Genomic DNA, 230,686 nt, shown 5'->3' with positions numbered 1-230,686 from the left:
CAAATTTTATAGTTTCTCTGTCGGCACCCTGAATGGAGGACCCGGACAGTGGCAGAGAACGTGCAATATACAGGCCGGTTGGGGCTGGAATGCCGCGACGGCAATACTCTTTCGGCTGCGATTACCGCAGTTGTGGACACGCTGGATGATTTTGGCCACCCGGCGGAGATGATCACAGCACGCGCGGAAAACACCGCCCGTTTGCAGTGTGACCATTATCTTGTGACCGTGCGCCTGCGCCGGGTTCCCTTGCGCCGCACCAGCAAGCTGCCCGGCAGTGTGATGCAGCCTTCAGCCCTGATGGAGCTGTCGCTGGCCCCGGCCTATCCCGGCTATTGCGATCAGGAAATCTCGGAACTGATTCTGGCCGAAATGCTGCGCCGCCTGCTGGACAAGGTGGAGGCGACCTTTGTTGAATGGCTCGACACCGGGATTGCGCTTACCTGCGAACAGTTCCTGAGCGCGTTTGATCCCGAAGCCGGCACCAGAAACGAACCTGTTGCCGCCGCAGCTGCGGCAGTGGCCCGTCCGCCTGAGGCAGTCCGCAAGGTCCAGCCAAAGCCCCGCGGAAAGGACTGCTTTACACCTGTGGACCAAACCGCGCTGGTTCTGGACGCTCATTGCGACCGTGCCTTTCATGAGGCCGAGATCCGCAAGGCGGCGAGTTCGGCTGCGCCGGCCTCCGGCAGGTCCTGGAACGGGTTAGGCGTCTCTGCTTTCCTCCCGGATCTGCGGGCCAGATGGAGCAGGCAGGTGCAGTCGTCAACGCTGGCCGCAATGACGCTGACCCGTCCGCGGCGGCTTCGGCTTATCAGCCATCTGCTGTTTTTGACCGCGTTGCTCCTTTACCTCGAAAGCGCAGGTATGGTTCAGGCAGCCCGGCCGCTTCTGCCATAGTAGCGCTCCGGTTGCGGGGGGTCATGAACCCCCTAACCCTCCATTTCTGCTGCAAGTCAGAAACGACGGTTAATTCCGTCGTTTTCAGCAGCGATTCCGCCTGATTCCGGCTGCACATTGTACAGAACTGTGCAGCAAGGACTTCCTAGCATGAACGAGCATTACCGCGACATTCGCAAGATCGACCCCACCCGCGGCGCCAAACTCGGCGACAACACTCCGAATGACAATGACCGGGTCGAGATCGGCCCGACACAGCTGGCTTTTGGCGAATGGGCCGAGGCCGGGCTGCAGCTGCCCGACCTGCAGGCGCTGCGCAAGTTTCGGTGGGAACGGCTGGTCAAGCACATCAACGACCGCGGCTATGGCGGCCTCCTGGTGTTTGACCCGCTGAACATCCGCTATGCCACCGACAGCACAAACATGCAGCTGTGGAACACCCACAACCCGTTCCGGGCGCTTTTGATCTGCGCCGACGGTTACATGGTGCTGTGGGATTACAAGCAGTCCCCGTTTCTCAGCGAATTCAACCCGCTGGTGCGCGAACAGCGTGCGGGCGCCGACCTGTTCTATTTCGACCGCGGCGACAAGATCGACGTGGCCGCCGACAAGTTCTCTAATGAGGTCCGCATCCTGCTGGAGGAACACAGCGGCAGCAACAAGCGGCTGGCGGTGGACAAGGTAATGCTCCACGGGCTGCGCGCACTGGAGGCGCAGGGTCTGGAGATTTTCCCCGGCGAGGAGCTGACCGAAAAATGCCGCGCAGTGAAAGGCCCGGATGAGATTCTGGCGATGCGCTGCGCCCATCACGCCTGCGAAACCGCGGTGGCGGCAATGGAAAAATTCGCGCGCGAACAAGTGCCTGGCGGCAATATCTCTGAAGATGACGTCTGGGCGGTGCTGCACGCTGAAAACATCCGCCGCGGCGGTGAATGGATTGAGACCCGGCTGCTGGCTTCCGGCCCGCGCACCAACCCGTGGTTCCAGGAATGCGGCCCCCGGATCATCCAGAACAACGAGATGATCAGTTTTGACACCGATCTGGTCGGCTCTTACGGGATTTGCATCGACATCTCGCGCAGCTGGTGGATTGGCGACGAGAAACCGCGGCCTGACATGATCTATGCCATGCAGCACGGTCTGGAGCACATCCGCCACAACATGGAGATGCTGAAGCCGGGTGTGAACATCCAGGAGCTGTCGCGCAACTGCCACCCGCTGGACACACAGTTCCAGAAGCAGAAATACGGCTGCATGATGCACGGCGTCGGCCTGTGTGATGAATGGCCGCTGGTGGCCTATCCGGACCAGCTGGTCGAAGGCGCCTTTGACTATGAACTGGAACCGGGCATGGTGCTGTGCGTCGAGGCGCTGGTGTCGCCGGAGGGCGGCGATTTCTCCATCAAACTGGAAGACCAGGTTCTGATCACCGAAGACGGCTATGAGAACCTGACCAGATATCCCTTCGACGAGGCGCTGCTGGGCGAGGTTTGAACAAAACAGCCGGTCCCGCCTGTGTGGAGGGGCCGGGACAGTCGGCGGCGCCGTCAGGTGCCACCGCTTAGCAATGGGTCTTCAGGAACGGTTCCAGCTTGTCCCGCAGCACCAGAACGCCGGGCGAATCTGTGACTTCTTCCAGCTGGCTGAGCGGCACCCAAGCCAGGGCGTGGGATTCTCCGCTGGCTGCAATCTCCCCCGCCTCAGCCTGAAACAGGTAACGCACATCGTAGTGCAAATGCGCACATTCTTTTGCGTTCTGAGGGATTTCGTGAATATCGACGTCGAACACCCGGTCAGAAAGCGGCCTGATGCGCACCAGCCCGCTTTCTTCATAAGCTTCTTTCAGCGCTACAAACGGTACGTCGGCGATGCCGTCGCAATGGCCGCCCAGCTGGAACCATCGGTTGAGCTTCCTGTGATGGGTCAGCAGTACGCTGCTTCTGTCCGCTGACAGCACAAAGGCCGAACCGGTCACGTGCCCGGTTTCCGGATTGCGGCCAAAGGCTTGCGGCTCAGCCGCGCAGAAATCCGTCAGGCGCTGCCACATGCTGCGGTCGCGCGCGGTTTGCGGGCTGTAACATCCGATACCTGAGAGGACGCTGCTGCTCATCTGCCTTCACCTTCCCGTGACGTTCCGGCCTGTCGCCTTGTTAGTGGCCATCCAAGCGCTCAATCTATGCGGAACACCTAACAAAGGCCACGCCCATGCCCACGGAACGGATCACCTTCACCGGCCACGCCGGAAACACCCTTGCTGCCCGCCTCGACCTGCCGGAGGGCCCGGTACTGGCCACTGCGCTGTTTGCCCATTGCTTCACCTGCTCCAAAGATATTCCGGCAGCGCGGCGGATTGCCGGACGGCTGGCGGCGATGGGGATTGCGGTTTTGCGGTTCGATTTCACCGGGCTGGGCCATTCGGAAGGCGAGTTTGAAAACACCACCTTCAGCTCCAACGTTGCGGATCTGATCAAGGCAGCGCAGTACCTGGCCGCGCGCAGCATGGCACCTGCGCTGCTGATCGGCCATTCGCTGGGCGGTGCTGCGGTGCTGCGGGCGCGGGCGGGCATCCCTTCGGTCAAAGGCGTGGTGACGCTGGGGGCGCCGTTTGATCCGGGCCATGTCTCTCACCACTTCGATGCCGCACTGCCGGAGATTGAGGCACAAGGCCGCGCCGAGGTCTGCCTGGGCGGGCGGCCGTTTGTGATCGGCAAGGAATTTGTCGACGATATCCACGCTGAGGCGCTGGCGCCTGCGATTGCGGAGCTGAAGGCCGCGCTGCTGGTGCTGCACGCACCAAGGGACGAGACCGTGAGCATCGACAATGCCGCGTCGATCTTCACCGCCGCCAAGCACCCCAAGAGCTTTGTCACTTTGGATGACGCCGACCACCTGATCTCGCGCCCCGCGGATGCCGAATACGCGGCAGAAGTCATTGCCGCCTGGGCCGGGCGTTATGTCAAAATGGCGCCGCCCGCGCCGCCGCCCGGTGCGCCGGAAGGCGTTCTGCGGGTGACGGAAGCGGATCCGGAGGGGTTCCTTCAGGACGTGCAGTCCGGCCCCTATCACCACGCTTTTGCAGATGAGCCGCTGGCCTATGGCGGCACCAACCGCGGCATGTCGCCATATGGTTTCGTGGCGGCAGGCCTTGGCGCCTGCACCTCGATGACGCTCAGGATGTATGCCCGCCGCAAGGGCTGGCCGCTGGAGGGGATCAGCGTTGATGTGTGCCATGACAAGGTGCATGCGCAGGATGCCTTGCCGTCGGGGCCTGCCAAGATCGATCAGTTCACCCGGGTGGTGCGCCTTTGCGGCCCTCTAAGCGACGACCAGCGCGCGCGGCTGCTGGAAATCGCCGACAAATGCCCTGTGCACCGGACGCTGGAAAGCGGCGCCAAGGTGGTGACACGGCTAGAGGCCGCAGAGCAGCCCGCGATCTGACATACCGGACCGCCGGCGGGCCTCCCGCGCCCGAACGGTGCAGGAAACCTGCCCCATCAGCGGCCTTGGGCCCGGCACCGCTCCATGCGCGGTGCCGGGCCCAACGTCGGTAGGTCTTCGCACGAAGACCGCAGCGCGGGCGGGAGGATCTGACTGCTGCTGAATTTGCGCCACATCAAAGTTCCGCCCCGCGTTCCCCTTCATGCTGTGTCCACCCTGGCGGCTGCCGGGCATGGGAGGAGATACATGGGACTTTTTGCAAAACTCGGGCGCAGCAGCGATCTGGTGCAGGGCATGGCCAGCCGTCTCGGCATCGACTATGGCGAAATCGTCGCCGCTGATCCGCAAGCCCAAGGCCAGAAGTACATGCGCGCGGTCCTGCGCTGCAGCACCTGCCGCAATCAGGACGGCTGCAGTGACTTGCAGCGGGAGACAACAGAGCTGCCGGAGGCGCCGTCCTACTGCCGCAACGCGCAGCTGCTGGCGCATTTGCGGGGCAGCTGACCCCGCACAGAAGGCCGCCCGCTGCCGCTGCGCCCCCCCTGTTTGCAGGGCGCGGATCTGCGCGCCGGCTCACTCCGCTGTCTCAGCATACCGGCCAGTGGTGATGTCACCGCCTTCGCCGATAAACCGGATGGCTTCGCCGTCACTTTCCAGCGCATAACAGGCCCACAGGTCAGAGGGCGGCCAGGTGGAACAGTATTTGCCGTCCCGAACGCCCCAGTAGCCCCAACTGTCATGGCCTGCATTGTATAGCGTTCGGCCAGAGGCACGGAATTCCTGCCAGGCACCGCTGCCGTAAACCAGCCTGCGGCCTTCCAGCGCCGCCTGCACCTCATCGCCGTTCAGTTCCCGCCATCCGCCGCCCCAAACCGGCGAAACGGTGCATGATAACGCAATCATCAGGGCAAACTGCCTCATGGCCCTCTCCCAGCCTTGCTGTCCTGTCTCTGCTGATCTAAGAGGCCGGGCATCTGCTGCGCAATCACATAAAGGTGCCTTCGCCCATGATCCCCCGCTATTCCCGCCCCGAGATGGTCGCAATCTGGTCGCCCGAGACCAAATTCAAGATCTGGTACGAGATCGAGGCGCATGCCTGCGAAGCCATGGCCAACCTCGGCGTGATCCCGCGCGAAAACGCCGACGCGGTGTGGAAAGCCAAGGACGTGGACTTCGACGTCGCCCGCATCGACGAGATCGAAGCCGTCACCAAGCATGACGTCATCGCCTTCCTGACCCACCTGGCGGAGCATGTCGGCTCCGAGGAAGCCCGTTTCGTGCACCAGGGCATGACGTCTTCGGACGTGCTGGACACCTGCCTGAACGTACAGCTGGTGCGCGCCGCCGACATTCTGCTCGATGGCATGGACAAGGTGCTGGCGGCGCTGAAGAAACGCGCGCTGGAGCACAAGAACACCGTGCGCGTCGGCCGCAGCCACGGCATCCACGCCGAGCCGACCACCATGGGCCTGACCTTTGCCCGCTTCTATGCGGAGATGGACCGCAACAAGAACCGCCTGGAAAAGGCCCGCTGGGAAGTCGCCACCGGCGCAATCTCCGGCGCGGTCGGCACCTTTGCCAACATCGATCCGGCGGTTGAAGAGCACGTCTGCGAGCAGCTGGGCCTGCGCCCGGAACCGATCTCCACCCAGGTGATCCCGCGCGACCGCCACGCAATGTTCTTCGCTACTCTGGGCGTCATTGCCTCGTCGATCGAGAACGTTGCCGTGGAAATCCGCCACATGCAGCGCACCGAGGTGCTGGAAGGCGCGGAATTCTTCTCGATGGGCCAGAAGGGCTCCTCGGCGATGCCGCACAAGAAGAACCCGGTGCTGACCGAGAACCTGACCGGCCTTGCCCGTCTGGTGCGCATGGCGGTGATCCCCGCGATGGAGAACGTGGCGCTGTGGCATGAGCGCGACATCTCCCACTCCTCCGTTGAGCGCGGCATCGGTCCGGATACGACCATCACCCTCGATTTTGCCCTGCACCGCCTGGCTGGTGTTGTCGACAAGATGCTGGTGTTCCCGGAGAACATGCTGGACAACATGAACAAATTCCCCGGCCTGGTGATGTCGCAGCGGGTGCTGCTGGCGCTGACCCAGGCAGGCGTCAGCCGCGAGGACGCCTACTCCATGGTGCAGCGCAACGCCCTGAAGGTTTGGGAAGAACGCGTCGATTTCCGTGAGCTGCTGCTGGCGGATGCAGATGTGGTTGCGGCGTTGGGTGAAGAAGCGATCAACGAGAAATTCGACATGGGCTACCACACCAAGCATGTCGACACGATCTTCAAGCGCGTTTTCGGCGAGTAAGCCGGCCAAAGCCAAGGACTTACAGCACGCCCCGTCAGCTTGACGGGGCGTTTTTCGTTCTGGTTTCACCCTTTAGCTGTTATGAGTTTGGGCAAAACGTTCTCTTTTCAGGCCTGCACAGTTCCCGCAATGCTACTCTTTGCTGAATACGACGAAGCCCTTCTGCAAAGCCATGTGGAAGAATTTCAGGCCGCGGCCGGAGTTGCGGGAACTTTCAGCGTGAACTGCATTCACAAGGCGCGGGATCCGGGTCGGGATCAGATGGTTTTCGCCCTGATGCACGAAACCGGCAGAACGCTTGTGCTGAAAAAGGACTTCCAGGCCGGTAAAAGCTGGATCGAACGGGAATACCGCTTGTTCGAAAAACTTCAGCCGCACTTTGAGTCCTCGGGAAAGAACCGCATAGTCACTCCCGTCTACTTGGCTGCTGACAAAAGCTTTCACATCACGGAATTCGCGGAAGGCCGGACGGCAACCGACATTCTTCTCACGCCTAGCTCCCCGGCACAGGTCAACCAAGTGTTCCGAAGGGCTGGCGCCTGGCTTCACCACCTGCATAGCTTCTCTCCAGAAGAGCCCGAAAAAATCTGGATGCAATGGGTTTTTGATGAGCTGGAAAGGGCGGCGGCAGACCACGCTGTGATCTCTCAGGAGCACTACGCCCGTTACACTTCGCAGTTGCTGGATCAATCCCGAAGCTTGCAGGGCAGCCCCTGCCCGCGCGTTTTTTCGCACGGCGACTTTCACAGCGACAATCTGATCCTCGGCAGCGGTATTGCCCGCGGCCTGGACCTCGCCTATGCCAAGCACAAGCCCGCAATTTATGACGTTGCAGACTTTCTTGCCAGCGATATCACAACCCAGGCCGAACGTGCTGAGATTGGTCCCGGAGGCGTTCGACGGGCCAGTACCGAGTTTTTTTTCAAGACATACCGGCGCTCGTTCAGTGCTTCCATTCTGAACTTCCACCTACGGGCCAGGCTGCTATTGAAGCTGGCCCATATTCGGGTTTCAGAGGTTGAGGAAAACCCAAGGGCCCGCAAAAGATTTGCCATTCTGCTTGCACGGCTGGAAGAAGCGTTTTCCCAGCCTCTTGACGGGTGATCCTGCCACCGGGGCAAACGCCTTTGTGAACAAAAATACAGATCCAAACCGTGGTTCTGTGGCTAAACTGGCCCGGACATTGCATTTGGAGTGCTTAAGATGCGCATTTTCGCCCTGGCCGCCGCCTTGATCCTGCCTGTCGCTGCCCTTGCCGCCAGCGGCAACGACTGGAACCCGCCAAAACCCTCCGAGACTACCAAGACTTGCAAAGGCAAGCGGGTGTGGGACGAGGAAAAGAAACGCTGCGTGCGGCCGAGGAAGTCTTCGCTGAACCAGGAGGGGTTATTGGATGCGGCCCGGGAACTGGCCTATGCAGGACGCCAGGAAGACGCCCAGGCGGTACTGAGCGCAATGGCAGATCAGGAGGACAGCATGGTGCTGACCTACTGGGGTTTCACCCATCGCAAGCTCGGCAACCAGGAACTGGCGCAGGCCTTTTATGATCAGGCGCTGGCACAAGACCCCGACAACATCCTGGCGCGTTCCTACATGGGCCAAGGCTTTGTCGAACAGGGAAAATACGGCGCAGCGCTTGCCCAATGGAAGGAAATCCGCGCCCGTGGCGGCGACGGCAGCTGGGCGGAGGCCTCTTTGCGTAGTGCGCTGGAGACGGGCACCTCCTACAGCTACTAGGCTTCAGCCTTTCTTTACGGCTTGCGGCCTATCCTGCCCCTGAATGATTGAGAAGAATCTTTTCTAGGGTGCGAGAATGCCTCAAGACGATATGCTGGCGCTTCCGATGGATCTGGGCGGGGGCGACATGGGCGGAATGGGCGGAATGGACATGGGCGATTTCGCCGCTCCGGCGCCTTTGGGCGGCTTGGATGCAGGCGGCATGGGCGGAGGTGCGCTCGCAAGTCCTGCAGCGGCGTCTGGCCTCAGCGGCAAGGCCAAGGCCGCCATCATCGTCCGGTTGCTGCTGAACGAGGGCGCCGAAATCCCTCTGGAGGAACTGCCCGACGATCTGCAGCTGGAACTTACCCAGCAGATGGGCCGGATGCGGATTGTCGACCGGGAAACGCTGAATTCAGTTGCAGGTGAATTTGCCGATTTGCTGGACAACGTCGGCCTGCATTTTCCCAACGGCCTGGCTGGCGCCTTGAGTGCGATGGAAGGCAAGATCAGCCGTCATACCCACACCCGCCTGCGCCGCGAGGCCGGGGTGCGCCAGTTCGGCGACCCCTGGGAGCGGCTGAAGCAGCTGCCGCCTGAGGATCTGGCTGAACTGGCCCAAGCCGAAAGCACCGAGGTGGCCGCCGTGCTATTGTCCAAATTGGATACCGCGAAGGCAGCCCAGTTGCTGATCCATCTGCCAGGGCCGGTAGCCCGCCGCATTACCTATGCAGTCAGCCAGACCGCCAATGTGACGCCGGACACAGTGGACCGCATCGGCCTGTCTCTGGCCGCCCAGGTCGAAGCGCGTCCAGATCTTGCGTTTGACCAAACACCTGGCCAGCGCCTGGGCGCCGTCCTGACCGAGGCAGCCGCAGCCAAGCGAGATGAGGTGCTGACAGCACTGGACGAGGAAGACGAGGAGTTTGCAGTGTCGGTGCGCAAGGCAATCTTTACCTATGCACTGGTCTCCGAACGGATGAAACCGCTGGACGTGCCCAAGCTGATCCGGGTCCTGTCCCAGCCGGATCTGGTGACCGCCATTGCCTTTGCCACCGACGAGGAGGATGTCGCAACCTCCGAGTTTCTGCTCAAGAACATGTCGAGCCGGATGGCCGACAACATCCGCGAAGAAGTGGCAGAGCGCGGCAAGGTCAAGCGCAGCGATGGCGAGGCTGCCTACAGCCTGATTATCAGCGCCATGCGCGATCTGGTTGCCACCGGCGAGATTGAACTCAAGTCACTCGAGGAAGATGAAGAGCAAGAGGGCGGCTGACACCCATCAGGCGGACTTGCCGAAAAGCGCTAAATGAGGAGCCGGCTTCCCGCCGCAGCCGCCGTGCCGCATCACATTCGCGAGCTGCTTGTACCCGGTGCCGCTGCTGCGTATGATGCAAGCTTCCGGGCGCAGTTCCGCGCCGCAGATATCCAGACGCCATGCCCGCAGATCCTTCCGAGCTCTCCACCTGGAGCCATGTCAAATATTTTGGCAGCAACCTGTTCCTGCGCGGCCTTCTGCTGGGCGCCGGGCTGGTGCCCTATCGCTTGCGGGTTCCGATGATGGGGCGTCTGGTCACTGCCATGGGCCGGCTGGCGCGCTTTGACAAGCGTGTGCGCGACAACCTGAAACTTGTCAGTCCGGAGCTGTCGGACCTGGACCCGGCAGACCTGTACCGCGACGTCAGCGACAACGCAGGCCGGATGATTGCGGAAATCTACGCAGGCAAACCTTTTCACGAACGGGCCAGGTCCGCGCCTATCACCGGCCCTGGCCTGCAGGCCCTGGAAACGGCCCGGGCTGAAGGCCGGCCGGTGCTGCTGGCGACCGCCCATTTCGGCAACTATGACGCAGCCCGCGCTGCGCTTGTGGCCCGAGGCCACCAGATGGGCGCCCTGTACCGCCGGATGGCTAACCCGTATTTCAACGAGCACTATGTTGACGCCATCAAGCAGAACGGCGAGCCGATGTTCGAACAGGGCAAGCGCGGCATGGTGGAGCTGGTGCGCCACCTGAAAAAAGGCGGCATCGCAGCCATTGTCACTGATCTGCATGCACAGGGCGGCCAGCTGGTCGATTTCTTCGGCAAACCGGCTGTCACCTCCACCGTGCCCGCGGAACTGGCACTGAAATTCGGCGCTGCGCTGATCCCGGTCTATGCCGTACGGCAGGAGAACGGGCTGGATTTCGAGATCGTGATGAATGCCGAGGTGCCGCCGTCAGATCCGCTGACCATGACCAAGGCTCTGAGCGCGGATTTGGAATCGATTGTCCGGAAGCACACCGGGCAATGGTTCTGGATTCACCGCCGATGGAAACCATATGTGCCGGTCGGTAAGGCAGCCCGGCAGGCGGATAGCCCGGTGGACTGAAGCGAGTGCTCAATCCGTCCGTGCCGCTGCGATGATCTTGCCGAAGGGTGCTGCTTGGACCAGAACCGCGGCGGGATTGCTGCCCGGCGCGGGAACAGACATCTCCAGACTGCCGGCACCGTCCCAATTTGCCGCGACCTGCCAGTCCTCCACCACATTGGCGTAAGTGAAGGATTTGCCCGCCAGCTCACCCCGGGTAATGCTGACCTTGCGCTGCGGAGTGAACCTCACCAGCTGCACAAGAAAGGGTCCGGAGTCCATTTGCACCCGCGGTTCCAGCCGGATCACCAGGTCCCCGTCTTCCCGGCTGACGCTCAGCGATACCGGGCGCGGCGTTTTCTGGTGCCGGGCAATGGCATTTTCAACCGCCAGCGCATCAGCGCCGACCACGTCGTCCTGCCCCATAATTATCATCTGCGGGGTATAAATCATCCGCCGCCCGCCTGCATGGGCATACCCCTTTTGCCGCTTGGTGTGTGACGGATCGGCGAACTTGTCCTTCCAACCGATGTAGTCCCAGTAATCCACGTGCAGCGCCAGCGGCAGAACATCCTGCCGCGCCGCAAGCTCATGCAGCAGCGCGTCAGCGGGCGGGCAGGACGAACAGCCCTGCGAGGTATAGAGTTCAACCACAACAGGCTCATCTGCGGATTGGCCGTAAACCGGCATGGCAAAGCCCAGCATGGCAACGATCGGTAGCAGGAATTTCATGAATCGCCTTCTCTGTGTGTCAGGCATCAGGTCTAAAGACTTGCCTGCAAACAGGCCAATCAATCATTTTTGAGGGCGGCATGAGGCGTTGCCTCGCGAAAAATGTGTACAATCGCATACAAAAGTGCCGCCTGCGGCGTTTGGGCTATTGAATGCTTCATCTTCCTCATGCATTTAGCAGGCAGCGAATTCCCGGATTTCAAATTCTTGAGGGAGGCCAACCATGCCTATCACCGTCGGACAGGACAATGCCAAGGCGCGCAAAACACTCAGCGTCAACGGCAAGTCGATCTCCTATTACTCTATCCCCGCGGCCACTGAGGCCGGCTTTGGCGACTTTTCAAAGCTGCCCGCCGCGCTGAAAGTTGTGCTGGAAAACATGCTGCGGTTCGAGGATGGCGGCTTCTCCGTCTCCACCGATGACATCAAGGCTTTTGCCGAATGGGGCGCCAACGGCGGCAAGAACCCGCGTGAGATCGCCTACCGCCCTGCCCGCGTGCTAATGCAGGATTTCACCGGCGTTCCCGCCGTTGTCGATCTGGCCGCCATGCGCGACGGCATCGTCGGCCTGAAAGGCTCGGCTGCCAAGATCAACCCGCTGGTCCCCGTTGACCTGGTGATCGACCACTCGGTGATGATCGACGAGTTCGGCAACCCGCGCGCGTTCCAGATGAACGTGGACCGCGAGTACGAGCGCAACATGGAGCGTTACCAGTTCCTGAAATGGGGCCAGAACGCGTTCAACAACTTCCGCGTTGTGCCGCCGGGCACCGGCATCTGCCACCAGGTGAACCTGGAATACCTGGCGCAGACCGTCTGGACCGACACCGACCAGAACGGCGAGGAAGTCGCCTATCCGGACACCCTGGTCGGCACCGACTCGCACACCACCATGGTCAACGGCGCCGCGGTGCTGGGCTGGGGCGTTGGCGGCATCGAGGCCGAAGCGGCGATGCTGGGCCAGCCGATCTCCATGCTGATTCCCGAGGTCATCGGCTTTGAACTGACCGGCGAGATGGTCGAAGGCACCACCGGCACCGACCTGGTTCTGAAGGTTGTGGAAATGCTGCGCGCGAAAGGCGTCGTGGGCAAGTTCGTGGAATTCTACGGCGAAGGCCTGGACCGCCTGCCGCTGGCAGACCGTGCCACCATCGCTAACATGGCACCTGAATACGGCGCAACCTGCGGCTTCTTCCCGATCGACGACGAAACCCTGCGCTACCTGCGCAACACCGGCCGTGACGAGGACCGCATCGCACTGGTCGAAGCCTACGCCAAGGAGAACGGCTTCTGGCGCGGCGCCGACTATGCGCCGGTCTACACGGACACCCTGTCGCTGGACATGAGCAGCATCGTTCCGGCCATCTCCGGCCCGAAACGCCCGCAGGACTATGTGCCGCTGACCAACGCCAAGGCCGCCTTCCGCCAGGAGATGGAAGAGACTTTCAAGCGTCCGATGGGCAAGGAAGTCGCCGTCAAGGGCGAAGATTACACCATGGAGTCCGGTAAGGTCGTGATCGCCTCGATCACTTCCTGCACCAACACCTCCAACCCCTATGTGATGATCGGCGCGGGTCTGGTTGCGCGCAAGGCGGCCGCCCTGGGCCTCGACCGCAAGCCCTGGGTCAAGACCTCGCTGGCACCCGGTTCGCAGGTTGTTTCCGCCTATCTGGAGGCCGCAGGGCTGCAGGAGGATCTGGACAAGGTCGGCTTCAACCTGGTGGGCTATGGCTGCACCACCTGTATCGGCAACTCCGGCCCGATCCAGCAGGAGATTTCCGAGGCGATTGCCGAAGGCGATCTGGTGGCAACTTCGGTCCTGTCGGGCAACCGCAACTTCGAAGGCCGCATCAGCCCCGATGTGCGCGCCAACTACCTGGCCTCGCCGCCGCTGGTCGTGGCCTATGCGCTGGCCGGCACCATGGACATCAACCTGGCCTCCGACCCGATTGCGCAGGATAAGGACGGCAACGACGTCTACCTGAAGGACATCTGGCCCTCGACCCAGGAAGTTGCGGAGCTGGTCGAACAAACCGTCACCCGCGAAGCGTTCCAGTCGAAATACGCCGACGTCTTCAAGGGCGATGAGAAGTGGCAGGCGGTAGAAACCACCGATGCGGAAACCTATGACTGGCCCGCAACCTCGACCTACATCCAGAACCCGCCCTACTTCCAGGGCATGGGCACGGAGCCGGGCACCATCTCGAACATCGAGGGCGCCAAGGTTCTGGCGGTTCTGGGCGATATGGTCACCACTGACCACATCTCCCCCGCCGGTTCCTTTGCCACCACCACTCCGGCAGGCCAGTACCTGCTGGAGCGTCAGGTGCAGCCGCGTGAGTTCAACTCCTACGGCTCCCGCCGCGGCAACCACGAGATCATGATGCGCGGCACCTTTGCCAATATCCGCATCAAGAACGAGATGCTGGACGGCGTCGAAGGCGGCTACACCAAAGGCCCCGACGGCGAGCAGACCTCTATCTACGAAGCCTCGATGGCGCATCAGGCCAACGGCACCCCGCTGGTGGTGTTCGGCGGTGAACAGTACGGCGCGGGCTCCTCGCGCGACTGGGCGGCCAAGGGCACTGCACTGCTGGGCGTCAAGGCTGTGATCGCCGAGTCGTTCGAACGGATCCACCGTTCCAACCTGGTTGGCATGGGCGTGATCCCGTTCGAGTTCACCGCAGGCGACACCCGCAAGTCGCTGGGCCTGACTGGCGAGGAAACCGTCTCCATCAGCGGCCTGGACACCATCCAGCCGCTGCAGGAAGTGCCCTGCTCGATCACCTTTGCCGACGGTTCGGTGAAAGAGATCACCCTGAAATGCCGCATCGATACCGCGCCGGAGATCGAATACATCGAACACGGCGGCGTGCTGCACTACGTGCTGCGCAACCTGGCCAAGTCGTAAGGCCTGCCAGATCTGAGCTATTGGACATGCACCCTGCGGGGTGCATGTTTTTTTCTGCCCTGTTTAAAAAAGCCCGCAGCCTGCACCGGGCAAGCCAGCAAGTTAATCACAGGACAAAGTGTATCCTGTATACACTTATTGGATGAATCACCGGAGGCTTTTACCGGCTGTACCGTTCAGTTTACCTGTGCAAATATTTATTCAAAATACATGTTAAGAACCCGCGCGGTTCGCTGAAAGGCTGGACGCCCTTATGAAAGAGGCCGCTTTTGCAATCGTTTACCCAGACATTGATACATTTGACGATCATGCAGAAGCCGTTCTGAAAATGCTCCCGGACACCCTGGCCTTCCCGGGTTGCCTGGAAGCGCACATCGGTGTGAACCACGACCGATTCGAAATTGCAGTCTTTCATTTGTGGGAGACTCCGGACCATTTGGAGCACTACCTGAACTGGCGGGCCGAACGCGGAGACCTGGACGCTCGGAGCGCTACCATGCGCAAAGAGCAGGACTTTCGCACCTACTCCGTTCCCTAGCAAACGGCTGCACAGAAACTGTTCGGATCCGCTGCCTTGCCTGCGGCTTTCTACATTGGGAGACTGCAACCATGAAACACACGGACAGCATCACCGGTTATCACGCCCATATCTATTTCGACCCTGCGACGGCGGACCAGGCCCGCAATCTGTGCCAGCAGGCTGCCGAGCGTTTCGGCGTCGAGATGGGGCGCGTGCACGAAAAGAACGTCGGCCCGCACCCCATGTGGTCTTGCCAGCTTGCCGCAACGCCGGAACAATTCACCGCGCTTCTTCCGTGGCTCGCGCTGAATCGGAACGGTCTGAAAGTATTTGCCCATCCCGAAACTGGCGACGAATTGGCTGATCACCGCGATCACGGGATCTGGCTGGGCGCAGGGCTGGACCTGGACCTGAGCATTTTCGAATGAACGCCGTCGCAAATTTACCGGAAATTTCAGGGTTGCTGGAAAACTACCGGAACTCACAAGATCCGGAGGCTTCAATGGCGGAAGCTATAGTTATTGGAATGCAACCCCGGCCCGGAAAGTTCGAAGAGCTGGCAATGCTTATAAAGCAGATGGTGGAAGAAGTCCGGAAACACGCCGGATGTCTGCAGGCAGAAGCCATGCTGTCCCCGGACCGGAACGAAATCGCCGTGTTTCAGCGGTGGGAAACCACAGAGGCCTTCAGCGAGTATCTGATCTGGCGGTCCAAGCAGGCCCACCTGGAACGAGTTTATGACCTGTCGGCCGATGAACCAGAGTTCAGCAGCTTCACGCTGATCACCCCGCCGGCCACTTCGCCCACCGCTTACTGAGCTGCGGCCCTCTCCATTGCCGGGCGCAGGGTGCTGTCGATCACCCGCTGGGTGATTGGCCCGGCAAACCGCAGCACAATCTTGCCGTTGCCATCCACGACATAAGTTTCGGGCACACCGTAAAGACCCCAGTCAATTGCCATGCGGCCCTTCTCGTCCCGGCCAATCGCGGTATAGGGATCGCCCAGCTCATTCAGGAAGGCCTCAGCATTGGCCAGTTTATCCTTGTAGTTGATGCCGTAGACCGGGATGCCTTCCTCGGACAGCGCCTCAAGGTTCGGATGCTCAGCCCGGCAGGGCGCGCACCAGCTGGCCCAGTAGTTCACCAGCTTCACGGTGCCGTCGCGCAAGGTTTCATCGCTGAACATTTCCTTGCCGGGAAATTCATCCAGCACCACCGGCGGTGCGGGCTGGCCTTCACGGGCAGACGGCAGGCTGTTGGGGTCCTCGCGGAACATGCCGACCAGCGCGAGGCCGACAAAACCTGCAAACACCACGCCGGGCACCGCCATCAAAGGAGAAATCTTAGCCATTGCGCTTCATCCGGGTTTCCAGGGTTTCCATCTCCCGGCGCACCTTTCGGCCGCGCAGGATCGTCAGCACCACCAGTGCAACCAGCAGCACCAGCGAGGCACCATAGGCCGATAGCACCGTGTCGGCGTATTTTCCAAGATCGGGCATCATGCCTCCAGCCGTTCACGCGCCATCAGTGCCTTGATGCGGCGGGCGCGGATTTCAGTTCCGGTGCGGTAAAGCACCAAGGCGAGGAACAAGAGAACAAAACCTGCCATGCAGACGTAGAGCGGCGAGGAGAAGGCATCATGCACGTTCTCCTTTTCATCAAGAGACAGCGACGCCCCCTGATGCAGCCCCTGGTTCCAGAAGTTCACCGCATAACGGCTGAGCACGGCAAAGACCGATCCCACCAGGCAGAGAATCGACGTGAGGTCGGCCGCGGTGTCCGGGTTGTCGATCGCCTCCCACAGGGCAATGTAGCCAAGGTAGAACAGGAACAGAACCAGAAAGGACGTCAGCCGCGGGTCCCAAGCCCACCAAGTGCCCCACATCGGCTGGCCCCAGATGGCACCGGTGATCAGGGCAATCACGGTCATGATCACGCCGACAGGGGCGGCGGCGCGGGCAGCCAATGCGCTGACATGGTGGCGGCGGATCACCCAGACCAGCGAGGCGACCAGCATCATGAACCAGGCGTTGATCGCCATCAGCGCCGAGGGCACATGCAGGAAGATGATCTTGACAGTGGAGCCCTGCCGGTAGTCATCAGGCGTAAAGAAAAATCCCCAGACAAGGCCAACGGTGATCAGCACCGCAGAGCTGATCCAGAGGGCCGGCATCACCTTCTCAGAGGTGGCCAGAAACTTCTTCGGGTTGGCGTATTCCCAGATCGACATGGTGGCTATTTAGCTCTTGTTCACGGGTTTCTCAATTGTGTGGCCCCTAGCGCAAATTGACGCGCAGGACAGCGGCGCTGGCAAAGGGCAGCAAAGCGATGGAGGCGGCGGAGATGCCTGCCAGCAGCAGCAGCGGCGTCTGCACTGCCATGCCCTCCGCACCGCGGCGCGCGACCTCGGAGCCGAAGATCAGCGTCGGCACATAAAGCGGCATCACTAGCAAAGACATCAGCAGGCCGCCGCGCTTCAGCCCCACGGTCAGCGCGGCACCAAAAGTGCCGATGACAGACAGCGCAGGCGTGCCCAGCAGCAAGGAGACCACCAGCCACTGGAAGCCTTGAACCGGCAGGTTCAGCAGAACGCCCAGCACCGGCGCCGCCAGCACCAGCGGCAGGCCGGTGGTGATCCAGTGGGCCAGCGCCTTGATCGTAACAGTGCTTTCCAACGGCAGCGGCGCGGTGGCCAGGAGGTCGAGTGAGCCGTCCTCCCAATCCAGCGCCAGCAGCCGGTCAAGCGACAGCAGACAGGCCAGCAGCGCCCCCAGCCACAACACGCCCGGGGCGATGCGGGCCAGCAGTTCGGACTGCGGGCCGACAGAGAACGGCACCATCACGGTCACAATCAGAAAGAACGCAAGACCGAGGCCAAAACCGCCGCCCGCGCGGAAGGCGAGCTTCAGATCCCGCAGGAGAAGCGCAATCACAGGAAGCCTCCGTCAAAATCGTCGATCTCCGGCGGCCTGGCCTTGTAGGGGCCGACGTCCAGCACCTCCGCCTCCAGCCCCAGATCGATATGGGTGGCAATCAGCGCGGACCCGCCCTGCCCCAGATGCGCCCGCACGGCGTCTGCGAACATGGCAACGGAGTTCACATCAAGGCTCACTGTCGGCTCATCCATGATCCAGATGGGGCGGCCGGTGACCAGCATCCGGCTGAGGCCGAGACGGCGTTTTTGGCCGGCAGACAGCGCCCCGGCCTGTCGGTCGCGCAAGCCTTGCAGATCAAACCCGTCCAGCGCCTGTTCTATACCATTGCGGCCAAAGACGCTGGCCCAGAAGGTCAGGTTTTCTGCCACACTCAGCGTTGGTTTCAGCCCGTCGGAATGGGCGGCATAGGCAATCTGGTCCTCAGCCCCCTCAACCCGGCCCTTCAGCGGCGGCTGCAGGCCTGCGACGGTGCGCAGCAGCGTGGTCTTGCCGATGCCATTGGGTCCGCGCAGGATCAGCGCCTTGCCGGGCTCCAGCGCAAAGCTCAGGCCCTCCAGCACCGGGATGCCACCGCGGGCCACGCCCAGATCCGTCACAGTCAATGTCATGAGGTTCGCTTATCCCATTGCTCCGGCGCATGAAAAGACCATTCAGCAGATGCCCGCTTTGCGGCAGGTCAAATACATCAGAAATTCATCTTCAGACCGGCAAAGCGGCCAAAGCAATCCTGCGCCCCTCGGACAACAGCACATTGTAAGTGCGGCAAGCGGCGGGCGAATTCATCGCCTCGACGCCCAGCCCCGCGTCCTCCAGCTCTTTGCGCAGCTCCGCGGGGATATGGGCGATCTCAGGCCCGGTGCCGATGAACAGCACATCTATCTCTCCGGCCAGCGCCAGCAGCGGTGCGGCGTCGGCCATGCCGCCCCAAGACGAGGTGCCCGCAGCTGACGTTAGCACGCCGCCCTGATGCACCTGGCCGCCGATGCGGAAGAACCCCTCGCCATAGCCGTCGACGGGCTGCGCATCGGAATAGCTCACTTCGTTCAGGCGCATGGGCGGTCCTTTCAGTCAAATACCGGGAGGCTGGATAGCACGGCCAGCGCAATCACGGAATAGGAAGCAAAGCGGTAGACCTTCTCGAGCTTGGGATCAAACAGCGCCTTGCCGGTGAGCGTGGTGATTATGTAGGGGATGCCCAGAAGACAGGCGAGGATCACCGCCTTAAGGCTGGCCATGCCGCCGAAGATCAGGTTGGCGGCGATCACCACATCCAACGCCGCCAGGAATACGATGGTGTTGGCCCGCACCCGCGCCACGTCACGCACGTTGGCAAGGTAGAAAACGATGATCACCGGTCCCGTGAGGCCGGTCATACCGCCAACCACACCAGCCGCGCCACCAATGGCAAACCGCCCCGGCCAGCCAAGTTTGCCCTGCCAGCGCCAGCCGGAAACCACCGCGGCCAAGGTCACGCCGATCACCCCGGCAGCCACCCAGCGCAGGGTCAGCGGGTCCATCTGCGACATCAGCCACAAACCCGCCGGCACGGTGACTGCAGCGGCCATGGACAAGGCGCCAACCTCTGCCCTGTCGGCCTTGCTCCAGGCCTGCGGGAACAGGGTGATGGTGGAAAACACCCCCATCAGCACCATCAGGAACACCACATCCGCCGACGGCAGGAACTGGGCGCCTACCGGCACAAAGATCATCGCGGTGCCAAAACCAGTGAAGCCGCGGACAAGACCCGCGGCTCCAATGGTTATCAGCAGCCAGAACAGCCCCGGCGTCTGCAGGGCTGCCTGAAACGCCTCAGGCATCGATGTTTCCGAACTGGTTGCCGGTGGTGTTTGCCTGCTTCGACCAGTCGCGCTTCACCCCCAGCTTCAAGAGGATGGTGGAGGCGACGAAGACCGACGAGTAGGTCCCTACAATAACGCCCCAAATCATCGCAAAAACGAAGCCGCGGATCACGTCGCCGCCCAGCACATAAAGCGAGATCAGCGCCAGAAGCGTGGTGACGGAGGTCATCATGGTCCGGCTCAGCGTTTCGTTGATCGAGATGTTCAGAACCTCGGCCAGGTCTTTCTTCTTGTAGCGGCGCAGGTTTTCACGCACCCGGTCGAACACAACCACGGTATCGTTCAGCGAGTAGCCGACGATGGTCAGCAGCGCCGCAATGATCGCCAGGTCAAACTTGATCTGCAGCTCCGAGAACACGCCGATGGTCAGCACCACGTCATGCACCAGCGCTGCCACCGCGCCGAGGGCGAACTGCCACTCAAACCGCAGCCAGATGTAGACCAGCACCGCGGCAATCGCCAAGGCGACCGCAATAATCGCAGTGGTGATCAGTTCGCCTGAGACCTTGGGGCCAACGGATTCGACGGACACGAATTTGATGCCCGGCGTGACCGCGTCCAGCGAGGCCTTCAGCGTTTCAATCATCTCACCGGAGATCGCCTCGCCGTCTTCCTGTGCCTGAATGCGGATCATGGCGACGTGCTGGTCTTCCTCAAAAGCCGGATCGAACACCTCGGTGATCGACACATCACCCAGACCGTGCACGGCCAGCGCATCGCGGTAGGCACCCACATCTACAGTTTCGGACGCCTCTGTTCGGATGGTGGTGCCGCCGCGGAAGTCGATGCCGAAGTTCAGCCCCTGAAACAGGAAGGAGGCAAAGCCCACCACCATCATCAGCGCCGAAATGCCCAGCCAGAGCTTGGCGCGTTTGAAGAAATCGAATGAGGTTTCCTGGGGAACAAGTCTCAGCCGCATATCACACCTCAATCGTTTTCGGACGGCGCCGTTCAAACCACATGACGATCATCAGGCGGGTCACAAAGATCGCGGTGAACACCGAGGTCAGGATGCCCAAGCCAAGGGTGATCGCAAAGCCGCGCACCGGGCCGGAGCCCATGGCGAACAGGATCACCGCAGTGATGAAGGTGGTGATGTTGGCGTCGAGAATGGCGCTGAGCGCCTTGGAGTAGCCTTCGTCGATGGCCTTGGCCGGACCGCGCCCCGCCTTCAGCTCCTCGCGGATACGCTCGAAAATCAGCACGTTGGCGTCAACGGCCATACCAACCGTCAGCACGATACCTGCGATGCCCGGCAGCGTCAGGGTGCCACCGATCAGGCTGAGCATGCCGAAGATCAGCGCGATATTCAGGATCAGCGCCACATTGGCAAACAGGCCAAACAGGCCATAGCTGAGCCCCATGAACACCAGCACCGCGACAAAGGCCACGACGGTCGCGATCTTGCCCGCATCAATGCTGTCCTGGCCCAGTTCCGGACCGATGGTGCGCTCTTCCAGGAACTCCAGCCCGGCAGGCAGCGCACCTGCGCGCAGCAGCACAGCCAGATTGGTGCTTTCTTCAACGGTAAAGTTGCCGGTGATGATGCCGGAACCGCCCGGAATATGCGACTGGATCACCGGGGCGGAGACCACCTCGTCATCCAGCACGATAGCGAAAGGTTCGCCAATATTCTCAGCGGTATAGTCACCAAACCGGCGGGCACCGGAAGTATTGAAGCGGAAGGTCACCGCAGGGCGGCCGTTCTGGTCGAACGACGGCTGCGCATCCACCAGGTCTTCGCCGGTGACAACCGCGGCGGCCTCGATGGTGTAGTAGAAGCCCTCTTCATCCAATGACGGCACAATCTTTTGGCCGATACCCGGTGCTGCATCCGCGTCGCTGCCGCGGCCCGAAACCGGGTTGAAGGTCAGCTGCGCGGTGGTGCCGATGATCGCTTTCAGCTCCGATGCGGAACCGATGCCCGGCACCTGGATCAGGATGCGGTCAGCCCCCTGGCGCTGGATGGTCGGCTCGCGTGTGCCGACCTCGTCGATGCGGCGGCGCACGATTTCCAGCGATTGGCGCACCGTGCGGTCGTCGGAGGCAAGCTTTTCAGCTTCGCTCAGTTGCACCACCAGGATGTCGCCGTCGGCAGAAACCTCAATGTCGGTGGCGCCTGCACCGGTCAGGCTGGTCACCGGGCTGGCCAGGCCGCGCACCACTTCCAGCGCGCGGGACATGCCGTCCGGCTTGGAGAGCTTTAGGCGAATCTGGTCTGCAGGGCCCGGCTGACGGCGGAAGGTGCCGACAGTGGAGCGCTCGGGCCGCAGCGCGTCACGCACCTCCGGCCACAGCGCATCCATCCGCGCTTCATAGACGTCTTCGACCTGCACCTCAGCCAAGAGATGCGCGCCGCCCCGCAGGTCGAGGCCAAGGTTCACCAAGCCCGAAGGCAGGAATGACGGCCACTGGCCTGCGGTTTCCAGCCGTTCCGGCGTTTCACCCCTGGCGATGATATCCGCCGCCGCATCGTTGGCCTGTTCGACGCGGGTGTAAAATCCGTTTGGCAGGGCAAGCATGATACCAGCTGCGCATACCAGCCAGATCAGCACCCTCTTCCAGAGATCAATTTGCAGCATTGCCCTGCCTTTTCAGATGGTTGTTCAGGGCGCTTACGCTGCCGGCTCGGTCTTGTTCAGAACCTGGGCAATGGTCGCCTTGACCACGCGCACCTTGACGCCATCCGCGATCTCGACCTCGATCTCGCCGTCTTCCTTGACCTTGGCTACCTTGCCGATCACACCGCCCTGGGTCACCACCTGGTCACCGCGGCGCAGGCCGTCCACCATCGCCTGATGCTGTTTCATCTTCTTCTGCTGCGGGCGGATCAGCAGGAAGTACATGATCGCGAAGATCAGGATAAGCGGGAGAAATTGGCCGATTGCGCCAGCGTCCATGGGATATTCCTTCTGTCAAAGCGGCGCTGGGTTCAGCGCCGGAAATTTGCAGCGGAACCTATGCGCTGGACCGGGGGTTTGCAAGGGAACGCTGAGGCCATGGTGGAGCGGATTGCACACCGTGGCACCCTGCCTTGCTGCAGCCGGCAGAAGAAAGAACAACCGCGCCCTCGCGCTGTATAGATTTTGATTGCAAATCAGCGCGATTCGGCGCTTTGCTTTCCGTTGCGCAAGCCGCCAGGCGCGGGGCCTTTGCCCCCTCTTTCCGGTCCGGATGGCGGCCCGGCCATTCCTGAAAGAAGGAACAGGCGCATGATGATGGTGCGCTGCTATCTCGCCCCGTCCGCCATCGAAGGGCTGGGCGTCTTTTGCCACGACAACATCACCAAGGGCGACATTGTCTGGCGATATGACAGAATGCTCGACACCACCTTTCCGGAGAGCAAGCTGGACAATGTCGAACCCCACGTGAAGGAGTTTCTCGAGCGCTACAGTTTCCCGGATCCCTGCCGCCCGGGCTACCTGATCCTGCAATGCGACGAAGGACGGTTTCTGAACCACTCCATGTACCCGAACCTCGACTTTTCCGACGGGGTCTGGGGCCGGGCGCTAGCCACTATCCCGGCCGGCACGGAACTCACCTTTGACTATGCCGACTTCCTGACCGGCGAGATCCACATGCAGCCGCCACGGCATCAGGTGCACATGATGGCAATGGCCGCAGAATGATCCAAAAAAGGCCGGGCGCAACACCCGGCCTTTTTCTTTTCACGCTGTCAGCGCTTAGGTGCCCGCCCCCTTCCCCTTTGTTCACCCTTGCGTCATAGGATGGGCCTACTGATTCAAACACCATTCAACGCTAGGAGAGACTCTCATGCATGACATCCGCGCTATCCGCGAAAACCCTGCCGCATTCGACGCCGCTGTGGCGCGGCGCGGGGATGCGGGCGTGTCATCCGAGATCCTGGCACTGGATGAGGCACGCCGCGCCAAGATCCTGGCCGCAGAGACCGCACAGGCAGAGCAGAACAAGGCTTCCAAGGAAGTTGGCGCCGCCAAGGGCCGGGGCGATGAGGCCGAGTTTGAGCGCCTGCGCGCGCTGGTGGCCGAAAAGAAGGCCGAAGTGGCCGCGATGAACACCGAGGCCAAAGCACTGGATCAGCAGCTTAACGACATGCTGATGACTATCCCGAACCTGGCATTCGACGATGTGCCGGACGGAGCGGATGAAGACGACAACGTCGAAATCCGCCGCTGGGGCGAGCCGAAGGCGCTGGAGTTCGAGGCCAAGGAGCATTTCGAAATCGAAGGCGTGAAGCCGGGTATGGATTTTGAGGTTGCGGCTAAGCTGTCCGGCAGCCGTTTCGTGGTGCTGTCCGGCGCGGTGGCCCGCATCCACCGGGCGCTGGCGCAGTTCATGATCAACACCCATGTGGACGAGAACGGTCTGACGGAAACCTGGACCCCGGTTCTGGTGCGCGAAGAGATGATGTATGGCACCGGCCAGCTGCCCAAGTTCGGCGAGGACAGCTACAAGACCACCAACGGCTGGTGGCTGGTTCCGACCGCTGAGGTGACGCTGACCAACATCGTCAACGGCCTGACGGTCGAGGAAGGCTACCTGCCGCGCCGCTATGTGGCGCACACACAGTGCTTCCGGTCTGAGGCCGGCAGCGCCGGCAAGGACACTGCCGGCATGCTGCGCCAGCACCAATTCGAGAAGGTCGAGATGGTCTCGGTCACCCATCCGGACAAGAGCGTCGAGGAGCATGAGCGCATGACCCGCTGCGCCGAGGACATCCTGGAGCGTCTGGGCCTGCCCTACCGCACCATCGTTCTGTGCACCGGCGACATGGGTTTTGGCGCCCGCAAGACCCATGACATCGAGGTCTGGGTGCCTGGCCAGAAGACCTACCGCGAGATCTCCTCGGTCTCGGTCTGCGGCGATTTCCAGGCCCGCCGGATGAACGCGCGTTTCAAGCCAGCTGACGGCGGCAAGCCGCAGTTCGTCCACACGCTGAACGGCTCCGGCCTGGCCGTCGGACGCTGTCTGATTGCGGTGCTGGAAAACGGCCAGCAGGCGGATGGCTCGGTTAAGCTGCCCGAGGTGCTTGCCCCTTACCTGGGCGGCAAGCTGACTCTGACCGCCGAGAGTGAACTGGTCTGATCCAAGGCCCACAGCAGAAACAGAAACCGGCGCCCTTGGCGCCGGTTTTCTTTTGAAGCAATGGCTTGAAGCTATTTCTTCGACTTCTTCTTTTTCTTCTCAGCGCCGTTGCCTTCCAGAATGGCCTTGGCTTTTGCCTTTTCCTTCTCGATGGCTTTTTTCGCCTTGGCCTTCACTTTCTTGGCCTTCTTCTTGGCCTTTTCCTTGGCCTCGGCAAATTCCTCCATCAATTGCGCCGCTTGACGTTTGGCCTTCTTTGCCTTGGCCTGGGCTTTGGCGGCCTTCTCCTCAGCCGCTTGAAGCGCAGTTTCCGCAGCGGCCAGCCGCGCACTCAGATCTTCCCCATCCGCCTCTGCGGATCCGTTGTGCGCCCGGGCGGCATCCTGCAGCAGGCCAGCCCGGCTGGCACCGATCCCCGGGATGCTTCGCAGCTGCTGCTCCTCCATCCCGGCCAGCGCCTCAACCGATTGCACACCGTTCTCTTGGAGAACCCGGGCCAGTGCCGGCCCGACCCCTTTCAATTCCGAAATTGCCGTCATACTGCTGTCTGCCCCCATCCAATTCAGCCCTTTGTCAGTCAATCATTGCAAAATTTATTCACCCCGGAAAGGGCACCAGACATTTCTTCTCTTCATCCCAAAGCTTTAGCGTCAGCGCGCGCAGCGCTTCGGGAAGCTTGATCCGCCGCAGCCCAAGCTCCGGCGGCAGGCTGTAATGGCACTGGCGCAGCCGGTAGGACGGAATACGCGCGTTGTAGTGGTGGATATCGTGCAGGGTAATATTGGCCACTGCCATGTCGAAGAACCAGCCGAAATCGAGGCAAGATGACCCTTGCAGTGCAGCCACCTGCGGGTTCAGATCCGGGCGGCGGTCCCAATAGGTGTCCTCGAAATTGTGCTGAAGGTAAACCAGGAACACGCCGATCATGCCTCCAAGGAAGGAAAACACCAGCCAGATCCAGATTCCGGTCATGCCTGCCGCCCGGTAAAGCAGCCCCAGCATGGCAATGATCACCACATTGTGCAGGATTACCCCGGCAGCTCCAAACCGCACCGTGTTCTTGGGCCAGCGGTAACGGATGAAATAGGTGAAGGCAGATCCCAGCGGCACCAACACAAACGGATTGCGGTACAAACGATAGCCCAGCCGCTCCCAGAACCCGGCAGCCTTCCATTCCTGCACCGTCATGGTGTGGATCTCTCCAGTCTCGCGGTGCTCCAGATTGCCGATGTTCGAATGATGCAGGTTGTGGTTCTGCTTCATCACCTCGAAGGGCGCAAAGGTGAAAGGCGACAGCACATGGCCCGCGATTTCGTTCTGCAGACGGGTCTCGAACAGCGAGTGGTGGCCGGTGTCGTGCTGCAGCACGTAAAGGCGCACCGCGGCAAAGGCAAAGACCACCCCAGCGGGCAGCATCACATACCAGCGGTCTGCATAGGCGATGGCCAGATAGAGCGACAGGAAGTAAACCGCAAACGTCCCGAAGTAACTGAGCGAAGCCAGCCGGTTATCCTTTTCGGTGTATTTGCGCGTGTGTGCCCTCAGATCCATGAATTCTTCCATAAATGCGCGATGTGACAGGCATGCGAAATGGGCGCAGCCCGCCCAAGATAAACCTCAGATAATTCCAGCTTTGCCAAAGGCAAGCCGGCTGAGGCAAAGCGCCTCAACCCTAGGGATATCACCGCGCCACTCTGGATGGAACAGCCGGGTGCCGGCCAAGGCAGTACGGCGGATGCCTGCCGAAGGTACAACAGACCTCCGTTGCAGAACGCGAAAACGCCGCCCTAGGGGGCGGCGCCGGGCCCAACGGGCCAAGGTATTCTCTAAATGCCGCGAGGCCGGGCGGGAGCATCCGCCGCCGGAGGTCAGCTGCCGCGCTTCTTCAGGTGCTTTTCCAGCGCGCCTGCGTTCTTTGCCCGCTTGCCTTTATAGGGGTTCTTGTCGCCCTGCCCGCGCATATAGAGGCGGATCGGCGTGCCAGGCATGTCGAAATCCTCGCGCAGCCCGTTGACCAGATATCGCGTATAGCTTTCAGGCAGCTTGTCGGGGTGCGAGCACATCACCACGAATCCCGGCGGGCGGCTCTTGGCCTGGGTCATGTAGCGCAGTTTGATCCGCTTGCCCTGGGGCGCGGGCGGCGGGTGCTGTTCCAGCATGCCAACCAGCCATCGGTTCAGCGCCGCAGTCGGAACCCGGCGGTTCCAGGTGCCATAGGCGCGCATGATCGCCTCATGCAGCCGGTCCAGTCCCTTGCCGGTCTTGGCCGACACCGTCACCAGCGGCGCGCCGCGCAACTGCGGCAGCAGGCGGCCGAAGGCTTCCTTGAGATCGCGCAGCTTTTCCTGCTTGTGCTCCTCGGCATCCCATTTGTTGACCGCCACCACAACCGCACGCCCTTCGCGTTCGGCCAGATCGGCAATCCGCAGGTCCTGCTGCTCAAACGGGATGCTGGCGTCCAGCAGCACCACCACGACCTCTGCAAATTTCACCGCGCGCAGGCCGTCGGAGACAGAGAGCTTCTCCAGCTTCTCCTGCACCTTGGCCTTCTTGCGCATGCCGGCGGTGTCGAACACGCGCATCGGCGTGTCTTTCCAATTGATCCTGAGCGAGATCGCATCGCGGGTGATCCCGGCCTCGGGTCCGGTCAGCAGACGGTCCTCGCCCAGGATCTTGTTGATCAGGGTGGATTTACCGGCGTTCGGGCGGCCCACGACGGCCACCTGCAAGGGCTTGGCATCGGTCGGGACAGGGATGATTTCTTCCTCGTCCTCGCCGATCTCTTCATAGACCTCGACGTCGGTGACCGGCGCATGTTCTTCGGCCGCTGCCTCAAATTTCTCGGCCAGCGGCTGCAAGATCCCATAAAGGTCCGGCATCCCTTCGCCGTGCTCGCCAGACAGCCGCAGCGGCTCGCCCAGGCCAAGGCCGTAGGCTTCCAGCACGCCGGCCTCGGCAGCGTTGCCCTCGGCCTTGTTGGCGGCAAGGATCACATGCGCGGACTTGCGGCGCAGGATGTCGGCAAAGATCTCATCCGTCGGAGTGACGCCGGTGCGGGCGTCGATCATGAACAGGCAGATGTCGGCCATATCGACCGCCCGCTCTGTCAGGCGGCGCATGCGGCCTTCCAGCGAGTTGTCGGTGGCATCTTCAAGACCCGCAGTGTCAATCACCGTAAAGCGCAGATCACCCAGCCGTGCCGCGCCTTCGCGCAGGTCACGCGTCACGCCCGGCTGGTCGTCGACCAGGGCCAGCTTCTTGCCCACTAGGCGGTTGAACAGGGTGGACTTGCCCACATTGGGACGGCCCACGATGGCGAGGGTAAAGGACATCAGACCAGCTTTCTGCGATTCAGACGCGGCTCATAGCGCATCCGCGCGGCTTGTGCCACCCGGAAACACTGTCAGCGGTATGCCAGCAAATCGCCCTTGGTGGAAACCACATAGAGCGTGCGCCCGGCGACAACCGGTGCCGTGGTGGCGCCGCCAGGCACTTCCGCAGTGCGGGACAGGCTGCCGTCGACGGGGTTGAAGAAACGCAGCAACCCGTCGTTGGAGGCAAGAACCACCTGACCGCCCGCCACAACGGGGCCATGGTGCACATGGATCTGGCCGCGCTTCCGTGGCTTGTCCTTCAAGTAGCCCGGAAGGTCCACGGCCCAGATCACCTCGCCGCTGCCGGCGTCCAGCCGCAGCAGCTGATTGAGGTCGCTGACCTGGAACAGGCTGCCGCCCGCAGGCCATGCCGTCCCGGCGGCACCTTCGCGCGCGGTCCACAGACGGTCGCCGGTCTCGAGATCAATTGCCACCGTGCGGCCTGAGTTATTGCCGGCATACAGCCGGTTGCCCGACACCACCGGCGCACCGGTAACATCACTGATCCGGGAAAGGGTCTGGCCAGTGCGCTGACCTGCTACAGACGCGCTCCACCGGCGCAGGCCGCCGCGGCGGAAGGTAGCGATCAAATCGCCGGAGCCGAAGGCAAAGACCGCAAGGTCATTTGTCACCACCGGAGCCGGAGCGCCCAGAACGTTGGCCGGCGAGGGTGAGGCGTCGATCTGCCAGGCGATGCGGCCATCCTTGGCGTTCACGGCCCAGCCGGTGTCGTCGCCTGCCACCAGGTAGACCAGCCCGCCGCTGACCCGCGGCTGACCGGAGCCGGTCGCGTCCAGTTCTTGCCGCCAGATTAAGGTACCATCTGACGCATTGAGCGCTGTGAGCACGCCAAAACCGGACGAGACGTACAGCACATCATCCGCATAGGCCACTCCGCCGCCGGTCGCCTGGCCTTCATCATCCTCTGCAGGAATAAGTTCGCTTTGCCACAGGATCTGGCCCTGGGGTGAAACCGCCGAAACCCGTGCGGCACTGTCTAGCGTGTAAATACGACCGCCGCCCACAACAGGGGTTGCGGTGATGCGCTGGCGGCGGCTGTCGCCTGAGCCGATAGACGCGGACCAGATGCGCTGAGGCGCAGCAGCCAACGCCGGATGCGCGGTACGTCCGGCCTCGGCGCCGTGACCCTGTTCCCAGCTTGCATTTGCGGCTTGCTGCGGAAGGGAAATGGCGCGGGACTGGTTGACGGTTTGCTCCGCAGCCTCTGGTCGGATGTCCTCGCGCTCGCCGCGCAGGATGACCTCTTTCTCTGCGCAGGCTGCCAGAATGGCCGCAGCTGCGGTTGTGCAAAGAAGAACCCGTGCCCGGGAGAAAGTTTTGATTATTGTCATTGCCCTGCCCTGTGTGCCCTACTTTTTCCGCAAGTTCCCATCCGCGGAGCGCCCTACCCCTCAGGCGCGGCATCCCCGTTGACCGAGCCGCCAAGCGCCACAATCACCTGAGACGCGCGGTCTTTCAAGTCCGCAGTGACCGTTGCATCCGCAACGATATCGCGCAACCGGCTGATGGCAGCGCTTGTATTGCCTTCTTCCACATCCAGCAGCGCCAATTGTTCAGAGGCGAGCAGCGCCAAAGGTGCCCCAGGCTGGGCCAGCGCCTCATACTGAACACGGCGGTCCGCAACGCTCAGGCTGCCGGCCTGCAGAGCCAGCGCCTTGAAGCTAGCGACATGGCGGTAGATCAGCGGCAGCCCGCCATCAACGGCAACCGCCTCCAGCTTTGCCACCGCCTCAACGGTCTTGCCAGCCTCCGCCAGCGCTCCCGCTTCAAGCATGTTCAGAACGGCAGCGCCGCCAGCGCTCTCCGCCGGGACAGATTTCAAAGCCTCAGCCTGTTGCGCGCTGCCGTCGATCTTGAGTGCGGCGGTGATGCCGTCGCCAAGCTTTTCAGCTGCGGTCTGATCCTTGGCCTTGTTGTATTCCCGGAATGCGGCACCGCCAACAATCATCACCACCACAGCGCCGCCGATCCAGCCATAGCGTTTCAGCATCAGGAAAAGCCGGTCACGGCGGACCTCTTCGGTCACTTCGTCGATAAAGCTGTCGGTATCGCTCATGAAAAGCCCCTGATATGCGCGGCCCGGGCTGCCGCCCGCACCGGTATTGAATGCGTCGCGCCCCTCTTACCCCGGCTCAGAGGACAAGCCAAGTGGCCCGTTTGCACCAGAAACTTTGCCATTTACCCCAGAAAAGCAAGAAATGTGAACTAAACCACTTAGTTTAGAATGGACATCTCCTATATCAGGCCTATCACATACGCGCGACTCCGCTGTGAACTGGTCTGCCCGCCCGACGGACAACGGCCGTTCGCACGTGGAAGAAGACAGAAATCAGGAAAGGCCCGACATGCGCATTGTACCGATACTGACCGCGGTGGCGGTATCCGCCAGCCTTTACCTGGTGGTTTTCGAGCGCGACGATCTGATGGCCTTTGCCCGCGGGGAAGACGCAACGGAGGCGACCGGGGCCGAAACGGCAGCAGAAGGCGAGCAACTGGCAGAGGCAGAAGAATCGCGCGTCGGCGTTGTTGCCATTCAAAGCAAGGCGCGCACCATCGGTAATGCGGTGATCCTGCGCGGCCAGACCCAGGCCATCCGCCAGGTGGAAGTACGGGCCGAAACCACCTCTACCGTCATTTCCGAGCCGCTGCGCAAGGGCGCGCACGTCCAAAGGGGCGACCTGCTGTGCGAACTTGACCCCGGCACCCGCCCGGCATCGCTGCTTCAGGCACAAGCGCAACTGAAGGAAGCCAAGATCAATCTGACCGCGGCAGCCAAGCTGTCGGAGGGCGGATACGCGTCTGAAACCCGGCTGGCGTCGGCCGAAGCAGCGGAACGTTCCGCACAGGCCGCAGTGGCTGCGGCGGAGCGGGAGATTGCGAACCTGACCATCGCCGCACCTTTCGACGGTCTTCTGGAAAGCGACACCGCGGAACTTGGCAGCCTGCTGCAGCCCGGCAGCCTCTGCGGCACGGTCATTCAGCTCGATACCATCAAGCTGGTCGGCTATGTGCCGGAGGCTGAGGTCAACAAGGTGGAACTGGGCGCCATTGCAGGCGCTGAGCTGTCCACCGGCCAGCAGGTCCAGGGGGAGGTCACCTTCCTCAGCCGCTCTGCTGATCCGACCACCCGCACCTTTGAAGTTGAGATCACCGTCCCTAACCCGGATCTGAATATCCGTGACGGCCAGACCGCAGACATCGCGATTTCGTCGGCCGGCTCGCTGGCGCACAAAGTGCCGCAATCGGCGCTGACGCTGAACAACGAGGGCCAGTTGGGCGTGCGCGTTGTCGGATCCGACAGCACCGTGGTATTCTACCCTGTGCAGCTTCTGCGCGATGATGTGGACGGCGTCTGGCTGGGCGGACTTCCTGAGAACGCAGACGTGATCGTGGTGGGACAGGATTTTGTAACCGAAGGCGTCGCCGTGGCGGCCACCTACCGGGAGACTGAACAGTGATTGGCATCGTCGATTGGGCTGCCGGCCGCGCCCGGATGGTCCTGGCGTTCATCGCAATCTCGCTGCTTGTCGGCGGCTTCGCCTATTCGATGCTGCCCAAGGAAGGCGAGCCGGACATTGAAATCCCGGCCCTGTTCATCTCCGTGCCCTTCCCCGGCATCTCCGCCGAGGATGCAGAATCCCTGATGGTCAAGGTCATGGAGACCGAGCTTGCCGACCTCGACGGGCTCGACAAGATGACCTCCACCGCCGCCGAAGGATATGCCGGGGTGGCGCTGGAGTTCGAGTTCGGCTGGGACAAGACCGCCATCATGGCCGACGTGCGCGACGCCATGGACAAGGCCGAGGCCGAGTTCCCGGAAGGAGCTGAGAAATACTCGATCACCGAGATCAACTTCTCCGAATTTCCGATCGTCATCGTGAACCTGACCGGCGCAGTGCCGGAACGCACGATGGCGCGCATTGCCAAAGACTTGCAGGACGACCTTGAGGCGCTGGATGCAGTGCTGGAGGCCGGCATCGCCGGCAACCGCGACGAGATGGTCGAGGTGCTGATCGATCCCTTGCGGCTGGAAGCCTACAACGTCACCGCACTTGAGCTGATCAACGTTGTGCAGAACAACAACCAGCTGATTGCGGCTGGTGAGGTGGAGACCAGCCAGGGCGCGTTTTCGGTCAAGATCCCCTCCTCCTTTGATGATGTGAAGGACATCTACCAGCTGCCGGTCAAGACCAACGGCGACCGGGTGGTCAAGCTGGGCGAGCTGGCACAGATTAACTTTACCTTTGAAGACCGCGAAGGCACTGCCCGCTTCAACGGCGAAGACACGGTTGCCCTCCAGGTGGTCAAGCGCAAAGGCTACAACCTGATCGACACCGTGAACCTGGTGAAAGAAACCATTGAGGTCTCCAAGTCCAAATGGCCGCCGGAACTGCAGGCCGCAGTCAAAGTCGGCACCTCCAACGACCAGAGCCGCGTTGTGGGCTCGATGGTCAGCCAGCTGGAAGGTTCGGTTCTGACCGCCATTGCACTTGTGATGATCGTTGTGCTGTCGGCGCTTGGCAGCCGGGCCGCGCTGCTGGTGGGTTTTGCCATTCCTACGTCATTCCTGCTATGTTTCGCTTTGCTCGCCCTGATGGGGATCTCGATCTCCAACATTGTGATGTTCGGCCTGATCCTCGCCGTGGGGATGCTGGTCGACGGCGCCATCGTGGTGGTGGAATACGCCGACAAGCGGATCAAGGAAGGCACCGGCCCGATGCACGCCTATGTCGAGGCGGCGCAGAGGATGTTCTGGCCAATCGTGTCCTCCACCGCGACCACGCTCTGCGCCTTCCTGCCGATGCTGTTCTGGCCCGGTGTGCCGGGTGAGTTCATGGGCATGCTGCCCGTGACCCTGATCTTCGTTCTGTCCGCCTCGCTGGTAGTGGCGCTGATCTACTTGCCCGTCATGGGTGGTGTCACCGGCCGCATCAGCCGAACTTTCGAGGGCGCCTCGCGCGCACTGCGGATGATTGCGCCCTGGTGGCTTCGTTCCGTGCTGGTGCCGGTGGCGATGTGGGGCATGTTTGCGGGCGCGATGCAGATGCTGAACCCCTCCTACCTGCTGGGAGAGGGCACTGCCCCGATGGCGGGCGTCCTGTTCGGCGGGCTGGTGTTTACGCTGGCATCCTTTGCGGCCTCCATCACGCTCAGTTCCGTCAAGGTGGAGCGCGAGGAGCAGGAGGTTGCCCCCGGCTACCACCACACCCCGTTCGGCCATGTGATCAAGTTCATCGCGGGCAACCCGGTAATGCCGGTGGTGACCATCGCCGCCGTGGGCTTTGCCATCATGACCGTCTTCTCGACCTTCAGCGAGAACAACTACGGCGTTGAATTCTTCGTCGACTCGGAGCCGGAACAGGCCACCGCCTATGTCCGCGCCCGCGGCAACATCTCCCTGCATGAAAAGGACGAGATGGTGCGCGCGGCTGAGGAGGTCATCCTTCAGCACCACGCGGTGATCAACGTGTTTTCCTTTGCAGGCGACGGCGGCCTCAACACCGACAGCTCCGGCGCGCAGCTGCCGCCGGACACCATCGGCCAGGTCCAGTTCGAAATCATCCCGTGGGAAGAGCGCCCCACCGAGAGCGAGCCGCTCGACGGCTGGTTCGGCGGGCTTCTGAGCAAATACCTGGGCTTTGAGAAAAAGGTGATCGCCGAAGAATACGACGGCAACACAGTGATCGACGAGCTGAACGCGATGCTTGGCGAACTGCCCGGTTTCGAAATTGAGGTCCGCGCCCTGGCGCAAGGTCCCGCCTCCGGCAAGCCGGTGCATCTGCGCCTGCGCGGCGACGGCTGGGAGGACCTGACCGAAGCTACCCTGGCCGCGCGGGAAAAGTTTGAAAACACCCCGGGCCTGATCCTGATCGAAGACAGCCTGCCCCTGCCCGGCATCGACTGGCAGATCAACGTGGACGTCGAGAAGGCCGGCCGCTATGGCGCCGACGTGGCGACCGTGGGCGCGATGGTGCAGCTGGTCACCCGCGGCATCCTCTTGGACACCATGAGGGTCGACAGCTCCGACGAGGAGATCGAGATCCGCGTCCGCCTGCCGGAACAGGACCGGGTGCTGTCAACGCTCGACAACCTCAAGGTCCGCACCTCGGACGGGCTGGTGCCGCTGTCCAACTTTGTGACGCGCCAGCCGGTGCCGAAACTGGCGCAGATCAACCGCATCGGCCAGGAGCGTTTCTATGACGTCAAGGCGGATGTGGAACCGGGCCTGAACAAGGTTGTGATTGAGGATGCCGGCAGCGGTGAAATGACCCGCCTGGCGGTCCTCAAGGAGCTTGCGGAAGGCTCCACCGCTACCGGCCAATCCCTGACCGCGCCAAATGGTAAGGTAATGCAACTGGTGCAACTGACTGGCGCCGGCAGCTTTGATGCCGTGCTGGCAGCGCTGGACGACGGCGCCAAGATAAGCCCGATGAACGCAAACGAGCGGATCGCCGTCCTGACCGAATGGCTGGAGACCGACCCGCTGCCGCGCAGTATCGGCTGGGAATGGACCGGCGACCAGGAGGAGCAGGAGGAATCCGGTGCCTTCCTGTCCAAGGCCTTTGCCGGCGCGCTGGCGCTTATGTTCGTGATCCTGCTGGCCCAGTTCAACAGCTTCTACAACTCGGTGCTGGTGCTGCTGGCGGTGGTGCTGTCCACCACCGGCGTGCTGATCGGCATGATGGTGATGCAGCAGCCATTCTCGATCATCATGACCGGCACCGGCATCGTTGCACTGGCAGGCATTGTGGTGAACAACAACATCGTGCTGATCGACACCTATCAGGAGTTCAGCCAGCAGATGCCGCGGATCGAGGCGATCATCCGCACCGCCGAAGCGCGTATCCGTCCGGTTCTGCTGACCACCATCACCACGATGGCGGGCCTCACCCCGATGATGTTCGGCGTCAGCCTGGACTTCATCAACGGCGGCTACTCCATCGACAGCCCCACCGCGCTGTGGTGGAAGCAGCTGGCGACCGCCGTGGTCTTCGGCCTGGGCATCGCTACTGTGCTGACCCTGGTGGTCACGCCCTCGCTCTTGTCGATCCGGGTATGGTTCTCCACCTACATGCGGGCCCTCGGCCGGATGCTGTCGCGGATCACCCGCGGCCGCTCCAGCCGCATCGCGCAGGACTCCAAGCTGTTCAAGAAGGCGCGTCAGCTGCCGACCACCGAAATCCAGTGGGTGGAAGACGCCATACCTGAGACCGGCGAAAAGGAGTCGGGATCCGAGGAAGACGAACCGCAACCGCCAGCCCCCAGCGGCCGCTTGCGCGCAGCGGAGTAACCAGAAAAACAAAAAAGCCCCGCTCCGGCGGGGCTTTTCCTTTCTGCATGCCGCCATTTCCGGCGCACAGCAAAGATCAGTCGGTGAAAGTGTATTCACCCAGATCGCACAGATCGAGACCATAGTCCTCTGCTTCGGAGCCATCAGCGAAACTGCCGCGAATGTCATAGACGCAGGTGGTTGCGCCGTCGGCAATCAGAACATCAATCTCATAGCTCGGCGCAAGGTAGCCGCCTTCCATCAGGTTGCCTTCCCAGCTGTTCGAAGACGCGGGTGAAACGTTGAACTCAACCAGATCGGCACTGCTGTCATTCACCAGCAGGAACTCAAGATCTTCGGCATAGGCAGGCGCTTGAAAGGCAAGCAGGGCAGCCGCGGAGGCGGCAGTCAGAAGGGTCTTCATACACATGTCCTTTTTTTGGGCCGGCAGTCTCAATCGCCACCTCAGCCCGCAGTGCGAGCACACTAAACACCCAAGAATCTCGGTCAATGGGAAAGCAAAAGATGGTTTCCCCGCTCCGGCGCCTGGCAGCCCCGTCAGGCTGCATCCTGGTCCGCTTGCTGACGCTGCCACAGCCGGGCATAGCGGCCCTCCCGGGCCAGCAGTTCCTCATGGCTCCCGGTCTCGGCAATCTCGCCCTGTTCCAGCACTACAATCCTGTCTGCCTCGGCAATGGTGGACAGGCGGTGGGCGATGGTGATCACCGTGCGCCCCTGTCCAGCCCGTGCCAGCGCTTCCTTGATTTCCTGCTCGGTATCGGTATCGAGCGCCGAGGTCGCCTCGTCCAGCAGCAGCACCGGCGGGTTCTTCAAAAGCGTCCGGGCGATCCCCACCCGCTGCTTCTCGCCGCCCGACAGCTTCAGCCCGCGCTCACCCACCTGTGTCTCATAACCTTCTGGCAGCGCCATGATGAAGTCGTGGATCTGCGCGTCCCGCGCCGCCTGTTCCACATCCTCCTGCGTGGCCCCGTCGCGGCCATAAGCGATGTTGTAACGGATGGTGTCATTAAACAGCACCGTGTCCTGCGGCACCACTCCGATGGCCTGATGCAAGCTGTGCTGGGTCACATCCCGCACATCCTGGCCGTCGATCTTCAGTGCCCCGCCTGTGACGTCATAGAAGCGGAACAGCAGCCGCCCGATGGTCGACTTTCCCGACCCGGTGGAGCCGACAATTGCCACGGTCTGGCCCGGCTCTGCCTCCAGCGATATGCCCTTCAGGATCTCCCGTCCGGCATCGTAGGAGAACCGCACATTCTCAAGCGTGATCCGTCCGCCGTTCACTTGCAGCTCCCCGGCACCGGGCCTGTCACTAACATCCGCAGGCTGCTCCAGAAGGTCGAACATCTCTCCCATGTCTACCAGACTCTGACGGATTTCGCGGTAGACGGTGCCGAGGAAGTTCAGCGGCACGGTGATCTGGATCATGTAGGCGTTGACCATGACAAAATCACCGACGGTCAGGTTGCCCTGCTCCACACCGATGGCGGCCATCACCATCACTCCAACCAGACCCCCAGTGATGATCACGCTCTGGCCAAAATTCAGCGCCGCCAATGAATAAGCAGTCTTGAGCGCCGCCTGCGCATAGCCCCGCATGGCGCCGTCATAGCGTTCCGCCTCGCGCTCCTCGGCGACAAAATATTTCACCGTTTCAAAGTTCAGCAGGCTGTCGATGGCCTTCTGGTTGGCATCGGTATCCTGCTTGTTCATTTCCCTGCGAAGCTTCACACGCCATTCGGTGACCGCAAAGGTGAACCACACATAAAGTCCGATGGTGACAGCTACGACCACCAGGTACCAAGCGTCGAACAGCACCGTCAGGATCACCGCTACTAATGTCAGTTCCAGGATCAGTGGCCCGATGGAAAACAGCATGAAACGCAGCAGGAACTCGACGCCCTTCACCCCGCGCTCGATGATCCGGCTGAGGCCGCCGGTCTTGCGGGTGATATGGTAGCGCATCGACAGACGATGGATATGGGTAAAGGTCTCCAGCGCCAGCCGCCGCAGGGCACGCTGCCCCACCGGTGCAAAGACCGCATCGCGCAGCTGCTGGAACCCGGTGGTCAGGATCCGCGCCATGCCGTAGGCCACCGTCAGGCCGATGGCGCCAAGCGCCAGCGGCGGCACGCCCTCGCCCGCCAGGCTGTCGACCGCGCCTTTGTAAAGCATCGGCGTATAGACCGCGATCAGCTTTGCCAGCACCAGCACCGCCAGGGCCAGCACCACGCGGACCTTTACGGTCCGGTTTCCCTCGGGCCATAGATACGGCCCCACCTTTCGCAAAGTGCGCAGGCCAGAGCGGCGTTCGTCCTCGGCTATGTCCGCTTGGTTTGGCGCGGCGGCCTGATCTGTCTGGGTCATGGCTGTTCCTGGCTAGACACCTCCAGATATTCACCTGTTCACGGTTTTGCGAGGGGGGCACAGAAAAAACGCGCCGCAAGGGCGCGTTTTCCAGTGTCAATCGGGGATGGTGAAGACTTGCCCCGGATAGATCAGATCCGGGTTGCGGATTGCCCCCTTGTTGGCCTCGAACAGCCTCACATAGAGGAAACCGCTGCCGTACTTCTGTTGCGAGATAGCCCAAAGCGTATCGCCCTTCTGAACCGTCACCGCCCTGACCAGCGGTACGGGCTGCTCTGGATCCGCTTCACGCTCGGGCTGCGGCAGCGCCTCCGGCGCTTCGCGCTTGAACGGGGTTTCGAGGCGGCTCACGACCTTGCCGGTTGCTGCTTCGATCTCATCCAGCCGCAAGGTGTAGACGCCGGGAGCCACATCCTCCAGCCGCCCGTTCCACTGACCGGTTTCTGCAGCATCCAATTCGGCGACCGGCTGATTGTCCACATAGACACGCACGCGCGCTTTTGGACGCGCCCTGCCCGACAGCTCAACCTCGCCAGTGCCATTGTAGGTGATTGCGTCAAGCGCAACTTCCTTACTGAGCTCAGGATCGGCGGGGACAGCAGGCTGCACCACTTCAACCCCGTCCTGATCCGCGCGCAGAACTGCAACGGCTTGGCCCTCAGGCTGAGCTGGTTCTGCCTCAGCTGCAGTCTCGTGGCCGTCCTGCGCAGCATCGGCTGCTTCGGTTCCAGCCGTATCCTGCCCGTTCTCTGCGAGAGATTCAGCCTCTTCAGCAGCTTGTGCCTCAGTGGCAGCCCCGCTGCTGCCCGTTTCCCCCTCGGCGTCAGGCTCCTCGGCTGGCGCATCCTGCTCCAAAGCAGCAATTTGCTCTGTACCCTGTTCGCCCTGCTCCTCTGACGGAACGGCGTCAACCGGGCCGACCGGCGCCAGAATGAAACTCGCGCCCGAGGCCGCTTTCTCCCCCTCATGTTCGGCGCGCAAAGACACCACCCGTGCAGCTCCGCTGGGCGCAATGGTCGCAAGCGACACGAACTCACCGCCTGCAGGCACCTCCAGCTGATCCAGCACTTCACCGTCCAGCAGCACCGAAACCTGCACACCTTCCTGTGCCCGCCCGGCGATCACCGCAGCACCTTCACTGTCCACCCGCACCAGATCCAATTCCGGGGCCTGCAGGACGAACACATCGTCTTTGCTGGTTCCGGCGTCCGGTTCCTGCGCGCTGCTCGCGGTTGTATCCGAAGGCTCCGCCAGGGACGCAAGTCCGCTATCCTGATCTGAAGCTTCCGCCGCGGCGCCGGCCGCGCCTGCCTCTATCGGCGCACTGCCTGCATCGGAATTTTCTGTTTCTGTCAGGCCGGTTACAGCTTCGCCTTGATCTTGATTCTGCGGTTCATGACTTTCGGTATTCTCGATAGCGGCGTCCTGCGGCAACTGGCTGGAGTCCTCCGCTTCAACCGCTTCCACCTGATTGCTCGCGGCTTCCTGCACAGCCCGGTTCTGCAGCGGCTGACCGGATTGCCCGCCCGCTCCGGAAAACACCTCGTCACTGTTGGCCGCCTGGCTGGCTTCCGGTTCGCGGGCCGCCTCGCCATCAGGCGCGACCGTGCCAAACATGCCCAGCTGGTACAGCACGACGCCGCCCACAACCACGACCGCCCCGGCAATACCGCCAAGTGTGAGGGCCCCCAGACCCCCGCTTCCAGATGCATCCGCCATGTCTTTCCCTTCGGCAATTGCGGAATGTGACCTTCCGCTTAGTTGAGGGAATCTAGCAACCCCGCTATCACGGGTCAAAACACCAATTGGTTTTCACCTTGATATTCCACGGAAAGGCTGGCCGATGAGCATCAAATCCGTCTGCGTCTACTGCGGATCCCGCGCCGGGCAGTTGCCTGCCTACGCCGAAGCGGCCCGCGCATTCGGCACCACGCTGGCGGAAAACGGCATGCGGCTGGTCTATGGTGCAGGCGATGTCGGCCTGATGGGCGAGGTTGCCCGTGCCGCGCAGAAAGCCGGCGGAGAGACCTTCGGCGTGATCCCCGGCCATCTGGAACGGCGCGAAGTCGGCAAGTCCGACCTCACCACCTATGTGGTGACCGAGACCATGCACGAGCGCAAGAAAGTGATGCTGTGGAACGCCGATGCGGTTGTTGTGCTGCCGGGCGGTGCGGGCTCACTGGATGAGCTGTTTGAAGCCCTCACATGGCGCCAGCTTGGGCTGCACTCGAAACCGATTGTGATCCTGAATACCGAAGGCTACTGGGACAAGCTGCGAGATCTGCTGGACCAAGTGGTCAGTCAGGGATTTGCCGGTCAGGAAACCACGGACTACCTGATCTGGGCCGACACCCCGGTGGCCGCCATCGCCGCCCTGCGCGACGCGCGTTCCTGACGCAGCGCCGAGAAAGAAAACACCGCAACCGCGCTCCAGATCAGCGCAAAGGCTATGCCGTGCCAGCCGGTGAAAGGCTCCGTAAAGACCAACACCGCCACCAGAAACTGCAGTGTCGGGTTCAGGTATTGCAGCACCCCGACGGTGCCCAGCCTCACCCGGCGGGCGGCATAGGCGAACAGGATCAGCGGCAGTCCGGTCAAAATCCCAGAAAACATCAGCATCAGCGCATCCAGGAACCCTCCCAGAAAACCGGCGCCGCCAGTCATCCAGATGATCGTCAGCGCAACCGGCAACAGCAGCGCAACCTCGGCGGTCACAGATACCACCGGTCCCAGCGGCAATTGTTTCTTAACAACACCGTAAAGGGCGAAGCTGAAGCTCAGCGCCAGCGGAATCCAGGGCGCGGCCCCTAGCCCGAACGACAGCACAGCAACCGCAAGGCCCGCCAGAAAAACCGCCACACCCTGTGCTGGTGTCAGCCGCTCGCCGAAGGCAAGCCGTCCCAGCAGCACGCTCAGCAGCGGAAAAACGTAATAGCCAAGGCTTGCCTCAGTTGCATAGCCAAGCTGCACAGCCGAAATGAAGATAAACCAGTTGAGCGAAATCATCGCCGAGGCAAAGGCCAGCAGCAGCGCGCTGCGGCGGGTGGACAGCGCCGCCCCCAGCTCGGCGATGCGGCCCTGGCACAGCAGCACGATGGCAAAAAACACAAATGACCACAGCGCCCGGTGCGACAAAACCTGCTCCGGCGGCACATGCGACAGCGCCTTGTAATAAATGCCCGAAAGCCCCCAAACGGTGCAGGAGGCAATCATAGCCAGAATACCTTTGCCTGCCTCGGTCATTGCCCTTCACCTGCTTCAGCCGGGTGCGTATACCGCACGGGGCTTTTCCCAAAACGCGAAACGCCCGCTTTAAAGCCGGGCGCAGGCAATCCGTATCCTGCCTTCCCCCGCAACTACAAGCCCTTCAAGAGGATACTTCAATAACCGTAACTTCCGGCGCGGATCCAAAACGCACCGGCAGAATTGAACATCCGATCCCCCCGGAGACAACCAGATCGCGACCCTGTTCCCGAACGTGGCCGTAGGCGTAGCGGTTGCCGAATTTTGACGGCACCACCGGCGACCAGCCGAACAGCCGGACCTGGCCGCCATGGGTATGTCCGGACAGCGTCAGGGCCACGCGCGCGGGCACCTTTGGAAAAATGTCCGGCTCATGTGCCATCAGCACCACTGGCGCACCGTCCGTGACCTGCGCCAGCGTGCCCGGCAGGTCATCAAGACCGTTCCAGCGGCCGTTGCGGCGGATTGCGAGCTGATCTTCCAGCCCCGCGAGCCAAATGCCCGCCTCGTCGAGCCGCAGTGCCTGATTGGACAGCACGCTGATACCCGCAGTTTCAAGTGCCTTGGCATAGAGGTTCGGGCCTCCACCCCGTTTCTGCGCAGCAAGATCATCCCACCAGTCATGGTTGCCCAGAACAGCAAAAACCCCGTGCCTGGCCCGGCATTCCGCAAGTAATGGCGCCACTTCCGCGATCTTCACCGGTTTGGCAACGAACCTGTGCCCCGCCGCATAGTCCCCCAGCAGCAGCACCAGATCTGCATTGACCGCATTCACCCGCCGGACAACCTGCCGGACACGGCGCTCACCCACCCAGGGCTCGCCAGCATGAACATCCGCTATCACTGCAATGCGCAGCGGCGGTGCAGTCCAGTCCTCCCTCCGGACCTTCCACCTCCTGACACGCAGTCGCAGCGCAGGCTCGATGAAAAACCCGTAGAGAGCAGCAAAAAGGCCTGCCAGCGTCACCGCCAGCAGGCCCCGGAGAAAGCTCCTCCGCGTCATTCGATCACATGCGCGAGGCGACGTTTTCCCAGTTCACCAGGTTGTCGAGGAAGTTCGACAGGTAGGCCGGGCGCTTGTTGCGGAAGTCGATGTAGTAGGAATGCTCCCACACGTCGCAGCCCAGCAGCGCGGTCTGGTTGAAGCACAGCGGGTTAACGCCGTTTTCGGTCTTGGTCACTGCCAGCGAACCATCGGCGTTTTTAACCAGCCAAGCCCAGCCGGAGCCGAACTGGCCTGCGCCCGCAGCGGAAAACTGCGACTTGAACTCGTCGACAGAGCCGAAGGATTCAACCAGAGCTTTTTCCAGCTCACCCGGCATCTTGCTTTCGCCCGGGCCCATCATTTCCCAGAACTGGTTGTGGTTCCAAAGCTGGGAGATGTTGTTGAAGATGCCGTTCTGAGCAACCGCGTTTGCATCATAGGTGCCGACAATGATCTCTTCCATCGACTTGCCATCCCACTCGGTGCCGGCAATCAGCTTGTTGCCGTTGTCGACATAGGCCTTGTGGTGCAAGTCGTGGTGGTATTCCAGGGTTTCCGCCGACATGCCTTTGGCGGCCAGGGCATCGTGTGCGTAAGGAAGATCGGGAAGTTCAAAAGCCATTTGGGCCCCCTGTGAAAAATGTTTGCGTTCCTGCGCAGATACATGCGGTGCGGGCGCTATCAGGTCAAGTGCTTAGGCACGCAAACAGCGCAAGGTCTATGCGCATTTTCTGCACAGGCACAGCCTTTGCAGGTTCAAGCCAGATTAACCGCTGCACTGAAACTCAGAATTGCAACTGATCCGGTTCAGGTATGTCGCTTCTTTTGATCTGTTCGCAGGTCAGTTCTCCTCGGATCCTTGAATGGTATCCAAGCGAAACTTTTGCCCGCAAGACCCCAGTTTTGGATTGAGGGTCAAGTTCGGCCCGATAGCCCACTGGCGTCCAGATATCCAAAGATGTTGGCCGACTAACCCTCCATTTGAACTTAAAGCTCCCATCCCTCGCCTGTTTCACTTTGGCATAGACCGTCCCTTCGCGGGACGTAGTTACGCGTGTATCAATCACCTGAACCTTCTGCCAGTTGTCGGAAAATTCAAAAAATGTCTGAGGGGAAAGCCATCCGCCGCCGCCTTCAGAAACAGGTTTTCCTCCGCCGAACCGCTCAACCTCACAGCGAAACACGGCATCCACGCCTGACGCACCCACAGTCCCAGGAACACCTGCCCACAGAACGGCTACGGCACCGGCAACGGCGCAAAGTATCTTATTCATTTTTTTCCTACTCAAACTTCCGGTCTTCAAAAGGCTTGGATCACCCTTGCTTCACCTTGCATTTGCCCCGCCCGCGGGCGCCTGTTCTCACGTTTCGAACTGACAAAGTGTTCTTCTGAACATTGAGAACCGCAGCATACAGTCCATCCATTGACATCCGGGCGTTGCTCACTGGAATGTCGTCCACCCGCCAATCCAGATTGTATGACACCTCGTTTCGCTGCTCGACCTTAACCTGAAGCGGCTCTCCCACCAGCTTATGAACATAACGGTCATAGACGCGTGCGGACTTGTCTTCTTCGTTCCACATGACAATGACCCTTGGTGCGATCCAGCCATTGTTCGTGAACACCTTAATCTCGCAGTCATAGACCGTTTCGGCAAAGGCCGTCTGCCCCGCAAGGCTGACGGCAGCCGCAATCGCGGAAAGTGCAATACGTTTCATCAGTTACGTCTCCGAATTCATCCCGGAGCTGATTGCAACCACTGCGGGGGAACGCAAGCGCTTTCCTGCGTCAGTAAAAAAGATTTGGTTTTTAAGCGGTGCCAGTTCAGCGCACTCCTAGAAAGCCCAATCGCCGGAAGGCTTTCAGGTCAACCCTCGTTCTGCGCAAGCAGCGGCAAGCCTTGATCTACTTTGCAGTGGCCGCTTCCGCGAGGCGGCAAACCGTCCTGGCCTTTCCTGACGGCCTGAATGCTCATCTTCAGGTTTGAGGTATTCAAAACAGCCCGGAACCGCGGCCCGGGCATCCCCGCATTTCCGGCAACGGCCAGCCGCGGCAATGCCCAGTTCATTGCATAAGAGGTCGCGCTGTGACGCTCGACCTTGGCGACCACCGGCACGACAAATGCTAAATCTTCGATCTCGGCCACACTAAAATCATCGGAGAAATGAATGCTCACCTCGCGGGGAATCCACTCAGTTCCCGATATTGGGTTCAAACTGCATTGGACCCTTGGCCCCGCCATGGCACCCGCCCCTGCAAGCGTACAGACCAATATAAAGACACTGCATTTAAGCAGATCCATTGGGCGCCCCCGGAAACATCGTCACGCAGCCGCTCCCCCTCGGAAACGGCAAAAATTCAACTGCTTGCAAAAGCTGCAAAAGGAAACCGTCCTGGACCTGCCACCAAAAAAACGGTGCCCTAGGAGGTCTCCAGGGCACCGTAAATGACGCGCAAAGGCGTCACAAGCAGAAAGCGAGTGAGAATTTTAGTAAACACCCACTTTACTTTGCGGATGCGCCCCTGCGCTCAACAGTTTGAACACATATTCACCAACTGAGCGGAAGCAGACAATGTAGAAGCTGCCGTCTTCGTTCAACCAGAAGGCGCCAGCCACCTGTGCCAGGCGCGAGCGGCGGAACTGGCCGGGCTTGAAGGCCGCAGCATCAAAGTCCACCGGGCTCACCTTGCCCAGCACCTCGCGCGCGCCCTCGCCCGAAAGGCGGAAAAAGGCACGGGCGTCGGAGACGTTCACTGCCAGCGCGTGCTCGCCCTTCAGCGCCTCGGCCACATCCGCGGTCTTGGCAACTGCATCCTCAAAGGGAACCAGCAGCAGCAATTCGTCCGGGGACATCCAAGCCGCGGCGCCGTTTTCGGCAACCGAGATGGAGCCCTGTGCCGGAACCTCGGCGCCGGTGGCGGCTTTGACAGCCGCCTTCAGCGCTTTCGACCCCAGATCGCCGCGCAGGGTGATCATGCCCTGCAGGCCGGCATCCTCGACGGTGGCCAGACCCGAGAAACGGGTGCCGTTCAGTACGGAAACAGCCTTAGACATTCTGCTTCTCTCCATCCTTATCATAGAAGACCGGATCAACGATCTTGGCTTTATAGGTCTTGCCGTCAGTGCCCGGGAATTCGATCACTTCGCCCATGCGCTTGGGACCATGCTTGACCAGGCCCATGGCGATGCCGCGGCCCAGGGTCGCGGAGTGGTAGGTCGAGGTCACGCGGCCGATCATGTTGCGCTGGCCATTGGCGTTGACGCCTTCACCCAGTGCATAAGCACCATCGGGCAGCACGGAACCGTCGACGGTTTCCAGGCCAACCAGCTGCCAGCGCTCCGGATCAACCATATGCGACCGCTGCTGCGCACGTTTGCCCAGATAGTCTTCCTTCTTCTTGGACAGTGCCCAATGCAAACCCAGATCCTGCGGGATCACGGTGCCATCGGTCTCGTCGCCGATCATGATGAAGCCCTTCTCGGCCCGCAGGATGTGCAGGGTTTCGGTGCCGTAAGGCATGACGCCGAATTCCTTGCCTGCGTCCATCAGCGCATCCCAGAACGCCTGGCCTTCCGAGGCCGCAACCGCGATCTCATAGGACAGCTCGCCCGAGAAGGAGATCCTGTAAGCACGGGCGTCAAACTCGCCGATCTTGCCGTCGCGCCATTCCATGAAAGGCAGCGCCTCTTTCGAGACATCCATGCCGCCGCCTGCTGCCGCGTTCAGCTTCTCCAGCACCTTGCGGGCGTTGGGGCCGACCACGGCGATCTGGGCATACTGCTCCGTCACGTTGGCGACATAGACCTTCATGTCCCACCATTCGGTCTGCAACCACTCTTCCATCCAGCCGTGGATGCGCTCGGCGCCGCCGGTGGTGGTGTGGCACAGGAAGGTGTCCTCGTCGATGCGGGCAACCACACCGTCGTCCATCAAAAAGCCGTTCTCGGTGCACATCAGGCCATAACGGCATTTGCCCACCTTCAGCGTGGACATCATGTTGGTGTACATCATGTCCAGGAACTTGCCTGCGTCGGGGCCTTTTACCACCAGCTTACCCAGAGTCGAGGCGTCCAGCAGGCCCAGGTTCTCGCGGGTGTTCTTCACCTCGCGGTTCACCGCGGCATGACGGTCCTCACCCGATTTGGTGATGGCAAACGGGCGGCGCCACTGGCCAACCGGTTCCCAATCCGCGCCGTTCTTGTCCAGCCAGTCGGCAATCGGTGTCTTGCGCACCGGCTGGAAGATCTCGGCCCGAGCCTCGCCAGCGATCGCGCCCAGCGAGATCGGATGGTACGGCGGACGGAAGGTGGTGGTGCCCACCTGCGGGATTTCCGAGTTCAGGCTGTCGGCCAGAATGGCCAGGCCGTTGATGTTCGAAAGCTTGCCCTGGTCGGTCGCCATACCCAGCGTGGTGTAACGCTTGGTGTGCTCGACGCTCTCATAGCCTTCGCGTGCCGCCAGCTGCACGTCCGACACTTTCACGTCGTTCTGATAGTCCAGCCAGGACTTCATGCGCAGCTTGATGTCGGCTTTGGCAGGCATCAGCCAGACCGCCTCCATCTGCGCTTCCGCCTCAGACTCGCCCTTGGCAGCCGCCACGGATTTCGCCGGGAAGCCCGCCGCTTCAGCCGCCTTGGCACCAGCCGCCGCTGCATCTTCCAGCAGCGCGCCCAGGCCAAACTCGCCGTTTGCGGCACCTGCCGGAACCACAAAGCCTTGGCCATTGTCGCCCAGCGGCGGACGGGAGGCATCGGGGCGGAAGTTGGCGTTCACCTCGTCCCAGATCAGCTTGCCGCCGCAGTGGGACCACAGGTGAACCACCGGCGACCAGCCGCCGGACATGGCAACAGCGTCAGCCTGCACGGTCTCGCGCGCGCCGCCTTCACCGTTCTGGGCGCAGATGGCGACCTCGGTCACGCATTTGCCGTCCTTCACCTTGGCGATGGCCCGGCCCAGTTCAACACGGATACCCTTTTCGCGGACCGCTTCCATCAGCGCGCCGCCGCCGGTTTCGCGGGTGTCGACCACACGCACCACTTCGACGCCAGCGTCATGCAACACCAGCGCGGTGCGGTAGGCATCGTCGTTGTTGGTGGCGACCACGACCTTCTGGCCCGGGTTGATGCCCCAGTTCACCACATAGTCGCGCATCGAGGCTGCCAGCATCACGCCGGGAACATCGTTGCCGGCGAAGGACAGCGGACGTTCGATCGCACCGGTTGCGGTGACGATCTGGGAGGCGCGGATCCGCCACAGGCGGTGGCGCGGGCCGCCCTGGCCCGGCGCGTGGTCGGTCAGGCGCTCATAACCCAGGGCATACCCGTGGTCATAGACACCGGAGCCCATGCAGCGGTCGCGCAGGGTGACGTTGTCCATACCGCGCAGCTCGGCCAGGGTCTTTTCGATCCAGGCCTCGGGCGCTTCACCGTCGATGGTGCCGCCGTCGACCGGTGCGCGGCCGCCCCAGAAGTTGTTCTGCTCCAGCACCAGAACCTTGGCACCCGACGCAGCAGCCGCCTTGGCCGCCTGCAGGCCGGCAACACCGCCGCCGATAACCAGCACATCCGCAAAAAAGTAGAAGTGCTCGTAGGTGTCGGCGTCCTTCAGTTCCTTGTCAGGCGCTGCGCCCAGACCTGCGGACTTCCGGATGATCGGCTCATACACGTGTTTCCACAGCGGACGCGGGTGGATGAACATCTTGTAGTAGAAGCCGGCGGTCAGGAAACGCGACAGCTTGTTGTTCACCGCCAGAACGTCGAATTCCAGGCTCGGCCAGTGGTTCTGCGACTGTGCGGTCAGACCGGCGAACAGCTCGGTCGTGGTGGCGCGCTGGTTCGGCTCGTAACGGTCGCCCACACCCAGCTGCATCAGGGCATTGGGCTCTTCCGAACCCGATGCGACGACGCCGCGCGGGCGGTGGTATTTGAACGAGCGGCCCATCATCACCTGGCCGTTAGCCAGCAGAGCGGACGCCAGGGTATCGCCGGCAAAACCCTGCATGGATTTGCCGTTGAAGGTGAAGGCGATCTGTTTGGAGCGGTCGATCAGCCGGCCGTGTTTGGCAAGACGCGTGCTCATGGGCGCAGACCTTTCAAGAGAAAAGCGGGTGTTTCAATCAGGCGGAGGTTCATTTCTTCCCGTCCGCAAATTCGCGCCAGGTCCAGCCAGGGCGTTTGGCAGCGATCTTGTCCAGGATCTCCTGCGTCGGCACGCTGGTCTGTGCGGTGTAGGTGCCAAAGACCTCCAGCGTCATGGTGCAGCGGGCGGCGTGGAACCACTTGCCGCAGCCATTGGCATGGCGCCAGCGTTCAAAGTGAACGCCTTTGGGGTTTTCGCGCATGAACAGGTAGTCATGGAACTCATCATCCGAGGAGCCGGGGCCATAGCGCTTCAGATGCGCTTCGCCGCCCGCGGCCAGTTCGGTTTCTTCGGCTTTGACGCCGCAATAGGGGCATTCAAGGATCAGCATTGTGCTTGCTCCACAGTATTGAATTTTGCGGCGTTAGTGCGCCACACCGGCGGCGACGCTCTCGTCGATGAACTTGCCTTCTTTGAAGCGGTTGATCGAGAACTCCTCAGTCAGCGGCGAATGGCCAGTGGCCATCAGCTCTGCCATCGCCCAGCCCGAACCCGGGATGGATTTAAAGCCGCCGGTGCCCCAGCCGCAGTTGATGAAGCAGTTCTGAACCGGGGTCTTGGAGATAATCGGCGAGCGGTCGCCGGTCACATCCACGATACCGCCCCACTGGCGCAGCATCTTCAGGCGGCTGACCATCGGGAAGGTTTCGACCAGGGCGCGCACGGTTTCCTCGATATGGTGGAACGAACCGCGCTGGGTGTAGTTGTTGAACCCGTCGGTGCCGCCGCCGATGACCATCTCGCCCTTGTCGGACTGGGACATGTAGCCGTGCACGGTGTTGGCCATCACAACCACGTCCATGCAGGGTTTGATCGGCTCGGACACCATCGCCTGAAGGGCAACGGATTCCATCGGCAGACGGAAGCCCGCCATTTCCGACAGCACCGAAGCATTACCGGCAACGATCATACCGATCTTGTCGCAATCGATCGGGCCCTTGGTTGTGTCGACACCCACGGTGCGGCCGTTCTCGGTGCGCACACCGGTGACTTCGCATTTCTGGATGATGTCCATGCCCATGTCGGAGCACGCACGCGCATAGCCCCAGGCCACGGCATCGTGACGGGCGGTGCCACCGCGTTCCTGATAGAGGCCGCCCAGCACGGGGTAACGGGGACCGTGCAGGTTGATGATCGGCACGATTTCTTTCACCCGCTCCGGGCTGATCCATTCGGTCTGCACACCCTGCTGCTGGTTGGCATGCGCGGTGCGCTTGTAGCCGCGGATCTCATGCTCGGTCTGCGCCAGCATGATCACGCCGCGCGGGCTGAACATCACGTTGTAGTTCAGGTCCTGCGACATGGTTTCATACAGGCTGCGCGCTTTTTCATAGATCGCAGCCGAGGGATCCTGCAGGTAGTTCGAGCGGATGATGGTGGTGTTCCGGCCCGTATTGCCGCCGCCAAGCCAGCCCTTCTCGATAATTGCGACATTGGTAATGCCGAAGTTTTTACCCAGGTAGTAGGCAGTGGCGAGGCCATGCCCGCCCGCACCCACGATGACGACATCGTAGTGGCGTTTGGGTTCCGGCGAGCGCCAGGCGCGCTCCCATCCGGTGTGATAGCGCAGGGCTTCCCGCGCAACAGCAAAGACTGAATAGCGTTTCATGAGCGAATCCGATGGTTCGTGTCTGATAGCGGGTATGCCCGAAACGCATGGCTGACCAGTGCCGTTTATCGCCCTGTTTCTGCGTTATTGCGACATATCGAAATGACGCATTGCAGCATCCCGCGGCAGATTGGCCCTTTTGTTCGCCCCGCCCCGCATATAGATGAAAACCAAACTTCGGAGACGGCATGATTTTCTGGACAGTCACCGCCCTAATCGCCTTTGCAGCCGCGCTGCTGCTGGCAATGATCATCATTCGCGCCCGTGAGCAAGGCGAACCTGCCGCGGCTTACGATTTGCGTGTCTACCGACAGCAATTGCGCGAAGTCGACAAGGATCTGGCCCGCGGCGTCATCGCCGAAGCCGACGCAGACCGCATCCGAACCGAGATCTCGCGCCGCATTCTGGCCGCTGACGCGCAGCTGCAAAAGCGCAAGTCCGGCCCGTCCCAGCCCCGCGCCCTGTCGCTGGGCTTTGCCATTGCCACTGCGCTGCTGATCACCGGCGGCACTTTGGGCCTGTACTGGCAGCTGGGCGCGCCCGGCTACGCCGACCTCGGCCTGCAGGACCGTATCCGCCTGGCAGGCGAGCGCGCCGAAAACCGCCCCTCGCAGATTGAGGCTGAGGCCGATGTTCCGGCTATCCAGCGCCCCGAGGTGGAAGAGGGCTACCTCAAGCTGGTCGAACAACTGCGCAAGACCGCAGGCGAGCGTGAAGATGATGCCCGCGGCCAGGCTCTGCTGGCCCAGCACGAGGCCAACCTCGGCAACTTCAAGGCCGCCTATCAGGCCAAGACGAACTATATCCGTCTGGCCGAGGGCAAAGTGAACGCCCGCGACTTCACTGAACTGGCCGAACTCAAGATCATGGCGGCCGGCGGCTACGTGTCGCCAGAGGCGCAGACAGACTTGCAAAAAGCCCGCGCCATTGATCCCAGCCACGGGCCTGCCCGCTATTACTGGGGCCTGATGCTGGGCCAGATCGGCCGCCCGGACCTCGCCTACCGCGAATGGGCTGCAACCCTGCGCGACGGCCCAGCGGATGCCCTGTGGGTCAAGGGCATTCAGGGCCAGATCGAGGAAATGGCCTTCCGCGCCGGTGTCGAATACCGCCCGATCACCCCCGGCGGCACCGCCCCCGCCCTGCCCGGCCCCAGCGCCGAAGACATGGCTGGCGCCAGCGAACTCAGCCCCGAAGAGCAGCAGGAGATGATCCGCGGTATGGTCACCCGCCTGTCCGACCGGCTGGCAACCGAGGGCGGCAGCGCCGAGGAATGGGCCCGCCTGATCGGCGCCCTGTCCGTGCTTGGCGAGACTGAGCGCGCCCGCACTGTCTATGACGAGGCCCGCGGCGCTTTTGAGGCTGACGCCGAAGCCCTGGCACTTCTGGATACCATCGCCGCGCAGGCAGGACTGGCAGAATGATCTACGACGCATTTGAAGGCTTTGCCGCCGCCCTGCCGCCGATGAACGCGCTGATGGGGCTGGATCTGGGCACTAAAACCATCGGCGTCGCGGTCTCCGACCGTATCGGTGCCGTTGCAACGCCCCTGGAAACCGTAAAGCGCAAGAAGTTTTCTACAGACGCGGCACGTCTGCTGGAAATCATCAAGGAACGCGACATCAGCGGCATCCTTCTGGGCCTGCCCCGCAACATGGACGGCACCGAAGGCCCCCGCTGCCAGTCCACCCGCGCCTTTGCCCGAAACTTTGGCCAGCTCACCGATCTGCCGATCAGCTTCTGGGACGAGCGCCTCAGTACCGTGGCGGCAGAAAAAGCGCTTCTTGAAGCAGATACGACACGCAAACGCCGCGCAGAGGTTATCGATCACGTCGCGGCCTCCTATATTCTCCAGGGCGCATTGGACCGGATGCGGCATTTGAAGAACGGGTGAATGATGACTGACGACGTTTGGAAACGGGACGAAATCCAGTCCCCCTGCATCAAGATCTGCGTCGTCCACCCCGAGGCCCGCATCTGCACCGGCTGCTACCGCTCCATCGACGAAATCCGCGACTGGTCCAAGATGACCAACGAGGAGCGCGCCACCATCATGAACGACCTGCCCGCCCGCGCCAGCAAACTGGTCAAGCGCCGCGGCGGCCGCGGCGCGAGGTTAAAACGCAGCTAACGCGGCGCACGGTGAGGTAACCGCTTGTCAATCATGCGGAATAAGTGCTGACCCAATGTTTCGCGCGCGAAACATTTCGGCAGCAATGCTGACCTTTCTTAAAGAAGCGCTGTTCACCTTCCTTGGCAGAGGGTACTCCAAGCGCGACTGTGTCATCGGGGACACAATTGACTTCAGATGTCGTGGGAACAATCACCTTCTTCAAAGTCCCAGACCTTGCTTTGTTCGCCAGCTTCGAGCAACGCATAAACCTTATGCACGTCCACACCTGCGGGAACGTTCAGAGCATAAAGGTCGAATCCAAAATCACCGTGCTCATAAGCACAGCCGGCTGCGTTCAATGCGGTCAAGAGCTGGTTCAGAACGTTCTTGGAACCGCCTTTGGCCGGAAGGATACGGTAAGTCGAGCCCTTTGCGCTTCTAAGACGTTTATCAACGATAAGCAGGTCGTCTATCTCTCTCACGGAAACGATGTCACGGAAACTCAGCCCTTTCGCAAAAAAGGGGATATTCTCGACCCTGTATTTTCCCGTGGAAACCTCGGACACCCAAACGCTCTCCGTGGAATAGCCGTGCCAGTCGTCTTGATCGAGTTCAATGGTTGCTTTTTCCAACGATTACTCCATCCGCATCCAAGTTTGGACAAGCTTACACCTAGCCCTCCGCCAGCCATTTCTTGGTCCAATCCGCAAGCTCCGGGCGGAAGTACGCAATCATCCGACCCTCTTCCGGCGCGCTTGCCCCCTCGCCCCAGGGCGCAACCCCGTGCAGGCACAGACGGTGCATAAGATAGCTCTCGCCGGGCTTGGCGTGTACTGTAATCCGCGGGCAGGTCTCAAACACTTCGGCACGGGCGGCGGTATAGGCATCGGTCACATCCACATCCGCCCAGCCCGATTGCGGCACCCCCTCAAAGGCAGCGGCAAAGGCACGGCGCATGATCCGGTGGCTGCCCTCCCAGATCACCAAGGGCGAAGCATCAAGGCTGCTTTCATTCAGCGGGATGCCCAGCACCCAGGCGTGCGGCTCCTCCACTTTGCGCCGGCGGTGCTCGCCGTACATTTTCACGCCGTCCACATGCGCAGCGTCGCGTTTGATGCGGTAGCGGAAGGCCGCCTCGCCCTCGCCCGGCCGCGGACGCGGGTAGCCGGGAAACACGGAAGACACCTGTGCACGGTGCAGGTCCGGAATGGGCCCGAGTTGATGGGTGATGAAATCGATAGGCGCGCCCGCCAGCGGCGGTCCGTCAGGCAGTTTGCCTGAGGCATCATTCGGCAAGGCATCGACACCGATGAACCAGGTGCGCTCGCATTGGAACCACTCTGCACAGGCCGGGTCGTCCAGCGCCGTCACCCCATACTGCAGTGCATCCGCCGCCCATTCCGCCACTTGCGGGTCCTGGGCAAAGCGAACCCAGCCCTTGTCCTGAAACTGTTCGAACTGCTTTTTCATTCTCTTAGTACCCGAAAGCCTTGCGCAGCATATTAAGCGCCACCAGCACCAGAAACGCCCCGAACACCCGCTTCAGCGGCTTGGGGTCCATTGCATGGGCCAGCTTCACTCCCCAAGGCGCTGTAATCAGCGTCATCGCGATCACAATGAAGAACGCCACCAGATTGACCGCCCCGATGGTGAAGGGCGGCCGCGTGGCCGGATCCACCTCCAAGAGCAAGAAGCCGGCCACCGAGGGTACTGCGATAATAACGCCGAACCCGGCGGCGGTCGCCACCGCCCGGTGCACCGCAACCCCGTGCAGGGTCATCAGCGGCACTCCGAAACTGCCGCCGCCAATCCCCATCAGCACCGAAAGGAAGCCAACGGCCGGCGACAGCGCCATACGCTTGGCTCCCTTGGGCATCGCCTCTGCCAGCCGCCATTCGGAGCGGCCCAGCCCCAGGTAGAAGCCAATCACCAGCGCCAGACCGCCAAAGACCCCCTGCAGCACGGTGGAGCGCAGGGCAGAAGCCGCCAGCACGCCCACCACGGCGCCCAAGGCGATGCCGATCCCCCAGCTGCGCAGGATCTCCCAATCCACCGCACCTTTCTTGTTGTGGCTCATGACAGAGCGCAGTGACGTCACGATGATGGTTGCCAGCGAGGTCGCCAGGCAGATCTGCATCAGCTGATCTCCGCCATAACCCAGGGTCTGGAAGGCGTAGAAGAAGGCGGGCACCAGCACGATACCGCCGCCGACACCCAACAGCCCGGCCAGAACACCGGCAAAACCGCCGATCACAACCAGCAGAGCCGCCATCTGCATCAGCAGAGCGGGCTCTGGCAGCAAGGCTGCGGTCACAGCAGGATCAGTCATCAGAGGAACCTCGGGCTTTTGCGTCTGCGGCAAAGGGTTAGCGGCCGCAGCCCTCTTGCACAAGACACTCGCACGTGAGGCGCCGCGTCACGCCGCCGCGCGGCTCTCCACTTGCGCCAGGGCTTCCAGCACCAGATCCGGACCTGCACCCGCCCGGCAGGCGCCCTCGGACAGCATCCGCCGCCACTGGCGCGCGCCGGGCTTGCCCGCAAACAGCCCCAGCATGTGGCGGGTGATCTGGTTCAGCTTGGCGCCTCCGGTAAGGCAGGCCTCGATATAGGGCAGCATCTGCCGCACAGCATCGGCCGGGTTGCTGGCGGCACCGATGCCGTAAATCTCAGGGTCTGCCGCGCAGAGAACATCCGCAGGCTGGTGATAGGCCGCACGTCCCACCATCACCCCGTCAAGGCCCTGGTCCAGATGCGCCTTCGCCTCTGCCAGCGTGGCTATGCCGCCATTGATCGAGACATGCAGATCCGGAAAGGCCGCCTTCATCCGGTGCACCAGATTATAATCCAGCGGCGGGATGTCCCGGTTCTCCTTGGGCGACAGCCCCTGCAGCCAGGCCTTGCGGGCATGAATGGTCACGCGCCGGCAGCCTGCTTCACGGATCTTCTCCAGGAAATCCGGAAGCACTTGCTCCGGCTCCTGCTCGTCCACTCCAATGCGGCACTTAACGGTGACCTCGACCTCAACCGCCTCGCGCATGGCCGCCACGCAATCCGCCACCAGTTCCGGCGTCTGCATCAGCACCGCGCCAAAGGCACCGGATTGCACCCGGTCGCTGGGGCAACCGCAGTTGAGGTTGATCTCATCATAGCCCGCCTGCGCCCCCAGCCGCGCGGCCTCTGCCAGCTCGGCAGGATCGGAGCCGCCCAGCTGCAACGCCACCGGATGCTCCTCGGCGTTGAAGTCCAAGAGATGCAGCGCACCGCCCCGCACCAGCGCCGGCGCGGTGACCATCTCGGTATACAGCAGCGCCTGCTGGCTCAGCAGCCGGTGCAGATTGCGGCAGTGCCGGTCAGTCCAGTCCATCATGGGCGCCACGCTCAAACGCGCCGCTTTTTGTGCGTTACTTTTCAATGCGTTAGCCTCACTTCACCCTGACAGCCATGTAGCAAAATTCCCCCGGATTTCCGGGTATTTCTCCGGGTTTTTGGCGATTTTCGATTCTGGATTGCTACCGTGTAGCACACTCGAGCCGACAGGACACCGCCCCTTCCGGGCATTCCGCCACCCCCGGGAACCGCCCCCCCTGGTCTCCGACTGCACCGATGGAATCGGCAATCAAACCCCAGCAAACTTTTCTGGGATGAACCGACTTCCTCTTCGCACCACCGAAGAAGGAACCTTTTAAGATGACCAGTATCGACGACAGCACAAACAACATGCTTGCCACAATCGCTGCACAGCGTGGCGCCAACCAAGGCGCGCAACATGCCGCGCAGCCGTTTTCCTTTGCGGCTACACCCGTGCAAGACCGTACACCGACAGCAACACAGAAAAAGGCTGAGCCAAGCCCAGCAAAAGCCTCAAAGAAAAAAGGCACGAAAGAGCCAAAAGTGGAACCTTACATCGCCGAACGGGTCACATCCGGAGGCCGCAAAACCTATCGCGTTCAGATCCGCCGCCGGGTAGATGGGAAGCAGCACAGCCTGTGCAAGACCTTCCGCCATCTGAAGAACGCTAAAGAGTGGCGGGACAAAAAGCTGGCGGTGATCGAATTGCATGGGTTTCCAATCAAAGTCCTCACGGAGAAAACGATCGCAGACGTGATTGCCGATCGGCTCAAACGCGGAAGGGAGCTCGGGCGCTCTGCCAAACAAAACCTCGAGTTCATAAAAAAGCACGAATTTGGCAAGACAAGGGTTTCTACGCTGACCCAGCAACAGCTTTATGAATTCGCGGAGGAACTTCTAAACGAGGAACGAACTTCGCAAACAGTCGCCGGCTATATGACGCATTTGGCTTCCGCCCTGAAATGGGCTCAACGCCGCGGGACTCTCATCCCGATCGAGGTCGTTACACTGGCAATGGAAACTCTCTGGGAGGATGAGATCCTTGCACGTTCGGAAGAAAGGGAAAGGCGCCCAGAACTGGGTGAGCTTGACAAGATTCTCAGCTCGCTTGCCAGCAACCGTCGCCAAAAACTTCCTGTTGCGGTCCTTTTAGTGTTCGCAATTTTTTCCGCTCGAAGATTGAGTGAAATTTGCCGCTTGCGCTGGGACGACCTGCGCGAAGCGAGTTGCAAAATTCTGGTCCGCGATATGAAACACCCGCGGAGGAAAAAGGGGAATGACGTATGGTGCGCACTGTCCAAAGAAGCGCTGGCGATCATTCTTGCTATGCCCAGAACCTCGGAGTACATCTTTCCTTTCAATGCAAAATCGGTCGGCACCGCATATCGCCGTCACAGAGACAAGGTTGGCGTCGAAGGCCTGCGCTTCCACGACTTGAGGCACGAGGCCATCAGTCGGCTTTTTGAAATGGGTATGCCAGCAGCGTTTGTCTCAAAAATCTCTGGCCACAAGAACGGCGGATGTTTGTATCGCTACGAGCACGTCGAAGAGTCAGGTGACAAATTTGCCGACTGGCCTTGGTTTGAACGTGTCCTCGAAATGTGCGAATGCCTGCCTGAGGACAATGCGTCCGAGAAGTAATCCCCGGGCGACCGGTACCGTAACCGACCGGTTGATACCACGGATTACACCAGTGGCGTCCAATTCTATGGAAGAAGCTCGTCGATCCGATTGATCTTGTGATCGTGGATGCTGTCGAGCACGTCGGCCAACCAGGCTTGCGGATCGGCACCAATCATCTTCGCGGTCTCGACGAGCGTTATGGCGCGGGCCAGAGTTTCCCCGCCGCTGTCGGATCCTGCGAAGAGCCAGTTTTTCCTACCGATCCCGATCGGGCGTATGGACCGCTCGGCCGGATTTTTGTCGATGCCGATGCACCCGTCCTACAGGAAGAGTGCAAAGGAGGGCCAGCGGGACACCCCATACCGGAAGGCCTTGGCCAGATCGCCCTTTCCCGGAATGCGCGCAAGCTGGGGCTCAACCCACGCCTTGAAGGCCCCGATCAGGAGTCCGGAGTTCTGTTGACGCGCAGGCTTGCGCAGCTCGGCGGGCTGACCGGAGATCTCCTGTTCAGCGTCGCAGAGTTTGCCGTTCCGGTCGGGGGCCTCCCCTACGATCTCCGACCTGCTCGCCTCCCAGACATCATGGAAGTCACGCCTCAGATGCGCCCATCACGCCGCCTCCCGGAACACTGGCTGCTGCCGTCCGCGCTCGGTTCGTAGAGTCTGCCGAAGCCCCCTTACCCGGTACCAAACAAACCGCATTTTTAATTTCCGGCCGCGGACCGAATTCCTCTTCACATCTGAAGAGAAGACGGAGAACCCAATGAAGACAATCGACATGCTGCTGGCCCGCTTTGGCGCTGATCCGGTCATCCCGCTCGAAGCTGCGGCCGGTTACTGGAGATACAAGCCCGACACGCTGAAACAGAAAATCGACGGCGGCGAGATCCGGATTCCCTATTTCAGCCTCGATGAGAACAGCCAGAAGGCGCAGAGATTCATCCATCTGACGGATTTCGCCAACTTTATTGACGAAAGGCATGCCACCGAGACTACCCGTTTTCAGGACCAGTGGGCAGAGATGGATCAAATGTGATCTGTCAATTCCTCTACGAGCCGTCAAAAGAGCAGAAATGTCAGATCAAGTCTTGTGTTCTACAACTGAGGACATTGATAGACGATGACATTCTCCCCGATTTGGCGCAACTGATCGATCTCCAGTTCCCGCCGCGCAGGAGACGTTTTACTCGGCCGAGGAGGAGGCTTTGCTCAAATGAAATGACGCTTCGCACACACAGATGGCCCCACACATTTGCGGGGCCTTTTGCTTAGCCTCCTCTGCCGATCAATTTATCTCGGTTGCCAAGGCCTCGGCCTGGCGAAGAACAGTCTTCACAGCTTCAGATGCAAGATCAGGCGGGTATCCATGCCTTTGTAGGATTTTTTTTACGGCAATGCGCATCTTGGCCCGTACATTGTCCCGGCGCCACCAATCCGTACCCGAATTCTTCCGCACAGTCTTGACCAGCTCTGATGCGATGACCCGCAATTCATCGTTGCTCATGACTTCAACCGCGCTGTTGTTCTGCGCCAGCGCATCATAAAATGCCCTTTCTTCAGCGGTCAGCCCGTCATCGGGCTCATCACGCAAGTCCTTAGCAATTTCAATTAGTTCCTGAAGGATCTGAAGGGCGTCAACACTTCTATTGTGGTATTTGGCAATCGCCTGCTCCAAGCGTGAAGAAAACTCCTCTCTTTGAACGATATTCGTTCTTGTCTTCGCCGTGATTTCACCATTCAAGAGCTTCTTGAGCGCTTCCACCGCCAGGTTCTTATGCTTCATGTTTTGGATTTCGATCATGAAGGCATCAGACAGAACGCTGATGTCAGGGCGATCGAAGCCGCAGGCTTCCAGGACATCCACGACTTCCGTTGACGCAATCGCCCGATTCACAAGCTGCTGAATTGCAAAATCCGGATTCCTGGAAGACCGCGCTACCGGCCCGGCTCCAACCTTCTCGAGACCTGACCTGACTGCAGAGAAGAAGGCTACTTCTTCCGTGTGTTCGGTAGCCTGAGGACTGCCTGAAGCGAGTTTGAAGGCCTTTACCAGGGCCGCAGTGGTATCGTTGAAACGCTTTACAACACCGCCTTCGCCCAGTCTGTCCTTTTGCAAAATGTGATCGAGAGCGCCCGGTAGTACGCGAAGCCGCTCAGCAGGTGTCCCCCCCAGGGCCTGAGAATAGTCAAAGCCATGGAACTGGGTACGCGCCACGTCGAGCGCATCCAGAAAAGCGGCGACGGCTTCGGTTTCACTGATCCCTGTCTGTTGCTGATCAGACTGACTGTAGTGGGCGAGCGCGGACTTCAATTCCGCAGCGATACCAATATAGTCAACGACCAGCCCGGCGGGTTTGTCCTGAAATACCCGATTCACCCGGGCGATAGCCTGCATGAGGCCATGCCCACGCATGGGCTTGTCGACATAAAGGGTATGCATGCAGGGCGCATCAAATCCGGTCAACCACATGTCACGGACGATGACGAGTTTCAGCGGATCAGCCGGATCCTTTGTGCGGTTCCTGATCGCTTCCTGGCGGGACTTCGAGCGAATATGGGGCCGGAATTCCGCAGGATCAGTTGCGTTCCCAGTCATGATGACTTTGACCTGACCAGTTTCGTCAGTGTCTCCATGCCAATCAGGTCTTAGTTCCACGATCCTATTATACACTTCAACGCAGATGCGTCGGCTCATGCAGACAATCATTGCCTTGCCGTCCATTGCCGCAAGCCGCGCGTCGAAATGCTCCAGTACATCCTCGACCACCGTATCCAGGCGTTTGTCAGCCCCTACAAGTGCTTCGACACGCGACCATTTTCGAGCGATCGCCGCCGCCTCACTTTCTTCCATTGCTTCGGTGGCTTCGTCGAATTCCTCGTCGAGTTCCCCGGAAAGTTCCTCGTCCAACTCTACCTTGGCAACGCGTGCTTCATAATAGATTGGAACCGTCGCCCCATCCTCGACAGCTTGGGCGATGTCATAAACGTCAATGTAATCGCCAAAAACACCCCTTGTGTTAGCTCCCACCAACTCGACAGGTGTTCCTGTGAAGGCAATGTAAACGGCATTGGGTAGCGCCTGGCGAAGTTGGTAAGCGAGGCCATGACGGACTTCCCCTGTCTCCTTCTTCATCTTCGCCTCGAACCCGTATTGTGTTCGGTGCGCTTCATCGACCATGACGATGACGTTGGAACGGTTCGTCAGCTCTGGAAAGACCTCACCCTTTTCCGGCCGGAATTTCTGTATCGTGGAAAAAACAACGCCACCTACTTCACGGTTCAGCAGGTTTTTCAGATCACTGACACTGTCAGCCTGGACCGGGTCTTCGCCAAACAGATCCTTACATCGACCGAAGGTTGCAAAGAGCTGATTATCCAGGTCATTACGGTCAGTTAGAACGACGAGGGTCGGGTTTTCAAGACCAGGATGCCGCATCACGCGCCCCGCGAGGAAAGTCATCAGAAGGGATTTACCGGACCCTTGGGTGTGCCAGATGACACCGCCTTTGCCATCTCCTCCCTGAGCGGTCAAAATCGTATGGATGGCCTTCCGTACAGCATGGAATTGATGATAGCCGGCGATCTTCTTGATCGGTCCTTTACCGTCATCTTCGAACACTACAAACCAGCGCAGCAGATCCAGAAGCGTTTGCGGGTTCAGAAGCCCTTGTGTCAGAGTTTGGAGGGCAAGCGCCGTATTCTCTTCGACGATAGTCTCGCCGTCGATGGTACGCCATCGCATGAACCGATCAAGCCCAGCCGACAGCGAGCCATAGCGGGCACTCAGCCCATCCGAAATGACCGTCAAAAGAGTTGTGCGAAAGAGATCGGGGATATCTTCTTTGTAGGTGTCGATCTGGCGATAGGCAGCATCAATCTCCGCCCCTTCCGTCCCCTTAAGTTCGACAACGACCAACGGCAAGCCATTCAGGAACAGGACCACGTCCGGGATCCGAGGGTTCTTCCCAACCACGTCCACCTGATTGACGGCGCGCCAATCGTTCTTCTGGTTTTCCCAATCGACGACCTGAACGCGTGTATTGCGTTCTTCACCATCCGCGAAATACGTCAGAGCCACACCGTTGACGAGAAGGTCATGCAGACGCCGGTTCTCCTGCACAACATCGGTGGCAAAGACCACGTCGTGAACTCGTGTTGCAGCCTCTTGCACCGCGGCATCGGGCAATTCCGGGTTTAGACGTTTCAGGGCATCGAAAAAAACCGGCAAAAGAAACGTTTCCCGAAAGCTCGTCCGCATTGGGTTTCGCATTTCTGGCGAAATTTCGGAGCCATGATGCAAGGAATACCCCAGCGCCCCAAGGTCCTCCATGAAGACCGCTTCAAGGTCCGCTTCGGTCGCCCAGGCCATCAGGAAACACCACCGTTTGCTTTCAGGGCCTGATTAACCTCAGCCAGAGGACCTCTCAACGCCCTCTCCCATTTTTGGATGTGATCAACATGCCAGGCGATGTGATTGGGCCATTCCTCTCGATTGAACCCGTCACAAGGGACTTCATACTGAAGCCGGCAAGCCTTCTTGTCGTCCAACCTCAGCCACTCGATCTTGTGCCCGAAATCCGCTTCGATCTGATCCCTTTTCTGGATCAGGCGGTCGAACAGCCATTTGTTCTCCTCGGCAACGGCGCGAGCAAAGGAAAACTCCACCCGAAGCACCGATTTTCCAAAGATCATCGCATAGTGACAGGATCTTACACCGGACCCAGCGCTCAACCAGTGATCCTTGCCGGGACTGATGTTCTGATACAGCGTGTCCCCTGCTTCTTTCAAAGCCTCCAAGGTCATTTCCCAGTACTCGCGACGCAATTTGTGGCGGGTCTTCTGCTCGCCGTGCGCGCCCCGCGCCTCGGTTTCTTTCTCTGCCATTCCAATCATGAAATCCGCGGCCTCAGGCGTCGGGATCACCGGCTGGATATCAACAAAGAGTTCTTCTCCAAAGACATACGGCACGACCTTAAAGCATCGTGCGTCGATACGATGCTCGCGTAGCCAGAGCACGGTCGAGGTGACTTCCTTCCTGAAGTTGGCAGCAATGAAGATCAGCCGCTGGTCATTACCCGGGTTCAGGATGACCTCTCCAAGCTCTTCAACGTCAAGGAAATCGCAGATCTGCGCCGCAGCATTTCCGCCCCCGCAATACCGGTCCAGGTACTGCTGGTAGATGTCGATGATCTGCGTTTTGGTTAGCCCTGAGACATAGGCGGTGTATTTCAGCGCCTGCCAGGTCACGTCGCGGCCGGAGTCGTCCAGCTTGTTTTCAATCACCACCAACTGCCCATCCTTGTCGAGCGCCAGCAGGTCCAACCGTTCGCGCGTGTCGGCGAAACCGTCGAACTCCTTTTGGATGATCAGGAGCTCCTCTCCAAGCGCATCCGGCTGCCCGGCCAGCCATTCCTGGAGGTGTTCGCGCTCTCGCAGATTGAGGTCGGAAAATCTTCTTTCTTCAAGCTTTTGAATACGGTTCTTGGAAAGGTCTACCTGGAACATATGTTTGACTTAAGCCTTGGAATTTTGCTTGCCCCAAATTTTATCAAGGGCTTCAAATATCATTGAGAGTGATTGCTTTAGCGCTTGGAAATCAATCCAGATTTCAGGATCCGACAATGGATCATCCCTGAGGCTGACAACCGCACCATCCTGATACCTGAAAGCCATGGACTTTGGATCGAGCTTCGAAAACTGCGTCAAGAACTTTGACAGGGCTTGAACCTCCTGTTCATCGTAGTCTCGCTTCAACTGTTCCGACAGGATTTCTTTCAAGTAATCAATCGCGTGCCGGTTCTTGCCTTTGGGCTTTTGGGTTTCCCAATCTGGAACCAGCCCTTTGAGGTATAGCTCCACCGTATGCCGTGCCATGAACAATGCGGGATATCCGGCTTCTGGCGTGTCCAGATTTTCCAATCCGAAATCGATGGTGCGAAGCGTTGCTTCTGCATAGACCCAAGCAAGTACTTTGGGCTCAGCACGGGTGTGCTTTCCGTGATCTTCCAATAGGAAACCCGGAAAGCGCTCGGCTTGCCCATCTTGTTTGGCAAAGACTTTGTCGAACGGCAGATTATCCATCATACAAACTCCCCCACCTGCTCTTTCGCCTCTCCAACACGCAATTCTCCTGACATCAGACGCGGCAGGAGCGTGTCTCGGAGGGTAGCGAGGGTTTGGCTTTCGTTGGTTGCCGCCTGTATGCGATTAAACATAGGGGAGACCAAGTTGTCGAAAGATGAAATGACGTCGGAAGGTGGTGTGCCTACAGCCAGATTGTGGACGTTGTTTCGGTTCAAGGAAGGCACTGCCGAGCCTGAATTCAAAGCCTTCAAATCCAGAGTTTGCAGGAAGAAGTATGCAAAGAATGGCGAGCATTTCTTGAATTCTTTTACCCAAAGAGATGTGTTCAGCGGCCAGAAATCTTCCAGAACCAGGAACACTTCCCCGATCACGCCGCTTCGGCCGGTGGTGACCCCTGGCCCCTTCACCTTGAAATCTTTGTGTGTCCCATGGTGACCTCCGGCCGCGAGCACCGGGTAAGGCCCGTCCTCACGGTTCTTCTTTGGCAGATCAAAGCCCCTTTGAAGGGTGAACAGGTCCCCAACTGTTTCTGACACCCACCCCTCCGGCAGGCCATCCTCGCCGAAGTTGTCAGGGAAGAGAGCCGCGGTTTGGGCATCCATATGGGCTGGGGCGCGGCCTGCGGCTTTGGCGTGGACGGGGTCGAAATCGACGAACCACGACCGGTACAGCGCTCGCGCCATCTCCTCCAAGGTTGCCGCCGTCTTGCGGTTCAGCTCGATCTTGTCATCCAGCGCCCCGAGTATTGAAAGGATGTCATCCTGCACCCTAAGATCCGGCAATCGAATGGGCATTTTTTTGGCCGAGCCGACATTAAAATGCTGCTGCACAGCGCCGACCACATGAGAGGCGACATGATCCCGCGCAATCGTATTCACCCAGTATGCAAGAAACCTTGGACGCAACTCCGGGCCACAGCGAACAATCACCAGATCGGAGCAATTGGAAACGGGCAGGTCTCCAGGAATTACTGCACAGGTCCCAGGTTTCCCTGTCCGAACGATAACAACATCGCCAGGTTTCAAGGCTGACTTCTTGAGTTTCCCATGAAAGCCGGGAGAAATGTACTTGATTTCCGATGTCTCTATACGATGCGGCAGCACGTTCAATGAACGCAGGAAGGGAACGCCATCTTCAATGTATTCGTTCGCCATTGATCCGACATGGCCAACGGTTATTTCTGTTGCAACATCTTCGAGATGGACCATTCGGCTCATACCAGACGCTCCAAACCATCTTCAATCTGCTTCTCCAACCGCCGTCCCTCGGCGAACTGGCTACGCAGCTCTCCCATGAGGCGTGAAAACTTCTCCTCAAAGGGTTCACCATCTTCCTCGGAGGCCCCTGCCCCGACATACCGACCCGGGGTCAGAACATAGTTGTGTTTGGCGATCTCTTCCTTGCCCGCCGATTTGCAGAAACCCGGCACGTCTTCGTATTCGCCAGCATCCGGCTCCCCGCGCCAGGCGTGATAGGCGGTGGCGATGCGGATGATCTCTTCCTCGGACAATTCCTTCTGCTTGCGGCTGCCCGGCACCAGCGCGCCCATATTGCGGGCGTCGATAAACAGCACCTCACCCCGCCGATCGCGCAGCTTGGCGTCCTTGGCGATGCCGTTGGACTTGTCCCGCGCCAGGATCCACAGGCAGGCCGGGATCTGGGTGCCGTAGAACAGCTGCCCCGGCAGCGCCACCATGGCATCAACCGCGTCGCCCTCGACCAGCGCCCGGCGGATGTCGCCTTCCCCGCTCGACATTGAAGACATGGAGCCATTGGCCATAACCACCCCGCCAATGCCGGATGCAGAAAGATGGTGATGGATATGTTGGATCCAGGCAAAGTTGGCGTTGCCTACTGGCGGCGCACCATATTTCCAGCGCGCATCTTCGCGCAGCAGCTCGCCAGACCAGTCTGAAATGTTGAAGGGCGGATTTGCCAGGACATAGTCGAACCGTTCGTCGGCAAAAGCGTCCTTGACCAGGGTGCCTTCGGAATTCCAGCGGATGTCGCCAAAGATACCCCGGATGGCAAGGTTCATGCGCGCGAGGCCAAAGGTGGTGTGGTTGCGCTCCTGTCCGTAGATGGCGATGTCATTGCGCTGGCCGGAGTGGGCATCGATGAATTTTTCGGACTGAACGAAGAAGCCCCCGGTGCCACAGCATGGGTCATAGACACGGCCCTTGGTGGGCTCGATCATCTCAATCAGCGTGTCTACGACGGACTTGGGTGTGTAGAACTCACCGCCGCGCTTGCCTTCTGAACTGGCAAACTCGCCAATGCAGTATTCGTAGATGCGGCCAATGAGGTCGAAATCAGCCTTGCTGCCATCCAGCTTGAGGTTTGTGAACAGGTCGATCAGGCCGGTGAGCATAGTGCGGTCGATGCTCTCTTTGCCGAAGACCTTGGGCAGCGCGCCCTTGAGGCTTTCATTGTCCGCTTCAATCGCCCGCATTGCATCGTCGATCATGATCCCGATCTTGGGATCCTTGGATTGCTTGGCCAGCGTCGACCATCGCGCCTTTTCAGGCACCCAGAAGATGCTCTCGGCCAGGTATTCATCCGGATCCTCCGGGTCGGAGTATTCTTCCTTGGAGAGCTGATCGTGCAGGCGCTCAAAGGACATCGAGACATGGCGCAGAAACAGCAGGCCCAAGGCGATATGCTTGTATTCCCCGGCATCCATGGAGCCGCGCATCTTGTCGGCGGCGGCAAACAGCGTCTTTTCGATGCTCATTTCGAATTCCTGTAAGTGTTTTTCTTTTAAGTTCCGGACTGCGCCACAACCCCGCCGCGAAGATTGGCCGATCGACAACCTGGGTTCAATGGAATTTGCCTGAGACCCCAGTTTGTTTTCGAAATCCGGACCAATATGAAACTGACCCTGCCGGCAGCCGACCCTCAGGCTGTTTTCATCGAAACGCTACTGCTGTTCAAGTGGCGCGAAGGACTTAAGCGCCCCCCAGAGTCTTGTGGCTGCTTTTACCTCGTCACCGCCAGAAGCAAGCAACGCTACGATCTCCTTCCGGGCGTGTGGGGCAGAACGCCGAATATCTGCGAAACGGACCTGCCCGCAGTACAATGGATGATTCATCGCCCACGACTTGAAGCCCAAGGACATGTTGCGCTTCAGGTAAGTTCGCGCGGCCTCAATGCTTGGAAATATTTTCGGCGCACCCTCGGCGAGCCCGTTAGCCGACAACCTTATGCCACCTTTCGACAAAAGACCGTCGTTCATTGCCGCTTCGAGCCTGGTCGGCGAAATCTCCTGCCACGAAACCAGCTCATCCACAGGGATGCCGGGAATGGGAATGTTGCAGCCGATGAGAACCCGTTTCGGATATTGCGCCCGAGCCAGGCGCAACCGTTCGATCAACTGCCTCGTTGCAAGCTCGCGGCTTTGCAACTGCAGGCGGCGGACACGGCGATCAGGGTGGCAGGGCACAAATACTGCCTTTGCCGAACCGTCAGTCATTTCGTAAGGGATAGCCAACTCGGGCATCTTGGTGTTTCCCAGAACATCCGAAGCAAGCAGGTTGAGCGGTTCGCCAGGCGTATCCCCCCAGAGCGCCCGCGCCTGGTCTTCCAGTGCCGCAGCGGGTAGTTCCTCCCGCCCGATCACAATGACGCTTGAACAATCTCTGTAACGGTTTGAGCCAAGCGCGCGACCACCAAACCAGAGCCAATGCGCACCATAAAGCTTTGTATCCAGCATGTAGTCCGAAACCGCGTTCTCCGACATGCCATCAAAGCAATAGCCGGCATCTTCGAAGAACGCACGTACGACCTTGCGGGTGGCACCGACCAACACGCCGCCATTCCGCCCGAGTTGGTCAGTCAGTACTTCGCGTGTGATTATCTGCCGCCACGTCTCGCGCAGCCCCGGCTTTCTCAGCAAGCTGCCGTTCGTCATCCGGCGATCGTGAAGCTGCGCCACAACCGCGTTCGGTCGCAGCGTGACATCATGGATGCCACGAATATCGCAATCGAGCGCCGACAAGATTTCCTCATCTGCGTCTGCATCAAGTACAAGCATCGGCTGTTGATGACGTACCGGCTTCCGGCGCAGAACCCGAATGAAATGCTTGTCATCGTTTGAAGTCAAACGGAGTCTCTCGGTCGCGTCGAGACCAGCCTCCTTCGCGTCGGCCAGCACCTGCCAGATAGCGGCAAAGCGCGACACTTGGCGGTGGCTCACTTCCGCCTGCTTCAGCAGCTTTTCCTGCAGCACGCCGCTCTGGTCCGGGGCAAACCAGGGATCCGAGGCTTTTCCCCGCCATTCCAAGTCGACGAAAGCCAAATAATCCGCGGGAGAAAACGGCAAGGACAACGGCGATGTCCCCGCGATTAGTGCTGCCACGACCTGTCGAGCCGCATCGAGCAGATCGGCGTGATCGCCTGCCGCCGAGGCTGGCAAGAATGTGCGCGGCTCGGCAAAGGACGCAGCGGACACATCCCTAATCGACAAAAAATGCTGCCAGAACGTCTCGTCGACAATCCGCAAGTCGCAATCTTCCACCGGGTCTGGCAGCGAAAGATAGCTGGTGGCGAGAAAGTTGTGCGTAGCTCCAGCTTGGAACTGCGTCAGGTAAGCGCATTGGTCGAAGTGCGGGCAGCGCCTTTCCGTACCATCTTCCTCGACCCGCCGGCAAAAGCTGTTTCGCACGGCTACACCCAAACGACTCGCCCGCTCGACCAGATCGCTCTTGGCGCACATCGAACCGACCCCATCCGGACGCGGCGCCGAACGGCCGCGGATCGCCTGCGCCCTTAACCCGAGATCAACAGCCTCGGCCGCCGCCTCCTCGGCAAGGGCGAGGGTTGGAAGGTGGAAGGACACCCGGCATTCCTCGCCGCGTCTGTCCTTCTCAGCCAGCAACAACCGTGCCAGCCGACTCTTGCCGGCGCCTGGACTGGCCCGGCATGCGACGGTGGCAACGCCGAGGCAAACCTCTCCAGGCAGGGCAAGTATGGTTTCGGCCCCCTGCAAGGCCACGCGCAGGTCTATATCCGCATCCACGAGTGGCGTGAACCGCGTGCTTGGAACCAGGACTTCGCTGTCAAATGCTCCCTGCCCCGTGAATCTCCCGGTTCCGTCCCGCGGCACTCTGGTCGTGCTGCAAATTAAGCTCATCGTCAGCTTTCCGTTTCACCTCAACTGACGGGGAAGTGGGTCCGTTGTGGAAATCACGGAAACAGCGGTTTGATCCGGAAAATTTGGGGCAGACCGGAAATAGTTCTTCTATTACTGGCGTGACCCTTTTTTCGACGGGGAAAAAGTTCAAACAAACACGTCTCATCAACAACATCGCCAGCTCAAAGCTGCAACAGACTATATTTCCTAAAAAATTTCCTCCCAACGCCGTCGGGGCCCATTTCCTCCGAAGACAAAGGGAGGAAACCAATGAAAACGCCCAAGTATTACTCAACCAACGAAATCGCCGAGATCTTCAAGCGCGATCCGCACACGATCCGGGACTGGATCAACTACGGCTGCCCGACGCCGCACGGGCTGGTCAAGCTGCAGGCGGCGAAACTGGGGAAATCCTGGACGGTCAAGGACGAGTGGCTCGCGGTCTTCGAGCTTCGTGTCCGGCCTGAAGCTGGAAGGCCGGATCTCGACCTCGAGTGACCGGTCGCCCACTGAAACGGAGCCAGGAACATGACCCTTGCACAGGAACTGAAGGATTTTCTCGACACCAGCGGCGAATCCCGACGGGCGCTGTCACTGCGCGCGGGACTGAACCCGAAAGCCGTCGCCGACATTCTCAACATCCCCGGCCTCAAACCCCGCCATTCCACGCTCATGGCGCTATCAGAGGCGACTGGCCGCGACCTCCTGGAAACGGGCGGCGAGGCCCCCCGGACCTATGCGGACCTCATCGCCGAGGCGCAATCTGCCGGGAACAAAACCCTGTGCTCGCGCCTGAAATGGCTATGCCGCGAGGCCGGCTGGGTGCCGGAACTAAAGGTTGTCTGCAAGCAGGACGTGATTGACTTTTTCGACAGCCATAGCCCTGCAAGCTTCAACCTGACCAAGGGAAGCATGTCGACCTACCGGTCTACATTGGTGACTGCCGCAGGTAACGGCCAGTCGCGCCAACGGAAGCGCCGGATCGACGATATCGGCGGGGTTTACAAAAAGGTCCACGAAGCGATCCGGGACAGCGACCTGGCTGACACTGCTCGGCTGATTTCGGGTTCGTTTCTCCTCTTCCTGCACGACAAGGGCATTCAACCCGCCGAGATTTCGACAGCCACATTGGCGGATTACTATCGCCATCGGGTCGAGGTTTCCGCCAAGGGCGAAGTTCAGTGCGAAAAGCATGTGCGCGAAATCGCAACGCTGCTGCGATCTTTGACAGATCACCCGGATTTTGCAGAGTTCGAATTTGCCGCCGCCCCGCACCCGTTCGAGGACGGGCGCGACAAGTTCGGTGTCTGCAACTCTCAACTCAATCCTCTCCTCACAGAATTTGATAACCGGGTGGCCCCTTGGGCTACGGGTCAAATGTCGCAGGACGGGCGATCCCGGGCTGAATTCATCGCCGCGCTCGACGCGGCAGAAAATCCGGTTTCGGACAAGAAGGCACGCCTCCGGAATGCTAAAAAGGAACGGCGCCGTCTATCGGGAAAGCCGGGTAGAAAGGGATCGCCCAAACTCATGGCAGAGAAGGGTTTTCTTACCGGTAGGGACCGGTGGGCCGACACGACACTTGCCTGCCGTCGGGGCTATGTCATCTCCATGGCAAAGGCCATTATCGCCACGACCGACGTTGTCCCGGAAACGATCGAGGAACTGACAGATCCAGAGTATCTGGAAGTTGGTGCTGAAGCACTCTCTGATGGAAACAAAAGCGACTACCCCAGTGGCTATGTCACAAGTGTCTTGAAAGCAATGCGCAAGATCGCATCCGGCTTCGTAGGGCGTTCGGCTGAAGATCTGGAAGAAATTTCAGAACTCATTAGGCTTCACAACCCGGGTTTCAAAGGGATTTCCCCGAGAAATCGGGCAAAACTTCACCAGTTTACCCAAGAAAGGATTTTCCAGACCATCAACCTGACGGGTGCCGCGATCATGAACGTGAACGCTGAGATTGACAGGCGCCGGTGTCAACAAGGAAGGAAGACTGGTTCGCTTCCGGCCAAGGCTGATGTCATGGATGACGAACTTATCCGCGACGTGATGGCGGCATTGGCTCACGACATCCTGATGAGCCGGGCGCCGCGCAGCGACAACGTTTTACGCGCGCGGCTGGACTGGATTTCCTGGCAAGGCAAACTGGCGCGCCTCACCGTCCCCGCCGTCGAGGTCAAGATGCGTTGCCAAAGCGATGCCGACCTGCCGATCCCGCTCAGCGAACGCACCAGCCGTCTGCTCAGAAACTATCTCGAGGTGCTTCGGCCTCGAATACTGAAGCCCGATGACAAACAGAACCCGTACCTGTTCCCGACCCAAGGCAAGGGCGTGCCGGGCACCCACTACGGCACGCTGCTCAAGCGTGTAACCAGTCTGCTGGCGCGGCACGTCGGCGTCAACATCCACCCGCACCTCTACAGGCACCTGATTGGCTGGATCTGGCTCAAGGACAGCCCGGACAACCTGCCCAAGGTCCAGCGCCTGCTCGGCCACGTGAGCCTGCAGACGACGCTCGACTACTACGCCGAGCTCGACGAGGCGCTGGTGCTCGACGAGTGGCAGCAGAAACTGAACGGGAAGACCACAAACACCTCCTCAAAACGCGGCACAGTAAGGAATTTCCAATGAAAGCCAATGTCCATATCCGCCTGCTCGCGGACATCCGCTCTGCGGCACCAGGCGATCCCATTCCCGGACGAGCCGAGCTTTCGGCCCACCTGCAACAGCGTATGGGCGAGGTCGGCGATAAGGCCCTGGCAGATTTTGCCCATGTTCAAAGGGTGGCCGCAGAAATGTGGGGCGCCGAGCGCACCGCTCATTTCGGACAGGTTCTTCGCAGCCACCGAGTGACGCCCAAAGCTCCCCGCAAGACCGCTTGGACCCGGGCCGAGGAAGCACTCCGGCACCTCCCAGCCCCGTGGCGGCAACAGGTCGCCGAACATATTGCGCTGTCGCGTCAGGGCAAGCGCGTCAAGGGCCGCACGCTCTGGAGCGCAGCCTATACCCAAAGCGTGATCAGCGCTTTGAAAAAATGGGAGGACTACTGCGCTTCCAACGGGCTGAGCCTGACACCGACCGGTGCCGCACTGGATGCTTTCGGCCACCATGTAACTACCCAAACGGGTGCTGAGCGACCAGTGACGACAAGCTCCGCCGCCGACTACATGGAACGCATCCTGAGTGGGATGGCACGCGCCCAGCCTGGTTTTTCCTCCGCAGCCTGCGACTTCGTCGTGGCGGACTGGCGCGACCGGGCAAGCGCGGAGGGTCCGGGCACGAAGACCGGTGCGCAGCTGGTCGGCGCCTCGACAATCTACGACCTCGGATTTCAGCACATCTGCGAGGCCCGCGCCAGGCCGATGCGCGGGCTGCACGCGGCGCTCCAGTTTCGCAACGGGTTGATCCTCGCGATTGGCACGGCTCTGCCCCAGCGCGCCCGGGCGCTGTCCTGTCTTGCGTTTGACAGCACGCTCACACTGCCGGATCACGAGACGATCCGCGTTTGCATCCCGGCCTCAATGTTGAAACTGCCGGAAGACCGAAAACAAGGCGCGCCTTTTGAACGCACCTTTCGCAACGCACCTCTGGCAGCGGCCCTGTTGGAATACCGCCGATCCTTCCGCCCGATCTTCGATGACGGGCGCGCCTTGTTCCCATCCGTGAAATCGCAAAACGCGGCGATCAGCGAGGCGCAGATTGGCAGGTTGACCGGGAACATGACCGAAAAGGCCTTTGGAGTTCGGATCCCCATTCACCGCCTTCGTGACAATGCAGCAACCGAAGCAAGCGAAACCTTGGCCGGAGGTGGACGGGCTGCCACATCCCTGCTTGGCCACAATTCACCGGCCACGGTGGCGCGCCACTACGACCATTCCGAGGGGGTCGGGGCTGCCCAGGAATTTGGTAGTTACCTCAAATCCTGCCAAGGTGCCTGCGTAGAGCTGGATATCTGACGGCGGCCAGCGGAACCTGCTAACCGCCTCAACCCCCTGTAATTTCCGCATTTTCCGGGTCGTGTTGAAAACGGGGGCACATCATCCGCACGGGGTGGTCAGGGACCGTTTTCAACAAAATCCGCCCTTCCCCGGAATTTCCTTAACACGCCGCACCATAAGCAGACCTGACACAACATCTTTGAAACGGCGGGCAATCTTCCGATCCAACCTGGCCAAAGCGGTCAGTTCGGTCTCCAGCAGTCAAACCAAACAAGAAATTTTTTCCACGCTGTGGATATGAACCCATGTTCTTCCTGTCGCAGCGAGGCCCTCCGGCCAACTGCTAAACAGTGCGAACTGCATGTCTACAAACCTAACCTGCTGCCTCAAGTGACGAGGAAGCCTGCTTAAAGGAAACTACTATGACGAACGACACCTCCAACCTCGTGCTCTCGAACTTCAGCATTGCCGATGGTTTCTGCCTGAAAGCCAATTTCAAGGCAAACATCGATGGAGCCGATGACAGCCTCGCGGTGGAAGCCGAACTGGCTCCGGGTCCAATTTCGGTTTTTATCGACCGGGCGACTTGGCAAGAGACCGGCGGCTGCGCCATGGATTTCGTGGCAACGCATTATGCAATGATCCAGATGCTGCTGAACAAAGCGCTTGCCGAGACTCAAGCGCCTGATCTTGTCTGAGGGCGGGGAGGAAACGAATTGATGTGCCTTTCCAATTCCCAGGGCCAAGACACTGCGCGCCAGCCCCTTAAACCGCAACTGTCAGATCTCGGCGATATCCGGGATCTGATGCCCCTAAGGTTTCGCCCGGCCTGTCGGGCTGGGTCGGCACATTTGATGACCCCTATGGAACTGGCGGCGGCGATCGCAGAAATTGAAGCACGAATAAAGGCGAACCCAAAGACACCGAATATCCATAGGTGCCTTGCACGCTTCCATGAAGAGCAAGACCGTCGCGAAACCGACTCGAATAGGGTTCGCCTTCGGCGGATGCAATCTCGCTTGGCCTGGGAGCTCGCACAGGAAAAGCTTGAAGAGTTGCAGGGGCTGTTCAAGATTTCTCGCGCTCAACAACGCCCCCGACGATACTGATCCAGCGGTGGATGCTGACAGGGCGCTCACCCTTTTCTGGAAACTTAGAAGAATTGAAAATCGCTTTTCGGAAACAATGGAGCCTTTGAACTGCCCAGACCTGCTTGACACAGTCGAAAGACGGGCAATGAACCGTGTGCAACACTCCGGAGCGCGTGTTGCAATGAAGGATTGAGGAAGGGCCATGTTTCCGTGACGGGCCGGTGAAGGCGACTTGATGGCGGACCGGATGATCTCCGGGCCGTCTTTATGAGACCGGGGGATCATCCGGCGCAGCCATCGAAAATCAAAAATTTCAGCGCGAACAGAAGGGGAGATTGTAGCTGTCGGCATGAAGGGTGACGCACTTCCCGAAGAGTCCACGGTTTTTTCGCTCTGTTCAGGGTTTCGGGTCCTTACTGACCGTAGGTGCTACTCCCAACCGAGCGCAGCGCCATAAAGGCCATACGTGACGAAACGCGGGTTTGGTTCGTGCATGATGAACACAACTCCGTTGGCGCCCATAAAGACTCGATGACAACTGAACACGGCTTTGTGCTGCTTCAGCTGCGCATAGCGCTCGAAGACTTCGCGATCTGCGCCGCGAAAGTCGCGAAACTTCGCGCTGCAGTACGGTTGGCTGCGGAAATGCAAGACTGAGGACCAAAGGCTTGGGCCGTTGCTTCTGCTCAACGGCGCGGACCCTTCAAAAGGCGATGTTGCACAAAAACTTCAGATTGCTTTGAGCAGAGTCGCCTACGAGTGGTCTCAAGCAGCAAGCAGACCTTCTTGATTTCCGGCGGTGTGGCTCCCTCTTCCAGACGCGTTTCGCGGATGGACAGGTGGACCGGACGGCGGCCCCAGAACTTGCCCTGTCCTACGCGGCGCCAGATTTCACCTTCGGCACCCAGGGCCGCAAAGCACGCCCGCAAGGTTTCCTATCTGCACCCCAGCCGGTCACACCTGCTCGAGGACGGCAACCTCCTTGCGCAAGGGCTTCAACTCTGCCTGCAGATCAACCTGCACGTCGCGGGGCTCTACAGCATCCCGGTCCTCTCGGCTCCATCGTGTCAGTGTTCGAAGGCCTATACCAAGTTCATCGGCGATTTCACGCCGCGTACCTCCAACTGGTCAGCGCCAGGAACCTCGGCGGCAGAGCCCGGGTAGGAAGAGTGCCACGAGTAACAACTATAAAGAAAATCTCCAAACCAATACTCTACTGCCTTGAAGGGGGCTGAGAGGCAAAATAGGGTCGCAAAACAGGGCCTACAGGCATCAGAACAAGACATCAGGAGAACTCAGTGCTACGTGAATTGGGTGAAAACCTCGGCCTTTTTGTGAAGGACGGCATTATTACACTTGCCGAGGCTCTTACGTTATCTGACAGCCGCCCCGGTCAAATAGCCGGCATGCTTGTCTTGGCCACGATCATCTTGGGGCTGTGGTACTTTATACGGACCCACCGTCAATTAAATTCTGTTCGATTGATCGACCGCAAAATAAGGGCATTCCCAGATATTCCTTCCTTTGCGGAAGGTCATTCGGACCTCATTCACGAACTCAAAACCGAATATCGCAAGAAAGGGCCTCGAGAAACTGTATGGGAAGCGTTTGACGAGTTCAACGAAACCATTGTGCTTGATGATGTAGACGGACCCATGCGGCTTCGAAATTCAATCCGGCCGGCGTCTTTTCTCAACGTTGCGGATTTAGGCTTTGGTCCTGGTTTTTTTCGTATATTGCCAAACACACTGGTTTCTGCAGGCCTTTTGCTAACCTTTCTTGGATTGGTCGCAGCGCTGCACCAGTTTTCCCAATCCATTAACGCCGGATCTGGCGGTATGGACCAGGCGATGCAGGACTTCATGCAAATCGCCTCGGCCAAGTTTGTCATGTCACTGGTCGGACTGTTTTGCTCAATCCTGTTCACCTTCCTCCTCCGCACACGCCAGAACACAATTGACGCTGCGCTGCATCACCTCTGCATTGGCATCGAACGCCGCTTGGTTTTCGTCAGCCTGGAGGATATCGGGTTCCGCCAGCTGCGCGCCGCCACTGAGCAGCGCGAGCACCTACGTGAAATTGGTATGGGTATGGTTGCCGAGCTCCAGCGGCCGTTGGAAGCTCTACCTGAGCAGATCACCGGAGCTATTGCCGCCAAGATGGATCCGATCTTTGATCGGGTTACCTCGATGGGTACAAGCAGCATGGAAGGGCTCGTCGGCGACCTCTCCCAGCAGCTTTCTCATTCAGTCGGCAATGCTTTGACCCGAGCGAGCGAGTCACTCGGTGAAGCCACCGACCGTATCGGCCTGATGGTAGACCGAATGGGGGAAACCAATAGCCAAGCGGGCAACGGCATGCGCGACGCGCTTGATCAGATGTCGCGCGCGATGTCTGAAATGCGCGCTGAGGTTGCCGCCAGCGGTCGCACTGCCTCCGAGGCGATGAATGAAGGGGCCGAGCGCCTCTTGACCGTTATGAATGAGACACTGGCAGGAATTCGGGAGAATACCGGCCAAGGGGCAGATGCCATGCGCACTGCAGCAGAGGAAATGCGCACCGCCGCAGAAAATTTCCGCGATACTCTGACCAGCGCCAGTGAGGAAAGCAGTAAGGCAGCGCAGGACAGAATGGCTCAAAGCAGCGTGGAGGCTGGCCGGGCAATAGAAGGGGCCGGCAAGTCTCTGCTGGAAAGTTTCAACCAAACGAGCTTGGACATCGCCAAACTTGGCACCGAGATGGGCGGCGTCATCGGAGACGAGCTAATGTCGCGGCTTGAGACGATTAGCGCACGATTGGAGAGCATGGCAGACGCGGTCCAGCGTGGAGCCTCTGGTGCGCAAAGCGCGGCGCAAGGCATGAACACTGGTGCCGATGCGATCCACGGGGCGTCCGAAAGCTTCCGTGCCACAAGTCAGAGCCTGACAGCCGCAACTGACCCGATCCGAGCCTCGAACGAACGCATCGAAGTCACCCTGCGACGGGTTGGGGACCTGGTCGAAACGGTTTCTGAAACCTTGATGCAAAATTCGGCCACGGTGGCTGAAAGGGCCGCGCAAGTTCTTGACACGGCGCAGACTGCGCTCGGAAACGAACGCGAAGGCATCCACCGATCGCTCGAGGCCACGCGTGCCGCCATGGCCCAACTTTCCAATGAAGCCGAGAAGCTCGACCAGATCGACGAGATGCTGGGTCGAGCACTGGCGCAGTACAACGTAAAACTCGAAGAAGCGCTCGGAACGGCACAGGATCACGTCGGACAGATGCGTGACACTCTGGCACCAGGACTCGACACGCTTAAGAGCGTCGTAGAACAGGCCGAGGCCTTCCTGCCGTCGCAACCGCGGGGTCGTGCATGAGAGCGCAGGCTAAACAGGTCCGTCACGAAGAGGAGGAAGAAAGCGCGTTTGTCTCGATGACCGACATGACGGTCGGATTTCTATTCATCATGATGATTCTGCTCGCTTTCTTTGCCAGCCAGATGCGTGACCCGGATGCGGTCTCGAAATACGAATATGACCAAGTCATCCAGGAACGGGACAACTGGCAACAGATAGCCGAGAGCCGGGCAAAAATCATTGTTCGGCTTGAGGCCGAACTTGCGGAATTGCTCCTTCAAAGGGAGCGGCTACAGGCTAAGGTAACGCAACTAATCGCAGAAAATGAAGACCTTCGCCGGGAACTTGCTGAGCTAAAGCAGGTCGACCCGCTCGAGGCCTACCTGGCTCAGGTGGCCCAAGAGAGGCGTAAGGTGCTTACCCGTCTGCGTGATGCAATCCGGGCAGACTTTCCCAACCTGCAGGTCGAACTGAGTGAAGAATCCGACGCGCTGCGGTTTCAGGGCGAAGGTCTGTTTGCCTCAGGCAGGTCTGACCTCGCTCCGGACAGACGCAAAATCGTTGCACGGCTCGCCCAGCGTCTCAATGAAGTGCTGCCATGTTACACGCTGGGCGAGGCATCACGGTTCGACAGCCTCTGCAACCCGGGTTTTGTGATGATCGAAGCGGTTCAGATCGAAGGCCACACGGACGATGTCGGTACAGATCAGCTGAACCGGACACTCTCAGCAGCACGCGCCAACAGTACCTTTTTCGCTATGACCCAAGCGGCCGGGGGGATCATGCAGCACCAAAATCTCAAGCGTCAGCCGGTGTTATCAGTGGCTGCATACGGGCCAGATCGTCCTGTCGCGACGAATGACACAACAGAAGGCCGCGCAACCAATCGCCGGATCGACCTTCGGTTCATCATGGTAACACCGCAGCACACCGACGGAATCGAAGTCATCCGCTCTGCGCTGAAGGGTGCAGGAGCCCAACCATGAACATCTCAGGCTTAGATGGCACGAACGCCCGGCCACGCGTTTCCGCACGCGCGATGATAGAGCGCGCGCCGTCTTTCCGCAGACGCGCACTTCCTCCGCTCGACCAGATCAAGCGTTGCGTCGACAATATTCTGACTCGCTGGCCCGATGCGATTCACTCCCCAATGGACCGAGACCGCGAGAAGCTGGCGCAGGACATGCTGTACCGAGTTTCGAACTGGAATTGGGAGGATATCACCACACAACGCGTCATATCGGCAGCGGTGGCGGTTTTCGACGAAGTTCGGCGAATGAAGCCGGATCTGGCGTCTGTACGCGAATTCTACCTCTCCGAGATTGCCACACGCGAACCCGGTGCTTTTCTGGACGGGATGGTTGGTATTTACATCGACAGCTTCACCCCTGGGACCGATCACACTCTTTATCTCGCGACGGCTTTGGAGAAAAGGAGCGGCGATTTGGGAGCGCGCCATCGAAAGCTATTGGCCGCCCTGCCCGAGTTGTTCCAGCCCGACGCCGTGCCTTTGGCGCTGGCACAAATTATGCGCAATGCAGACAACGCATACTTGCTTCTCAAATCCATCGGGCTCACCAGTCCGCATACCTACGGCTTGGCCAAGGCGGCACAAAAGTTCTTCATTGAAAGCCTCGCACCTGACCTGGATCAAAAAGAGACACGCCAGAAACTCTTCAACTGGCTGACACCGGAAAACGGACCAGTGCTGCAAGCGGGAGCTGGTCCCGCGGTGGAAGCCCTTCTATCTGTCTGGCGTGACCGAACGCCGCCCGATGACTTGCGCGACGAGCTGAGCGAGGCAATCATCGCGGCTTGGAACGACCCACGCCTCCACACAGGCGGCATCTGGTCGGGCTTCGATCCCTCCCTCCGTGCTGTCCTGCTGCGTTGGCTAACGCACCAAGACATGAAGTTCTTTTGCGACATGGTCACCGCGACGCAGGACAGTCACATGTGGCCACCTCGCCGGGACTTCTGGCTAAAACTCTATCAAGACAAGATGATCGACGAAGCTTGGGTCGCCTTCGGATCGGAAGCGCGCCGCTACGCACAGCAGAATCTAATGCGCGGCGGCACAACCGACATGAACCGCCGCTTCGGTCGCCAGTCGGACCGCAACGGCAGTACCTCACTACTCATCATGCGGATCGGCAATAAAGTTGTTGTTGATGGCTGCCACAGCTACAAGACACACATCTTCCGAATGGATGACCCGAGAGCGCCAAAACTCTACGAGCGTCAGTATTATTGCGACGACATCATGCGCGCTTCACGCAACTCGAAACCCCACAACTCTATCTACAACTGGTCACAGTGGGTTCTGCAGCATGTCTGACTCCTCGCCCGTCCACAACATATCCGACGACTGCATTGAGATTTGTTTTCCGCAGCAGAAGCAGGGGCTGCTGTCCCGGCTTTTGGTAAAACCAAACACACGCAGTTTTACCGACCTCGCACCAGAGGACCGCAACCTGCTGTTTGCGATAGGCGACCTGCGCGCTTGGGGCGATACCCACCCAGATGAGGTCACTATTACCCCCGGTCGCTTGACAGTCTCCCACGATGCAGCCGCAAGCCTGTCTGCGCCTGCGGCAGAGGCGCTCGGCCTGCCCCGCGCTGTCGATTTGATGCTAAAAACTGACGTGACTGGCGTCTTGGGCCGACCCGATTTTCGCCTTCACTACGAGTGGTCCCGCGATGGCCGCCGCGAAACCCCGAAACGCACCGGTGCAATCCTGCGGACCACTGACGGCCTGCGCCGCCTGCCGCTTTGGATGAAGCGCGCGCTGGACCTTGCGGACACATTCGATGCCAGCCAGACGTTAGAGGAACACTGGCGTGCGCTTGCCGACTTCCGCCGCGCCATCGAACCCGAAGATCTGACCGGCACCGAGATGCTCGCCAACCGGGAAATGGCAAGGCTGTCGATGACAGCTTTCTTGCGAGGGCTCGAAGTTCGTATAGCCGATCGGTTCTCGATTTCACCCGACACACCGCTGGGCCAGTTCGAAGTCGTCCCATACTCCTCACAACGACTTGACGATGACGGCATCTCCGACGGCGCCATTTGCGAGGGGGACGCAGAACTGACCGGTGAGGCCCTCGCCGTTTTTCAACATCGCTTGCATGCTCGAGGAGCTCGGCCGGCCTACCAGCTCGGGAATAATTCCTACCTCGTTATAGATCGCGGAGCGGCCCCAGTTCTGGAAGAAATGGCCCGTATCCAGAAAGCTCCACGCGAGGAACGCCGCGCTTTCATAGAGAACCCGCGCGCTTTCATATCTGAAGCCGTGAACCGTCACCTGGAAGAGACCGGCACGCTTGACGGGCTCGACGCGGCCGGACAAGAGGAGATGGTAGAGGCCATCGCTGGCCCAGCCTTGATAGAAAGCCGTGAATACTCAGAGCGTGTGACCGGCATCACTGTCTACGATCGCCCAAAGGTCCCGATTGAAGGAAGCGGCACTACCTGGCTGCCGGAGGCCTTCGCTCAACATCTCGTCGAGGCTATTCAGGCCATGCCTGATGCGGACCTCCGCGACCTCCGCGACCTCATGGCCGACGTGCTCCAATCCGGCACGGACACTCCGGCTGAACTGGGAGGAGAAACCTTCAAGGTCACGTCTGGCCGCCTCGCGGCGATCGAAGGGGAAATCGAGCGGCGTGAAAATATGAACGCCACTCCGGAAGAGCGGGAAGAGGCACCAGAAGCAGGCGGGCCGATAATCCTCGACACGCTGGACAACTACGACGACGTATCCTGGGAAGCCCAGCTCGAACCCCGCATTCCAACCATTCCCCCTTCGTTGCCGGGAGCAATCCGTACCCCACTTCATCAACACCAGCTCGATAGTTTCGATTGGTCGCTGCAAGCGTGGCAAGCCGGGTTGCCCGGCATCCTCAACGCCGATGAACAGGGGTTGGGCAAGACTCTTCAGACCATCGCTTTCTTAACCTGGCTCAAAGAGCATATGAATCAGCCCGCTGCGCTGAATCGCGGACCGATCCTGATTGTTGCCCCAACGTCGCTTCTTCGCAATTGGGAACAGGAAGTTGAGACCCACGTCGAAGGCCGCGGCTTCGGAACACTGGTACGCCTCTACGGAAGTTCTCTGGGATCTCAGAAACGCCGAGGCGCCCGCGGCACCGAAACACAATCCGGCTTGCCCCAACTTGATCTCGACTGGATGGATGAGGCCTTTGAGGATGGACGCGCCCACCGTTACTGGTTGCTGACCACATACACGACACTTGCAAACTATCAGCACTCGCTGGGCCGCGTACCCTTTTCGGCGATGGTCATGGACGAGATCCAGAACATCAAGAACCGCACCACGCTTGCCTCAAAAGCCGTCGAAGCGATGAACGCCGACTTCCGCCTCGGGCTCACCGGTACACCGATCGAAAACGCGGCCATCGACCTCTGGACCATCATGGACCGAATAGCCCCTGGCTGCCTCGGCTCCGGCGTAGACTTCCGGGAGCGCTATGCGCAACCCAACGCCGATAATATGGCTGAACTGCATGCGCGCGTGTTCAAACCTCGCGGCACCATGCCCCCCCTTGGCCTGCGCCGCCTGAAAGACGAAGTTGCCCGCGACCTTCCGGTCAAACGCCGTTTCTTGCATCCCCGCCTGATGCCGAAGGTACAGGCCGACGCATACGACCGTGCGCAGCTGAATCTGGCCAACGGCGGCCCCAGTGCTGCCCTGAAGATGCTGCATCACATCCGCTCAGTCTCGGTACACCCCGGCGACACTGGCGCCCCCCCGCCGAACCAATTCATTGCAAAGAGTGCGCGTTTGGACGCGGTCATCGACATCCTGCACAGGATCCAGGCGGTGAACGAGCGTGTTCTGGTCTTCATAGAACACCGGGAAATGCAGTTTCGCTTTGCCGAAATCGTGCGTCACATTTTCGGCCTCGATCGTATCGACATCATAAATGGCGACACGCTGATCCCGAAGCGGCAAGAGATAGTAAACAGGTTTCAGTCACGGTTGAACGCCGACAGTTGTTTCGACATGCTTATCTTGGGGCCAAAGGCGGCAGGCACTGGACTAACGTTAACGGCAGCAACCCACGTCATCCACCTGTCTCGCTGGTGGAATCCGGCAGTTGAAGAGCAGTGCAATGACCGTGTCCATCGCATTGGCCAGACGCGTCCGGTTTCTGTGCATATCCCGATGGCCCTGCACCCCGAATTAGGAGCAGAAAGTTTCGACTGCCTTCTGCAAAGCCTTATGCAGCGAAAACGCAAGCTGGCGGAACAGGCCCTCTGGCCAATAGGGGACAGCGCCGCTGACGTCACCAGTTTGACGGAGGCCGTCGCCTCTCCCACACGCGGCCAGCACGCCGTTATTGCAGACAGCATGGCCGAACAATTCCGCCGCGATGGGCTGCCACCTGTGACGCCTGACGCCGACGGCGCCTACGAACTTAGCTAAACTACATCTCAACCAAGGCGGACAAAGGCTCGCTACAAACTGAAACCTGTTTCCAACCGCTGCGTCTCGGAGTTCGTTGCTGCGGGCTTGCACGGCCACGGGCTGCATACCGTGGAGCTCTGCTGTTTCAAGGAGAATGCAGGCGATATGCAAATGGCATTGCAGCTCGATGGCTGGGTAGATCACTTTGCTCGGAGCGTCAGGATGAGTCGCCAATAAGCTCAGTGTTCCTAACATCGTTTTCGAGTTTGGTTACTTCCCAAGCCCTGCAATCCACGAGTTACACAATACTGCCGCATCATCGCCGGCGCGGTGAATTGCCTTTTCTTTTGCCCGGAATTGATACACTCGTTGCAATCCACCTGCCTTTATGTTTCCACCATCAGAGAAAGCTTCCCAGACGGCGCGGTCAAAATCGTCGATTTCCGGTCCCGGACTACCAAGCAAGCGATCGAGCCACCGCTGGTCGAACTCCGGCGCATCGCTCACAAGGGGGCGCGCCGCTACTGTCTCCAGTAGCCAATCGACCACCTCATCCGCACTATTTGCACTATCAAGCTCCGAGCGCATAATGCCATGGATTGCCTGGCTCTCAGGACACCAATCGGCCTCCGGCCACTCCGGTCTCGGCCGGATCAACTTACTTTCAACAACAACGCATTTCCCGGCGTTCCACGCGAGCCCCACCTCTATAGGCCATGACACGGTGCTCAGGCTCGACGCTTCAAAATCAATAAAAACAGGACTTTGGTGGCCGTCCTTCATATTCAGGCAAACACCGGAACCGAAGCCACTGCGCACTCGAGTAGTTGCGTCTGAATAAGAACCCGACTTTTGCTTCTCGTCTGACATCCCAAATCTCCCTGAAGGAGATTATATCGGCGCGGACTTGTTTACGAAACATGGTTGTGCAGAGTAGCCCCCCACAAACACTCGGCTTGAACAAGCGAACCTTTCGTCTTCCACGTAAACACTCCGCGAAGGCGCCTATTTTTAAGGGCAAGACCATGGGCACTTGTGCAACATCAAACAGCCTGTCGACCCTTCTCGCCACAAAAGGCTGAGTTGCCGAAAATTCACTTCCTGAGTTTTCAACGTGTCGAATGACTTGTCGACAACTTTTTCAAGTCCCCCTTAAGACGCGTTATTCCTTTTGCGCCGCGTAAATTTCTTTCCTGCTTCTACACGCCACTCGAAACTTGCAAGCGGCCAAGTGAGTAGCTCTTGCGCGTGAACCAATGCCTCATAGCTACAATTCAATATAACGCGCAGACTTCGAAGATCCCTCATTCCTTCTGAAACGCCATTTCGAAAAGAAATCAGCCCCTCCTCTTCAAAAAATGAATTTTGATCACCAAGTTTCGCTATTATCGTCAGTGATTGAATATGCGTAAACTCGAACCATTCATCTGCCATCTCACAGAAGGCATCTGCTTCCAAGAAAGCCGATTTTATTTGATGTGACCATACCTCTTCGGCAATCTCGGAGACCGCTCCCAGAAGGTAGGCCTCCCCGAAACTCAGAAGGATTGGCTCACCTTTCAAATCGCTAAATTCTGCGAGCAAACGGATATCGGGCTTCTTAACAAAGCTGACCTCACCAATAGCTCCATCCATTTTTTCGAAAAAGTCGCAGACAACGAGCGCATCAGAATTAGGCATTGGTTTTCACTCCCACTCATCCCTAAGACTTTGAATGGTCGCATCAGACCTTTTCTTACGGCCGTCAGGCTTAACCAAAACGACGCTTCCAGTGGGCAGGCCGAAAACCTCTTCAATTTTGTCAGTTATGGTCCTAATCGGAGCATCCGAGCGAGCGATGCGGTAGCGCGTGGCGTCCTCTGTTCTTTGGTTTTTTTCTGTCATTTCAGCTCCCTCCGCGGATTCATTAGCCCATTCACAGCTTTGACATGTAACTTATTGATAGGGTTCTCATAAATTCAGATTTGGACGAAGGCGAAAGTCCACTGATCGCAACCTTTTGCTGTGCCATGCTGCACTTATGCAACTCAACTTAGGCGGCCGTTGAAGGGTTTGTACTGTCCATCATTACAACATCGACGCCTTCAGAAGCTGTCGGCATCAGGAGTGACTTCCTCAATCGGGCATCCGGCCCCTTCGCTCGTCCCCCTTCTGGATTGCCGGCGTGTCATCGGCTGGGTGGTCAGCAACTGGAAGAATCCTGACTTGGCGATCCGGGCTCTGAACTCTGCCCTCGCCCTGCAGCCACCGCTTGCGGACTACATTCATCTTACCAATCGGGGCAGCCGATACTGTTCCCTCGACTAAAAAATCTCCTGGGCCAGCTTGGCTTCCATACCTCAATGAACGGAACCTGAAGATGTCGCCGTAACGCTGCCGTCGGGACCAACTTCAAGTAGATCAAGGCCGAGTTGCTATGGCAGCGTTCCCTGTCGACTACGCGGGCCGCCGAGCTGGCGAACTTCAAATCCCTCAACGGCTTCTACAAATTTGACGAGGGCACTCAGCTTTTGGCTGAAAAAGCCCCTTGGCCTTCGAGACTCAAGCTGCGTAAATGAGAACTTGGAGCAATTCTCAAAACGTGACAGGTCCAATTCTAATAAAGGTGTCTTCCAATGTTGAGTTTCCTCAGGTGCGGCCAATCGGAAGGTCGCAAATTCCCTTCGGGCTCCTTTCGCTTCGTCGCGCTTGACGTTGAAACCGCCAACCATGACCGCGCGAGTATTTGCCAGATCGGTGTGGCCTGCGTGCTTCCCGACAACTCCATCGAGACCTGGATGACCTACGTCGACCCTGCAACGCCAACTTGGGCATTTACCGGTTTGCACGGGATCAGCCAATCAACCGTAAAAGGAGCACCGAGCTTCGCAGAGGCCCTTATTTTACTCGAAGCCCCACTAAGCGGCATCACTGTCTACCAGCATTCCGGTTTCGACAGGAGTGCATTCCGAGCCGCCTGTACCGCACTCAAACGCGATGAGCCAGTTTGGAATTGGCAGAACAGCGTGACAATTGCGCGGCGAGCGTGGCCGGAATTAAAGGGAAACGGTGGGCACGGGCTCGCGTCTTTGAAAAGGCATCTGGGGCTTTCCTTCGATCACCATGATGCCGAGGAAGATGCGCGGGCTGCGGCTGAAGTTGTCTTGCATGCTGAGAGGGCGAAAGGCCTCGAGGTCTGCTTCCATGACGCCTGAGTGCTCTGTCACGACATAGGCAGCTTACAGGTGAGCACTCCTTCCGGGCATCAAAACTATAGGCCCTGAGCGGAAAGGGCCTCCGGCTTTTCGCATGCCGGGGAAAGGTACCCGCTTGTCACTAAAAAGCACTCGGCGAAAATCTGGACGGATTGGCTTCATTACCTTGTGCGGAACCGACATGCCAAAGGAAGGGAGGAATACTCCGACCAATGAAACTCACTTCAATTCCTCTTTTGGCGGTCTTTTCCGATCCTCTACGACGGCATGCTCGCACCTTGGTCCTCCACGACAACCGACTGGAAGTAGAAGGCAAAAGACAGAACACTTTTAGGTTTGACGAAATAGCCTCGGCGCCACGCCTAAAAAAGGGATTGTTTGCGGCTTCCCTCACCTTGAGCCTGGACAATGGGAGGCAGATTTTACTGCCGGCAGTGTCCGCTTCCAGCGCGCAATCATTCGCAGAAGCGACCGAAAAGACTTGGACCAGTTTTAACCTCCAAAAGTTTGCCGATGAAAATGAGAGCATCTCCAGGCTTCTCGAGGCGCTTGCTGCACTAAAAACACTGGACAGGTATCCTTCAGCGCATTTGATCGATCCTCTGGCAAGGCGAGCAGAAGACCTAAACAACAGGGTCCTTTCCAAGCTGAATCCCGCAGCAGTAGGAGATCAGGTGATCGAACATGTGACGCCGATCACCAATTTCGCGCGAAATCCGCATCATACACGGGAAGCGGCAATAAACACCTTCGTCGATCGACAACTCGATGAGTGGAAGAAATTCTTCGACACAGTTGAGTCGATGCCACTGACACCGGAGCAACGGTTGTCGGTCGTGGTCGACGAAGACGCCACGTTGGTTCTCGCTGGCGCCGGATCTGGCAAGACCAGCGTTATCACCGCAAAAGCTGCTTACCTGTTGAAATCTGGCGTCAGAGCACCGGACGAACTTCTTTTATTGGCCTTCGCCAAGGATGCAGCAGCGGAAATGTCGGAGCGGATCGAAGCCCGGTGCGGAGTGCCAATTGCCGCCCGCACATTCCACGCGCTGGCCTACGAAATCATCGGTGTAGTCGAAGGAGAAAAGCCGCCACTTGCGCCAACGGCGACAGATGACAAGGCCTTTCTCTCGCTGATCAAGGAAATCTTGCGCGATATCGTCAGCCGTATGGCTGATGTAGCCGAAATCGTGATCGGTTGGTTCGCCGGCTTCTTTGACGACTTCCCCATGCCATGGGACTATCAGTCCGCTCACGACTGGTATTCCGAAGTCGAGAGCCGCAACCTCCGGACATTGAAAGGTGAAACGGTCAAAAGCTTCGAAGAACTTCAAATCGCGAACTGGTTCTACCGGAACGGCATCGCCTATGAGTACGAACCCAACTACGAACACAAGTTACAGGAGACAGGCCGCCGGACCTACACACCCGATTTCCGCCTGACAGAGAGTGGTGTCTACCTGGAACACTTCGGAGTCCGCAAAAAAAGCTTAAGCGACGGCACCGTAGAACTGATGACAGCACCCTTTGTCGATCGAGAAGAATACCTTGCGGGCATGGAATGGAAACGTCAGGTCCACGAAGAGCACGGCACCGTCCTTCTCGAGACTTACAGCTGGGAGCGCGAGGCGGGCCGCTTGCTCGTATCCCTCGCAGAAAAGGTCAAGCCCCATGTCACGCCCCGACCTATCCCCGACATCGAGATCTACGACCAGGTCACGCAGGTCGGCGTGGTCGACAGCTTCACATCCCTAATCGCCACCTTCTTGAGGCACTTCAAGAATGGCGGGTATCAGCTTGACGACTGCGAAGATAAGGCATCGACGTTGAAGATGGGCAAACGGGCTGAGGCATTCCTCAAGATATTCGCTGCTGTTTACCGCGAATATCAAATCAGGCTCGGCGAACGTATCGATTTCGAAGATATGGTGAACCGCGCCACTTTGCTCGTTGAGAGCGGGCGCTACGATAGTCCCTTCCGTCACATCCTTGTCGATGAGTTTCAGGATATCTCAACCGGTCGCGCAAAGCTCATCAAGGCGCTAAAAGAACAGCACGCAGATGCCAAAATTTTCGCTGTTGGAGATGACTGGCAGTCGATATACCGATTTGCCGGTTCCGATATCCACATCATGCGAAATTTTGGCACAGAATTTGGGGGGGAATTTGCCGGTCAAACCGGAATTCACCGGACAGTTGATCTCGGACGGACGTTCCGCTCTGTAGACAGGATCGCGCTGGCCGCGCGGCGTTTTATTCTCTGCAACCCCGCGCAGATCACAAAGACAGTCATTCCTGCGGGCAAAACCGATCAGCCGGCCATCTGGATTGCATGGACGCGACGAGAAACCGGCGAAAAAGTCTTAACGGAAACCTTGGCAGCGTTGGCATCGGAAGCACCAGCCGCGGATCGCCAGCCTTCTGTTCTACTGCTTGGCAGATATCGCTTCCTCGAACCGAATTTGCGACACCTTCGGAGGAGGCATCCTGGATTGTCGATCAAATTCAAGACCATCCACGCCTCGAAGGGGCTGGAGGCGGATCATGTGGTCATTCTCGGCGCCGATAACGCCCGCATGGGGTTCCCCTCAATGATCGTGGACGACCCTCTACTGAGTTTGGTTTCGCCCGAAACTGAGCCCTTCACGAATGCCGAGGAAAGACGCGTGATGTATGTTGCGATGACGCGCGCCCGGCACACCGTAACAATTTTAGCGTCCGAGGCCCGCCCTTCTTCTTTCGTCACGGAACTTCTGAAAGATCCGAATTATCAGGTTGCCAGCCCTCAGGAAGCTGCAGAACACACCCACACTTGCCAGCAATGCGGCGGGCGTTTGCTCTTTATGCCCGGCCAAGATGGCCCGGGCTGGTATCGATGTGAACACGTGCAGTTATGCGGAAACAGGATGTCCGCTTGCTCCGCCTGTGGCAGTGGGCTACCGCGTCGTGAAACAACTGACAATGAGGCGACCTGCACCGAATGTGGCACAGTCCAGCAATCCTGCCCAAGCTGCAACGATGGTTGGCTGGTCGAACGAAATGGGCGCTTCGGGCCGTTTCTCGGCTGCGTTCGCTTTCCAGACTGTAGCGGAAAAGCGAGAACCCAAAAGACAACATAAGAATTAGGTCGTGGTGAATGCTCCGAGCCGACGCCTTCGTAGGGCCGCGTGAAATACAATCTGCTCGGGGCGCGTCTCGTCGCCGCATCAAATTCATCGACGGACATCATCACTGAGACAGACTCAAAGTTCCGGGCCGTTTTACTTTAAGACCTCGCAGCCTGGAAAAGCTTTACAACCTGATGGCGGGTGAGCGCATAAGTTGGGATTTAGTGAGCGTTAAAGAACGGCCCAAAGTCTCACACGGAATTGGAGGAAACTTGGGACAAGTTGTAACCGCCACCTTAGGTCCATTGACAAATACATTCTGCCCCGGCAGCGTGTCAAAAACTGTCACCAATTTCGGCAGTAACGCGGGATTTCTTCCGAGGAAATTTTAATGTCTTATGCGAAGGCCGCAGATCTGTTGCGTCTTGCAGAAATGGCCATGTCCCGGTTCGACGGCGTCGCGCTTCAGGACGTCACCGAGGCCTTCGGCTGCGATCATCGAACCGCTCAGCGCATGATGCGCTCTTTCGAGGCGCTCTTCCCCCAAGTCGACATCAGCCAAGGCGAAGATCGACGGCGGCGCTGGCATATGCCACGCCACGATCCGCGATGGCTCCAGGCACAGGGAATCCGTGATAGCGAGCTGGCCGCGCTGGAGCTTGCAGTCAAACGGGCCGAACGCGACGGTTCCCCGGACGAGTCGTTGCGGTTGCAGATCCTGCGCGACAGGCTGCTTGCGGCCATGCCCTCGAGCCAGGCCCTCCGCGCCGAGGCCGATGCGGACGCCTTGTTGGAGGCGCAAGGATTTGCCTCACGCCCCGGTCCGCGCGTGGTGGCGGACCTGCGGCTCCTCAGAGTGCTTACCGAGGCCTTGCGCGCGCCTTGGGAATTGGAAATCACTTATCAATCTGCCGACGGGCGCTCTGCGGGGCGCCTGCTGCAGCCATACGGGCTTCTACTGGGCACGCGGCGCTACCTCGTGGCCTTGCCGGCACAGGGCGATGGCCGGATGCGCCGGTTCCGCATCGATCGGATCCAGGACGCCCGGATCACGTCGCGCAGCTTTTCCCGCGATCCGGAATTTGACCTTTCCTCCTTTGCCGCCCAAGCCTTTGGCTCGTTTCATTCGGAGGCCGAGTACGGCCCCGTGGAATGGCGGTTTTCCCCGGCCGCGGCACCGGTGGCACGGCAGTTCGTCTTTCACCCCAACCAGCAAATGGAGGAGGAGCCGGACGGCGCCTTGACCGTGCGGTTCCAAGCCTCTGGCCACACCGAGATGGCTTGGCACCTTTACCAATGGGGCGATCAGGTCGAGGTGCGCGCGCCACAGGCCCTGCGCGAGATGGTCGCCATGCATCGGCGAAGCGATTTCCAGGCTTTTCCCTGATGTGCCTGACAGTTTCTGACACCCCGTGACGGGATCATGGTGAAGATTGCATAACGATTCGAAAGGTTGCTGTATGCGCATCGATCCTCTGCTGACACGTTCTCCGGTCACCGGGGCCGTGCGCCATGTTACCGACGACCTTCTGGCCGAGGTCTATCTTGCCCCTCTTTTTCCCGAGTTTACGCTGGAAGACCATCTCGGCCTTAATGCGCCCTGGTCGGACAGCTTCGCCGCCGCCCCGCAAGAGACCGCGCGCGCCGTTGAGGCCGGGCTGGTCTCGCTGGCGACGGCCTCGCCAAATCTCGATCCGTCCGACCTTGCGCCGGAGCGGCTGGCAAGCGGCCGAGCGCGGGTACATCTGGCTGCGCTTCGCGACCTCTGGCGCGACCTTGATGCCTTGCCCACACCCTTGGCGACCTGGCGCCAAGTCCTGCGCAGCACGGCCGAGATGGCTCTGGAGCCTTTACCACTGACCGGTCCGGCCTGCGCCTTCACTGCGCCCGCCGAAGCCGCCGTCGCGGCCAGGCTTGCCGCGCACCACGGATGGGAAGAAACCGCCCACCTGGCACCGGCCGGTGCAGAAGGCACAGCGCTTCGCCACCTTCAGGAGAACCTCGGGCGCCGCTCCGGCAAGGTTGCGGTCGATTCATCGGTGGCCTGCCACGGGCTGCGCGATCCACGCGAAGAGGCCGAGTTCGCCGCCGCCCTTGCCCGTTCGCTGCTGGATCGTGGAAGCGTCGCGCAAGCCGGGGAGATCGGCCTGCTCGTGCCGGATGTTTCTGCCTATGGACAGGCCTTGGCCGATGCGTTCGATCGCGTAGGGATCCCGCTCTCCGGGCTGCCGGTGGAGGCGGTGCGGCGCGACACGACGGGCGAACTGCTGTCCCTGCTGCTCGTTCTGCTGGGCGGACCTGTGCCGCGGACCGCGCTGGCCTCGCTTTACGTCTTACCCGGGATGCCCTGGCCGCCGGACATCGGGCGGCGGATGGCACGGGAGCTAATGGACCACGGCTGGTCCCGCACCGCCGCGGAACAAACCGGGATTGCCCGCGATTTTCTGGATGCGCTGCGCCCTTGCGAGAGCCCCGCGCAGCTCTTTGCGCGTCTCGGCGTGGCCGCCCGGGCCGTGCCGCAGGCACGACTTCATCCCCGGATCGCCCGTTTGAAAGCCGTCATCGTTGAGACCCTCGACTGGCCTTTGCTGCACCGTCTCGCCAAGCCACAACCAAACGCGGCAAAGGGGTATGATCGCTTCGTTGAAGGCGTATCGCTTTTCACGGAGAATGCCTTGCCCTGGCGCCCGGTCCGACAGCTCATGGTGCTTGGCATGGCGGGCCGGCACTGGCCGCGCCTGCCGGGCTCCAACCCGTTCTTCACCGAAGGCGAGATTGCTGAGATCCGCGCCACTGGGCTTCTGCTCAGCGGGCGGCAACAGAAACTCGCGCGCGGGCTGGAGCTCTTCCGGCGTCAGCTTGGAGTGGCGAGCGACGGGCTTACGCTCTTGGTGCCGGCACTGGATCTCCGGGGGGATCGGCTGACGCCGTCCACCGGGCTGGCCCTGGTGGCTCATATGCTGGGCGCCGAGAACCCAGATGCGTTGGCGACCGAGCTACGCAAGGCCCCACCCCAGGACTGGCCCGTCGCATACACCCGCATCGACCCTGTCCCGCAGGGAGGCGCCCCGGAATTGCCCGCGGGCGGCATGGTCCATATCCAGCGCGGCCTCGCGACCGTCGACAAGCCGGGCGTCGATCTCACGGCATTGCGCAAAACGCCGGAAGGTGCGCCGCTGCCGCATTCTCCCTCGCGCCTGGAGACCCTGCTGACCAGCCCACTGGGCTGGCTGCTGGACGAGCTTGGCGCGAAAGAGCGCGCCTGGGCGCCGGAGACACTCGACGTGATGACACTTGGTACACTAATGCACCAGGTGCTCGAGGACATCTTTGTTGAAGGCGCGCTGGTGCCGGATGGCGACAGTCTTACGGCCAAGGTGCCCGGGGTTCTCGACGCCGCCATTAGCCGTCATGCCGCCTGGCTCGCTGAAGCTGTCTGGGCCACGGAACGCCGCTCCCTCCTGCAGGAGGCCATGCAGGTCTGCACCGCCTGGGCAGGGTTCCTCCGCGACACCAAGTCCGAGATTCTGCACAACGAGATCGCCCTCTCCGGAGAGCATGGCGGCCTACTTCTGCACGGCAAGGCGGATTGCCTGCTACGTCTGCCCGATGGGCGCATTCTCGTGGTGGATCACAAGCGCTCCAGCGCAGCTGGACGGCGTGATCGCATGAGCAAAGGCTGGGACCTGCAGGTCGCACTGTACCGTGCGATGCTGGAACGCCCCACCAAAGACACCGCGTTGACCCGGCTGGTGGCGGAGGGGGCACAGGTCGTCACTGCCTATCACATGCTGCGGGACGGCACCGTCCTGTCAGATGCGCAAGGCGGCGACATACCACGGGTGGAGGCCACCGGGGAGAATGCCTCGGCCAATGCCATGGATCACCTGGCGCATGTTCTGGCCGAAGTCGGTGCGGGAGCCATCCGCCTCAACCGCGCGGGTGATGCCGAGATGTCCAAGGAGCGGGGCATCCGAGCCTATGCGCTCGACAACCCGTTGGTGGCGGCCTTCAGCCTGCCCGACACCCCCCAGGAGGAGGACGTGTGATGCGCCAGTTGTCCATCGTGCCCGCCGGCGCCGGTGCGGGCAAAACCTACCACATCCAGAAGGAGCTGGGCGACTGGGTCGCGTCCGGAGAGGTTTCTCCAGGCCGCATCCTTGCAGTGACCTTCACCGAGGCCGCCGCCGCCGAAATGCGTGACCGGGTGCGGGCCGAACTCATGTCGCGCGGCCGGATCGAGGACGCAGTGGAGATCGACCGCGCTTACATGGGAACGATCCATTCACTGGGCCAGCGGCTGCTGACCGAACACGCCTTTGCCGCCGGCCGTTCGCCCAAGAGCCGCCTGCTCAGCGAGCCCGAGCGCGACCTTCTGATCCGTCTCGAAATGGACCGCTGCGCAGCGCTGGAACCTCTGATGGCCGACCTCGGACGCTTCGGCTATGCGTGGAACCACGCGAACCAGGCCAGCGCCGAGGACGGGTTCCGGGCCGATGTACTGAGGACGGTGGATCTCATTCGCGGGCTCGGCGTGCGGGGACAGTCACCCGAGATCCTGCGCCCTGCGCTTGACGCCCTGACCGTGGGCTACGGCCCTTGCGACAGCGATGGTGCGGCCCTGACTGAGGCGTTGCAAGCCGCCGTCCGTTGCCTGCTGGACGCGTTTCCAAATAATATCGCGCCGATGTTCGAGGGCAATTCCTCGGCCACGAAGGCTTTTTCCGAGAACCACCGTGACCTGCGACGCGCTGCCATGGGCGAGTCGTTGACCACGGACTGGAAGCTTTGGCAGAAATTGCGCAACATCAGGCTGTCGAAACGCGGCGCCCCTACACCCGAGGGCTATGACGCCCTTGCCCAAACCGTCATCGACGCCGCCGACACCTTGCCTCGCCATCCCGGCCCTATGGCCGATGCCAAGAAGCACCTAACCGCGCTTGTCACCGGCGCGCAGCAGGTTCTGGAGGCCTACAAGGCCGCGAAGCGGAGCGCCGGCCTGATCGACTATGCCGACATGATCGCCGAGACGGAAAGCCTGCTCCGTAACTGCCCCGAGATCCTGCAGGCCACGCTGGGTGAAATCGACTGCGTGGTGATCGACGAGTTCCAGGACACCAACCCGGTACAGTTCGCCTTGCTCTGGCGGCTGGCGCGCGGTGCGAAACGCGCGCTACTCGTGGGCGACACCAAGCAATCTATCATGGGCTTCCAGGGCGCCGACCCCCGGCTGTCCGAAGCCTTGCAAGCCGCACACCTGGACAGGGTCACGCCGCTTTACCGCAATTGGCGCTCCGAGGCGCGGATTATGGAGTTCGTCAACACCCTCGGGCCAACCCTTTTCGACACCTATGATCCCCTCGAGCCGCAACGCGCTGCCACAGGAGAAACCGCGCTCGAAGTTATGCACTTACCGAAAGGCCGAAAGGATACGACGCCACAGTGCATCGCCAACCGCGTGGCCGACATCCTGGCCGCAGGCACTCTGGTCTACGACAAGACGCGCGAGGACATGCGCCCGGCCCGGCCCAGCGACATCGCTGTGCTCACCTACACACACGACAAAGCCGGCGCCGCGGCTGCTGCGCTGGAGGCCCGCGGCCTGCCGGTGCGGATCCGGCAAGATGGCTGGCTGAGTTCTCCCGCTATGCGCGCCGCCCGGGCCGCAATGGCGCTGACGGCCGATCCCGAAGACACGCATGCCGCGCTGACCTGGCTGACGCTCGGCCCGCCCCGCATGGCGCTGGAAGATGCACTTCGCAGCGCAGTGGACGGGGTGCTGGCCACCCATGTCTCCCTGGCGCCGCTGCACGCGATAACTGACCTGGTCGAAACCCGGCCGGTAGCGGAAACCTTAGCCACAGTCCTGCGCGCGGGCGGTCTGCGCGACTGGGCTGCAGGCCTGGAGGCGCCCGCGCAGGCGCTTGCGGACCTTGCCCGTTTCGAGGCCGAGGCGCTGGAGTTCGACGTCATGGCGCAGGACTTGCGGGCCGCCGCGGGCTTCCACGGCGCCGGCGTGCAGGTCTTTCTCGGGTGGATCCTGCTGCAATCCGCCAAGGAGTGGGACCGTCACCCCGACCCCGACGGCTGGTCCGCCTCGGGAATTGAGGTCTGCACCTGGCATTCTGCGAAAGGCCGCGAGTGGCCGATAACGATCGTGGCCGGCCTCGACAAGACGATCGCGGAGCGCGCCGGAACCATGCGGGCGGAGTTTGACGGTTTCGATGAACTCGACAATGCGCTGGAACACGCGGGTCTCGGGTTCCTGCCCGACTTCGCCGCTCCGGAATCACAGGAGCCCTTCACAGAGGCGCGCCGCCCCGAGGATGAACGCGACGCGGCGCGCAAGCTCTACGTCGCGCTGACACGGGCACGGGATCGGCTCATTCTGCTGATGCCACGGCCACCGAGCAAACCTACGGATCATCCCAGGCGGATGGTCGATCTGCTGCGCGCCCGTGCCGGGTTTGAGACGAGTGCGGGCACTCTGGCGGTGGCTGGCCGGGCCTTTGCCGCCAATGTCCACGAAGGCATTCCGGACGAACCCGCGTTCACGGCCCAGCCGCTTGGCGACACACACCCACGCCTCGGGATGGCCCGCGCCCCGGACGCAGCGCCGCGCACACCTTGGCGGCGCAGCCCATCGAATTTGGTCGAAGATACTCCGCTGCCCACCGCGCCCCTGAACACCATAAAGCTTGCCGATGGCGTAGCCGAGACCCGCACGGGCAACGCGGCCGAGCGCGGCATCGCTTGGCACCTCGCCTTCCGCGTCCTGGCCGAACGTCCCGAACGGGCAGATCGTCTCGCCGCGGCCACCGGCCTGCCTGAGCGCGCCATCTCCCAAATCGCGACGCAAGCGCAGGCGCTAACGCGCTGGTTGGCGGACCAGGGATACGACCGGCTGCACTTCGAGCTTCCGCTTCAGGAAATCTTGGCCGACGGATCGGAAACCAACGCCATCGTGGATTGTCTGGCCGAAGGACCGGGCGGCCTGCTCATCGTCGATCATAAGTCCGGTCCGTGCCCCGACCCGGCCAGCGCTTTTTCCACCTACCGGCCGCAACTTGACGCCTATGTCGCGATAATCAAAGCACGTTGGCCCGACAAGACGGTCAATGGCATGGCCGTCCACTGGATGAGCGAAGGCACCCTGAGCGTCGCCCGTGCAAGGATAGAGGATCCCGTTTGATGTCATTTCTCGCATGGATCGATTTCGACCAGGCCGACCGGGACCGGACCCGTCGCATCATGGATCTTTTTGGCCAGGAGGATAGTCGCGACGAGCTTGGCCTTGGCTCGGTCAGGGATTCCCTCTCTGACCTGATGTTCCCGGGCACTTCGACCATCCAGACGCGCCTCCGCTACATGCTCTTCGTGCCCTGGATCTACCGTATGGCCGGATCGCACAAGGGCACGGCAGCCGCCCGGCGGGAGTTCGCCCGCTCACTCGAGATCCGACTCATCGAAGCACTGGTGCGGGGCGGCGAGTCTCAGAACGTCATCGGCAGTGCTGCGCGGGAGAAACTGAAGCGCCTGCCCAGCGACGTCTACTGGGCCGGGTTGCTGACCTTCGGCATCCGCAGGTTTCAAGGCAGCCGAAATGCCTGCCTCGAAGCGACCCCGGCAGAGATGGATGCGCTCTGGGCCGCCGGCCTGCCGACAGCACCCGAAGGTTTCCTCGTCGCACCAGACAGCGAAGCGGTCTTTGCCCTTTCCGAGGATGAAACCGGCTTTCTGAGGGACCGGCTTGTGCAATCTGCTCCGGGCAGCCTGTTAACCCTCTTGTCCCGCAAGGCAACTGCGCCCGAATGTGACATGATCTGGGAGCATCCGGAACGCGCTGATTGGCCGCCAGACATCGCCAAGGTAGTCGATCATGCGGAACGATTCTCACGCCTAATGCACGGTGCCTCGCTGCTTTACAACCTGATGCTATCTCGCCAGGCGGCGGAGATGCAGGGAACGACTAAGTCGATCTGGCATGATCGGGCAGACACTTATGCCACCAGTATCGAAGAATGGGCCGAAGAGACGCGTCTGGGGCATTTAGCTGATTGGGACCTGTCAGACCTCTGGCTCTTGACGAGAACCACGATCCACAACGTCAAACCTCACAGCCGGCGTTTTATAGAAGACTGGCGCGACATAACACTACGCACGGCGGGACAGGTGCTCGAGAACCCTGACGCTCACAGGTTGGTCCGTGACCGCGAAGTCAGATTAAAAGGGCCGAAATCGCGCTTTCGCAATGAAGGTGCCTTAATGCGCTGGAGCGGTGCCTCGGGCACGGCGCCCCTGAATTACCGCTGGACGCCCGTCGTCTCGAACCACATCAAGGACCTTGTTTATGCAGGATAACGCGGCACTCGATCCCGAAAACCGGGCTCTCTACGCCGAGATCCTGCGGGCGCCCGCGGGCTATGACCTCGATGCCGCACTGGCAACGACCTACACTCTGGATTTCGAAACCGCGTTGGTGGTTCCGGCAACCCTTGCCTTCCACGCGGCCGAGAACCGGCAAGAGACGCTGGACACCCCGCTGGCCCTGCTCGAAGGCCTGGAACGGCTGTCAGCCCGCATTGCCATCTTTTGCGAAGCGGGGCGGATAAAGGCCGTACCCAAGGGGGCAAATCGTCTGACAGCCTTGCTCGAAGAGACAGTGACCGAAGTCACCGCACCGCGTGACGGCGCATTTCACCCCAAGCTTTGGCTGCTGCGCTTCACACCTATAGGTGGACACGGGCGGCCACGCCTGCGCCTCGCGCTCCTGTCCCGTAATTTGACAACCGACGCCTCTTGGGACCTGTCGCTTTCGCTGGACGGCGCGGCAACCACTGCCTTGCGGGAAGAGAACGCTCCGCTGGTCAAGCTTGTCCGCGCCCTGCCCGGTCTCGCCTCCGGCCGTCCGACACCGGACCGCGTGAAAGACATGGTCACCTTTCTTGCGGATGAACTGGCTCGCGCTGAGTGGGATAAGCCCGAACACATTCGCAGCATCAGATTCGCGGTCAATGGGCTGACGGATGATGTCTGGCGCCCCCGCATTGGCAGAACACTCGGCATCATTTCTCCCTTCGTGACCGACAAGGCGCTTGTGACACTCACGCGCGGAATCGACCCCGCTAAAGCCTGCCTTCTGAGCCGGGCTGAGGAACTGGCCATCCTGCAACCCGAAACCCTCGCGCGGTTCGATCAGATCGCAGTGCTCGACGAGATGGCCGAGACAGAGGACGGCGATGAAGGCGAGGAGGACGGCTCCGGTCCGGTTCCCGCTCGTGGCCTCCATGCCAAAGCCTTCATCACCGAGCGCTATTCAAGCACTGAGATCACAATTGGATCGGGCAATGCGACGGCTCCTGCGCTGATCAGTGGCACCAATGTCGAGGTTTTTGCCACCCTCTCGGGTTACACCAAGGATATCGGCACCGTGCAGGACCAGATGTCGCCAGAGCGGCTGGGACGTTTTTTACGGGAGTTCGCGCCCTTTGATCACCCTGACACTCTTGTGGAGAAAGCAGCAGAACAGCGTCTGGACGCCGTCAGACGCGACCTGGCCACATCTGACCCGATGTTGCGCTGCGAAGAAGAGGATGAAGGAAGAATTCGACTCTTTCTCTCCTCCCGGACGGAGGTTGCCGTCCCCGAGGGCATTCGGTTGCGACTTTGGCCCATCGTCGCTGGTATAGAACATGGCATTTCGCTGCGGTCTCTCTATGACAGAGAGCACTTGCTGGCACGCCTTGCACTCAAGGATGTAACCCGTTGGATCGGGGTTAATCTGGTCGACGACGAGAGCGGTCTTGAACTGACATTCACGTTGGGGACAGAGCTTGTCGATTTGCCCTATGCCCGAACCGCGGAGATCCTGCGCGCCTTGATCGAAAACCGCACCGCCTTCTTGCGCTATATCCGCCTGCTTCTGGCCGACGTGTCCGATGCGGCAAAGGCCCTGTTCTCCGCCGGTCGAGACGGTAGCCTTTCGGGTACCTTCGGTACCGGCCAGGACGCGCCGATCCTCGAGGACATGGTCCGGGCCCTGTCGGGCGACGGTCGGCAGCTGCGCGACATCGAACGGCTGGTCACCCGTCTCAGCGACCCCGACACCGGGCGCAGCGACGTCATACCCGAAGATTTTTTGCATCTGTGGCAGACCTTTCAGGCCGTTATTTCGGAGAAGACGCAATGACCGATTGTTTCTCGGCCGAAGCAGCACTTCGCCCGCTCAAGGCCTTTCAACGCAAGACGGTTGACTACGTCGCAAGGCGACTACTCGTGGATCACGACGCGGTGCGACACTTCCTTGTTGCCGACGAAGTCGGCCTTGGCAAGACGATGGTGGCGCGCGGGGTGATCGCCCGGGCCATCGAGGCTCTGCAGGATACCGTTCCGCGTATCGACATCGTTTATATCTGCTCGAACGGCGCAATCGCGAAACAGAACGTCGCGCGACTAAACGTCATGGGCGGTGAGCACTCGCGCGTCCTGCCGACGCGGCTCACCATGCTCGCGCTTGAGCTGGCACGGGCCGGAGGCATCAAGAAAAAGGGTGTCAATTTCTTCAGTCTGACGCCGGGGACCTCGCTGGACCTCAAGCAAGGCGGCGGCTTGAAGCAGGAGCGCGCGCTGATCTTGAAACTTATCTGGCGGCTCTTAAAGGATCGGAGCGCCGTCGCGAAAATGCTGCAGGGGTATGCTGGGGCTCGAGGATGGTGCAAAACGCGTGAGTGGGTCGATCAGCAGCCCGTCGAGCCGCAGATCTCCGCCCGGTTCCAGGGCGCGGTCGCCGCGCGACCCGACCTGTTGCAAGAGCTTGAAGACTGCGCCCAATGTTATAAGAGCTGGCGTGGAAACGATATAAATCTGAACCGGCGGCGGGAGACCATCGTTGGCGAACTCCGGACAATCCTCGCACGAGAAAGCGCCGAGGCACTGGAACCCGACCTGATCGTGCTCGATGAATTCCAGAGGTTCACGGAACTTCTGAACGGCGACGGTGAAGCGGCCGACCTTGCACGCAAGCTATTCAACGCGGAAGACCCGAATGGCAACCGATCTAAGGTCTTGCTTCTGTCTGCCACTCCTTACCGTATGCTGTCCCTGCGAGACGACGATGCAGATGCCGGCGATCACTACCGCGAATTCCTGGATGTCCTGAACTTTCTGTTCGGCGACAACGGTCCGGCGGTCCGCGCCGAACTTGAAAACGAGTTGCGCCGCTACCGGCTGGCAATGCAGGGGCTCCCCGGCAGTTTCGAGGACGCCCGCGCGATCAAGACCGGTATAGAGAAGCGCTTGCGCCAGGTCATCGCCCGCACAGAACGCGTTGCCGAGACCGCCGAGCGGGACGCTATGATGCGTGACATCGAGGTGCCGGTCACGATCGAATCCGCCGACCTGGTGGAAGCGCGCGCCATAGCTCGGGTGGCAGAGGCGGCCGACGCTCCTGGAATAGTCGAATATTGGAAGTCCGCACCCTACCTGCTTAGCTTTATGCGTGACTATAAGCTGGGACAGCGCCTGGACCACCTCAAGGATACACCAAGCCGAGCCCTTCTGGATGCGATCCGCGACGCAAAAATTGCGCAGATAGACATCAAAGCTGTCGAAGCTTACCGCCCGCTGCCGCTCAACAATGGGCGCATGCGCGCACTCCAGAACATCGCCTTCAAGGATGACATGGCGCGGCGTCTCTGGATGCCGCCCAGCATGCCCTATTTCGGACCCCGGGTGACTGCGAGCAAAGTCCTGATCTTCTCCCAGTGGGCAATGGTCCCTGACGCGATTGCCGCGCTCCTTTCCTATGCAAGCGAGCGAGAGATGGGCATGGGCGATCGACAGAAACACGGCTTTTCGGAGGCCTTCGAGAAAAGCTCACAACCTTTGCGATTTCATCGGATCAAGGCGAACAACCGCCTGACCGGGCTTCGCGCCTTGCCCCTCGTGATCCCCTCTCCGACGCTGGCGGCGGCGGTTGATCCCTTGGAAATTTACCGTAGCGCAGGCCCCGTCGCCGGCGCTGCCGCCATGCAAGCCGAGGCGTCCCACCGCCTGCGCGCCCTGTCGGCGGGTCTGGGCGCGCGCCTACACCCTGTCCAGCGCGGTGTTGTCGCGGGAAACAGATCAAGAAAGTCCCGCGACGACCCCGCCGAACGTGCCATGACGTGGGACTGGGCTTGTGCGGCGGCCTTGGATGTAGGCCACACCTCCTTTGACGCGTGGCTGGCCGGGGGTGACATCCTCACGGACGTCGTGCGGACCGATGGCCAGGATGGCTGGTACGATCACCTGAAAGCTTTGAGCGACGCTGCCAGAAGCGACGCCCTGTACGGACATCCGGATGCAGAGACCTTGCTGCGCCATCTCACGGACATGGCGCTTGGCAGCCCTGCAACCTGTGCGCTGCGGGCCTTGAAACGAGTCGTCCCCCCCCTGGAGCTCGATGATCCGGCGATGCTGAATGCTGCCACCAGGATCGGGATGGCCTTCCGCAGTTTGTTCAATCAACCCGAAAGTCAGGCCCTGCTCCGTAGCGAGAGCGATGACACCTATTGGCATTCGGTCCTGAGGTACTGCCTCGAGCATGATCTGCAATCGGTTTTGGACGAGTACCTTCATGGTTTGCTGGAATCCGAGGGGTTGATGGACAAGGATCCAAGCCTCGCCGTCACCAGCCTTGCCGAGACAATCGACCACGCGCTCTCACTCAAGCCCGCTCAGATCGACATCAAGCGGTACAAGGTGAAGCGAAACAGCCTGAAAATATCTTCTAAACTCAAGATGCGGGGCCGTTTCGCAACGCGTCTGCTGCAGAAAGGTCAGGAAGAAGGGGCGCAGCGGACAGATACGGTTCGGACCGCATTCAACTCCCCCTTCAGACCTTTTGTCCTTGCCTCCACGTCCGTTGGCCAGGAAGGACTTGATTTCCATCCATACTGCCACCGGCTGGTGCATTGGAATCTTCCCGCCAATCCGGTGGACCTCGAACAACGTGAAGGCCGTGTTCATCGATACAAGAACCACGCGGTCAGGTTAAACCTTGCGGCAGGGTACGGTCAGCCTCTGAAGGACTGCGATCTGCATGCTGATCCCTGGCGCGCCATGTTCGAGTCTGCGCATGGGCAAGCGAGACGCCCCGGCGATCTGGAACCTTTCTGGCTTCTTGACGGTGAAACCTGCATCGAGCGGTACGTGCTATCCCTGCCCTACAGCCGCGAAGCTGCTCTGCTCGACTGGCTCAAACGCTCGGTGGCCCTTTATCGTCTCGCCTTTGGTCAACCACGGCAGGACGACTTGTTGTCGTTTCTTGACACCGTCGAAAATGCGGAATGCGACATTGACCTTTCGGCACTCCAGATCAGCCTGCGCCCGTGCTGAGTGCAGGACACTATTACATCTCGCTTGCTAATTTCACTCGAGCAAACGCGCGGTTCTTTGCATATCGCTATGATGGACCGTGTTAAAAATTCTGAATACAGCTCCGATTGAACGTATCGTCTGCAAATGACACTGTCGCCAAGGGGCTCTGGAACATTACAGTGGTTACGAGGAAACCGCCCCCCCTTGGGCACCATGGCGAGCAGGATCCTTTATTGGGCCATCGGATAGGCCCGGACGCAGCCTGTCCCGATATGGCGCTGAAGACACGAGCGGGCGTTCAAACCACATTACCGCGCGATGCCAAATTTCAGTCGGGCTGCCCCGGCACCGACTTCCTTGAAAAGCCCCGGCCCGTCGGCGCTCAACAGGTCTGGTATGCGCACCCTTTAACATCAGAAAACCGAAGCGAAATCGGCGCAGCATAGCGGGCCACCTAACTTGTATCCCGCTTCTCTGTCTCAAAGTGAGGCGCCCAACCCGCACTGCGCCGGACGCAGGCCCTTCTTGACGACATCACTGGCGAACGCATGCTCACAGAAAAACTGAAACGCGGGATCGTCACACTCCATGATCTTCTAACTCTGAGCAATGTGCACGAGTTCGAGCCCCTCGAAGCAGCATGTTTCACCGAAATCGACCCTGCCTCGCCCATCGTCGAGGAACTCTGTTTACTCGCCGATGCGCTGAAAGAAGCAATCCATCGGAACCAGGACACTGATCCGATCGAATTGATCGAGACTGATCCCGCCGCATGACGGAAAATCGTCATCTCCTGTCTCCTTGGGGTTGACGACTTGAGAGCCAGCGCAATGCCAGCACACACCGACAGATGCCGGGTTGTCGCAGTTTAATCAACATCGCTTTCGATCGAAGTCATTCTCTATCAGTGAACTTGGAATCGGTTTGGCCCCTGAGCAAGAAACGGGCAATTCTGCATCTGTAAAACATGTTAATTCGTGCGCGATCACTTCGGGTTCACAGTGGACCTTTGCTGCAACAACCGTGAACGTCGACAAAGAGCCGTTCGCACCCTTCATGCACCGAGGTTGGACTCCAGTCATTCGCTGCACCAACCACCAACGAACAAGATGCGCTGGGAGCGGGCATTGCGAAGTTTCCACCAAATCATCTGCGCGTCATTCTCAAAGCAAAGATGAACTCGCCTCGTGCCTACATAGATTTTGGCCGTCAAAAGCGATACCTTTTAGAGGCTTTACACATCTCTTGCAGGTTGGCATCGGCATGCATTCCGGCGCCATGGGCCTGCAGCGCTCGCTTTATATGGGCGTACTCCATGCGCAGGCTGGTGGCGAAAATGCCTGGGTCATCCGAGCCGACAACGACCGAAGTGGGGCAGAAGTTACTGCCATATCCCAGCCACCTGCTGATATGGTGATCGTCGTAGGTTTCATGGATGCTGATGCGCACGTTGCTGCTGGGCAAGGTTTCGATGCCGATGCTACGGCATTGCAGCAGTTCCAGAACCGCAGATTGAACGACCAGCAGGACATCCGCGGACAAGACATCCGAGGCCTGCTCGACAAAGATCGGCTGCCTTGCGCGAGCCAAAACGTCTGCTTCTACGTCGATACCATGGCGCCGAAGAAACTGAGAATGTGCGTCCGGGTCCTTTACCGCGCTGTCACGAAACATCTTGATCTCTGCGTTTCGGTCAGGATCCACGTCATAACGTCCATATGTTCGCACAATCGGATCAATGCGCCGCAGCTTCCAAGCACGGTGCAGAACGTCAGGTGTAAGAGCAGGAGTTTTCCAAATCCGCATGGCCAAACGACGGATTTCCATCTCGATCAGGACGATTTTCTCTGCCAGCAAAGACTTTTGTCGCAGCAGACCCCATACGAAGACGAGATCATCCAAGCGATCTTCGAGGGTTTGGACGACCGCATCGCCTTGGGCTTTCCACCATCTGTCCGGCGACAGGCCTGCCGCGGTTCCATGGCCAATGCGACACCCAGCGGAGAGATCCAGGAAATGAACGGCCTCCGAGATGGCGCGAAGACCTGAGGCCAAGTGAACGAAATCTTCTCCAACGTGATACGTAAAGCGTTGCACGCCCGCCCGCCGCATCCTGCGAAAGACCTGTGCGAAGACCTCGGGGCCAGCGTGCCTCTCGTTGCTGGCGGCATCTACTCCGCGGATAAGCTCTGACAGACCTGAGGTGCTTTTCATCAAGACGACCAGAGCCCGCGCGGCCTGATCGGCTTCACGTCTCACTCTGGCGTCTCGACAGACTGGTGTAGGCTGCGTCCGTTGATAGAACTTTTCCAGTTCGCCCCCGTCGGTTCGCTTGATAAAATGCGCAACCAAGCCCAGCCGCAATCGGCGTTCACTGGGCGGAAAGCTATCAGAACCGTTTTCAAAAACTCGGATCAATCGAATGAGTTCCGAAAGTGAGATCGGGGTCTTTTTGGGATCGGATAGATGGCGATTTCGATGCTTTCGCGGCGTTCCGTCTGGTTTCTCGTCCAAGAACTCCAGATACCCGCTCAACATTTGCATAAGGCGTTTTGCAGTGGCATCTGGTGTCGTCTTTGGAGCAAATCGCCCCTCAAGGAAATCGACCGGCGCCTGCACACCTCGTTCGATCTGCCGGAACCGATCGGCGAAGTCCTTTTCCGTCGTTTCCCGCAGTTCGTTCAAAGTAATATGTTGAAACTGATCAAAGCCCATCTGTGAAACCTGCTGGACCAACAGGCGGCAGAATTGTGCGCGCAGCAGAGCATACCAGTAGAACGCCACGCCATACATCTCGCGGGCCTCCGGTTGATCGAGCATTCCGATGATGTCGATCAGATGCAGCGCTTCAGCGGTTGTCCTCGATACTTGGGATTCGGCAATTCGGTTCTCGACAGCATTTTTGTAAGAAATGTTGGCCGCTTGAGCGTCCTTCGGGCGATCTTGAAGCACTTCTTCCAAAAGAAAGGCCTTAAGGGCAATTGCCTGTTCCACCCGAGCTCTGAGACGCCTTGGCGAGAGATTTTGGTCTTCTTGCTGAAGCAGCCGCTCAACGCCGTTCCCGATTGCAACATGCAAGCCGCCCTCCCGCGATACGACCTTGTGCGACAGCGCTCCGACAACGGCGTCGGGGCGCCGTAGCGCGTCGATCCAGATCTTGTCCGCTTCAGTGGTGCCATTCAGGTGCATGTGCGTCTCGTCAAGCCCTTCCGACCGGCAGAGCTGATCCAAGAAAGGGTCGTCATCCACGGGTAGAGTGCTGTCGCACAGCCATCCCTGTACCCGCTTCTGAAAGCTCTTCACTGCCGAGAGAGATTGGCGGTCTTCGCATGATGTTGGTCGGCGCGCCGCCATCCAAGCCGCCGTGATCAACATTGGAGGAACAACAAGGATCAAGTCCTGCCATTCGGCCAATAGCCGCGTATGCACACGCAAAGACCCGTCGCGCCCTTCGCAAAGGAACGTTTCGCCCAGACGGGTGAGGACCGGGACCAGGCATTTGGACGGGTCATCAAGAATATTGCGACGGCTTGTGCGCGTCTCACGATCCAATTCCGCCGCGGTCAAGGCAATGCGGTTCTCGATGGCTTCGTCCGTCAGCTTTGGCTTCAACTTACGGTAGTGAAGAAAGCGCCCGCTTGCATGAGCCGCCTTCAGCGCATCGCGCTTTTTATGCTGTCCCCATAGTGATTGAAGCTGGTCCGCGGTCCGGCGTTCCGGCGCCTCGTGCTCGAGAAATTGGGCAAGATGCACGTTCGAGAGCGTTGCCTTGGCAATATCAATCAACCCGCGAAGCCGGGCTTTTTGCTCGGGCTCGTCGTCGATCATTTTGAGGTGCCGGATTTCGGTGAATAGCAAGGCACTACGTTCAGAACATCGAAAAAGCCATTTTGCCTTAACGTTCGTTGAGACTTGCTTTTGTTGCTGCGCCCGATTGCGATTTCTATTTCCGGAGCTTTTAACCACTCCGGATCGAATGTCGCCTCTTTGGACCCGCGCGCCTCCTGCCAAGTCGTCAGGGCTTTCTCGACCTCAACGCGCAGAACCTGAAGGTTGGTCCCACTTTGCTTGTAGGTTTCTTCTGGATTGAGGAACGCCCAGACAAGCGGGCAGGAAATCACAATTGCGGCCAGCGAATGGAACCTGCGCGCATCATCTGCGGCGGCACGTTGTAGGCCCTCGACAAGGGGGCGATCAGAGGTTTTCGGCGAGTCGAAACGCCCGGACCAACCAGACGAGACTGCGAGCAAAGCATGCAAAATGTTTGTGATCTGGCGATGAAGAATGTGGCCCGTCTTCCAGTCCACCTTCACGGCTTCATCCAACGCGATCAGTTGGTCGTGAATTCGTTCGGAAACGCGCGCCAGCATCGCCGGCGACAAAGCTGCATGTTCCGAGTTCGCCCGCGCAAATTCATGCCAAGCCTGCAAGCTTTCCAGGAACGCGGCATATCCGGAGCTTTCGTCTTCTGTCTCGATCTCGTCGTTATTGTCGTCTTCCTCATTTGCAGAAGTGGATGAGACATCGATCGCCCCTTCGCGGGCCACTTTCGCGTCTGGCATAAAGGCAGGCATAGTCGAGGTCGGTGCCATTGCGCCAAGATCGCTGACGTCATCTCGCGCCAGAAGCTCGCCGATTGCCGCGAATAGTGAGAGCGCAGAAATCGAGCGGAACTGCTCTCCTCGACTGCTGAAACGGTCAAATGTGGCCAAGCCAAGCACGTTCTTGAATTGACCGCTGCGCGCTTCGAGGTCTTCGAGCGGGAACCAGAGGATTCCCTTTTCAGCACTTAACTCGGCTCTGTCTTCTTGACTTGCCAAACTCTGAACCCATTTCGAATTCGAGAAGTCGGAGGTCTGGTTTTTTACAACCTCTTCAACGTCCTTTATCTTTTTGGCTCCTCTTTGGATCTCCTCAGATGTGAAATCGAACAATCGGGAAAGGCGATTTCCACGCACGTCCCGCATCGTGCCAACAGACCCGAAAGAGCTTGCCCGCAAGTTGCCAATGTTCGCGCCCTCCTCATCCTTTCCAGACCGGCTGATGGAGCCGATGCGTCCAGCCACCTCCAAAAGATCTGGGCTCGCGTCTTCCCAAATGAAGTCGAAGATGGACTTGCGCACATCCGGCATCGCGTAGCGCTCGCGCTGCATCATGGAAATGGGCAGGTTGAGTGCAAACAGCGCGCGCAGACATCCCGAAGGCGATTTGTGCAATTTGGGGGCGATGGACAGGGCGAAACAGTGCAGTATGATCGCCTTTTCCGTATCGCTCGGAACGCCGAACCGGATTAGCGACGTGGGCTTGTCCTGAGCAACCAGCCACCGAAAGGCCCTTTGGAGAGAGTCGTCCAATGTGGCATGGGAAAACAGTTCGGATTGCAAACCTGCGGCGCGCAGCCGGGTTTCGAAGACCGTAAAGACGCCGCGGCGGCTGGCGCCTTGGTCGGGGTCTCCCAACGCGCGGAGATACCCGATGAGCAGGCGCAAGTGCTCGCGCGACATCACGTTGAAGAACGGATGAGGCGGCTGGGCTCTGCCGTCCATGGAATCGGCTTCAAGAAGTTGCTGGCGAATTTTCTTGCTGGCCCAAGGTACGAGTTCTTGCAGGTCTTCGTTCCCAATTGGGTCGACAAGCATTTCTGAGGTGTCGACTGCCTGCAAGATCCCGCTAAGTGGAAGCATCGCGATGCGGTTCTGCGGCGGCACGATCTTTAGCAGATATTGTTCTTCCAACTCGCGAACGGCGTCGGAGAGCCCGGTCTTGTCTTCGCCGATCACCTTGGGATCATGCTTCATCACCCCTTCGCCAAACGTCTCGTAGATGTTGCGTCGAACCAAGCGGCCATAAAGCTCGAGATCGCCCGAAATCATGAGAATGAGCTGCGGAGAGGCGAGGTACTTTCGAATTGTTTCCAGAATGGAGTGACCGTGTTGAAAGTTCGTGTCGACATCGTCGAATGCCAGAACGAAGGCCTTCTTATTCAAAATTTTCAGAGCTTCGTCGATATATTTTCGCAGCTTGATCTCGAATGTTCGCCCCTTGGCCGCCTTGCGCAACCCACGGCTCATGATCCATGCGGGGTCTTCCCATTCATCGCCATAGGGGGAAGATTTTCCGATCCCATCAAGCAGCCCCAGTCCCTCTGCCATTTCAGACCGTGCTTGGTCCACACTCTGCTGATCCGCATCCAGGGTCAACTTGTCCAACGCTGCGTCGATAAGCGAAATGATGACGATTATGATGTGTTCCTTGGTTTCGATCAGAGTTGGATCGATTACCGGCAACACATGGAGCCGTTTATGTAGGTCTGCAGCCCATCCATCCTTGGCGCTGTTGAGGTCATGCAAAGCGTTCAAGAGAAAAGTCGTTTTCCCGCTTCCGCGCCCGCCTTCGATCAAAATCCCTTCGTGGGGACGGGGGTAATTCAGCTCTGTTCCCGACTGGGTTGTGAAGCTGCTGTCCTCCAAACGATCGAGCTGCCCGGTTATTATTTTACGTAAATGGTCAAAGGCCTCGTTCTGAAGCACCTTGTTGGCATCCTCGAAACGCTCTGCCCCGCTGCGATTAAGATCAATAATACGCACATCATCCCCTTTGGTCATCCATGCCTTGATTAAATCAAGAGCTTTGCAATCCTTGAGATACCAATGGTTAAGGAAAATCAAGAGGCTACTACCCAACTACGCCTCACTGCATCTGGTCTGCTTATACACTTCGGGCAGTTACCGGCCATCCGCCGCGCAATCCAAGAGCGGCGCCCTTGGGCCGTTCAACACATTTGGTAAACAAGACGGAATCCAGAAGTTTGCTGCTCAGGGCACGAACGGTTGCAAGGCACATGAAGCTGCCTTTGGAAATTCGAGTTTGGGAGCCGTTCATCCCGAAAATTCTTCCGAAGCGCCCGAGTAACATATTGGCCCGTGAAAATGGCCGTATTCGTCAGTTCGGAACTAACTGCTCTAAAGCTATGTTCGATGTCCTGTGAACGTCACTGTTAACCTGAACGAAATATTTGATCATCACCATTTGAGTAGCATCGTCTGCGGATTTGAATTCTTCAGTTTTCAAGTGATTGGCAAACCTGTTCCATAAATCAATGGCTCCATACGCCTCTACTACCGCGTCGGCTACTCTAATAGGCAGGCTGCCAATCTTATCGCAGTTCTTTTCGAATATCTCTCTTCTCATCGACGGAAAAGTGTAAGCGTTTATCTTTGCAATCTCCATATTTATGATTTTTTTGAACTCCTCTGGGTCTTGCGCTTCTCCGTTCTGTTGAACGGCGGACCTGAGCTCAGCTGCCAAAGCTACCTGAAGACTGCGGACTTGACGCCTTGCGTCACTCCGTCGGACGAGAAAAAGAGAGATTTGCGTAAGTGCGAACGTCAAGAAGGCTGCGACTACAGTTGCATAGAACCTCCATTCTATCTCGGCAAGCCTTTCCAGAAGATCCATCGCCTAACCTGCTTATTCTACTTGAAAATAGTTTGAGGTAGAAGTCTACCTATCCTGATCCTTGTTTGCCCGCAAGAATGTTGCTGTAAGAGCAGATATGGAATTCGACCAACGTGGCAGATCGACAAAGTTGAAACCGCGCGGATTTCTTGCCTTGGTCGTCCGTCCTCTCATAGCTGCTTTCGAACCCTCGCAGCGCCTGGCTCGAAGGTGCACAAAAGGCCGAAAGAGAAGCACCTCCACGTATCAAATTTTCCCGCAACGCCGAGCATTCCTTTGAGTTGACAAGTTTTTCGCTTAGCTTCCTATACTATCTTCATTTATCTTGGGTTTGGAGTTTGCGATGACGCAGTCAGTGTCGGTGCTTGTTGATGGAGATAATATTAGCGGAAAGCACGCTGGAAAAATTCTTTCTATCGCCGCTGAGCACGGAGAGCCCGCCGTGGTCCGAGTATATTCTGATGCGCAGCAGCCTTCTAAGTGGCATGATGTGTTCGGCTACAGAATGCTGCATGCGGGAACCGGCAAGAACGCTGCGGACATCCTGCTTGCACTGGATGCGATGGAGTTGCTTCTCTCCAGGGATATGCGGTTTTTCGTAATCGCGAGTTCTGACCGTGATTTTACCCACCTCGCTACCAGGTTGCGCGAGCACGGGGCAATGGTCATCGGAATTGGTGAAGCAAAGGCGCCGGGTGCCTACCGAGCATGTTGCAGTAGGTTTGTGGAAATAGCCACGACCAAGTCCACAAGCAGTGCGCCAGAACCAGAGACGATTGCCACTTCGCTTGATCTGAAGATACGGGCAATGATTGCGGCCCACAGCAAGAAGGGCGGCGGTATGCGTATCGCGGAACTCGCCCCCAGAATGCACAGTAAACATCGCGTTCGGATCAGCACTTACCCTGAGCGAAGCTGGCGCGCCTACCTGGGCGCCCGACCGTTGCTCTATGAACTGGACCCGCGTGGCCCTGAAGCGATGGTGCGTTTCCGTCCCGAAGGCTTTTTTGAGTCAGCGTGAGTTCGCAAACGGTCTCAGGCACAAGCGCTAAGTCGCTCCGCGATAGGGGCTCTGCTTGGCAGGCGTTGGGCTAAAATAGGCTTCGGCAAAGGCAGTAAAAGCTTGGGTGATTGGCCGCTTCAGCGCCGCGCCGCGATGGGCAAGGGCGATCTGATGCTGCGGCGGGCGGCCGGCGAGGGGCACCCGTATAACCGGACTGCCATCATAGCACGTGCCGTCTGGCAGGTCGGTCGCCAGCAGGCCGACGCCAAACCCGTTGGCCACCATAGACCGCAGCATTTCGATCGAGCTGGTTTCGTGGGCCACTCGCACCGGGACACTTGCATTCTGCAACAGAGACAGGAAATAGCCGCGGCTGCGGGGCAGGTTCATCAGGATGATCGGCTCCTGCGCCAGGTCCTCGGCGCAAACGCTGGGCTGGCGTGCCAGCCTGTGCCCCTGCGGCAGCAGGGCGTAGGGCTTCGCCGTCATGAGAAGCGTGATGACAAAATCCGACGGAATTCCGAAATCGTACAGAAGCGCAAGGTCAATACGGCCATCGCTGAGCCAATCGAAAAGCGTTTCCAGATCGGCTTCGAGGATGCGCACTTCGGCATCCGGTCGGGTGTCCAGAAAACGGCGCACCAGCTGCGGTGCATAGCGTGGGCCGAGCGTCGAAAACACGCCGAGATTCAGGAACTCCGGCGTGCTCTCACCACCGCTCAGCACCCAGCGCGCCTGTTTCTCCAATTCGCGCAGCTGGGCAACCTTGTGCTGCCCAATTGGGGTCAGCTCCATCCCGCGTCCGGGGATGCGGATAAACAGCTTCTGCCCGAACACTTCCTCGCAGCGAGCGATCGCAAGTGAAATAGAGGGCTGAGAGGTGTTCAGCGCGCGGCTCGCCGCGGCGGTACTTCCGGTGTCTGCGACCGCCAGCAGGATCTCAACCTGGCGAAAGTTCAATGGTATATTCAAAAAACTATACCCTCCATATGCATCCCATATTTCTGAATATATCCATCCGACCACTATTCTCCAGCAAGCAATTGATGGTGGGTTCATGTACGAAGATGACAAAATGGTAGACCGCAGGCCGCTGGAGGGGGTCCGGGTTCTGGACTTTTCCCGGGTTCTGGCCGGGCCCTATTGCACGGCGCTGATGGCCGATCTGGGCGCGGAGGTGATCAAGGTTGAACCCCCCGCTGGCGATGACTACCGCCACATCGGCCCATTCAGGGACGGCGAAAGCCTGCTGTTCCAATCGGTGAACCGCGGCAAGAAATCCATCGTTCTGGATCTGAAATCCGAGGACGGCGCGGCGGCGGCGCGGGCGCTGGCGGCAGAGTGCGACGTGCTGGTCGAAAACTTCCGCCCCGGCGTGATGGAGCGGTTCGGGCTGGGTGCGGAGGAAATGTGCTCGGCTTGTCCCCGGCTGGTCTATGTGTCTGTGTCCGGGTTCGGCCAGACAGGCCCGAACCGGATGCTGCCGGCCTATGACATCATCATCCAGGCGATGAGCGGGCTGATGGACATGACCGGCGCCGAGGACGGCCCGCCGATGATGGCAGGAGATGCCTTTGCCGACGTTGCAGGCGGCATGTTCGCGGCATTCGGAGCGATGGTGGCGCTGTTTGACCGGGAACGCAGCGGCAGGGGGCGGCATGTTGATCTGGCGCTTTATGACTCGCTGGTGTCGATGATGCCGGTGGCGGCCTGCCGGGCGCTGATGGCGGGCGAGACGCCAAAGCGGACGGGCAGCAAACACGCGCTGTCGGCACCCTTCGGCACCTATCCGGCCGAGGATGGCAGTTTCACCGTCGCAGTGCTGAACGACCGGCTGTTTGCGCGCTTCGCAGCAGCCATCGGCGCGCCGGAGCTGGCGGAGGATCCGCGTTTTGCCAGCGATGCCTTGCGGCGGCAGAATGAACCTGCGCTGGCGCAGCATATCGAAAGCTGGGCCGCGGCCCGCAGCGCGCAGGACGCAGTGGCGGTTCTATCCCAAGCAAGCATTCCGGCCGCGGCCCTGTGTTCGGTGCCCGAGGCCTGGGGCTCGCCGCAGGCGCAGGCGCGCGGGCTGGCCTCGGCGGTGGAGCACCCCGCCCTTGGCACCGTCACGGTGCCGGAGCAGCCGGTGCATTTCAGCGGTGCGCCGCGGGGCGGGCGCCAGTCAGCGCCCGCCTTGGGCGCCCACACTCAGGACATTCTGCAACAACTTTGGCAAAACAGGGAGAGCCCCGATGAGCGTTGATCTGAACAGCGAAGAACAGGCCGTCATCGGCCAGATCGAGCGGTTTTCAAACGAGGTGCTGGCGCCTGCCGCTGCCGCGATCGATGCCGAGGGGGCATTTGCAACACTGCACCGTCCGGCTCTTGCTGAGATGGGCATCATGGGGATGAACCTGCCCGAAGCGTATGGCGGCATTGGCCTCAGCGGGCCGGCGCTCTATTGCGCGGTGGAGGCCATTGCGGGGGCCTGCGGCTCTACCGCCTCGATGCTAACGGCGCATTTCCTGGCCACGGATTCGCTGCTTCTGGGTGCGGATGAGGCGATGAAACAGCGCGTTCTGCCCGCCGCGGCGGCGGGCCAGGCGCTGGGGGCCTTCGCCCTGACAGAACCGATGGCTGGCTCCAACCCTGCGGACATGCGCAGCACCGCCACCCGGGACGGCGAAGGCTACCGGCTGAAGGGCTCCAAATGCTTCATCTCCAACGCGGGCGAGGCCGATTTCATCGTGGTCTATGCCAAGACCGACAGCGCAGTCGGCGCCCGCGGGGTCAGCGCCTTTGTGGTGGAACCGGGCAAGACTGATGGTGTGGAAATCGGCAAACACGAGGAAACCATGGGCCTGCGCGGCGGGCATGTGTTCCCGATCTCGTTTGACTGCCGCGTGCCCGCGGAAAACCGGCTGGGCGGCGAGGGCACCGGGTTCCGCACCGCGATGAAGGTGCTGGACAACGGCCGTATCGAAGTGGCCGCGCAAGCCACCGGCATTGCGCGCGCCGCGCTGGGTGCGGCTGTGTCCTATGCCAAGGAACGCGAGGTTGGCGGCCGGCCGATCGGCAGTTTCCAGGGGCTGCAGTGGATGCTGGCCGACAGCGCCACCGAACTGGCCGCGGCGCGGGCGTTGGGGCTTCAAGCCGCCCGCAAGCGCGGCACCGGTGGGCGGTATTCCTCAGACTCGGCCTTTGCCAAGCTATACGCCAGCGAGGCGGCCTGGCGCATCGCAGACCGGGCGTTGCAGATTCACGGCGGGTACGGCTACACCCGCGACTTTCCGCTGGAACGCTACCTGCGCGACTTGCGGATCTTCCGGATTTACGAAGGATCCTCGGAGATCCAGCGAACCATCATCGCCCGCGAACTTCTGAGTTAGCTTTCAGGTGGACCTCATGTCCGAGACATCCACGAACAGGAACGCCTCGGCACCACGACGCGTGGAGTAGAACCCTATCTCGGATCAGCACAAGGGGCATGCTCCGTCATAGTAGACGGTCAAACGCGAATGCTCATGAAGGATTTCACAAATAGAGTCTGACATGTAATCCTCTCCGTTTGGCGCGGTGTCTTCAAATCACCGTGCACGATTGAGGTTCATTTAGTTTGCGAAGGTCGGCTCGGTTTGGATTGCAATGCCGACCCATCCGAAGCCGAGGCGGAGTTACCGAGCTCACATGGCCCTCCATTGAACAATTTGCCTGAGCTTGCGGTCGCAGTTGTTTTTTCGGGATTTCGGTATGAACCCCGAAAAAAACGCCCTGCCCCGCAGTGAACTGAGAGAAAGCAGCCTCTCAAAACGAAAACCGCGCAGTCGAAAGGAAAAACAGCCGCTCTTGAAGCCGTTAGCAACCCCGCCGCGGCGCTGCATAGGAGAACACCATGTTCGACCTTAGTCATTACACATTGAAAGAGCTGCGTGATTTCATGTGCTCACACGACGAGGCGCTTCAAAATGCGTCCGTCCTCCTGGGTGGCCAACCCGCTCTGCGCCGGACCCAGGCGCTTCTGGACGAAATCAAGTTGGCTCAAAGGCTAACACGAAGAATGAAACGCGGGATTTCCGCGCTCCACGATCTTCTAACCCTTAAAAACGTACACGATTTCGAGACGCTCGAGGCGGCCTGTTTCGCCGAGATCGACCCAGCCTCGCCCATCGTCGAGGAGCTTTGCATTCTGAGCGATGCTCTGAAAGACGCGATCTATCGGCAACAGGACTGTGATCTGACCAAATTGATCGAGGCCGATCTTGCAACCTGAAGGCGCACTGCCAGCCCCTCTCTCCTTTGGGGCTGGTGTCTTGAGAGTTGGCGCGGCGCCAACTCAAAAAAAAGGAGACATCTATGGACATCGAAAATGAACGCGCCGTTCACAAGCTGACGTTGGAAGCGATCATTTTGGGCCGGTTGCTCGCAGAAGAATGGCTCGAAGGAAGTCTGACTACAAAAGGGTCGACTCGGCTGATCATCTTGGAAGCCTTACGGTCTCTCCGGGAGCGTGAGGGCCTCGTGGGCATCGACCAAGATCTGATCGAGCTCATGGGAGAGCAAATCCGCAAAACGCTGAATGAAATCCGCAACGGCAAAGGCGATGCCGCGATTTCGCAAGATGTGGATCTGGATTGGGAACAGGATCAAAAGGTCATCGAGTACGTGAACCTGGCCTACCGCTGGAAACAATTCAAAGCCGCCAAGTTCGCACTGGATGACAAACTGGCCGCCATCCGCGACGCAGATGTCCTTCTGGCCAAGATCCTGTGAGATGTTAGCAGAATGGCCGGGACATTTCGCGCTGTCCTGGCACATTCATTTGGAGACCAAACAGAAATGTTGCATCCTCGAACAAGTGAGGCCCAGCTTCACGCCCAGGTAGGGACGGTTGCTACGTATGTGCTACACGCAAAATTCAGAACTGAAAAACCAAACAAAATCAGCACACTACAATCAGTCGCACAAATCCATCATCGGCGCCACGCTCAACCGCGCGGCCTGGTGCAGGGGGGCAAAATCTCTCATGCCGCGCCATATAGGCGCTGTGCAGCCCGCTGCCAAGCCGATCTGCTTCGGAGCCGCCTTCGCGTGAGCACAGACAGCCGGGGCCAGGGGACGGGATCAAGGGAAACCGCCGCGGGGCCCCGCCCCAAGGCGGGGATACGGCTGTTTTGCTTGGGGCCGGCAGCTGGAACTGGCAGGCAGGGATCATGTGAAGGCGGGTTTGAAGCGCGTATCTGCTTTGGTGAGCCCTGAGCGCCGATCCCTGTCACACCCTTTCCTACCCGGCCAAGGATGGCAGGTAGAGCACAATCCCCGGAAAGGCGACCAACAGCGCAATTGTTACCGCATCCGCAATGAAGAAAGGCGTCACCCCCCGGAACACGTCCTGCACGCTCAGATCCTCGCGCACGCCCGCCACCACAAAGCAGTTGAGGCCGATGGGCGGGGTGATCAGGCAAAACTCGGCCATTTTCACCACCAAGATACCGAACCAGATCGCGCACATGGTGCCGCTCATGCCAAAGGCGCTGTCCGCCGCGGCAACGCTTTCACCGCCATTGAGCGCCATCACAGCCGGATAGACCACCGGCAGGGTCAAGAGCAGCATTCCAATCGCGTCCATGAACATGCCCAGCACCGCATAGGCCAGCAGGATACAGATCAGGATCACCATCGGGCTCATCTCCAGCGTGGTGATCCAGTCCGAAAACGCCCCCGGCAGATCGGCAAAGCCCAGAAACCGGACATAGATCAGCACCCCCCAGATGATGGTGAAGATCATCACCGTCAGCTTGGCGGTCTCCAAGAGCGCCGATTTCAGCTCAGCCCATTTCATCCCTTCCTTCAGCGCATAAAGAAACACGATGAAGGCGCCGATGGCACCGCCTTCGGTCGGGGTGCCCCATGCGTCGCCGCCAAAGGGGTTGTAGACAAAGCAGATGATGATCACGACCACCAGCACGATGGGCAGCGCACCGGGCAGCGCTGCAAAACGCTGGCCCCAGGTGAATCCCTTGACCGGCGGGCCGACGGATTTGAAGACCACTGCGATGCCCACAATCAGCAGACCATAGATCACCGCCGAAAATGCGCCCGGGATGAAGCCTGCCAGCAGCAGCTTGCCCACATCCTGTTCAACGATGATCGCATAGATCACCAGAATGGCGGAGGGCGGGATCAGCGACGCCAGCGTGCCGCCAGCGGCGACTACACCCGCGGCAAAGCGCTTGTCATAGCCGATCGCCAGCATTTCCGGGATGGCGATGCGGGCAAAGACAGCGGAGGTCGCCACGCTCGCCCCCGACACCGCGGCAAAGCCGGCAGTGGCAAATACGGTGGAGACCGCCAGCCCGCCCGGCAGCCAGGCAATCCAGCGTTTGGCGGCCACGAACAGGGCGCGGGTCAGGCCTGCGTAATAGGCGAGATAACCGATCAGAATGAACGTGGGGATCAGTGACAGCGCCTGGCTGGAGACCTTGGAATGCGGCACCTGGCCCGCGGTCTTGACCGCAATGGTCAGCGCCTTTCCGAACCGGGCCGGGTCGTAGCCGAACTTGGCCCAGAAGATCCAAATGAGGCCCGCAAGCCCTGCGAGGCCGGCAGCAAAGGCCACCCGCATCCCCAAGACCACCATGGCCAGCAGGCCGCCCGTAACCCACAGGCCGATTTCAATCGGTTCCATCCGCCTTACCCCTGCCCGCTGCCATTTGTGTCATGGCCTTGCATCTGGTCTGCTTCAGCCGCCGCCTGCTCTGCCGCGCTCTGGATCAGCGGCACCGCTACCGGCGCCTCCAGCCCCAGCACCAGCGCCCGCCCGTAACCCCAGACCTGCAGCAGCAGCCGCAAGCTGAGCACCGCAAACGCCACCGGCGCCAGCAGCTTGGCGGGCCAGATCGGCAGGCCGATGTCGATGGAACTGTCGCGGCTCCACAGCGGCGCGGCGAAATCGAAGGAGCGCAGGAAATGCGACCAGCTGCCCCAGACCAGCGCCAGGATCAGCAGCAGGATCAGAACAACCGAGACCAGTTCAAACAGCCAAAGCGCGCGGCCCCGCAGGGCGCCGATGAAGATGTCCATGCGGATATGGCCGCCCTGGCGCTGCACATAGGCGATGCCCATGAAGGCAATCAGCGGCATGATCTGCTCGATCCAGTCGACATAGCCGGGCAAGGGCGCATTGGCTGCGTTGCGCCCGCCGACCGAAACCACCGCCAGGATCATCAGGGAGAACACCGCCAAGCCGCTCAGCAGTGCCAGCAGCTGCTCTGCTTTCAGCAATCTTCGGTCCAGCCTGCTGATCAGGCTGCCATCCTCCAGCACCGCCGCGCTGCCTGCCATGCCTTGCCCCCATCATTTCCGTATCGTCAAAGACAGAAAGGGCCGGTGCTGTTCTGCCCGGCCCCTTTCCCGTTCTGTCAGGCTCAGCTGCCCGAGCGCACGTCGCTCAGGGTTTTCTGCACCAGATCATAGAGCTCCTGCGCAGGCAGGCCTTGGGCGCTCATATCCTCGATCCACTTGGCGCGGATCGGGTCGGCGGCCACCTTGCGGAACTCGGCCAGCTGATCATCGGAGATCATCACCTTTTCGACGCCCTTCTCGGCCAGAACACCGTCCCATTTGGTCAAGAGCGCGCCGTAGTTCTCCAGGTAGTGGGCAATCGCCTCCTCGACCGAGCTGTCCAGCGCTTCGCGCTCGGCGTCGCTCAGGGCGTCATAGGCATCGGTGTTCACCACCACCGGGCAGTTCACTGTGCCAGGGTTCAGGTTCGCGGTCCACCAGTCGGCCTTGTTGATAGTGCCAAAGCTCAGATGCGCATGCTGGGCAAAGGCGACAGTGTCGACGACACCGGATTCCATCGCGTTATAGGCCTCGGTTGCGGTCACAGATGTCGGCACGGCACCCACGGCAGAGAAGGCCTGACCGATGCCGCCGGTGGCGCGCACCCGCATGTCCTTGAACTCCGCCAGCTCATCACGCGGTTCTCCGGTGCCGACGATATTGTACTGCGGCATCGGTGAAGTCATCAGCAGCTTGGCGTTCCAGCGCGCCAGATCCGCCTGTACCGCCGGGTGGCCATAGACCGCGTGGCTGACCGCGACCTCTTCTTCCAGCGTGTTCACGCCCAGGAACGGCAGTTCCAGCACGGTGATGGTCGGGTTCTTGTCGCGGTGGTAGCCGGCGCAGAACTGCGCCATCTCAAAGGCGCCGATGGAGATGCCGTCGAGGTTCTCCTTGTTCTTGCTGAGACCACCATAGCTGATGTTCAGTGTGAACTCGCCGCCAGTTTTCTCGGAGACCAGCTCCGCCAACTTCTCCACATGCTCGGTAAAGGCGCGGCGCTTACCCCACAGGGACACGTTCCACTCAGTGGCCGCAGCCTCCCCTGCAATGGCAAAACCCGCAGCAGCCGCCACGGCGGCAGTCAGAAATCTGTTCATAATGTAACTCTCCCGAATTGCGCCCTTGTGACTGCCGGCAAAAGGAAATCCGGCCTGGACGCTTGGCATTCAGGCTAGCGGCAGGGATGCGCCCTGCCAAGCCCCCCGGCGGCAAAGGTGACGCAGCGACTCGCACCGGGCGTCTGGCGCCTTCTCCACCCCGCCGGCACAATTTGCCGCAGGCTTCGGGCCGCCCCAGCCTGCGGCAGGACGCCGCTGCCGGGGCAATAGCGGCCCCGCAGGCACCTATCAGCGCGCCCGGGAATTTACAGAAAAAACCCTTAAAACAAGCGCTGGTATGCGCCGGCATGCAAATTACTTTTCAAACACGCCCCAAATCTTGAAATTCGTTTACAGATAAATCCTTTGATACCGGCATTTTATTCACAAATTTTCAGACTGCGGTATTATCTGGCCCCAGGAGGAAACGGTTTGACAGCCACGGCACAGCGTTGTCGTTTGTCTTGCCAATAAAAATTCTGGGAGGAAACCGAATGAACGCGCTGCACGCAGACGCTGTCTATCCGCCGTCCGACGAAACCGTTGCCCGCGCGCATGTGAATGCCGCCAAATATCAGGAAATGTACGAGGCCTCGCTGTCCGATCCCGAAGGGTTCTGGGGTGAGCAAGGCAAACGCATCGACTGGATCAAGCCCTTCACCCAGGTGAAGGACGTGAACTACAGCTTCGGCAACGTCTCGATCAACTGGTACGCGGACGGCACCCTGAACGTGTCCGCCAACTGCATCGACCGCCACCTGGAAACCCGCGGCGATCAGACTGCGATCATCTGGGAGCCGGACAGCCCCGAGGACGAGGCCCAGCATATCTCCTATAAGGAGCTGCACCGCCGCACCTGCCGGATGGCCAACATCCTAGAGTCTATGGGCGTCCGCAAGGGAGACCGGGTGGTGATCTACCTGCCGATGATCCCTGAAGCGGCCTATGCCATGCTGGCCTGCGCCCGCATCGGCGCCATTCATTCCATCGTCTTTGCCGGCTTCTCCCCCGACGCGCTGGCAGCCCGCATCAACGGCTGCGACGCCAAAGTTCTGATCACCGCTGATGAGGCGCCGCGCGGCGGCCGCAACACACCTCTGAAGTCGAACGCCGATGCAGCCCTTCTGCACACCAAGGACACCGTGAAATGCCTGGTGGTTAAGCGCACCGGCGGCCAGACCACCTGGGTCGACGGGCGCGACCACGACTACAACGAAATGGCGCTGGAAGCGGATGACTATTGCGCGCCCGCCGAGATGAATGCCGAAGACCCGCTGTTCATCCTCTACACCTCCGGCTCCACCGGCCAGCCCAAGGGCGTGGTCCACACCACTGGCGGCTACCTGACTTATGCCGCGATGACCCATGAGATCACCTTTGATTACCATGACGGTGACATCTACTGGTGCACCGCCGACGTGGGCTGGGTGACCGGCCACAGCTATATCGTCTACGGCCCGCTGGCCAATGGCGCCACCACGCTGATGTTCGAGGGCGTGCCGACCTTCCCGGATGCCAGCCGCTTCTGGCAGGTCTGCGAAAAGCACAAGGTGAACCAGTTCTACACCGCCCCCACCGCGATCCGTGCGCTGATGGGCCAGGGTCCTGAGTTCGTTGAAAAATGCGACTTGTCGTCTTTGCGCACTCTCGGCACCGTGGGTGAGCCGATCAACCCGGAAGCCTGGACCTGGTACAACGAGGTTGTCGGCAAGGGCAAATGCCCGATCGTCGACACCTGGTGGCAGACCGAAACCGGCGGCCATCTGATGACCCCGCTGCCGGGTGCGCATGCGATGAAACCGGGTGCGGCGATGAAGCCCTTCTTCGGCATCCAGCCAGTGGTGCTGGACCCGCAGTCGGGCGTCGAGATCGAGGGCAACGGCGTCGAAGGCGTGCTCTGCATCAAGGACAGCTGGCCGGGCCAGATGCGCACCGTCTGGGGCGACCATGAGCGCTTCGAGAAAACCTATTTCTCCGACTACAAGGGCTACTACTTCACCGGCGACGGCTGCCGCCGCGACGAGGATGGCGATTACTGGATCACCGGCCGCGTCGACGACGTGATCAACGTCTCCGGCCACCGCATGGGCACGGCTGAGGTTGAAAGCGCACTGGTGGCCCACGCTGCCGTGGCCGAGGCCGCCGTGGTCGGCTACCCGCATGAGATCAAGGGCCAGGGCATCTACTGCTATGTGACCCTGATGAACGACCGCGAGCCGTCGGACGACCTGCTGAAGGAACTGCGCACCTGGGTCCGCACTGAAATCGGCCCGATTGCCAGCCCGGACGTGATCCAATGGGCGCCGGGCCTGCCGAAAACCCGCTCTGGCAAGATCATGCGCCGTATCCTGCGTAAGATCGCCGAGAACGACTTCGGCAGCTTGGGCGACACCTCGACCCTCGCCGATCCGTCGGTGGTCGAAGACCTTATCGAAAACCGTGCGAACAAGGGGTGATTGAACAATGAATATGGCAGTCATGACCCGTCCCGCCGTTCTGATCCTGCTGGGGCCTCCGGGCGCCGGCAAGGGCACCCAGGCGCGGATGCTTGAGGAAAAATTCGGCTATGTGCAGCTGTCGACCGGCGACCTGCTGCGCGAAGCAGTTGCCGCGGGCACCCCTGCAGGCCTCGCCGCCAAGGCGGTGATGGAGGCAGGCCAGCTGGTCAGCGACGAGATCGTGATCAACATCCTGCGCGACCGCCTGGCAGAGCCCGATTGCACCAAGGGCGTGATCCTTGACGGCTTCCCCCGCACCACCGTTCAGGCCGAGGCGCTGGACGGGCTGCTGGCGGAAACCAACCAAAAGATCAACGCCGCGATCAGCCTCGAAGTAGACGACGCCGCCATGGTCGAGCGGATTTCAGGCCGCTACACCTGCGGCGGCTGCGGCGAGGGCTACCACGACAGCTTCAAACAGCCCGCCGAGGCCGGCAAATGCGACAAATGCGGCGGCACCGAAATGAAGCGCCGCGCCGATGACAATGCAGAAACCGTTGCCAGCCGGCTGGTGGCTTATCACGCGCAAACCGCGCCGCTGATTGCCTACTACGGCGGCAAGGACGTTCTGAAGACCACAGATGCCATGGGCGGTATCGACGACATCGCCCAGGACATGGCGGCCATCGTGACCGAGGCCACCAGCTAACAACCAAGAAACGGGGCCTGCCCTGACCCGGCAGGACCCCGTCCCCGGACATTGGAATACCCATCGGCACCGCCGGATGCACGCATCTGCCGGACCGGAGGAGTCATGCCTGCACGCCCTGACCCGGCGGCAGGCAAACAGAGAGAGTCTGCCTTGCGCTACTGCCGGGCAGACATGGAGGAGAAGGAGGAGCCGCTATGGCGGACCATACCACAAATGCGGCAAGCACCGCCGAAGCCGACAAAGGCTATTGGGCGGCCAACGTGCGCATCATCATCGTCAGCCTGATCATCTGGGCTGTTGTTTCATTCGGCTTCGGCATCCTGCTGCGCCCGATGCTTGCGGGCATCAAGGTAGGCGGCAGCGATCTGGGCTTCTGGTTCGCCCAGCAAGGCTCAATCCTGGTGTTCCTGGGGCTGATCTTTTTCTACGCGTTCCGGATGAACAAGCTGGACCGCGAATACGGCGTGGAGGAAGAATAAGATGGACCAGTTTACCATCAACCTGCTGTTTGTGGGCGCTTCTTTCGCGCTCTACATCGGCATCGCGATTTGGGCCCGCGCGGGTTCCACATCTGAATTCTATGCCGCGGGCCGGGGTGTTCACCCTGTCACCAACGGCATGGCAACCGCAGCCGACTGGATGTCGGCGGCGTCTTTCATTTCGATGGCGGGCCTGATTGCCTTCACCGGCTATGACAACTCCACCTTCCTGATGGGCTGGACCGGCGGCTACGTGCTGCTGGCGCTGCTGCTTGCGCCCTACCTGCGCAAGTTCGGCAAGTTCACCGTCTCCGAATTCATCGGCGACCGGTTCTACTCCCCGACCGCACGCGTGGTGGCTGTGATCTGCCTGATCGTCGCCTCGACCACTTACGTGATCGGCCAGATGACCGGCGTCGGCGTGGCCTTCGGCCGCTTCCTGGAGGTTTCCAACACCGCAGGCCTGCTGATCGGCGCCTGTGTGGTGTTCGCCTACGCCGTGTTCGGCGGCATGAAGGGCGTGACCTACACCCAGGTGGCCCAGTACTGCGTTCTGATCATGGCCTACACCATCCCGGCCATCTTCATCTCGCTGCAGCTGACCGGCAACCCGATCCCGGCGCTCGGCCTGTTCGGCGACCACGCCGCGAGCGGCGAGCCGCTGCTGGCCAAGCTGGACGCCATCGTGACCGAGCTCGGCTTCAACGAGTACACCGCGCATCACGCCGATACCTTCAACATGGTGCTCTTCACCCTGTCGCTGATGATCGGCACCGCGGGTCTGCCGCACGTGATCATGCGCTTCTTCACCGTTCCGAAAGTGGCTGATGCCCGCTGGTCGGCCGGCTGGGCGCTGGTGTTCATCGCGCTCCTGTACCTGACCGCTCCGGCAGTTGGTGCCATGGCCCGCCTGAACATCACTGAAATGATGTGGCCGAACGGCGGCATCGAAGGCGGCGCCGTCACCGTGCAGCAGATCGAAGAAGATCCCAAGTACGACTGGATGGCGACCTGGCAGCAAACCGGCCTCCTGGGCTGGGAAGACAAGAACGGCGACGGTGCGATCCAGTACTACAACGACAAGAACGCCGATCTGCAGGCCGCCGCCGAAGCCAACGGCTGGGCCGGCAATGAGCTGACCAACTTCAACCGCGACATCCTGGTTCTGGCCAATCCTGAGATTGCCAACCTGCCGGGCTGGGTGATCGGTCTGGTGGCCGCAGGCGGCCTGGCGGCTGCGCTGTCCACCGCTGCGGGCCTGCTGCTGGCGATCTCCTCGGCTGTGTCGCACGACCTGATCAAGGGCTCGATCAACCCGAACATCTCGGAAAAAGGCGAGCTGCTGTCAGCCCGTATCGCCATGGCCGTAGCCATCGCGGTGGCAACCTACCTGGGTCTGAACCCGCCGGGCTTTGCCGCGCAGACCGTGGCGCTGGCCTTTGGCCTGGCAGCCGCCTCGATCTTCCCGGCGCTGATGATGGGCATCTTCACCAAGGTGAACAACAAGGGCGCCGTGGCCGGCATGCTGGCAGGCCTGATCGTGACCCTGGTCTACATCTTCCTGCACAAGGGCTGGCTGTTCATCCCGGGCACCAACTCCTTCACCGATGCGGATCCGCTGCTGGGCACTATCAAATCCACCTCCTTCGGTGCGGTTGGCGCGATGGTGAACTTTGCAGTTGCTTTCATCGTCTCCAAGTCGAGCGAGGCCATCCCGGCCGAGATCGAGGAGCTGGTGGAAAGCGTCCGCATCCCGCGCGGCGCAGGTGCTGCACAGGACCACTGACCTCCCCTGGGCGGGCTGCCTCCCAGCGGCCCGCCTCTTCCCTCATGGTCCCGTCCGGTGTTTCACTGACGGGGCCATTTTTTCCTGATCTCATGCAGGTATCCCCATGCCCCTCTCTGAAGCCGCGCTGCTCCGCTTCCTGACATCGGTCCACCCTTACGACAGCCTGGAACCCGCGCTGCTGCAGGAGCTGGCACCCAAGTTCCGCCAGATCGAGGCCGCTGCCGGCAATCCAATCTATGCGCTGAACGAGGAGCTGCAGGGCCTCTACCTGGTCCACACCGGCGAGGTGGAAGTGACCGACGAAAACGGCATCCCCGTTTCCATCCTCGGCCCCCGTAACTCCTTTGGCGAGCGCGGCCTGACCCGCAGCGGCCGGGCGGTGACATCGGCGCGAACCACCACGGACACAATCCTGCTGCTGCTGCCCAAGGCGGACTTCCACGCCCTGATGGCAAGCCAGCCCAAAGTAGCCAAGTTCTTCGACCGCCGCCGCCCCGGAAGCCGGGAGAGCACCAGCCTTGCCACCACCCGTGTGGCAACCATCATGGCGCGCGACCCGGTCACCTGCTCCAGCGGCCTCACCTGCCAAGGTGCGGCGCAGCTGATGCGCGACCGCCGCATCTCCTCCATCTGCGTAACCGACGGGGACAGCTTGCAAGGTATCCTCACCACCCGCGACCTCACGGCCAAGATCCTCGCCGCCGGAAAACCCATTTCGACCCCGGTCAGCACGGTGATGACCCCGAACCCGCTGACACTGGCGCCCTCCGCCATCGGCTCCGACGTGCTGCACATGATGATGGAGCACGGCATCGGCCATATCCCGGTGGTTGAGGCAGGCAAGCTCGCGGGCATCGTCACCCAAACCGACCTCACCCGGTTTCAGGCCGTCAGCTCCGGCGAGATGGTCTCCAGCATCGCCCGCGCCGGGTCAGCTGAGGAGATGGCAAAAGTCACCGCCGAGATCCCCCGCTTGCTGGTGCAGCTGGTGGCGGGCGGCAACCGGCATGAGGTTGTGACACGGCTGATCACAGACATCGCCGACACCGTCACCCGCCGCCTGCTGGCACTGGCCGAGGAGCAACTGGGCGCCCCGCCGGTGCCCTACCTGTGGCTGGCCTGCGGTTCTCAAGGCAGGCGCGAGCAGACCGGCGTCTCCGACCAGGACAACTGCCTGACCCTGTCCGATGACCTGAAGCCGGAAGACAACGCCTATTTCGAACAGCTTGCGGCGTTTGTCTGCGACGGGCTGAATACCTGCGGCTACGTCTATTGCCCCGGCGACATGATGGCCTCCAACCCGCGCTGGCGGCAGCCGCTGCGCGTCTGGCGCGACTATTTCCGCGGCTGGATCGCCAAGCCGAATCCTGAGGCGCAGATGCTGGCCTCGGTGATGTTCGACCTGCGCCCGATCGGCGGCGATGCCGCCTTGTTTGCGCATCTGCACCACGAAACCCTGAAGGCCGCCAGTGCCAATTCGATCTTCACCGCCCACATGACCGCCAACTCGCTGAAACACACGCCGCCCTTGGGGCTGCTGCGCGGGCTCGCCACCATCCGCTCGGGCGAACATCGCAATACGCTGGACATGAAACACAACGGCGTGGTGCCGGTGGTGGATCTGGGCCGCATCTACGCGCTGCAAGGGCAACTGGCGGAGGTGAACACCCGCGCCCGGCTGGAGGCGGCAGAGGCCGCAGGCGTGCTCAGCCCCTCCGGCGCCCGCGACCTGCTGGACGCCTACGACCTGGTCGCCCAGACCCGGCTGGAGCATCAGGCGGCACAGATCCGAGGCAGCCAGGCGCCGGACAATTATCTGGCGCCTTCGGATCTGTCGGACTTTGAGCGAAGTCATCTGCGCGACGCATTTGTTGTCGTAAAGACAATGCAATCGGCAGCCGGGCACGGCAAAGGCATGTTAAGCTGACACCAGAGTCCGGCCGCTAGCGCCGGAGCCTGCGGCGCGAGTACTTGAACAAAGAAGAAGAGGCCTTGGGCCTACGAGGAGATCGGATGTTTCTGGAACTGATTGCGGTAATCTTTGCGGGCATTGCCGCCGCCGGCGTGGTGATGCTCTTGAACCGGACATTGAAAGGCCGGCTGCCGCGCTGGTTCGCGCCGGTGGCGGCGGGGCTGGCGATGATCGGGGTTACCATCGCGTCCGAATACGGCTGGTACAGCCGCACCAAGGCCGCCCTGCCCCGAGGATTGGCAGTGGCTGAAACCATCGAGAACCGCAGCCTCTACCGCCCCTGGACCCAGGTGGTGCCCTATGTGGACCGCTTCGCCGCGGTCGACACCGCAACGATGAAAAGCCACACCGCGCACCCGCAGGTTTTCCTGGCGGATCTCTATTTCTTCGGCCGCTGGGCGCCGGTCAGCAAACAGGCCGCGGTGCTGGATTGCGGCAAGTGGCGGCGGGCGCTGGCCGGCGGCACAGCCGCCTTTTCCGGTGACGGCCTGCCCAAGGGGCTGGACTGGGTTGCAGCCGATGCGGATGATGCCATCCTGACCACCGCCTGCGGAGGATAGCCATGCACAAACGCCTGTCACTTCGGCTGCGGATCTTCCTGTTCTTCTGCCTGCTGGCGCTTGGCGGCATCGCCGTGACCGCAGGCGCGCTTTGGGCCGGCTACAGCCGCGCAGAGCAGCCAGAGCTGTCAGATGCCTTCATCTTCTCCGGCCTGCTCAGCACTTTTGCCATTCTCGGCCTCTGTGCCGGGGTCTGGCTGCTGTTCGACGAAAACGTCGCCAAGCCGATCGAACGCCTGGCTGCGGGCATGCGCGCCCGCGCCCATGCCGGGGTGAGCAAAGAGCTTGATACCCACGGCGCCCGCTACCTGGGCGATCTTGCCGCAGCGGCCCAGGGCCTGGCAGGCCAGCTCGGCGCCTCTGCCATGAACGCCGCAGAGGCCATCGCCCGCGAGACCGAGCATCTGGAAGCTGAGAAGACCCGGCTGGCAGCGCTGCTGACCGACATCCCCGTCGCCACCGTGATGGCCAGCCCGGCGCATCAGATCGTGCTCTATGACGGCCAGGCCGCTGCCGTGCTGGCGCAGGAAGCACCGCCGCGCCTGAATGCGCCGCTGTCCGATTATCTGGATCTGACCGGGCTGGAGGCGGCCTATGGGCGGCTGGTGCGCAGCGGAATGGAGGTGCAGGCCGAAGTCAAAAGCGCCAGCGGTGCCCAGGTGTTCGACCTGCGCCTGAAGCCGCTGGGCGGCGCACCGGGCTATATCATCCTGTTCGAGGGCGCCCATGCAGGCCTGGCGCCCGAGGATGCCCGCCCGCTGGTTTATGACTTTGCACTGCTGGACGCCGAGCATGCAGAGCTGAACGGGCGCAAGCTCGGCAACCTGAGCTACGTGGTGTTCGACACTGAAACAACCGGCCTGTTGCCGCATAAGGATGAGATCGTGCAGATCGGCGCCCTGCGCGTCGTGCGGGGCCGGATCATCGAAAGCGAGGCCTTTGAAACCCTGGTGAATCCGGGCTGTCCCATTCCGGCCTCCTCGACCAAGGTGCATGGCATCACCGATACCATGGTGCGGGGACGCCCGGGCATCGCCAGCGCCGCCCGCCATTTCCACCGTTTTGCCTCCGACGCGGTGATCGTGGCCCACAATGCGCCCTTTGATATGGCGTTCCTGCACCGCCACGCCAAACGCACCGGTGTCACCTGGGACCAGCCGGTGCTGGACACGGTGCTGCTGAGCGCGGTGCTGTTCGGCGCGTCCCAGAAACATACGCTCGACGCCTTGTGCGACCGCCTCGATGTCACCATCCCGCCAGCCCTGCGCCACACAGCCATGGGGGATGCCCGCGCCACCGCCGAAGTGCTCTGCAAGATGCTGCCGATGCTGGAGGCACGCGGGCTCAATACCTTTGGCGCGGTGCTGGAGGAAACCCGCAAACACAGCCGCCTCATTGAAGACATGAACTAGGTAGACAATCTGTGCCATGCGTGGCAGGTCACTGCCCGGAACGAACAAAAGGCGCGCGAGATGGCCAACACCAGCTTCATTCCCGGGCCGGACACCGCCCGGGCCTACCGCGATGCGCTCGGCTGCTTCGGCACCGGGGTGACGGTTGTCACCACCCAGACCCCCCGCGGCCCGCTGGCCATCACCGTCAACAGCTTCACCTCTGTCTCGCTGGAGCCGCCCCTGATGCTGTGGTGCCCGGCCAAGGCCTCGCTGCGCCATGATGCCTTTGTCGCAGCAGAAAACTTTGCGATACACGTGATGGCAGAGGATCAGCTGCCGCTGGCCAAGCACTTTGCCGCCTTTGGCGAGGATTTCTCCGCAGCGGACTGGCAGCCCAACGAACTGGGCGCGCCCGCGCTGGAGGGGGTAATTGCCCGCTTCGATTGCCGCCGCCATGCCGCCCACCCGGCAGGCGACCACACCATTGTCATCGGTGAAGTGGCCCGCGTGACCACCCGCCCAGGCAAGGGGCTGATCTTCAAACGCGGCCTGTATGGCGGGTTTCTGGAACAGGGGTGATTGACACCTCAGCAAATGGCAAACCTGTCTCCGCAGGCTGATGCCGCACGGCCGAGGAGTCCTCAGCCGTCCCCCCGCCTGCGTCAGAGGCGCCCATTTGCCCGCCGCCTCCCGTCAGCAGATGCGGCAGCACGGCATAAGCCGTCAGGTCCATGCCCGGCGCCATGCTCAGCGCCCGCTGCGGGCAGATCGACACGCACAATCCGCATTGCGTGCACAGCGATTCCACAAAACTCAGCGCGCCACCGTTCTCCGTCAGGCTCAGAGCATCTGACGGACAAACCCAGACACAGCTGTTGCAGCTGTTGCACAGGTCCTCATCCAAGCTGACAGAGCCGTAGGGCGCCTGATCCGGCAGCTCTGCGTGGCCGGTGCTGGCAGGCAGCAGCGCGGCGGCACTGGCCCGCGCCGTATCCCGCCTGCTGCCCACCGCAAGCACCTCAGGCGCAACCGACGGAAACGGCAGAAGCCGCGCCGCCAGCCGCCGGTCCAGCCCCGCCGCACCGTTGAACAACAGGGTCCGGCCTAAGCCGCCCAAGGCCCGCACCAGATCCACTTCCAGCCGCTGCGGTTCCCGCCCCTGCAGCGCCGAACAGGCCTGCAGGTAAATCACATCAAAGCCCGAGGCCAGAGCATGCAGCAGATCGGCATGGGTAATCTTTTCCAGCTTGCAGACAGAAACCGGCACGACATCGCTGTGCTCTTCGCCAGCCTCCGCCAGCCCCGGCGGCTCCAGTTCATAGAGAACCAGGATCTGCGCCCGTCCAGTCGCCAGTTTCCGCCCATGCGCCTCCTGGCACAGCGTCATCAGCGGCAAGGCAGTGCTCCGGCAACCCACATCCAGCAGGGCAAACCGCCCCTTGACTGAATACTTGGACCGGCATTCGGCGGCATCAGCCGGGGAACAAAGACACAAGTGCTGCTGAGCCTTGCCAGCAGGCCTCCCCCGTTCAGAGATACGTCCGCACATCTCTCCCATGAGGTCACGCTAACACAAATTTGAACAACTCCAGGGTGTATTTTGCCAGTCGTGCAATTTTGTTGCAAATTTAACCAATTATGAGGCAATGAATGCAAAGCCCCGCCGGAACACATCCGGCGGGGCTGTGAAGGGTAATCCGGCGCTGCGGCTTACTTCAGTGCAGCGTCAGTGATGGCATGGGTCCAGGCGCCTTCCGGCTCCTTGGTGATCACCGGATCCGAACCGCCGCCCATCAGGGTCGACACGGTCCGCTGGTAGTCTGCTTCATCCAGTGCGCCGTTGCTGCCAGCAGTCAGCTTGGCAATTTCACCCATCATCCGTTTCTGGTGGGTCTCGGTCTGGGCACCGGAAGCATCATTGTCGAGCACGATCTCCGCCGCCTCGTCCGGGTTTTCCTCAGCGTATTTCCAGCCCTTCATTGAGGCCCGCACGAAGCGCTCCATCTTGCCGGCAAAGGCTTCATCGCTCAGGTTCTCTTCCAGCACATACAGGCCGTCTTCCAGCGTCGCGACACCCTGGTCCTCATACTTGAAGGTGATCAGTTCATCCGGGGACACGCCCGCATCGATGACCTGCCAGTATTCATTATAGGTCATTGTCGAGATGCAGTCCGCCTGCCGCTGCAGCAGCGGATCGACGTTGAAACCCTGTTTCAGCACCTCCACACCGCTCTCGCTCTTGCCCTCGGTGGAGATACCCAGCTGGCTCATCCAGCTCATGAAGGGAAACTCGTTGCCGAAGAACCAGACACCCAGGGTGCGGTTCGCCAGATCGGCAGGCGCGGCGATACCCGTGTCCTTCCAGCAGGTCAGCATCATGCCGGAGGACTTGAACGGCTGCGCGATATTGACCAGCGGCAGGCCCTTTTCCCGCGCAGCCAGTGCAGCAGGCATCCATTCCACCGTCACATCGGCGCCACCGCCGGCAATCACCTGGGTCGGCGCGATATCGGGGCCGCCCGGCAGGATGGTGACATTCAGGTCCTCTTCCTCATAGAACCCCTTGTCCAGCGCCACGTAATAACCCGCGAACTGCGCCTGGGTCACCCATTTCAGCTGCAGCGTCACGTCATCCGCAGCCTGCGCCGCCCCTGCGGCCCCCATCATCAGCGCTGCCGCCGTCATCAGATGTTTCATGTCTCGTTCTCCCTATTGATTATGATGTGAAGCTTGCCCGGGTTTGACCATTCGTTCAAAGTTTTTTCTTTATGAGGCCAGCCTTTGCCGGCACCCCGCGCAAGATTTCCGCAAAAACCGCCCCGCAGCCAGCGGGACGGTTCAACTCTCAGCCCCGCTGCGACGGATGCCAGAAGGTAAAGCTCTTCTCGATCAGCGCCACCAGCCCGTAGAAGGCCGATCCGGCCAGCGCGGCCACCACGATCTCCGCCCAGACCATGTCCAGCGCCAGCTGGCCGACGCTGGTGGAGATGCGAAAGCCCATGCCGACGGTGGGCGAGCCAAAGAACTCCGCAACAATCGCTCCGATCAGCGCCAGGGTGGTCGAGATCTTCAATCCATTGAAGACAAAGGGCAGCGCCGCCGGCAGCCGCAGCTTGAAAAACGCCTGCCAGTATGTCGCAGCATAGGTCTGCATCAGATCGCGCTGCATGGCCGAGGTCTCGCGCAGCCCTGCCACGGTGTTCACCAGCATCGGAAAGAACACCATGACCACGACCACGGCGGCCTTGGAATGCCAGTCGAACCCGAACCACATCACCAGGATCGGCGCGGTGCCGACAATCGGCAGCGCCGCCACGAAGTTCCCGACCGGCAGCAGGCCGCGCCGCAGGAAATCGCTGCGGTCCACTAGGATCGCGGTCAGAAATGCCGCGCCGCAGCCGATCACATAGCCGCCAAGCGCGCCTTTCAGGATGGTTTGGGCAAAGTCCTCCCACAGGATCGGCAGGCTGGAGGCAAAGCGCGCCGCAATGACCGTGGGCGCAGGCAGGATCACCAGCGACACCGCCAGCCCGCGCACCAGCAGCTCCCAGACCACCAGCACGGTGATGCCGAAGATCGCAGGCACCAGCAGTTGCACCGCGCGGGTTTGAGAGGCCGGGCTGTTTGCCAGCCGGCTGTTCAGCCACCAGCCCAGACACCAGACAAGGATTGCAAGGATCACCAGTATCATGCCTGCACCCCCATCCGGTTCAGCACCAGCTTTTCAATCAGACCCAGCAGCGCCACCAGCGCCGCAGCCAGAATGGCCGCGGCAAACAGCGCCGACCAGATCTGCACGGTCTGCCCGTAATAGCTGCCCGCCAAGAGCCGCGCGCCAAGGCCTGCAACCGCCCCGGTCGGCAGCTCACCCACGATGGCCCCTACCAGCGAGGCGGCGATGCCGATCTTCAGCGACGCAAACAGATAAGGCATCGAGGACGGCAGCCGCAGTTTCCAGAACCCCTGGTTGGTGTTGGCATTGTAGGTTTTCAGCAGATCCAGCTGCATTGCATCCGGCGCCCGCAGCCCCTTCACCATGCCGACCACCACCGGGAAGAAGCTGAGATAGGCTGAGATCACCGCCTTGGGGATGATCCCCTGCACCCCGATGGAATAGAGCACCACGATGATCATCGGCGCCAGCGCGATGATCGGGATGGTCTGGCTGACAATCGCCCAGGGCATCACCGACATATCCATGACGCGGCTATGAACAATTCCGACCGCCAGAAGAATGCCCAGCCCGGTGCCGATGGCAAACCCCAGCAAAGTGGCGCTCAGCGTCACCTGCGCGTGATAGATCAGGCTGCGCTTGGAGGTGATTTTCTTCTCCACCGTGGTCTCCCACAGCTCCACCGCCACCTGATGCGGCGCGGGCAGACGCGGGCGTTCCTGCACCCAGGTGTCGCCGATGGCAAATGTGTTCTTTAGCACCAGCCCGATCTCACCCCTGTCCCGGCGTTCCTTGGCGGTGGCGGGGGTGACTTCTACCCCTGCCCGCTCCGCCTGATCCAGCACGCCCTTGATGTTCATCGGCACGCAGGCTGCATACCAGAAGGCGATGATGGCAGCGAGCACGGTCAGGACGGCAACAAGGCTCTTCATGATCCCGCCCTCCATGATCGGCAGCCACCCGGTGCACAGGGGGTGTACAGGGGGTGCACAGATGCCACCCCCCAATTCCGGCGGGTCCGGCTGGCAAATTCAGTCATCGCCATGTCCCGCCCGCAGCCCCTCACGCACCCGGTGGGCAATCTCGATGAATTCCGGGCTGTCGCGGATGTCCAGCGGCCGTTCCTTGGGCAAGGTGCTGTCGATCACGTCGTGGATGCGACCGGGCCGCGGCGACATCACCACGATCTTGGTGGAGAGATACACCGCCTCGGGGATCGAGTGGGTGACAAAGCCGATGGTCTTGTTTGTCCGTGCCCACAGCTTCAAGAGCTGTTCGTTCAGATGGTCACGCACGATCTCATCCAACGCCCCAAAGGGTTCGTCCATCAACAGGATGTCAGCGTCAAAAGCCAGCGCTCGCGCGATGGAGGCACGCTGCTGCATGCCGCCTGACAGCTGCCAGGGAAACTTGCCGCCAAAGCCTGACAATTCAACAAGTTCCAGGACTTGGTTAACGCGCTTTTCCTGCTCGGCCTTGGAGTACCCCATGATCTCCAGCGGCAGCTTGATGTTCTTGGCAATGGTCCTCCACGGATACAGTCCCGCGGCCTGAAACACATAGCCATAGGCGCGGTTGCGCCGCGCCTCGTCCGGCGTCATGCCGTTGACAGAGAGGCTGCCTCCGGTCGGTGTTTCCAGCGCCGCAATACAGCGCAGAAATGTGGTCTTGCCGCAGCCCGACGGGCCGATGAAGGAGACAAAGTCACCCTTGTTAATCTCCAGGCTCACATCCTTCAACGCGTGGACCGGGCCGTCATTTGTCTGGAATGTCAGGTCCAGGTTCCGGGCCTCGATCACGCAGTTCGCAGGAGCTGGAGCGGAAGCGGCGGCCTCGGGTTGGATTGCCTGGGTGGTCGTTTCCATATTCATATCTTCGCCTTGATTTCACACAGGAAAACGGGCCGCCACTACTGGCAGCCCGTTCCTGATTTACACGCCTGTCACCGGGATGCCGGTGCGTTCCACCGGGCGCGGCGCCGTCAGTTCCTTCCAGGTCGACAGCGCCTTGTTCACCGTGGTGTTGGCCTCCCGCGAGACGAACTTGCCATGGCCCTCCTGGCACTTGATCTCGCCGTCATGCACCGCCACATGGCCGCGGGTCAGTGTAAAGCGCGGCAGTCCCTTCACCTCATGGCCCTCAAACACATTGTAATCAATCGAGGACTGCTGGGTTCCGGCCGAAATCGTCTTGGTCTTCTTCGGGTCCCAGACCACCAGATCGGCATCGGCACCGACCAGAACCGCACCCTTTTTCGGATAGCAGTTCAGGATCTTGGCGATATTGGTCGAGGTGACGGCAACAAATTCATTCGGTGTGATCCGGCCAGTTTCCACACCATGTGTCCAAAGCATCGGCATCCGGTCCTCCAGACCGCCGGTGCCGTTCGGGATCTTGGTGAAATCGCCAACCCCATAGCGCTTCTGCTCGGTGGTAAAGGCGCAATGGTCTGTTGCCACAACCGACAGCGAGCCCGACTGCAGACCGGCCCACAAGCTGTCCTGATGCTGCTTGTTGCGGAACGGCGGCGACATCACCCGGCGGGCGGCGTGGTCCCAATCCTTGTTGAAATACTCGCTCTCATCCAGCGTCAAATGCTGGATCAGCGGCTCGCCCCAGACCCGCTTGCCCTGCATCCGGGCGCGGCGGATGGCCTCGTGGCTGTCCTCGCAGGAGGTGTGAACGACATACAGTGGAACACCCGCCATATCGGCAATCATGATGGCGCGGTTGGTCGCTTCGCCCTCCACCTGCGGCGGCCGGGAATAGGCATGCGCCTCGGGTCCATTATTGCCTTCAGCCAAGAGCTTAGCCGAAAGTTCCGCCACCACATCGCCGTTCTCGGCATGCACCATGGCGATCCCGCCCAGTTCTGCCAGCCGCTGGAACGATGCATAAAGCTCGTCATCATTCACCATCAGCGCGCCCTTGTAGGCCATGAAATGCTTGAAGGTGTTGATGCCACGCTCCTGGATCACGGTCTTGATGTCGTCAAAAACCTGCTCGCCCCACCAGGTCACCGCCATGTGGAAAGAATAGTCGCAATTGGCGCGGGTTGACTTGTTGTCCCAGCGTTTCAGCGCGTCCAGCAGGCTTTCGCCCGGGTTCGGCAGCGCAAAATCCACCACCATGGTGGTGCCGCCCGCCAGTCCGGCGCGGGTGCCGCTTTCAAAATCGTCCGAACTGTAGGTGCCCATAAAGGGCATTTCCAGATGGGTATGCGGGTCGATCCCGCCCGGCATCACATAGCAGCCGGTGGCGTCCAGTTCCTCATCACCTTTCAGGTTCGGGCCGATCTGGGTAATCACACCGTTCTCAATCAGCACATCGGCCTTGTAGGTCAGATCGGCGGTCACGATGGTCCCGTTCCGAATGACTTTACTCATGATTTCAACTCCCTGAATCGGGGCGCATTTTCACGCCTCCACTTGTCTCTTCCGCTGTTTGGCGCAGCTTCATTCATCTTGCCGGAAATACTCCGGGGCAGTGGCCCAAGGGGCCGCGGGGGCAGCGTCCCCTATTCAACAATCTCCGCTGTCTCGACCACTGCGTGGAACAGAACATTGGCGCCCGCCTCGGCCCATTCCTTGCTGATCTCCTCGGCCTCGTTGTGGCTGAGCCCGTCGACGCAAGGGCACATCACCATCGCCGTGGGCGCCACCCGGTTGATCCAGCAGGCATCGTGGCCCGCGCCGGAGATGATATCGAGATGCGAATAGCCCAGCCGGTCTGCCGCGCTGCGCACTGCGCTGACACAGCCCTCATCAAAGGCCACCGGGTCAAAGCCGCCGACCTTTTCGAATTCGATCTCCACCCCCATCGTCTCAGCGATCTTGGAGCCCTGCTCGCGCAGGCGGTTTTCCATGTCGGTGATCACGTCGAGTTCCGGGCTGCGGAAATCGACGGTAAACACAACCTTGCCCGGGATTACGTTGCGCGAGTTCGGATAGACGTCGATATGGCCCGCTGCACCCACAGCATGGGGCGCGTGACTCCAAGCAATCTCGTCCACCGCTTCCAGGATCCGCGCCATCGCCAGGCCAGCATTGCGGCGCATCGGCATCGGAGTTGAGCCGGTATGCGCATCCTTGCCTGTGATCGTGACCTGGGTCCAGCTGAGGCCCTGGCCGTGGGTCACGACGCCAATGTCCTTGCCTTCGGCCTCCAGGATCGGTCCCTGCTCGATGTGCAGTTCGAAAAAGGCATGCATCTTGCGGGCGCCGGTCTCCTCCTCGCCGCGCCAGCCGATGCGCTTCAGTTCATCGCCGAATTTCTTGCCCTCAGCGTCTTCCCGGTCGTAGGCCCAGTCCTGCGTATGCACGCCGGCAAACACCCCCGACGACAGCATTGCCGGCGCATAGCGGGTGCCTTCCTCATTGGTGAAGTTGGTGGCCACGATTGGGTGCTTGGTCTTGATGTTCATATCGTTCAGCGAGCGGATCAGCTCCAGCCCGGCAAGAACCCCCAGAACGCCGTCATATTTGCCGCCGGTCGGCTGGGTATCCAGATGCGAGCCAACATAGACCGGCAGCGCGTCCGGGTCGGCACCTGCCCGCATCGCAAACATGTTGCCCATCTGATCGAGCCCCATGGTGCAGCCCGCCTCCTCGCACCATTTCTGGAAAAGAGCGCGACCTTCGCCGTCTTCGTCGGTCAGCGTCTGACGGTTATTGCCGCCCGCCACGCCGGGGCCGATCCTGGCCATCTCCATCAGACTGTCCCACAGCCTGTCACCGTCAATTTTCAGATTCTGTCCAAGCGACGTCATCAAGAGCTTCCTTCCCTGTGCGCCCGTCTGTGCAGGCGTTTCCGGCTTGGCGCCGTGTTAGGTGGCTTATGCGTGCTGGTCCCATCAACGCTCACTCTGTTGCGTGCAGAGCCTTGATTTGACCAACTGGTCAAACTCACGCTATCACGGGTTCACCACCAGTCAAGAAATTGCCGCGTGGCTCTTGAAAAAATCGGTGCTTTTGCCGGAAATAGGTGAAATTCCGCGCTTCCGCTGGCGGCTGCGGCAAAAACAGACAAGGACGGACATGCCCGCAGACCGTGCGCCCACCCGCATTCAGAGAAAGAATCGCGCCGCCATTCTGGAGGCCGCGCTGGATGTTTTCTCCAGCCACGGCTTCCGCGGCTCCACCGTGGATCAGATCGCCAAGGCCGCAGGGCTCAGCAAGCCGAACCTGCTCTATTACTTCCCCTCCAAGGAGGCGATTTTCAACGAGCTGATGGCAGGGCTGCTGGACACTTGGCTGGACCCGCTGCGGGCGCTGGACCCGGAGGGGGAGCCACTGGATGAGATTCTCGCCTATGTGCAGCGCAAGCTGCAGATGAGCCGCGATTTTCCGCGGGAAAGCCGACTGTATGCCAATGAAATCGTTCAGGGCGCGCCGCGTTTGCATGACGTGATCGCGGCGGATCTGAATGTTCTGGTCGAGGAAAAGGCGCAGTTGCTGCAGGTCTGGATGGATGCCGGCAGGATCAACCGCGCACACCCCAAGCATCTCTTGTTTTCGATTTGGTCGCTGACCCAGCATTATGCGGATTTTGACGCCCAGGTCCGGACGCTGATGGGGGACGAAGACCCCTTTGACGCCGCGCCGCAGTACCTGGAAACCCTGTACCGGCGAATGCTTACGCCGATAAGCTGAAGCAGCCGACCTTAGCAATTCTGCTGGACAGCTAACCAGCCTGTGCCAGAGCCAAATCCGACAAAAAAAGCCCCGGCCATAAAGCCGGGGCGCAAAGTCAACGGGGAGACAGCGCGCCCGCTTGGACGCGTTTCAGTTATTCCGCAGCTGTTGCCGACGGGTTGTTCGGATGCGTGGTCCAGTTTGCGTAGTCGCCGGAAACAACTTCCCCCGTGCGCTCATCAATCTGGCCCGCGGGAACTTCGACCATAGTGATGCAGTTTTCCACGGGGCAGACGTTCACGCAAAGGTTGCAGGCGACGCATTCGTCGTCCTTCACCGTGAACACCCGGTCCTCGCTCATCGCAATCGCCTGGTGCGAGGTGTCCTCACAAGCCGCAAAGCAGCGGCCGCATTTGATGCAGTCGTCCTGGCTGATCTTGGCCTTGGTAACATAGTTCAGATCCAGATACTGCCAGTCGGTCACATTCGGCACCGCCATACCGATGAAATCCTGGGTGGAGGTATAGCCCTTCTCGTCCATCCAGTTCGACAGGCCGGAAATCATCTCCTTCACCACGTTGAAGCCATAGGTCATCGCCGCGGTGCAGACCTGCACGTTGCCCGCCCCCAGCGCCATGAACTCCGCCGCATCGCGCCAGGTGGTGACACCGCCGATGGCAGAAATCGGCAGGCCGCGTGTCTGCGGGTCGCGGGCGATTTCCGCCACCATGTTCAGCGCAATCGGTTTCACCGCCGGCCCGCAGTAGCCGCCATGGGTGCCCTTGCCACCGATGGTCGGCTCAGGCGCCATGCTGTCGAGGTCCACCGAGGTGATCGAGTTGATGGTGTTGATCAGGCTGACTGCATCCGCATTGCCCGCATTTGCCGCGCGGGCGGGGTTGCGGATATCGGTAATGTTCGGCGTCAGCTTCACAATCACCGGCTTGGAATAGTATTTCTTGCACCACTCGGTGACCATCTGGATGTATTCCGGCACCTGCCCCACGGCAGAGCCCATGCCGCGTTCGGCCATGCCATGCGGGCAGCCGAAGTTCAGCTCGATCCCGTCTGCGCCGGTGGCCTCCACCTGCGGAAGGATATCTTTCCAGGCCTGCTCCTCGCAGGGCACCATGATCGACACGATCACGGCGCGGTCCGGGTAGTCCTTCTTGACCCGGGTGATCTCCTCCAGGTTGGTTTGCAGCGGCCGGTCGGTGATCAGCTCGATGTTGTTGAGGCCCAGCAGGCGGCGGTCAGCACCCCAGATCGCACCATAGCGCGGGCCGTTCACATTGACCACCGGCGGGCCTTCGGAGCCCAGGGTCTTCCAGACCACACCACCCCAGCCGGCCTCAAAGGCACGGCGGACGTTGTATTCCTTGTCGGTCGGCGGCGCGGAGGCCAGCCAGAACGGGTTGGGGGATTTGATTCCCAAAAATTCTGTTGTCAGATCAGCCATTTGATCTCTCCTCTTAAGGCTAGCTTGGGGGCAGTAAACCTGCACCCGAACTGGCTCAGCCCATCAGGCTGGAGTGAATGTCCATTGCAGCGTCGCGGCCCTCGGCCACGGCGGTCACGGTAAGGTCCTCACCGCCGGAGGCGCAGTCGCCCCCTGCCCAGACTCCGGCCATCGAGGTGCGGCCCGTGTCACTGACCTTGATCTTGCGGCCCTCAAGCTCCAGCGCACCGGGCTGGCCTTCCAGCGTCTGGCCGATGGCCTTGAACACCTGATCGGCTGCCAGGCGCTCGGTCTCGCCGGTGCCGGCGACCTTGCCGTCCGCGACCTGAGTATACTCCAGCTCGATCTCTGCCGCTGCGCCATTTCCGAATACGGCCTTGGGCATGACGTTGAACATCAGCTTCACACCCTTGGAAGCGGCCAGATCCTGCTCGAACCGGCTGGCGCCCATGTCCTCGCGGCTGCGGCGGTAAGCGATGGTCACGTTTTCAGCGCCCAGCAGCTTGGATTGCACCGCGGCGTCCACTGCAGTCATGCCGCCGCCGATCACCACCACATTGCGGCCCACCGGCAGCGCGGTCAGATCCTCGGCCTGGCGCAGCTCAGCAATGAACTCGACCGCGTCGCGCACGCCGTCCTTGTCTTCTCCCGGCGCACGCAGGGCATTGACCCCGGCAAGGCCGATGGACAGGAACACCGCGTCATAAGCAGAGGTCAGACCGTCCAACGACAGTTCCCCGCCCAGCTTCTTGCCGTAGTCCATTGTAATACCGCCGATCTGCAGCAGCCAGTCGACCTCACGCGCGGCAAAGTCATTGGTGGATTTATAGGCCGCGATGCCGAATTCATTGAGGCCGCCCGCTTTGGACTTGGCATCGTAAACCACAACGTCGTGGCCCAGCATTGCAAGCCGGTGCGCGGCGGCAAGACCCGCCGGACCAGCGCCAACCACAGCGACCTTCTTGCCGGTGGAGGCCGCGCGCTTGAAGGGATGCTCTCCCTTTTCCATTAGCGTGTCAGTTGCGTAACGCTGCAGGCGGCCGATTTCGACGGGCTTGCCCTCCGCGGTTTCGCGCACGCAGGCCTCTTCGCACAAGGTTTCTGTCGGGCAGACCCGGGCGCACATGCCGCCGAGGATATTCTGCTCCAGAATGGTCTTGGCCGCGCTTTCGGCATGGCCTGCCTGAATCTCCCGGATGAACTGGGGGATATCGATGCTGGTCGGACAGGCGGTCATGCAGGGCGCGTCATAGCAGAAATAGCAACGGTCCGCCGCCACGGCTGCTTCATGCGCGTCATAGGCTGGATGCAGGTCCGAGAAATTCTCGGCAATGCCGGCAGCGTCAAGCCGCGCTGCCTGAATGCCGGATGCCTGATGGCTGGTTGCCATTGGGTGTCTCCCTGATTTTCTGTTGTTCTTGCTATCAGAGTGCCACAGTCTGATTTTTTATCAACTGGTAAAATTTTTCCGCGGGCAAAAAAATTGCCGCCCCTGGAGGAACGGCCTGCAACAGATTGGAAAAGCGTGTTTTTGCCTGGAAGTAATTCGGCCAAATTGCGCCTGAAGCCTCACCCAGACATACCGAAACTGCGGTTTCCCGCCTCAAAAGCGTCTTTGGTCAGGCCTTCCGGCAGCCGTGCAGACCCTTGAAAGCATCGCTCCGGCTCCCCGCGAAATCTCACGATGGCAACACTGCAGTGGCTTCGATTTCCACTTTGGCCTCATCTTCGACCAAGGCGGAAACCACCACCATGGTCATGGCCGGGAAGTGATAGCCCATCACCGCGCGGTAGGCTTTCCCGACCTCCGACTGGTGGGCCAAGTACTCTGCCTTTTCCGTCACATACCAAGTGAGCCTGGTAATATCTTCGGCTGTCCCGCCTGCCGTTTCGACGACGTCCAGAATGTTGCGCAGCGCCTGCCTCATCTGGCCGATGAAGTCCTGCGCCTCAAACACCTGATCTGCAGTCCATCCGATTTGGCCACCGACAAACAGCTGCCGGCCCTCCGCCACTATGCCGTTGGCATAGCCTTTTGCGGGCTTCCACCCTTCGGGATGCACCCTGATGGCCGGCATGGCGGTACTCCTTTTCTGATCACTGCCTAGGCCGACCTTAGCGCCGCCGCAGCATTTATTTCAAGCTTAAAGTTTCTCAGCACCGGCGCAGCAAAAACAAAAGCCGCGCGGGCCCGGGACCTGCGCGGCTTTGCATTTCGAAACGTCGGAGCGGCTTACATGCCAAGCGCTTCCTTGTACATTTCCAGTACCGCCTCTTCTTCGGCGATGTCGTTCTCGTCGCGTTTGCGCAGAGCGATGATCTTGCGCATCACCTTGGTGTCGTAGCCGCGGCCCTTGGCTTCGGCCATCACCTCTTTCTGCTGCTCGGCGATGGTTTTCTTTTCTTCGTCGAGCCGCTCAAACCGCTCGATGAACTGGCGCAGCTCGCCAGCGGTCACGCGGTAGTTTTCGCTCTTTTCGTCTTCTGTGATGTCCATCTGCGGCTCCGTCGGCAAAGGCTGTCAGTTGCTGTCGGAGCAAGGGGATAGCGCCCAGCCCGCCGCGCCGCAAGACGGGAAAGCGGCAGAGATGCACAGAGCGGCAAAAACCGGCAACGGTCCCGTTCAATCAGAGCCGAAACGCTTGCACGTGCAAATCGCATCGGCTAGGCGCATCGCAGCACGCAACCCCGCAGGAGCACAAATATGTTCGATCTGATCGTCTGGACCGGAGCCGCCGTATCCGTTGCAGGCCTGCTGGGTCTGATTTGGTGCATCATCAAGGTTGCACGCGCACGCCGCCAGAAACTGGATGACGAAGCGCTGCGCGCCGTAGTGCAATCTGTGCTGCCCTACAATCTGGGTGCACTGCTGTTGTCTGTTCTGGGGCTGATGCTGGTGATGGTGGGCATCTTTTTCGGGTGACGCCCGGGCCGCCCTAGGCGGCCCTGCTGTTTTGCCCGGTCAGACCGGGACGTTGTCGAACATATCCTCGACCGCTTCCTCGCACAGAGTTGCCTCCAGGCGGCGCAGGCGGCCGGGAACATCTGCGCCGGTCTTGCGCATATAATCCAATAGACGGATGAATTCCGGCCGCATGGCCAGTCGGGCAGCGCCGCTTTCCTTGCGGATGCGGGTTTCCAGGCTTTCGACGGTGCTGAGCAGATCTTCACGTGTCATAGCAGTCCTCCCTGTGTCATGATGAGGTTATCCCGGTATTTCACAACAGGCATATGAATACCCGTGCCATTTGAGCGTGCTGCCGCTTATTTGCGCAGATTTACCGGTCCTCGGGTGGTTTTACGGCCACATGGCAGCGAAGCCAGCCTACCGCAGCGCAGCATCCCGGCGCCTTGACTTGAATCAGATGCAAGCGATGATTCAGCAGCCTTTCAATCCCGCCCGCAGGCAGGCTTGAAACATATTCTTAAATCGTTATATGAATTGCAAACCCAAGGGAGAGCACCTGATGACCCCCGCCGTCAAAGCCTTTTTCGACGAAGCCACCAACACCGTCTCGTATGTGGTGCGTGAACCGGAGGGATCCGCCTGCGCCATCATCGATTCGGTCCTGGACTTCGATCAGGCTGCGGGGCGCACCTGCACCGCATCTGCAGATGCGGTCATCGCTTGGATCAAGTCTGAGAACCTGCGTGCTGAGTGGATCCTGGAGAGCCATGTGCATGCCGATCACCTGTCTGCGGCACCCTATTTGCAGGAACAGCTGGGCGGTAAGATAGGCATAGGCGAGCAGATCACCGTGGTGCAGGACACTTTCGGCAAAGTGTTCAACGAAGGTACCGCGTTTCAGCGCGATGGCAGCCAATTCGACCGGCTGTTCCGCGAGGGCGACAGTTTCATGATCGGGCAGATGCGCGGCGAGGTTCTGCACACGCCCGGCCATACGCCGGCCTGCCTCACTTATGTGATCGGGGATGCGGCCTTTGTCGGCGACACGCTGTTCATGCCGGACTTTGGCACGGCCCGATGTGATTTCCCCGGCGGTTCCTCTTCGGATCTTTTTAACTCGATCCAGAAGATCCTGACGCTGCCAGATGAAACCCGTGTGTTTGTCGGCCACGACTACAAGGCCCCGGGGCGCGATGAATTCGCTTGGGAGACCACTGTTGGCGAACAGAAAGCACTGAATGTGCATGTAGGCGCGGGCCGCAGCATCGAGGAGTTTGTCAAGATGCGCGACGCCCGGGACGCGACGCTGGGCATGCCGCGCCTGATCCTGCCGTCGCTGCAGGTCAACATGCGGGCGGGCCAGATGCCCGAGCCAGACGAACAGGGCGACGTGTTCCTCAAGATTCCGGTCAACAAAATTTAGACAGACAAGGCAGAGCAGCATGATGGAAGTGGATTGGATCTGGGGCCTGGGCGGCGGGCTGCTGATTGGCCTCGGCGGTGCGGTGTTCCTTCTGGGCAATGGCCGCATCATGGGAGCCAGCGGTATCCTGGGCGGGTTGCTGGATGGCAGCGGGCGGTCCAATGCAGCAGAGCGCATCGCCTTCATTGGCGGCGTCGTACTGGTACCGCTTCTGATCGCATTTTCTACGGGACACGCACCGGATACCCATGTAACGAACAATGCAGCGGTGCTGATTGGCGCGGGGCTTCTGGTGGGCATCGGCACACGCATTGCCAATGGCTGCACCTCCGGCCACGGCGTCTGCGGCATTTCCCGGCTCTCCCTGCGTGGCATCGCGGCAACTGGCGTCTTCATGCTGGCCGGAATTCTGACGCTGGCGGTTCTGCGCCAGCTTATGGGAGTAATCTGATGCTGCGTATTCTTTCGGCACTTTGCGCTGGCGGGCTGTTCGGCACCGGCCTTATGCTGTCGGGGATGACCGACACCGCCAAGGTGCAAGGCTGGCTGGATATCTTCGGAAATTGGGATCCCACGCTGGCCTTCGTGATGGGTGGCGCGCTCATACCGATGGCCGTGGCTTGGCGGCTGACTGCCGGGCGCAGGCCTGCGGCAGGCGGCAGCTTCCCTGCCGCGCCGCACCAGGAACTGGACCGGCGGCTGGTTCTGGGGTCTGTGCTGTTCGGCGCCGGCTGGGGCCTTGCGGGCCTCTGCCCCGGTCCTGCCATGGCTTCGCTAAGCTACAACGGCTGGCAGGGCTTGCTGTTCTTTACCGCAATGGCCTGCGGCATGATGGCCGCGCCCTGGTTCAGCCGGCATCTGGACCGTGCGGCAGCAAACGCGTAAAGACTCAGGCCATGGATGCACGCGTAATCACCCCCCGCTATTCGGTCTCGCCGCAGATCTCTGCCGAGGACCTGCCCGCCATTGCTGATGCCGGTTACAAAACTGTGATCTGCAACCGCCCGGACGAGGAAGTCCCGCCCAGCCATCAGGCGGAAGCCATCCGAGCCGCCACCGAGGCAGCGGGTCTGCGGTTCGAGGTACTGCCGCTGACCCATCAGACCATGACCCCGGATAACGTCGCCCTGCAGCGGGAACTGTACGAGGGCTGCGAAGGCCCCGTGCTTGCCTACTGCGCCTCAGGCACGCGCTGTTCTGTGGTTTGGGCGTTGGGTCAGGCTTGCGACATGGCACCCGACGAGATCCTGCAGAAAACACAAGCCGCGGGGTATCAGCTGGACGGCCTGCGCCCGGCCCTTGTTTCTCTGGCGGGCAACTAATTGGGGAAGTCCAGGAGCAGAAGGACGGACCGCGATGCGGTACAGCTTCCCCTTGGAAACAACTGATATCGGCCGTTTACCGGCCAATTCTTCGCATCGGTTCCCGGCCGCACTTTACGTCATCACCGGCTAGGCTGACGCTTATAGTAACCGGGCACAACCATCACCTGTGTCACCGCAAAGTCAGGGTGAGAAGCCAAGCCGGACTGACAAGCCCGGCAGGAAACAGAAATGTGCTGTTCAGGATCGGCGGTGTCTCTGGAGGCAGCCTCAGCCTTCCGGCAACGCGCTTTCCAAGCCTGCCAGCTGGGATATTTCGTCTGCACCGCCAGCCGGGAAGTCACCCAAATCCCCCGCAGGGAGGTCTGGCAGGTCGGACAGATCAGGAAGATCCGGCAAGCCGCCCTCCAGTCCATCCATGCTCAGCCCGCCGTCTCCATCAAGCGCAGGCAGGCCCATTGGATCCATCTCCCCGCCGAGACCACCGCCAAGCGCGTCATCCATTCCCTCGCCCCCAAGCGCGGGCAACCCGTCGCCGGCGCCTGCGTCCAGCGCCCCGGCGTCCAGTGCTGGCCCAGAATCCAGCGCGGGGAGACCCATGTCATCCATAGGATCCTGCAACCCTTGCGCGGCGATTCCCATATCCAGATCCAGCGCAGGCGGCGCGTCCGGCAACGCCTGCATACCGCCGCCTTCGGAGAACGCCGCTGCATCCGCGCTACTGTCTGCAGGCCGCCTGTTCCTGGGCGGGTTCAGGCGCACCGCGCGCGATCCGTTCATCTGGCCAAGACGCCCTTGCGCCACCGGCTTGCCGCCAATCGTCAGCAGATCGGTTTCATAGAGGAACGCGGAATCCAGCGGAATGGTATCGCCGATCTTCAGGCTGGCGAATTTCTGCACCGGCACCCGCATCTTACACAGGACTGCTGTCAGTTCCGCCCGGATCGAATCGAGACTGGCCCCAAGAGACGGGCCATTGGTGCTGTTCTGGCCGCCTTGTAATTCCTCCGCCGTGGGTTCAGGCAGGATCAGCTTCATCACCCCCTGCATGGCACCGCAGGACAGATCCAAGTTCAGCTCGATCACCCGATAGTCATCCGCTTCCATGCCCAGCACCAGGCTGCGCACGTTTTCAACCTGAGCGCCGAATCTGTAGCCGGAGAACAGGGATTGGTCCGCTTGGCCGTCCAGCATTGCCACAACCTTGGCAAAGCTGCGTTCCAGGAAGTCCGCGGTCATAGCGGCATCTGTAGGGGTGTAATGGCGCTCAGACGGTGCCTTGCCGATGACTGCCCCGATGGTCTGCTGCTGAATCAGCGCCGTGACAGTGGCGGCATCCATGCTGGCAGCCCCCAACCGCCCCTGCGGACAGTCAAGCACCACCAGAAGATCCTTATCCGACAGCTGGTCAGCCAGATCTTCGGAAGCCCGGTTGGACTGACGAGCCGCCAAAACCGCCATCGGCAGATTGCACAGATCCGCGGCAGCGCGCGCGACTGAACGGCGCAACGCCTTCAGGGTCAGGGAACTGGTCAGCGCCCCAGCCCCTTCCTTCGTCGCTGCCAGCTTGCGTGCAAGCACACTTTGCCTGCCGCCGCCTGCCTCTGCTGCTTCTGTTTCAGACATAGGCTGTTTAACCTGCCCCTTGCGCGTCCCGTTTCCCCGGTTTTAACCGAAAGGGGGTTAACAACTTCTGTATTCCGGTAAGTCTTATGCAGCCTTTTCGCCCGCAGCAGGTAAGGATACCCGGAAGGCACCACCGCCGTGTTCCTGCAGATAGGACACATCACCGCCCAACCGCTGCATGACCTCGCGGCAGATCGCCAAACCCAGGCCGGCGCCACCGGCCCGCTCCGGGCTAACGCGCGCGAATTTTTCAAAAATCATCTGCTGGGCGTCTGCAGGAACCCCGCTGCCGTTGTCGGTGAAATCGACATGCAGCCGCCCCCCGGACACCGAGGCGGAGACCGTCAGTTCAGGCTGCTCCGCATCGCAATATTTCTGGGCGTTGGCGATCAGGTTGATGAACACCTGCGCCAGCCGGTCCAGATCAGACGACAGACGGAACCCTTCCGCCTCCGGGCTGCGCCGGACCGTCAGCGGCGTTTCTGAGCCGGCAAGCGCGGTAGCGACGGCGTGATCCAGCACCTCGGACAGTGTGCCCGCAGTGATGTTCAGGCTGACCTGACCGCTTTCAAGCACGCTGAGGTCCAGCAGATCGTTCAGCAGCCGGGTCAGCCGCAGTGTTTCGTCATGGATTATTCCTGCGTAGCGGCGTTGCTCCTGCAGGCTAAGCTGCCCGGCATCGCGGAGAATTTCGGAAAACGCCCGGATTGACGTCATCGGTGTCCGCAATTCATGACTGACCTGGCTCAGGAAGGCATCCTTCTGCTCAGAGATCTGAGTGAGCTTCTCATTTGTTTCCCGCAACTTGCGCGCCGTTGCTGACAGTTCCGCCGATTGCGTCTCCAGGCGGCTGGAGTATTCCAGCATCTGCGCGGTTTCATCCGCCACGGCCAACAGGTCAGCAACCGAAACCGACGAGCCGCCAGCGATCTGTCCGATCATCGCATGGGCCGCCGCCGCCCCGATGGAGGCGCTGAGTTCCCGCTCCAGCCGCTCAAGGAAAGCTGGTGTCGGCTCCGGAAGCGGGCCGCGGCCGCCTTGCCGCATCCGCTCACGCTGGAAGAATGCCTGCGCTTCTGTCGCCCCCAGGATCCGTTGCGACATGATCATCAGATCCTCGCACTGCGCCACCGATCCGGTCCAGCCGCGGGGACCCGCAGAATGGTCGAACACATTGACGAACTGCGCCCCCTGCAGACGTTCCAGCGGGCTGGGAAAGCTCATCAGAGAAACCAGGCAGAACACCAACGCATTCAGGCTCATCGACCACATCACCGCGTGAACCGTCGGATCTAGGCCTTCGATTCCGAACAGCGCCTCGGGCCGCAGCCAGCTGAGACCGAACAAACCGTGGCGCAGGATATGCTCCGGCAGTAGCCCGCCGCCCAAGGCCGGCAGCAGCATGGTGTAAAGCCAGATCCCGAAACCAACTGTCAGCCCCGCCAGGGCACCGCTGCGGGTGGCACCGCGCCAGAAAAGCCCGCCCACCAGAGCGGGCAGCAGCTGCGCCACCCCTGCAAAGGAGATGAGGCCAATGGCCGCCAGCGCCGCGGCCCCGCCGGAGAGGTGGTAATAGAAATACCCCAACGCCATGATCACAGCGATCGACACCCGCCGCGACAGCAGCACCACGTCGCGCACGTCCCCAGACACTGACGCCTGCCGGTTTTGCAGCCGCAGCCAGACCGGCATCACGATGTGGTTTGACACCATCGTGGACAGCGCCATCGCTGCCACAATCACCATTGAGGTAGCCGACGAAAACCCGCCCAGGAAAGACAGCATCGCCAGCCCCTGCTGACCTTGCTGCAGCGGAACCGTCAAGACGAACATGTCAGGGTTAGAGCCGACCGGCAGCAGGTCCAGCCCGACCACGGCAATTGGCACCACAAACATCGAGATCAGCAGCAGGTACAGCGGAAACGCCCAGGAGGCGATCCGAAGATGGCGCTCGTCCTCGTTCTCCACCACCATCACCTGGAACATGCGCGGCAGGCAGATGAAAGCCGCAGCAGCCAGGAAGGTGATCGTGGCCCAGCGGCTGCCATCGACATTCCACTGCCCGATCCGCGACGCATCGATGCGGGCCAGCGTTTCGCCGACGCCGCCGGCAATCCCCCAGACCACGAATACTCCAACCGCCAGCAAGGCCGCCAGTTTGACAATCGCCTCGAGTGCAACGGCGGTCACCACACCGTGGTGGCGCTCATTAGCGTTGAGGTTGCGGGTTCCGAACAGGATCGCAAAGACTGCCAGCCCCGCAGCAACCCAGAACACGATCGAAGTTTCATTGTAACCGCGCAGCGGATCGGCCTCGGCAAAGATTGCAAAAGACAGGGTAACGGACTGCAGCTGCAAGGAAATGTACGGCGTCACGCCGATCACCGCCAGAATGGTCACGCCTGCCGCCAGCAGGTTCGACTTGCCATAGCGCGAGGACAACAGGTCGGCAATCGAGGTGATCCGCTGGCTGCGCCCGATCCGCACAAGTTTGCGCAGGCCCCACCACCAGCAGATCATCACCAGGGACGGACCAAGGTAGATGGTCACGAATTCCAGTCCTGAGCGCGCCGCATAACCAACAGCACCGTAAAAAGTCCAGGCGGTGCAGTAGATCGACAATGAAAGCGTGTAGATCAGCGGCGAGCGCATCCAGGCCGCGCTTTTGCCCCGCGTCGCCATGCGGTCGGCCCAGAAAGCGATGAAAAACAGAAAGGCCACATAAGCCAGACAGACGAAGGCAAGAACATTCAGGGAGGCCATCAACTATCCTCCGCCCTGCCGGAAGGCTGGTCTCCGGCGCTGCTCCTGTCTGCTCCGCCGCCGGTCCAATGGTCGGCCCACCGCTGCACCGCCAGGCTGAACACGAAACAGGCAGCAATCAGCCCGATCCAGACCGCAAATATATAGATGATGGCCGTTGACATGCTGACGCCTTCCCGAGCCGCCGGATGGGCCGAGGCCTCAGGCCACAGCAGCGGCAGCGCCAAAAGCAAGGCGCCCAGAACCGGCAGCAGCCGGGAGATGTCCATCAGCCGGCGGCGGCGGTAGGTCTGGCGCTCCGTTCGGGTGCCTGCCTGCTCTTCACCGCTCCCCAGCGCCATCTCGGCGTTATCCCTGCCCGGCCTGAGCGTGCAAGTCGCGCACTGCAGTCAGAACCTCGGCGTTGGAAAACGGCTTGGTCATGAAACGGGTGACCCCGGCCTTTTCCGCCATTTCGCGGTCGCGCATCTGGCCCCGTGCAGTCAGCATCAGAACAGGCAGCCCCTGCATGCCTTGTTCAGCCCGCAGCTCCCGCACGATTTCCAGCCCGCTCTTGCCAGGCAGCATCAAATCCAGAATCACCAGATCCGGCCCCGCGTCACGGATTACCTCCACCGCGGTGGCTCCATCGGTGTGGGCATCCACGCTCCAGCCGTCGCGCATCAGCAGAAACCGGATTGCCTCGGTGATGTTCGGTTCGTCTTCAATCAGAACAACATGCCTGCCCATCAGCAGTCTTTCCTCCCGGCGCGGTCCAGCAGCCTATACATCCCGGACACGCAGTTATTTTTCCGCAGGTTAGCCCCCTGCCCGCATGAGTGTCAAAACTCTTCCTTCAGGATCGACGGTTCACGCCGCGCCGGACAGGCCTGGCGCGGACAGATCCGGCAGCTGGCACCCACCGGCTGCGGATCCTCTGCATCCTTTGCCCCGGGCAGGATCAGCATCACGGCGCGGTACAAGGGATCTTCGCCAAAGTCCGGCTGTTTCTGCATCCAGGCCGTGGCCATGCAGTCAAACGCCGCGGCATTGCGCCCATGCTGTACCACATTGCGCCGGACCGGCACATGAGGGTTTACCAAGGCAGTGTACAGCGGCCAGAGCGGGCATGAGGCGCCAAAGCGTGGCATCGCAAAGCCGGTGACCGGCTTGCGAAACAACAGCGTGCCCGAGGCATCGCAAATCACCAGCCCAGCCTCCTGGCCCAGCATCTCCTCCGGCAGCGCCGCGAGGCGGCGCAACACCGTAGGCAGCCCGCAATTGAACCGGCCCGCCAAAATGACCGGGTTAATACCGCTTGCGGAAATCTCTTGCTCCAGTGCTTTCTGAGGCATCGCACGCGCGTCGGTCTGGTATTGCGCTAGCGCTGCCTGGGCGAGGCTGCGGGCCGCTCCGCCGGTCAGGTCCCGCGCTTCCCGCACCAAATCCTCGGGCGTGGCAGAGCCATCTTCAAGGGCGGGGAAATGAAAACCGTTGCCTTGGAAAAACGCCTCGGCCTCCTCCTGCGGCATGCCGCGGCGGTCGGCACCCATGCCGTCCTCGTCCAGAAAACTCACCAGTTCCCGGCTGCTTTCGGACAAGCGCAGCGAGTCTTGGTTCAGGTTCTTGTGGAAACGGTCCCGCCATTCCGGTTCCAATTCACCGGTTTCCGCTAGGATTGAGGCGGTGGAGCGGATCGCGGCAGCAGTTGACAGCACCTCATGCACCGAGGCGGCCAGATTGGGGTCATGGGTCAGCCGGTCCGACAGGGTTTCCACTGTGCGCTCCAGTGTGGCGATGCGGCGGTGCCCTGCTGCCAGAACCTCTGCCCAGCCCGGAAAGCGGCCCGCAAATTCATCGACCCGGTCCAGTTCCGCCACCGGCACGCCGCTGTCTGCTGCCGCCTCCCTCAGGGTAGAGATCAGCGCCGCCTCTGCCCCTTCGCTGAGCATCGACGGCTCGACCCCGAGCACCCCGGCTATGCCTACCAGCAGCTTGCCGCCGATTCTGCGCCGGTTGTGCTCAATCAAGTTGAGGTAAGAGGCGGAAATCCCTGCCTCCCGTGCCAGTTCAGCCTGGCGCATGCCAAGGATCAGCCTGCGTTCGCGGATCCGGCTTCCGGTTAGGGTGTCGCGTGCCATGATAGCGGGCCTCCCAAAACACTTCCTTTTCAACGGCTTTCTGCAGTGCGAAATAACATTCTTTACAGAGTTCTCAAAAATACTGTTCAGTTATTTACAGAATTTTCAAGCAATAAAAAGGTTTTATTGCCTGAGTTTACATAGGCCTCTCATACTGATTTTGCACGCAAAGTGCTGGTACCGCGCAGAAGTGAGGAGCTGCAAGGCACCAATCATATAGGGAGGAATACATGTCCAATTTTAATGCTTCGCGCCGCAGAGTCCTTAAGACCGGCGCAATTGCTGGCGCCGGTGTGGCGCTGCCGACCATCTTTACCGCCTCGTCCGCCGCGGCCTTTACCAATGAGCCGACCGGCAGCAGCGTCACCCTGGGCTTCAACGTGCCGCAAACCGGTCCCTATGCGGACGAAGGCGCTGACGAACTGCGCGCCTATGAGCTGGCAGTCGAGCACCTGAACGGCGGTGGCGACGGCGGCATGATGAACACTTTCAGCTCCAAAGCGCTGCAAGGGAACGGCATCCTCGGCAAGAAGGTCGAGTATGTGACCGGCGACACCCAGACCAAGTCTGACGCAGCCCGCGCCTCTGCCAAATCGATGATCGAGAAGGATGGCGCGGTGATGATCACCGGCGGCTCCTCCTCCGGTGTGGCGATTGCCGTACAGGGCCTCTGCCAGGAAGCAGGCGTGATCTTCATGGCAGGCCTCACCCACTCCAACGACACCACCGGCAAGGACAAGAAGGCCAACGGCTTCCGCCATTTCTTCAACGGCTATATGTCCGGCGCAGCGCTGGCGCCTGTGCTGAAGAATCTTTATGGCACCGACCGCGTCGCCTATCACCTGACCGCCGACTACACTTGGGGCTGGACCCAGGAAGAGTCGATCGCCGCCGCCACCGAAGCCCTTGGCTGGCAGACCGTGAACAAGGTCCGCACCCCGCTGGCAGCCACCGACTTCTCCTCCTACATCGCGCCGGTTCTGAACTCGGGCGCCGACGTGCTGGTACTGAACCACTATGGCGGCAACATGGTGAACTCGCTGACCAATGCGGTGCAGTTCGGCCTGCGCGAGAAAGTGGTGAACGGTAAAAACTTCGAGATCGTCGTGCCGCTGTATTCCCGCCTGATGGCCAAGGGCGCAGGCGAGAACGTGAAGGGCATCCACGGCTCCACCAACTGGCACTGGACGCTGCAGGATGAAGGCTCCATGGCCTTTGTGAAGTCCTTCGGCACCAAATACGGCTTCCCGCCGAGCCAGGCCGCGCACACCTGCTATGTGCAGACGCTTCTGTATGCAGATGCGGTCGAACGTGCCGGCAGCTTCAACCCCTGTGCCGTGGCCGAAGCACTGGAAGGGTTTGAGTTCGACGGCATGGGCAACGGCCCGACCCTTTACCGCGCTGAAGATCACCAGTGTTTCAAGGACGTTCTGGTGGTGCGCGGCAAGGAGAACCCGACCTCGGAATTCGACCTTCTGGAAGTGGTCGAAGTTACCCCGCGGGCGCAGGTGGAATACGCACCGGACCACCCGATGTTCGCAGGCGGCAACTTGGGCTCCTGCAACCCGGGCGCATAAGCCAGCCGCAGGGCGCCGGAATTTTTGGAAAATTCCGTGCCGGAGCCCGTACCGGGCTCCGGCTGCCCCAACCGGCCCGTCCGCTCCCCCGCCGGGCGGGCCTTCCCCAACCTGACGCACGGTGGGACCCATGGACGCCATTCTCCTGCAAATTCTGAACGGGCTCGACAAGGGCTCGGCCTATGCGCTGATCGCGCTGGGTTTGACACTTATCTTCGGCACGCTGGGCGTGGTGAACTTCGCCCACGGGGCGCTGTTCATGATCGGCGCCTTCTGCGCCGTCACCCTGCAGCGCATCCTGAACCTCAGCTTTGAGCTTGTGGACGAAACCCAGAAAGATTTTCTGGGCAACCCGCTCAAGGTGAAGACCCCCTATGTGGAGGCCTGGTTCGGCCCCGACATCGGCGGCAGCATCATCGACTGGGCGGTGCCTCTGGCGATCCTTTTTGCGATCCCGATCATGATCGGAGTCGGCTATGTGATGGAGCGCGGGCTGATCAAGCATTTCTACAAACGCCCCCACGCCGACCAGATCCTGGTGACCTTCGGCCTCGCCATCGTTCTGCAGGAAGTGGTGAAATACTTCTACGGCGCCAACCCGATCCAGACCCCGGCTCCGGATGCACTGAACGGCGTGGTGAACCTGGGTGCAGCCATCGGCATGGACATCGTCTATCCGGTCTGGCGCGTGGTCTATTTCTTCTTTGCGGTTCTGATCATCGGCGGCATCTTCAGCTTCCTGCAATTCACCACCTTCGGGATGGTGGTGCGGGCCGGAATGGCAGACCGTGAAACCGTGGGACTGCTGGGCATCAACATTGACCGCCGTTTCACCATCATGTTCGGCATTGCGGCCGCTGTCGCGGGCCTTGCGGGGGTTATGTACACGCCGATCAACTCTCCCAACTACCATATGGGTATGGACTTCCTGGTTCTCAGCTTTGTGGTGGTGGTTGTCGGCGGCATGGGCTCGCTGCCCGGCGCGGTGCTGGCGGGTTTCCTGCTGGGCGTTCTCGAAAGCTTTGCCTCAATGAACGAGGTCAAATCACTGCTGCCCGGCATCGACCAGATCATCATCTATGTGGTCGCAATCATCATTCTGCTGACCCGGCCGCGGGGCCTGATGGGCCGCAAAGGCGTGATGGAGGAATAAGACATGTTCGGACTGGACAAAAAAGACACTTCAAAGCTGATCATCGTCGCCTGCCTTGCGCTGCTTGCGCCCTTCATCCTGAATCCGTTCCCGACAGACAGCGCCCTGGCGCAGTTCAACGCGGGCTATCCGGACCTGATGCAGCGGTTCGTGATTTTCGGGATTTTTGCCATCGGATTTAATATCCTCTTCGGCCTCACCGGCTACCTGTCCTTCGGCCATGCGGCCTTCCTGGGGGTCGGCTCCTACTCCGCAGTCTGGATGTTCAAGCTGATCGGCATGAACGTGATCCCGGCAATTGTGCTGTCGGTCATCGTTGCGGGCCTGTTTGCGCTGCTCATCGGCTTCGTATCCCTGCGCCGCTCGGGCATCTACTTCTCGATCCTGACGCTGGCCTTTGCGCAGATGTCCTTCAACCTCGCCTATTCGGTGCTGACGCCGATCACAAATGGCGAAACCGGCCTGCAGCTGACGCTGGAAGACCCCCGCATCCTGGGCGTCTCTGCCACTGCGGACGGCTCGATCCCGGTAACCAACCTGTTCGGCCTGGAAATGCGCTCCACCTTCGAGATGGCCGTCGGCCCCTGGGCCTTCCAGTTCAATGCGGGCTACTACCTGTGTGCTTTGATCATGCTGGCTGCCTTCTACCTGTCGATCCGCATCTTCCGCTCTCCCTTCGGCATGATGCTGCGGGCGGTGAAGTCGAACCAGCAGCGGATGAACTACACCGGCCTCAATACCCGTCCCTACACCCTGGCTGCTTTCGTGATCTCCGGCATGTATGCGGGGCTTGCAGGCGGGCTGATGGCCTCCATGGACCCGCTGGCGGGCGCTGAGCGGATGCAGTGGACCGCCTCCGGCGAGGTGGTTCTGATGACCATCCTCGGCGGTGCCGGCACGCTGATCGGCCCGGTGCTAGGCGCCGGCTTCATCAAATACTTTGAGAACATCTTCTCCAAGATCAACGACAACGTGCTGCACACCTGGTTCAGCTTCCTGCCCGACGGAATGGAGGATGCCGTTGTCTTCATCATCCACCCCTTCATCGGCAAGGGCTGGCACCTGACCCTCGGCATCCTGTTCATGCTTGTGGTGATCTTCCTGCCCGGCGGCCTGGTTGAAGGCGGCCAGCGGATCAAGGGCTGGCTCAGCCGCCGCAAGTCGAAAGACGGCGGCAAGGCTGCCGGCGAAACCAACCCCGCGGAATAAGGAGACAAAACAATGGGTATCCTTGAAGTCAAAGACGTGGGGAAGCGGTTCGGCGGCCTGCAGGCGCTCTCGAACGTGAACCTCAGCGTTCAGGAAAACTCGGTCCATGCAATCATCGGCCCGAACGGCGCAGGCAAGTCCACCCTTCTGAACTGCTTGGTGGGCAAGCTGATCCCCGACACAGGCTCGGTCATGTTCGACGGCCAGTCGGTGCTGGGCCGCGCGCCTTATGAAATCAACCAGATGGGCATTTCCCGCGTGTTCCAGACGCCAGAGATTTTCGGCGACCTGACGGTGCTGGAGAACATGATGATCCCCTGCTTTGCCAAGCGCGACGGCGCGTTTGAACTAAACGCCCTGTCCTCAGTTCTGCGGCAGAAGGACATCCTGCAAAAGGCAGAGCACATGCTGGAAGAGATGAACATGGCGGACAAGCGGCACATGCACGCCGCTGCCATGTCCCGCGGCGACAAACGGCGGCTGGAGATCGGCATGTGCTTGTCACAGGAACCCCGTTTGCTGCTGCTGGATGAACCGACAGCGGGCATGGCGCGGGCCGACACCAACAATACGATCGACCTTCTGAAACAGATCTCGGATGAACGCGACATCACCATCGCAATCATCGAGCACGACATGCACGTGGTGTTCAGCCTCGCCAACCGGATCACTGTGCTGGCGCAAGGCACCCCGCTGGTCGAGGACGATCCGCAGAACATCCGCGGCAACCCCAAGGTGCGCGAAGCATACCTGGGCGAAAGCGCGTAAAGGAGAAACACCATGAATGTGAAACCCGATTTCTCCAAGAACGCCAATGTGGCCACCACCGCACCGGCTTTTCTGTCGGTCTGGGATGTGCACGCCTATTACGGCGAGAGCTACATCGTGCAAGGCATCAGCTTCAACGTTCATGAGGGCGAGATCCTTGCCCTTCTGGGCCGCAACGGTGCAGGCAAGACGTCAACGCTGCGGTCGATCGCCCGCACCGGCTCACCCATGGTGACCCGCGGCGAGATCTGGCTGGACCACAAACCGTTGCACAACATGGCCTCGCACGAGGCCGCTGCAGCCGGGCTGGGTTTGGTACCCGAAGACCGCCGTATCATCCCCGGCCTGACGGTCGAGGAAAACCTGCAACTGGCCCAGATCGCCCCACCCATCGGCTGGTCGCTGGAGCGTCTCTACGACCTGTTCCCGCGCCTTGGCGAGCGCCGCAAACAGGAGGGTGTGACGCTTTCGGGCGGCGAACAGCAGATGCTGGCGATTGCCCGCGCGCTGGCCCGCGACATCAAGGTGCTGCTCCTTGACGAACCCTACGAAGGCCTCGCTCCGGTAATCGTGGACGAGATTGAAAAGACCCTCATCCACATCAAGGAACAGGGCATGACAACCATCATTGTCGAGCAGAATGCGGTCCGCGCCCTGGAACTGGCGGACCGTGCGGTGATCCTCGATACCGGGGGCATCGTCTTTGACGGCACCGCCGCCGAGGTCCTGGAAAACGAGGAGCTGCGCGCCGAATACCTGGCGATCTGAACCGAACCCAAGAATTCATCTCCGCCGTGCCGGCCAACCATATGCCGGCACAGGGTCACTGAGGCCGGCTCTGTTTGGGGCTGGCCTCCTTTTTTTTGCGCTTCAAGGCAACCAAACATCCCCATTTGCCACATAAACTCCGGGTATAGGCAGCGGTTTTCCGTCCCTTTCCAACCTCCCGCCTATTCAGCACGTCCGCCCTGCTCCCGATGTCGATGCCACAGCCTGCGCCAGTCCGGTGCGGCAATTGACACAACTCGGAAAGGATCCTGACATGCGTAATTCCCTGAAGCTTCTCGCCCTTGCCCTTGCCCTTACCCTTCCTGCGGCGGCGGCTTTTGCCTCTGAAGGCACCATCAGCACTGAAGCTGAAACCAAAATCCGCGACCTGCTGGCCGGCCAAGGCTTTGAGGTCACCGAAATTGAAGCCGAAGACGGCATGTACGAGGCCGAAGCGACCAAGGATGGTAAGGAATACGAGGTCCACCTGAATGACCAGTTCGAAGTGTTGAAGACCGAAGAAGACCGCGAAGACGACTAATCGCCGACACAGACATGGTTCCCGGATGCACCTGCCTCCGCATCCGGGATCAACAGGAGACTGACATGCAAAAAGCATACATCTGGGATCCGCTGGTACGGTCGTTTCACTGGCTGCTGGCAGGCGGTTTTCTCGCCAACGCGCTGCTGACCGATCCGGACGGCTCCCTTCACCACTACCTTGGCTACTTCATCGCGGCACTGGTGGGGCTGCGAGTGATCTGGGGACTGGCCGGCAGCCGCTATGCCCGCTTCTCCAGCTTCCCGCCTGATCCCAGTGCCGCAGCCGGTCAACTGACCGATATCGCCACAGGGCGGGTGCGCTATCACAAAGGACACAGCCCCTTGGGTGCCTTGATGATCTACAACCTGCTGCTGACACTGCTAGCGGTGGCGCTCACCGGCTGGATGGCGGCGTCACCTGCGTTTCAGGGTATCGGCTGGCCGGAAGACCTGCATGAAGCGCTGGTTTCCTGGGCGGAACTCTCGGTTGTCCTGCATGTGGCCGCCGTGCTGTTCGAAAGCCGCCGGACCAAAGTCAATCTGGCGCGTGCGATGGTCACTGGCTACAAAGAACTGCCTGAGACCGACGCGGAGCCTGCGCCATGAACCCAAACCGGCAAGACCCGGCCAAACCCTGGATCCTGATTGCCGTCATCGCCGTGCAGGCCCTCTGCGCGGCGGTGTTTCTGGGCGATATGATTGCTGATCTCTCCGGCATGGAAGCCGCAGAAGCTGAGCAAGGCGAAGGCCCGCACGCCTATATCGAGGGGCTGGCGGCGCTGGCGCTGGCGGCAGCCATCGTGATCGAGACCCGTATCCTGATGTGGCTGCTGCGCCGCAAAGCGCATCTGGAGGAAAGCCTGACCTCCGCGCAAGCTGCGGTGCAGGAGGTGATCGACGCAGAATTTGCTGTCTGGGGACTGACACCGGCAGAGCTGGACGTCGCAACCTTTCTGGTCAAGGGGCTCAGCACCGCTGAGATCGCCGCTATGCGCGGCAGTGCCGAAGGCACCATCAAGGCTCAATTGAATGCGATCTACCGCAAGTCCGGCACTGCTAACCGTGCAGAACTGATGAGCCTCCTGATCGACACCATGATGGGACAGCGTCAGGCTGACCGCCGCGAAGTCGCTGCCGCCCGCCCGGCCTGATCCGCATTCAGACCATCTTCCGGAGTTCCGTTTTCAGCACCTTGCCATAGTTGTTCTTGGGCAAGGCTTCGATACGCAAATACGCCTTGGGGCGTTTAAACCGCGCAATCTGGCCGTTGCAGAGATCGTCCAGTTCCGCATCCGGCGCGTCGCCCACAACAAAGGCCACCACTTCCTCTCCCCAGTCCGTATGGGCACGTCCCACCACCGATACCTCACGCACCTGCGGATGCATCAGCAGCACCTCCTCCACCTCGCGCGGGTAAACGTTGGAGCCGCCGGTGATGATCATGTCCTTGGAGCGGTCCTGCAAGGTCAGGTAGCCGTCCGCATCCAGTACCCCCATGTCGCCTGTCATCAGCCAGCCGTTGACCAGCGTCTTGGCCGTCGCGTCTGCGTTCTGCCAGTACCCGGGCATCACCGCGTCACCGCGCACCATGATCTCGCCATGGCTCCCGACTGGCAGGAACGCGCCCTCCGGCGTACCAATCCGCACCTCCACCGCGCTCTGCGCCTTGCCGACGCTGGCCAGCCGCTCTTTCCAGCGCGGATGCGAACGGTCCTGCACGTCATTACGCGGCAGCGCGGTGATTGCCATCGGGCATTCACCCTGCCCGTAGACCTGCACAAAGACCGGACCGAATTGCTCCACCGCCTCAATGATGTCGGCCACATACATCGGCCCGCCGGCATAGACGACCGTGCGCAAACCCTCGCCCTTGCGTCCCAGCCGCTTGGCTTCTGAGGTCATGCGCGTGACCATCGTTGGTGCGGCAAACATGTGGACCCGCCCGAAATGCGCGGCAAGATCAAAGATCTCCGCCTCGTAAAAACCGCCGGACACCGGGCAGACATGCCGCGCACCTGCCAGAACATGCTGGATGGCATAGATTCCAGCGCCATGGCTCATCGGCGCCGCGTACAGCGCGTGATCCTCCGCGCTCACTTGATCCACGTCCGCGAAGTAGGCGATGGCCATATTCATCAGCATCCGGTGGGTGATCATCACCCCCTTGGGCCGTCCGGTCGTGCCCGAGGTGTAGAACAGCCAAGCCAGGTCTTCCGGCAGGCGCTGCGCGGGTTCCGCCACCTGTTCAGCCTGCAACGCGGCGGCATAGTCCGCGCCGATAATGTCCACGCAGCGCACCACGGCCTCGGTCTCTTGAACCGCCTCAGTCAGGCCAGGTGAGGTAAACACCAGCCCTGCACCGGAATTCTGCAGAATGAACTCGGCTTCCTTGCCATGCAGCTTGGCATTGATCGGCACCGCAGCCGCCCCGGCATACCAGATGCCGTAGAGCGCGATCAGGTAGTCCGGGCAGTTCTTCATGAAGATTCCAACCCGGTCGCCTTGTACAATGCCCTGCGACCGCAGCCAGCCCGCAAGTGATGCCGCACGCGCATGGAATCCGGCATAATCCGCCACAAGCTCCTGGCCCAGAAACAACGCCGGCTGCGCGCCCTCTGCCGCAGCCATCCTCGCCAGCCACACCGCTATGTTCATCTCAATTGCCTCCCCGGCTTGCCGTTGCGGCCGGAAACTGGCACGCAAGGGCAAAGCCCTTCAATTCCGCAAAAAAACACCTGCGTAAGAATACCATATGAACGATCTTGCCTTTGACCATGCCCCTGTGGGCCTTGCCGTTCTGGAACGCCGCGTCATCATCCGGTGCAATCTGCAATTCGCGGCGACATTTGGCGGCGCTCCCGTCGACTACACCGGAATGCTGGTTGCTGAGCTTTACCCCAGCCAGGAAGACTTCAACCGCATTGGTGCCCTTTTGCAGCAGCCCGAAGCGCAAAGCGGCAGCTACAGCGACGAACGGATTATGCGCCGACGGGCGGGCGGCTTGTTCTGGTGCCGGGTGCGCGGCCGTTCCGTAACGCCTGAGGCACCGTTTCAGACCGGCATCTGGTCCTTTGCCGATATCTCCGACGACCGGCCCGTGGTCTCCCTCACCCCGCGCGAGCGGGAGGTCGCGATCCTCACCTGCAAGGGGCTGTCGGCCAAAGAAATCGGCAAGCAGCTGGATCTATCCTACCGGACTGTGGAGAGCCACCGCGCGCATCTCTTGCAAAAATTCGGCGCCCGCAAACTGCCGGAGCTGGTGGCCAAACTGACCGGGATGCCCCTCTGACCAGGAAATTCCCGCAGGCAATTGCGAATCCGTGCCATAGACCTCATGTTACACCGCAGTTCAGGAGTGCTTTCCTTGCGGTAATCCTTGCCCTATAAGCGCCCTAATTTCCTGCCCGCCCATCCGGCGGGCCTGTCGGAATTGGCTGAGGACAAAATGACAAACAAATCTCACGAAGCTGACGTGGCATTCATCAAGGCGCTGGCGGAGTTGCTGCGCGAAAACGACCTGACCGAGCTGCAGGTCAAACGCGACTATGGCGACGACGACAGCCTGAACGTGCGCGTTTCGCGCCAGACCGCAATGGCTGCCGCACCGGTGCAGGTTCAAGTGCCTGCCGCTGCCGCCCCCGCGCCGATTGCTGCCGCTGCCGCACCTGCAACTGCTGCCCCCGCAGCTGCAAGCGACGATCCGGCCAGCCATCCTGGCGCCGTGACCTCGCCGATGGTCGGCACTGTCTATCTGGCACCGGAACCCGGCGCAGCGGCCTTCATTTCCGTCGGCCAGCAGATCAGCGAAGGCGACACCCTGCTGATCGTCGAAGCCATGAAGACCATGAACCACATCCCGGCGCCCAAATCCGGCACCGTGAAGCGCATCCTGGTCGAAGACGGCGCCGCCGTTGAATTCGGAACCCCCCTGGCCATCATCGAGTAAGGATCTGCCATGTTTGACAAGATCCTGATTGCCAACCGCGGCGAGATCGCCCTGCGCGTGATCCGTGCCTGCCGCGAGATGGGCATCAAGTCCGTCGCGGTGCACTCCACTGCTGATGCCGACGCGATGCATGTCCGCATGGCCGATGAATCGGTCTGCATCGGCCCGCCCTCCGGCACCCAAAGCTACCTGTCGATCCCGGCCATCATCTCCGCTTGCGAGATCACCGGCGCCCAGGCGATTCACCCGGGCTACGGCTTCCTGTCGGAAAACGCCAATTTCGTGCAGATCATCGAAGACCACGGCCTGACCTTCATCGGTCCGTCGGCAGCGCATATCCGCATCATGGGCGACAAGATCACCGCCAAGGAAACCGCCAAGAACCTCGGCATCCCGGTTGTCCCCGGTTCTGAAGGCGGCGTGCCTGATATTGCGGCAGCCAAGAAGGCCGCCATGGACATGGGCTACCCGGTGATCATCAAGGCCACCGCCGGCGGCGGCGGCCGCGGCATGAAGGTGGCCAAGGACGAGAAAGAACTGGTCTCGGCCTTCTCCACCGCCCGCTCCGAGGCTAAGGCCGCCTTTGGCAATGACGAAGTCTATATGGAGAAGTACCTCCAGAAACCGCGTCATATCGAGGTTCAGGTCTTTGGCGACGGCAAGGGTACCGGCATCCATCTGGCCGAACGCGACTGCTCCCTGCAGCGCCGCCACCAGAAGGTCTTCGAGGAGGCCCCCGGCCCCTGCATCACCCCGGAAGAACGCGCCCGCATCGGCAAAATCTGCGCCGACGCCATCGGCAAGATGGGCTATTCGGGCGCCGGCACCGTCGAGTTCCTCTATGAAGACGGCGAGTTCTACTTCATCGAGATGAACACCCGCCTGCAGGTGGAGCACCCGGTTACCGAGGCCATCTTCGGCGTCGACCTGGTGCGCGAGCAGATCCGGGTTGCCGAAGGCCTGCCGATGTCTTTCACCCAGGAAGACCTGGAGATCAACGGCCACGCCATCGAGGTGCGGATCAACGCCGAGAAACTGCCGAACTTCTCGCCCTGCCCGGGCAAGATTACCCAGTACCACGCCCCCGGCGGTCTGGGTGTGCGGATGGATTCGGCGCTTTATGACGGCTACTCAATCCCGCCCTACTACGACTCGCTGATTGGTAAGCTGATCGTGCACGGCCGCGACCGGACCGAGGCGCTGGCGCGCCTGAACCGCGCGCTTGGCGAGCTGATCATCGACGGCATCGACACCACCGTGCCGCTTTTCCACGCGCTCCTGCAAGAGCAGGACATCCACACCGGCGATTACGGCATCCACTGGCTGGAACGCTGGCTGGAAGAGAACACACCGGGTTAAAATCCTGCGGGGCGCACCATCAGGTTGCGCCCCGTTTTACTTTTCCCTGCCTTTCCCCTTTATACTGGCGGCATCATGAGCCTGACTGCCGATCTCTTGCTGCACGCCTATTCCGCCGGTGTTTTCCCGATGGCCGAGCACCGCGACGACCCCGAAGTGTTCTGGGTTGATCCCAAGCGGCGCGGAATTCTGCCCCTGGACGGCTTCCGTATCTCCCGCTCTTTGGCCAAGCGCATCCGCAACGGCGGCTTCGAAATCACTGTGAACCGCGATTTTGCTGGGGTGGTGGACGGCTGTGCCGACCGGGTTGAAACCTGGATCAACAGTGAAATCCGCGACCGCTACCTGGAATTGCACCTGATGGGCAACGCCCACTCAGTGGAGGTCTGGCATCAGGGAACGCTGGCGGGCGGGACCTACGGCGTTTCGCTAGGTGGTGCGTTCTTCGGCGAAAGCATGTTCTCCCGCCGCCGCGATGCCTCAAAGGTGGCACTGGCTTATCTGACGGACCGGCTGGTGCAAGCGGGCTTCACCTTATGCGACACCCAGTTCCTGACCCCGCATCTGGCGTCGCTGGGCGGGGTCGAGGTCACCCGTGCTCGCTACCGCGCGCTATTGCGCGAGGCCTTGGACAAGGATGCTGATTTTGCATTTCCGCCGGTACCAGAGCCTCAGCTGCTTTTACAGCGAATGACCCAGACATCGTAACGATTGTGGTCCAGCGCATTCAACGCCGGGCTGGATGCGATCATCCAACCCTGGAAATGCTCAGCACCGTTCTTGGGATCCTGCACTGACAAATAGGCAAAGGCGTCCCCTGTCGGGTTATCCGCCGGATAGCGGCAGTCCCGGACGGTCACCAGAAGGCCGAACATCTCGGTGCTGGCGCCAATGGCGACCTCCGCATCCAAGGAATGCCCGTTGACCTTGTCCAGCGCCCGCAGCACCGCCGCCGTCCCTTGGGTGGCCTGCTCCTGCGCCAAGGCTGGGAGCGCCAGCAGGGCAGCCGTCAATACTGCTGCAAGACGCCTCAAGACTCTTCCCCGCCGCCTGCCACGAATTTCACCAAGAGCGAAATCAGGCTGACCGCGCCTTGGGTGTCCTCGATCTCATCGCCCGGCTCAAAGGCAAAAGGAGAGCCGCCGGGCATGATCTCAACGAAGTTGCCGCCGAGCAGGCCTTCGGAGGAAATCACCACTGCGCTGTCGTCCGGAACTTCAATGCCGTCCTTGACCGAGAACACAGTATCGGCGCGGAAGGTTTCCGGATTGAGGTCAACACCGGTGACGGTGCCGATCTTGACTCCGGCCAGCCGCACATCGGTACCAACGCTGACGCCTTCCAGCGAACGGAAAGACGCTGTCAGATCATAGGTAGAGCCGCCGCGCGACAGGCCGGCCGCCTGACCCGCATAAACCGCAAAACCGATGGCCGCCGCCAGCACGATGCCGCCAGCAAATACTTCAGTAGGATTATGGGACATGAAATCAGCCTTTTGGCAGATGTGTTTATTCGGGCACCCAGGCCTCGTAATCGCGGCGCTCTTTCGGCTCGCCGCCTGCGCGGATCGACCCCGCCGGGGCATAGGCCATCATGGTGCCGGTCAGGTTTTCCTGATGCGGCTTTTCCCAGGCCTTGTGCTTCAGCGGCTTTTCGCTCGGCACCTCGTCAAAGGTGCGGTGCAGCCAGCCGTGCCAATCGGGGCTGATGCGGGAGGCTTCCACTTCGCCGTTGAACATCACCCAGCGCTTGCTGTCGTCCGCATTGCGGTAGAACACGTTGCCCTGGTCATCCTCACCCACCTTGATGCCTTTGCGGGCGGTGAAGATCCGGGTGTTCAGGGTGGACCCGTTCCACCAGGTCACAGCGCGCAATAGAGTGTTCAGGATTCCCATGGGTGCCTCCGGATTTTTCCGACTTCGATATGGCCCAATTTCCCGCCAAGGTCCAGTGGCTTGCGCCTTGGGCTGCATGTGACTTGGCGGGATTTGGCAGATTTGCCTCAGCGGCGGTTGCAGCGCCGGCCCCGTCAGCCCTCAGCAGGCGCCAGCGCGGTCAATTCGATCTCGATCCGGAACTTGGGATCGATCAGATTGCATTCCACCATTGTGGCCGCTGGCGGGTTGGCGCCAAAGGTTTCTGCCAGAATGGGCCAGCAGGGCTCGAACTCGGCCGCATCCGGCAGGTAGTAGTTCACCCGCACCGCATCGGCAAAGCTGGCACCAGCCTTTTCCAGAGCCGCGCTAATGGTGTCCAGCGCCGATTTGCACTGGGCCACCACGTCGTCCCCCTGCCCGACCGTTCCGGCCACGTGAACGAAACCGCCAGCAACGACAGCGCGGCAATATCCGATCTTCGCCTCGAACTCACCGCCCGAGGAAATCCGTTTGATCATTTTTCTCTCCTCAACATGAAAGCGGCGCGGAAATGACCGCGCCGCTCTATCAGAACCTTCCGCCTATCAGCCCGCTGACGCCGGCTCTTTCTCGGCATCCGCGTGGATCATCAGCGGCTGCGCGTCAGAGGTCACTGCCTCCTCGTTCACGACCACCTTGGTGACGCTGTCCATGCCCGGCAGGTCGAACATGGTATCCAGAAGGATGTCCTCCATGATCGAGCGCAGGCCACGGGCGCCGGTCTTGCGTTCGATTGCCTTCTTGGCAATCGCGCTCAGCGCTTCCTCGGTGAAGTCCAGCTCAGTGTCTTCCAGCTCGAACAGACGCTGGTACTGCTTGACCAGAGCGTTCTTCGGCAAGGTCAGAATGGTGACCAGCGCATCCTCGTCCAGATCTTCCAGCGTAGCCAGAACCGGCAGACGGCCGACGAATTCCGGGATCAGGCCGAATTTCAGCAGGTCTTCCGGCTCCAGATCCTTGAAGATCTCACCAACGCCGCGCTCATCATTGTCGCGCACATCGGCGCCAAAGCCCATCGCAGAACCCTTGCCGCGCTGCGCAATGATCTTGTCGAGGCCGGCAAAGGCGCCGCCGCAGATGAACAGGATGTTGGTGGTGTCCACCTGCAGGAATTCCTGCTGCGGATGCTTGCGCCCGCCCTGCGGCGGCACACTCGCCACGGTGCCTTCCATCAGCTTCAGCAGTGCCTGCTGCACGCCCTCGCCCGACACGTCGCGGGTGATCGAGGGGTTTTCCGACTTGCGGGTGATCTTGTCGACCTCGTCGATATAAACGATGCCGCGCTGCGCGCGCTCGACGTTGTATTCCGACGCCTGCAGCAGCTTCAGGATAATATTCTCGACATCCTCGCCCACATAACCAGCCTCGGTCAGCGTGGTCGCATCCGCCATGGTGAAGGGCACATCCAGAATCCGTGCCAGCGTCTGCGCCAGCAATGTCTTGCCGCAGCCGGTGGGGCCGATCAGCAGGATGTTGGATTTTGCCAGTTCGATGTCCGAGCCCGCCTTCTGAGCATGGTTCAGACGCTTGTAGTGGTTATGCACCGCAACCGACAGCACCCGCTTGGCGGTGGCCTGGCCGATCACGTAATCATCCAGCACCTGGCAGATATCCTTGGGCGTCGGCACGCCGTCGGTGGCCTTCAGCCCGGATGCTTTTGTCTCTTCACGGATGATATCCATGCACAGTTCAACGCATTCATCGCAAATGAACACGGTGGGGCCTGCGATCAGCTTACGCACTTCGTGCTGGCTCTTGCCGCAGAAGCTGCAGTAGAGGGTGTTCTTGCTGTCGCCGCCTGAATTCGTCGCCATGGTCTACCTTTCAGTCCGCCCGGTCCGCTGCGCCCGCACTGCGGGGCATTTCCTCTTTTGGCCAGCTTAAGCCAGTGCTTAGGCCGCCACAATGTGAAAGTGCGCCCCATCTTAACCGCCGGGGCACACGGCTGTTCACAAGCTCAGGCGTCAGGCCTGCTCGTCATCACCCTTGGCGCGGTTCTCAACGATTTCGTCGATCAGACCGAATTCCTTGGCCTCTTCCGGCGACATGAAGTTGTCGCGCTCCAGTGCGTCGACGATGGTGTCGTAATCCTGGCCGGTGTGCTTGACGTAGATCTCGTTCAGGCGCTTCTTCAGCTTCAGGGTTTCCTCGGCGTGAATCATGATGTCGGTCGCCTGACCCTGGAAGCCGCCGGAGGGCTGGTGCACCATCACGCGGGAGTTCGGCAGACTGAAACGCATGCCCGGCTCACCAGCGGTCAGCAGCAGCGAGCCCATCGAGGCCGCTTGGCCGATCACCAGGGTCGAGACCTTGGGCTTGATGTACTGCATGGTGTCATAGATCGACAGGCCGGAGGTCACCACGCCGCCGGGGCTGTTAATGTACATGGAGATTTCCTTGGACGGGTTTTCCGCCTCAAGGTGCAAGAGCTGCGCCACGATCAGCGAGCTCATCCCGTCATGCACCGGACCGTTCAGGAAGATGATCCGTTCCTTCAGAAGGCGGGAAAAGATGTCATAGGCCCGCTCGCCCCGGCTGGTCTGCTCAACCACCATCGGGACCAGGGTGTTCATGTATGTTTCTCTGGGATCAATCATTGCAACCTGCCTGCGTTGTTTATGTCCGGCACCATACCCGACAGTGTGTTACCCGAGTCTTAGTATCGCCCCTTTTGACCTGCAAGAGGCGGCGGGCATTTTCCCGGTGACGCAAACCTGCATGTGGTGTCGCAATCCGCTGGAGCGCTGTCGCTATTTTCCGGCTGCCGACGGCACCAGCACCTTAGGAAGCAAAATCAAGTCCGAATTCCGCCCGGCGTTTTCACCGGGTGCCGCGCTGGGGTCCCGCTATGTCCGATGACAGCTTCGTTCAGAAAGGCGCCGCTGCCAATCTCGCCATTCCGTTCGAGGGCGAGCCGCTGGATTTCTATTTCCTGCTGCTGCCGAAGGCGACGATGCTGCCGGTGGCCGCCGCCATCGAGCCCCTGCGCATTGCCAACCAGGTGACCGGAACCCGGCTGTACCGCTGGTACATCATGACAGAGGACGGCCAGCCGGTGCGCTGTTCCAACGGCATGGTGGTGACACCGGACACCCAATTGCAGCCGCTGCCCTCGGATTCGATGGGATTTGTCTGCGCCGGGGTTGAGCCCCACGCGGCTGCCAGCGAGGTCACCCTGAACTGGCTGCGCCGGGAAAGCCGGTTTGGCCGCTCCATCGGCGGCATCTGCACCGGCGCCTTTGCGCTGGCCCAGGCCGGGCTGATCAAGAACCACAAGTTCACCCTGCACTGGGAAAACCAGCCGGGGTTCCTGGAAAGCTACCCGAGCCTGGAGCCCTCCCCCAATATCTTTGAGATCTCCGGGCCGCTGATGACCTGCGGAGGCGGCAACGCGGCAACCGACATGATGCTGCACCTGATCGAGGAGCGCCACGGCAAGCAGCTGGCGATCATCGTCGCCGACATGTGCCTGCATGTGCGCTCCGGCGGCCAGGCGGCACCGCAGAAATCGAACTATGCGGTGGCCATCGGCAGCCGCAACCAGCGCTTGCTGAACGCCCTGCAACTGATGCAGGAATCGATCGAGGAGCCGCTGTCGATCGGCGACCTCTGCGACCGGCTGGACATCTCCCGCCGCCAGCTGGAACGGCTGTTCTCGCGTTATCTGAACCAGAGCCCGATGCACGTCTACTTCGACATGCGCCTCAGCCATGCTTTTGCGCTGATGAACGAAACCTCGATGAGCGTCACCGAAATCGCGCTGGCCTCCGGCTTCAACTCGGCAACGCATTTCTCGCGCCAGTTCAAGCGCAAATTCGGCGCCTCCCCGCATTTCTTCCGCAAAGGCTGGAGCTGACCGGATCTCTGCCGGATGGACAGGTGCTCATTTCACAAGTACCAAATTGGTAACTTTTCTTTTGGCCGTTCCGGGAAGTTCTGTTAAGCGCTCTTAAAAAATTCTGTTGATAATACGCACGGACTGCGCAATTCCGCTGTCTGCGCCGGTTTCAATAAGGGAGGAAGGCGCCCCGGTGCCACCTGGAGACGCAAGATGCCACTACCCGAGTTTTCAGCTGAAATGGATCCGGAACAGAAGGAGCAAATGGTCGCAAACGCTATCAAAGCTTCCAGTTTCCTAAAGGCGATCAGCCACCAGGGACGGCTGATGATCCTGTGCCATCTGGTCTCTGGCGAAAAATCCGTGACAGAACTTGAGCAACTGCTGTCCGCCCGCCAGGCTGCCGTCTCGCAGCAGCTCTCCCGCTTGCGCCTGGAAGGGCTGGTCATTCCGCGCCGCGACGGCAAGGCGATCTACTATCGTCTGGCAGACGATAAAGCCCGCCGCGTTCTGGAAGTAGTTTACGACATTTTCTGCAACGACGGCGATTGACGCCACCGGGCCGCGCAATACTCTGCAGTCCGGCGAAACCGCGCTAGCTGCCCCGCGCGGCACATCAACCGGAGCGCATCAATGAACCGCAGGCAGATCATAAATGACCCGCGAACCGGCAATAAGGCGGAAGCCTTTGAAGCCGCGGATGATCTTCCTTCGAACCCAAATCTTCAGCGTACCATCGGGGAGGTGATCGCCTCCCGCTACGGCCGCCGCGAGGTGCTGCAAGCGCTGCTTGGCACTTCCGCCGCCGCCACCCTCTTCGGTTCTGCCGCCTTCATCGGGTCCCGGCAAGCTGCGGCGGCGGTCTCAGGCGCGCAAGACCGCTACGTCTTTGACGAACTTGCTTGGGGCAACGACGAAACCCACCATGTTGCGGCCGGCTATGACGCGGACATCCTGCTGCGCTGGGGCGATCCCATCACCGCAGATGCGCCCGAGTTTGACGTGAGGAACCAGAGCGCCGCAGCCCAACTGCAGCAGTTCGGCTACAACAACGATTATGTCGGCTTCCTACCCCTGAACGCCGAAGGTACCCGCGGGCTGTTGTGCGTGAACCACGAATACACCAACGAAGAGGTGATGTTCCCCGGCCTGGGCCGCCAGGACAAGGCAGATTTTGCCGACATGACCAGGGAACTGACGGAGATTGAAATGGCTGCCCATGGCGGCTCCGTGGTGGAGATAGCCCGGAACCCGGATAGCAAATGGGCCGTTGTCCGCGACGGAAAGCTGAACCGCCGCATCTCGCCGCTGGACACGGTGATGGCCATTGACGGCCCCGCAGCCGGCCACCCGCGGCTTCAGACCGGAGCGGATCCAACAGGCCGCCAGGTCATTGGCACCCTGAACAACTGCGCCGGCGGAATGACCCCGTGGGGCACCTGGCTGATGGCAGAGGAGAACTTTCACGGCTATTTCTGGACCGGTCAACTCGACGCCGGAGGCGAGCCCGATCTTTCAGGCCAGCCGGAAGCCGTTCAGATGCGCCGCTACAACGTGCCTTCCATGTGGTATGCTTGGGGCAAATACCACGACCGTCTTAACATCGATAAAGAACCCAATGAAGTGAACCGCTTCGGCTGGGTTGTTGAGGTTGATCCGCTGGACCCGCACTCCGTGCCGGAGAAGCACACCGCGCTTGGCCGGTTTGCGCATGAGGGCGCGGAAAGCACCCTGTCCGCCGACGGACGCGTGGTGATCTACATGGGCGACGATGCCCGTTTCGAATATCTTTACAAATACGTCTCCCGCGGATCGGTTTCGCAGGATCGCGCCGCCGACTCCCGGCTTCTCTCCGACGGCACGCTCTATGCGGCTCGGTTTAACCCGGACGGCACCCTGCTCTGGCTGCCGCTGGAGCACGGCCACGGCCCGCTGACGGCAGAAAACGGCTTTGCCAGCCAGGCGGATGTGCTGATTGATGCCCGCCTGGCGGCGGATGCACTGGGCGCGACGCCGATGGACCGCCCCGAAGACGTCTCCCCCCGCGGCGACGGCACCGCCTTTGTGATGCTGACCAACAACTCCAGACGCAAACCCGGCCAGACCGATGCCGCCAATCCGCGGCCAGGCTCGGACTTCGGCCATATCATCGAGCTGAAGGAGGACGGCGGCGACCACGCCGCTACCCGCGGCAGCTGGTCCATCCTGGTGCAATGCGGAGACCCCGCGATTGCCGAAGTCGGCGCCCAGTGGAACCCGGAAACCTCGGAACACGGCTGGTTCGCCTCCCCCGACAATTGCGCAACAGACGCCGGGGGCCGCCTGTGGGTCGCCACCGACCAGGGCCGCAAGTGGGACAAGACAGGCAAGTCCGACGGGCTTTACGGCGTGGAGACCGAAGGGGATTTGCGCGGCCACTCCAAACTGTTCTTCCGCTGTCCCGTGGGGGCAGAGCTTTGCGGCCCATACTTCACCCCGGACAATGAAACCCTGTTTCTGGCGGTGCAGCACCCCGGAACCGACGGCACCACCAGCCTGAAGGGCTTTGAACGTGAGTCCACCTTCGAGGACCCGGCCACCCGCTGGCCGGATTTCGATCCCGCCATGCCGCCACGCCCCTCGGTGGTCGTGATCACCAAACAGGGCGGCGGCAGGATCGCAACCTGATCCCCGCGCGCCTGCTGCACGCAATTGTGAGCCTCAAAGCCGCTCCGCTGCATTTAGTATTGGCACTGACGCAACGGAGAACCCCATGTTTTTCAAACGCCTGACTGCCGCCCTGCTCCTCACCGCCGCAACTGCCTCCGCTGGCAGCATCACCCCGCGCGAGGGCTGGGCCGTGCATGATACTCCCAAGCCCTTCGAGCAGCTGATTTCAGACATCAAAACCGCTTCCAAGGCGCAAGGTCTTGGCGTCGTAACCCAGGCAGGCCCGACCCAGGCCGCCGCCGCCCGCGGCATTACCATCCCAGGCAACCGCGTGATCGGCCTTTTCAACAATGACTTTGCCGTCAAGATCCTCGCCCTGTCGACCGCAGCGATGATCGAGGCCCCCGTGCGGATGTATGTGACCGAAAACGCGGACGGCACCGCCACGCTTTCCTATAAACTGCCCTCCCATGTCTTTGCACCATATGCGGATGAGGGCGGTGCAGGCCTCGCGGCCCTGGCCGGCCAGCTCGACAGACGGTTTGCGCTGATCGCTGAACAGGCGCAGAAGTAACCCCTACTTTTTCTGGTCGCAAATACCCAAGACCCACCATTTGCGCCAAAATCCGCCGCAGCATTTCTCACACTAGCGTGAGAGGGCTTGCGCGCGGGTGCAGCCTTGGCAATCTGGCGCCAAATCAACGGATTGGACGGACAAGATGACGGAACCTTCACGCACAGCCGATGTTCTGGCCCGGCGGCTCTACGAGGCAGGCTGCCGCCATGCCTTCGGAATGCCCGGCGGCGAGGTGCTGACCCTGGTGGATGCGCTGACCAAGGCAGGCATCGCGTTTCACCTGGCCAAGCATGAAAACTGCGCCGGCTTCATGGGCGAAGGCGTGCATCATTCCGATGGCGCTCCGGTCATCCTGGTCGCCACCCTCGGCCCCGGCGCGCTGAACGGCATCAATGTGGTGGCCAACGCCCATCAGGACCGGGTGCCGATGCTGGTGCTGACCGGCTGCGTCGATGCAGCGGAGGAACAGAGTTACACCCATCAGGTGCTCGACCACCGCGCGGTCTTCACACCCATTACCAAGGCCACCTTCCGTCTGGACCCGGACGCTGCGGACCTGATCGCAGACAAGGCAGTTGCCATCGCAACTGAGCCGCGCAACGGGCCGGTGCATATCGACGTGCCAATATCGGTAGCAGATACGCCGGCCAGGGACCGCGGCATCCGCCGCGCGCTTGCAAGTGCCAGCGCGCCAAGCGGAGAAGCACTGGCGCAGGCGCGTTCCTGGCTGACAGCAGCCAAGCGTCCGGTAGCGGTGATTGGCCTCGACGCGCTGCAAGAGAATGCAGGCCCCGCAATCCGCGCCTTTGTCGAAAAGCACCAGATCCCGTTCGTCACCACATACAAGGCCAAGGGCATCCTTCCAGAAGACCACCCCCTCTGTCTGGGTGGCGCAGGCCTCTCGCCGCTGGCCGACAAGCACCTGCTGCCCATGGTGCGCGAGGCCGATCTGGTGCTCTCCATCGGCTATGACCCGATTGAGATGCGCCCTGGCTGGCGCAATGCCTGGAACGTGGAAACTCAGAACGTCATCGACATCGCGCCTGAGGCGAACACCCATTACATGCATCAAGCAGGCCTCAACTTCCTCACCGCCATCGCCCCCACGCTGGTGGCCCTGTCAGACGGTACTTCCCCGCGCGAAACCTGGACAAACAACCGCCCGGCTGAAGTCAAATCCGCGCTGGCAGTCGCCTTCCCGCAGGATCAGGACTGGGGCCCGGCCGGCGTCATCGCAGAATGCCGCGCGACCCTGCCGCCGGAAACCCTCGCCACTGCCGACAGCGGGGCCCACCGTATTCTGCTGAGCCAGATGTGGGAGTGTTCCGAACCGCGCGGGCTGATCCAATCGTCCGGCCTCTGCACCATGGGCTGCGCGGTGCCAATGGCCGTCGGACGCAAGCTGGCGCAGCCGGACAGGCCCGTGGTCAGCTTCTCCGGCGATGCAGGTTTTCTGATGGTCGCTGGCGAGCTTGCCACCGCCGCGGAACTGGGCGTGGCCCCCATCTTTGTGGTCTTCGCCGATGCCAGCCTTGCCCTGATCGAACTGAAACAGCGCCAGCGCCAGCTTGCCAATGGCGGTGTGGACTTCGCCGCGCATGATTTTGCCGCGATGGGCCGGGCCTTTGGCGGCAACGGCATGACAGTCACCAACCGCGCCGCATTACGCGCAGCCCTGCAGGACGCGCTGACAGCAGACACCTTCACCGTCATCTCGACTGTGATCGACCGCGGAGGCTACGATGGCCGCATCTGACATGCTCCCCCACGGCGCGCTGAAGGGCGTCAAGGTACTGGACCTCTCCCGCATTCTGGCAGGCCCGACCTGCACCCAGCTCCTGGGCGACCTCGGCGCCACGGTGATCAAGGTGGAAAACCCCAAGACCGGCGGCGACGACACCCGCCAATGGGGGCCGCCCTATGTGGTGGATGCGGACGGGCAGCAATCAGACCTATCCGCCTATTTCATGGCCGCCAACCGCAACAAGCGCTCCGTTGCCATTGATATCGCAACAGAAGAAGGCCAGCAGGCCATCCGGCGCCTGGCGGCAGAGGCCGATATCCTGATAGAGAATTTCAAACCCGGCGGGCTGGCGAAATACGGACTGGACTATGCCAGCCTCAAGGACGATCTCCCCGCCCTGATCTACTGCTCCATTTCGGGATACGGCCAGACCGGCCCCAACAGCCACAAGCCCGGCTATGACATCATGGCCCAGGGCTTCGGCGGCATCATGTCGCTGACCGGAGAACCGGACGGCCAGCCGATGAAGGCAGGCGTCGGTATCGCCGATGTGATGTGCGGCATGTATGCCTGCATCGGCATCCTTTCGGCCCTTCACCACCGCGGGAAAACCGGCGAAGGCCAGCAGATCGATCTGGCACTGGTCGACGCCCAGATCGCCTGGCTGATCAACGAGGGCGTGGCCTATCTGAACACCGGCCAGAACCCCAAGCGCCGCGGCAACGAACATCCTAGCATTATGCCTTATGGCGTCTATGAAACCTCCAACGGCCATGTGATCCTGGCCGTGGGCAACGACAGCCAGTTCCGGCGCTTCATGGAATTCCTGAAGCTCGAGGGCCTGGCGGAAGACCCCCGCTTCGCCACAAACCCGGCCCGTCTGCAATACCGCGACGCCCTGAACAACGTGCTGATACCTTCGGTGCAGCGTTTCACCACGGATGAAGTTCTGGACGCCATGGAAGCCCGCAAAGTCCCAGCTGGCCCAGTGCAGACCCTGGACACCCTGTTTGCCACTGGTCAGGTCGCAGCACGGAACATGGCAATCGGCATGGAGACCGAAGCAGGTCCGGTAAAGCTGCTGGGCAACCCTCTGAATTTCTCTCGCACGCCAGTCACATACCGCCATGCGCCGCCCCAGTGCGGCGAGGGCACTGAGGAGATTCTGGGCTCAGATGCCCCCTTCGGGTCAGCCTAACCGCCGAAATCCGCGGCAGCATTCCGCCAAGTGTTACAATTTCCGGCAAAACACCGCCAAACCGGCGGTGTTTTTTTAGTTTTCAGCCTAGGTCTCTTGCAGAATTTTCCCGGAAAATCCTACACATCCGGCGAATTTCAAAGCTGAGTGCACACAGCCCATCACCAAACCGCGAGCGGGGTTCGCCCGGACCGTTACGATGATCTACTCTCCATCGGGACAGGAACCCGCGCTTCATTTGACAAAGATTGGACCCCCATGATGCTTGATATTTTCGGCCAGGAGAGCAGCCTGACTGACACCACCGCACTGCAGAGTTGGAACGCCGTGCAGCTGGGGGTTCTGGCCCATGCCGCCGTCACCGCAGATCATCTTGGCGTGGTGCTCAAGGCGTCACCGGAATTTGCCCTGGCACATGCCATCAAGGGATTGTCGCTGCTGATGCTTGGGCGCAGCGAACTGCTGCCGACTGCGCGCGAGGCGCTGCGGGACGCCAAGGCGGTCTATGAGGCCGCCCTGCCCCGCGAACGGAAATACGTCGACGCGCTGGAGAACTGGCTTGCCGGCCTTCCCAGCCTGGCCATCCAGCGGATGGAGGAAGTGCTGGACGTCTTTCCACAGGACACGCTGGCCATGAAACTGAGCCACGGCATCCGTTTCATCATGGGTGACCCCGCTGGCATGCGTGCTTCCATCGAACGGGTACTGCCAAGCTATGACCCGGATCACGCAGGCCGCGGCTACCTCTTGGGCTGCCACTCCTTTGCGTTGGAGGAAACCGGCGAATACGAACGCGCCGCCAACGCCGGACGCCAGGCACTGTGGATGGCACCGGACGATGCCTGGGGGCTGCACGCCGTTGCCCATGTCCACGATATGACCGGCAACGCAGCGGCCGGGCTGGAATGGCTGCATGGCCGCGAGGAGGCCTGGGCCCATTGCAACAACTTCCGCTACCACGTCTGGTGGCACAAGGCGCTGATGCATCTGGACCTTGGCCAGATGGACGAGGCCATTGCGCTCTATGATACCGAGGTCCGCAAGGACAAAACCGATGACTACCGCGACATCTCCAACGCAACCTCGCTTTTGATGCGGCTGGAGCTTGAAGGCGTCAGTGTCGGTGCCCGCTGGGAGGAGCTGGCGAATCTCTGCGCCAGCCGGACTGAGGACGGCAGCCTCATTTTCGCCGATCTGCACTACCTCCTGGCTCTGACCGGCCACCGCAAGGAAGACGCGCACAAACTGGTTCAGCGGATTCACGCCGATGCCAGCGCCGGCGGCAGCGAGGCGAAAGAGCGGATGGCAGCCCCCGGATGCGCCGCCGCAGACGGGCTGGAAGCCTTCGGAGACGGTAATTATAAGGCTGCATTCGAGAATTTATCCACAGCCCGCGCCACGCTGCAGCTGGCCGGCGGCAGCCACGCGCAACGCGATGTTTTCGAACGGATAACCATCGACTCGGGCCTGCGTGCAGGACGTCTTGACGAAGCTGAAGCAATCCTTGATGACCGCCGCGTCAAGCGCGGCGGCACCGAGGACAATTACGCCCTGGCCCGGCGCGCTCTGATCGCCCAGGGCCGGAACTCTCCCGACGCCGCAAGCGTTCCCGCCGAATAAGACCCTTCAAGGACCAAAACGACCCATGTCCAGCGTTGCGCCCTTCCCCGGGCCTCAGAAAGACCCCAGTGCTGCCAATCGTGCAGCGCCCCCGCCGCAGGCGGCCCAGCCGCGCGTCCGCGACCCGCGGCTCGACTTCTACCGCGGCATCGCGATGTTCATCATCCTGGTGGCGCATGTCCCGGGCAACCGCTGGGCCAGCTGGATCCCAGCCCGCTTCGGCTTCTCCGACGCAACCGAGATCTTTGTCTTCTGCTCAGGCATGGCCTCGGCCATCGCTTTTGGCAGCTTATATGCCAAGCAAGGCTGGTGGCTGGGCACCGCTCGGGTCGTGTTCCGCTGCTGGCAGGTCTACTGGGCCCACATCGGCCTCTTCTTCTTCCTCGCCGCCTCGATGGCGATGCTGGATCTCTACGGAGGCTTCGACAAGAGCTACATTGGGTCTTTGAACCTGCACTGGTTCTTCACCAACACGGTGCAGCAGCTCACCGGGCTCTTCACCCTTACCTATGTGCCGAACTACTTCGACATCCTGCCGATGTACCTTGTGGTTCTGCTGCTGATGCCGCTGATGATGGGGCTGGAGAAGGTAGGCCTGTGGTCCGTGGCTGCCGCCAGCATCCTGATCTGGCTCACCGCCAACCCCTACATGATCGGCCTGGGCCCGGACGGCATCTCCTTCACGGCGGAACCCTGGTCGGAGCGTGAATGGTTTTTCAACCCGCTCGGCTGGCAGCTGCTGTTCTTCACCGGCTTTGCCTTCATGAAAGGCTGGCTGCCTGCACCGCCGGTCTCCAAGGCGCTGGTGATCCTGGCCGCCGCATTCCTGATCCTCTCCGCCCCCTTCGGCTCCTGGAAAGTCTTCCTGTGGGTGGAAGCGGCGAACAAAGATCTGGCCAGCCTGATCCGCCCCACCTGGGAGATCACCGCGGAGTGGCGCGAGAAGACCGACTTCGGCCTGCTGCGCTATGCCCATTTCCTCTCGCTGGCTTATCTGGGCTGGGTGGCTGCGGGCGCCGGCGGCAAGCGGCTCATTGCCACCGGCCATTCGCTGGCTGCGCGCATCTGGGCGGTTTTGCTGAAGCTGATCACCAAGGTCGGCCAGCAATCGCTTGCGGTGTTTGTTTTTTCGATGGCTCTGGCCCGTTTCATCGGCTTTGCGCTTGACCAGACCGACCGCGCGGTTATGACCACGGCATTCGCCAACCTGGTTGGCTTTTTCCTAATCATTGTCTGCGCTTACACCGCAGCTTGGTTCAAGTCGCAACCTTGGAGAGCCAAGCGATGAGCTTTTTTACCCGCCGCACATTCCTGGCTGCTGCATTGGGCAGCACCGCCCTGGCAGCACTGCCCGGCACGGCCAGCGAGGCCGTGCCGTTCACCCGCGACATCGTGGTTGCCAAGGCCCGCGCCCTGGCCGCCGCGGATTATGCGGAACGCCCCACCGTGCCGAAGGACTGGCTGGATCAGTCCTATGATGATTACAAGGCCCGCTGGTTCCGCACCAAGGATGCGCTTTGGGCCGGGACAGACCGCAGCTACAACGTCGATTTCTTCCTGCCCGGCCTCTATTTCCCGCGCGCCATCCAGATCAACACCGTGGCAAACGGATTGTCTGCCCGGGTGCCCTTCGACCTGTCGCTCTTCGACAAGTCCGACAAAGCCCCCGATCTGACCACCGAAGGCGACCTGGGCTACTCCGGCCTGCGCCTGCGCACTGAGCAGTCCGAACCCGGCAAGAAGACCGAATTCTGCGTCTTCCAGGGCGCCAGCTACTTCCGCGCCATCGGCACCGGCAACGCCTACGGTCAGTCGGCCCGCGGCCTGGCGCTCAAGACCGCCGACCCCGAAGGCGAGGAGTTCCCCGAGTTCATAGAATTCTGGCTGGAGGCCCCCGCCCCCGGCCAGCGCCACGTGGTGGTGCATGCGCTGATGGACTCGCCCTCCGTCACCGGCGCCTACCGCTTTACCATCACTCCCGGCAGCAGCGCCGTGATGGATGTGGAGGCAACGCTGTTTGCCCGCGAAGACCTGACCCACGCAGGACTTGCACCGCTTACCTCGATGTTCCTGTTCGACGCCAAGAACCGCCACGACTTCGACGATTTCCGCCCGGCGGTGCACGACACCGACGGCCTGCTGGTGCAGAACGGCAATGGCGAAACCCTGTGGCGGCCGCTCTCCAACCCGAAACGCCTGCAAGTATCGTCCTTCGTTGACGAAAACCCGCGCGGCTTCGGTCTGATGCAACGCGCCCGCAAGCTGTCGGACTTCAACGACCTCGAAGCCTTTTACCACAAACGCCCCTGCCTGTGGGTCGAACCCAAGCAGGACTGGGGCAAAGGTGCCGTTACCCTGGTGGAAATCCCCGCGGACAAGGAAATTTACGACAACATCGTCGCCTACTGGCGCCCGCGTGAGCCCTATGCAAAGGGAAGCGAAATCAGGCTCGACTACCGCCTCACCTGGGGCAGCGAACCGTCCCTGCCCCTGCCGCGTGTGCTGTCCACCGCCGAGGGCGCCCGCATCTTCGGCGGGCCGGGCCGGATCATCACCATCGACTTCGATTCGCACCCGCTGCTCGACGGCGATCCGGAGGATCTTGACGTTCACATCCACTCTCCCCATGTGGCCGCCAGCGACGGCGTGCTGCAGCGCAACCCGGAAACGGGCGGCATGCGCCTCGCTTTCTACTTCGATCCCGAAGACCGGGATCACATCGAATTTCGCGCCCAGCTCAGGAAAGACGGCAACCCCGCTTCCGAGGTCTGGCTTTACAGGTGGACCGCATGACCGCATGTGATCTGATGCCCCCGGAACAGCCCTTGGCGATGCCGGAACAGGACTTCAGCAAGGACTTCCGTGATGCTGAAGCCCCAGGCGCCGCCGCGCCGCGTCAGGTGGCACTCTGGCGCCTGCTGGCGTTTTCGCCTGCGATGGCCGCAACCGGTGTCCTGACCTGGGTCATGGGCGGCTGGTTCACCGATGGCGGCTTCTCGGTGCTGGAGACGATCCTGCTGGCGCTGATCGCCTTCAACTTCTTCTGGATCGCCTTCACCGTCTCCACCGTGCTCTTGGGCCTCTACAGCCTCTCGCGCCGCGAGCGCACCGCCACCCGCGGCGCTGCGCGCCCGATGAAGGTGGCGCTCCTGATGCCGGTCTACAACGAGGTGCCCTGGTATGTGCTGGGCAACGCCCAGACCATGCTGCAGGAACTGCACGGCCGCGGCGGCCTGCACGAGTACGCAATGTTCATCCTGTCGGACACCCGCGACGACGCCATTGCCGCGCAGGAACGCGCCAGCGTCGAGGCGCTTCGCACCATGCTTCCGGAAGGCACTGAGCTTTACTACCGCCGCCGCGACGACAACGAGGGCCGCAAGGTCGGCAATATCTCCGACTGGGTGCGCCGCTGGGGCGCAGGCTATGAGGCGATGCTGGTGCTGGACGCCGACAGCCTGATGACCGGCCGCGCCATCGCCCGGCTGGCCGATGCGCTGGCCCGCGACCCCGGCGCCGGCCTGATCCAGAGCTACCCGCAGCTGATCGGCGCCCAGTCAGTCTTTGGCCGCATGCAGCAGTTTGCCAACGGCGTCTATGGGCTCGCGCTGGCCGAGGGCCTGGCCCGCTGGGCAGGGCACGAGGGCAACTACTGGGGCCACAACGCCATCATCCGCACCCGTGCCTTTGCCGCATGCGCCGGCCTGCCGCTGCTGCGCTCGCGCTTCGGCGGCGGCGAGAAGCTGATCATGAGCCACGATTTCGTCGAGGCAGGCCTCTTGCGCCGGGCCGGCTGGTCGGTGCGCTTCCTGCCCCGCATCCGCGGTTCCTATGAGGAAACGCCCGCCACCCTGATCGACCACATCCTGCGAGACCGCCGCTGGTGCCAGGGCAACCTGCAGCATCTGAACCTGCTGCACGCCAAAGGCTTCCGCGCAATCTCCCGCTTCCACCTGTTTGCAGGCGCGATCGGTTACCTCATGGCGCCGGTCTGGTTTGCGCTGTTGGTTCTCTGGGCGGTGATCGGCCGCAGCGAAGAGGCGTCCGTGATCAGCTACTTCAGCGAAGCCAACCCCTTCCGCCCCAGCTGGCCCGACATGTCCGAACCCAAGCATGTGCTGGTGATCATTCTGATCTACGCCATGCTGCTGGCGCCCAAGATGCTGGCCGCAATGGCGCTGCCGTTGACCGGCAGCCGGTTTTCCGAATACGGCGGCCCGGTGCATTTCGCGCTGTCCTTTGTATCCGAGGTGGTGCTGGCCATCCTCTATGCGCCGATCCTGATGGTGCAGCAGATGATCGCGGTGTTCCGCACCGCCCTTGGTCTCCAGCGCGGCTGGGCACCTCAGGCGCGCGACGGCGGCAGCTACTCGCTGCGAACGCTGGCCGCCTGCCACGCGCTGGAAACCGTCAGCGGTGTTGCGCTCTGGGCCGGGATCCTGACCGGAACCGTGTCGCTGTGGCTGGCGCCTATCGCCCTGTCGCTGGTGCTGGCGGTGCCGCTCTCGGCTCTCTCCGGTGTCAAGACCGTGAACCGCATCCGCAATTGGATGGCCACGCGGGAGGAGTTCACCGAACCCCAGATCACCCGCGCCGCCCGTGCCGCCCGCGCCGACCTGAAAGCCCTGCTTGACGGCAGCAACGCCCGCGGAACCCCTGCAGAGTAGACGCCGCAAACAAGGAACTCCCGCGCCCGCAGGATGCCCCGGCTGTTGCCGGTTCACCTTGGCAGCCTTGGGCCCGGCGCCGCGCTGATGCGCGGCGCGGTTGGTGCCAAATGCAAACGCAGCGCGCCCGGAAGGGCGCGCTGCCAGGCCCAACGCTTTGCCGGAATTTTTTGATTTACAGGTCAAAGGGGCGGGAGGCCGCCGCGGCACGCCTCGCCGCCAGCTTCAGCGCACCGCGGGCTGATCCTCGAACCACTCCGCCATCAGCCCTGCCCAGCCCTTGGGCACCATATGGCCGCCGTCAAACAGCACCAGTTCAATATCCGCCCCCGGCCCGCAGTCCCAGCGGCGGCGCATGAGGCCCCCGGTGCTCCACGCCCTGTCCGGCGCATGAAAGGTGCAAGCGTTGGCTTCCCGCCAAACTTCCAATGCGGCAAAGACATCGCCCTGCTCAAACCGGCCTCCGCCCAGGACGCGCCCCTCCAGCGGCACCACCTCGTCGCGCCAGCCATGAACCTGCAACAGCCGCAGCGGCCCTGCGCAGCGCTCCGGCTGCGGCCGCCAGAAGGCGCCGGAAACCGGCGCATAGGCGGCAAAGGCAGCCGGGTCGCGGCAGGCCAGGTAATGCACCATGAAGGCACCGGCCGAGAAACCGGCCAGCACCGTCTGCGAACGGGATGTGCCGAACCGCTCTGCCGCATCCGCCAGCACCGCGGCAAAGAAGGCGCCCTCGTCCCGCCCCCCGGTGAAGGGGCCGAAACCCCAGGACTGCGGGCCGCTGCCGCCCCGCCTCTGCCCCTCCGGCGCAATCACCGCATAGCCGCGCTGCGTCAGCCCCTCGATCATATCCTTGTTGCGCAGAACACTGCCGCCGCTGCCGCCATAACCGTGCAGAAACATCACCACCGGCACGGCGCTCGCTGCAGTTTTCTGGTCCGGCAGAACGATATGATACGCACCTTCCTCCACACTGCAGGCGTCCTGCTCCTTCCCGCATCCTGCGGAGGCTGCATTCCCCCAGGCGGCAGCCAGCATCGCGGCAGCCACTGCGTTTCTCAGCCCCCGCTTCATCCGTTCCACCGCGCCACCGGCAGGTTGCCCGCGATCCATCCCGGCCCGGCGGCTGAGCCCAGCATCCCCTCCGGAACATCGATCACATGGGTATAGCCAGCCTCCGCCAGCATCAGCGTCACCCGCGCCGACCGCACCCCTCGGGCGCAGATCAGCGCCACCGGCACCGACGGATCCGGCCCGGCCACCGCCTGCAAGGCTGCAATGAAATCCTCCCGCCGCATGTCAATCTGGTGGCTGCCGACAGGCACACCCGATGCGCGCCACTCCTGAGGCGTGCGGATATCCACCAGGGTAATCTCGCCTGCCTGCGCCTGCGCATAAGCCTCCGCCGCTGTCAGCCGCGGGTGGGCGTGATCGGGCGGCTGGCGGCGCTGCCACCAGAAGCCAAAACCAGCCGCCGCCGCGGTGCCTCCCAGCAGCATCAGCCGCCGGGTGAGCTTCGGGTTCCCTGGTTCCACGTCTGCCATCCTGCCTCCGCTGCCGCTTGTTCCTCACCGGTCTAGCAGCCCGATGGCCATTGATCACCAGAAACAGGCAAAATCCGCCGGTCAAGTTCTTGTTATTGCGCGCCTGCTGCCCAATTATGCCCGTAACGAGCGTATTCACTCTGCCTTTGGCTGCGGCATTCCCGCCGCAATCGGGGCGGCGGGGGTGGTTCTGAGCAACAAAATTGCTTAGCACTGGTCCAAAAACGACGCGCCAACCCGACAGGAGACTTGCACGTGTCCCTTTTCCTGATTGCGGCCCTGCCCTTTATCGGAGCCGTCTTTCCCGCGCTATTGATCCGCGCCGGACGCAATGCGGCCGCCTCCGCTGCCGGGCTGACCACCCTGCTCGCTTTCATCGGGCTGATGCTGCACATCCCCGCCGTGTTCCGCGGCGAGACGGTTTTTGCCGCGGTGGACTGGCTGCCCGCCCTTGGCCTTAACGCGCATTTCTTCCTTGATGGCCTTGGTTTCCTGTTTGCCGCAATGATCCTGGGCATCGGCCTCCTGATCATCCTCTATGCCCGTTACTACCTGTCGCGCGAAGACCCGATGGGCCAGTTCTACAGCTACCTTCTGCTGTTCCAGGGCGCGATGGTGGGCATCGTTCTGTCCGACAACATCCTGCTGCTTCTGGTGTTCTGGGAACTGACCTCACTCAGCTCCTTCCTGCTGATTGGCTATTGGAAGCACCTGCCCGAGGGCCGTCAGGGCGCCCGCATGGCGCTGACCGTCACCGGTTCCGGCGGGCTGGCGATGATCGCCGGCATGCTGATGCTGGGCCACATCGCGGGCTCCTATGATCTCAGCGTCATTCTCCAGAACAAGGAAGCGATCCAATCATCGGATCTCTACCTGCCCGCACTGATCCTGATCCTCTTGGGCGCCTTCACCAAATCGGCGCAATTCCCGTTCCACTTCTGGCTGCCCCACGCCATGGCCGCCCCGACACCGGTCTCGGCCTATCTGCACTCCGCCACCATGGTAAAGGCCGGGCTGTTCCTGATGGCCCGCCTGTGGCCGGTGCTGGCCGGCACGCCGGAGTGGTTCTACATCGTTGCCACCACCGGCCTTGTCACCATGCTGATCGGCGCGGTAATCGCGCTCTTCAAGGATGACCTCAAGGCTCTGCTGGCCTTCTCCACCGTCAGCCACCTGGGCCTGATCACCATGCTCTTGGGCTTTGGCACCAAGATCGCCGCGGTGGCCGCAGTATTCCACATCATCAACCACGCTACTTTCAAGGCGGCGCTGTTCATGACCGCGGGCATCGTCGACCATGAGGCGGGCACCCGTGACATCAAACGCCTTGGCGGCTTGCGCCACCTGATGCCGGTGACCTTCACCATCGGCACGGTGGCGGCGCTGTCGATGGCAGGCATCCCGCCCCTCAATGGCTTCCTCTCCAAAGAGATGATGCTGGAGGAAACCGCCCATACCATCTGGAACGGCTCGCATCTGATCGTGCCCGCCCTGGCAACTGTGGCGGCGCTGTTCTCAGCTGCCTATTCCTTCCGCTTCATCTCCCATGTCTTCCTCGGGCAAAAGCGCGAGGATTACCCCGCCCACCCGCATGACCCAAACACTGGCATGTGGATCGGCCCGGCCTTCCTGGTGCTGCTGGTGGTGCTGATCGGCCTCGCCTCGGCCAAGATCGCCGGCCCGATGGTCGCCACTGCCGCCGGCGCCGTCATTGGCGGCGGCGAGCTGCCATATTACTCGCTCAAGCTCTGGCACGGGCTGACCCCGGCGCTCTACATGTCGGTCGCCGCCACCATCGGCGGCCTGACCCTGCTGGCGTTGCACAAGCCCCTTCAGCGGGGCTGGAACGCCCTGCCGCGGCCAGAGGCCAAGACCATTTTCGAAGCCCTGATCGGCGCTCTCACCCGTATCAGCCAATCCGTGACCGAAGGCCTGCACAACGGTGTCCTGACCCGTTACGCGGCGATCATGATCACCTTCACCGTTGCCATCAGCTATTTCGCTTACCTCGGCGGCACATTGGGGGCTGAAACCCGCCAGCTGCAGGAACCGGGCGCGCTGCCGGTTGTCGGCTGGTTTGCACTGGTGGTCGCAACCCTCTTCATCGTTGCCAAGCACCGCAACCGCCTGCTGTCGCTGGTGCTGATCGGCGTGGTGGGCCTGGTGGTCTCGATGTCCTTCAACTACCTCTCCGCCCCCGACCTGGCGCTGACCCAGATCTCGGTTGAGGTGGTCACCATCATCCTGATGCTGCTGGCCTTGAATTTCATGCCCAAGGAAACCCCGGTCGAGACCCCGGCCCTCACCCGCTTCCGCGACGGGGCAATTGCGGTGGTGGCGGGCCTGGGTGCCGGCGGGCTAATCTATGCCCTCCTGATGCGCGACTTTGCCTTCCCGACGATCTCGGACTTCCACCTCGCCAATTCCTACAAGGGCGGCGGTGGCACCAATGTGGTGAACGTGATCCTGGTCGACTTCCGCGGCTATGACACCTTTGGCGAGATCATCGTGCTGGGCATCGCCGCAATGGTAATCTTTGCCCTGACCGAGGCGGTGCTGAACTCCAAGGTCCGCGCCTATCTCCTGAACCGCAAGCCCGACCTGCCGCAGGCAGGCGACGCCCATCCGCTGATGATGGTGGTAGCAACCCGGGTGATGATGCCGCTGGCGCTGATGGTCGCCGCCTATATCTTCTTCCGCGGCCACAACCTGCCGGGCGGCGGCTTCATCGCAGGCCTGGTCGCAGCAATCGCCATCATCATGCAGTACATGGCCTCCGGCTTTGCCTGGGCGACCGAACGGCAGCGCTACCCCTACCATGCCATCATCGGCTCAGGCGTGCTGATCGCCGCCGCCACCGGCATGGGCGCCTGGTTCAACGGCAAGCCGTTCCTGACCAGCGATTTCGGCTACCTGCACTGGCCGCCGCTGGAAGAGTTCGAATGGGCCACCGCCGCGCTGTTTGACCTCGGCGTCTTCCTGGCCGTGGTCGGCGCGGTGCTGCTGGCGCTGGAAAGCCTGTCGCGCTTCGCCTGGCAGCCGGGCATCAGTTCCGAACACGCAATGGACATCAACCCGGCACGCGACGAAGCGGCCAAGACCGGGACGGAGGGATAACCATGGAACTTCTCGTTGCCTCTGCCGTGGGCATCCTGACGGCGGCCGGTGTCTACCTGATCCTGCGCCGCCGCAGCTTCCCGGTGATTCTGGGCCTGTCGCTCCTGACCTATGCGGTCAACGTGTTCCTGTTTGCCACCGGCAGGCTGGTCACCGGCGCGCCGCCGATCCTCAACAAGTATGAGGAGGTCGCCTATACTGATCCGCTGCCGCAGGCGCTGGTGCTGACCGCAATCGTGATCTCCTTCGGCATGACCGCCGTGGTGGTGATGATCGCGCTGGGGGCGTATCTGTCGTCCCGTGACGACGCTACCGCAATGCCGGTTGAGGCAGACGGCGCCGAGGAGGAGGCATGATGGAACACCTGCTGATCGCACCGGTGGTTCTGCCCGCCCTTGTTGCGCCCTTCATCATCATGGTGCTGCGCCACCACCTGGACCTGCAGCGGATCTTCTCGCTGGCCAGCGCGGTGCTGCTGGCAGGCGTCACCCTGGCGCTGGCCGCACAGGCCGCCGATGGCACCGTCAAAGTCTACGAACTGGGCGACTGGCCCGCGCCCTTCGGCATCGTCCTGGTGCTGGACCGGCTGTCGGCGATGATGATTGTGCTGACCTCGCTCCTGGCCCTGCCGGTGCTGCTCTATGCCATCGGTTCCGGATGGGACACCCGCGGCAGTAACTTCCACGCGCTGTTCCAGTTCCAGCTGATGGGCATCATGGGCGCCTTCCTGACCGGCGACGCCTTTAATCTGTTTGTCTTCTTCGAAGTGCTGCTCATCGCCTCCTACGGGCTGATGATCCATTCCGGCGGCACCCGGAGGTTTCAGGCAGGCGTGCAGTATGTGGTGTTCAACCTCCTGGGCTCCACCCTGTTCCTGTTTGCGCTCGGCACGCTCTATTCCGTCACCGGCACCCTGAACATGGCCGACCTCGCCGTGAAGGTCGCCCAGATCCCGGCAGAGGACACCGCCCTCCTGCGTGTCGGCGCGGTGATGCTTCTGCTGGTATTTGCCATCAAGGCATCCCTCCTGCCGCTGCATTTCTGGCTGCCTTCGGCCTATGCCAACGCGCCGATGCCGGTGGCGGCGCTCTTTGCCATCATGACCAAGGTCGGCGCCTATTCGATCCTGCGCATCTATACGCTGGTCTTCGGCCCCGAGGTCGAAGCCACCGCAGGCTTGACCGAAAGCTGGCTGCTGCCCGCGGCCCTCTTGACCCTCGGCGCCGGCGCCATCGGTGTCCTCGGCTCAAAGAAGCTGGGCCGCCTCGCGGCCTTCGGCGCCATCGCCTCCATGGGCACGCTCTTGATCGCGATCTCCTTGTTCACCCAGACCGCCGCCGCGGCTGCGCTTTACTACCTGGTGCATTCCACCCTGGCAGCGGCGCTGTTGTTCCTGGTCGCCGACCTGGTGATGGAGCGTCAAGGCCAGTGGATCCTGCCGCAGCTGCCGATGCCGCAGACCGGACTGATCTCGGCCCTGTTCTTTGCCGCCGCAATCGCATTGGCGGGGATGCCGCCGCTGTCGGGCTTCCTGGGCAAACTGCTGGTGCTGGACGCCACCCGCGGCGCCGCGCTGGCGCCCTGGATCTGGGGTATCATCCTGATCGGCTCGCTTGTCACCATCATCGGCATGGCGCGTGCAGGCTCGCTCCTGTTCTGGAAAGGCCACGGCCTGACACCTGAGGATACGGACACCAGCGCAGAGCCGCCCGTTGACACATTGCCCGCCCAGCCGGCACAGCTGCCCTTCGTGGCCTGCTTCGGCCTCCTTGGCGGCCTGGTGGCGCTCACTGTCTTTGCAGGTCCCGCCACCCGCTATGCTGAGGCAACGGCCGCGCAGCTCTATGCGCCGTCGGCCTATATCGACACCGTTTTGGGGAGGACCGCGGAATGAAACTGATCTGGCGGCTGTTCCCGCACCCGTTTCTCACCCTTCTGCTGACCCTCACCTGGCTGCTGATGGTGAACCGCTGGTCGCTGAACTCCTTGGTCTTCGGCTTCCTGCTGGGGGTGGTGATCCCCTTCGTGACCCAACCCTTCTGGCCCAACCGGCCCAACCTTCGCCGCCCGTTCAAGATCGCGGAATACATCCTGGTTGTGCTGCTGGACATCGTGCAGGCCAACATCATCGTCGCCCGCATCGTGCTGTTCAAACCCAACGCCGACCGGCGCCCCAACTGGATCACCATCCCGCTGGACCTGAAAACGCCGGAAGCAATCACCGCCCTTGCCGGCACCATCACCATGACGCCCGGCACCCTTTCGGCGGACGTCTCGGATGAGGGCCACGCCCTGCTGGTCCACTGCCTCGATGCCCCCAACCCCGACGCGGTGCGGGATGAAATCAAACAGCGCTACGAGCGCCGGCTGATGGAGATTTTCGAATGATCGAAAGCGCTGCCACCTTCGCCTTCGCCTGTTTCGCGCTCGCCATGCTGATGAACCTCTGGAAGGTCGTCACCGCCCCCGATGTGGCCGACCGCATCCTGGCGCTCGACACCATGTTCATCAACGCCATCGCCCTGATGGTGCTTTACGGCATGGCGCTGGGAACTGAGATCTTCTTTGAGGCCGCAATGATCATCGCGATGCTCGGCTTTGTCTCCACCGTGGCCTACGCGCGCTTCATCCTGCGCGGCAACATCATCGAGTAAGGGGCAGAAAGATGGAAACCCTGTTTGAATTCCTCGTCGCCGCCTTCCTGGTAACCGCCGGCATCTTCGGCATTGTCGGCTCCTTTGGGCTGATCAAGCTGAACGACCAGATGTCCCGCCTGCACGCCCCGACCAAGGCCACGACCCTTGGCGTCGGTGGCGTGCTCTTGGCCTCCATGCTGCACGCAGCTGCGTTTGAGAAATACTTCTCCTACCATGAACTGATGATCACGCTGTTCCTGTTCCTGACCGCACCGATCACGGCAAATTTCATTGCCAAGGTGCACATCCACCGGCAGGAAACCCGCGATACCATGCCAGAGGCCGGCGGCGACGATCACTGGGCCACCCATGACACGCCCGAGGATGAGGAACGCCGCAGCGCGGAACAGACGCCGCCCGCCGAAGACTAACCGCACAGCACTCAGGAAGGCCTGACCCGTGATCGACACCTCCCGCCTGCCGCTGACCCGTGACCTGGTTCTGGTGGGCGGCGGCCACACCCACGCGCTGGTCTTGCGCAAATGGGGCATGAAGCCCCTGCCCGGCGCCAGGCTGACGGTGATCAACCCCGGCCCAACCGCGCCCTATTCCGGCATGCTGCCCGGCTTTGTGGCAGGCCATTACCAGCGGGATGAGCTGGACATTGACCTCGTGCGCCTCGCCCGTTTTGCCGGCGCCCGCGTGGTGCTGGGCGCGGCAGAACATATCGACACCGCCGCCCGGCTGGTGCATGTGCCGGGCCGCCCGCCGATTGCCTATGACGCCGCCTCCATCGACATCGGCATCACCTCCGCCATGCCGGACCTGCCGGGCTTTGCGGACCACGGCATCCCGGCCAAGCCGCTGGGCCGCTTCGCCGCCCGCTGGGCTGCCTTTCGCGACGGCGATGGCCCCGCCCATGTCGCGGTGATCGGCGGAGGCGTCGCCGGGGTGGAGCTGATCCTCGCGATGGCCTATGCCCTCAAGTCCTGCGGCCGCCTCGCTCAAGCAACGCTGATCGACAGTGACCAGGCCTTACGCGCAATCGGCGAAAAGGCCCGCCAGACCCTGCGCCGCGCCTTGGTCGAACAGGGCGTGCGGCTCGAGGAAAACGCAGCGATAGAACGTATCGAAGACGGCTACATCACGCTGCAGGACGGGCGGGAGATCCTCTCGGATTTCACCACTGGCGCCGCGGGCGCCCGCCCCTATGGCTGGCTGGCGGACAGCGGATTGGACCTGAACGACGGTTTCATCCGTGTCGGTGAAACCTTGCAAACCTCTGATCCGCAGGTCTTTGCCACCGGCGACTGCGCCCATATGGAGTTCGCCCCGCGCCCCAAGGCCGGCGTCTACGCTGTGCGCCAGGCGCCGGTGCTCTACCACAACCTGCGCGCCCTGATGACCGGCGATCCGCTGCGCAGCTACAAACCTCAGAAGGACTACCTGAAACTGATCTCCATGGGCTCAAGGGAGGCGCTTGGCGAGCGTTTCGGCACTACCCTCTCTAGCCCACTGATGTGGACATGGAAGGACAGGATCGATCAGGCCTTCATGGAAAAATTCCGCGACCTGCCCGCCATGGATGCACCGGACCTGCCCGCCGAACACACCCTCGATATGGAGCAGGCACTGGGGGACAAGCCCATGTGCGGCGGCTGCGGCGCCAAGGTCGGGCGCGACGCGCTGCTCGGCACGCTTGCAGGAATTTCTAGCACGGACCGCGACGACATCACACCGCTGCCCGGCGACGACGCGGCGCTGCTGACCACCGGCAACGTCAAACAGGTGATAAGTACCGATCACCTGCGCAGCTTCACCAATGACCCGGTGCTGATGACCCGCATCGCCGCAGTCCACGCGCTTGGCGACATCTGGGCGATGGGGGCGGAACCGCAGGCCGCCACCGCCAACCTGATCCTGCCGCGCATGTCCCCCGCCCTGCAGGCCCGCACCCTGGCAGAGATCATGGATGCCGCCTCTGCCGTCATGCAAAACGCCGGCGCCGCTATCATCGGCGGCCATACCTCGCTGGGGGATGAGCTGACCATCGGCTTCACCGTCACCGGCCTTTGCCGCCGCCCTGCAATCACCCTCGCCGGCGCGCTACCCGGCGATGCGCTGATCCTGACCAAGCCCCTCGGCTCCGGCGTTCTGATGGCCGCAGAGATGGCCGGCGAAGCCAAGGGAGACTGGGTGGCGGCTGCGCTGGAGCAGATGAGCCAGCCGCAGGGCACCGCCGCCCGCATCCTGCAGGACGCCCACGCGATGACCGACGTCACTGGCTTCGGCCTCCTGGGCCATCTGCTGGGCATCTGCGAAGCGTCCCGCACCGGGGCAGAGCTGTCCGCCGGCAAGATCCCCCTGATGCAAGGTGCGGCGGAACTTGCGGACCGCGGCATCCGCTCCACACTGTTTCCCTCCAACCAGGCCGCCCTGCCGGAGCTGACGACAACCGGCTGGCAGGACCTGCTGTTCGACCCGCAAACCGCCGGCGGCCTGCTGGCAGCTGTGTCCCCCGGTCAGGCAGATGAACTGCTGGTGAAACTCACCGCAGCCGGATACCCGGCCGCCCTCATCGGCAGGATCACGGAAATTTCCGGTAAGATCACCCTCAGCGCCTGACCGCCGCGCGCCAGCGCGGCGCCACGCCCAACGGGAGCGGGGCCGCGCAGAGGCCCCGGCGACGGGCGGGAGAGCTTCTGTCAGAGACCGGACATGACTTCCGCCACCTGCACTGCGGCGGCATTCAGGCCTGCTTCATCCAGCGTATCGGCTTCGACCGTGGCGGCGACCTCCGCGCCAATAGCTGCGCGGGACTTGCGGTAGGCGGGGTCGTAATGCTCCACCATCAGCGCTTCGGTCAAAGCAGCCTTGTCGCCTGCCTCGATGCTGGCAAACCAGCCGTCCACCACCGCGCCGGAGCGGTGCGCGCGCAGGGCGCCCAGCTTGCCGCGCAGCTTGTCCGTATCCGACAGGATATCGTCATAGGCATCCACCAAGTAGCGGCAGCGCGCCGCCACCGGCACCTGCAGTTCGATCCGCAAGGCTTGCTTCATCGCGTCCCAGACTGCAGGCGGAATGATCCGCTGGCCGATCTTGCTGGATTCCGCCTCCACCAGCACCGGGCGGGCGGGATCGAGCTTCATGAGCGCCCCCGCCAGAGCGGACTCAAACCCCTTCTGCGAGGGCTGCGGTGTCGGCATATCGCCCAGCAGCGAACCGCGATGGTTGGCCAGCCCCTCCAGGTCCAGCACCTGCACCCCCAGGTCACCGGCGCGCTTCAGCACCTCGGTCTTGGCGGAGCCGGTATAGCCGTCCAGCGCCACCAGCCGGTGCGGCAGCGCGGATTGATAGAGCGCCGCATTCACCAGACGGCGGTAGCTCTGATAGCCGCCCTCCACCACCTCTGCGCGCCAGCCGATCTGCTGCAGCATCCAGGTGAAGGAGCCCGACCGCTGGCCGCCGCGCCAGCAATAAACCAGCGGCTTCCAGCCGCCCTCGTGGTGGCTCAGACGCTGTTCGATGTGATTCGCCGCGTTGCGGAACACCAAGGCCGCGCCCAACTTGCGCGCCTTGAACGGGCTGTCCTGCACATAGATGGTGCCGACCTCAGCCCGCTCCTCGTTGTTCAGCACCGGCAGGCTGATCGCTCCCGGCACATGATCCTCGGCATATTCCGCCGGGCTGCGCACGTCGATCACGGTGTCGAACCCGTGCGCGTAGAACTCTTGCAATGAGGTGAATTTCAGCGCCATGGCCCATGCCTACCGCGCTCCATGCGCAAGGAAAAGCCGCAAATGCCGCCGCCGCGGCGATAAGTCTTGCGCGCATTGCGCACAGGGCGCTATGGCATTCCTCGCGAACAGATCACGCCCGCGCGCTCTGCCGGGAACCAGACCGCCAAGGACCCGAAAGGCCATGACCACTGACCCGTTGGACATCCACACCCTGCCCGGCCACCTGATCCGGCGGTTGCACCAGATTTCCGTCGCCCAGTTCATGGACCGCATGGCAGCTGAAGGCATAGATCTGACGCCCGTTCAGTTCGCTGCAATGGCCGCCATCCACCGCCATCCTGGCATCGACCAGGCCTCGGTTGCAGGCCTCATCGCCTATGATCGCGCGACTCTGGGCAAAGTGGTGGACCGGCTGGTGGACAAGGGGCTGGTGCAGCGATGCGTCTCCAAGGCCGACCGCCGTGCCCGCGAGGTCAGCCTGACCCAAGACGGCGAGGCCCTGCTGGAACACATCCTGCCCATCGTGCGGGCGTCCCAGCCCGGCATTCTGACCGGCCTTACGGAAGCCGAGCAGGAAACCTTTGTGGCGCTGCTGCAAAAGGCGACACTTGCAGGCAACGACCTCAGCCGCGCACCGCAGCGCGACCTGCCCGCCCGCCACGCCGCCGAGTAGCCTTCAGATCAGCTGCCCGCGCGGGATATCCTCCTCCCCGAACGGCTCGATCAGCTCCGGCCCCTCGGCGCGGTTGGAGTTCACCGCCGGATCCACCCGGTGGAAGTCCAGCACGCCCTCTGCCCCCGGCTGCATCAGCCGGGCGGCGCCATGGCCCTCCTCCCCCAGCCATTTGCCCCACTCCCCGGGTTCCAGGATCAGCGGCATCCGGTGGTGGATGCCAGACAGCCCCTGATTGGCGGCCGTGGTGACAATGGCGCAGGTCTTGACCGGATCAGCATCGCCCCAGCTTTGCCATACGGCGGCAAAGGCGATCGGGGCCGCATCGCTGCGATAGATGTACCAGGGCAGCCGGGCGCCCTCCTCCGACTTGGTCCATTCATAAAACCCGGTGGCCGGGATCAGGCAGCGCCGCTCGCGGGCTGCGGCGGCAAAGGCGGGTTTTTCCGCAATTGTCTCGGCCCGTGCGTTGATCAGCAGCGGACCGGCAGTCTCGCTCTTGTACCAATGCGGCAGAAACCCCCAGCGCATCGAGACCAGCTGCCGCCCGGCATCACCAGTCTGAACCACGTGCACCGGGTTCGTCGGGCAGACGTTGAAATCCGGCGTCTTTGGCAGATCATTTGCCGGCTGCGCCGCAAACAGCTGCGCCATTGCATCCGTGGGCAGGGTTATGGCAAATCGTCCGCACATGCTGATTTCTAACCCGGGCCGGGGCGCATTTGCAAAACCTGCCGCGGCTCCTGATTTTCAGCCGCCCGACAGGATGATAGATAGGCCTCATGACTCTTCAGAACGATCTCCAGTCCGCCTTGGGTTTTCTCAACCAGGGCAAATTCAAACAGGCGCTGAAACAGTCCAAGGGCGGCATGAAACGGTATAAAAGCCACCCGGATTTCCCCAATATCGCCGGCATCTGCCTGTCAGGCCTCGGCAAACACCGAGATGCAGTCCCCTACTTTAAGAAGGCGCTGGCGCTGGCCCCCGGATTTCACGACGCCCGCAAGAACCTGGCGCAAACGCTGCTGTTCATGCAGCAGGGCGAACCGGCGATGAAATTGCTGGAGCGGGTGCTGAAGGACCAGCCCGGCGATCAAGCGGCGCTTTACCTGCAGGCGCAGGCGCATCTGGTGATGAACAACGCCGAGGCCGCGATCGGAACCGCCACCGCGGCGCTGGCCCGCGACCCGCGCCAGCCGCGGATGCTGCGGCTGCGCGCCACCGCCTGGAACACGCTGGGCGATGAAAAGGCCACGCTGGCCGATTATCAGGCCGCGATCAAGGTGAACCCCAATGACGCCGACGCACTGCAGAGCGCCAGCCTGCTTCTGGCCCGCCTGATGCGCCAGGACGAGGCCACCGAGGCCGCCCGGAAAGCCGTGGCCGTGGCCCCCCAGAACGTCGAGGCCCGCCGCCGCCTGGCCAGCCAGCTGATCTCCAACGGCGAAAGCGGTGCCGCGCGCGAACAGTGCCTGGCGCTGATGGAGCTGGACCCCAAGGACACCCAGGTGCTTGAAATGCTGGCCCGCATCAGCAGCCGAGAGCAGAACGCGGATCTGCTGCCGATTGCGCAAAAGGCGCTGAAAGCCGCCGCGCCCCGCTCGCTCGACCGCGCCAACGTCAGTTTTGCCCTGGCCCGGATCGCTGATCAGGAGGGTGACAAGGACGCCTTCGCCGCCCACAACGACGAGGCCAACGCCTGTATGGCCGCGCAGACTCCCTATGATTACGAAGAGAGCGAGCGCCAGTTCACCCGGATCATGGCCGCCTTCCCGGATCAGATCACGCCGGCGGATACTGCGCCGGAAGGCCCCCGCCCGATCTACGTGGTAGGAATGCCGCGCTCCGGCACAACGCTCACGGAAACCGTGATCGGCCTGCACCCGGATGTATTCCCGCTGGGCGAGCGCGGCGTGCCGGCCTTCCTGCTGCATCCCTTTATCGAAAAGGATCAGGACTTCACGCCCGCGGCCGCCCGCACCTTCGTCGCGGAGGACATCAGCCGCCTGCCTGAAATGCCCGAGGGCACCGCAGCCTATGTCGACAAGATGCCCGACAACTACCGCCTGCTGGGCTACCTTGGCACCGCCTACCCGGATGCACGCTTTGTTCATCTTTGCCGCGATCCGCGCGATGTGGCGCTGTCGATCTGGCGCGGCTATTTCTCCGGCAGCTCGCTCACCTATGCCTACGACCTCAAGGCGATGGCGCACCGCTTCAATCTTTATGGCCAGCTGATGCAGCACTGGCGGCAGGTGATGCCGGGGCGGATCTATGATCTGCGCTACGAAGACTTCGTTGCCGGTATCGAGGGCGAAAGCCGCAAGCTGGCGGACTTCTGCGGGCTGGAGTGGGTCGAAGACATGGCCCACCCGGAACGTCACGAGGGCCAGGTTCTGACACTGTCGAACACCCAGGTAAGGCAGACGGCGCACACCCGCTCGATCGGCAAATGGGTGAAATTCGCCGATGTCCTGGCGCCGTTCATCGACGGGCTGGACCCGGAAATCTGGCCCGAAATCAAAGGGTAACGGGGCCTACTTGGTATAGGCCTTGCGCGCGATCTCAATCCGCGCGTCCATCATCGACATCTCTTTCAGGATCTCCTGCCGGCGGCTGCGGTCGCCGGCCTCGCGCAGCTCCGTCCGCAGGCGCTGCAGCTCGCGCGACAGGCTCACAAACTCCGGCACCCCGCCGCTCTCGCGGATCAGCCGGTTGACCAGTTCATTCTCCGGATCATCGCATTTGGGCAGCGGCTTGCCTGCGCCCTGCAGATTGTCAAAGGCGCCGTCTTTCTCGGCGGCTTCAATGCGGGCGTTGATGAGGTCGATCAGCGGGTGGTCCATGCGCCCATTCTGCCATGTGCGCAAGCGGCGTGAAAGCCCCCGCCATTCCGTTAACAAACCGGTGGCGAAGGTGAAGGATGCTTAAAGAAAATGCGGCAGCCCTCCTGCCCGAATGTTTCGCGCGCGAAACATTCGGTCCGGTCCGGACCTGTGTGCCGCGGCCTATTTCACCTGCGAAATCCGCCCGTCGGTATAGGGCGTATAGGGGCCTTGGGCAGCCAGGTATTCCGCCAGCACATCCGCCAGGTCGGGACCAAAGTCATAGGCGTTCTTGTCGTCGCCCGCGAACATCGCATAGCCGTCGCCGCCATTGCGGACGTAATCGTTGGTGACAACCACATAGGTCTTGGCCGGGTCGATGGGCACAAAGCTCTCGCCCTCTGCCACCATCACCTCGGTGACGCGGCCCGCATTCGGCGCAGCTGAGCTGTCCCAGCTGAACTTGAGCCCCGCCACCTGCGGGAAGCGGCCTTTGACATCCTCCACCTGGCTGACACCATTCTCCAGCGCCGCGACCAGCGTCTTGCCGTCGATCTGGAACGTCGAGAGCGTGTTCTGGAACGGCAGGATGGTCAGCACCTCGCCCATGGTGACCTCGCCTGCATCCAGGCTCGCCCGGATACCGCCGGAGTTGGCAATGGCGATGGTCACGCCCTGATCCTTCACCCGGTCGAGCATTGCATCGGCCACCAGATTGCCCATCGGACACTCCTGCACCCGGCACACATCACGGCTGCCTTCGATGGGTTCTGCGGCCTCTGCCACCACTTTGTTGCGGATCTCGTCCAGCGGCTGGGCCAGTTCAGCAATCCTGCTGAGGGTGGCATCATCTTCCGCAACTCGAGCATCCATGATCAGCGGCTCGCCTGAGGCGCTGACAACTTTGCCTGCATCGTCAAATGTCACAATCAGCTCGCCCAGGAACTTGCCATAGGCATAGGCCTGCACGATCTGCACCCCGTTCACCACGGTCGGATACGGCCCTGCAGCCTTCTCCGAGGTGTTGGACAGATAGGTGTTGGAATGGCCGCCAACGATCACATCCACGCCGGTGGTTTCCGCCGCCACCCGCTGGTCGACGCCATAGCCGGAATGGCTGAGGACCACGATCTTGTTCACGCCCTCAGCAGTCAGCCTGTCGACCTCCGCCTGCACCGCCGCCACGGGATCGGAGAACTGCACGTTCTTGCCAGGGCTTGCCAGCTCGTGCGTATCCTCCGGCGTCAGGCCGATCAGGCCAATCTTCTCGCCGCCGCGCTCGATCACCGTGGATTTTCTCAGCACATCCTCCAGCGCCGGCTCCTGCGACACATCCGCATTCGACATCAGGACCGGAAAGCCCACCGCATCCATGAACCCGCGCAGCACCTCCGGCCCGTCGTCGAACTCATGGTTGCCGACGGTCATCCCGTCATAGCCCAGCTTGGTCATGAACTCCGCCGCGGCCTTACCCTTGTAATAGGTATAAAACAGCGAGCCCTGGAACTGGTCGCCGCCGTCCACCAGGATCGCATTCTCAGCCCGCGCGCGGGCATCGGCAATCGCCGTCACCAGCCGCGCGGTGCCGCCAAAGCACTTGCCCTCAGCCTGATCCTCAGAGTCGCAGGTGCTGTCGTATTTGTTGATCGGCTCAAACCGCGAATGGAAATCGTTGGTGTGCAGGATGGTCAGCTTGTACTCCGCCGCCGCGCTGCCCGCGATCAGGGCCAGGGCTGCAACCGGTGTGAGAATGCGTGCAATCATGAGGAGCGCTCCCGTTGTTCTGTTTTAAGAGGAGCCTGCGCCCAAACCCCGCGCCGGTCAAAGGGGAAAAGCTGCGCCGCCGCCTCCCCTTGCGTCAGCTTTGCACAGGTGCTGCCGCCAATCCCCCTTGATTCATCTGCCAACGCAGGGCATCAGGCCGATATGCTGATTTACAAGATTTTCCGGGCGGACGAATGGGCCGCGCTGCAGGCCGCGGGCGAGACCAGCGGCGCGCCGATTGATGTTGCGGACGGCTACGTCCATTTCTCCACCGCCACCCAGGCGGCGGAAACCGCGGCCAAGCATTTCGCTGGTGCCGAGGGGCTGACCCTGCTGGCCTGTGACGCAGATGCAATGGGCGCGGACCTGAAGTGGGAAGTGTCCCGCGGCGGCGCCGAATTCCCGCATCTCTACCGCAATATCCGCATGCCGGACGTGGTCTGGGCCAAGCCGCTGCCGCTGGTCGAGGGCACCCATCAGTTCCCGGAGGAAATGGCATGAAGCTGACAGAGAAACTCGCGCTAGCCGCCATGCACCGGATCGATCCGGAGGCGGCGCATGGGTTGTCGGTGAAGGCGCTGACCATGGGGCTGGCCCCTGCCCCGGGCCCGGTGACATCCGCCCGGCTGAAGACCACCTTGGCGGGGATTGATCTGCCGAACCCGGTGGGCCTTGCTGCAGGCTATGACAAGAACGCCGAAGCCTTGGCGCCGCTTTCAAATTCCGGCTTCGGCTTCATCGAAGTTGGCGCGGCAACGCCCCGCCCGCAGCCCGGCAACCCCAAGCCGCGCCTGTTCCGCCTGACCGAGGACAAGGCCGCGATCAACCGCTTCGGCTTCAACAACGAGGGCATGGAGGCCATCGGAGCGCGTCTGGCGCAGCGCCCGCGCGATGCGGTCATCGGGTTGAACCTCGGCGCCAACAAGGACAGCGAAGACCGCGCCGCCGATTTCGCCAAGGTGCTGGCCCATTGCGGTGCGCATCTGGACTTTGCCACCGTCAACGTGTCCTCCCCCAACACCGAGAAACTGCGCGACCTGCAGGGCAAGGCGGCGCTGTCGGCGCTGCTGGCGGGCGTCATCGAAACCCGCGAGGGCCTCAGCCGCCGGGTGCCGGTGTTCCTGAAGATCGCACCGGATCTGGACCGTGCGGGGATCGAGGATATTGCCGCCGTCGCGCTGGAAACCGGCATCGACGCGGTGATTGCCACCAACACCACCCTGTCGCGCGACGGGCTGCAGAGCCCCCACAAGGACGAGGCAGGCGGTCTGTCCGGCGCGCCGCTGTTTGAAAAGTCCACCCGGGTTCTGGCACAGCTGTCGGAGCTGCTGGATGGCAAGGTGCCGCTGGTCGGCGTCGGCGGCATCAGCACCGCGGAACAGGCCTATGCCAAGATCTGCGCCGGGGCCTCAGCCGTGCAGTTCTACACCGCGATGGTTTATGGCGGGCTGTCGCTGGCCGGGGACATTGCCCGCGGCCTGGATGAATTGCTTGCCCGCGACGGGTTCGACAACGTCGCGCAAGCGGTTGGAACCAAACGGAAGGATTGGCTGTGATCACTTATTGGCATTACCCGAAATGCTCAAAATCCCGCGCAGGCCTTGCGCTGATCGAGGAGCGCGGCGCAGAGGTGCAAACGCGCGTCTATCTGGAAGATGCCCCTTCTGTCGAAGAGCTAAAGGCGGTGCAGGCCGCACTTGGTGTGTCCGCGGTTGAGATGATGCGGACCGGCGAGAAGGTCTTCAAGGAGCTGGGCCTGAGCAAAGACAGCGCCGAGGAAGATTTGCTGGCGGCAATGGCCGCGCATCCGATCCTGATAGAGCGCCCGATTGCGATCGAGGACGGCAAAGCCGTGATCGGCCGCCCGACCGAAGCGATTGAATCACTGCTGTAGGACATGGTGGCGGGCATACTGGCCCGCCTAAACAAGTCAGGCGCCGACCTGTGCCTCCAGCCTCGGGTAGCGCAAGCCCAGCGTCACGCCGCGGGCGATGTTCAGGACGATCAGCGCCGCCCACAATCCGTGATTGCCAAAGGCCGGCACCAGCAGCAGCAGCGCCGCCACATAGATCGCCACCGATTGCAGCATTGCCCACCGCATATCGCGTGTCCAGGTGGCGCCGATGTAGATGCCGTCGAACATGTAACTGGCCACGCTGAGGATTGGCAGCACCGCGGCCCAGACCAGGAACACCCGCCCCGCCTCGCGGACTTCCGGCGACGTGGACATGAGGTCGATCAGCCAGGGACCTCCGGCAGCAAAGGTGATGCCCAGCAGGACTGCACCGCCCGCACCCCATTGCGACGTCACCACGGCAGCCCGGCGCACGCGGGTCCGCGCCTTGGCCCCGACGGCACCGCCCACCAAAGCCTCCGCAGAGAAGGCGAATCCATCGAGTGCAAAGGCGGTGATCTCGACAAATTGCAGCAGGATCTGGTTGGCAGCGAGGTTCACGTCGCCGATGCCGGAGCCGATGAACAGAAAGGTGGTGAAGGAGCCGGTAAGCAGCACCGAGCGCACCATAATGTCGCCGTTCACCTGCATCATCCGTTTGAGCCGCGCCGGGTCAAACACCCGCGCCCAGTCGCGCCATTGGTCGCCGGCAAAGGCATCGCGGCACAGGTACAGCCCCAGCGCCAGCCCGCTCCATTCCGCGATCAGCGTGGCAATGGCAACACCCTCCACGCCCCAGCCAAGGCCCAGCACGAACCACAGGTCCAGCGCGATGTTCAGCCCGTTCATCCAGACCTGCAGCAGGAACACGCCGCGGGTGCGCTCCACCGCAATCAGCCAGCCGGTGACCGCATAGAGCGCGATGGTGGCGGGTGCCCCCCAGATGCGGATCTGCAGGTAATCGCGGGCCAGGCTTTCGACCTCGGCACTGGCGGGTGCCAGCGCAAAGGCACCCCAGAACACCGCGCCTTGCGCGATGATGAAGACAGCGCCGGCGGCAAAGGCCAAGAGCAGCCCGCGCATCAGCAGGGCACCGGTTTCCCCCCAGTCCCCTGCCCCGCGCGCCTGCGCGGCCAGCCCGGTCGTGCCCATCCGCAGGAAGCCGAAGATCCAGTAGATCGTCGCAAGGATCACCGCGCCGATGCCCACTGCGCCAATCGGCGCGGCCTCGCCCATCTGGCCAACCACACCGGTGTCGACGGCGCCCAGAATGGGCACCGTGGCGTTTGACAGAACAATCGGCAAAGCGATCGTCAGCACCCGTTTGTGGGTGATGTCCGTGTCCGCATTGGCCATGAGTGTTCAGCCTTCGCCGTTATTGTCCTGCGGCATCAGGAAATGGCCGGTGGCCTGAGCAAAGAGCTTGTCCTTATGGTCCTGCCAAGCCTCCACATGCACCGAGGCATAGCGGCGCCCTGAACGGTTCACCCGGGCGCGCGCATAGGCGTCGCGCGGCAGGCCGGAGCGCAGGTAGTCGACAGTGAAATCAATCGTCTTGGGCTGGCGCGGCAAGTTGCCCTTGGCCATCTCCGCCGGGTCCAGATCGCCGTTTTCGATCCGCTGCCATAAGTGCGACCAGTTGAGCGTGATCATCGCGGTGATTTCTAGGAACGCCGCCGTCACCCCGCCGTGGATAGCAGGCAGGAAGGGGTTGCCGATCAGCTTGTCGTCGAAATTCAGCACCGCTGTCAGCTCGTCACCGCGGCGTTCGAAGGTCACGTTCAGAAAGCGGATGTAAGGCACCGAGTCGACCAGCGCCGACAGGGCTGCATCACGGCGCTGCTTGACCACCTGGATAGGTTCGGGACGGGGGCGGCTCAAAACTTCTTCTCCACGGTAAAGGCGCCAGAGGCGGTGGCGACAGGGCGGTCGGTGTCCTCGTCCATCGCCACGGCGCGGACAAAGGCGACGGTGCGGGTGATGTGGTGGCAGGTGGCGCGGGTTGTGATCGCCTGCCCCGGTGTGGCCGGGCGCATGTAGTCGATGCGCAGGTCGATGGTGGCAGTGCCGCCCGGGGCGGATGGGTGGCTCATTACCGCTGCACCGCAGCATGTGTCCATCAGGGCGGAAACCGCGCCGCCGTGAATAACGCCGGTGGCAGGATCGCCGATCAGCTTTTCGTCATAGGCCATGCGGATCTCGGCAGTGCCGTCGCCGATCTCTGTTAGCTTCATTCCCAATTGCTTGGCATGGGGGATCGCTTCGATGAACTGGCGCGCGAGCTCGGTCTTGTCGGCCATGTGGCTGTCCTTTGAAATCTCTGCCCCCATCTTTGGCCCTGCCCCGGCAAAAGCGCAAGTGTGCCGCCGCGGAGGTTGCAACGTTCGCTGCAAGTGCATAGGTTCCCGGCAAGGGAGACGACGGATGACCGACAAAAGATTGTCATTCAAGGAAATGTGCGCTGAGTTCGAGGTCACGCCGCGGACGCTGCGCTACTATGAATACATCGAACTCTTGCAGCCGGACCGCGAAGGCCGGTCACGCTTTTACGGTGCACGTGAGCGTGCCCGGATGAAGCTGATCCTGCGCGGGCGCAAGTTCGGCTTTCAGCTGGAAGAGATCCGCCAGTGGCTGCTGATCTATGAAAAAGAAGGCAACGACGCCCAGAACCATGCGTTCATGGAAATGGCCGATCGGCAGCTGGTGGAGCTGGAGAAGCAGCGCGAGCAGATCAATGAGGCGATTGAAGAGCTGAGCGAACTTCGGGAAAGCACCCGGGCACTGCTGAAATAGGGCCAGCACATCTTTCCGGTATTTGAACCCCGTCCTTGTGGCGGGGTTTTTCTTTTGCTGACTTCGCAGCCGGATTCGCCGGGTTCCAGGTCCGATCCGTCTCCAAAACCCGCGTGCGGACCGCATCCCGGCACATAACGTTACGTCACTTTATGTGCGCTTTACGAACCCGTAACACCTCACAAAGTGACGCAACGTACAACTTACGTAAACGTAAAGTCAGTCTTGATCGGAATCCGAACTGCGCACAGCTTGGGGCTGCACCAAGCCGTAAGAGTGACGATGATGACCGAAGAAACCATGACCATCCGCGAGATGTGCGAGGCCTTTGACGTGACGCCCCGCACACTCCGGTTCTACGAAGCCAAGGAACTGCTGTTCCCGATCCGAGACGGCCAGAAGCGGCTGTTCACCAAACGCGACCGCGCCCGGCTGAAGCTGATCCTGCGCGGCAAGCGGTTCGGGTTCAGCCTGGAGGAAATCCGCCAGTTGCTGGAACTGTACCACGTCGGCGACCAGCAGGTGACCCAGCTCACCAAGACCTATGAGGTCGCGCGTGACCGGCTCGCCGATATGGAGCGCCAGCGCGAGGAACTGACCGAGGCAATCGAGGACCTGAAGGACCAACTGGCCTGGGGCGAGAAGATGATCGCCTCGATGAAGGCCAAGCAGGAGGCGGCCGAATAGGCCGCCGCCTCGCCCTTTCCCGCCGGCCTGCCCGGCATAGACCACGATCACCAAGACCCTGAAGAGGACCGCAATGCCTTCCTATCGAGCCCCCGCCAAAGACGCCCAGTTCATCCTGCACGACGTGCTGAAGGTCTCCGGCCAGGACATCCCCGGATACAATGAGCTGGAACCGGATTTCACCGGCGCCGTGCTGGAAGAAGCGGGCAAGATCGCCAGCGAAGTGCTGCACCCGCTGAACACGGTGGGCGACCAGGAGGGCTGCCGCCTGGAAAACGGCGTGGTCTACACCCCCAAGGGTTTCCTGGAAGCCTTCGAACAGGTGAAGGAAGGCGGCTGGACCGGGCTGGACATGCCGGAAGAATTCGGCGGCCAGAACATGCCCTATGTGATGGGCACTGCAGTGGGCGAGTTCTTCTCCGCCGCAAACCAGGCCTTCACCATGTACCAGGGCCTGACCCACGGCGCCGCTTCGGCGATCCTGGCGCACGGCACCGACGAGCAGAAGGCCACCTATCTGCCCAACATGGTCAGCTGCCAGTGGACCGGCACCATGAACCTGACCGAACCGCATTGCGGCACCGACCTGGGCCTGATGCGCACCAAGGCGGAACCGCAAGGTGACGGCAGCTTCAAAATTTCCGGGCAGAAGATCTTCATCTCCTCCGGCGATCACGACATGGCGGAGAACATCGTGCATCTGGTGCTGGCCAAGATCCCCGGCGGCCCAGAGGGCATCAAGGGTGTCAGCCTGTTCATCGTGCCCAAGTTCCTGGTGAACGCGGACGGCAGCCTGGGCGAGCGCAACGGAGTCTCGGTCGGCAAGATCGAGGAGAAGATGGGCATCCACGGCAACTCCACCTGCGTGATGAACTATGACGGCGCGACCGGCTGGCTTCTGGGTGAGGAGCACAAGGGCATGCGCGCCATGTTCACCATGATGAACGAGGCCCGCCTGGGCGTCGGCATGCAGGGCCTGGCGCAGGCCGAGGCCGCCTATCAGAACGCGCTGGAATACGCCAAGGACCGGCTGCAGGGCCGCGATGTGACCGGCACCAAGAACCCGGACGGCCCGGCGGATCCGCTGATCGTGCACCCGGATATCCGCCGTTCGCTGATGGATCAGAAAAGCTTTGCCGAGGGCGCGCGCGCGTTCCTCTTGTGGGGTGCCACCCTGATCGACCAGGCGCACCGCGCTGGCGACAAGGATGCGGACGGGCTGATCTCGCTGATGACGCCGGTGATCAAAGGCTTCCTGACCGACCAGGGCTATGACATGACCGTGCAGGCACAGCAGGTCTATGGCGGCCATGGCTACATCGAGGAATGGGGCATGTCGCAATACACCCGCGACGCCCGCATCGCGATGATCTACGAGGGTGCCAACGGCGTGCAGGCGCTGGATCTGGTGGGCCGCAAGCTGGGGCAGCACGGCGGCAAATACGTTCTCGCGTTCTTTGATATGGTGAAGACGTTCTGCCAGGAAAACAAAGAGATTTCAGAGGCTTTCACCAAGGACTTCATCAAGCCCCTGCAGGCAGCCTCCAAGGATCTGCAGGCCGCCGGCATGTTCTTCATGCAAAGCGGCATGAAGAACCCGAACCATGCGCTGGCGGGGTCTTACGACTTCATGCATCTGTTCGGCCAGGTCTGCCTGGGCCTGATGTGGGCCAAGATGGGCAAGGCGGCGCAGGAAGCGCTTGACGCCGGGACGCAAGACGCGGCGTTCTATGAGACGAAACTCGCAACCGGCCGGTACTACATGGCACGGCGGCTGCCCGCGACCAAGCTGCACCTGGCCCGCATCGAAAGCGGCGCCGACACGGTGATGGCGCTGGACGCGGACGCCTTCTGATGCCTGCGGGCGTCCCCTCGCGGGGCGCCCGGTTCTGCCCCGGCCGGTGCTTTGACACACAAAGGACCGCAAGATGCCGAAACGTTTCCGCCTGACCCGCCGCCTGCCGATCGCAATGACGGAGGACGGCTACCGCAGGCTGAAGAAGTTCGCCCAGGAGGCGGGGCTGGACGAGGGAGAAGCGCTGTCATTCCTGTTCGAGAACTTCGACAGCGTGACGGACTACGAGAACCTGAGCCACCGGCTGCGGCTGTTCAACGCCGAGCTGGAGGCCCGCAAGAGATAAGGCCCGCTAACGGGCCGAAGGGAGCAAGATGACCAGCACGCACTCCGCATGGATGACGGAAGAGCACCAGATGCTTGGGGAGATGACCGCCCAGTTCATCACCAATGAATGGACCCCCAAGTTCGAAACCTGGCGCAAGCAGGGCCTGATGGACCGGGAGACCTGGAATCAAGCCGGCGAGCTGGGCCTTCTCTGCCCCTCGATCCCGGAAGGCTACGGCGGCGCCGGCGGCGATTTCGGCCATGAGGCGGTGATCCTGATGGAAGGCAGCCGCGCCAATCTGGCCAGCTGGGGCAATGGCATTCATTCCGGCATCGTGGCGCATTACATTCTGGCCTATGGCACCGAGGAGCAAAAAGCGCGCTGGCTGCCGAAGATGGTGAGCGGCGAACTGGTTGGCGCGCTGGCAATGACCGAACCCTCCACCGGTTCCGACGTGCAGGCGATCAAGACCAAGGCGGTGAAAGACGGAAATGCCTACCGGCTGTCGGGCCAGAAGACCTTCATCACCAATGGCCAGCACGCCAACCTGATCCTGGTGGCGGCCAAAACCGACCCGTCCCAAGGCGCCAAGGGCGTGTCGCTGGTGGCAGTGGAGACCGATGGCGCCGAGGGCTTCAGCCGCGGCCGCAACCTCGACAAGATCGGCTGCCATGCGGCGGACACGTCGGAGCTGTTCTTCAGCGATGTGGAGATCCCGCCGGAAAACATCCTGGGCGGCGCCGAGGGCCAGGGGTTCTACCAGATGATGCAGCAGCTGCCACAGGAGCGGCTGATCATCGCCTGCGGCGCGGTCGGCGCGATGGAAGGCGCGGTTGAACGCACTGTGGCCTACTGCAAGGAGCGCGAGGCCTTTGGCGGGCCGCTGACGCAATTCCAGAACACCCGCTTCAAGCTGGCCGAGTGCCTGACCAAGACCAAGGTCGCGCGCGCTTTCCTGGACGAATGCATCGCCGAACACCTGCAGGGCAAGCTGACAGTCGAAAAGGCGGCAATGGCGAAATACTGGATCACCGACACGCAAGGAGAGGTGCTGGACGAATGCCTGCAGCTCCATGGCGGATATGGCTACATGCAGGAATACGCGGTGGGTGAAATGTGGGCCGATGCCCGGGTGCAGCGGATCTATGGCGGCACCAATGAAATCATGAAGGAGCTGATTGCGCGGTCGCTGTAGGCGCAAGGGCCGCGGCGGGACCGCGGGAGGCAGATGATGGATTTTGAGTATTTGGGGAAAGATGAAGCAAAGGCAGTGCCCCTGCCCCTGGCTTTCGCCAAACGGGCAGAGGCGTTTTCACCTTTCACGGCCATCGGCTCTCCAGCCTGTACCGCAAGCCCAAGGTAACAAATGGAGCGATGAGGCGGGTTAATGCCCCATCATCTTTCCAAAAATACTCCACGGGGGTGCGGGGGTGTGAAACCCCCGCTCCGCCATCCGAAACAGGGAGCAACAAATGACAATCAAACTGCATTGCTTTGGCGAAAGCGGTAACTCCTACAAAGCCGCGCTGGCGCTGGAGCTGGCCGGGCTGGACTGGGAACCGGTCTTTGTCGATTTCTTCGGCGGCGCGGCTCGCACGCCGGAGTTCCGGGAATTCTCTGCCATGGCCGAGGCGCCGGTTCTGGTAGACGGGGACGTAACACTCAGCCAGTCGGGCGCGATCCAGCAGTACATCACTGACAAGACCGGCAAGTTCGGCGGCCGCCCCGAGGATAAATACGAGGTGCTGCGCTGGGTGCTGTGGGACAATCACAAGATGTCCAGCCAGGCCGGGTTGACCCGGTTTCTTATCAACTTCCTGCCGGAACAGCACCGTTCGCAGGAAGTCATCAGCTTCATGCAAGGCCGCCTGAAGGCTGCCTATACCACGCTGGAACACCATCTGGAGGGCCGCGAGTGGATCGTGGGCGATGGTCTCACCAATGCCGACATCAGCTGCTGCAGCTACCTCTATTACCCCGAACCCTTCGGCTTCGACCGGGCCGACTGGCCCAATATCGACGCCTGGCTCACCCGCATCAGCGCGCAGCCCGGCTGGAAACACCCCTATGATTTGATGCCCGGCAACCCGTCGGACCGGGCCTGAGGAGAGCAAGATGACAGACGCATATATCTATGACGCGCTGCGCACCCCGCGCGGCAAGGGACGCAAGGACGGTAGCTTGCATGAGGTGACCTCGGTCCGCCTCTCCGCCCTGACCCTGAACGCGATCAAGGAGCGCAACAACCTTGAGGGCCACGCGGTCGAAGACGTGATCTGGGGCAACGTGACCCAGGTGATGGAACAGGGCGGCTGCCTGGCGCGCTCTGCCGTGCTGGCGTCTGACCTGGATGAACGCATCCCGGGTCTCGCCATCAACCGCTTCTGCGCCTCCGGCATGGAGGCGGTGAACCTGGCGGCAAACCAGGTGAAAGGCGGCGCGGGCGATGCCTATATCGCGGGCGGTGTCGAGATGATGGGCCGGGTGGCCATGGGGTCGGACGGCGCAGCGATTGCGGTGGATCCGAGTCTCGCGATGGAGACCTATTTCGTGCCGCAGGGTATTTCGGCAGATATCATCGCAACCGAGTACGGTTTCACCCGCGATCAGGCCGACGCACTGGCAATGGAGAGCCAGCGCCGGGCCGCCAAGGCCTGGGAAGAGAAGCGTTTCGAGAAGTCGGTGATTACCGTGCGGGATCAGAACGGCCTGCCGATCCTGGACCACGACGAATACATGCGCCCCGGCACCGACATGCAGGCGCTTGGCTCGCTGAACCCGGCCTTCCAGATGATGGGCGAGCAGATGCCGGGCTTTGATAAGGTCGCGATGCTGAAATACCCGCATCTGGAGCGGATCAACCACATCCACCATGCGGGCAACTCCTCTGGCATCGTGGACGGTGCTGCGGCGCTGCTGATCGGTAACAAGGAGTTCGGTGAGCGCCACGGCCTGAAACCGCGCGCCCGAATCAAGGCCACCGCCAAGATCGGCACCGATCCCACCATCATGCTGACCGGCCCTGTGCCGGTGACCGAGAAGATCCTGGCCGACAACGGCATGCAAATCAGCGACCTGGACCTGTTCGAGGTGAACGAAGCCTTCGCCTCTGTCGTGATGCGCTTCCAGCAGGCCTTCGATGTCGATCCGGAACTGGTGAACGTCAACGGCGGCTCCATCGCCATGGGCCACCCGCTGGGCGCCACCGGCGCGATCATCATCGGCACCCTGCTGGATGAGCTGGAGCGGCAGGACAAGGAAATGGGTCTCGCCACCCTGTGCATCGCATCGGGCATGGGCGCCGCAACCATCATCGAGCGCGTCTGATGCCGAAGCTGGACCTTTCCCAACTGCCCTGGCGGACCGGATCGGGCTACCCCGGCAAGCTGGCCGAGGCCTGTGAGGGCCGCAGCGTGCAGCCGCTGGGCGACCCCGGCGGGCTCAGCCAGTTCGGCGTCAACATCGTGCGGCTGGCGCCCGGTGCGGCCTCTTCCTTGCGCCATTACCATATGGAGCAGGACGAGTTCCTGATGGTGACCGAGGGCACCTGCACCCTGATCGACGATCAGGGTGCGCATGAGATGATGCCCGGAGACTGCGCAGCATTCCCGGCGGGCGAGGAGAACGGCCACCATCTGGTGAACCGCTCGGACAAGCCAGCGGCATTTCTGGTGGTGGGAACCCGCACCCCGACCGAGACCGGCTATTACAGCGATTTGGACATGATGGTGAAATTCGCAAGCGGCGAGTTCACCTTTACCCGCAAGGACGGCAGCCCGCTGACGGCTGACCAGACCGGAGAAGACACATGAGCGATTTCAAATACGACGTGGACGCAGACGGCGTCGCAATCATCACCTGGGACGCGGAAGGCAAGTCCATGAACGTCCTCACCCGCGAGGCCTTTGGCCTGGTGGAGGAATACGTGGACCGGGCGCTGGAGGACGATGCCGTGAAGGGCATCGTGATCACCAGCGGCAAAAAGGACTTTGCCGGCGGCATGGATCTGAATGTGCTGGCCACCATCCGCGAGGAGTCGGGCGACAACCCGGCCCAGGGCCTGTTCGACTTCACCATGGGCGGCCACCGCATTCTGCGCAAGCTGGAGCTGGCGGGCATGGACCCCAAGACCAAGAAGGGCGGCAAGCCGGTGGCCTGTGCGATCAACGGCACCTGCGCCGGCATCGGCACGGAAATTGCGCTGGCTTGCCATCACCGGGTGATGACCTCCAACCCCAAGGCCAAGATCGGCCTGCCGGAGATCATGATCGGCATCTTCCCTGGCGGCGGCGGCACCATGCGCTATTCCCGCATGGTCGGCGCGATGGCGGCGGCCCCTGTCCTGCTGGAAGGCAAGATGATGGATCCGAAGAAAGCCAAGGGCGCGCAGCTGATCGACGCGGTTGCGGATGATGCGCTGGCCGCGGCCAAGGAATGGGTGCTGAACGCCAAGGACGCAGATCTGGTGAAGCCCTGGGACGCCAAGGGCTACAAGATGCCGGGCGGCGCGCCGTACCATCCCGCGGGCTTCATGACCTTTGTCGGCGCCTCCGCCATGGTGCACGGCAAGACCCAGGGCGCCTTCCCGGCGGCCAAGGCACTGCTCAGCTCGATCTACGAGGGCGCGCTGGTCGATTTCGACACCGCGCTGAAGATCGAAGCCCGGCACTTTACGTCCGTCTTGATGAACCCGTCGTCCTCTGCGATGATCCGCAGCCTGTTCCTGAACAAGCAGGCGCTGGAAAAAGGCGCGGTGCGGCCCAAGGATGTGCCGGATCAATCGGTGAAGAAGATCGGCGTGCTGGGTGCGGGCATGATGGGCGCGGGCATCGCGCTGGTCTCGGCTCAGGCCGGTATGGAGGTGGTGCTGATCGACCGTGACCGGGACGCCGCGGACAAGGGCAAGGCCTATTCCGCCGCCTACATGGACAAGGGCATCAAGCGCGGCAAGGCAACCGAAGAGAAGAAAGAGGCCCTGCTGGCGCAGATCATCGCCACCCCGGATCTGGACGCGCTGAAGGGTTGCGATCTGATCATCGAAGCCGTGTTCGAGGACCCGGGCGTCAAAGCCGAGATGACCCAAAAGGTCGAGGCCATCATCCCGGAGGACTGCATTTTTGCCTCCAACACCTCTACCCTGCCGATCACCGAGCTGGCCAAGGCATCAAGCCGTCCGGAGCAGTTCATCGGCATCCACTTCTTCTCGCCGGTTGAGAAGATGTTCCTGGTGGAGATCATCAAGGGCAAGGAAACCGGCGACCGTGCGGTGGCCAAGGCGCTGGATTATGTGCGCCAGATCCGCAAGACGCCGATTGTGGTGAACGATGCGCGCTTCTTCTACGCCAACCGCTGCATCCTGCCCTACATCAACGAGGGTCTGCGGATGATCACCGAGGGTGTCAGCCCGGTGCTGATCGACAACGCGGCACGGCAGCTGGGCTTCCCGGTGGGACCGGTGCAGCTGACCGATGAGACCTCAATCGATCTGGGCGCCAAGATTGCCCGCGCCACCAAGGCGGCGATGGGCGATGCGTATCCGGAGAGTCCGGCAGATGACCTGATCTTCTGGATGGAGGAACAGGGCCGTCTGGGGCGCAAGTCGAACGCAGGCTTCTTCGAGTACGACGACAAGGGCAAGCGTGTCGAATACTGGAAAGGCCTGCAGGCGAAGTACCCGCTGGCCGCGGAACAGCCCGACCTGATCCAGGTGCAGGAGCGGCTGATGTTCGCTCAGGTACTCGAGGCCGTGCGGGCACTGGAGGAAGGCGTGCTGATGGACATCCGCGAGGGCGACGTCGGTGCCATTCTGGCCTGGGGCTTTGCGCCGTGGTCCGGCGGTCCGCTCAGCTGGCTGGACATTCTCGGCACGCCCTATGCGGCAGAGCGCTGCGACAGCCTTACAGAGCAGTTCGGCGACCGCTTCGCCTGCCCGGCATTGCTGCGCGAAATGGCGGAAAAGGGCCAGAGCTTCTACACCCGCTTTGCACCGGAAACGTCCGCAGCGGCCTGACTCCGCTCCGCAAAACGAGAAAAGGCCGGCGCCCGCGCGCTGGCCTTTTTTATTTGAAGTCAGCGCGTTGGAGGCTGATGCTTACATGAAGATGCCGGGCTGATCAGCACCGGCAGCAGGGCCTGCGGGCCAGAACGAGTCTTCAGCCATCATCGCCAGAACCAGGCCGCGGGCTTCATTTGGATCCAGAACACGGTAGGCGCCCTGTTCCGCAAAAACCCGGCCGCACATCAGATTTGCCGGCGCCGCTGCATATCCCAGCATCCCGGCTTCCAGATAGATCACCTGATCCTCCGCAAACCGCGGCATCACCAGTTCCAGCTGGGCACCAGGGTGCATCCGGCGGATTCCGCGGTAACCTTCCAGCGTGCAGGCAGGAACGATGGCAAAGGGATCGCCTTGGGCATCTTCCACCAGTTCGCTTTCCAGAAGCACCCCCTGATCCGGCATCAGCCACATCGGCACCCGGTTCATCAGCGCATCGCGCGGCACGAACAGCGGGCAGCGGGCGGGGTCCAGGTCACCCTCTGCCGGGATCATGATCTCCCGCTGCAGTTCCACCACGGTTTGCATGCCGTGGTCAAAGGTCAGAACCTTGTCGCCGGGCGTCAGAGCCTCCACCGGCCGCCAGCCCAGGTTGGAGGCCACATGGGTGCCTGCCAGAAAACCGCCCTGGCCCGCCGGAACCAGGGGAAAGCCGCTGTTCATGACCCCGCCTGCCGGGGTGCTGGTGCGTTTCAGAAGCCAGTCCAGCATCCGCTTTCCTTTCCTGCCGCACGGTAGGAATCCCGCCGGCCGGTCCGATTTTTTTCCTTGTTCCTTGCCACTTATGGGACGGAACTAAGGCAAAAAACGGACATTGTTCACGTTACTGCGCCAATTCGCCGAACCTTTGCCGGATTAGGCCCCGGCCAGGCGCACTCAGCGCGCTTCACGCTCTCTGGATAGGTGAGAATCGTTAAAAGAGTATTCAAATTGCGCGATATCCTGTGCGCAGGCGCTGGCCACAGCATCCGCCGCGGCGTCGTCGTAGTAAATCCGCCAGTCGCGCTTGCGGGTGCTCTCGTTCACCAAAGGCAGCTCAAGCGGGAACCCGAGGTGATCAAACAGCGGCTGCGCGTCTGTTTCGAAATGCTCCAGCCGGATATAGAGCTGGCACTGCACGTCCCCGTCCGCATGGCGCATGTAAGAGGACGCCGGGCTGCCGCGGAACGCCGCGATGATTTCCGGGTGCTGCACAAAAGACCGGAATTCCAGGGTTTTCGCCAGCCCGATGGCCGGATGCGCAAAGCGCTGCTCCCGGAGCCAGTGGTAATAGCTGACCGCGCGGTCCCAGGGATTGCGCACCAGCGTGAAGGCAAACAGACCGCGCAGAATATCCTGCGGCACCAGCCCCTCAATATCGGCCAGGCTCGAATGTTTCCACAGCCGCCCGCGTGCCTCCGCATCCTTCAGGCGGCGGCGGCGTTTCAGCGCCTTGGGCGTATCCCCCAGCATCATGTCATCCGCCATGGCGCGCGCCTCCAGCGCGAGCGCCAGTGCGGTGCCGCCGGTCTTGGGGATGTGGATGAATACGTAGCCGCGGCCTTGGGACAGGATCATGTGCTGACCCTAGGATATTGATCTTCGCATGGAAACGAAGGAATTGCGCCTTCCGTTGAGCGCCCCGAAAGCCCGTTCACCTTTGCGCAAATACTCCGGGGTGAATTGGCCCCGCAGGGCCAAAAGGGGCAGCGCCCCTTCCCTTCACTTCGAGCGCAGCGCGATGGTGGTGCCGGCCGTGATGATCAGGCCAATGCCCAGCATCTGCCAGATGTTCAGCGCCTGCCCCCAATAGGCCCAGGCGACGCCCGGCCCGACGATCATCACCGAGTATTCAAAGACAGCGACATAAGATGCCTCACCCAGCTGGTAGGCCTTGGTGATCAGGAATACACCGCCCACCGCCGCACAGCCCTGCAGCAGGATCAGGTGGGCAATGTCCCACAGCGGCCAGACCCAGCCGCGGACCGCAAAACCGTCGGCACCCGCGGGCACGTCCTGCGGCCAGATCTCCAGCCCCGCAAGCAGCAGGGCGCCAAGCACGCCTTGCACCAGCAGGTAGATGAACAGCATCGCCACCGTGCTTTCACCCTGGCAGTAAAGCCCGGTCGCCAGTGAGCCGAGCGCATAGAACAACCCGCCCGCCACCGGCACCAGGATAAGCCAGTTGAAGGCCGCGGGATCCGGCTGCAGCACCATCAGCACACCGGCAAAGCCGCCCAGAACCGCGCCGACCCGGATCCAGCCGATCCGCATCCTGAGGAACAGTACCGAAATCACCACAATCAGGATCGGCGAGGTGAACAGCCCGGCCAGCGCCTGGGCAATCGGCATCAGCGCCACGGCGGTGAAATAAAACACCATCGACACCGCCACCAGCACCGCGCGCAGCAGTACCGCGCCGAAGTTGCGGCAGCGCAGCCCGCCCAGCCCGGCGCGCGCCATCAGCCACAGGAACGGCAGTGCGACAAATGTGCGCAACAGGTAGAACTGGCCCAGCCCGATGGTCTCTGCCATCAGCGGCACGGCGTTGTCGGTGATGCCGATGATCAGCATTGCCGCCAGCATCGACTGCGCGGCTGCGGTCTGACTGGTACCCGGGGCGGAGAGTGCGGCTGTTTGTTTCATACCCTTCCCATTGGCAGCAACTTTCCGCAATATCTGTCCTCTAAGCGACACCAAAGTGATTCAGGGGAGGAAACTGATGGGGTGGATGGCGGATGAAACCGGTCTGGAAAAGACCGCCGCAAATTATGTGCCGCTGTCGCCGCTCAGCCATCTGCAGCGGGCGGCGCAGGTTTTTCCGGACCGTCTGGCGGTCAGCTATGGCAAGCACCGCAAGAGTTACGCCGAATACCACGAGCGCTGCACCCGCCTGGCCTCAGGCCTCGTCAAGCAGGGGGTGAAGCCCGGCGATGTGGTGGCCACCCTGCTGCCGAACATCCCCGCCCAGGCAGAGGCGCATTTCGGCGTGCCCGCCTGCGGCGCGGTGCTGAACACCATCAATACCCGGCTGGATGTGGGCACGGTCGCCTATATCTTTGCCCATGGCGAGGCCAAGGCGGTGCTGGTCGATCCCCAGTTCATTGAGCTGGCCGAGGCCGCGGTCGAGGAAATGGACGGCCCGGCACCCGTACTGATCGAAGTGGCTGATGATCAGGCCAGCTGGCACGCCACCGGCCGTCACATGGAATACGAGGCGCTGCTGGCCAGCGGCGACCCGGACTTCCAGTGGATCATGCCCGAGGACGAATGGGAAAGCCTGGCGCTGAATTATACCTCCGGCACCACCGGGCGGCCCAAGGGCGTGGTCTATCACCATCGCGGCGCCTATCTGATGACCATGGGCACGGTGGTGTCCTGGCGGATGGTGCTGCACCCGGTCTATCTGACCATCGTGCCGCTGTTCCATTGCAACGGCTGGAACCACACCTGGATGATGCCCCTGGTCGGCGGCACCCTGGTCTGCTGCCGCGATATCACTGCGCAAGCTATCTACAACGCCATCCATTATGAGGGCGTCACCCATTTCGGCGGCGCGCCGATCGTGCTGAACATGATCGTCAACGCGCTGGACGAGGAGCGCCGCACATTCGATCACACGGTGGAGGTCTTCACCGCCGGCGCCCCGCCCGCCCCTGCGACGCTGTCGAAGATCGAAAACCTCGGCTTTAACATCACCCATGTCTACGGGCTGACCGAAACCTTCGGCCATGTAACCGAATGCTACTGGAAGGCAGAGGACTGGGACGCGCTAGACAAGGCGGGCATCGCCGCCAAGAAATCCCGCCAAGGTGTTGCCATGCCGATGCTGGAGCCGGTGGTTGTGCGCGACAGCGAGCACAACGTGCTGCCAATGGACGGCCAGAGCCAGGGCGAGATCGGCCTGCGCGGCAATGTGGTGATGAAAGGGTATCTGAAGAACCCAGAGGCCACTGCAGAGGCCTTCAAAAACGGTTATTTCAACTCCGGCGACCTCGCGGTACAGCACCCGGACGGCTATATCCAGATCGCCGACCGGGCCAAGGACATCATCATCTCCGGTGGCGAGAATATCTCCTCAGTCGAGGTAGAGGGCGTGCTGATGGCGCACCCGGATGTGCTGCTGGCCGCCGTTGCAGCGATGCCGGATGAGAAATGGGGTGAGGTGCCTTGCGCCTTTGTCGAGCTGAAGGCCGGCGCCAAGGAAGACGCTGCGGCACTGATTGCCTTTACCCGTGAGACACTCGCAGGCTTCAAGGCGCCCAAGAAAGTGGTGTTCCAGGAACTGCCCAAGACCTCCACCGGCAAGATCCAGAAGTTCGAACTGAGGAAAATCGCCAAAAACCTGTGACATTTCACGGCGAAACAGCATCCGGGGGCGGCAAAGCAAATTGCCGCCCCTGTTTTATGCGCTTATTCTGGCAACAATGATACGGATGGGGACCGGGCAAGCTGCATGACGGCATTGAAGGAATTTGAGCGGCTGGAGGCTGCGGGCCTGTGGCGCGCGGATCCTGAGGCGCAGCGGCGGGATGTGATCATCTCGCTGGGCGATGCGACACTGACCATTGCCAGCATGAACGATCAGCCGCTGGCACATTGGTCGCTGGCAGCAGTGGAGCGCGCCAACCCGGGAGAGTTCCCCGCCCTGTTCCACCCGGACGGCGACCCCGGCGAAACGCTGGAGTTGACTGAGGACGAAACCGCCATGCTGGAAGCCATCGCCCGAGTGCAGAATGCGATCGGGCGGTCGCGCGCGCGGCCCGGGCGGTTGCGGGCTGTCAGTATCCTGGGCACCCTGGCGCTGGTTCTGGCGCTGCTGGTTCTGTGGCTGCCCGGCGCCGTCACGCGCCACGCGGTCAGCGTGGTACCAGACATCAAGCGCAAGGCCATCGGACAGGCGCTCTTGGGACGGATTGAGCGGGTCTCCGGCCCTGCCTGCGCCACGCCGGAAGCCGTACCGATCCTGAAAGCCCTGGCGCAACGCACCGGCGTACGGCAGCTGGCGATCCTGCGCTCCGGCATTCCCGGCAGCCTGCATCTGCCCGGCGGCATCGTGCTTTTGAACCGCTCCTTCGTAGAAGATTTCGAGGACCCGGCCGTTGCTGCAGGTGCGGTTCTCGCCGAACGCGCCCGGGCAGTGGCCAGCGACCCGATGCAGGAGCTGCTGGAAGCCGGAGGTTTCCGCGCCACTTTCAAGCTGCTGACAACCGGCGAGCTGGACCGTGCGGCGCTGGATGCCTATTCCGAGGCCACCCTGTCCAGCCCCCGCCCGCAGCTGCCCGACGAGGTGCTGTTGGCAGAATTTGCCCGCGCGGCCCTGCCCTCCTCTCCCTATGCCTATGCGCTGGACATCACTGGAGAAACGGTGCTGGGGCTGATCGAGGCAGACCCGATGGCCGGCCGCGAAGTGGAACCTGTGCTGAACGACCGCGACTGGGTGCAGCTGCAGAACATCTGCGGCTGACTCTTCACCGCTTCCCCCGCCAATCGCGAAAATGCGCCGGATCTGCTAAGATCGTTAAATCTGCGCAAACGCATGATGGGGGGACGTGAGACATGCCAGAAAGCTCAGCCAGTTTCACCGGAGACATTCCGAGTTACTACGACAGCGGCCTCGGGCCAGTGATCTTCTTCAATTATGCTGATGACTTGGCTGCACGCTGCGGCGTCTTTGCAGCCAAGGACGTTCTGGAACTGGCCGCAGGAACCGGCATTGTCTCGCAGCGGCTGCGGCGCAGGCTGCCACCGGAGACCAGACTGACTATCACGGATTTGAACGCGCCAATGCTGGCGCTGGCGGAGGCGAAACTCTCTAACACCACTAATGCCGCCTTTCAGCCCGCCGACGCGATGGCCCTGCCCTTTGGCGATGACAGTTTTGACCTGATTGCCTGCCAGTTCGGGGTCATGTTCTTTCCGGACAAGCCCACCGCCTTCCGGGAGGCCGCGCGAGTGCTGAAACCCGGCGGGCACTATCTCTTCAGCGTCTGGGCGCCGATGGCGCGGAACCCGTTTGCCGGAATTGCCGACGCCGTCGCTGCACAGTTTTTCCCGGATGATCCACCAGGCTTTTACAAGGTGCCTTTCCATTACGGCAACCCGGAATATGTTGCAGCGGATTTGAACAAGGAAGACTGGTCAGAGGTCTCTCACGAGACTGTCACGCTGAAAAAGACAATTGAAGATCCTGAGAAATTTGCCGAGGCACTGGTCTATGGCAATCCGATGATCGACGAGATCCGTGCCCGCGGCGGTGTTGACCCTGATGAGGTTGCCAGCGCCATTCTGGACGCCTTACGGGACCGTTTTGGGCCGCCGCCTCTGCGGATGCCGCTGGAGGCCGTCATTTACACCTGCCGCCGGCGCTAGGGCCAGGATTCTTATAAGGCCGCAAAAAAGGCCGGGCAGCGGCCCGGCCTGTCCAAATGGCAATTCTCTGTCTTATTTGCTGAGCTTGGCGCCGCTGAAACCAGCACGCTGCACCTTGGCCAATGCTGCAGCCGCTTGGCCGCCATTCTGGTAAGGCCCTGCCAGAACCACCTTGTAAGGCTGACCCTTGCGGCTGACGGTGCCAAGACGCACTGCCAGTCCGGTTGCGGCCAATTTGCGAGCCGCCGCCTTGGCCTGGGACGGATCTGCGTAGGTTGCGGCCCGGACATAGCGGCGGCTGACAACCGCCTGTTCCGGCGCCGCAGCGCCGGGAGCCGAGCGTGTCGACAGGCGCAAGCCCTTGGGTCTGGCCTCAGCCGGGCTGACACGCGCATCACGCGGCAGCGTGACCGTGGGACGGTCCAGCGGCAGTTGAACCAGTTTGCGCGGCACGCCGCTTGTCCAGATCTGCGCCATCTGCGCGTCGCCGTCTGGCGTGCGCACACCCCGCATCGGGTTCATCCGGCCATCCTCCCGTTCCACCACCTCATACCCTGCCGGGGCCTGGAGGTTGCTGACGATCACCGCCGGTCGCACCGTGCGCTCTGCGCGCTTCGGATTGAGGCGCCCGTCGGTCCAGACCGGGCGGTAGCCCTTGGGCACCTGGAAGCTGTTGCTGAGACGGCGCTCCTGGTAGATATGCGTTTGAACCACACGGGTGTTGGGCGTGATCCGGACAGAGGACTGCGGCCCTACGTAAGTAACGGGCGGGGCTTCCTGAGGGCCGCACCGCACGCCGTTGGAATTGGAATACTGCCGGCTGATACCGGACAGGCCTGCACAGCCCGTGTTGTCCGACGGCTGTTGCGCTGCGGCTGCGGGTTTTGCTGCGGCCGGGGCAACCTTCCTGACTGGCTGCTTGGGGGCCGCAGGCACTGCCGCAACCGTTGCAGGCTGGACGCTGGCCGGTTCCGGTTTCCGGACCGGCTTGGCAGTTGTCACAACGCTTGGCTGCGCAGCGGACGGTGCGGGCTGCTGGCTGGGTTCCAGTGTGATCTGTTCCGGTTTTGACGCGGTCTGCCGCTGCCGGGTGGTTCCGGCGACCCGGGTCGGTGCGTAGCCGCAAAGATGCTTGCGGGCGCGGTTGACCCGCGGCACCCAATTCACGTCTCCGTCAATGCCCGCCCGGATGTAAATGCAGCCGCGGCTGTCCACATACTGCTTCCCCTTGTAGGAGAGCGGGGGGTATTCGGCTGGCGGGCTGGCGTCGCGCAGGGTTTGTGCCTGTATCCCCGCTGCGCTGCTTGTCCCCGCGATGATGGCCAGTGCAATAATTCTAGTTATTTTCATTCCTGAGCCCCACAAAATGTGGCTACAGGATGCCCGAATCTTGCCTGTGAGTAAAGATTCCGCAGCAACAATGGGCCTTTATGCGGACAATTTTTGCATGAATTGAAACCAATTCCCGTCCCGCCGCCGGATACGGCTGCCAGGACAGGTACCCCCGTCCTGGCTGCAACAGATCACTTGGTGCCGAACATCCGGTCGCCGGCATCGCCAAGACCAGGCAGAATATAGCCCTTCTTGTTCAGCTCGCGGTCCAGGGAGGCGGTCACGATCGGCACATCCGGATGGGCCTGATTCATGCGCTCGACGCCTTCGGGCGAGGCCAGCAGGCACAGGAAGCGGATGTTGTTGGCGCCGGCCTCCTTCAGCAGGTCAATGGCAGCGGCGGAGCTGTTGCCGGTCGCGAGCATCGGGTCAACGGCGATGACCAGCCGGTCCTTCAGCCCCTCGGGCGCCTTGAAGTAATACTGCACCGGCTCCAGGGTTTCCTCGTCGCGGTACAGGCCAACAAAACCGACACGGGCAGAGGGGATCAGCTCCAGCACGCCGTCCAGCATACCGTTGCCCGCGCGCAGGATAGACACCAGCGCCAGCTTCTTGCCAGCGAGGATCGGCGCCTCCATCTCCTCCATCGGGGTTTCGATGCTGGTGGTGGTCAGCGGCATCTCGCGGGTGATCTCATAGGCCAGAAGCTGGGTGATCTCGCGCAGCAGGCGGCGGAAGCCGGCCGTTGACGTGCCCTTGTCCCGCATCAGGGTCAGCTTGTGCTGCACAAGCGGGTGATCAACAACGGTCAGGTGGTCGGTCATGGGGCACTCCTAATGTTTGGCTTTCCGCGCTTTTACGGGCTTGGCCGCGGCAGGCAAGCGTGTTTTGACCATAGGGTCAAAGAAAGCTCTTGCCGGGACCTTGGGCCGGGACATCCAGATGGGCGGCGATGGACGCCGCCACATCGGCGAATTTGACCTGCCCGACGGGGCCTGCGTCAAGCCCCGCAATCAGCACCGGCACCTGTTCGCGGGTGTGGTCGGTGCCGGGCCAGCTGGGATCATTTCCGTGATCGGCGGTCAGTACCAGCATGTCGCCCTTGCGCAAGCGCGGAAGCAGGCGGCCCAGTTCGGCGTCAAACCACTCCAGCGCCCGGGCGTAGCCGGAAATGTCGCGGGTGTGGCCGTACATGCTGTCGAACTCGACGAAATTGGCAAAGGTCAGGCTGCCGTTTTCTGCCGTATCCACCGCGTCGAACAGGTGCTGCATCAGCTGGGCATCCGCCCCCTTTTTCAGGGTATCGATGCCGGACATGGTGAAGATATCGCCGATTTTGCCGATGGCGTGGACCTTGCCGCCTGCGTCCTGCACCCAGTTGGTCAGCACCGGCGCCGGCGGGGTGATCGCGAAATCGCGGCGGTTGGTGGTGCGGGTGAAGCCCTCTTCTTCGGAGCCGAGGAAGGGACGCGCAATGACCCGCCCTACTTTCATCGCGTGCAGCCGCGGAGCGATGGCCTCGCAGAGCTTCAGCAGGCGGTCGAGGCCAAAGGTCTCCTCATGCGCGGCGATCTGGAAGACACTGTCGGCTGAGGTGTAGCAGATCGGCTTGCCGGTCCGCATGTGCTCGGCGCCCAAGTCATCCAGGATCACCGTGCCGGAGGCATGGCAGTTACCCAGGATGCCGTCCGTGCCCGCCTGCTCCGCGACAAAGGCGGAGAGGTCTTCGGGGAACGACGGCGCCTGATCGGGGAAGTAGTGCCAGTTCCAGGGCACCGGCAGGCCGGCAAGTTCCCAATGGCCGGACGGTGTGTCCTTGCCGCGGCTGAGTTCGCGGGCACAGCCCCAGCGGCCCTGCGGTTTCGTGTCCAATCCCGGGAAGGGTACAGAGGACGCCAGCCGCATTGCCGCACCGAGACCAAGCCGTTCCATGTTCGGCACGTTCAGCGGGCCGCTGCGTCCTTCCTCAGCTTTGCCCGCTGCGCAGGCCTGCGCGATATGGGCCAGCGTGTTGGCGCCCAGATCCGGCAGATCGCCGTTGAAGAAGGTCCCGGCATCCGGCGCACCGCCGATGCCGACGGAATCCATCACCACAAGAAAGGCGCGGGGCATCAGGAGATCCTTTCGTGAACCAGCGGCGGCAGGCTGCCCGGCGCATCGCCGATGGCGATGGCAGCAAGGACCGCAGCCTCTGCCATGTCTGCCGCATCATCGCTGGCGGCGTGGATGCGGGCAAGCGTGTCCCCTGCCCCGACGGGCTGTCCCAGGCGGACAATGTCCGAAATGCCGACCCCGGGATGGATCTCGTCGCTCTCCACCATCCGGCCGCCGCCAAGGGCGACAACCGCGAGGCCAAGCGCCTCTCCGTTCATGGCGGTGATGTGCCCGGCAGCGGGTGACTTCACATCGCGCACCACTTCCGCGCCCGGCAGATAATCCTGCCAATTCGCGGCAAAGTCCGCGGGGCCGCCCATGGCGGCAATCATCCTGGCAAACCGCTCTGCCGCGCGGCCATCGCTGAGCGTCGCACTGATCCTGGCCGCGCCCTCCTCCGCATCCGCTGCGAGGCCTGCGAGCATCAGCAGCTCGCCGCCCAGAATGGCCGAGATCTCCGCCAGCGGGCCGGCGGCAGCGCCGGACAGAACCCGCATCACCTCTGCCACCTCCAGCGCGTTGCCAAGCGCGGGTGCCAGCGGCTGGTTCATGTCGGTGATCAGCGCCGAGGTCTTGCAGCCGGCCGCATTGGCGGTGTCGCACAGCGATTGCGCCAGCGCACGGGCGTCACCGGCGGTTTTCATGAACGCGCCGGAGCCGATCTTGACGTCCAGTACCAGCGCATCCGGGCTTGCTGCCAGCTTCTTGGACAGGATCGAAGCGGTGATCAGGTCGAGGCTTTCCACCGTCGCAGTCACATCGCGAATTGCGTAAAGGCGTTTATCCGCAGGCGCGATCTGAGCGGTGGCGCCGACAATGGCGCAGCCCATGTCCTGCATCATGCGGCGCAAGTGGTCCTCACTGACACTGGTGGAGACGCCGGGGATGGCCTCCAGCTTGTCGAGCGTGCCGCCGGTATGGCCCAGCCCGCGCCCCGAAATCATCGGAACATAGGCGCCGCAGGCCGCCAGCGCAGGTGCCAGCAGCAGCGAAACACAATCGCCCACACCGCCGGTCGAGTGCTTGTCGAGCACCGGGCCGTCCAGATCCCACGCCAGCACATCCCCGGTGTCGCGCATCGCCAGCGTCAGGGCGCGGCGGCCCTCGACACTCAGCCCCTGAAGGCAGACCGCCATGGCAAAGGCCCCCGCCTGCGCATCCGAGACGGAGCCGCTGGCCAGGCCATGGGCAAACCAGCGCAGCGCGTCCTCACCCGGGGTCTCACCGCGGCGCAGGCAGGCGTTGATGGCGCGGGCGTCCATCAGCTGCGCTCCATATGGTCCGCATCAAAGGCGCCGGGCAGCAACGCGCCAATCGTCGTCTCCTGCTCGGCGCCGTCGGTGGTCGCCATGATGACCTTCACATCGCCGCTGGCAAACTCCTTGATCTTCTGGCGGCAGCCGCCGCAGGGCGTGATCGGGGTCGGGCAATCGGCAATCACATAGACCTCCGCCAGCTCCGTCTCCCCCGCGGCCACCATCGCGGCGATGGCGCCGGCCTCTGCGCAGGTGCCTTCGGGATAGGCGACGTTTTCGACGTTGCAGCCCACATAGATCTGGCCGGAGGCAGAGCGGACAGCGGCGCCGACCTTGAAGTTGGAATAGGGCGCGTGGGCGTTTTCACGGACAGCGGCGGCGGCGGCTTTGAGGCTCATGGCGATTCCCCGATTTTTGATCATTTGGTCAAGATGCCGCAGGATAGCTGAATTGCTCCGGGAAGCGGAAGCCCCCGGATGCAGTTCTTTGCGCCGCCCCAGGTTCAGGCCAGCGTGGTGTTGAACACCCCTGGCAGCGTCACTTCCAGCAGTTCCACATCGTCTGAAGGCGCGCTGAGGCGGGTCTTCATGCCCGGCGGGATCACAAAGGCGTCGCCCTGCTCCAGCTGGTACGGCTCGCGGCCCTCACCCTCCAGCGTCACCGCGCCATTCATCACGAAAGTGAAGTGGATGTCGGTGTCATGCGCCGCCCATTGCGGATCGCCCTCGCCCCGGCGCACCACCTGCACGCCTGCGACGCCCTTGGTGTTTTCGGCAATAGTGGTGTCGCGGCAGAGATAGCCCGGCAGGCGGAACGGAACCCACGCGGCGCCTTCCGCCTTGTTGTAGACAAAGCGCTGGCCCTGCCATTCCCGTTCGGGGCGGTAGTGCGGCGTCGGCAGGGTCATCACGTGGTCGATCTCCGTCACATGCTCTGCCGGGACGCCAATCTCGATCACCTGCACGTTGTCGCTGGCCTCCAGCACCCGGTGGCGGATTTCCGGCGGCTGGATGAAGCAGTCGCCCGCCGTGAGCCGCATCTTCTCGCCCTGATCCTCATAGACCACATCAACCCAGCCGTGGATGCAGAAGATCAGCTGGAAGCCCACCCGGTGGAAATGCACCATGTCGGGCACCGGACCGCCATCGGGAATGCGGATATGGCTGGCAATGATCGAGCCGCCCAGCCGGTCCGGCACCAGGTCGCGGTAATGCATGCCTGCGCGGCCAATGATCCAGGGCGCCTGATCTTTCAGGCGGCGGACCACGAAGCTGTGCACCGTTTCCGGCATCACCATCGGCGGGTGGCGCTCCTCGATTTCGATCTTCGTTCCGTTGGGCGCGGTCAGGCGGCGCTGTCCTTCGGCAAATCCATCAGGATCTTCAGTCAGAATGCGGATAGTGCCCGGGGATTCCTCTGCGCCTTTCTCAACCCGCAGCCGCAGCCCGTGGCCGGAAAATACCGCGGTGCGCGGATCATCCGCCGGATAGATCATGTCCATCTTCATACCCAAAACCTTGGTATAAAACGGAATATCATTGCGCAGCTCATCCGTCGGCAGGCGGATCTCGGCGATTGTTTCGCTCATTTTTTACTCCCTGGTCTGTTGGCAGGACAGTGACCCTGCGGCAAGGTTTATGCAAGAACCCGCCGCCCGCGCTGCAGCCGCGTCCGTTTGCGTCAGTTTGGGCTATGTTTCCGGCAGGAAAAATGGTTTAACGCTAAACAATACCCTTTCCGAGGAGCGCCAGATGTCCGATTCACAGAGCACGCGGCAAGCCGCACTCAACTATCACGAGTTTCCCCGCCCCGGTAAGCTGGAGATCCGCGCGACCAAGCCGATGGCCAACGGCCGCGATCTGTCCCGCGCCTACTCACCCGGCGTGGCGGAGGCCTGCGTAGAGATCAAAGCGGATGAGGCCAATGCCGCCCGCTATACCTCCCGCGGCAATCTGGTGGCGGTTGTGTCGAATGGTTCGGCGGTGCTGGGGCTCGGCAACATCGGCGCGCTGGCCTCCAAGCCGGTGATGGAGGGCAAGGCGGTCCTGTTCAAGAACTTCGCCGGCATCGACTGTTTCGACATCGAAGTGAACGAAAGCGATCCGGAGAAGCTGGCGGATATCGTCTGCTCGCTGGAGCCGACGTTCGGCGCCATCAACCTCGAAGATATCAAGGCGCCGGACTGCTTTGTGGTCGAAAAACTGTGCCGCGAGCGAATGAATATCCCGGTCTTCCACGACGACCAGCACGGCACCGCAATCGTGGTCGGTGCTGCCGCCAAGAACGCGCTGCATGTGGCGGGCAAATCGTTTGAAGACATCAAGATCGTCTCCACCGGCGGCGGCGCGGCGGGGATTGCCTGCCTCAACATGCTGGTGAAGCTGGGCGTCAAGCGCGAGAACATCTGGCTCTGCGACATTCACGGGCTGGTCTATGAGGGCCGCGAAGAAGACATGAACCCGCAGAAAGCGGCCTTTGCCCAGGCCTCTGACCTGCGGACGCTGGACGAGGTAATGGACGGCGCCGACCTGTTCCTGGGCCTCTCTGGCCCGAACGTGCTGAAGCCGGAAATGGTTGCCAAGATGACCAAGCGCCCGATCATCTTTGCGCTGGCCAACCCGACGCCGGAGATCATGCCCGACCAGGCGCGCAAGGTGGCACCGGATGCGATCATCGCCACCGGGCGCAGCGATTTTCCCAATCAGGTCAACAACGTGCTGTGCTTCCCCTTCATCTTCCGGGGCGCGCTGGACGTGGGCGCAACAGAGATCAACGATGAGATGCAGATCGCCTGCGTCGACGGCATTGCCGAGCTTGCCCGCGCCACCACCTCGGCTGAAGCAGCGGCAGCTTACAAGGGCGAGCAGCTGACCTTTGGCGCCGATTACCTGATCCCGAAACCGTTCGATCCGCGGCTGGTGGCCGTTGTGTCCTCGGCCGTGGCCAAGGCGGCGATGGAAAGCGGCGTGGCAACCCGCCCGATCGAAGATATGAAGGCCTATAAGCAGAAGCTGAACCAGACGGTGTTCAAATCCGCCTTGCTGATGCGTCCGGTGTTCGAGGCCGCCCGCGCTGCCGCCCGCCGCATTGTGTTCAGCGAAGGCGAGGATGAGCGGGTGCTGCGCGCAGCTCAGGCCATTCTGGAGGAAACCACTGAAACCCCGATCCTGATCGGCCGCCCGGAAGTGATCGAACGGCGCTGCGAACGGCTGGGACTGGACGTGCGCCCGGGCCGGGATTTCCAGCTGGTGAACCCGGAAAACGACCCGCGCTATTACGACTACTGGAACAGCTACCACAAGGTGATGCAGCGCCGCGGCGTCACGCCGGATCTGGCCAAGGCGATCATGCGCACCAACACCACCGCAATCGGCGCCATCATGGTGCACCGCGGCGAGGCGGACAGCCTGATCTGTGGCACCTTCGGCGAATACCGCTGGCATCTGAACTACGTGCAGCAGGTGCTGGGCGGCGGCACCTACTCGCCGCACGGCGCGCTGTCGATGATGATCCTGGAAGACGGCCCGCTGTTCATTGCCGACACCCATGTGCATGTGGAGCCGACACCGGAGCAGATCGCCGAAACCGTGATCGGTGCTGCCCGCCACGTGCGCCGTTTCGGTCTGGAGCCGAAGATTGCCATGTGTTCGCAGTCCCAGTTCGGCAATATCTCCTGCGACACCGGCAGCCGGTTGCGCGCCGCCATCGAAATCCTCGACGATAAGCGCCGCGATTTCGTCTATGAGGGCGAGATGAACATCGACACCGCGCTGGACCCGGAACTGCGGGAGCGGATCTTCCCCAATTCGCGGCTGGACGGCGCGGCCAATGTGCTGATCTTCGCCCATGCCGACGCGGCCTCCGGCGTGCGCAACATCCTCAAGATGCGGGCCGGCGGGCTGGAGGTGGGGCCGATCCTGATGGGCATGGGCAACCGCGCCCATATCGTCTCCCCATCGATCACTGCCCGGGGCCTCCTGAACATGGCCGCCATTGCCGGCACCCCGGTCGCGCACTACGGTTAACCGCGCGGCCCCATTTGCCGGCCGCCCAATCAGGGAGGCCGGATATGAGAGGGCATTGCCACTGCGGCGCAGTGCATTGGGAGAGCCGGGCCGAGGCGGCCTGGAGCTGCTACTGCCACTGCGCCGACTGCCGCCGCAACTGCGCGGCACCTGTCACCGCATTTTTCGGACTGCCGCATGAGGCGGTCGAATGGTCCGGCACGGAACCCAAAGCCTACAATTCATCGGAAGGCGTGGAGCGCCTGTTCTGCGGCGCCTGCGGCACCCAGATGGCCTATCGCACCGCGCGCGATCCGGTGAACATCCACCTCTATACCGCGACGTTGGAAAGCCCCAGCCAGATGCCGCCCAGATTTCACGTGTTCCACTCCGACCATGTGAGCTGGCTGGAGCTGAAAGACAGCCTGCCCCGCTACGCCAAATCCTCAACCGGGTGATTCCCGGCGGCAAGCCCGGGTGCGCCGCGCCGAAATTTGCAGGTTTGCAAAACTTTCGGGCTTTTCCGGAATATTCTGCAGCAAACACCACTTTGCAAAGCGGATAGAGTGCAAACCCGGCCGGTCTTGTAAATCCGGTAAATCATCCGCGCAAATCCGGCCAAAACCTGTAAATTCCTTGACGAACCTTGCGTGAAGACGCGGCAAAACTTGCCCGGCCGCCGCTTTGTCGCCTACGCAATTGGCAGGAGGAGATGAACACCATGGGATATCAGGATATTTACGCCGCCTGGAAACAGGATCCGGAAGGTTTCTGGATGGAGGCCGCCCAGTCGATCAGCTGGGATGAAGCCCCCAGGCAGGCCCTGTCTGACAAAGGCGAGGGTCTTTATGAGTGGTTTGCCGATGCCAAGGTGAACACCTGCTACAACGCTGTCGACCGCCATGTGGAACAGGGCCGCGGCGAGCAGACCGCGATCATCTATGACAGCCCGGTCACCCATACCAAGCGCGAAATCTCCTATGTTGAATTGCGCAACCGTGTCGCCAACCTGGCCGGAGCGCTGCGCGCCAAGGGCGTGGAAAAAGGCGACCGCGTCATCATCTACATGCCGATGATCCCCGAGGCACTGGAGGCGATGCTGGCCTGCGCCCGTATCGGCGCGGTGCATTCGGTGGTATTCGGCGGCTTTGCCTCCAACGAGCTGGCGGTGCGGATCGACGACGCCAAGCCCAAGGCGATCATCGCCGCCTCCTGCGGCATCGAGCCGGGCCGGATCGTGCATTACAAGCCGCTTCTGGACGGCGCCATCGACTTGGCCAGCCACAAGCCGGACTTCTGCGTGATCTTCCAGCGCGAGCAGGAAGTGGCAGATCTGGTGCCCGGCCGCGACGTGAACTGGCACGGTTTTCAGTACGGCGTGGAGCCTGCCGAATGTGTGCCGGTCGAGGGCAACCACCCTTCCTATATCCTTTATACCTCCGGCACCACGGGCCAGCCCAAGGGGGTGATCCGCCACACCGCGGGCCAGCTGGTGGCGCTGAACTGGACCATGAAGAACATCTACAACGTCGATCCCGGCGATGTATTCTGGGCTGCGTCCGATGTGGGCTGGGTCGTCGGCCACAGCTACATCTGCTACGGGCCGCTCATTCACGGCAACACCACCATCGTGTTCGAGGGCAAGCCCGTGGGCACCCCGGATGCAGGCACCTTCTGGCGGGTGATCTCGGAGCATAAGGTCAAGAGCTTCTTCACCGCCCCCACTGCCTTTCGCGCAGTGAAGCGGGAGGACCCCAAGGGCGAATACGTCAAGAAATACGATCTCAGCTGCCTGCAGCAGGTCTACTTGGCCGGCGAACGCGCGGACCCCGACACCATCACTTGGGCACAGGAACAGTTGAAGGTGCCGGTGGTCGACCACTGGTGGCAGACAGAAACCGGCTGGTCGATTGCGGCAAACCCCTTGGGGATCGAGGAGCTGCCAACGAAACTCGGCTCCCCCGCCGTGCCGATGCCGGGCTATGAGGTGGATATCCTCGATGAAGGCGGCAACCCGGTGGCGCCGGGCGAGCTGGGCGCGATTGCGGTGAAACTGCCGCTGCCGCCGGGCACCCTGCCGACCCTGTGGAACGCCGGCGACCGCTTCAAGAAGAGCTACCTCAACACTTTCCCCGGCTACTATGAAACCGGCGATGCCGGAATGAAGGATGAAGACGGCTACCTCTACATCATGGCGCGCACCGATGATGTGATCAACGTCGCGGGCCACCGGCTTTCCACCGGCGGCATGGAAGAAGTGCTGGCAGGCCATCCGGATGTTGCCGAATGCGCGGTCATTGGCGTCGCCGACAGCCTCAAGGGGCAGATGCCGGTGGGCTTCCTCTGCCTCAACGCAGGCGCAGACCGCGACAACGCGGAAGTGGTGGCCGAGGTGGTGAAGCTGGTTCGCGAGAAGATCGGCCCTGTTGCCGCCTTCAAACTGGCGGTTGTGGTCGACCGGCTGCCCAAGACCCGCTCCGGCAAGATCCTGCGCGGCACCATGGTCAACATCGCCGATGGCACCCCGTGGAAGATGCCTGCGACCATCGACGATCCAGCCATCCTGGACGAGATCACAGCGGCGCTACAAACCATCGGCTACGCCAAGTAACCTCCCTCGTTTCCAAGTTCTGGAAACGGCCAAAGATCCTGCAAGGATTTTTGAAGGCTCCGCCCGCAGGCGGAGCCTGTTTGCCGTCCGGTTTTGCTTGCAACGCCGCCCTGCCCGCCTAGGCTGCGGCTTGGGAGGCCCGAGCATGACAAACGCGGACATCTGGCAACTGAGCGCCACAGAACTGACGAAGCTCACCCGCACCGGGGATCTGAGCGCGGAAGCGGCCGTGCAGGCCTCCATCGACCGTATGAAGGCGGTGAACCCGTCCTTGAATGCGGTGGTGGTGGATCTGAGCGGCGAGGCGCTGGAGCGCGCCCGTGCCCTGGACAAGGCGCGCGAGAGCGGCGCGGCATCCGGCCCGCTGCACGGGGTGCCGGTCACCATCAAGATCAATATCGACCAGAAGGGCCATGCCACCTCCAACGGCGTCACCGCGCTGAAAGACCTGATCGCCCCGGCAGATGCGCCCGTGGTGGAAAACCTGCACAGGGCCGGCGCGGTGGTGATCGGGCGCACCAACACGCCGGAATTCTCCTTCCGCGCCGATACCGACAACCCGCTGCACGGGCGCACCTACAACCCGTGGGGACGGCATATCTCGCCGGGCGGCTCCTCCGGCGGCGCCGGGTCCGCAGTGATGGGCGGGATCGGCGCGCTGGCCCATGGCAATGACATCGGCGGCAGTTTGCGCTTTCCCGCCGCCGCCAATGGCGCGGTGACGGTCAAGCCAGGCCTGGGCCGGGTGCCCGCCTGGAACCCCAGCCAGACGGCTGAACGCGGGCTGCTGGCGCAGCTGATGTCGGTGCAGGGGCTGATCACCCGCAGCGCCGAAGACCTGCACCTGTCGATGCCATCGCTGATTGCCGCCGACCCCCGCGACCCCTTCCATGTGCCTATGCCCTGGCGCGGCGAGGCATTGGAGGGCCTCATCAAGGTCGCCTTCACGAAAAACACCCATGGCTATGACCTGCACCCCGAGGTCGAGGCGGCACTGGATTTCGCCCGCGATGCTTTGACCGATGCGGGCTATCATGTCGAAGAGGTGGAGCCGCCCAACGTGTTCGATGCCGGGCGCACCGGCTACCGCGCGCTGATGGGCGAGATCTACGCGCTGATGAAGGGCGATGTGGACGCCGCCGGGTCGCAAACCGTTCGGGACATATTCACGGTCTATTTCCAGGAATTCCCGCCCTTTTCCGGAGACGAACTGCTGCAGATGATGGCCAAGCGGACCCATTACGCGCGCCAGTGGTCGCTGTTCATGGAGGACTACCCGCTGGTGCTGTCGCCCTTCCTGCCGCAGCCGTTTTTTGCACCGGACCGCGACACCGAAGGCGCGGAAGGCGTGCATGAGGTGCTGGGCTGTGCGGTCTATTCCTATGCGATGAATTTCCTCGGCCTGCCTGCGGCCTCGGTCCCTGCCCGGCTGGCGCAGCTGCCCAAGGGAGCGCAGCCGGTCAATATTCAGATCGCCGCCCGCCGATGGCGTGAAGACTTGGCGGTAGATGCTTGCGCCGCAATTGAAGCCCGGGCCGGCCATATGTGCCTGCCGCTTTGGGCGAAGATGGCAGCCGACGGCGAATAGAGGCCTGACCCGCGCCAGAGTGCTGGCCTTGCGCGCTACTGCATGGCTGCCCTCATATCCTGGTGACGCAGAAGAATATGAAGTCCCCGGAAGCAGCCACAGCTGCCCCCGGGGTCCTTCCTGACCCAAGAAACTCGCTACCAGGGCGGCATTGCCCGCCTGCCGGACTACGCGCGGGCGTGCCGGGCCAGACCGGCGCAAATCACAAAACTGGAACACATCAAAACCGCCGGTCCGGCACATCGGCATTGCAGCCTCAGGCGACGCCAACAACATCGGCCTGTGGATAAATCCTCGCACAGAATGGTTACCGGGAGGTTCACAGACTCGTGAACCCCGCGTTAAACAATCAGGTAAACTGTTCGGAAATCAGTCTTTCTTCCAGCCCATGGCCTGGATCGAACAGTATTTTATGGCGGATTTGCGTGTCGGTGCGGATCTCCACCCAGTCGATATCGGCCACCGAAATCGAGTCGGCATCGGCCATCACCGGTCGCTTGTCAGCCTCCAGCACATCAAAGCGCACCATCGCATTGCTGGGCAAAAGCGCGCCGCGCCAGCGCCGCGGACGGAAAGCGGCAATGGCGGTCAGCGCCAGAACATCGGAGCCGATCGGCAGGATCGGGCCATGGGCGGAGTAGTTGTAGGCGGTGGAGCCCGCCGGGGTGGAAACCAGTGCACCGTCGCAGACCAGCTCCTCCATCCGAACCCTTCCGTCCACCGAAATCCGGAGCCGCGCCGCCTGGGGGCCTGCGCGCAGCAGCGAAACCTCATTGATCGCCAGAGCCTTGTGCACCTCGCCGCGGCGGTCCATTGCGGTCATTGACAGCGGGTTGATGATCTCCTGTACCGCTTCCTCGAGCCGCTCGATCAGCCCGTCCTCGCGGTATTCGTTCATCAGGAAGCCAACAGTGCCGCGGTTCATGCCGTAAACCGGCGCCGGATGGTCGACCATGGTATGAAGGGTGCGCAGCATGAAACCGTCGCCGCCTAGCGCCACAATCACCTGCGCCTCATCCGGCGGCACATGGCCGTAGCGGCGGCTCAGTTCAGCCAGCGCATCCTGGGCCACATCAACGTCACTGGCCAGAAAGGCGATTCTCAAACTCATGAAATCTGTTTCCGGTATTAGGCATCTGGTTCCGAAACAATCACAGCTTTCCGCCGATAGCCATAGTTGCCGTTCTGTCGCAGGGAAATGTCGCTTTACAGGCTTCCGGCGCAAGGATGTTTCCTATAGGAAATCCCTCAATTCTGAACCCTACTCCAACGGAGCCACCATGACTGAAGCGACCCGTGACACCGGCTTTTTCACCCAAGCGCTGTCT

205 protein-coding genes and 2 pseudogenes are annotated in these 230,686 nt (G+C 61.5%); 111 read left to right on the top strand and 96 right to left on the bottom strand.

From position 1 onward, the window contains the following. Positions 1-48 precede the first annotated feature (48 nt). The gene (locus RA26_RS22070; protein ID WP_052272354.1) at positions 49-897 is read left to right on the top strand and encodes a hypothetical protein; all 849 of its coding nucleotides are present in this window, start codon (positions 49-51) and stop codon (positions 895-897) included. A gap of 150 nt (positions 898-1,047) precedes the next feature. Continuing rightward, the gene (gene dddP / locus RA26_RS08480; protein WP_039182642.1) at positions 1,048-2,391 is read left to right on the top strand and encodes a dimethylsulfonioproprionate lyase DddP; all 1,344 of its coding nucleotides are present in this window, start codon (positions 1,048-1,050) and stop codon (positions 2,389-2,391) included. A 67-nt stretch (positions 2,392-2,458) separates the two neighbouring features. Here the strand turns inward: dddP and RA26_RS08475 are convergent, their stop codons facing one another. Beyond that, positions 2,459-3,007 (bottom strand): NUDIX hydrolase, encoded by a 549-nt coding sequence (locus tag RA26_RS08475; protein WP_039182639.1) that lies wholly within the window; start codon positions 3,005-3,007, stop codon positions 2,459-2,461. A 95-nt stretch (positions 3,008-3,102) separates the two neighbouring features. Between RA26_RS08475 and RA26_RS08470 the strand changes: the two genes are divergently transcribed. Both RA26_RS08470 and RA26_RS08465 read left to right on the top strand, forming a co-directional pair. Then, positions 3,103-4,335: a bifunctional alpha/beta hydrolase/OsmC family protein gene (locus RA26_RS08470; protein WP_039182636.1), complete on the top strand. Its 1,233-nt coding sequence runs from the start codon at positions 3,103-3,105 to the stop codon at positions 4,333-4,335. A 246-nt stretch (positions 4,336-4,581) separates the two neighbouring features. Continuing rightward, a complete protein-coding gene (locus RA26_RS08465; protein WP_039182633.1) occupies positions 4,582-4,839 on the top strand; it encodes a DUF6455 family protein in 258 nt (85 codons plus the stop codon). A gap of 69 nt (positions 4,840-4,908) precedes the next feature. Here the strand turns inward: RA26_RS08465 and RA26_RS08460 are convergent, their stop codons facing one another. After that, a complete protein-coding gene (locus RA26_RS08460; RefSeq protein ID WP_039182631.1) occupies positions 4,909-5,256 on the bottom strand; it encodes a hypothetical protein in 348 nt (115 codons plus the stop codon). An 86-nt stretch (positions 5,257-5,342) separates the two neighbouring features. Here RA26_RS08460 and purB point away from each other — a divergent pair, with 86 nt between their 5' ends. The 5 genes from purB to RA26_RS08435 all read left to right on the top strand — a co-directional run bounded on the left by purB (position 5,343) and on the right by RA26_RS08435 (position 10,733). Continuing rightward, positions 5,343-6,647, top strand: a complete 1,305-nt coding sequence (purB, locus tag RA26_RS08455; RefSeq protein ID WP_039182628.1) for an adenylosuccinate lyase — start codon at positions 5,343-5,345, stop codon at positions 6,645-6,647. Positions 6,648-6,728: 81 nt separating this feature from the next. Continuing rightward, complete coding sequence (locus RA26_RS08450; RefSeq protein WP_082015787.1) at positions 6,729-7,751, top strand: phosphotransferase family protein; 1,023 nt, start codon at positions 6,729-6,731, stop codon at positions 7,749-7,751. Between the two features lie 99 nt (positions 7,752-7,850). After that, on the top strand, positions 7,851-8,384 hold the full coding sequence (locus RA26_RS08445) for a tetratricopeptide repeat protein (RefSeq protein ID WP_039182621.1): 534 nt from the start codon (positions 7,851-7,853) through the stop codon (positions 8,382-8,384). Between the two features lie 76 nt (positions 8,385-8,460). After that, entirely contained in the window at positions 8,461-9,639 is a 1,179-nt protein-coding gene (locus tag RA26_RS08440; protein WP_039182620.1) for a flagellar motor switch protein FliG, read from the top strand. Between the two features lie 161 nt (positions 9,640-9,800). Beyond that, entirely contained in the window at positions 9,801-10,733 is a 933-nt protein-coding gene (locus RA26_RS08435) for a lysophospholipid acyltransferase family protein (RefSeq protein ID WP_039182617.1), read from the top strand. Positions 10,734-10,742: 9 nt separating this feature from the next. Here the strand turns inward: RA26_RS08435 and RA26_RS08430 are convergent, their stop codons facing one another. Continuing rightward, a complete protein-coding gene (locus tag RA26_RS08430; protein ID WP_039182615.1) occupies positions 10,743-11,444 on the bottom strand; it encodes a DUF1223 domain-containing protein in 702 nt (233 codons plus the stop codon). 223 nt (positions 11,445-11,667) lie between these two features. On the opposite strand from RA26_RS08430, the gene acnA reads away from it, so the two are divergent. The 4 genes from acnA to RA26_RS08410 all read left to right on the top strand — a co-directional run bounded on the left by acnA (position 11,668) and on the right by RA26_RS08410 (position 15,692). Then, a complete protein-coding gene (acnA, locus tag RA26_RS08425; RefSeq protein ID WP_039182612.1) occupies positions 11,668-14,355 on the top strand; it encodes an aconitate hydratase AcnA in 2,688 nt (895 codons plus the stop codon). A gap of 328 nt (positions 14,356-14,683) precedes the next feature. Then, entirely contained in the window at positions 14,684-14,893 is a 210-nt protein-coding gene (locus RA26_RS08420; RefSeq protein WP_241482610.1) for a hypothetical protein, read from the top strand. Between the two features lie 71 nt (positions 14,894-14,964). After that, complete coding sequence (locus RA26_RS08415) at positions 14,965-15,303, top strand: DOPA 4,5-dioxygenase family protein (protein WP_039182606.1); 339 nt, start codon at positions 14,965-14,967, stop codon at positions 15,301-15,303. Further along, a complete protein-coding gene (locus tag RA26_RS08410) occupies positions 15,300-15,692 on the top strand; it encodes a putative quinol monooxygenase (protein WP_241482609.1) in 393 nt (130 codons plus the stop codon). The genes RA26_RS08415 and RA26_RS08410 overlap by 4 nt, the downstream gene beginning before the upstream one ends. Here the strand turns inward: RA26_RS08410 and RA26_RS08405 are convergent. From RA26_RS08405 to yajC, 10 genes are all read right to left on the bottom strand, one after another. After that, complete coding sequence (locus RA26_RS08405) at positions 15,686-16,225, bottom strand: DsbE family thiol:disulfide interchange protein (protein WP_039182600.1); 540 nt, start codon at positions 16,223-16,225, stop codon at positions 15,686-15,688. The genes RA26_RS08410 and RA26_RS08405 overlap by 7 nt on opposite strands. Continuing rightward, positions 16,218-16,373 carry a heme exporter protein CcmD gene (gene ccmD / locus RA26_RS08400; protein WP_039183389.1) on the bottom strand — a complete coding sequence of 52 codons (156 nt, stop codon included), beginning with the start codon at positions 16,371-16,373 and terminating at the stop codon, positions 16,218-16,220. The genes RA26_RS08405 and ccmD overlap by 8 nt, the downstream gene beginning before the upstream one ends. Further along, positions 16,373-17,104 (bottom strand): heme ABC transporter permease, encoded by a 732-nt coding sequence (locus RA26_RS08395; protein WP_039182598.1) that lies wholly within the window; start codon positions 17,102-17,104, stop codon positions 16,373-16,375. The genes ccmD and RA26_RS08395 overlap by 1 nt, the downstream gene beginning before the upstream one ends. Before the next feature lie 46 nt (positions 17,105-17,150). Then, positions 17,151-17,807: a heme exporter protein CcmB gene (ccmB, locus tag RA26_RS08390; RefSeq protein WP_039182595.1), complete on the bottom strand. Its 657-nt coding sequence runs from the start codon at positions 17,805-17,807 to the stop codon at positions 17,151-17,153. Beyond that, a complete protein-coding gene (gene ccmA, locus RA26_RS08385) occupies positions 17,804-18,418 on the bottom strand; it encodes a heme ABC exporter ATP-binding protein CcmA (protein ID WP_039182592.1) in 615 nt (204 codons plus the stop codon). The genes ccmB and ccmA overlap by 4 nt, the downstream gene beginning before the upstream one ends. A gap of 91 nt (positions 18,419-18,509) precedes the next feature. Continuing rightward, positions 18,510-18,863 carry an Mth938-like domain-containing protein gene (locus RA26_RS08380; protein ID WP_039182590.1) on the bottom strand — a complete coding sequence of 118 codons (354 nt, stop codon included), beginning with the start codon at positions 18,861-18,863 and terminating at the stop codon, positions 18,510-18,512. An 11-nt stretch (positions 18,864-18,874) separates the two neighbouring features. Continuing rightward, positions 18,875-19,627: a TSUP family transporter gene (locus RA26_RS08375; protein ID WP_039182587.1), complete on the bottom strand. Its 753-nt coding sequence runs from the start codon at positions 19,625-19,627 to the stop codon at positions 18,875-18,877. After that, the gene (gene secF / locus RA26_RS08370; protein WP_039182584.1) at positions 19,620-20,588 is read right to left on the bottom strand and encodes a protein translocase subunit SecF; all 969 of its coding nucleotides are present in this window, start codon (positions 20,586-20,588) and stop codon (positions 19,620-19,622) included. Before secF ends, RA26_RS08375 begins: the two co-directional genes overlap by 8 nt. A gap of 1 nt (position 20,589) precedes the next feature. Further along, the gene (secD, locus tag RA26_RS08365; RefSeq protein ID WP_039182581.1) at positions 20,590-22,251 is read right to left on the bottom strand and encodes a protein translocase subunit SecD; all 1,662 of its coding nucleotides are present in this window, start codon (positions 22,249-22,251) and stop codon (positions 20,590-20,592) included. 33 nt (positions 22,252-22,284) lie between these two features. Further along, positions 22,285-22,569 (bottom strand): preprotein translocase subunit YajC, encoded by a 285-nt coding sequence (gene yajC, locus RA26_RS08360; protein ID WP_039182578.1) that lies wholly within the window; start codon positions 22,567-22,569, stop codon positions 22,285-22,287. Positions 22,570-22,881: 312 nt separating this feature from the next. On the opposite strand from yajC, the gene RA26_RS08355 reads away from it, so the two are divergent. Beyond that, the gene (locus RA26_RS08355; RefSeq protein ID WP_039182575.1) at positions 22,882-23,298 is read left to right on the top strand and encodes an SET domain-containing protein; all 417 of its coding nucleotides are present in this window, start codon (positions 22,882-22,884) and stop codon (positions 23,296-23,298) included. A 145-nt stretch (positions 23,299-23,443) separates the two neighbouring features. Beyond that, positions 23,444-24,736 carry a serine--tRNA ligase gene (serS, locus tag RA26_RS08350; protein ID WP_039182572.1) on the top strand — a complete coding sequence of 431 codons (1,293 nt, stop codon included), beginning with the start codon at positions 23,444-23,446 and terminating at the stop codon, positions 24,734-24,736. Positions 24,737-24,807: 71 nt separating this feature from the next. Here serS and RA26_RS08345 read toward each other — a convergent pair whose 3' ends face one another. The 5 genes from RA26_RS08345 to RA26_RS08325 form a co-directional block, all read right to left on the bottom strand. Next, complete coding sequence (locus tag RA26_RS08345; RefSeq protein WP_039182569.1) at positions 24,808-25,275, bottom strand: helix-hairpin-helix domain-containing protein; 468 nt, start codon at positions 25,273-25,275, stop codon at positions 24,808-24,810. Between the two features lie 58 nt (positions 25,276-25,333). After that, positions 25,334-26,287: a fatty acid desaturase gene (locus tag RA26_RS08340; RefSeq protein WP_039182566.1), complete on the bottom strand. Its 954-nt coding sequence runs from the start codon at positions 26,285-26,287 to the stop codon at positions 25,334-25,336. A 317-nt stretch (positions 26,288-26,604) separates the two neighbouring features. Continuing rightward, on the bottom strand, positions 26,605-28,068 hold the full coding sequence (gene der, locus RA26_RS08335) for a ribosome biogenesis GTPase Der (RefSeq protein ID WP_039182564.1): 1,464 nt from the start codon (positions 28,066-28,068) through the stop codon (positions 26,605-26,607). 71 nt (positions 28,069-28,139) lie between these two features. Continuing rightward, a complete protein-coding gene (locus RA26_RS08330; protein ID WP_039182561.1) occupies positions 28,140-29,462 on the bottom strand; it encodes a PQQ-like beta-propeller repeat protein in 1,323 nt (440 codons plus the stop codon). 53 nt (positions 29,463-29,515) lie between these two features. After that, complete coding sequence (locus tag RA26_RS08325) at positions 29,516-30,187, bottom strand: hypothetical protein (protein ID WP_039182558.1); 672 nt, start codon at positions 30,185-30,187, stop codon at positions 29,516-29,518. Between the two features lie 289 nt (positions 30,188-30,476). Between RA26_RS08325 and RA26_RS08320 the strand changes: the two genes are divergently transcribed. Beyond that, positions 30,477-31,589, top strand: a complete 1,113-nt coding sequence (locus RA26_RS08320; protein ID WP_039182555.1) for an efflux RND transporter periplasmic adaptor subunit — start codon at positions 30,477-30,479, stop codon at positions 31,587-31,589. Continuing rightward, positions 31,586-35,422, top strand: a complete 3,837-nt coding sequence (locus RA26_RS08315) for an efflux RND transporter permease subunit (RefSeq protein WP_039182552.1) — start codon at positions 31,586-31,588, stop codon at positions 35,420-35,422. Before RA26_RS08320 ends, RA26_RS08315 begins: the two co-directional genes overlap by 4 nt. 76 nt (positions 35,423-35,498) lie before the next feature. Here the strand turns inward: RA26_RS08315 and RA26_RS08310 are convergent, their stop codons facing one another. The 3 genes from RA26_RS08310 to RA26_RS08300 form a co-directional block, all read right to left on the bottom strand. After that, the gene (locus RA26_RS08310) at positions 35,499-35,825 is read right to left on the bottom strand and encodes a hypothetical protein (protein ID WP_039182549.1); all 327 of its coding nucleotides are present in this window, start codon (positions 35,823-35,825) and stop codon (positions 35,499-35,501) included. Between the two features lie 134 nt (positions 35,826-35,959). After that, on the bottom strand, positions 35,960-37,789 hold the full coding sequence (locus tag RA26_RS08305) for an ABCB family ABC transporter ATP-binding protein/permease (RefSeq protein WP_039182546.1): 1,830 nt from the start codon (positions 37,787-37,789) through the stop codon (positions 35,960-35,962). A gap of 96 nt (positions 37,790-37,885) precedes the next feature. Continuing rightward, on the bottom strand, positions 37,886-39,508 hold the full coding sequence (locus RA26_RS08300; protein ID WP_039182543.1) for a LysM peptidoglycan-binding domain-containing protein: 1,623 nt from the start codon (positions 39,506-39,508) through the stop codon (positions 37,886-37,888). A 124-nt stretch (positions 39,509-39,632) separates the two neighbouring features. On the opposite strand from RA26_RS08300, the gene RA26_RS08295 reads away from it, so the two are divergent. After that, entirely contained in the window at positions 39,633-40,184 is a 552-nt protein-coding gene (locus RA26_RS08295; protein ID WP_039182540.1) for an LOG family protein, read from the top strand. On the opposite strand, the gene rarD is transcribed toward RA26_RS08295, so the two are convergent. The 10 genes from rarD to RA26_RS08250 form a co-directional block, all read right to left on the bottom strand. After that, positions 40,121-41,032 carry an EamA family transporter RarD gene (gene rarD / locus RA26_RS08290; RefSeq protein ID WP_039182537.1) on the bottom strand — a complete coding sequence of 304 codons (912 nt, stop codon included), beginning with the start codon at positions 41,030-41,032 and terminating at the stop codon, positions 40,121-40,123. The two genes, RA26_RS08295 and rarD, sit on opposite strands and share 64 nt — an antisense overlap. A 124-nt stretch (positions 41,033-41,156) precedes the next feature. Continuing rightward, positions 41,157-42,035 (bottom strand): metallophosphoesterase, encoded by an 879-nt coding sequence (locus RA26_RS08285; RefSeq protein WP_039182534.1) that lies wholly within the window; start codon positions 42,033-42,035, stop codon positions 41,157-41,159. Between the two features lie 4 nt (positions 42,036-42,039). After that, complete coding sequence (locus RA26_RS08280; protein WP_039182532.1) at positions 42,040-42,639, bottom strand: superoxide dismutase; 600 nt, start codon at positions 42,637-42,639, stop codon at positions 42,040-42,042. Between the two features lie 163 nt (positions 42,640-42,802). Further along, positions 42,803-43,291 (bottom strand): hypothetical protein, encoded by a 489-nt coding sequence (locus tag RA26_RS22615; RefSeq protein WP_152612576.1) that lies wholly within the window; start codon positions 43,289-43,291, stop codon positions 42,803-42,805. A gap of 40 nt (positions 43,292-43,331) precedes the next feature. Next, positions 43,332-43,736 (bottom strand): hypothetical protein, encoded by a 405-nt coding sequence (locus RA26_RS08275; protein ID WP_039182529.1) that lies wholly within the window; start codon positions 43,734-43,736, stop codon positions 43,332-43,334. A gap of 149 nt (positions 43,737-43,885) precedes the next feature. Further along, positions 43,886-44,320 (bottom strand): hypothetical protein, encoded by a 435-nt coding sequence (locus RA26_RS08270; RefSeq protein ID WP_039182526.1) that lies wholly within the window; start codon positions 44,318-44,320, stop codon positions 43,886-43,888. A 186-nt stretch (positions 44,321-44,506) separates the two neighbouring features. Further along, a complete protein-coding gene (locus RA26_RS08265) occupies positions 44,507-45,073 on the bottom strand; it encodes a sarcosine oxidase subunit gamma (protein WP_039182523.1) in 567 nt (188 codons plus the stop codon). Then, positions 45,066-48,098, bottom strand: a complete 3,033-nt coding sequence (locus RA26_RS08260) for a sarcosine oxidase subunit alpha family protein (protein ID WP_039182519.1) — start codon at positions 48,096-48,098, stop codon at positions 45,066-45,068. The genes RA26_RS08265 and RA26_RS08260 overlap by 8 nt, the downstream gene beginning before the upstream one ends. Positions 48,099-48,147: 49 nt before the next feature. Next, positions 48,148-48,489 carry a sarcosine oxidase subunit delta gene (locus RA26_RS08255; RefSeq protein ID WP_019295426.1) on the bottom strand — a complete coding sequence of 114 codons (342 nt, stop codon included), beginning with the start codon at positions 48,487-48,489 and terminating at the stop codon, positions 48,148-48,150. Positions 48,490-48,522: 33 nt separating this feature from the next. Next, positions 48,523-49,767: a sarcosine oxidase subunit beta family protein gene (locus RA26_RS08250; protein WP_039182516.1), complete on the bottom strand. Its 1,245-nt coding sequence runs from the start codon at positions 49,765-49,767 to the stop codon at positions 48,523-48,525. Positions 49,768-49,955: 188 nt separating this feature from the next. On the opposite strand from RA26_RS08250, the gene ccmI reads away from it, so the two are divergent. The 3 genes from ccmI to RA26_RS08235 are packed head-to-tail and all read left to right on the top strand — an operon-like array spanning position 49,956 to position 51,898. Then, on the top strand, positions 49,956-51,191 hold the full coding sequence (gene ccmI / locus RA26_RS08245) for a c-type cytochrome biogenesis protein CcmI (RefSeq protein WP_039182513.1): 1,236 nt from the start codon (positions 49,956-49,958) through the stop codon (positions 51,189-51,191). Next, positions 51,188-51,661, top strand: coding sequence for a Holliday junction resolvase RuvX (gene ruvX, locus RA26_RS08240; RefSeq protein ID WP_039182510.1), 474 nt, complete (start codon positions 51,188-51,190; stop codon positions 51,659-51,661). The genes ccmI and ruvX overlap by 4 nt, the downstream gene beginning before the upstream one ends. A 3-nt stretch (positions 51,662-51,664) precedes the next feature. Continuing rightward, entirely contained in the window at positions 51,665-51,898 is a 234-nt protein-coding gene (locus RA26_RS08235; protein ID WP_039183385.1) for a DUF1289 domain-containing protein, read from the top strand. A 173-nt stretch (positions 51,899-52,071) separates the two neighbouring features. On the opposite strand, the gene RA26_RS08230 is transcribed toward RA26_RS08235, so the two are convergent. The 4 genes from RA26_RS08230 to dusA form a co-directional block, all read right to left on the bottom strand. Beyond that, positions 52,072-52,512: a DUF4265 domain-containing protein gene (locus RA26_RS08230; protein WP_039182507.1), complete on the bottom strand. Its 441-nt coding sequence runs from the start codon at positions 52,510-52,512 to the stop codon at positions 52,072-52,074. Between the two features lie 40 nt (positions 52,513-52,552). After that, positions 52,553-53,350, bottom strand: coding sequence for a hypothetical protein (locus RA26_RS08225; RefSeq protein ID WP_039182504.1), 798 nt, complete (start codon positions 53,348-53,350; stop codon positions 52,553-52,555). Between the two features lie 4 nt (positions 53,351-53,354). Then, positions 53,355-54,209 carry a sulfite exporter TauE/SafE family protein gene (locus RA26_RS08220; RefSeq protein WP_039182501.1) on the bottom strand — a complete coding sequence of 285 codons (855 nt, stop codon included), beginning with the start codon at positions 54,207-54,209 and terminating at the stop codon, positions 53,355-53,357. A gap of 87 nt (positions 54,210-54,296) precedes the next feature. Then, complete coding sequence (dusA, locus tag RA26_RS08215) at positions 54,297-55,292, bottom strand: tRNA dihydrouridine(20/20a) synthase DusA (protein WP_039182498.1); 996 nt, start codon at positions 55,290-55,292, stop codon at positions 54,297-54,299. A gap of 275 nt (positions 55,293-55,567) precedes the next feature. Here dusA and RA26_RS08210 point away from each other — a divergent pair, with 275 nt between their 5' ends. Continuing rightward, complete coding sequence (locus RA26_RS08210; RefSeq protein ID WP_241482608.1) at positions 55,568-56,869, top strand: tyrosine-type recombinase/integrase; 1,302 nt, start codon at positions 55,568-55,570, stop codon at positions 56,867-56,869. 65 nt (positions 56,870-56,934) lie between these two features. On the opposite strand, the pseudogene RA26_RS23160 reads toward RA26_RS08210, so the two are convergent. Next, positions 56,935-57,524: pseudogene (locus tag RA26_RS23160) on the bottom strand (IS66 family transposase); the annotation flags it as partial. A gap of 89 nt (positions 57,525-57,613) precedes the next feature. Between RA26_RS23160 and RA26_RS08200 the strand changes: the two are divergent. Continuing rightward, positions 57,614-57,886, top strand: a complete 273-nt coding sequence (locus RA26_RS08200; protein ID WP_052272353.1) for a pyocin activator PrtN family protein — start codon at positions 57,614-57,616, stop codon at positions 57,884-57,886. Between the two features lie 249 nt (positions 57,887-58,135). On the opposite strand, the gene RA26_RS08195 is transcribed toward RA26_RS08200, so the two are convergent. The 6 genes from RA26_RS08195 to RA26_RS08170 form a co-directional block, all read right to left on the bottom strand. Next, positions 58,136-61,219, bottom strand: coding sequence for a type I restriction endonuclease subunit R (locus RA26_RS08195; protein ID WP_039182493.1), 3,084 nt, complete (start codon positions 61,217-61,219; stop codon positions 58,136-58,138). Further along, on the bottom strand, positions 61,219-62,355 hold the full coding sequence (locus RA26_RS08190) for a DUF4268 domain-containing protein (RefSeq protein WP_039182491.1): 1,137 nt from the start codon (positions 62,353-62,355) through the stop codon (positions 61,219-61,221). The genes RA26_RS08195 and RA26_RS08190 overlap by 1 nt, the downstream gene beginning before the upstream one ends. A gap of 9 nt (positions 62,356-62,364) precedes the next feature. Beyond that, positions 62,365-62,934 carry a hypothetical protein gene (locus tag RA26_RS08185; RefSeq protein WP_039182490.1) on the bottom strand — a complete coding sequence of 190 codons (570 nt, stop codon included), beginning with the start codon at positions 62,932-62,934 and terminating at the stop codon, positions 62,365-62,367. Beyond that, positions 62,931-64,142, bottom strand: coding sequence for a restriction endonuclease subunit S (locus tag RA26_RS08180; RefSeq protein ID WP_193747601.1), 1,212 nt, complete (start codon positions 64,140-64,142; stop codon positions 62,931-62,933). The genes RA26_RS08185 and RA26_RS08180 overlap by 4 nt, the downstream gene beginning before the upstream one ends. Positions 64,143-64,147: 5 nt before the next feature. Beyond that, positions 64,148-65,668 carry a type I restriction-modification system subunit M gene (locus RA26_RS08175; RefSeq protein WP_039182488.1) on the bottom strand — a complete coding sequence of 507 codons (1,521 nt, stop codon included), beginning with the start codon at positions 65,666-65,668 and terminating at the stop codon, positions 64,148-64,150. A gap of 186 nt (positions 65,669-65,854) precedes the next feature. Then, on the bottom strand, positions 65,855-67,951 hold the full coding sequence (locus RA26_RS08170; RefSeq protein WP_152612575.1) for a hypothetical protein: 2,097 nt from the start codon (positions 67,949-67,951) through the stop codon (positions 65,855-65,857). Positions 67,952-68,335: 384 nt separating this feature from the next. On the opposite strand from RA26_RS08170, the gene RA26_RS08165 reads away from it, so the two are divergent. The 4 genes from RA26_RS08165 to RA26_RS08150 all read left to right on the top strand — a co-directional run bounded on the left by RA26_RS08165 (position 68,336) and on the right by RA26_RS08150 (position 72,704). Further along, positions 68,336-68,563, top strand: coding sequence for a helix-turn-helix domain-containing protein (locus RA26_RS08165; protein WP_039182484.1), 228 nt, complete (start codon positions 68,336-68,338; stop codon positions 68,561-68,563). 30 nt (positions 68,564-68,593) lie between these two features. Continuing rightward, positions 68,594-70,699, top strand: coding sequence for a site-specific integrase (locus tag RA26_RS08160; RefSeq protein ID WP_052272351.1), 2,106 nt, complete (start codon positions 68,594-68,596; stop codon positions 70,697-70,699). Next, positions 70,696-72,024: a hypothetical protein gene (locus RA26_RS08155; RefSeq protein ID WP_039182482.1), complete on the top strand. Its 1,329-nt coding sequence runs from the start codon at positions 70,696-70,698 to the stop codon at positions 72,022-72,024. The genes RA26_RS08160 and RA26_RS08155 overlap by 4 nt, the downstream gene beginning before the upstream one ends. A gap of 404 nt (positions 72,025-72,428) precedes the next feature. Further along, a complete protein-coding gene (locus RA26_RS08150; protein ID WP_039182481.1) occupies positions 72,429-72,704 on the top strand; it encodes a hypothetical protein in 276 nt (91 codons plus the stop codon). A 1,347-nt stretch (positions 72,705-74,051) separates the two neighbouring features. Here the strand turns inward: RA26_RS08150 and RA26_RS23420 are convergent. Then, positions 74,052-74,207: pseudogene (locus RA26_RS23420) on the bottom strand (IS3 family transposase); the annotation flags it as partial. A gap of 188 nt (positions 74,208-74,395) precedes the next feature. On the opposite strand from RA26_RS23420, the gene RA26_RS08140 reads away from it, so the two are divergent. Genes RA26_RS08140 through RA26_RS08125 form a run of 4 tightly spaced genes read left to right on the top strand, consistent with a single transcriptional unit; the run spans position 74,396 to position 81,885 of the window. Beyond that, positions 74,396-76,456, top strand: a complete 2,061-nt coding sequence (locus RA26_RS08140) for a hypothetical protein (RefSeq protein ID WP_039182476.1) — start codon at positions 74,396-74,398, stop codon at positions 76,454-76,456. A gap of 56 nt (positions 76,457-76,512) precedes the next feature. Further along, a complete protein-coding gene (locus RA26_RS08135; RefSeq protein WP_206540429.1) occupies positions 76,513-77,421 on the top strand; it encodes an OmpA/MotB family protein in 909 nt (302 codons plus the stop codon). Beyond that, the gene (locus tag RA26_RS08130) at positions 77,418-78,773 is read left to right on the top strand and encodes an EH signature domain-containing protein (RefSeq protein WP_052272350.1); all 1,356 of its coding nucleotides are present in this window, start codon (positions 77,418-77,420) and stop codon (positions 78,771-78,773) included. Before RA26_RS08135 ends, RA26_RS08130 begins: the two co-directional genes overlap by 4 nt. After that, positions 78,766-81,885, top strand: coding sequence for a DEAD/DEAH box helicase (locus RA26_RS08125; protein ID WP_082015786.1), 3,120 nt, complete (start codon positions 78,766-78,768; stop codon positions 81,883-81,885). Before RA26_RS08130 ends, RA26_RS08125 begins: the two co-directional genes overlap by 8 nt. A 252-nt stretch (positions 81,886-82,137) precedes the next feature. On the opposite strand, the gene RA26_RS08120 is transcribed toward RA26_RS08125, so the two are convergent. From RA26_RS08120 to RA26_RS08110, 3 genes are all read right to left on the bottom strand, one after another. Next, entirely contained in the window at positions 82,138-82,737 is a 600-nt protein-coding gene (locus RA26_RS08120; protein WP_052272349.1) for a 3'-5' exonuclease, read from the bottom strand. Between the two features lie 282 nt (positions 82,738-83,019). Beyond that, positions 83,020-83,547: a hypothetical protein gene (locus RA26_RS08115; protein ID WP_039182471.1), complete on the bottom strand. Its 528-nt coding sequence runs from the start codon at positions 83,545-83,547 to the stop codon at positions 83,020-83,022. Positions 83,548-83,553: 6 nt separating this feature from the next. Next, positions 83,554-83,751 carry a hypothetical protein gene (locus RA26_RS08110; protein ID WP_039182468.1) on the bottom strand — a complete coding sequence of 66 codons (198 nt, stop codon included), beginning with the start codon at positions 83,749-83,751 and terminating at the stop codon, positions 83,554-83,556. Between the two features lie 731 nt (positions 83,752-84,482). Between RA26_RS08110 and RA26_RS08105 the strand changes: the two genes are divergently transcribed. The 9 genes from RA26_RS08105 (at position 84,483) to RA26_RS08065 (ending at position 102,303) form a co-directional block, all read left to right on the top strand. Continuing rightward, entirely contained in the window at positions 84,483-85,061 is a 579-nt protein-coding gene (locus RA26_RS08105) for an exonuclease domain-containing protein (RefSeq protein WP_052272348.1), read from the top strand. 212 nt (positions 85,062-85,273) lie between these two features. Further along, positions 85,274-88,180 carry a UvrD-helicase domain-containing protein gene (locus tag RA26_RS08100; RefSeq protein ID WP_082015785.1) on the top strand — a complete coding sequence of 969 codons (2,907 nt, stop codon included), beginning with the start codon at positions 85,274-85,276 and terminating at the stop codon, positions 88,178-88,180. A gap of 379 nt (positions 88,181-88,559) precedes the next feature. Further along, entirely contained in the window at positions 88,560-89,555 is a 996-nt protein-coding gene (locus RA26_RS08095) for a helix-turn-helix transcriptional regulator (RefSeq protein WP_039182465.1), read from the top strand. Between the two features lie 73 nt (positions 89,556-89,628). Beyond that, positions 89,629-92,217 (top strand): PD-(D/E)XK nuclease family protein, encoded by a 2,589-nt coding sequence (locus tag RA26_RS08090; RefSeq protein ID WP_039182462.1) that lies wholly within the window; start codon positions 89,629-89,631, stop codon positions 92,215-92,217. Further along, on the top strand, positions 92,217-95,360 hold the full coding sequence (locus tag RA26_RS08085) for a UvrD-helicase domain-containing protein (protein WP_039182459.1): 3,144 nt from the start codon (positions 92,217-92,219) through the stop codon (positions 95,358-95,360). The genes RA26_RS08090 and RA26_RS08085 overlap by 1 nt, the downstream gene beginning before the upstream one ends. Continuing rightward, complete coding sequence (locus RA26_RS08080; protein ID WP_039182455.1) at positions 95,360-96,529, top strand: DUF6361 family protein; 1,170 nt, start codon at positions 95,360-95,362, stop codon at positions 96,527-96,529. The genes RA26_RS08085 and RA26_RS08080 overlap by 1 nt, the downstream gene beginning before the upstream one ends. Further along, a complete protein-coding gene (locus RA26_RS08075) occupies positions 96,519-98,357 on the top strand; it encodes a phospholipase D family protein (protein WP_039182454.1) in 1,839 nt (612 codons plus the stop codon). Before RA26_RS08080 ends, RA26_RS08075 begins: the two co-directional genes overlap by 11 nt. Then, positions 98,354-101,545, top strand: coding sequence for a helicase-related protein (locus tag RA26_RS08070; protein ID WP_039182450.1), 3,192 nt, complete (start codon positions 98,354-98,356; stop codon positions 101,543-101,545). Before RA26_RS08075 ends, RA26_RS08070 begins: the two co-directional genes overlap by 4 nt. 530 nt (positions 101,546-102,075) lie before the next feature. Then, positions 102,076-102,303 (top strand): hypothetical protein, encoded by a 228-nt coding sequence (locus tag RA26_RS08065; RefSeq protein ID WP_052272347.1) that lies wholly within the window; start codon positions 102,076-102,078, stop codon positions 102,301-102,303. Between the two features lie 433 nt (positions 102,304-102,736). Here RA26_RS08065 and RA26_RS08060 read toward each other — a convergent pair whose 3' ends face one another. From RA26_RS08060 to RA26_RS08050, 3 genes are all read right to left on the bottom strand, one after another. Beyond that, positions 102,737-105,355 carry a hypothetical protein gene (locus RA26_RS08060; protein ID WP_052272346.1) on the bottom strand — a complete coding sequence of 873 codons (2,619 nt, stop codon included), beginning with the start codon at positions 105,353-105,355 and terminating at the stop codon, positions 102,737-102,739. Beyond that, entirely contained in the window at positions 105,352-108,195 is a 2,844-nt protein-coding gene (locus tag RA26_RS08055; protein WP_206540428.1) for a hypothetical protein, read from the bottom strand. The genes RA26_RS08060 and RA26_RS08055 overlap by 4 nt, the downstream gene beginning before the upstream one ends. A 274-nt stretch (positions 108,196-108,469) precedes the next feature. After that, positions 108,470-108,985 carry a hypothetical protein gene (locus tag RA26_RS08050; protein ID WP_039182447.1) on the bottom strand — a complete coding sequence of 172 codons (516 nt, stop codon included), beginning with the start codon at positions 108,983-108,985 and terminating at the stop codon, positions 108,470-108,472. Between the two features lie 343 nt (positions 108,986-109,328). On the opposite strand from RA26_RS08050, the gene RA26_RS08045 reads away from it, so the two are divergent. Then, a complete protein-coding gene (locus RA26_RS08045) occupies positions 109,329-110,006 on the top strand; it encodes an NYN domain-containing protein (RefSeq protein ID WP_039182444.1) in 678 nt (225 codons plus the stop codon). A 27-nt stretch (positions 110,007-110,033) separates the two neighbouring features. On the opposite strand, the gene RA26_RS08040 is transcribed toward RA26_RS08045, so the two are convergent. Further along, positions 110,034-110,948 (bottom strand): LysR family transcriptional regulator, encoded by a 915-nt coding sequence (locus RA26_RS08040; protein ID WP_039182441.1) that lies wholly within the window; start codon positions 110,946-110,948, stop codon positions 110,034-110,036. 115 nt (positions 110,949-111,063) lie between these two features. Here RA26_RS08040 and RA26_RS08035 point away from each other — a divergent pair, with 115 nt between their 5' ends. The 4 genes from RA26_RS08035 (at position 111,064) to RA26_RS08020 (ending at position 114,740) form a co-directional block, all read left to right on the top strand. Further along, positions 111,064-112,233 carry a CaiB/BaiF CoA transferase family protein gene (locus tag RA26_RS08035; RefSeq protein ID WP_039183350.1) on the top strand — a complete coding sequence of 390 codons (1,170 nt, stop codon included), beginning with the start codon at positions 111,064-111,066 and terminating at the stop codon, positions 112,231-112,233. Beyond that, a complete protein-coding gene (locus RA26_RS08030) occupies positions 112,223-113,359 on the top strand; it encodes an acyl-CoA dehydrogenase family protein (RefSeq protein ID WP_039182439.1) in 1,137 nt (378 codons plus the stop codon). Before RA26_RS08035 ends, RA26_RS08030 begins: the two co-directional genes overlap by 11 nt. Before the next feature lie 503 nt (positions 113,360-113,862). Then, positions 113,863-114,240, top strand: a complete 378-nt coding sequence (locus RA26_RS08025; RefSeq protein ID WP_052272342.1) for a hypothetical protein — start codon at positions 113,863-113,865, stop codon at positions 114,238-114,240. Positions 114,241-114,323: 83 nt separating this feature from the next. Further along, positions 114,324-114,740 carry a hypothetical protein gene (locus RA26_RS08020; protein ID WP_039182436.1) on the top strand — a complete coding sequence of 139 codons (417 nt, stop codon included), beginning with the start codon at positions 114,324-114,326 and terminating at the stop codon, positions 114,738-114,740. Between the two features lie 511 nt (positions 114,741-115,251). On the opposite strand, the gene RA26_RS08015 is transcribed toward RA26_RS08020, so the two are convergent. The 3 genes from RA26_RS08015 to RA26_RS08005 all read right to left on the bottom strand — a co-directional run bounded on the left by RA26_RS08015 (position 115,252) and on the right by RA26_RS08005 (position 118,411). After that, positions 115,252-116,655, bottom strand: coding sequence for a TRAP transporter large permease (locus tag RA26_RS08015; RefSeq protein ID WP_039182433.1), 1,404 nt, complete (start codon positions 116,653-116,655; stop codon positions 115,252-115,254). A gap of 5 nt (positions 116,656-116,660) precedes the next feature. Further along, positions 116,661-117,311: a TRAP transporter small permease subunit gene (locus RA26_RS08010; protein WP_039182420.1), complete on the bottom strand. Its 651-nt coding sequence runs from the start codon at positions 117,309-117,311 to the stop codon at positions 116,661-116,663. An 83-nt stretch (positions 117,312-117,394) separates the two neighbouring features. Continuing rightward, positions 117,395-118,411: a C4-dicarboxylate TRAP transporter substrate-binding protein gene (locus RA26_RS08005; RefSeq protein ID WP_039182416.1), complete on the bottom strand. Its 1,017-nt coding sequence runs from the start codon at positions 118,409-118,411 to the stop codon at positions 117,395-117,397. A gap of 494 nt (positions 118,412-118,905) precedes the next feature. Between RA26_RS08005 and acs the strand changes: the two genes are divergently transcribed. The 8 genes from acs to RA26_RS07965 all read left to right on the top strand — a co-directional run bounded on the left by acs (position 118,906) and on the right by RA26_RS07965 (position 128,334). Then, the gene (acs, locus tag RA26_RS08000) at positions 118,906-120,867 is read left to right on the top strand and encodes an acetate--CoA ligase (protein ID WP_039182413.1); all 1,962 of its coding nucleotides are present in this window, start codon (positions 118,906-118,908) and stop codon (positions 120,865-120,867) included. Positions 120,868-120,874: 7 nt separating this feature from the next. Next, positions 120,875-121,558 carry an adenylate kinase gene (locus RA26_RS07995; RefSeq protein ID WP_039182410.1) on the top strand — a complete coding sequence of 228 codons (684 nt, stop codon included), beginning with the start codon at positions 120,875-120,877 and terminating at the stop codon, positions 121,556-121,558. 197 nt (positions 121,559-121,755) lie between these two features. Next, the gene (locus RA26_RS07990; RefSeq protein ID WP_039182407.1) at positions 121,756-122,040 is read left to right on the top strand and encodes a DUF4212 domain-containing protein; all 285 of its coding nucleotides are present in this window, start codon (positions 121,756-121,758) and stop codon (positions 122,038-122,040) included. Position 122,041: 1 nt separating this feature from the next. Next, entirely contained in the window at positions 122,042-123,826 is a 1,785-nt protein-coding gene (locus RA26_RS07985; protein ID WP_039182404.1) for a sodium:solute symporter family protein, read from the top strand. Between the two features lie 106 nt (positions 123,827-123,932). Continuing rightward, the gene (locus tag RA26_RS07980) at positions 123,933-125,756 is read left to right on the top strand and encodes a DUF294 nucleotidyltransferase-like domain-containing protein (protein WP_039182401.1); all 1,824 of its coding nucleotides are present in this window, start codon (positions 123,933-123,935) and stop codon (positions 125,754-125,756) included. 86 nt (positions 125,757-125,842) lie between these two features. Further along, positions 125,843-126,361 carry a hypothetical protein gene (locus tag RA26_RS07975; RefSeq protein ID WP_039182398.1) on the top strand — a complete coding sequence of 173 codons (519 nt, stop codon included), beginning with the start codon at positions 125,843-125,845 and terminating at the stop codon, positions 126,359-126,361. Positions 126,362-126,363: 2 nt separating this feature from the next. Continuing rightward, the gene (locus tag RA26_RS07970; RefSeq protein ID WP_039182395.1) at positions 126,364-127,773 is read left to right on the top strand and encodes a 3'-5' exonuclease; all 1,410 of its coding nucleotides are present in this window, start codon (positions 126,364-126,366) and stop codon (positions 127,771-127,773) included. Positions 127,774-127,833: 60 nt separating this feature from the next. Further along, positions 127,834-128,334 carry a flavin reductase family protein gene (locus tag RA26_RS07965; RefSeq protein WP_039182393.1) on the top strand — a complete coding sequence of 167 codons (501 nt, stop codon included), beginning with the start codon at positions 127,834-127,836 and terminating at the stop codon, positions 128,332-128,334. On the opposite strand, the gene RA26_RS07960 is transcribed toward RA26_RS07965, so the two are convergent. The 7 genes from RA26_RS07960 to RA26_RS07930 form a co-directional block, all read right to left on the bottom strand. Then, positions 128,294-129,142 carry an ATP-binding protein gene (locus RA26_RS07960; RefSeq protein WP_241482624.1) on the bottom strand — a complete coding sequence of 283 codons (849 nt, stop codon included), beginning with the start codon at positions 129,140-129,142 and terminating at the stop codon, positions 128,294-128,296. The genes RA26_RS07965 and RA26_RS07960 overlap by 41 nt on opposite strands. A gap of 323 nt (positions 129,143-129,465) precedes the next feature. After that, positions 129,466-130,452: an ABC transporter substrate-binding protein gene (locus RA26_RS07955; RefSeq protein WP_039182388.1), complete on the bottom strand. Its 987-nt coding sequence runs from the start codon at positions 130,450-130,452 to the stop codon at positions 129,466-129,468. A 148-nt stretch (positions 130,453-130,600) separates the two neighbouring features. Then, positions 130,601-131,446, bottom strand: a complete 846-nt coding sequence (locus tag RA26_RS07950; RefSeq protein WP_039182385.1) for an ABC transporter permease — start codon at positions 131,444-131,446, stop codon at positions 130,601-130,603. Then, positions 131,443-132,360, bottom strand: coding sequence for an ABC transporter permease (locus RA26_RS07945; RefSeq protein WP_039182382.1), 918 nt, complete (start codon positions 132,358-132,360; stop codon positions 131,443-131,445). Before RA26_RS07945 ends, RA26_RS07950 begins: the two co-directional genes overlap by 4 nt. Positions 132,361-132,459: 99 nt before the next feature. After that, positions 132,460-133,299 (bottom strand): ABC transporter ATP-binding protein, encoded by an 840-nt coding sequence (locus RA26_RS07940; RefSeq protein ID WP_039182378.1) that lies wholly within the window; start codon positions 133,297-133,299, stop codon positions 132,460-132,462. A 60-nt stretch (positions 133,300-133,359) separates the two neighbouring features. After that, complete coding sequence (gene hydA / locus RA26_RS07935; protein WP_039182375.1) at positions 133,360-134,814, bottom strand: dihydropyrimidinase; 1,455 nt, start codon at positions 134,812-134,814, stop codon at positions 133,360-133,362. A 131-nt stretch (positions 134,815-134,945) separates the two neighbouring features. Further along, on the bottom strand, positions 134,946-136,196 hold the full coding sequence (locus tag RA26_RS07930) for a Zn-dependent hydrolase (RefSeq protein ID WP_039182372.1): 1,251 nt from the start codon (positions 136,194-136,196) through the stop codon (positions 134,946-134,948). A 268-nt stretch (positions 136,197-136,464) separates the two neighbouring features. Between RA26_RS07930 and RA26_RS07925 the strand changes: the two genes are divergently transcribed. After that, on the top strand, positions 136,465-137,079 hold the full coding sequence (locus tag RA26_RS07925) for a TetR family transcriptional regulator C-terminal domain-containing protein (protein ID WP_039183346.1): 615 nt from the start codon (positions 136,465-136,467) through the stop codon (positions 137,077-137,079). A 136-nt stretch (positions 137,080-137,215) separates the two neighbouring features. On the opposite strand, the gene preA is transcribed toward RA26_RS07925, so the two are convergent. From preA to RA26_RS07905, 4 genes are all read right to left on the bottom strand, one after another. Further along, a complete protein-coding gene (gene preA, locus RA26_RS07920) occupies positions 137,216-138,520 on the bottom strand; it encodes an NAD-dependent dihydropyrimidine dehydrogenase subunit PreA (RefSeq protein ID WP_039182370.1) in 1,305 nt (434 codons plus the stop codon). A 55-nt stretch (positions 138,521-138,575) separates the two neighbouring features. Next, positions 138,576-139,910, bottom strand: a complete 1,335-nt coding sequence (locus tag RA26_RS07915) for an NAD(P)-dependent oxidoreductase (RefSeq protein WP_039182367.1) — start codon at positions 139,908-139,910, stop codon at positions 138,576-138,578. Between the two features lie 289 nt (positions 139,911-140,199). After that, entirely contained in the window at positions 140,200-140,598 is a 399-nt protein-coding gene (locus tag RA26_RS07910) for a RidA family protein (protein WP_039182364.1), read from the bottom strand. A gap of 155 nt (positions 140,599-140,753) precedes the next feature. Beyond that, positions 140,754-141,017, bottom strand: coding sequence for a DUF2312 domain-containing protein (locus RA26_RS07905; RefSeq protein WP_008553759.1), 264 nt, complete (start codon positions 141,015-141,017; stop codon positions 140,754-140,756). A 207-nt stretch (positions 141,018-141,224) separates the two neighbouring features. On the opposite strand from RA26_RS07905, the gene RA26_RS07900 reads away from it, so the two are divergent. Then, entirely contained in the window at positions 141,225-141,443 is a 219-nt protein-coding gene (locus RA26_RS07900; RefSeq protein WP_039182361.1) for a hypothetical protein, read from the top strand. A gap of 39 nt (positions 141,444-141,482) precedes the next feature. On the opposite strand, the gene RA26_RS07895 is transcribed toward RA26_RS07900, so the two are convergent. Next, positions 141,483-141,698 carry a hypothetical protein gene (locus tag RA26_RS07895; protein WP_039182358.1) on the bottom strand — a complete coding sequence of 72 codons (216 nt, stop codon included), beginning with the start codon at positions 141,696-141,698 and terminating at the stop codon, positions 141,483-141,485. A gap of 289 nt (positions 141,699-141,987) precedes the next feature. Here RA26_RS07895 and RA26_RS07890 point away from each other — a divergent pair, with 289 nt between their 5' ends. The 4 genes from RA26_RS07890 to RA26_RS07875 are packed head-to-tail and all read left to right on the top strand — an operon-like array spanning position 141,988 to position 144,173. Next, positions 141,988-142,851, top strand: a complete 864-nt coding sequence (locus RA26_RS07890; protein ID WP_039183345.1) for an MBL fold metallo-hydrolase — start codon at positions 141,988-141,990, stop codon at positions 142,849-142,851. Between the two features lie 22 nt (positions 142,852-142,873). Beyond that, positions 142,874-143,302 (top strand): YeeE/YedE family protein, encoded by a 429-nt coding sequence (locus RA26_RS07885; RefSeq protein ID WP_039183343.1) that lies wholly within the window; start codon positions 142,874-142,876, stop codon positions 143,300-143,302. Continuing rightward, a complete protein-coding gene (locus tag RA26_RS07880; RefSeq protein WP_193747600.1) occupies positions 143,302-143,736 on the top strand; it encodes a DUF6691 family protein in 435 nt (144 codons plus the stop codon). Before RA26_RS07885 ends, RA26_RS07880 begins: the two co-directional genes overlap by 1 nt. Before the next feature lie 11 nt (positions 143,737-143,747). Beyond that, a complete protein-coding gene (locus RA26_RS07875; RefSeq protein WP_039182355.1) occupies positions 143,748-144,173 on the top strand; it encodes a TIGR01244 family sulfur transferase in 426 nt (141 codons plus the stop codon). A 270-nt stretch (positions 144,174-144,443) separates the two neighbouring features. Here the strand turns inward: RA26_RS07875 and RA26_RS07870 are convergent, their stop codons facing one another. From RA26_RS07870 to RA26_RS07850, 5 genes are all read right to left on the bottom strand, one after another. Then, complete coding sequence (locus RA26_RS07870) at positions 144,444-145,799, bottom strand: FliM/FliN family flagellar motor C-terminal domain-containing protein (RefSeq protein ID WP_039182352.1); 1,356 nt, start codon at positions 145,797-145,799, stop codon at positions 144,444-144,446. 84 nt (positions 145,800-145,883) lie between these two features. Beyond that, positions 145,884-148,562 carry an ATP-binding protein gene (locus RA26_RS07865; RefSeq protein WP_039182349.1) on the bottom strand — a complete coding sequence of 893 codons (2,679 nt, stop codon included), beginning with the start codon at positions 148,560-148,562 and terminating at the stop codon, positions 145,884-145,886. Next, positions 148,562-148,903, bottom strand: a complete 342-nt coding sequence (locus RA26_RS07860) for a hypothetical protein (protein WP_052272341.1) — start codon at positions 148,901-148,903, stop codon at positions 148,562-148,564. Before RA26_RS07860 ends, RA26_RS07865 begins: the two co-directional genes overlap by 1 nt. A 7-nt stretch (positions 148,904-148,910) precedes the next feature. Then, on the bottom strand, positions 148,911-149,291 hold the full coding sequence (locus RA26_RS07855; protein ID WP_039182345.1) for a response regulator transcription factor: 381 nt from the start codon (positions 149,289-149,291) through the stop codon (positions 148,911-148,913). Positions 149,292-149,383: 92 nt separating this feature from the next. Continuing rightward, the gene (locus tag RA26_RS07850; RefSeq protein WP_039182342.1) at positions 149,384-150,682 is read right to left on the bottom strand and encodes a helix-turn-helix domain-containing protein; all 1,299 of its coding nucleotides are present in this window, start codon (positions 150,680-150,682) and stop codon (positions 149,384-149,386) included. A 230-nt stretch (positions 150,683-150,912) separates the two neighbouring features. Here RA26_RS07850 and RA26_RS07845 point away from each other — a divergent pair, with 230 nt between their 5' ends. The 8 genes from RA26_RS07845 to RA26_RS07810 all read left to right on the top strand — a co-directional run bounded on the left by RA26_RS07845 (position 150,913) and on the right by RA26_RS07810 (position 157,851). Then, positions 150,913-152,259, top strand: a complete 1,347-nt coding sequence (locus tag RA26_RS07845; protein WP_039182340.1) for a substrate-binding protein — start codon at positions 150,913-150,915, stop codon at positions 152,257-152,259. Between the two features lie 130 nt (positions 152,260-152,389). Continuing rightward, a complete protein-coding gene (locus RA26_RS07840) occupies positions 152,390-153,412 on the top strand; it encodes a branched-chain amino acid ABC transporter permease (RefSeq protein ID WP_039182337.1) in 1,023 nt (340 codons plus the stop codon). Positions 153,413-153,415: 3 nt separating this feature from the next. Beyond that, on the top strand, positions 153,416-154,621 hold the full coding sequence (locus RA26_RS07835; RefSeq protein WP_039182335.1) for a branched-chain amino acid ABC transporter permease: 1,206 nt from the start codon (positions 153,416-153,418) through the stop codon (positions 154,619-154,621). A gap of 12 nt (positions 154,622-154,633) precedes the next feature. Further along, positions 154,634-155,389, top strand: coding sequence for an ABC transporter ATP-binding protein (locus RA26_RS07830; RefSeq protein ID WP_039182332.1), 756 nt, complete (start codon positions 154,634-154,636; stop codon positions 155,387-155,389). Positions 155,390-155,401: 12 nt separating this feature from the next. Then, the gene (locus tag RA26_RS07825; protein WP_019295845.1) at positions 155,402-156,157 is read left to right on the top strand and encodes an ABC transporter ATP-binding protein; all 756 of its coding nucleotides are present in this window, start codon (positions 155,402-155,404) and stop codon (positions 156,155-156,157) included. Positions 156,158-156,431: 274 nt separating this feature from the next. Beyond that, on the top strand, positions 156,432-156,698 hold the full coding sequence (locus RA26_RS07820) for a PepSY domain-containing protein (protein ID WP_039182329.1): 267 nt from the start codon (positions 156,432-156,434) through the stop codon (positions 156,696-156,698). 65 nt (positions 156,699-156,763) lie between these two features. Beyond that, complete coding sequence (locus RA26_RS07815; RefSeq protein ID WP_039182326.1) at positions 156,764-157,306, top strand: cytochrome b/b6 domain-containing protein; 543 nt, start codon at positions 156,764-156,766, stop codon at positions 157,304-157,306. Continuing rightward, a complete protein-coding gene (locus RA26_RS07810; protein WP_039182323.1) occupies positions 157,303-157,851 on the top strand; it encodes a helix-turn-helix transcriptional regulator in 549 nt (182 codons plus the stop codon). The genes RA26_RS07815 and RA26_RS07810 overlap by 4 nt, the downstream gene beginning before the upstream one ends. A gap of 7 nt (positions 157,852-157,858) precedes the next feature. Here the strand turns inward: RA26_RS07810 and RA26_RS07805 are convergent, their stop codons facing one another. Continuing rightward, positions 157,859-159,355, bottom strand: a complete 1,497-nt coding sequence (locus RA26_RS07805) for a class I adenylate-forming enzyme family protein (protein WP_039182320.1) — start codon at positions 159,353-159,355, stop codon at positions 157,859-157,861. A 97-nt stretch (positions 159,356-159,452) separates the two neighbouring features. Between RA26_RS07805 and RA26_RS07800 the strand changes: the two genes are divergently transcribed. The 4 genes from RA26_RS07800 to aat all read left to right on the top strand — a co-directional run bounded on the left by RA26_RS07800 (position 159,453) and on the right by aat (position 162,713). Further along, positions 159,453-159,989 carry a PAS and helix-turn-helix domain-containing protein gene (locus RA26_RS07800; protein WP_039182318.1) on the top strand — a complete coding sequence of 179 codons (537 nt, stop codon included), beginning with the start codon at positions 159,453-159,455 and terminating at the stop codon, positions 159,987-159,989. 156 nt (positions 159,990-160,145) lie between these two features. Beyond that, positions 160,146-160,646, top strand: coding sequence for an acetyl-CoA carboxylase biotin carboxyl carrier protein (accB, locus tag RA26_RS07795; protein WP_039183337.1), 501 nt, complete (start codon positions 160,146-160,148; stop codon positions 160,644-160,646). A 9-nt stretch (positions 160,647-160,655) separates the two neighbouring features. Beyond that, positions 160,656-162,005 carry an acetyl-CoA carboxylase biotin carboxylase subunit gene (gene accC / locus RA26_RS07790; RefSeq protein WP_039182314.1) on the top strand — a complete coding sequence of 450 codons (1,350 nt, stop codon included), beginning with the start codon at positions 160,656-160,658 and terminating at the stop codon, positions 162,003-162,005. 75 nt (positions 162,006-162,080) lie between these two features. Further along, positions 162,081-162,713 carry a leucyl/phenylalanyl-tRNA--protein transferase gene (gene aat / locus RA26_RS07785; protein WP_039182311.1) on the top strand — a complete coding sequence of 211 codons (633 nt, stop codon included), beginning with the start codon at positions 162,081-162,083 and terminating at the stop codon, positions 162,711-162,713. On the opposite strand, the gene RA26_RS07780 is transcribed toward aat, so the two are convergent. The 6 genes from RA26_RS07780 to RA26_RS07755 form a co-directional block, all read right to left on the bottom strand. Next, the gene (locus RA26_RS07780) at positions 162,677-163,039 is read right to left on the bottom strand and encodes a DUF2155 domain-containing protein (RefSeq protein WP_039182309.1); all 363 of its coding nucleotides are present in this window, start codon (positions 163,037-163,039) and stop codon (positions 162,677-162,679) included. The genes aat and RA26_RS07780 overlap by 37 nt on opposite strands. Continuing rightward, complete coding sequence (mlaD, locus tag RA26_RS07775) at positions 163,036-163,488, bottom strand: outer membrane lipid asymmetry maintenance protein MlaD (protein ID WP_039182307.1); 453 nt, start codon at positions 163,486-163,488, stop codon at positions 163,036-163,038. The genes RA26_RS07780 and mlaD overlap by 4 nt, the downstream gene beginning before the upstream one ends. A gap of 25 nt (positions 163,489-163,513) precedes the next feature. Continuing rightward, positions 163,514-163,900 (bottom strand): NADH:ubiquinone oxidoreductase subunit NDUFA12, encoded by a 387-nt coding sequence (locus RA26_RS07770; RefSeq protein WP_039182305.1) that lies wholly within the window; start codon positions 163,898-163,900, stop codon positions 163,514-163,516. A 134-nt stretch (positions 163,901-164,034) separates the two neighbouring features. Continuing rightward, positions 164,035-164,400 (bottom strand): RidA family protein, encoded by a 366-nt coding sequence (locus RA26_RS07765; RefSeq protein ID WP_039182303.1) that lies wholly within the window; start codon positions 164,398-164,400, stop codon positions 164,035-164,037. A 66-nt stretch (positions 164,401-164,466) separates the two neighbouring features. Continuing rightward, on the bottom strand, positions 164,467-165,735 hold the full coding sequence (clpX, locus tag RA26_RS07760) for an ATP-dependent Clp protease ATP-binding subunit ClpX (protein ID WP_039182301.1): 1,269 nt from the start codon (positions 165,733-165,735) through the stop codon (positions 164,467-164,469). A gap of 150 nt (positions 165,736-165,885) precedes the next feature. Beyond that, positions 165,886-166,518, bottom strand: a complete 633-nt coding sequence (locus tag RA26_RS07755; RefSeq protein WP_039182299.1) for an ATP-dependent Clp protease proteolytic subunit — start codon at positions 166,516-166,518, stop codon at positions 165,886-165,888. Between the two features lie 251 nt (positions 166,519-166,769). On the opposite strand from RA26_RS07755, the gene RA26_RS07750 reads away from it, so the two are divergent. From RA26_RS07750 to mdoH, 10 genes are all read left to right on the top strand, one after another. Then, positions 166,770-167,777 carry a GlxA family transcriptional regulator gene (locus RA26_RS07750; RefSeq protein WP_039182297.1) on the top strand — a complete coding sequence of 336 codons (1,008 nt, stop codon included), beginning with the start codon at positions 166,770-166,772 and terminating at the stop codon, positions 167,775-167,777. A gap of 195 nt (positions 167,778-167,972) precedes the next feature. Next, positions 167,973-168,311, top strand: coding sequence for an ArsR/SmtB family transcription factor (locus RA26_RS07745; protein WP_039182294.1), 339 nt, complete (start codon positions 167,973-167,975; stop codon positions 168,309-168,311). Between the two features lie 81 nt (positions 168,312-168,392). Continuing rightward, positions 168,393-170,426 carry a PhoX family protein gene (locus RA26_RS07740; protein WP_039182290.1) on the top strand — a complete coding sequence of 678 codons (2,034 nt, stop codon included), beginning with the start codon at positions 168,393-168,395 and terminating at the stop codon, positions 170,424-170,426. Between the two features lie 85 nt (positions 170,427-170,511). Then, positions 170,512-170,982 (top strand): DUF302 domain-containing protein, encoded by a 471-nt coding sequence (locus RA26_RS07735; protein WP_039182287.1) that lies wholly within the window; start codon positions 170,512-170,514, stop codon positions 170,980-170,982. A gap of 145 nt (positions 170,983-171,127) precedes the next feature. Then, the gene (locus RA26_RS07730; RefSeq protein WP_039182284.1) at positions 171,128-172,741 is read left to right on the top strand and encodes a thiamine pyrophosphate-binding protein; all 1,614 of its coding nucleotides are present in this window, start codon (positions 171,128-171,130) and stop codon (positions 172,739-172,741) included. Further along, positions 172,728-173,927: a CaiB/BaiF CoA transferase family protein gene (locus tag RA26_RS07725; RefSeq protein WP_039182281.1), complete on the top strand. Its 1,200-nt coding sequence runs from the start codon at positions 172,728-172,730 to the stop codon at positions 173,925-173,927. Before RA26_RS07730 ends, RA26_RS07725 begins: the two co-directional genes overlap by 14 nt. Positions 173,928-174,185: 258 nt before the next feature. Continuing rightward, on the top strand, positions 174,186-175,547 hold the full coding sequence (locus tag RA26_RS07720; protein ID WP_039182280.1) for a tetratricopeptide repeat protein: 1,362 nt from the start codon (positions 174,186-174,188) through the stop codon (positions 175,545-175,547). Positions 175,548-175,572: 25 nt separating this feature from the next. Further along, a complete protein-coding gene (locus tag RA26_RS07715) occupies positions 175,573-176,835 on the top strand; it encodes an OpgC family protein (RefSeq protein WP_039182277.1) in 1,263 nt (420 codons plus the stop codon). Then, complete coding sequence (locus RA26_RS07710; protein ID WP_039182274.1) at positions 176,832-178,340, top strand: glucan biosynthesis protein; 1,509 nt, start codon at positions 176,832-176,834, stop codon at positions 178,338-178,340. The genes RA26_RS07715 and RA26_RS07710 overlap by 4 nt, the downstream gene beginning before the upstream one ends. Beyond that, entirely contained in the window at positions 178,337-180,214 is a 1,878-nt protein-coding gene (gene mdoH / locus RA26_RS07705) for a glucans biosynthesis glucosyltransferase MdoH (protein WP_039183335.1), read from the top strand. Before RA26_RS07710 ends, mdoH begins: the two co-directional genes overlap by 4 nt. A 225-nt stretch (positions 180,215-180,439) precedes the next feature. Here the strand turns inward: mdoH and RA26_RS07700 are convergent, their stop codons facing one another. Together RA26_RS07700 and RA26_RS07695 are read right to left on the bottom strand one after the other, a co-directional pair. Further along, a complete protein-coding gene (locus RA26_RS07700) occupies positions 180,440-181,285 on the bottom strand; it encodes an alpha/beta hydrolase family esterase (RefSeq protein WP_039182271.1) in 846 nt (281 codons plus the stop codon). Then, positions 181,282-181,755 (bottom strand): rhodanese-like domain-containing protein, encoded by a 474-nt coding sequence (locus RA26_RS07695; RefSeq protein WP_039182268.1) that lies wholly within the window; start codon positions 181,753-181,755, stop codon positions 181,282-181,284. Before RA26_RS07695 ends, RA26_RS07700 begins: the two co-directional genes overlap by 4 nt. Positions 181,756-181,798: 43 nt before the next feature. Between RA26_RS07695 and RA26_RS22940 the strand changes: the two genes are divergently transcribed. Genes RA26_RS22940 through selD form a run of 8 tightly spaced genes read left to right on the top strand, consistent with a single transcriptional unit; the run spans position 181,799 to position 190,133 of the window. Continuing rightward, entirely contained in the window at positions 181,799-181,966 is a 168-nt protein-coding gene (locus RA26_RS22940; protein WP_193747599.1) for a hypothetical protein, read from the top strand. A gap of 44 nt (positions 181,967-182,010) precedes the next feature. Then, a complete protein-coding gene (locus tag RA26_RS07690; RefSeq protein ID WP_039182266.1) occupies positions 182,011-184,872 on the top strand; it encodes a monovalent cation/H+ antiporter subunit A in 2,862 nt (953 codons plus the stop codon). Between the two features lie 2 nt (positions 184,873-184,874). Beyond that, entirely contained in the window at positions 184,875-185,228 is a 354-nt protein-coding gene (locus RA26_RS07685; RefSeq protein WP_039182262.1) for a Na+/H+ antiporter subunit C, read from the top strand. After that, entirely contained in the window at positions 185,228-186,766 is a 1,539-nt protein-coding gene (locus tag RA26_RS07680; protein ID WP_039182259.1) for a monovalent cation/H+ antiporter subunit D, read from the top strand. Before RA26_RS07685 ends, RA26_RS07680 begins: the two co-directional genes overlap by 1 nt. Further along, positions 186,763-187,260 (top strand): Na+/H+ antiporter subunit E, encoded by a 498-nt coding sequence (locus tag RA26_RS07675; RefSeq protein ID WP_039182251.1) that lies wholly within the window; start codon positions 186,763-186,765, stop codon positions 187,258-187,260. Before RA26_RS07680 ends, RA26_RS07675 begins: the two co-directional genes overlap by 4 nt. Further along, positions 187,257-187,526, top strand: a complete 270-nt coding sequence (locus RA26_RS07670) for a K+/H+ antiporter subunit F (RefSeq protein ID WP_019295814.1) — start codon at positions 187,257-187,259, stop codon at positions 187,524-187,526. The genes RA26_RS07675 and RA26_RS07670 overlap by 4 nt, the downstream gene beginning before the upstream one ends. An 11-nt stretch (positions 187,527-187,537) precedes the next feature. Beyond that, positions 187,538-187,939 (top strand): Na+/H+ antiporter subunit G, encoded by a 402-nt coding sequence (locus RA26_RS07665; RefSeq protein ID WP_039152027.1) that lies wholly within the window; start codon positions 187,538-187,540, stop codon positions 187,937-187,939. A 31-nt stretch (positions 187,940-187,970) separates the two neighbouring features. Further along, a complete protein-coding gene (gene selD, locus RA26_RS07660; RefSeq protein WP_039183333.1) occupies positions 187,971-190,133 on the top strand; it encodes a selenide, water dikinase SelD in 2,163 nt (720 codons plus the stop codon). An 80-nt stretch (positions 190,134-190,213) separates the two neighbouring features. Here selD and mnmH read toward each other — a convergent pair whose 3' ends face one another. Beyond that, positions 190,214-191,266, bottom strand: coding sequence for a tRNA 2-selenouridine(34) synthase MnmH (gene mnmH / locus RA26_RS07655; RefSeq protein ID WP_039182248.1), 1,053 nt, complete (start codon positions 191,264-191,266; stop codon positions 190,214-190,216). Between the two features lie 163 nt (positions 191,267-191,429). On the opposite strand from mnmH, the gene RA26_RS07650 reads away from it, so the two are divergent. Next, positions 191,430-191,921, top strand: a complete 492-nt coding sequence (locus RA26_RS07650) for a MarR family winged helix-turn-helix transcriptional regulator (RefSeq protein ID WP_039182246.1) — start codon at positions 191,430-191,432, stop codon at positions 191,919-191,921. A gap of 3 nt (positions 191,922-191,924) precedes the next feature. Here the strand turns inward: RA26_RS07650 and RA26_RS07645 are convergent, their stop codons facing one another. After that, positions 191,925-192,614: an SOS response-associated peptidase gene (locus RA26_RS07645; protein WP_039182244.1), complete on the bottom strand. Its 690-nt coding sequence runs from the start codon at positions 192,612-192,614 to the stop codon at positions 191,925-191,927. 89 nt (positions 192,615-192,703) lie between these two features. Here RA26_RS07645 and RA26_RS07640 point away from each other — a divergent pair, with 89 nt between their 5' ends. Then, a complete protein-coding gene (locus RA26_RS07640) occupies positions 192,704-194,452 on the top strand; it encodes a tetratricopeptide repeat-containing sulfotransferase family protein (RefSeq protein ID WP_039182243.1) in 1,749 nt (582 codons plus the stop codon). Positions 194,453-194,458: 6 nt separating this feature from the next. On the opposite strand, the gene RA26_RS07635 is transcribed toward RA26_RS07640, so the two are convergent. Both RA26_RS07635 and RA26_RS07630 read right to left on the bottom strand, forming a co-directional pair. Further along, positions 194,459-194,767, bottom strand: a complete 309-nt coding sequence (locus tag RA26_RS07635) for a DnaJ family domain-containing protein (RefSeq protein ID WP_039182240.1) — start codon at positions 194,765-194,767, stop codon at positions 194,459-194,461. Positions 194,768-194,929: 162 nt separating this feature from the next. After that, a complete protein-coding gene (locus tag RA26_RS07630; RefSeq protein ID WP_039182238.1) occupies positions 194,930-196,510 on the bottom strand; it encodes a bifunctional metallophosphatase/5'-nucleotidase in 1,581 nt (526 codons plus the stop codon). A gap of 162 nt (positions 196,511-196,672) precedes the next feature. On the opposite strand from RA26_RS07630, the gene RA26_RS07625 reads away from it, so the two are divergent. Genes RA26_RS07625 through arsC form a run of 3 tightly spaced genes read left to right on the top strand, consistent with a single transcriptional unit; the run spans position 196,673 to position 198,404 of the window. Continuing rightward, on the top strand, positions 196,673-197,011 hold the full coding sequence (locus RA26_RS07625; RefSeq protein WP_039182235.1) for a DUF952 domain-containing protein: 339 nt from the start codon (positions 196,673-196,675) through the stop codon (positions 197,009-197,011). Beyond that, positions 197,008-198,066, top strand: a complete 1,059-nt coding sequence (locus tag RA26_RS07620; RefSeq protein WP_039182232.1) for a quinone-dependent dihydroorotate dehydrogenase — start codon at positions 197,008-197,010, stop codon at positions 198,064-198,066. The genes RA26_RS07625 and RA26_RS07620 overlap by 4 nt, the downstream gene beginning before the upstream one ends. Further along, complete coding sequence (gene arsC / locus RA26_RS07615; protein ID WP_039182231.1) at positions 198,063-198,404, top strand: arsenate reductase (glutaredoxin); 342 nt, start codon at positions 198,063-198,065, stop codon at positions 198,402-198,404. The genes RA26_RS07620 and arsC overlap by 4 nt, the downstream gene beginning before the upstream one ends. 36 nt (positions 198,405-198,440) lie before the next feature. On the opposite strand, the gene RA26_RS07610 is transcribed toward arsC, so the two are convergent. From RA26_RS07610 to RA26_RS07600, 3 genes are read right to left on the bottom strand one after another with little or no spacing between them, the layout of a single operon-like run. After that, positions 198,441-199,760 (bottom strand): MATE family efflux transporter, encoded by a 1,320-nt coding sequence (locus RA26_RS07610; RefSeq protein WP_039182230.1) that lies wholly within the window; start codon positions 199,758-199,760, stop codon positions 198,441-198,443. 6 nt (positions 199,761-199,766) lie between these two features. Beyond that, on the bottom strand, positions 199,767-200,285 hold the full coding sequence (locus tag RA26_RS07605) for a PaaI family thioesterase (RefSeq protein ID WP_039182227.1): 519 nt from the start codon (positions 200,283-200,285) through the stop codon (positions 199,767-199,769). Beyond that, entirely contained in the window at positions 200,282-200,704 is a 423-nt protein-coding gene (locus RA26_RS07600; protein WP_039183331.1) for a PaaI family thioesterase, read from the bottom strand. Before RA26_RS07600 ends, RA26_RS07605 begins: the two co-directional genes overlap by 4 nt. 124 nt (positions 200,705-200,828) lie before the next feature. Between RA26_RS07600 and RA26_RS07595 the strand changes: the two genes are divergently transcribed. From RA26_RS07595 to RA26_RS07555, 9 genes are all read left to right on the top strand, one after another. Next, positions 200,829-201,197: a MerR family transcriptional regulator gene (locus RA26_RS07595; RefSeq protein WP_019295799.1), complete on the top strand. Its 369-nt coding sequence runs from the start codon at positions 200,829-200,831 to the stop codon at positions 201,195-201,197. 285 nt (positions 201,198-201,482) lie between these two features. Beyond that, on the top strand, positions 201,483-201,884 hold the full coding sequence (locus RA26_RS07590) for a MerR family transcriptional regulator (protein ID WP_029204772.1): 402 nt from the start codon (positions 201,483-201,485) through the stop codon (positions 201,882-201,884). A gap of 73 nt (positions 201,885-201,957) precedes the next feature. Then, a complete protein-coding gene (locus RA26_RS07585) occupies positions 201,958-203,739 on the top strand; it encodes an acyl-CoA dehydrogenase C-terminal domain-containing protein (protein WP_039182226.1) in 1,782 nt (593 codons plus the stop codon). Between the two features lie 73 nt (positions 203,740-203,812). Next, positions 203,813-204,025, top strand: coding sequence for a hypothetical protein (locus RA26_RS07580; RefSeq protein WP_019295796.1), 213 nt, complete (start codon positions 203,813-203,815; stop codon positions 204,023-204,025). A gap of 28 nt (positions 204,026-204,053) precedes the next feature. Then, a complete protein-coding gene (locus RA26_RS07575) occupies positions 204,054-205,202 on the top strand; it encodes an acyl-CoA dehydrogenase family protein (RefSeq protein WP_039182222.1) in 1,149 nt (382 codons plus the stop codon). A 277-nt stretch (positions 205,203-205,479) separates the two neighbouring features. Further along, a complete protein-coding gene (locus RA26_RS07570; RefSeq protein ID WP_039182220.1) occupies positions 205,480-206,112 on the top strand; it encodes a glutathione S-transferase family protein in 633 nt (210 codons plus the stop codon). Between the two features lie 10 nt (positions 206,113-206,122). Beyond that, the gene (locus tag RA26_RS07565) at positions 206,123-207,334 is read left to right on the top strand and encodes an acetyl-CoA C-acetyltransferase (RefSeq protein ID WP_039182219.1); all 1,212 of its coding nucleotides are present in this window, start codon (positions 206,123-206,125) and stop codon (positions 207,332-207,334) included. After that, on the top strand, positions 207,334-207,819 hold the full coding sequence (locus RA26_RS07560) for a cupin domain-containing protein (protein WP_039182215.1): 486 nt from the start codon (positions 207,334-207,336) through the stop codon (positions 207,817-207,819). The genes RA26_RS07565 and RA26_RS07560 overlap by 1 nt, the downstream gene beginning before the upstream one ends. After that, the gene (locus RA26_RS07555; protein WP_039182212.1) at positions 207,816-210,017 is read left to right on the top strand and encodes a 3-hydroxyacyl-CoA dehydrogenase NAD-binding domain-containing protein; all 2,202 of its coding nucleotides are present in this window, start codon (positions 207,816-207,818) and stop codon (positions 210,015-210,017) included. Before RA26_RS07560 ends, RA26_RS07555 begins: the two co-directional genes overlap by 4 nt. Positions 210,018-210,098: 81 nt before the next feature. On the opposite strand, the gene RA26_RS07550 is transcribed toward RA26_RS07555, so the two are convergent. The 3 genes from RA26_RS07550 to RA26_RS07540 all read right to left on the bottom strand — a co-directional run bounded on the left by RA26_RS07550 (position 210,099) and on the right by RA26_RS07540 (position 212,687). Beyond that, complete coding sequence (locus RA26_RS07550) at positions 210,099-210,773, bottom strand: Hint domain-containing protein (RefSeq protein ID WP_039182210.1); 675 nt, start codon at positions 210,771-210,773, stop codon at positions 210,099-210,101. A gap of 165 nt (positions 210,774-210,938) precedes the next feature. Then, positions 210,939-211,619 (bottom strand): sulfotransferase family 2 domain-containing protein, encoded by a 681-nt coding sequence (locus RA26_RS07545; RefSeq protein WP_039182207.1) that lies wholly within the window; start codon positions 211,617-211,619, stop codon positions 210,939-210,941. Positions 211,620-211,763: 144 nt separating this feature from the next. Continuing rightward, positions 211,764-212,687, bottom strand: coding sequence for a DMT family transporter (locus RA26_RS07540; protein WP_039182205.1), 924 nt, complete (start codon positions 212,685-212,687; stop codon positions 211,764-211,766). A 76-nt stretch (positions 212,688-212,763) separates the two neighbouring features. Here RA26_RS07540 and RA26_RS07535 point away from each other — a divergent pair, with 76 nt between their 5' ends. The 3 genes from RA26_RS07535 to RA26_RS07525 all read left to right on the top strand — a co-directional run bounded on the left by RA26_RS07535 (position 212,764) and on the right by RA26_RS07525 (position 216,413). After that, positions 212,764-214,392, top strand: a complete 1,629-nt coding sequence (locus RA26_RS07535) for an AMP-binding protein (protein ID WP_039182201.1) — start codon at positions 212,764-212,766, stop codon at positions 214,390-214,392. 105 nt (positions 214,393-214,497) lie between these two features. Continuing rightward, entirely contained in the window at positions 214,498-215,508 is a 1,011-nt protein-coding gene (locus RA26_RS07530) for a hypothetical protein (RefSeq protein WP_039182199.1), read from the top strand. Positions 215,509-215,600: 92 nt separating this feature from the next. After that, positions 215,601-216,413, top strand: a complete 813-nt coding sequence (locus RA26_RS07525) for a class I SAM-dependent methyltransferase (protein WP_039182195.1) — start codon at positions 215,601-215,603, stop codon at positions 216,411-216,413. A 72-nt stretch (positions 216,414-216,485) separates the two neighbouring features. On the opposite strand, the gene RA26_RS07520 is transcribed toward RA26_RS07525, so the two are convergent. The 6 genes from RA26_RS07520 to RA26_RS07495 all read right to left on the bottom strand — a co-directional run bounded on the left by RA26_RS07520 (position 216,486) and on the right by RA26_RS07495 (position 222,743). After that, complete coding sequence (locus tag RA26_RS07520; protein WP_039182191.1) at positions 216,486-217,763, bottom strand: SPOR domain-containing protein; 1,278 nt, start codon at positions 217,761-217,763, stop codon at positions 216,486-216,488. A 173-nt stretch (positions 217,764-217,936) separates the two neighbouring features. Further along, entirely contained in the window at positions 217,937-218,569 is a 633-nt protein-coding gene (gene upp, locus RA26_RS07515; RefSeq protein ID WP_039182187.1) for a uracil phosphoribosyltransferase, read from the bottom strand. A gap of 76 nt (positions 218,570-218,645) precedes the next feature. Next, the gene (locus RA26_RS07510) at positions 218,646-219,857 is read right to left on the bottom strand and encodes a phosphopentomutase (protein ID WP_039182185.1); all 1,212 of its coding nucleotides are present in this window, start codon (positions 219,855-219,857) and stop codon (positions 218,646-218,648) included. Beyond that, positions 219,857-221,161 carry a thymidine phosphorylase gene (locus RA26_RS07505; protein ID WP_039182182.1) on the bottom strand — a complete coding sequence of 435 codons (1,305 nt, stop codon included), beginning with the start codon at positions 221,159-221,161 and terminating at the stop codon, positions 219,857-219,859. Before RA26_RS07505 ends, RA26_RS07510 begins: the two co-directional genes overlap by 1 nt. Then, positions 221,161-221,637 (bottom strand): cytidine deaminase, encoded by a 477-nt coding sequence (locus RA26_RS07500; protein WP_275041637.1) that lies wholly within the window; start codon positions 221,635-221,637, stop codon positions 221,161-221,163. The genes RA26_RS07505 and RA26_RS07500 overlap by 1 nt, the downstream gene beginning before the upstream one ends. 20 nt (positions 221,638-221,657) lie before the next feature. Continuing rightward, positions 221,658-222,743 carry a cupin domain-containing protein gene (locus RA26_RS07495; protein ID WP_039182176.1) on the bottom strand — a complete coding sequence of 362 codons (1,086 nt, stop codon included), beginning with the start codon at positions 222,741-222,743 and terminating at the stop codon, positions 221,658-221,660. Positions 222,744-222,906: 163 nt separating this feature from the next. Between RA26_RS07495 and RA26_RS07490 the strand changes: the two genes are divergently transcribed. The 4 genes from RA26_RS07490 to RA26_RS07475 all read left to right on the top strand — a co-directional run bounded on the left by RA26_RS07490 (position 222,907) and on the right by RA26_RS07475 (position 229,358). Continuing rightward, positions 222,907-225,180 carry an NADP-dependent malic enzyme gene (locus RA26_RS07490; RefSeq protein ID WP_039182173.1) on the top strand — a complete coding sequence of 758 codons (2,274 nt, stop codon included), beginning with the start codon at positions 222,907-222,909 and terminating at the stop codon, positions 225,178-225,180. A 44-nt stretch (positions 225,181-225,224) separates the two neighbouring features. After that, a complete protein-coding gene (locus RA26_RS07485; RefSeq protein ID WP_039182171.1) occupies positions 225,225-225,617 on the top strand; it encodes a GFA family protein in 393 nt (130 codons plus the stop codon). Positions 225,618-225,880: 263 nt separating this feature from the next. Next, on the top strand, positions 225,881-227,770 hold the full coding sequence (gene prpE / locus RA26_RS07480; RefSeq protein ID WP_039183328.1) for a propionate-CoA ligase PrpE: 1,890 nt from the start codon (positions 225,881-225,883) through the stop codon (positions 227,768-227,770). Positions 227,771-227,915: 145 nt separating this feature from the next. Beyond that, positions 227,916-229,358: an amidase family protein gene (locus RA26_RS07475; RefSeq protein WP_039182166.1), complete on the top strand. Its 1,443-nt coding sequence runs from the start codon at positions 227,916-227,918 to the stop codon at positions 229,356-229,358. A gap of 349 nt (positions 229,359-229,707) precedes the next feature. Here the strand turns inward: RA26_RS07475 and RA26_RS07470 are convergent, their stop codons facing one another. Beyond that, a complete protein-coding gene (locus RA26_RS07470) occupies positions 229,708-230,469 on the bottom strand; it encodes an NAD kinase (protein WP_039182163.1) in 762 nt (253 codons plus the stop codon). Between RA26_RS07470 and RA26_RS23075 the strand changes: the two genes are divergently transcribed. Then, a partial coding sequence (locus RA26_RS23075) for a hypothetical protein (RefSeq protein WP_206540427.1) occupies positions 230,468-230,686 on the top strand: 219 nt, incomplete at its 3' end. The two genes, RA26_RS07470 and RA26_RS23075, sit on opposite strands and share 2 nt — an antisense overlap.

The organism is Leisingera sp. ANG-M7, assembly GCF_000813965.1.
In the GTDB taxonomy this organism is placed as follows: Bacteria; Pseudomonadota; Alphaproteobacteria; order Rhodobacterales; family Rhodobacteraceae; genus Leisingera.
This window is presented reverse-complemented; position numbering and strand designations above follow the sequence as displayed.

Coding starts and splice junctions, on each gene's coding strand:
- RA26_RS08320 (WP_039182555.1), top strand. CDS start 30,477: ATGCGCATTGTACCGATACTGACCGCGGTGGCGGTATCCGCCAGCCTT.
- RA26_RS08195 (WP_039182493.1), bottom strand. CDS start 61,219: ATGGCCTGGGCGACCGAAGCGGACCTTGAAGCGGTCTTCATGGAGGAC.
- RA26_RS07545 (WP_039182207.1), bottom strand. CDS start 211,619: ATGATCCTGTCCCAAGGCCGCGGCTACGTATTCATCCACATCCCCAAG.
- RA26_RS22615 (WP_152612576.1), bottom strand. CDS start 43,291: ATGAATAAGATACTTTGCGCCGTTGCCGGTGCCGTAGCCGTTCTGTGG.
- RA26_RS07610 (WP_039182230.1), bottom strand. CDS start 199,760: ATGGCCAATGCGGACACGGACATCACCCACAAACGGGTGCTGACGATC.
- RA26_RS07525 (WP_039182195.1), top strand. CDS start 215,601: ATGCCAGAAAGCTCAGCCAGTTTCACCGGAGACATTCCGAGTTACTAC.
- RA26_RS07685 (WP_039182262.1), top strand. CDS start 184,875: ATGGAACTTCTCGTTGCCTCTGCCGTGGGCATCCTGACGGCGGCCGGT.
- serS (WP_039182572.1), top strand. CDS start 23,444: ATGCATGACATCCGCGCTATCCGCGAAAACCCTGCCGCATTCGACGCC.
- RA26_RS07485 (WP_039182171.1), top strand. CDS start 225,225: ATGAGAGGGCATTGCCACTGCGGCGCAGTGCATTGGGAGAGCCGGGCC.
- RA26_RS08160 (WP_052272351.1), top strand. CDS start 68,594: ATGACCCTTGCACAGGAACTGAAGGATTTTCTCGACACCAGCGGCGAA.
- RA26_RS07620 (WP_039182232.1), top strand. CDS start 197,008: ATGAAGCTGACAGAGAAACTCGCGCTAGCCGCCATGCACCGGATCGAT.
- RA26_RS07530 (WP_039182199.1), top strand. CDS start 214,498: ATGACGGCATTGAAGGAATTTGAGCGGCTGGAGGCTGCGGGCCTGTGG.
- RA26_RS08300 (WP_039182543.1), bottom strand. CDS start 39,508: ATGGCGGATGCATCTGGAAGCGGGGGTCTGGGGGCCCTCACACTTGGC.
- yajC (WP_039182578.1), bottom strand. CDS start 22,569: ATGGACGCTGGCGCAATCGGCCAATTTCTCCCGCTTATCCTGATCTTC.
- RA26_RS08420 (WP_241482610.1), top strand. CDS start 14,684: ATGCTCCCGGACACCCTGGCCTTCCCGGGTTGCCTGGAAGCGCACATC.
- RA26_RS07745 (WP_039182294.1), top strand. CDS start 167,973: ATGCCACTACCCGAGTTTTCAGCTGAAATGGATCCGGAACAGAAGGAG.
- RA26_RS08165 (WP_039182484.1), top strand. CDS start 68,336: ATGAAAACGCCCAAGTATTACTCAACCAACGAAATCGCCGAGATCTTC.
- RA26_RS08395 (WP_039182598.1), bottom strand. CDS start 17,104: ATGTCGATCTGGGAATACGCCAACCCGAAGAAGTTTCTGGCCACCTCT.
- mnmH (WP_039182248.1), bottom strand. CDS start 191,266: ATGGCGCTGAAATTCACCTCATTGCAAGAGTTCTACGCGCACGGGTTC.
- RA26_RS07770 (WP_039182305.1), bottom strand. CDS start 163,900: ATGGGAATCCTGAACACTCTATTGCGCGCTGTGACCTGGTGGAACGGG.
- RA26_RS08465 (WP_039182633.1), top strand. CDS start 4,582: ATGGGACTTTTTGCAAAACTCGGGCGCAGCAGCGATCTGGTGCAGGGC.
- RA26_RS07930 (WP_039182372.1), bottom strand. CDS start 136,196: ATGACGTCGCTTGGACAGAATCTGAAAATTGACGGTGACAGGCTGTGG.
- RA26_RS08250 (WP_039182516.1), bottom strand. CDS start 49,767: ATGAAACGCTATTCAGTCTTTGCTGTTGCGCGGGAAGCCCTGCGCTAT.
- RA26_RS08175 (WP_039182488.1), bottom strand. CDS start 65,668: ATGAGCATCGAAAAGACGCTGTTTGCCGCCGCCGACAAGATGCGCGGC.
- RA26_RS07700 (WP_039182271.1), bottom strand. CDS start 181,285: ATGAAGCGGGGGCTGAGAAACGCAGTGGCTGCCGCGATGCTGGCTGCC.
- RA26_RS07940 (WP_039182378.1), bottom strand. CDS start 133,299: ATGAATATGGAAACGACCACCCAGGCAATCCAACCCGAGGCCGCCGCT.
- RA26_RS07730 (WP_039182284.1), top strand. CDS start 171,128: ATGACGGAACCTTCACGCACAGCCGATGTTCTGGCCCGGCGGCTCTAC.
- RA26_RS07765 (WP_039182303.1), bottom strand. CDS start 164,400: ATGATCAAACGGATTTCCTCGGGCGGTGAGTTCGAGGCGAAGATCGGA.
- RA26_RS07945 (WP_039182382.1), bottom strand. CDS start 132,360: ATGAAGAGCCTTGTTGCCGTCCTGACCGTGCTCGCTGCCATCATCGCC.
- RA26_RS07490 (WP_039182173.1), top strand. CDS start 222,907: ATGTCCGATTCACAGAGCACGCGGCAAGCCGCACTCAACTATCACGAG.
- RA26_RS08415 (WP_039182606.1), top strand. CDS start 14,965: ATGAAACACACGGACAGCATCACCGGTTATCACGCCCATATCTATTTC.
- RA26_RS08025 (WP_052272342.1), top strand. CDS start 113,863: ATGTTCGACCTTAGTCATTACACATTGAAAGAGCTGCGTGATTTCATG.
- RA26_RS07925 (WP_039183346.1), top strand. CDS start 136,465: ATGCCCGCAGACCGTGCGCCCACCCGCATTCAGAGAAAGAATCGCGCC.
- RA26_RS08115 (WP_039182471.1), bottom strand. CDS start 83,547: ATGCCTAATTCTGATGCGCTCGTTGTCTGCGACTTTTTCGAAAAAATG.
- ruvX (WP_039182510.1), top strand. CDS start 51,188: ATGATCTACGACGCATTTGAAGGCTTTGCCGCCGCCCTGCCGCCGATG.
- RA26_RS07510 (WP_039182185.1), bottom strand. CDS start 219,857: ATGCCCCGCGCCTTTCTTGTGGTGATGGATTCCGTCGGCATCGGCGGT.
- RA26_RS07650 (WP_039182246.1), top strand. CDS start 191,430: ATGACCACTGACCCGTTGGACATCCACACCCTGCCCGGCCACCTGATC.
- RA26_RS08015 (WP_039182433.1), bottom strand. CDS start 116,655: ATGGAACCGATTGAAATCGGCCTGTGGGTTACGGGCGGCCTGCTGGCC.
- RA26_RS07850 (WP_039182342.1), bottom strand. CDS start 150,682: ATGGCACGCGACACCCTAACCGGAAGCCGGATCCGCGAACGCAGGCTG.
- RA26_RS07825 (WP_019295845.1), top strand. CDS start 155,402: ATGAATGTGAAACCCGATTTCTCCAAGAACGCCAATGTGGCCACCACC.
- RA26_RS07855 (WP_039182345.1), bottom strand. CDS start 149,291: ATGGGCAGGCATGTTGTTCTGATTGAAGACGAACCGAACATCACCGAG.
- RA26_RS07955 (WP_039182388.1), bottom strand. CDS start 130,452: ATGAAACATCTGATGACGGCGGCAGCGCTGATGATGGGGGCCGCAGGG.
- RA26_RS08340 (WP_039182566.1), bottom strand. CDS start 26,287: ATGGATCTGAGGGCACACACGCGCAAATACACCGAAAAGGATAACCGG.
- RA26_RS07835 (WP_039182335.1), top strand. CDS start 153,416: ATGTTCGGACTGGACAAAAAAGACACTTCAAAGCTGATCATCGTCGCC.
- RA26_RS07590 (WP_029204772.1), top strand. CDS start 201,483: ATGACCGAAGAAACCATGACCATCCGCGAGATGTGCGAGGCCTTTGAC.
- RA26_RS08085 (WP_039182459.1), top strand. CDS start 92,217: ATGCGCCAGTTGTCCATCGTGCCCGCCGGCGCCGGTGCGGGCAAAACC.
- RA26_RS08270 (WP_039182526.1), bottom strand. CDS start 44,320: ATGGATCTGCTTAAATGCAGTGTCTTTATATTGGTCTGTACGCTTGCA.
- purB (WP_039182628.1), top strand. CDS start 5,343: ATGATCCCCCGCTATTCCCGCCCCGAGATGGTCGCAATCTGGTCGCCC.
- clpX (WP_039182301.1), bottom strand. CDS start 165,735: ATGGCGACGAATTCAGGCGGCGACAGCAAGAACACCCTCTACTGCAGC.
- RA26_RS08295 (WP_039182540.1), top strand. CDS start 39,633: ATGAGCATCAAATCCGTCTGCGTCTACTGCGGATCCCGCGCCGGGCAG.
- accC (WP_039182314.1), top strand. CDS start 160,656: ATGTTTGACAAGATCCTGATTGCCAACCGCGGCGAGATCGCCCTGCGC.
- RA26_RS07875 (WP_039182355.1), top strand. CDS start 143,748: ATGGATGCACGCGTAATCACCCCCCGCTATTCGGTCTCGCCGCAGATC.
- RA26_RS07640 (WP_039182243.1), top strand. CDS start 192,704: ATGACTCTTCAGAACGATCTCCAGTCCGCCTTGGGTTTTCTCAACCAG.
- RA26_RS08080 (WP_039182455.1), top strand. CDS start 95,360: ATGTCATTTCTCGCATGGATCGATTTCGACCAGGCCGACCGGGACCGG.
- RA26_RS07975 (WP_039182398.1), top strand. CDS start 125,843: ATGTTTCTGGAACTGATTGCGGTAATCTTTGCGGGCATTGCCGCCGCC.
- RA26_RS08345 (WP_039182569.1), bottom strand. CDS start 25,275: ATGACGGCAATTTCGGAATTGAAAGGGGTCGGGCCGGCACTGGCCCGG.
- RA26_RS07495 (WP_039182176.1), bottom strand. CDS start 222,743: ATGAGCGAAACAATCGCCGAGATCCGCCTGCCGACGGATGAGCTGCGC.
- RA26_RS08450 (WP_082015787.1), top strand. CDS start 6,729: ATGAGTTTGGGCAAAACGTTCTCTTTTCAGGCCTGCACAGTTCCCGCA.
- RA26_RS08150 (WP_039182481.1), top strand. CDS start 72,429: ATGACGAACGACACCTCCAACCTCGTGCTCTCGAACTTCAGCATTGCC.
- RA26_RS07990 (WP_039182407.1), top strand. CDS start 121,756: ATGGCGGACCATACCACAAATGCGGCAAGCACCGCCGAAGCCGACAAA.
- RA26_RS07995 (WP_039182410.1), top strand. CDS start 120,875: ATGAATATGGCAGTCATGACCCGTCCCGCCGTTCTGATCCTGCTGGGG.
- RA26_RS08440 (WP_039182620.1), top strand. CDS start 8,461: ATGCCTCAAGACGATATGCTGGCGCTTCCGATGGATCTGGGCGGGGGC.
- RA26_RS07910 (WP_039182364.1), bottom strand. CDS start 140,598: ATGCCGGCCATCAGGGTGCATCCCGAAGGGTGGAAGCCCGCAAAAGGC.
- RA26_RS07720 (WP_039182280.1), top strand. CDS start 174,186: ATGATGCTTGATATTTTCGGCCAGGAGAGCAGCCTGACTGACACCACC.
- RA26_RS08180 (WP_193747601.1), bottom strand. CDS start 64,142: ATGGTCCATCTCGAAGATGTTGCAACAGAAATAACCGTTGGCCATGTC.
- acs (WP_039182413.1), top strand. CDS start 118,906: ATGAACGCGCTGCACGCAGACGCTGTCTATCCGCCGTCCGACGAAACC.
- RA26_RS07555 (WP_039182212.1), top strand. CDS start 207,816: ATGAGCGATTTCAAATACGACGTGGACGCAGACGGCGTCGCAATCATC.
- RA26_RS08075 (WP_039182454.1), top strand. CDS start 96,519: ATGCAGGATAACGCGGCACTCGATCCCGAAAACCGGGCTCTCTACGCC.
- RA26_RS07830 (WP_039182332.1), top strand. CDS start 154,634: ATGGGTATCCTTGAAGTCAAAGACGTGGGGAAGCGGTTCGGCGGCCTG.
- RA26_RS08120 (WP_052272349.1), bottom strand. CDS start 82,737: ATGTCAGACGAGAAGCAAAAGTCGGGTTCTTATTCAGACGCAACTACT.
- RA26_RS07520 (WP_039182191.1), bottom strand. CDS start 217,763: ATGAAAATAACTAGAATTATTGCACTGGCCATCATCGCGGGGACAAGC.
- RA26_RS07800 (WP_039182318.1), top strand. CDS start 159,453: ATGAACGATCTTGCCTTTGACCATGCCCCTGTGGGCCTTGCCGTTCTG.
- RA26_RS08035 (WP_039183350.1), top strand. CDS start 111,064: ATGGTAGACCGCAGGCCGCTGGAGGGGGTCCGGGTTCTGGACTTTTCC.
- RA26_RS08220 (WP_039182501.1), bottom strand. CDS start 54,209: ATGACTGATCCTGCTGTGACCGCAGCCTTGCTGCCAGAGCCCGCTCTG.
- dddP (WP_039182642.1), top strand. CDS start 1,048: ATGAACGAGCATTACCGCGACATTCGCAAGATCGACCCCACCCGCGGC.
- RA26_RS08310 (WP_039182549.1), bottom strand. CDS start 35,825: ATGAAGACCCTTCTGACTGCCGCCTCCGCGGCTGCCCTGCTTGCCTTT.
- RA26_RS08410 (WP_241482609.1), top strand. CDS start 15,300: ATGAACGCCGTCGCAAATTTACCGGAAATTTCAGGGTTGCTGGAAAAC.
- RA26_RS08060 (WP_052272346.1), bottom strand. CDS start 105,355: ATGATCGACGACGAGCCCGAGCAAAAAGCCCGGCTTCGCGGGTTGATT.
- preA (WP_039182370.1), bottom strand. CDS start 138,520: ATGGCTGATCTGACAACAGAATTTTTGGGAATCAAATCCCCCAACCCG.
- upp (WP_039182187.1), bottom strand. CDS start 218,569: ATGACCGACCACCTGACCGTTGTTGATCACCCGCTTGTGCAGCACAAG.
- RA26_RS07710 (WP_039182274.1), top strand. CDS start 176,832: ATGAGCTTTTTTACCCGCCGCACATTCCTGGCTGCTGCATTGGGCAGC.
- RA26_RS08155 (WP_039182482.1), top strand. CDS start 70,696: ATGAAAGCCAATGTCCATATCCGCCTGCTCGCGGACATCCGCTCTGCG.
- RA26_RS07630 (WP_039182238.1), bottom strand. CDS start 196,510: ATGATTGCACGCATTCTCACACCGGTTGCAGCCCTGGCCCTGATCGCG.
- RA26_RS08445 (WP_039182621.1), top strand. CDS start 7,851: ATGCGCATTTTCGCCCTGGCCGCCGCCTTGATCCTGCCTGTCGCTGCC.
- RA26_RS07810 (WP_039182323.1), top strand. CDS start 157,303: ATGAACCCAAACCGGCAAGACCCGGCCAAACCCTGGATCCTGATTGCC.
- RA26_RS08065 (WP_052272347.1), top strand. CDS start 102,076: ATGCTCACAGAAAAACTGAAACGCGGGATCGTCACACTCCATGATCTT.
- RA26_RS07535 (WP_039182201.1), top strand. CDS start 212,764: ATGGGGTGGATGGCGGATGAAACCGGTCTGGAAAAGACCGCCGCAAAT.
- RA26_RS08305 (WP_039182546.1), bottom strand. CDS start 37,789: ATGACCCAGACAGATCAGGCCGCCGCGCCAAACCAAGCGGACATAGCC.
- RA26_RS07585 (WP_039182226.1), top strand. CDS start 201,958: ATGCCTTCCTATCGAGCCCCCGCCAAAGACGCCCAGTTCATCCTGCAC.
- RA26_RS07695 (WP_039182268.1), bottom strand. CDS start 181,755: ATGGCAGACGTGGAACCAGGGAACCCGAAGCTCACCCGGCGGCTGATG.
- RA26_RS08090 (WP_039182462.1), top strand. CDS start 89,629: ATGCGCATCGATCCTCTGCTGACACGTTCTCCGGTCACCGGGGCCGTG.
- RA26_RS07860 (WP_052272341.1), bottom strand. CDS start 148,903: ATGGCGCTGGGGAGCGGTGAAGAGCAGGCAGGCACCCGAACGGAGCGC.
- RA26_RS08200 (WP_052272353.1), top strand. CDS start 57,614: ATGAAGACAATCGACATGCTGCTGGCCCGCTTTGGCGCTGATCCGGTC.
- ccmI (WP_039182513.1), top strand. CDS start 49,956: ATGATTTTCTGGACAGTCACCGCCCTAATCGCCTTTGCAGCCGCGCTG.
- RA26_RS07865 (WP_039182349.1), bottom strand. CDS start 148,562: ATGGCCTCCCTGAATGTTCTTGCCTTCGTCTGTCTGGCTTATGTGGCC.
- RA26_RS08020 (WP_039182436.1), top strand. CDS start 114,324: ATGGACATCGAAAATGAACGCGCCGTTCACAAGCTGACGTTGGAAGCG.
- RA26_RS07840 (WP_039182337.1), top strand. CDS start 152,390: ATGGACGCCATTCTCCTGCAAATTCTGAACGGGCTCGACAAGGGCTCG.
- RA26_RS07550 (WP_039182210.1), bottom strand. CDS start 210,773: ATGCTGGACTGGCTTCTGAAACGCACCAGCACCCCGGCAGGCGGGGTC.
- RA26_RS07600 (WP_039183331.1), bottom strand. CDS start 200,704: ATGGCCGACAAGACCGAGCTCGCGCGCCAGTTCATCGAAGCGATCCCC.
- accB (WP_039183337.1), top strand. CDS start 160,146: ATGACAAACAAATCTCACGAAGCTGACGTGGCATTCATCAAGGCGCTG.
- RA26_RS08460 (WP_039182631.1), bottom strand. CDS start 5,256: ATGAGGCAGTTTGCCCTGATGATTGCGTTATCATGCACCGTTTCGCCG.
- RA26_RS07985 (WP_039182404.1), top strand. CDS start 122,042: ATGGACCAGTTTACCATCAACCTGCTGTTTGTGGGCGCTTCTTTCGCG.
- RA26_RS07540 (WP_039182205.1), bottom strand. CDS start 212,687: ATGAAACAAACAGCCGCACTCTCCGCCCCGGGTACCAGTCAGACCGCA.
- RA26_RS08475 (WP_039182639.1), bottom strand. CDS start 3,007: ATGAGCAGCAGCGTCCTCTCAGGTATCGGATGTTACAGCCCGCAAACC.
- RA26_RS08110 (WP_039182468.1), bottom strand. CDS start 83,751: ATGACAGAAAAAAACCAAAGAACAGAGGACGCCACGCGCTACCGCATC.
- aat (WP_039182311.1), top strand. CDS start 162,081: ATGAGCCTGACTGCCGATCTCTTGCTGCACGCCTATTCCGCCGGTGTT.
- RA26_RS07635 (WP_039182240.1), bottom strand. CDS start 194,767: ATGGACCACCCGCTGATCGACCTCATCAACGCCCGCATTGAAGCCGCC.
- RA26_RS08185 (WP_039182490.1), bottom strand. CDS start 62,934: ATGATGGATAATCTGCCGTTCGACAAAGTCTTTGCCAAACAAGATGGG.
- RA26_RS08375 (WP_039182587.1), bottom strand. CDS start 19,627: ATGCCTGAGGCGTTTCAGGCAGCCCTGCAGACGCCGGGGCTGTTCTGG.
- RA26_RS07905 (WP_008553759.1), bottom strand. CDS start 141,017: ATGGACATCACAGAAGACGAAAAGAGCGAAAACTACCGCGTGACCGCT.
- RA26_RS07675 (WP_039182251.1), top strand. CDS start 186,763: ATGAAACTGATCTGGCGGCTGTTCCCGCACCCGTTTCTCACCCTTCTG.
- RA26_RS08050 (WP_039182447.1), bottom strand. CDS start 108,985: ATGGATCTTCTGGAAAGGCTTGCCGAGATAGAATGGAGGTTCTATGCA.
- RA26_RS07890 (WP_039183345.1), top strand. CDS start 141,988: ATGACCCCCGCCGTCAAAGCCTTTTTCGACGAAGCCACCAACACCGTC.
- RA26_RS07895 (WP_039182358.1), bottom strand. CDS start 141,698: ATGACACGTGAAGATCTGCTCAGCACCGTCGAAAGCCTGGAAACCCGC.
- RA26_RS07750 (WP_039182297.1), top strand. CDS start 166,770: ATGTCCGATGACAGCTTCGTTCAGAAAGGCGCCGCTGCCAATCTCGCC.
- RA26_RS08105 (WP_052272348.1), top strand. CDS start 84,483: ATGTTGAGTTTCCTCAGGTGCGGCCAATCGGAAGGTCGCAAATTCCCT.
- RA26_RS07900 (WP_039182361.1), top strand. CDS start 141,225: ATGTTCGATCTGATCGTCTGGACCGGAGCCGCCGTATCCGTTGCAGGC.
- RA26_RS07560 (WP_039182215.1), top strand. CDS start 207,334: ATGCCGAAGCTGGACCTTTCCCAACTGCCCTGGCGGACCGGATCGGGC.
- RA26_RS07725 (WP_039182281.1), top strand. CDS start 172,728: ATGGCCGCATCTGACATGCTCCCCCACGGCGCGCTGAAGGGCGTCAAG.
- mdoH (WP_039183335.1), top strand. CDS start 178,337: ATGACCGCATGTGATCTGATGCCCCCGGAACAGCCCTTGGCGATGCCG.
- RA26_RS07505 (WP_039182182.1), bottom strand. CDS start 221,161: ATGGACGCCCGCGCCATCAACGCCTGCCTGCGCCGCGGTGAGACCCCG.
- RA26_RS08470 (WP_039182636.1), top strand. CDS start 3,103: ATGCCCACGGAACGGATCACCTTCACCGGCCACGCCGGAAACACCCTT.
- hydA (WP_039182375.1), bottom strand. CDS start 134,814: ATGAGTAAAGTCATTCGGAACGGGACCATCGTGACCGCCGATCTGACC.
- prpE (WP_039183328.1), top strand. CDS start 225,881: ATGGGATATCAGGATATTTACGCCGCCTGGAAACAGGATCCGGAAGGT.
- RA26_RS07965 (WP_039182393.1), top strand. CDS start 127,834: ATGGCCAACACCAGCTTCATTCCCGGGCCGGACACCGCCCGGGCCTAC.
- RA26_RS08380 (WP_039182590.1), bottom strand. CDS start 18,863: ATGCGCCTGAACGAAGTGAGCTATTCCGATGCGCAGCCCGTCGACGGC.
- RA26_RS08010 (WP_039182420.1), bottom strand. CDS start 117,311: ATGGCAGGCAGCGCGGCGGTGCTGGAGGATGGCAGCCTGATCAGCAGG.
- RA26_RS08435 (WP_039182617.1), top strand. CDS start 9,801: ATGCCCGCAGATCCTTCCGAGCTCTCCACCTGGAGCCATGTCAAATAT.
- RA26_RS07570 (WP_039182220.1), top strand. CDS start 205,480: ATGACAATCAAACTGCATTGCTTTGGCGAAAGCGGTAACTCCTACAAA.
- RA26_RS07870 (WP_039182352.1), bottom strand. CDS start 145,799: ATGTCTGAAACAGAAGCAGCAGAGGCAGGCGGCGGCAGGCAAAGTGTG.
- RA26_RS07820 (WP_039182329.1), top strand. CDS start 156,432: ATGCGTAATTCCCTGAAGCTTCTCGCCCTTGCCCTTGCCCTTACCCTT.
- RA26_RS07670 (WP_019295814.1), top strand. CDS start 187,257: ATGATCGAAAGCGCTGCCACCTTCGCCTTCGCCTGTTTCGCGCTCGCC.
- RA26_RS07575 (WP_039182222.1), top strand. CDS start 204,054: ATGACCAGCACGCACTCCGCATGGATGACGGAAGAGCACCAGATGCTT.
- RA26_RS07885 (WP_039183343.1), top strand. CDS start 142,874: ATGGAAGTGGATTGGATCTGGGGCCTGGGCGGCGGGCTGCTGATTGGC.
- rarD (WP_039182537.1), bottom strand. CDS start 41,032: ATGACCGAGGCAGGCAAAGGTATTCTGGCTATGATTGCCTCCTGCACC.
- RA26_RS07880 (WP_193747600.1), top strand. CDS start 143,302: ATGCTGCGTATTCTTTCGGCACTTTGCGCTGGCGGGCTGTTCGGCACC.
- RA26_RS07950 (WP_039182385.1), bottom strand. CDS start 131,446: ATGATACTGGTGATCCTTGCAATCCTTGTCTGGTGTCTGGGCTGGTGG.
- RA26_RS07645 (WP_039182244.1), bottom strand. CDS start 192,614: ATGTGCGGACGATTTGCCATAACCCTGCCCACGGATGCAATGGCGCAG.
- RA26_RS07625 (WP_039182235.1), top strand. CDS start 196,673: ATGCTGATTTACAAGATTTTCCGGGCGGACGAATGGGCCGCGCTGCAG.
- RA26_RS07960 (WP_241482624.1), bottom strand. CDS start 129,142: ATGACGCTGTGCCAGGAGGCGCATGGGCGGAAACTGGCGACTGGACGG.
- mlaD (WP_039182307.1), bottom strand. CDS start 163,488: ATGTCCCATAATCCTACTGAAGTATTTGCTGGCGGCATCGTGCTGGCG.
- RA26_RS08190 (WP_039182491.1), bottom strand. CDS start 62,355: ATGTTCCAGGTAGACCTTTCCAAGAACCGTATTCAAAAGCTTGAAGAA.
- RA26_RS08005 (WP_039182416.1), bottom strand. CDS start 118,411: ATGAACAGATTTCTGACTGCCGCCGTGGCGGCTGCTGCGGGTTTTGCC.
- RA26_RS08255 (WP_019295426.1), bottom strand. CDS start 48,489: ATGCTGATCCTTGAATGCCCCTATTGCGGCGTCAAAGCCGAAGAAACC.
- RA26_RS08330 (WP_039182561.1), bottom strand. CDS start 29,462: ATGACAATAATCAAAACTTTCTCCCGGGCACGGGTTCTTCTTTGCACA.
- RA26_RS07755 (WP_039182299.1), bottom strand. CDS start 166,518: ATGATTGATCCCAGAGAAACATACATGAACACCCTGGTCCCGATGGTG.
- RA26_RS07680 (WP_039182259.1), top strand. CDS start 185,228: ATGGAACACCTGCTGATCGCACCGGTGGTTCTGCCCGCCCTTGTTGCG.
- RA26_RS08355 (WP_039182575.1), top strand. CDS start 22,882: ATGATGATGGTGCGCTGCTATCTCGCCCCGTCCGCCATCGAAGGGCTG.
- RA26_RS08265 (WP_039182523.1), bottom strand. CDS start 45,073: ATGTCTAAGGCTGTTTCCGTACTGAACGGCACCCGTTTCTCGGGTCTG.
- RA26_RS07845 (WP_039182340.1), top strand. CDS start 150,913: ATGTCCAATTTTAATGCTTCGCGCCGCAGAGTCCTTAAGACCGGCGCA.
- RA26_RS07735 (WP_039182287.1), top strand. CDS start 170,512: ATGTTTTTCAAACGCCTGACTGCCGCCCTGCTCCTCACCGCCGCAACT.
- RA26_RS07805 (WP_039182320.1), bottom strand. CDS start 159,355: ATGAACATAGCGGTGTGGCTGGCGAGGATGGCTGCGGCAGAGGGCGCG.
- RA26_RS22940 (WP_193747599.1), top strand. CDS start 181,799: ATGGCCATTGATCACCAGAAACAGGCAAAATCCGCCGGTCAAGTTCTT.
- acnA (WP_039182612.1), top strand. CDS start 11,668: ATGCCTATCACCGTCGGACAGGACAATGCCAAGGCGCGCAAAACACTC.
- RA26_RS08125 (WP_082015786.1), top strand. CDS start 78,766: ATGTCTGACTCCTCGCCCGTCCACAACATATCCGACGACTGCATTGAG.
- RA26_RS08275 (WP_039182529.1), bottom strand. CDS start 43,736: ATGAAACGTATTGCACTTTCCGCGATTGCGGCTGCCGTCAGCCTTGCG.
- RA26_RS08225 (WP_039182504.1), bottom strand. CDS start 53,350: ATGAAAAAGCAGTTCGAACAGTTTCAGGACAAGGGCTGGGTTCGCTTT.
- RA26_RS07475 (WP_039182166.1), top strand. CDS start 227,916: ATGACAAACGCGGACATCTGGCAACTGAGCGCCACAGAACTGACGAAG.
- RA26_RS08285 (WP_039182534.1), bottom strand. CDS start 42,035: ATGACGCGGAGGAGCTTTCTCCGGGGCCTGCTGGCGGTGACGCTGGCA.
- ccmA (WP_039182592.1), bottom strand. CDS start 18,418: ATGACATTGACTGTGACGGATCTGGGCGTGGCCCGCGGTGGCATCCCG.
- RA26_RS08030 (WP_039182439.1), top strand. CDS start 112,223: ATGAGCGTTGATCTGAACAGCGAAGAACAGGCCGTCATCGGCCAGATC.
- RA26_RS08405 (WP_039182600.1), bottom strand. CDS start 16,225: ATGGCTAAGATTTCTCCTTTGATGGCGGTGCCCGGCGTGGTGTTTGCA.
- RA26_RS08095 (WP_039182465.1), top strand. CDS start 88,560: ATGTCTTATGCGAAGGCCGCAGATCTGTTGCGTCTTGCAGAAATGGCC.
- RA26_RS08135 (WP_206540429.1), top strand. CDS start 76,513: ATGACCGACATGACGGTCGGATTTCTATTCATCATGATGATTCTGCTC.
- RA26_RS07815 (WP_039182326.1), top strand. CDS start 156,764: ATGCAAAAAGCATACATCTGGGATCCGCTGGTACGGTCGTTTCACTGG.
- RA26_RS08045 (WP_039182444.1), top strand. CDS start 109,329: ATGACGCAGTCAGTGTCGGTGCTTGTTGATGGAGATAATATTAGCGGA.
- RA26_RS07565 (WP_039182219.1), top strand. CDS start 206,123: ATGACAGACGCATATATCTATGACGCGCTGCGCACCCCGCGCGGCAAG.
- RA26_RS07715 (WP_039182277.1), top strand. CDS start 175,573: ATGTCCAGCGTTGCGCCCTTCCCCGGGCCTCAGAAAGACCCCAGTGCT.
- RA26_RS08100 (WP_082015785.1), top strand. CDS start 85,274: ATGAAACTCACTTCAATTCCTCTTTTGGCGGTCTTTTCCGATCCTCTA.
- RA26_RS07740 (WP_039182290.1), top strand. CDS start 168,393: ATGAACCGCAGGCAGATCATAAATGACCCGCGAACCGGCAATAAGGCG.
- RA26_RS07980 (WP_039182401.1), top strand. CDS start 123,933: ATGCCCCTCTCTGAAGCCGCGCTGCTCCGCTTCCTGACATCGGTCCAC.
- RA26_RS08280 (WP_039182532.1), bottom strand. CDS start 42,639: ATGGCTTTTGAACTTCCCGATCTTCCTTACGCACACGATGCCCTGGCC.
- RA26_RS07915 (WP_039182367.1), bottom strand. CDS start 139,910: ATGGCAACCAGCCATCAGGCATCCGGCATTCAGGCAGCGCGGCTTGAC.
- RA26_RS08130 (WP_052272350.1), top strand. CDS start 77,418: ATGAACATCTCAGGCTTAGATGGCACGAACGCCCGGCCACGCGTTTCC.
- RA26_RS08070 (WP_039182450.1), top strand. CDS start 98,354: ATGACCGATTGTTTCTCGGCCGAAGCAGCACTTCGCCCGCTCAAGGCC.
- RA26_RS08325 (WP_039182558.1), bottom strand. CDS start 30,187: ATGAGCGATACCGACAGCTTTATCGACGAAGTGACCGAAGAGGTCCGC.
- RA26_RS07580 (WP_019295796.1), top strand. CDS start 203,813: ATGCCGAAACGTTTCCGCCTGACCCGCCGCCTGCCGATCGCAATGACG.
- RA26_RS07595 (WP_019295799.1), top strand. CDS start 200,829: ATGACCGACAAAAGATTGTCATTCAAGGAAATGTGCGCTGAGTTCGAG.
- secD (WP_039182581.1), bottom strand. CDS start 22,251: ATGCTGCAAATTGATCTCTGGAAGAGGGTGCTGATCTGGCTGGTATGC.
- RA26_RS07470 (WP_039182163.1), bottom strand. CDS start 230,469: ATGAGTTTGAGAATCGCCTTTCTGGCCAGTGACGTTGATGTGGCCCAG.
- RA26_RS08430 (WP_039182615.1), bottom strand. CDS start 11,444: ATGAAATTCCTGCTACCGATCGTTGCCATGCTGGGCTTTGCCATGCCG.
- der (WP_039182564.1), bottom strand. CDS start 28,068: ATGTCCTTTACCCTCGCCATCGTGGGCCGTCCCAATGTGGGCAAGTCC.
- RA26_RS08210 (WP_241482608.1), top strand. CDS start 55,568: ATGACCAGTATCGACGACAGCACAAACAACATGCTTGCCACAATCGCT.
- ccmD (WP_039183389.1), bottom strand. CDS start 16,373: ATGCCCGATCTTGGAAAATACGCCGACACGGTGCTATCGGCCTATGGT.
- RA26_RS07665 (WP_039152027.1), top strand. CDS start 187,538: ATGGAAACCCTGTTTGAATTCCTCGTCGCCGCCTTCCTGGTAACCGCC.
- secF (WP_039182584.1), bottom strand. CDS start 20,588: ATGCGGCTGAGACTTGTTCCCCAGGAAACCTCATTCGATTTCTTCAAA.
- RA26_RS08260 (WP_039182519.1), bottom strand. CDS start 48,098: ATGAGCACGCGTCTTGCCAAACACGGCCGGCTGATCGACCGCTCCAAA.
- RA26_RS08235 (WP_039183385.1), top strand. CDS start 51,665: ATGACTGACGACGTTTGGAAACGGGACGAAATCCAGTCCCCCTGCATC.
- RA26_RS07970 (WP_039182395.1), top strand. CDS start 126,364: ATGCACAAACGCCTGTCACTTCGGCTGCGGATCTTCCTGTTCTTCTGC.